Genomic DNA, 230,686 nt, shown 5'->3' on the forward strand with positions numbered 1-230,686 from the left:
ATCCACATCCAGAACCCTACCCATGAAGTTCTCCCGGTCGGAGGCGTTGACCTTGACCATGCGGCCCAAGGCACGGCGCCAGTGTCGGGGCTCGGTCAATGGCCGGGTGGCTCCAGGGGAGGAAATTTCCAGATCGAACGGCTTACCGTCGTCATTGGGGTCTGTGTCCATTGCTTCGGAGAGCATCCGTGATACCGCGGAGATGGCGTCCAGGCCCACACCGCCACTTTCGTCTTCGGGCAAATCAACAATTACCGAAACAGTGCGGTGGGTGCCAGCAAAGTGCACCTTGACTTCTTCTAGGAAAAGTCCAGCAGCGGTCACCGTAGGGGTAAGAAACGTGTGGAGCCTTTGCGCTTCAGCTACTGGATCAGTGGCTAAGAGCGAGTTCCCTGAGCGTGCGGCCATTTTTGGCCTATCTGGCTTGGTCATAAAAACGCACGCCTCCCTATTGATGATGTTGTAGGTATATAGACTACCGAGTTTCCACCGCTGCCGCTGAACAGTGGAGGTGTGAGTATGAACGCATTGTGGCAGCGTTGGGCAGCTTCTACCTGCAAAAGTGTGCACTCTACAGGCCAGTCATGAGATGATCAACGGTTGTGACCAACCCCAATCCTTCAGCTGAGCCGAACGCATCTGACCCCGATGCTAAGATCCTCGCCGTCATAAGTCCCGTACGCAAGGCTCCCCGGCGTGCCACGGCTGCTGCCGGCTCCCCTGTTGCGAAGACTTCAGCTGCTCCCGCGATTCTGGTCATTGATGCAAATGGCATGATAGTTCCGCCGTCCGCGGAAGCTGGTACCACCGCCGACCTCGAGGCATCTGCGGTTGCGCCTTCCACCTCCTGCGAGGGCCCCCTGGCCGCCGAAGCGGATACCCCGGATGTAGCCGATCCTGAGCTGGAAGCTGCCACCTCTGAGACGGAAGCTGAGGAGTCTGAGGAAGCCAAAGCCCGCGGTGTTGAGGATGCAGAATCCACCGAGTTGTCTGAATCCGTTGCGGACACCGCCGGGGCTGAAGGGGCCGATGTGGCGGCCCTTGTGGAGGCACCGCTTGAGGTAGCCCAGACTTCTCCGATGTTGTCGCGGCGTGAACGCCGGCTTGCTGAGCAGCAAGCCGAAAATGGCGCCTCCTCGGCTTCACCCGCCGTATCCACGGATGGAGTCTCGGGCACTGAACCGGCTGCAACCGGCGCAACAGCTACGAATGGCACCGCCGGGCCCCATAATCCAGCGGAGCGTGGCGGGAATGCCAGCACACACAAGTCAAAGCCCCGCCCAAAGCGGAACCGTTTCGTCGCGTTGGTGCGTGGACTATGCTTCCTGATAGTTATTTCGGCCCTTGTGGTGAGCCTCGGGACGGTTCTTTCCGGGCCGGACGTTGGTGCAGATGAGTACTCGCACACTCAGGAACAGCGTCAGGCTGCATGGGAAACAACCACCACCTTGCAGATCGGCGCGCTCGGATTGGTTGAGGTGACTAGCACCCCTCAATTGCGCACAATCCTCTCAGATACGGCACAACAGCTGGGCATTCAGGCTGCCGCCTTGAGTGACGGACTGCCCACTGAGACCGCTACCCCAACACCCACGGCTGCTTCTCTGCCAACAGTTACGCAGTTGCGTGAGGAGCTCACGGCCAACGCGGAATCTTTGCTCGCCAGCGCTCTGACGGCAGAAGGGTCCATGGGCCGTGTGTTTGCTTCAGTAGGTACCGGTCAGCTCCTGCAGGCTCGTGAACTGGGCTCTGCGACGGCGGCCACCATGCCGCCGTCGAACGTGCTGCCGGCCAAGGTTGATTTCCCCGTTCCGTCCGGGCCCCAGTGCGCCACCATCCTTGAACCGCGCCCCGGCGCCACCATCGATGCAGCGTTGAGTGCCGCCGCCTTGGGCGAGCAGAAGGCGATCTACGCTTACCAGGTTGCCTCCACCCGATTCGCCGAACCGCAATTTAGCAAATCCACAGCCCTGTTGGACCGGCACCAACAAAAGCTCAACGTCCTCAACGAGGAACTGCGCCTGCGCTGCCTACCACCGGCAGCCCCCGTGGCCGGTTACGCCCTAAATGCCAGCTTTACCGCGATGCCCAAACCGGCCCTCAGCACTCTGGAGGCAGAGCTCAGTGCTCTCTATGCGGATTTGTCGGCGTTCAGCGCAGCAAACCCCGCCTACGCAACAGCCTCACCCGGAGCGGCCGGATCACCCGATGCAACCCAGCAGCCTCCCAAGGGCAGCAACCTCAGAGAGCTTTCGGTGCTGTGGCTGCTCGACTCCACCGAAGCCCAGATATCTTGGGGTGGCACATTGGATGCCTTGCCGGGTATTGAGAGCGCCGCAACCGCCCCCTAGGCAGGGCGGGTACGGCGGGGTAGAGCAGGTAGGGCGGGTCAGGGCAGGTACGGCAGGGGAACCCCTTCGCGAGGATATCCTTTCCTTCGCGATCGGCACCCGGCTCGGTGCCAGCGGACTCGTACTCTGACTCAACGCCCTGTTCTACAGCGCCCTGCCCTGTCCTCCTCTGCTGTGCCCCACCCTGCCCACATCGGCTCGGCCCTGCTGTGAAAGGTGCCCCCCGCACTAAAAGTACGACGACGGTGTTCCCACCCATGTGCCAGCCGATAGGCTCATGACCGTGAGCATGAAGCTAGAGATCCCCGAGCCCCTGCTACGCAGGCACCGCCAGACGCCTGAAGGCAGGGCCTGGCTGGGGCACCTGCCGGGTTTCCTGAATCTGGCCCTGGAACAGTGGCAGCTACTAGTTGATCTGCCTGATGGCGGACTTCCCTGGTATGGCCACACGGCAGTGGTGGTGCCGGTCCGCACCACAGACGGCACCCCGGCCGCGCTGAAAGTCGCCTTCCCCTATGAGGAAGCCTTCTTGGAACCCCTCGCTCTTTCCTTGTGGGGCGGCAAGGGAGCAGCAGCCCTGTGGGCCAGTGACAGCGATATTGGGGCGCTGTTGATTGAGCGTCTTGATCAGAGCCGACCGCTGCTTAAACTGCCCTTGGATGAAGCGATTGCCGTGTGGGGAGAGCTCGTCAAGAAACTATCCCTTCGTCCCGATGCGCGGCCAGAGTGGCACCTGCTCCCCCAGCTTGCCGCCACAGCAGAGCGGTACTGTGATGAACTCCCCGAGCGTTGGAGCATGCTCTCCGAACCTTTTCCGCGCTGGTTGCTTGAGGCAGCCTTGGAAGTCTGCCAAACACGGGGAGCAGTTTCCCGCCGAAGCAGCAATGACGTGCTGATTCACACCGACCTGCATTATTTGAACATCCTGGCCAAACCCGGAAGCGGGCACTATTCGGCGATTGACCCGCAGATCCAGGTCGGTGATGGCGAGTTTTCCGTGGCGCCGTGCCTGTGGAACCGGCTGCAGGATTTGCCCGTTCGGAACGCCGAAGCCGGGCTCCGCCGCCGCGCCCGTGATCTGGCGCAAGCTGCCGGTCTGGATGAAGACTTAGTGGCTGGTTGGAGTGTTGTCCGTGAGGTGGAAAATGCGCTGAGCTATCTGGAAAAGGCCGGTCACAGCGGTGATGCTCAGCGCTCACTTTGGGTGTCCAGCACCATGGCAGGAAAAACCTTGCAAGGCCTGCCAGCCGCGCACGAGCTCATGGAGCTGCACTAGCCCGCGGAGCTGCACTAGCGGTTGAGGAAATTCTCGTTCAACACGTCGTAGCCGAGTTTGATGATGAGCACCGTGACAACTGCCAGGAACACCACGCGGATAAAGGTGCTGCCTTGTTTCACCGCGGTGCGGGCACCCAAGTAGCCTCCAGCCATGTTGGCCATACCCAAAATCAGGCCTACTCCCCACAGCAAGGAGCCATGCGGGAGGAAGAACATGAGGGCCCCGGCGTTGGTTGCAAGGTTCACAATTTTGGCCTTGGCGCTGGCTTCAAGGAAGGCGTAGCCCATCAATCCCACCATGGCGATGACCAGGAATGAGCCGGTTCCAGGCCCGATCAGGCCGTCATAAAAACCAATTAGCCCACCAATGCAACACGCAATAACGTAGTGTTTGCGCCCGGAATGCCGAAGTTCCGTCAGCTCTCCCATGGTGGGTTTGAACACTGTGAACAACAAGACCGCCACCAGGGCCAGAACAATAATGGGTTTAAAGACTGAACCCGGCAGGCTGGCGGCCAGCACCGCACCACCAACGCTTCCCACTAAAGCCACCCCTGCCATGGGCAGTGCCGTGCGCATATCTGGTTTAACACGTTTATAGTACGTCACGGAACTCGTGGCCGTGCCAAAGATGGAGCCCATCTTGTTCGTGGCCAGCGCCTGGATCGGCGTGATTCCGGGGATCATCAGCATGACCGGGAGCTGGATCAGCCCACCGCCACCCACCACGGCATCGATCCAGCCAGCAGCGAAGCCGGCCACGATGACCAAAAGGATCGTGGCCAGCGTAATATTTTCAAAACCGGAAACCATGGGGTCCTATTCCAAGTGCGGCTCGGGACCGCAGCGGTACGGCGGCGGACGCGCGGGAAAGGGGGGCAGCCCCGGAGCGGGGATGGATTCTTTGGCGCGCGGTACGACGAAGGAGGAACGAGCGAAAGAATCTTACTGCCTGCGAGGGGCTGCGCTCCGCAGCCCCTCGCAGAGCGGTGTTACTGGTTGTCGAGGATGTACTGGACCGCGTCGGCTACAGCGATGTTTTCAGCAACACCGGTGGCGCGGTTCTTGATCTCCACCACGCCGTCCACGAGCCCGCGGCCAACAGCCAAGATGGTGGGGACGCCTATGAGTTCAGCGTCTCCGAACTTCACGCCGGGGGAAACCTTGGGACGGTCATCGTAAATGACCTCGAGTCCTTTGGCTTCCAGATCGGCGGTGAGCTGGGCAGCTGTCTCGAAGATTTCCTCGCCGCGGCCAACGGCAACCACATGGACGTCTGCGGGTGCCACATTCGCGGGCCAGGTCAGGCCCTTGTCGTCATGGTTTGACTCCGCCAGGGCGGCGACGGCGCGGGTGACACCGATGCCGTAGGAACCCATGGTCACCACGGAGAGCTTGCCGTTCTTGTCCAGGACCTTCAGTCCGAGTGCTTGCGCGTACTTGGTGCCAAGGGCAAAGATGTGGCCCATCTCGATGCCGCGGGCCGTTTCCAGCGGGCCGGAACCGTCCGGGGCGGGATCGCCTTCGCGGACCTGGGCGGCCTCGATGGTGCCGTCCCAGCTGAAGTCGCGCCCTGCCACCAGATTGAAGACGTGTTTGCCGTCCTCGTTGGCTCCCGTGATCCAGCTGGTGCCGGAGACAACGCGCGGATCAACCAGGTAAAGGATCTTGCTGGCTGATTCTGTGCCGAGAACAGCGCCGTCAAGGCTCAGGCCTGGACCAATGTAGCCCTTGACCAGCAACGCGTGCTTCTTCAAATCTGCTTCACCGGCAGCCTCAACGCCTACTTCGCCACCAATTTCTAGGTGTTCGGCAATGTTGGCTTCGATGCGCTTGAGATCAACGTCGCGGTCTCCGGGCAGGGCCACAACCACAATCTGGCGTTCGCCCGTGGGCAGATCGATGGCCAGGACCACGTTCTTGAGGGTGTCAGCGGCGCTCCACTGCCCCTCGGCCCGGGGTGCGAGCTCATTGGCTGCTTCCACCAGGGTTGCGATCGTGCTTGAGTTGGGAGTGTCGCGGACCACGGCGGCCGGGGCCTTGCTGAAGTCAATGGCTGCTGGCACAACGGTGGTGACTGCTTCAACGTTGGCGGCGTATCCCCCGGCCGAGCGCACAAAAGTGTCCTCGCCAATGGCCATGGGGTGCAGGAACTCTTCGCTCCTGGAGCCGCCCATGGCCCCGGCTGTTGCGGCGACGGGAATGATCTCCAATCCGAGGCGTTCAAAGATCCGCAAGTAGGCGCCGCGGTGAGCCATGTAGCTGGCGTCGAGTCCGGCGTCGTCAATGTCAAAGGAGTAGGAATCCTTCATGATGAACTCGCGTCCACGGAGCAGGCCTGCGCGGGGACGTGCCTCATCGCGGTACTTGTTCTGGATCTGGTAAAGGCTCAGCGGCAGGTCCTTGTACGAGGAGTACAGGTCCTTGACAAGGAGTGTGAACATTTCCTCGTGGGTGGGGGCCAGGAGGTAATCGGCGCCCTTGCGGTCCTGGAGGCGGAAGATGCCGTCACCGTATTCGAGCCAGCGGTTTGTCTGCTCGAAGGGTTCCTTGGGCAGCAGCGCCGGGAAGTGGACTTCCTGGGCGCCGATCGCGTCCATCTCTTCACGCACAATGGCTTCAACCTTGCGCAGTACGCGCAGTCCCAAAGGAAGCCAGGTGTAGATACCAGGGGCCGCGCGGCGAATGTAACCGGCACGCAGCAGCAGCTTGTGGCTGTCCACTTCGGCATCGACGGGATCTTCACGCAGGGTGCGGAGAAAGAGTGTGGAAAGGCGAAGTGCCACGCGAGTTTTCCATTTCTTGAAGTGGGTGGGCGCCGACCTTGAGCTGGACGGACAGATACTAATCTACCGGTTCCACACAGGCTCTCGCACAACGGCCGGGCCAGGAGGTGCACGCAGCTTTCCAGGAGTCCGCGGCAAAGCTGGACACGCCCACCCTGCGGGTCTAGTTTGAACTCACACGCACTCGACGCGCCAAGCCAGGAGCAACCATGTCCCACCGAGCGCAGATGCCAGCCCCGGAGCCACCGTTTGCCCCGGTTCCGGCCGATCCATCCGGCACCCACGGCCCTATTAGTGTCAGTGTGGAGGGCTTGCGGGTGTGCCGCCGAGGGGTTGCCGTGTTGGCGAATATTTCCTGCAATATCCCGCAGGGCAGGATCACCGGGCTATTGGGCCCTTCCGGCGGCGGCAAGACCACGTTCATGCGGGCCCTGGTGGGGGTCCAGAAGATCACGGCTGGCACGCTCACCGTGTTGGGCCGGCCTGCAGGAGATCCCCAGAACAGGCACGACGTCGGCTATGTCACCCAAGCGGCCAGCGTCTACCGGGATCTGAGCGTGTTGGAAAACGTGAACTATTTTGGGTCTGTCCATGGCAGCAGCCGGCAGGATGCGAAGGCGGTGCTGGCCTCCGTGGGGCTTTCCGAGCTTGCCAACCGCAAGGCCCGGAATTTATCTGGCGGAGAATTCAGCCGGGTTTCCCTTGCCTGCGCACTGGTGGGTAAGCCTGCTCTGTTGGTTTTGGATGAGCCCACGGTGGGTTTGGACCCGGTTCTGCGGGCAGATTTGTGGGCACAATTTGCGGCCATGGCAGAGGAAGGCACCACGTTGTTAATCTCCAGCCACGTCATGGAGGAAGCCAGCCACTGCCAGACACTGCTGCTACTGCGTGAGGGTCTACTGCTGGCCCAGTTGACCCCGGATCAGCTGCGCCAACGCGGTGAAACGGACGATCTTGAGCTGGCGTTCCTGCGGCTGATCCAGGGCACTCCTACCGAGACAGCCGAGGTTGCTAGCGCTGCCGAGGGAGAGGATGCCCGATGAATCCATCCATGTTGTGGTCCACCTGCACCCGGGTGCTGCTGCAACTACGCTCCGATCCGCGCAGCATTGCCTTAATTCTGGTGGTGCCGGCCGTGTTGCTGGCGCTGGTGTATTGGCTGTATCAAAATGAGACCCTGGCGCCAGGAATGCCACGAACTTTTGACCGTGTGGGGCTCATGATGCTGGGCATTTTCCCGTTCGTGGTGATGTTTCTCATCACTTCTATCACCATGCTGCGTGAACGTACCTCTGGCACCTTGGAACGGTTACTGAGCACTCCCCTTCACAAGGCTGACCTGCTCTTCGGCTACGCTCTGGCATTTTCCATCATGGCCGCAGCCCAGGCATTGGTAGCCACCGGTACCGCATACTGGGTCTTTGGTATGGCGATTGCAGGAAATGCCGGCTGGGTGGTGCTGATTTCGGTACTCACCGCTGTTCTCGGTGTTGCGCTGGGCTTGCTGTGTTCGGCGTTTGCCCACACCGAGTTTCAAGCCGTCCAATTCATGCCCGTGGTGGTGATCCCCCAGATTCTCTTGTGTGGCTTGTTCGTTGCCCGAGATCAAATGAATAGCGTCCTGGAAGTGATTTCCAATGTGCTGCCGCTGAGTTACGCAGTTGACGGATTGCAGCAGGTGGCACAGAGCAGCAGCCCCACATCACAGCTGGTCTGGGATTTGGTAGTAGTTGCTGCATTTGTGCTGGCAGGGTTGCTCTTGGCGTCGCTGACGTTGCGCCGCCGCACCGCCTAACCATTGGTCATGGGTACCTCTGCCCATCGCTTGACGGTGACCTTGGCCCTAGGGTTGAAGTTCAGTAAACCTCGGGGAATAACTCAGCGGCCAACTCGGCGAACCCTCGAGACCCAGAGACGGCATACAGGCCACATCCCGAACCGGTCCGCGGACTCGGCACACGCAGGAGAGTCAATGAGCAATGGCTTGCAGGGCGCCAACCCAGAGGAGCTGCGTAACTTTGCCCGTGAACTGGAACAGGCTCAGAGCATTTTGCTGCACACCAAATCTGAACTGAGCCAGCGCATCCTGGGAAATCTTCGATGGGAAGGTCCAGACGCGTTTGTTTTCAAGCACGCCTGGACCTCCTCCTACGCTCCCGTCATCAGCCAAACCGCCGCCCTGTTGGCCGACACTGCCCGGCTTCTCCAGGCTCAAGCCGCTGAGCAGGAATCCGCCAGCGCCTGATCCCCACTCAGCGCCAGCGCCAAGTATTCACCCAGCGCCAAGTATTCAGCCAGCGCCGCCTTCTAGTAATCAGCCAGCCTCGAGAGCCGCCAAGGCCTGGTGGCACCACGCCAGCCACGAATTTTCGTAGGCAATGCCGGCACGCACCACAGCCAATTGCAGCTCATCCGCCGCGGATCGTGGGGAGCCGGCCGGAAAATCGTGTGCCTCAATGGCCTCGTAGCGGGCCAGTACCTCTCCGTGCAACAGCATGTGGCGCCGCATTTCAGTGAGGATATCCACCGTGTCTCCACCTGTGGCACCCAACACTGCGGCGGCTCGCATCCGCACAAGGAGGGCATCCTTGATGGGCCGTAACGCTCCTTCCTGCGCACACCAAGAAGCAAGCTCGGAGCGTCCCGCGGCCAGCACAGCAAACTGGCGCTGCTGTCCGCGCGCCGTGGGCATCCCATGAGCGGCAATCAACCCGGAAAGTTCCATCTTTCCCAGCTCGCGGTAGATCTGTTGATGCGTGGCTTGCCAGAAGTAGCCCAGAGACTTATCAAAACGCCTGGCCAGTTCGGCACCTGTACAGGGCTTTTCCAGCAGAGAGGTCATGATGGCGTGCGTGAGTGACATTAGATCTTTGCGGCCAATCGAGTCCCCTGATCGATGGCTCGCTTGGCATCAAGTTCCGCTGCCACATCTGCTCCACCAATCACATGCACGCAAGCTCCGCCTGTTACCAGCCCCGGCAACAGATCACGCCGGGGCTCTTGGCCCGTGCACAGGATCACCGTATCTACCGCAAGGACCGTCTCGGCGCCGTTAACGCGGATGTGGAGTCCGGCGTCGTCAATCTTTTGGTAGTCCACGCCGGGAACCATTTGCACGCCCTTGGCCTTGAGCTCCGTGCGGTGGATCCAGCCGGTCGTCTTGCCCAGCCCGGCACCGACTTTGCTTTCCTTGCGCTGGAATAGGCCCACCCGGCGGTCTGGTTGGGCCGGGATGGCCGTGGTGATGCCGCCAGGGTTGTTGTAGTCCGGGTCAATGCCCCATTCGCGGTAGAACTTCTCCGGGACGAGGGTGGCGCTGGTGCCGTGGGCCGTGATGTATTCGGCCACGTCAAAGCCGATGCCGCCGGCGCCGAGGATGGCTACGTTAGTTCCCACAACTTTTTTGTCCCGCAACACCTCAAGGTAGTTCAGGACGCTGGGATGGTCCACGCCCTCAATCTCGGGTGTGCGCGGTGTGACGCCGGTGGCCAGCACCACCTGGGCAAAGTTCGCTACAAGCAGTTCCTCACTCGTGGCTGTGGTGTTCAGGACCAAGGTGATGTCAAGGAGCTGGATCTGGCGTTTGAAGTACCTGATGGTTTCATGGAATTCCTCCTTGCCAGGAATCTGCTTGGCAAGATTAAACTGCCCGCCAATCTCCCCGGCCGCCTCGAAGAGCGTCACCTGGTGACCCCGCTGAGCGGCTGTAACGGCGAACGCCAAGCCTGCCGGACCGGCGCCGACCACCGCAATCTTCTGCGGGTCTGAGGTTGGTTCAATAACTATTTCACTCTCGTGGCAGGCGCGGGGGTTGACCAGGCAGGAGGACGTTTTCCCCACGAAGGTGTGGTCCAGACAGGCCTGGTTACACGCTATGCAACTGTTGATTTCATCGCTGCGCCCCTCACGCGCCTTCCGCATGAAGAAGGCATCGGCCAAGAAAGGCCTGGCCATGGACACCATGGTGGCGGTGCCATTCGCCAGCAACTGTTCGGCTACCTCTGGGGTGTTGATGCGGTTGGTGGCAACCAAGGGAATGCTCACCGATCCCATGACCATCTTGGTGACCCACGCATAACCTGCCCGTGGAACGGAGGTGGCGATGGTGGGGATGCGTGCCTCATGCCAGCCAATTCCTGTGTTGATGATGGTGGCGCCGGCCTTCTCCACGGCCTGCGCCAAGGTGATGACTTCGGCCAGGGTGGAACCACCCTCGACGAGGTCAAGCATGGAGAGGCGGTAAATAATAATGAAGTTCCTACCGACTCTCTCACGGGTGCGCCGAATGATCTCGACCGGGAAACGCATCCGATTCGCGTAGGAGCCACCCCACTCATCGCTGCGGTGGTTGGTTCGTGCGGCTATGAATTCGTTGATTAAGTACCCCTCGGAACCCATGATTTCGACACCGTCGTAGCCAGCAGATTGGGCCAGTGCTGCGGCTGCGGCGAAGTCTTCTATGGTCTGCTCAACCTCGTCCCCGGTCAGTGGGCGCGGCGTTAAAGGGCTGATGGGCGCCTGGGCGGCGCTAGGCGCAACGAGTGCCGAATGCGAGGCGTAGCGCCCAAAGTGCAGCAATTGTAAAGCAATCTTTCCACCCTCCGCGTGAACAGCCTCCGTCACAACCCGGTGCGCCAAAGCTTCCTCGGGCGTGCTGAGTTTGGCGCCACCTTTCATGGGCCGGCCCGCGTCATTAGGTGAAATACCGCCGGTTACCATCAGTGCCACCCCGCCGCGCGCACGCTCGGCATAGAATGCCGCCATCCGTTCGAAGCCGCCGGGTAACTCTTCGAGGCCCACATGCATTGAGCCCATCAGCACCCGGTTGGGCAACGTGGTGAACCCCAAATCCAAGGGGGAAAACAGGTGGGGAAACTGACCAGCGTTCATCAATGCACTCCTTTGCGCAACAAGTTGCATAATAGTAGCGCACATCCAGTTGGCCCTACTAGCCAGCGGGCAGCTCTTGTTCACTGGTGTTCGCGGGGCGCATGGCCACCGTAGCTCGCAAGGGGGTGCCGCGAACCACGGCAATCGCCACCACAGACACGGCCGCAATCATGGCAGCAATGAGAAAGATGGGGCCAAAGGCGTCAGCATAGGCGTTGTGGAACACTTCCTGCACTGGGGCCGGAAGGTTGCTAATATCCAGCTGGGTGTCCCCTGAACCTGCGCCTGCGGCGATACCCAGCCGGTCCAATCCAGCAGCAAAATTCTCACTGACCTTGTGAGTGAGGACGCCTCCCAGCACGGCAACTCCAATGGCACCACCAAGGGAGCGGAAGAAGGCAATGGCCGCCGAGGCAGCACCAACCTCGGAGACGTCCACGGTGTTCTGGACAGCTAGGACAACGTTTTGGACCAAAGTACCAATCCCCAACCCCATCAGTGCCATAAAGGTGGCGACAAAGACGTAGCTGCTCTCATGGTTGATGGTTCCCAAGCCCAACAGGCCAATCAGCATGATGATGCTGCCAACCATCATCACCGGCTTCCAACGGCCCATCCGGCTCACGAGCTGTCCGCCAACCATGGCTGAGAGCAGTTGGCCAATAATCATGGGGATACTCATGATTCCTGCCTGCGTGGGGCTCACTCCGAGACCGAGCTGGAAGTACTGGGTCAAGAAGACGCCCGAACCAAACATGCCCACGCCGGCCCCCACGCTGGCAATGATCATCCACACTGCAGTCTTATTGCGCAGTAGGCGCAGCCGAATCATTGGTTCGGCGGCCCGGAGCTCCACCACCACCAGCAGTGTGGCAGAAATCAAGACAGCCACCAGGAAGGCGCCGGACTCCCACGAAATCCAGTCATAATCGTTACCAGCGAAGGTCACCCACAGCATGGGCAGGGCCGCCGTGATCGCAACTAGAACACCGCCGGCGTAATCGATCTTGATCGATGCACGCTTAATGGTGGGCAGGTGCAGTTTCAGTTGGAGCAAGATCAGCGCAATTATGGCCAGCGGAACACTGACAAAGAAGGTCCAGCGCCAGTTAAGGGCATCGGTGATCACGCCGCCCAGTAGCGGTCCAGATACGGTAGCAACCGCCATGACAGCACCCATATATCCTGCGTACCGGCCCCTCTCACGGGGCGAAATTATGGAACCCATAATTGACTGCACTAGGGCCATGAGGCCGCCCATGGCTATACCCTGTACGGCTCGTGCGCTCATCATCACTGGGATTATGCCGAGGAATCAGTTAAACCGAGTGACGAGCTCCTCACCGCGTCATTCCGGTGATCAGGGATATATTCCTCGGCTTAACATTCTGGCTCACTTTCGTCCCATACGTAGTGACTCCATCACAAAGGTATGAGCAGTACCCCGGACTTCAGCGCCGTCCCCGTGCTGACCGAAGCGAAACAAGCACTAAATGGGCTGCCGCGCCCGACCCATGACGGCTTCGCACACGAGGGCTGGCCTGACCATTGCCAAACATGAAAGTTCGACAACAGCAATAATCCACGAATCATTAAGCCGAGAAACTAGACGTGAATCCGCGGAAACACAGGTCCGCAGAGCCGTCACTCGGTTTAAAGGATTCCTCGGCATAATCGGAATTAAACCGAATTCGGCTTAATTCCGATAGTGGTGGCGAATCCGGCCGCAATTGCTCCGGCCACGAACATGAGGATGGCGATCTGGGTCAGGAGTTTTTTACTAAATAAATCAGAAAGCTTGCCCCAGATGGGTGTCACAATGGTCATCGCCAAGAGGCTGGCCGTAATGACCCATGTGTATTGCCGCTGCGTGCCATGGAGGTCTGCCATGATGGTTGGCAGCGCTGTTGAGACGATGGTTGTGGAGATCATCGCCGTAAAGAGTGCGGCGAGAAGACCTGTCATCACCTGAAGAATTTCCCTGTGGGAATATTCTCTTGGCTCTTCCTGGAGGCTTTTCACAGCGGTGGACGTGGCGTCTTTCATGCCTCATGCTCGTTTCCGTTGTTATTTGTGGCTCCGAGACCAGCTTGCGCCGCCTCATTGCGCTCTGGTCCTTGCAGTACCTCAATGAGGTGGCCGTTTAATCTTTCAAGGATGTCAATTGCTTGCACAGCATCCCTTGTTGACCAGTCCGCCAGGGCGTGGGCAAATTGATTTACGGCCCGAGTTTCATTTTCTTCCAGCTGTCTGCGTCCGCGTTCAGTCATGGAGATTAGACACGCACGGGCGTCTTGGGGGTCTGGGCGCCGTTCAACCAGGGCTGCAGATTCAAGCGCTTCGACCGTTCTGGTTGCTACGGGTGCCGAAACTGAAAGCCGATGGGCCAGTTCGCCCAAACGGACATCGCGGCCTCGAAGCTGCTGCAGAAATCCTAGTTTGGTTCCCGTCAACTCATGGGCCTGGCCCCGCTGACCGGCAACTCTGAAGGTGCGCCCTATCGCCACCATTTGGGAGAGGATGGCGCTGGCCTCATTGTGATCAATCACAGGTGTCCCCCTGGGTAGCTGAAGCTCTCAACACAATACTTGTTTGCGTTAAGCAACTATATTGCGGCCGAACCATGACGTCAAACCATGCGCTCCTCGAGTCAGGGAAAACCCTCCCCCAAGTTGTTGAGGGAATGAGGGGCGGGGCGTGAGTGATGGGGGCCTTTAGTGATGGGGCCTTGAGTGATTGGGCGGGGCTAGAACAAAATAGTGGCGAAAGTTCCCACTTGTTCAAAACCGACCCGTTCGTAGCAAGCCCGAGCCTTCGTGTTGTAGTCATTGACGTACAGGCTTGTGACGGGGGCGTGTTTGCGCGCCAACTCAACCACGGCTGCCATGTAGCCAGCACTTAGGCCCTGCCCCCGGCGTTCCGGATTCACCCACACACCCTGCACTTGGGTGGCGTAGGAGGTGACAGCACCCAGATCTGCCTTGAAAATCACCTCGCCCACCTCATCTCCATGGCTGAAGGAGAAGCCGTTACTGATGAGCCAGGCAACACGACGGCGATAGTTGGCTTCTCCGCCCAGAAAGGGTGAGTAGCCAACTTCTTCTTCAAACATGGCAGCCGCGGCTACAAGGATTTCGGAAAATTGTCCGGATTCACTCACGGTCAACGCCGGGTTGGGGGCCACCAATGGCGGTCCCGAGATGGCTAAGAGTGGCTGATTGGCCCTGATATCTTGAGCGGTAATCCCTGCACTTTGGAGCACTTCCATGATGGCCAAGGTGGGTTCAGCCGGGCCAAAAATTGAGGCATGAGGTTCCCAATGCTCCACCATCCACCGGCCAAAGGCACGGGCATGCTCGGCGGTGGACTCTATGGGAACCACGTTGGAACCCACCCAGCAGGCGGCGGCCAAGCTGACGCCGTCGTCCTCGAAGAAGCCCAACATGAGCGCCCCAGGGAAGGCGGGTACGGCACTGCTGTTTTGCGTGAGCAGCGAGTCAACGAAGACGTTGGCCACGCGGTCACGCGCAATCAAAGCCCGGAGCGCGCCCGTATCCCTGTGGACAAGGACGCGCACCGGCTCATGGGTGGTCTCCTTAGGAAACGGTAACCACGGGGCCACCCGGGAGAGTCTGCTCATCGGCGTCGGACTCCATCTCTTCGGCAAGTCTCATGGCTTCTTCAATGAGTGTCTCAACAATTTGGTCCTCGGGCACAGTCTTAATGACTTCTCCCTTCACAAAAATCTGGCCCTTGCCGTTGCCCGAAGCCACACCCAGATCGGCCTCACGGGCTTCGCCGGGGCCGTTGACAACGCAACCCATGACGGCCACGCGCAGCGGAACTTCCATGCCTTCGAGGCCAGCAGTGACTTCCTCAGCCAACTTGTACACATCCACCTGGGCGCGGCCACAGGACGGGCAGGAGACAATCTCCAGCTTGCGCGGGCGCAGGTTCAACGACTGCAGGATCTGGTTGCCCACCTTGATTTCTTCCACAGGCGGTGCAGAAAGTGAGACTCGAATGGTGTCGCCTATGCCTTTGGAGAGCAGCGCACCGAAGGCCACTGCGGACTTGATGGTGCCTTGGAATGCCGGCCCGGCCTCGGTGACACCCAGGTGGAGCGGCCAATCGCCTTGTTCGGCGAGCATCTCGTAGGCGGCCACCATGATAACGGGGTCATTGTGCTTGACGGAAATCTTGAAATCGTGGAAGCCGTGCTCTTCAAAGAGTGAAGCTTCCCAGACTGCTGACTCCACCAAGGCTTCAGGAGTGGCCTTGCCGTATTTCTTCATGATGCCCGGTTCCAGCGATCCGGCGTTGATACCAATACGAATGGAGGTGCCATGATCTTTGGCAGCCCTGGCGATTTCCTTGATCTGATCATCAAATTTACGGATATTGCCGGGGTTCACGCGTACCGCGGCGCAACCGGCCTCAATGGCGGCAAAGACATACTTGGGCTGAAAGTGAATGTCTGCGATGACAGGAATTTGGGACTTGCGCGCAATGATGGGCAGCGCCTCGGCATCATCTTGCGACGGGCAGGCAACACGGACAATATCGCAACCGGACGCTGTGAGTTCCGCAATCTGCTGCAGAGTCCCATTGATGTCAGTGGTGGGTGTGGTGGTCATGGACTGCACGCTAATGGGTGAATCCGAGCCAACACCCACGGGACCGACCTTGATTTGCCGGGTCTTGCGACGCGGTGCAAGCACTGGCGGCGGCAACTGCGGCATGCCGAGACTGACGGAGGTCAAAATATGCTCCTAGGAGTTCTTTATATTCAAATACTGCGGCAGCAGCACCAGTTTTTGGCGCCGCAAAAGAAAATCCACAGCATCTACCTTAGATTGTAGGCTCGATGACTGCTTTTTACGGGACTGCTACGGTTTACCCGCCAGTGACTTTTATCCTACGTAGCTGCTGAGCTTACCAATGACAGGGTTCCAAGCGGAGATCTTTAGCCCTGTGACACCGCCGCCAATGGTCATGGGATCCTGCGCCACCAAGTCCTGAACGGCGCCCTGGTTTTCAGCGCGGAAGATCAGAAGTGCCCCGGCACCGTCACCATAAGGGCCCGAGGCCAGCACAACATCTGCCTCGGCCTGCGCGGCAAGCCATTCCCGGTGCTGGGGGCGGTGCTCTACACGGGCAGCTTCTGCCTCTGGACCATAGATATATTCAACAGCGAAAATAGACATGGTTTCACCTTATAACAGGAGAGCTTTGGCCAGCACCGCAACGCTGGCCGAGAACAACATTGACGCCAATGTACCAATAATGAAGCGCTCACTGGCCGCGGGAGTGTCCTTCAATTCCGGGTAACGCCCCAAACCCTTGATGGCCACAACATAGGCTATGGCCACCGGTTGCCCGGCCAGGATGGCTACCGCCACAGCCGCACGCTCCAGAACCCCGATCAATAATCCACCGCGCAGAACCTCAGCGCCGTGCTCCGGCTCAGTGCTTACTTCCGACTCAGTGCTTACTTCCGGCTGCGCAGCCGCTGGGAAGGGTTCGGCAACCTCCAGCGCCCCGCCCTCTGGCCGTGGGCCGTCAGCAGCCTCGGCAGCATCTACAGCCCGTACTGTCTTAGACTTTGCGAATTTGAGAAGCCCTGCCGTTACGGGCCAGCCGCCCACAATAGCCACCAGCAAAGTAGCCGTTATCCACAATGCTTCCATGCACTCTCCTTACGTTAGCGCCGGCTCGGCGCGGGCCTTTGATGGCGATGCCCCCTCAATCTAGCCCGAAGCACTGACATTGAGCGCACGTTCGCTGGGCCATGGGACAGTGAGTGCCCGTTGGGCCTGGCGCAAAAGCAGTGCGGCGGCGCGGCGCCCATTACGTTCTTCCCGGTGAGCTGAGCGAAGGATGGCCTTACTGACGGCTTGAGGGCTAATCCCTAGCACTAGGGCAACATCTTTCTGAGGCGCATTCGGGTCCGCCTCCAGAGCATCAATCACACGCCACTCGGCACTGGAACGCTTGCGAATTACATCACCTAAGAGCACTAGCACTGCCTCGGCTGCGCCGGACCACTCAGCGGCCGCCGGCGAGGGGCTCCGCACACACAAGGGAACCCGCTCCCCTGCCTTCTTGGCTGTTTCCACAGCCTCCCGGGCGGCCACAAAAGCATCGCCGGAGGCTTCTCTGGATTGCTCAGGTAAAGGCAAATCAACACCGCCGATCCCAATGCCTATGTACCAATCAAGCTCCCGCAGCACTCGGACAACAGTTTCTAGAACTACTTCCGGGTCTGCCAGTAAACCTTGAACCTCGTCTCCCACAGTGCGCTCAAACCCCAGGACCGTGGGCACATCAGCGAGAAGCGCCAACAGCTCCGGCACGCGATCCCCGTGGCTGCGACTACCCCGTTGGTCAATCGTTACAACAAACATGAATAAACCATAAATGATTGTTTTCTATTTATCAACCATTTAAGTGCGATCCATGGGCTTACCCGAAGAGATTCACTGGCTTAACAATGTCAGCGTAAATCAGCAGCGCACCCATGGCGATCAGCACTACTGCGGCCACATAGGTCACCGGCAGCATCTTGGCGATATCGAAGGGGCCAGGATCCTTGCGCTTGAGCACCTTGGCAACTGTGCGCCGCGCCCCTTCATACAAGGCCCCCAGGACGTGACCGCCGTCCAGCGGCAACAGCGGGATCAAGTTGAAGACAAACAGGGCCAGGTTGACCCCGGCCAGCAAGCTGACAAGCGTGGCGACGCGTGAGCTCAAGGGGATGTCCTCCATGGCGGCCACCTCGCCGGCAACCCGCCCAACGCCCACCACGGAGATGGGTCCGTTGGGGTCGCGCGGTTCGGAGCTGAACGCCGCTTGGGCCACGCCCACCAGTTTCTGCGGCAATTGGAAAACTATCCCGCCAATTTGGGCGATGTTCTCCCCCACAACAGGAAGGACGGCCGACGCCGGCTGCCGCACCATGGCCGAGGTGGGACCAACGCCGAGGAACCCTGCCTGAACTGTGACGGTGGTTCCGGAGGCGTCCACTTCCGCTTGACCATTGGCACCAATGACGGGGCGGGCGGTCAGAACCGGGGTGATGGTTGTGGAAATATTCTGGCCACCGCGCTCATACACCAGCGGCACGCTCTGGCCGGCCGCGGCACGCACCCAGCTAGTAAAGGTAGTCCAATCGGTGACTTCCTTGCCATCAAAGGACTTAATAGTGTCCCCTGGCTTGAGTCCGGCGGCGGCCGCGGGGGTCTGCGTGCAGTTATTGAGATTAACAGGTACGGGGTCTCCGAATGCCACTTGGCAGGCGTTGACTTCGGCAACCGTGGTGGTGGGCGCAGCCATGCCAAAGCCCATCAGCAGCACACCCATGAGCACCACCCCAATGAGCAGGTTCATGAAAGGCCCGCCCAGCATGATGATGATCTTCTTCCACACCGGCAGTTTGTAGAAGACCCTGTTGGAGTCGTCGGGGCCCACTTCCTCATGGGCCACACTGCGGGCTTCCGTAGCCAGCGTCTGGAACATGCCGGTACTGGAGGGCCGGACACTGCCGTCCGTGGGGTTCGGCGGATACATCCCGATCATGGCCACATAGCCGCCAGCCGGGATGGCCTTGATGCCGTATTCGGTCTCACCCTTTTTCCTTGACCACATGGTGGGCCCGAAGCCAATCATGTAGCGGGTGACGCGGACCTTGAACAACTTGGCGGGCAGCAGATGGCCCACCTCGTGGAGCGCGATTGACAAGGCAATCCCGATGGCAACGAAGAGCACTCCGCCAATGAAAAGTAAGACAGTCACAATGTACTTCCTGCGTTGAAGATTCTCAGCCCTTGGTGGCCAGCAGCTCGTTGGTGCGTGCGCGGGCCCATTCTTCAGCTTCTAATACGCTCTGGAGCGTTAGCTGCGAACTGGGTGTGTGTTCACCGAGAACTTGCGCAATGGTGTCCACAATATCCAAGAAGCCTATCCTTCCGGCATGGAAGGCATGGACCGCTTCCTCGTTGGCGGCGTTGTAGACGGCTGGGCAGGTACTCCCCCGGCGCGCAGCCTCCTTGGCCAGTTCGACCGCGGGGAAGGCCACGTTATCCAGTGGCTCGAACGTCCAGGTCGCCGCCTTGGTCCAGTCGCAGGCCTGTGCTGCACCGGGGACTCGCTCCGGCCAGCCGAGCCCCAGTGCAATGGGCAGGCGCATGTCTGGAGGAGACGCCTGGGCCATGGTGGAACCATCGGTGAACTGCACCATGGAGTGCACCACTGATTGGGGATGCACCACGGCCTCGATCCTCTCCAGCGGAACATCAAAGAGCAGGTGGGCCTCGATGACTTCCAGGCCCTTATTGACCAGGGTGGCCGAGTTGGTGGTCACCATGGGGCCCATATCCCACGTAGGGTGCTTGAGCGCCTGCGCTGGCGTCACATCCGCCAATTCCGCCCGGCTTCGGCCGCGGAAGGGACCACCGGATGCTGTCACAATCAACTTCTGAACCTCATCTGCCGTGCCAGCGCGCAGCGCCTGGGCCAAGGCTGAGTGCTCCGAATCGACAGGCACCAGCTGGCCTGGGGATGCGGCTTCCTTCACGAGGGCTCCGCCCACAATCAGGGACTCCTTATTCGCCAGCGCCAGGATGGCGGAGGTACCCAGCGCGGCAAGTGTTGGCGCCAAGCCGATGGAGCCAGTGATGGCGTTGAGCACCACCTCGGCACCCTCGGGGGTTCCTGCACCCCAGGCAGCGATGACGGTGGAGGCATCCGGGCCGGAGAAAATCTCCGGGGCGAAGCCTGCCAACCCCGCCGCAGCGGCACGGGAGTCAATCAGGGAACGCAAGGTCCCGGCGTCGTGCGTGGAAATACCCACGGCCAGAACCCGCAGGGAAACAGCCTGTTGTGCCAAAAGTTCAAGGTTCCCGCCGCCGGCGCTGATGGCACTGACGCTGAAGCGGGGACTGCCGTCGGGGAGGGTGGCTTGGCCGACGACGTCGATCGCTTGCGTTCCGATGGAGCCTGTGGAGCCGAGGATGATGATTTTACGATGCGCCATGATGATAAGTATTCCGCACTTGCTGCGACGAATTCACCACAGCCCGCGCTCCTCGGCGGCGTGGCGGATGAGGATGAGTGTTTCCAGGAGCTGATTCTGCGCAGCTGGCGTGAGGGGGTCGAAGATAACTTCGCGCACCATGGCGACGTGGCCAGGCGCCGCGCCCCGGATCTTCTCCCAGCCCGCCTGGGTTAACGCGATTTCCTGGCCACGGCCATCGGAACTGGCGGCACAGCGGTGGAGGAACCCTCTGGATTCCATGCGTTTGAGCAGGTGAGAGACTCGGGACCGTTCCCAGCCAAGCGTTGCGGCGAGATCTCCCGAGCGCAGGGCCCGCTGGCTCGATTCCGAGACGGCCGCCAAGATGGAATACTCCACACCTGAGACATCGGCGTCCTCGAGAAGTTGGCGGTCAAGGGCACGTGGCAGACCCCTCGCGAACTCGCGCAACTCCAACCACATGAGCTGCTCTTTCTCGTTAAGCCAGCGCGTCTGCTCCTGGGCCGACTTTTTGGGACCCTCCATAGTTTTGCTCACATTCCTTCGATTTAGTTGACATATCAAGTATGTCCGGTCATGATGGAAACATCAAGTTTTAATTGACACGTCACCTACATTGGCTGGCGCGCCGCCCCATCATCAAGGAGAAAACAGCATGAGCAAAATCGCCATCGTCACCGGTTCCACCCGTCCCGGCCGTGTCAACACGGGCGTTGCAGAGTGGGTTCTGGCGCAAGCTCAGCTGCGCGGTGACGCGGAGTACCAACTCGTGGACATCGCTGATTTCAATCTCCCTGTCCTGGATGAGGCCTACCCCGCTGGCTTCCAGAACTACCAGAACGATCACACAAAAGTCTGGGCCGCCACGATGAACGAGTTCGACGGCTATATCTTCATCACCGGCGAATACAACCACTCGGTGCAGCCTGCCCTGGCGAACGCCATCTCTTACCTGAACGTCGAGTTCAACAACAAGGCTGCTGGCATGGTCGGCTACGGCTCGGCCTTCGGAGTTCGCGCCATGGAGCACCTGCGGGGCATCCTTTCCGAGCTGCAGGTTGCGCATGTTCAAAAGACAGGCATGTTCTCTCTGTTCACTGACTTTGAGAACTTCTCCACGTTCACACCGACCGAGCTCCAAGCCGCATCGCTGGCCCCCATGCTGGACCAGCTCATTCCGTGGACAAACGCCATGAAGAGCGTGCGCGAGTCAGCCCTAGCCACCGCCTGACCCCTTCCCAACGCTCGGTTACATTCGGGTGATTAATGAGGAACGCTTTCTCACATGCATGAGCGTTCCTTACTAATCACCCGAAGCTGCAGGAGCGTCTATGAAAAGTGCGCCGAAAGTAACCGAGCGTTGGGTTTAGGCGCTGGCGCTGTGACCTAGGCGCTGGCTCGGCGCAGCGTCGCCTCGGCGTGCAGCAGAATCGGAGAGTCCACCATCTGGCCCTTGAAGGCAAAAACACCCGTGCCTGCATCCGCCGCCGCAGCCAATAGCTCCTGCGCGGCAGCTACCTGCTCATCTGAGGGCCGGTACGCCTCCCGAATAACTGCCACCTGCGAGGGGTGAATGCTCGCCTTCGCAGCGAAGCCGCTGGCTACCGCGTCCTCCGCCTCGACGCCGAGCCCCGCAAGGTCGGCAAAGTCGGCATAAATGGAGTCAATGGCAACCTTCCCCGCAGCCCCGGCCGCCAGCAGGAGCATCGAACGCGCCTGCGTTGCCACAGCGCGGTACTCTCCAACCCGGGGTCCGGAGGTGAACCGGCTAGAAGTTCCGCCCAGGGATGCCACCAAATCCTCCGCCCCCCACATCAGGGCCACAACATTGGGCAGCTGCGCCAACGCCGGCGCCGCCAGAATCCCGGGCGCGCTTTCGCACAACACCACCACTGAGTAGTCCGTGAGTGCTGCGATAGCCTGAACATCAGCTGCCTTGGCGACCATGATGGTTCGGTAGGGGCTGCGAGCAACGGCGGCCAGATCCAAGGTGGCGTCTGGGGTGTCAAGTGCGTTGATGCGCACCATGGTGTGTGCCGGATCCAGCCCACTGGCCACCATATTCTCGCGCGCCGCCGCCTTCGCCCCGGGCGCCACAGCATCTTCGAGATCAATAATCACGGCATCGGAGCGTTGGGCCGCCTTGGCAAAACGCTCAGGCCTGTCCGCCGGGGCAAATAACAGCGCCGGGCCCATTCTGAATTCCTGACTCACTGAAATTGTGCGCTCCTTCTTATCTACTCAATGGGCTTATCTAGTCATGGGGCTTGAGCCAAAATAGTGCGGTCCTGCTGGCTTTGCCCACCACGACGCCGTTTTGGTTGCGCCCAGTATGTTCCATCACCACAATGCCTTGTCCAGGACGGGATGCTGAGAGCCTCTTCGCCGTCACTACCGTCTCGGTGTAGAGGGTATCGCCGTGGAACAGCGGGTGCGGGAAAGAGATATCGCTCATCCCCAGCTGGGCCACGATGGTGCCCTGTGTCAGCTGAGCCACGGACTGTCCCACCATGGTAGCCAAGGTGAACATGGAGTTCATGATCCGCTGCCCAAACGGCTGCTCCGCACTCCATGCCGCATCAAGATGCAAGGCCTGCGTGTTCATGGTCATGGTGGTGAAAAGGACGTTGTCCGTTTCCGTCATGGTCCGGCCGGGCCGGTGCTGGTAGAGCACCTTCACTTGCAGTTCCTCGTAGTAGAGTCCGCGTTGAGTCACTACTTCAGGCCCACGGGCCTTGGGGTAGCCTGCGTGTCCGTCACTCATACGTTGTCCACATCATGCATCTCCAGGTTTAGTGGGGCCCCGGTTGCGGCTACTATCTGTTCAACACTGACATCCGGTGCCAGTTCCTTGAGAACCAGTCCGTCTGGGCTCACTTCAATGACAGCTAGGTCAGTGATGATCAGGTCTACGCAGCGCTTCCCTGTCAACGGCAGAGTACACCGCTGCAGGATCTTTGGGTTGCCTTCCCGATCAGTGTGTTCCATCATGACAATAAGTTTTTTGGCGCCGAACACCAGATCCATGGCCCCACCCATGCCCTTGACCATTTTGCCCGGGATCATCCAGTTGGCCAGGTCGCCATTGGCGGCCACCTGCATAGCGCCCAGAACGGCCACGTCAACGTGGCCACCGCGCACCATGCCAAAGGACAGCGCCGAGTCAAAGAACGCCGCACCTTTGTTGACGGTGACGGTCTCCTTGCCGGCGTTGATCAGATCCGGGTCCACGTCGGCATCCAGCGGATACGGGCCGGTGCCCAAAATCCCGTTCTCCGAGTGCAACACCACCTCCACCCCTGCGGGGATGTAGTTGGGGATCAGGGTGGGCATGCCAATGCCTAAGTTCACGTACTGTCCATTGCGCAGTTCTTGTGCCACACGGGCTGCCAGTTCATTGCGTGAAAGTGCCATGATTACGCTCCCTGTTCACTGGTGGGATGGGGCCCCGGGCGCGAGGGGTCCCCGGCCGAGCTTGCGAGGTTGGGAAGCGTTTGAGTACTCGACGACGGACTGGTCACGGTACGTTTCTCAATCCGCTTCTCACTTCCGGGCGATCCGGCGGGAATATGGACCACGCGTTGGACGAATATGCCGGGGACGTGGATATGTTCGGGATCCAGCTCACCGGGCTCTACCAGTTCCTCCACCTCGGCGATGGTGATCTTCCCGGCCATGGCACACAGCGGGTTGAAGTTCATGGCCGTCGCGTGGAATACGAGGTTGCCGTGGCGGTCTCCCCTCCACGCATGCACCAGGGCAAAATCGGGGGTGAGCGACTCCTCCAGGACAAACTCGTCCGTCCCAAAAGTGCGCACCTCTTTGGCGGGTGAGGCAATCTCAACCCCGCCGGCGCCGTTGTACTTGCGGGGCAGCCCACCCTCAGAGACCTGGGTGCCCACCCCGGCGGCGGTGTAGAAAGCGGGAATCCCTGCTCCCCCGGCCCGCAGCTTTTCGGCGAGTGTGCCCTGCGGAGTCAATTCCACCTCGAGTTCACCGGCCAAAAATTGCCGGGCGAACTCTTTGTTCTCTCCCACATAGGAGGAGATGGTGCGCCGGATCCGCCCGTCAGCAAGCAGTATCCCCAACCCCCAATCATCTACGCCGCAGTTGTTGGAAATTGTCTCCAGCTGGGAAATTTCGCCGTCGTAGAGGGCTTGGATGAGGGCCACGGGGATGCCGCACAGACCAAACCCGCCCACGGCGAGGGAGGCGCCGTCGTGAATGTCATGGACGGCGGCGGCCGCGGAAGCAACTACTTTGTTGATCATGGCTGGTCCTTTCGGAAGTGTTACAAGCCCAGATCGCGGGCTATGAGCATGAGCTGAACTTCGGTGGTTCCTTCACCAATCTCTAGAATCTTCGAGTCACGGTAGTGGCGGGCCACGGGGAACTCGTTGATGAACCCATAACCTCCGAAAACCTGTGTGGCATCCCTGGCATTGTCCATGGCCGCCTCACTTGCGACCATCTTAGCGATGGCAGCTTCGGTCTTGAAGGGCTTGCCGGCGAGCATGCGTGAGGCGGCGTCATAGTAGGCCAACCGGGCCACGTGGGCGCGGGTTTGCATGCGGGCAATCTTGAAGGAGATGCCTTGGTAGCGGCCAATGTTATGGCCGAAGGCGCTGCGTTCCTTCGCGTAGCGGACAGCCTCGTCAACACAGCCCTGGGCGGTGCCGGTTGCCAGCGCCGCGATGGCGATGCGCCCCTCATCGAGGATGGACAAAAAGTTGGCGTAGCCGCGGCCGCGCTCCCCCAGCAGGTTCTCCTCCGGTACGCGGGCGCCGGCTAAGGTGAGCGGGTGCGTGTCCGAGGCGTTCCAGCCCACCTTGTTGTACGCCTTTTCCACCGTGAACCCGGGGGTGCCGTTGGGCACAATGATGGTGGAGATTTCTTTCTTGATGGATCCGTTGGCCCGTTCGTGGGTGTCCGTGACAGCGGTGACGGTCACAAATTTCGTGATGGACGTCCCGGAGTTGGTGATGAATTGCTTGGACCCGTCAATAACCCATTGCCCGTTCTCGAGGCGCGCCTTGGTGGCGGTGCCCCCGGCGTCGGATCCGGCGTCGGGCTCGGTCAGGCCAAAGCCTGCGAGCGCGCTACCGGAGGTTAGTTGCGGCAGCCACGCTTCCTTTTGCGCTTGGGTGCCAAAGCGGTGGATGGGCATGGCGCCGAGCGAGACGCCTGCCTCCAGGGTGATGGCGACGGATTGGTCTACCCGGCCCAGCTGCTCGAGGGCGAGTGAGAGCGCGAAGTAGTCTCCGCCCATCCCGCCAAATTCCTCCGGGAAGGGCAGCCCAAACAGGCCAAGCTCACCCATTTGCGCCACCACTTCGTAGGGGAAGCTGTGTTCCTCGTCGTGTTTGGCGGAGACGGGGGCCACCACGTGATCGGCAAAGTCCGCCACCATGTTGCTAAGGGCCTGGTACTCGTCATTGAGTTCAAAGTTTGGCACTGTCATTCCCCTTCAGGAGTATCTTCTTGAATGCTTGCAACAATTTGATCCGCCTTGACTAGCGCACCCACGGCTACGCCAATGTGTACGGTTCCGGCCATGGGTGCCACTATTTGGTGTTCCATTTTCATGGCCTCCACCGCAAGCAGCACGTCCCCTGCCTCAACCCGCTGCCCCGTAGCCGCGTTGACCACGGTCACGGTTCCGGGCATGGGGCTGCGCAGCTGTGGATCCGCCGCTGCGTCCGCCCGTTGAAGTCCGGCGATCATGCGTGCGGTGGCCGCGTCCCTGTCCAGGTGCACCAGTTCAACGCTCCAGCCGCCGCTGCCCAAAAATACTGTGTCCCCCTGGCGGGCAAAATGGTAGTCGTTGAGCAGACCATCGGCGCTCACCTCCTGGGGTCCCCCACCTAGTCCACTGACATTTACGACGCCGGGACCTTCCATCACCCCGCGGCCACGGTTACCGCTGACCGTCACCACTGCGGTGCGGCCAGGTGCCGCCCAAACGGATCGCCACGGCTCAGGTTCACCCAGACGCCAGCCATCGGTGCGCTCCCACGGGCGGGGCGGCTCCGCAGCTGGCGCTCCCGCTTGCCGCGCAGCCACCTGCGCCAGTGACGTGGGCTTGGCATCGAGCGCCCAGGGCGCCACGGCGTATTCCTTGGCACTGGTGGCACGGAATTTCATGCCCGGCAGTTTGCGTTCAATCAGGTTGGTATCCAGATGCCCGGCTTGGACGTGCGGATCGGCAAGGAGCAGGCGCAGGTACTCGATGTTGGTGGGCAATCCCAGCACCAGGTAATGGGCGAGCGCCTGATCCAGCCGTGACAGGGATTGCGCCCGGTCCGCACCCCAGGCGATGACCTTAGCCAACATGGGATCGTAGTTGGCGGAGATCTCTAGCCCGTCCATCAGCGAGGAGTCCACGCGCACCCCGTACCTCAGAGCCACCGACTCATCAAGTGCCACCACTGTTCCGGTAGCCGGCAGGAATCCCTCGGCAGGATTCTCTGCGTACACCCGCGCCTCTGTAGCGTGCCCCTCAAGACTCACAGCGTCCTGGTCAAAGCCCAAGGCTTCCCCTGCGGCAATGCGGACCTGCCATTCCACCAGGTCCAGGGACTCCCCGGACACCCGGACCACCATTTCGGTGACGGGGTGTTCTACCTGCAACCGGGTGTTCATCTCCATGAAGAAGAACTCATCGGAGGCATCGTTAGAGACAATGAATTCCACGGTTCCTGCACCGGTGTAGTTAACGCTGGCTGCTGCGGCACAGGCTGCGGCCCCGAGCCGGGCACGGATGGCGGCGCCGTCCGGGGCGTCGGTGAGTAGCGGCGAGGGCGCCTCCTCAATAACTTTTTGATGGCGGCGCTGCAGCGAGCACTCGCGTTCTCCCAGATGCACCACAGTGCCGAAGGTGTCCCCCAAAATCTGTACCTCGATGTGGCGCGGGTTTGCCACCAGGCGTTCCAGGAACAAGGTGTCATCACCAAAGGAGGAAGCGGCCACACGCCGGGCCGTTGCCAGCGCAGCCGGCAGCTCCCCGGGCGAAAACACGTTCACCATGCCCTTGCCGCCACCACCGGCGGAGGGCTTGATGAGCAGCGGGTAACCGATGCCGGGCGCTGCGGCGATCAGGTCCGCATCACTGAGCCCCGGCTCGGAAACGCCGGGGACCACGGGTACCCCGGCGGCGGCCACATGGTTCTTGGAGCGGATCTTATCTCCCATGACGTTCAGGGCTTCAATATTGGGACCAATGAACATGATCCCGGCATCAGAAAGAGCCTGGGCGAATGCCAGGTTTTCGGACAGGAAGCCGTAGCCGGCGTGGACTGCCTGGGCACCCGATGCCTGGCAGGCAACAATGACAGCATCAATGTTCAGGTAGCTTTCGGTGGCCGCGGCGGGGCCAATGCACACGGCCGTGTCGGCTTCGCGCACGTGGCGGGCTCCGGCGTCGGCCGTGGAATACACGGCAACGCTGCGGATGCCCAGGCTGCGCAGGGTGGCGATGACGCGGCAGGCAATCTCGCCGCGGTTGGCCACCAGGACTGTATCAAAGAGAGGGCTCACAACGGGGCTCACATTCTAAAGAGACCGAAGGAGGTCTCGGGCAACGGGGTGCGGGCGCATACATCCAGGGCCAGGCCCAAGACGGTGCGGGTGTCAGCGGGGTCAATCACGCCGTCATCCCACAGGCGGGCGGTGGCGTAGTAGGGGCTTCCTTGGTCCTCGAACTGGGCCAAGATGGGCGCCTTGAACGCTGCTTCTTCCTCGGCGGACCATTGATCCCCGCGGCCCTCAATCTGGTCCCGCTTGACGGTGGCCAGCACGGAGGAAGCCTGGTTGCCACCCATGACGGAGATGCGCGAGGCCGGCCAGGTCCACAGGAAGCGGGGGCTGTAGGCACGCCCGCACATGGAGTAGTTGCCGGCGCCGAAGGATCCGCCCACAATGACGCTCAGTTTGGGCACCCGCGCCGTGGCAACGGCCGTGACCATCTTGGCCCCGTGCTTGGCAATACCACCGTGCTCGTAGTCCTTGCCCACCATGAAGCCGTTGAGATTCTGCAAAAAGATCAACGCAATACCGCGCTGATCGCACAGTTCAATGAAGTGCGCACCCTTCAAGGCCGATTCGCTAAACAACACACCGTTGTTGGCCACAATGCCCACCGGATGGCCATGCAGTGTGGCAAATCCGGTGACTAGGGTGGTGCCGTAGTTCTTCTTGAACTCGTGAAATTTGCTGCCATCCACCAGCCGGGCGATGATCTCGCGGATGTCATAGGCCGTGTTCAGATCGGTTGGCACGGCGCCATAAAGCTCTGAGGGTTCGACGGCGGGTGGCTGGCTTGCGGCCACGGACCAGGCCGGTGCGGGGTTGGGCGGCAGCGTTGCCACGATGTCGCGGATGATGGACAGTGCGTGCTCGTCGTTCTCGGCCAGATGATCCACCACGCCGGAGATGCCCGCGTGGACCTCCCCTCCGCCGAGTTCCTCCGCTGTGACAATCTCACCGATGGCGGCTTTCACCAGCGGTGGACCACCCAAAAAGATGGTGCCCTGATTGCGCACAATGACCGTTTCATCGCTCATGGCAGGCATGTATGCGCCTCCTGCGGTACATGAACCCATGACGGCGGCAATCTGGGGGATTTTCCGGGCAGACATCTGTGCCTGGTTGAAGAAGATACGGCCAAAGTGTTCCTTGTCCGGGAACACCTGATCCTGCTTGGGGAGGAACGCCCCACCGGAATCCACTAGATAAAGGCAGGGCAGCCGGTTCTCCAGCGCAATTTCCTGGGCACGAAGGTGCTTCTTTACCGTGAGTGGATAGTACGTACCGCCCTTGACCGTGGCGTCATTACACACCACCATGACGTGGCGCCCGGCAACCAGCCCAATGCCAGCGATCACACCGGCACTCGGGGACGCGCCCTCGTACATGCCATGGGCAGCCAGCGGGGAAATCTCCAGGAACGGGCTGCCTTCATCGAGCAGGTGCCCGATCCGGTCCCGGGGTAAGAGTTTCCCGCGCGCCACGTGCCGCTGACGGGATTTTTCCGGACCACCGCGCGCCGCCACTGCCAATTCCTCGCGCAGTTGCGCCACAAGGGCTCGTTGTTGGGCATCGTTGCGCGCAAACGCCTCCCCCGCCGGGTCAACCCGGCTCACCAAAGTCTCCATCGACTCCTCATTCGGTCCATAACGGCTACACTTGGTTAATGTCCACTAACTGAATTTCAGGTTAGTCTGTCTATTCTGTGATGTCCAGCACAGGGAGAATAATGAGTCAACCACCGCTAACAGCCCGCACGCAGGCCAAAGCCGAGCGCCGCGGGGTGCTGCTGCAATCGGCCGCGACCCTCTTCGCCCAGCGCGGCTTCAACGGCGTGTCCATCGAGGACCTCGGTGCGGCCGCCGGGGTGAGCGGACCCGCCGTTTATAGGCATTTCAATGGCAAGCAGGCCCTGCTTGGCGCCCTGCTTGTGGAGGTCAGCGAAGACCTGCTGGCCGGTGGGCGGGCCGTGCTCACTGCCACGCTCGAGAACGGCCCCTCCCTCCGCGCGCTCATCGCCTTCCACGTTGACTTTGCACTCTGCAAACCTGATGTGATCCGGGTCCAGGACAGGGACTTTGACAGCCTGCCCGACGCCGAACGCGGCGCCGTCCGCTCCCTGCAGCGAGCCTATGTTGAACTGTGGGTTGAGGTGCTGGGCAGGCTTTTCCCTGACCGGCCCATCGCCGTGCGCCGGGTCCAGGCCCACGCAGTTTTTGGTCTAATCAACTCCACGCCGCACAGCGTGCAATTACATGGGCACCCCGAAGCTACGGCCCGGTCCGTCTTGGAAAACATGGCGTGGGCTGCGCTGACGGGCGTCTGAGCTGCTGGCTCCGAGGGAAGCGGCTTGTTGGCAATCGCTGTGGCCGCTAACAATGGGCTTAACAACATATTGCGGCAACCAAGGACAAGTAATGAGCTTCAACTATTCGCAGCCGCCAACCCCTCAACGGCCACTTCACTACTGGCTTGAGTCGGAGGTGGCCAAACTCTCCCCCCAACACACTCCTTCAGCCCTCCGTGAGATGGCCTGGAGTTTTGGCCAGTGGCGCGGTTTCGCAGCGGCGTGCGCCGGAATTGGTGTTGTTGGACTTGGCATCGCCTGGCTGCTCGCAGTGTGGCGGCCACAGATCATCTGGCTATGGGCACTTCTGATCGTTGCTGCCCTTTTGCTCATGGTGCTGTGCCCACTGATATCCAAGCTCAAAATTTCAAAGATTGCCAGCGGAAAATCGCCCATGCTCTCGCGTGCGGCAGCGAGCATTTCTGCCAGCGTAGGCGCAGCAATATTTCTTTCACCAATCTTCGTAGCTCTTGCCAGCTTTGCCCTGGATCCGTGGTTTCACATGGGCGCCAAAGGCATCACCTGCGCCGCAGCCATCTATGCACTGATTCTTATTCTCATGACCAGCGTCTTTGTCCTTCCCGGATATTTCGCCCACTATGCACGCCGAGATTTCCGTCGCCACATAGACCAGAGTCCATCCCTGCGGACACAGCTTGAACATATGTCACAGACCTGGGTTGATCCGGTAGGCAATCAAAGCTTTGGCCCGTTGTAGCGCACTGAACTAGTGAGAACACCGTCCACACTGGGGATTGTGGAAGCGGTGGCCGGGAACGGGCTTTTTGCCATGCGCAGGTGTGAGGTGACATACCGGGCAGGCGGTGCGCGGGGGGCTTGCGCCGGGCGCTCAAAGAAACCAAAAGGGAAGCACCGGAGATTCCGGTGCTTCCCTGCCACATGAATTTGTTCGATCAGTGTGCGGCCACCCCTCCGTGATGGGAAGAGGTGTGTTCGTGCATGCTCGGCTGCAGGGCCATAACACCCGCGATCAATGCCACGCCTCCGGCAATCCATGACGTCCAAGCTGCTCCCGTGTGAGAGGAGTATCCGGCAATCCACGGGGAGATAAACAGCAAAGCACCAAGAACCATCTGAACCCACTCGCCTAACGGACGCCCCGGGCTCATCAGGTTCGCGACTCCTGCCACAACCAGCAGCACTCCCGCGCCAATCATCATGACCATCGAACTGCTCTGCTGCGTTGTCCACAGGGTCGAAAGTGCAGCAAATAGGCCTGCGATCACGGCAACATAATCTTGCCAGCGATTCCACTTCTTCATTGATACCAACCTCCTTATGAGTTGGCTCCCACAGTGGGGGTCACTTCAAATATACGTCCATGCACATTGCGTATCCAGAGCCGCAGGGTTGCATTCTGGTCCCTGTTTATCCCAGCGCTAAAGCCATAGCCGGATCAGCCATGATGGCACCCACATCCGCGAGAAAACGTGAGCCTTGTTCGCCGTCAACCAGCCTGTGGTCAAAAGATAAGCTCAGGGTCATGACCTGCCGCAAGGCAATACCACCCTCGTGTTCCCAAGGCATTCGGCGCACTGCACCCAATGCCAAAATACCGGCCTCGCCGGGGTTCAGGATGGGGGTTCCGCCGTCAATGCCGAAGATGCCAATGTTGGTGATGGAGAAGGTGCCACCAGCCAAATCGGCAGGCTGGGTCTTGCCAGCACGGGCCGTCTCGGCAAGTTCTCCCAGTGCCTGCGCCAGCCCGCGCAGGCCCAGCCTCTGGGCGTCCTTGATGTTGGGCACCACAAGGCCGCGAGGGGTGGCCGCCGCGATGCCCAGGTTCATATAGTTGAACTGGACCACTTCCGCCGCAGCCTCGTCCCAGTGCGAATTCAGGGCCGGGCGCCGCGCGGCAGCAAGACACACCGCCTTTGCGGCCAGGGTCAGCGGGGTGATCTTGACCCCGGCAAAGTCCTTCTGCGAGCGCAGTTTCTCTAAAAAGTCCATCCCGGAGGTGACGTCCACGGTCAGAAATTCGCTCACGTGCGGGGCCGTGAAGGCGCTTTGCACCATGGCTTGGGCCATGAACTTGCGTACACCCTTAATGGGCGTGCGCACCTCACGCTGCGCCAGCGGATTCACGGCCGACGGCACAGCCTCCACCGCGTCTTCGTCACCATAGGAATTCTCACCGCCTGAGTTCTTCCCGTCTGAGTTCTTCCCGTGGGAGGGCTCCCCGTTGGAATGATCCCCGGCGAAAGCAACAACATCGTGGCGGGTGATCAGCCCCCGTTCTCCTGTGCCGTTGAGCTGGTCTAAGTCAAGGCCCAGATCCCGTGCCATTTTCCGCACTGGCGGGGTGGAGCGTGGCCGATCCGCCCGGGCTCGGACGGTTTCCGGCGGTGCTGGGGCCGGCACAGGTGCAGGCGCTTGAGCCGATGGCGACGGTGCAGCGGGCGCAGCTGGCCTGATCTGCTGGGCGGGTGCAGCGGGCGCAGCGGGTGCGCTCAGGCGTTGGCGCCGCACGGGGCGGGCCGAGGTTTCCGGATCGGCCCCGTAACCCACTAGTGTGGGGACCCGTTTGCCGTCCGGTCCTGGGTCAGGGACCGCTGTCCTCGGTCCAGTTGTGCCATGGTTCGTTTGTGCCTCGGTGAGCTCAAAGGTGATGATGACCTCGCCCACCTCGACCATGGTGCCTGGTTCGTGGGTGATGTCCGTAACGGTGCCGGCGAAGGGTGAAGGTAGCTCCACCACGGCCTTGGCCGTCTCCACCTCGCCGATGACCTGGTTCAGCTCAACTAGGTCACCCACGGCAACATGCCAGCTAACAATCTCGGATTCGGTCAGTCCCTCGCCAAGGTCGGGGAGCCTGAATTCTGCAATCATGCCCAGTCATCCATTCCTGTGTGTGAGTTGGGGCGGCCAAGGGCGCGGTCTACGCCGTCGAGGATTCTGTCAAGGTCCGGCAGATGGTGCTTTTCCAGCTTTGACGGTGGGTAGGGGATGTCAAAGCCGGTGACACGCACGGGGGCGCTTTCAAGGTAGTTAAAGCAGCGCTCAGTGATGACAGCAGCAATTTCAGCGCCAAGGCCCAGCGTCCGTCCGGCCTCATGGGTGATGACGAGCCGGCCAGTGCGGCGCACTGAAGCCACCAGAGGTGCATAGTCAATGGGAGAGAGTGAACGCAGGTCAATGACCTCGATCGAGACCCCGTCCGCCGTGGCCGCAATGGCTGCATCAAGCGCGGTTTTCACCAGCGGGCCATAGCTAACAAGAGTCACGTCGGTGCCGGCGGCGACGATCCGTGAGGCCCCCATGGGCAGCGCCTGCACCAGCGGTGCGTCTACTTCCACCTCTCCCTTGGCATGGTAGCGGCGCTTGGGTTCAAAGTAGAGGACCGGGTCATCGCAGGCGATGGCCTGGCGCAACATGGTGTAGGCGTCCTGTGGGTTGGATGGGCTGATGACCCGCAAACCCGAGGTGTGCACAAAGTAGGCTTCCGGAGATTCGGAGTGGTGCTCCGGTGAGCCAATGCCGCCACCAAATGGGACACGGATGGTCAGTGGCATGCGCACCGCGCCCTGGGTGCGAACATGCATCTTGGCCACTTGGGACACTATTTGATCGAATCCGGGGTAGATAAAGCCATCGAACTGGATTTCACACACGGGCCTGTAGCCGCGGTAGGCCAACCCCACCGCGGTGCCGATAATGGCTGATTCGGCCAGTGGCGTGTCGATCACACGGTGGGAGCCGAAGTCCTTCATGAGTCCGTCGGTGACCCTAAAAACTCCGCCGAGGGTGCCGATGTCCTCTCCGAGCAACACTACCTTGGGGTCTTCCTCCAGCGCACGGCGCAATCCTGCGTTGATGGCTTGTGTCAGGCTCAGCGTGGTCATGACGGGCTCCCTTGTACCGTGACGGAAGTTTTCTCTTGCTCCCCAAAGGAGTTTAGATACGCCAAGTAGTTCACTCGCTGCTCTTCCAGGAGGGGATGGGCGTCAACGTAAACGTGCTCAAAGGCAGCCTGCGGCGCGGGGTCGGGCAGGGAGATGCAGGCCAGCCGCAAGTCCGCTGCCACGGCGTCAGCCTCGGCCGCAATGGCGGCTTGAGCGCCGTCGTCGAGCATTCCCAACTCCAACAGGTAGCTATGCATCCGGGTGATGGGGTCCTTGGCGCCCCATTCCTCTAGTTCGGTCACGCCACGGTACCGGGTGGGGTCATCGGCGGTGGTGTGTGGCCCCATCCGGTAGGTGATGGCTTCGATGAAGCTGGGCCCGCCCCCGCTGCGGGCCCGGCGTGCGGCCCAACGGGTGGCGGCCAGCACGGCCAGAACATCGTTCCCATCAACTTGCAGCCCAGGTATCCCGTACCCTGGTGCCCGCCCGGCCAAGGGAACATGAGATTGCAACCCCACGGGCTCGGAGATGGCCCAGTGATTGTTTTGGCAGAAAAAGACCACGGGTGCCTGGAAGCTGGCTGCGAAGACCATGGATTCGTGCACGTCGCCTTGGCTCGTGGCACCGTCACCCAAATAGGCAAGGGCCATTGAATCCTTGCCATCAAGGGTCAGACCCATGGCATACCCGGTGGCGTGAAGTGTTTGGGCGCCAATGATGATTTGTGGGGTGGCCATATTCAGCTCGTAGGGGTCCCAGCCAATGTTGGTGTTCCCGCGCCAGACTCCGAGAGCGTCGGCCATCTTGGCACCACGGCAATAAGCCACACCATTTTCACGGTAGGTGGGGAAGATGAAGTCCTCGTCCTCCAAAGCACGGACCGAGCCCACTTGGGAGGCTTCTTGACCCAGTAAGGGCGGCCAGAGCGCCAGCTGCCCCTGCCGCTGAAGCGCTGTTGATTCAAAGTCGATCCGGCGGATCACCACCATGTCACGGTACAAATTTCGAAGTTGCTCCCCGTCAACATCGTCCACAAATTCATCCAGCAGCGCGTCGGCAACACGGATTCCGTCTGCGGTGATCAGCTGGTGCATGGTCATTTCGTCACGGCCTGTGGGCTCTTGGCGCAAATGGCTCAAAGTGCTCGCCTCCCTGCATTGTAATGAGGATGGTTCCTATGAATGTGACGATACTCACGCAAAGCATGGCGGGCAATATGAGGCGCAAAAATTGAGCACTATGCACTGTTGAGAAGTGATCCGTCGTGCTAATCTGCGCACTATGCCTACTTTGGATGAAACCGACGCACGCATTCTTTTGGCCCTTGTGAAGGATCCGCGCCAAACGGTGGTGGCCATGGCACAGCGGCTGGGCCTCTCCCGGAACACGGTTCAGGCCAGGATGGCTGCGCTGGAGAAGAACAACGTCTTTTTGCCCTTTGACCACCGCATTAGCCCTACCCTTCTGGGGTATCCGTTGACAGCCTTTATTACTGTGCATGTGCAACAAAAGAAGTTGCCCCAATTTGGTACGGCCCTGGCCAGCATCCCGGAAGTGATTGAGGCCCACGGACTCAGCGGCAGAGCAGATTTGCTGGTGCGGGTGGTATGCACCGGGGCTGAGGATCTTTTCCGGATCAACGGCAAAATTTTAGGGTGCGACGGCGTTGAACGCACCGAAACGTCCTTGGCCATGAATGAGGTGGTGCCCTTCCGCATGTCACCGCTGCTGGAACGGCACCGCAAAAAGTAGTTGCAGCTCCCGCCAATCTAATGCCCTGATGGCTCCGAAGGACTGTCACGGGTTCATTCAGAATCCTCTCAGGAAACGGCGTGCGCAACCTCTGCCCCGCCGTCAAGAAAAGGACAAATCATCATGCGCACTTCACCCAATAGATTGCTCGCCACAGTTTTCGGCGCCGTCTACCTTCTCGTTGGCATTGTAGGATTCTTCGTTACTAACGGCATTGGCTTCTTCGCCACCGAAGGCCGTAACTTGATCATCTTCGAGGTCAATCCCCTGCATAACGTCATTCACTTGGCCATCGGCGCAGCGCTATTAATTGCCGGTTTGTCCTCGGTCACGGCCGCTAAGACAGTTAACTCCACGGTGGGGTCCGTGTACTTGCTGGTAGGCATTGCCGGGTTGTTCCTTCCGGGCACGGCCCTGAACATCATTGCTCTCAACGGTGCCGATAACGTCCTGCATTTGGGCAGCGCCTTGGTCCTGTTGGCCGTCGGTTTCTCTCAGGACCGCTCTGCCGCAGTCCGCACGGCCTAATCATGGCAACGCTCCAGCACCGCCCCGCACCACCCCTCGGGATGGGCGGGCGCAGGTTCGCCATCAGCCAGGAGGCAATTGCCCCGGCACGGACTGATGTAAGCGCCCTGTCCGCTAGTTGCATCGCCGTAGCCATGCTGGGCATAGCCGCCTTGGCGGCGGCCGCCACCTCGAGCCTGCTGACACCCGCCACCGTTGCGGCTGGCGGTGCTGGCGCGGGCGGTGCTGGTGGCGGCTTTGCTGACATGGCGAGCTTCTTAGCGTGGCCTGCAGGGATAGTATCTGCCGCCTACTGCTTGGCTGCGCTGGTCTACGGCTTTGTTTCATTCCGACGCGGAACTCTTCAACGCCCTGAGGTAGCGGTCCGAGTCCTGGGGAGTACTGCGGGGCTACATATGGTTCTGCTGCTAGCTGGCTTGTGGCGCTTGCCGGAATCTGAACGAACCTTTGACGTGACCCTGGCTGCGCTGCTGACCTTGGAACTTGGCGTCATTGCTGCCCTCGGTTGGCGCCACAATGCCGCATTGCGCAAGGGAAGCTCAGCAAAGCCTGCAACCGCCCCTTCTGCAGCAGCAGTTCTTGGCACACTTTTTCTAGCATCGGTCATGGTTGCTGCAATCACCACGGTTGGTATGTCCGCATCCACCGCTGGTGAGCTTGCGGTACCGCATTCCGGGCACAGCGGCACCCACCAGGAATCAGTGGTACCGGACCAACTACAACGGCTCAAGGACCAGGGCCACCACCACTAAGCCCCACGGTAGGCGGTAGGCGGTACTCGGTACTCGGTACTCGGAACAGTAGGCGGTTCTCGGAACATCTAGCACCTACCCCACGCTCCTGACTTGTGCCTTGTGCCTTCTGCCCTGTGCCCTGTGCCCTGTGCCCCAGCTAACTTTATGTGTCAGCTGCCTTTACATGGCTCCATCTTGAGATGCCATCTAAGCCAAAGCTCAAGAAATCGCTCGGCTACGCCCGAACAATGGAGTGGCCATGCTGACTTAGCCGTTATGTGTAGCCATGCACGGAAGGTGCGATCCGCCGAAATCCACGGCAGATCGTCGTCGAACTTTAACCGCGGCCAACTGGGCAAGCCTTCACTGCGTATCCCATCACACCGAAACTTTCACTGCGCAAGCTTTCACTGCGCAAGCTTTCACTGCGCAACACAGCGCAGGCCCCGGGATACCTCCCGGGGCCTGCGCTGTGTTTGTCTTGTTCAGAGAAGGTGGCTAGTGATCAGCTGCCTTTTCGGCGCCAATGCCTGTCAGTGAGCGCACTTCCATCTCGGCCTGAATGCGCGGGTCCTCAGTGTTCTTATCCAAGACCGTGCCCAACCAGCCCAGGAAGAATGCCAGCGGGATGGAAACAATGCCGGGGTTAGCCAGCGGGAACCAAGAGAAATCGGCGCCCGGGATCATGGCCTTCGGGTTGCCGGAGACCACCGGTGAGAACGCGATCAAGAGGATGGCCGCCGCAAGGCCGCCGTACATGCTCCACAGCGCACCCTGGGTGGTGAACTTCTTCCAGAACAGCGAATACACAATCGTGGGCAGGTTTGCGGACGCTGCAATGGCGAAGGCCAGAGCCACCAGGAAGGCGATGTTCTGCCCGTTAGCCAGGATGCCGCCACCAATGGCGACCAGGCCAATCACAATGACAGTGCGCCGGGCAACCTTGACTTCCATTTCCGGCTTGGGCTCGCCCTTGACAATGACGTTGGAGTAAATGTCGTGGGCAAAGGATGCGGCTGCCGTGATGGTCAGGCCTGCAACAACAGCCAGGATCGTGGCGAAGGCAACGGCGGAAATGAAGCCGAGCAGCAGGGGCCCGCCCACCACAAAGGCCAGCAGCGGAGCCGCCGCGTTGACGCCGCCCGGGGCCGCCAGGATGGCTTCCTTGCCGATCAGTGCACCTGCACCGTAGCCAAGAACCAGGGTGAAGACGTAGAACGCGCCAATGAGCCAGATGGCCCAAACCACGGACTTGCGGGCTTCCTTGGCGGTGGGAACTGTGTAGAAGCGCATGAGCACGTGGGGCAGGGCCGCGGTACCCAAGACCAAGGCCAGGGCCAGGGAGACAAAGTCAAGCGGGGCCTTGCCGTACTGGGCGCCCGGATTCAGCAACGCCTCGCCCACACCGCCTTCGTTGATAGAGGTCTGGACTGCGGCGTCCATGAGGGTAGAGAGATTGAAACCGTGCATGGCCAAAACGATGATGGTCATGATGGCCGCGCCAATGATCAGCAGGAACGCCTTGATGATCTGCACCCATGTGGTGCCTTTCATGCCGCCGATTAATACGTAGACGATCATGAGCACGCCCACCACGGCGATCACAATGTTCTGGCCGGCCTTGTTGGTGTTGTCCAAGCCAAGCAGCAGCGAGACTAGTCCGCCGGCGCCAGCCATCTGGGCCAGCAGGTAGAAGAAGCAAACCACCAAGGTGGTGGTGGCGGCGGCAATGCGAATGGGGCGCTGCTTGAGCCGGAAGGAGAGGACATCGGCCATGGTGAACTTGCCGGTATTGCGCAGCAGTTCCGCTACAAGCAGCAGGGCTACAAGCCAGGCCACCAAGAAACCGATGGAGTACAGGAAGCCGTCGTAGCCGTTGACGGCAATGGCACCGGTGATGCCCAGGAAGGATGCGGCGGAGAGATAGTCACCGGCAATCGCGGTACCGTTCTGGCCGCCGGAGAAGGAGCGGCCCGCCGCGTAGTAGTCGGCAGCGGTTTTGTTGTTGCGGCTGGCGCGGAACACCACAATCATGGTGACGGCCACGAAGCCAATGAAGATCAAAATGTTGATCCAAGAATTTTCCTTGGTTTGTTCACTGAGCGACTTCGCCAGCGGTGCAACGTTTAACAGAGCGGAGGATAGGCTCACGGGCTAGACCTCTTCCTTGGACTTGGCGTCTGAATCAATCTGCTTTTCCAGGCGCTGGCGAATGGCCGCTGCCTGGGGGTCAAGTTTGCGGTTGGCGTACATGACGTACCACGTGGTGATGCCGAAGGTGCTGACGAACTGCAGCATCCCGAAGATCAAACCAACATTGATGTTGCCCCACACCTTGATGGACATGAAGTCATGGGCGTAAGCGGCCAACAGGACGTAGGCGAAGTACCAGACCAGAAAGCCAATGGCTACCGGGAAAACAAAGTTCCTGTGTGATTTGCGCAAACTCTTGAACTCTTCCGAGTTCTGTTCCGCAATAAAGTCCACTGGACCTTCAGCACGTGCGTGGGCAGAATTACCCATGATTCCTCCTCAAGTGATGTGATCTCTTTCACTATGAAGTGTTTTTGCTCACGCCCTGGGGTGTATTGGGTGTTGTCGCGGTGAACGGTCTCAGACGTGCGCCGAACGGTAGTTTTCCTTTCAGCTGTCCCGCCTCACGCCACCGCCCGGGCCGGTTACTCTTGGGAGCATGTCTTCTCCTGTTCTGAGCGACTCCACGCTCCTGCTGGTCATCGCCATTGCAGCCGTGGTGGCCGCCGTCGCCGTTGTTGCTTTAGTAGGGTTCCGGCTCTCGCGTTCTTACCGCGAATTGGGCACCGACGCCGAACATGCAACGTTCGCGGCCCTGCACTCAGCGGCAGCCGCCGGTGAACAACTGCGTGACGGGCTGGAACCGGCCGGCGCCCTCAAAGCGAGCAAACAGTTGCGCGCATTGCTCAACTGTGCAGCCTTTGCCATGACCGACGGCGCCCGCCTCTTGGCGTGGGATGGGACAGGCACCACAGCGCGCGAACCTACCTCCGAGGTGGTCATGGCCTTGGCAGCAAAGGCACTGAGCAACGGCCGCACCCAGGTGGCCACGCTGGATAAGACCTTGCGCGAATCGCTGGGGCTACCCCCGGACGGTGAACTCAAAGCTGCCGTGATCTGCCCACTCAAAGTAGATTCACGGGCTGTAGGAACCGTGATCATCTTGTCCAAGTCACCCAGTGCGGGGCTTGTCCGGGCCACCAACGAGGTTGCTGCGTGGGTGTCCGCCCAGTTGGAGCTGGCTGAGCTTACTTCCTCCCGCACGCTCCTGGCAGAGGCGGAAGTGCGTGCCCTGCGCGCCCAAATCAGCCCGCATTTCATTTACAACTCGCTCAATGCCATTGCTTCCTTCATCAATACTGATCCGCAGCGGGCCCGGGATCTGGTGGTGGAATTCGCCGATTTCACTCGCTACTCGTTCCGCCGGCACGGTGATTTCACCACGCTTGCCGAGGAACTGCGCTGCATTGACCGCTACCTGCTGCTGGAGAACGCCCGCTTCGGGGACAGGCTTCAGGTCAGCTTGCAGATTGCCCCGGAGGTCCTGAGTACCGTCATTCCCTTCCTGAGCCTGCAACCACTCGTGGAGAATGCTGTCCGGCACGGTATCGAGGCCAAGGTGGGCAAAGGCCTGGTGCAGATCGGAGCCCGTGATTTAGGCGCCTACACGGAAGTCACCATTGAGGACGACGGCGTGGGGATGGATCCGGAGCAACTGCGCCTTGTGTTGGCAGGCCAGCAGGACGGCACCCATGTAGGGTTGCGCAACGTCGATACCCGGCTGCGGCAGGTCTACGGGGACGACCACGGCCTCACCATTGACACAGGGGTGGGCCACGGGATGCTGATCACCATGACGGTGCCCAAGAACCAGCCCGGACACGACGCCTAAAAAATCGACTCCGCACCGTTTATTTGACGCTACCAAACTCGCTGGGTTTAGAGCGTTGCTGCGAATGTTTCCGCCCCTGCACCGCTGAATTCGGTGACGGCCACCGGACGGCCGGAAACTGCCAGCAAAAGTGCCATGGCACTAGCTCGAACCTCGGCGCCGGCACCATGGCTGAACACGGTATCCGTAGCCATCATGTGCCACCCCTTGGCCAGTTCCTTCCCACCGCCCATCTTCACTGAGGTCTTCAGCTGATATGCCAAGGCCGTGGCAACGTTCTCAGCCGGGTAGTCCCGGTCAATCCCCAACGGGCCGCGGATGTCCTCCCCATGCACGAACGCCTCCACTAGGCGGGTGGCTAAAGGTGCCGGTGGAGAAGAGGTGCGCAAACGCACAGCACGGAACTCGGCGAGCGTCTCCTGCGGGTCTTGGGCCTTCTCCCTCGCTACGCCAACAGCATTGGCGCGGTCAAAATCAAAGCGAGCAGCCAGCATGTCCCGCATGAAGCTCAGACGGGTGGTTTTTGCCGTGTCCACGAGATGGGCCAGCACATCATGGACATTCCACCCCGGGCAGGTGGAGGCACTAAGCCATGAGGTGGAGGCCAATGGCTCCAGATCCGCAATCAGTGCTTGGCGCTCATCATGGACTAAACGCCACAACGCCACATCAGCTTCCTTCATCATCCCGCCATCAAAGCAAGCACCCGCAGCACATGTCAACACTTCAACACGGCTCAGCGCCCTACCGCGGTTAGCGCCTCTCCGCCTCCCCACCCCTCGCTTCGCTCGGGCGGGGCCCCTTCCGCGGTTAGCGCCTCTCCGCCTCCCCACCCCTCGCTTCGCTCGGGCGGGGCCCCTCGGCGGTTAGCGCCTCTCCGCCTCCCCACCCCTCGCTTCGCTCGGGCGGGGCCCCTCGGCGGTTAGGCTTAGCCCCATGATCAATGTGCTTGTTGCTGACGACGAGTTGCCTGCTATCGAGGAATTGGCGTTTCTGTTGGGCCGGGACCCCCGTGTCGGCACCATCCACCAAGCCATGGGCGGGGCCGAAGCCCTCGATCTCTTGGCGGCACATGAGGTGGATGCCGTGTTCTTGGACATCCACATGCCAGGGCTGTCCGGGCTGGAACTAGCCGAGCTCATTGGCCAGCGCCCCAACCCGCCGGTCGTCGTGTTTGTGACGGCCGATGACGACCGTGCCCTCGAAGCCTTTGAGCTCGCCGCCATTGACTACCTGCTTAAGCCACTACGCACGGAACGCTTGACCCGGACGGTGGACAGGGTTGTGGAACTTGTGGCACACCCGGCCGCCGTCGACGAAGTAGAAATGATCACAGTAGACCAAGGCGGGATCAGCCGGATAATCCGCTTGGACGAGGTCAAGTTCGTGCAGGCGCAGGGCGACTACGCCCGGCTGCACACAGCCGAGGCCAGCTATTTGATCCGTGTCCCACTGGCAGATCTGGAACAACGCTGGGCCGAGGCCGGATTCTTACGTATTCACCGCTCCTACCTGGTATGCATGCAATTTGTCACTGCTTTGCGGCTCAGCACCGCAAAACCCACCGTGTCAGTGGGCAGTGCAGTTCTTCCTGTCAGTCGCAGGCACGTTCCCGTCCTCCGCGACCATTTGCAGGCCACCCGCGTGCGGCCCGCTCCGTGAGCCTTGGCCCCGGCCGCCCCCCAGCGCCCGGCAGGGTCCGGGTGTCAGCCCCGCGCACCCAAGCCCCCCATCTTCCCGCCACAACCTCAGTTTCACAAGAGGTTGCCGAACAATCGGCCGTGGGCGAGATCATGGTGCAGTCACTGATCCGTTCGCAATTGCGCCTTGCCTTAGTGGTGACCGCAGGATTCATGGCGTCCCTGCTTTTCTGCTGGGTGCTGGTGAGTTGGGTGCCATTCTTTTCACAGTGGCGCATTATGGGTATCCCCGCACCGTGGCTTCTCCTTGGAGTGGGCGCCTACCCCATCATCGGTGTCTGCGCCTGGCTCTATGTTCGTGCGGCCACCAAAAATGAGGCCCAGTACCGGGACCTTGTGGAGGAGAAATGAATCCGAGCATTGGCTACACGGCCCTTATTCTTGTCTCCGTCACAACAGCCCTTATTGGCTTTTACGGGCTGCGAGTCTCCCGGACAACCAGTGATTTCTACGTAGCTTCCCGCACAGTGCGCCCCTGGTGGAACGCCTCCGCGATTGGCGGAGAATATCTCTCCGCCGCCAGTTTTCTAGGCATCGCCGGACTCATCGTCATTTCCGGAATCGATGCCCTGTGGTTCCCCATCGGTTACACCGCCGGATACCTCATGCTGTTGTTCTTTGTGGCCGCTCCCCTGCGCCGCTCAGGGGCTTACACCATTCCGGATTTCGCCGAGGCCAGACTCGAGTCCACAACAGCCCGCTATGTCACAAGTGTTCTGGTGGTCATAGTCGGCTGGTTTTACATTGTGCCGCAATTACATGGGGCAGCGCTGACCATACGCACTACCACGGGGCTGCCTTCATGGGTTGGGGCCGGCGTCGTAGTAGTGGTTGTGGTTCTGACAGTGGTCACGGGCGGCATGCGCTCAATAACCTTTGTGCAGGCCTTTCAATACTGGCTTAAGCTCACTGCCCTAGCCGTTCCCGCCATCTTCATCCTCCTGATGCTGGCAGGCGAGGGCCCCGGAACCGTCCTGCAGACCGGCACGGAACTGTTCCCCCCAGCCGCTCCCATCACGGGCGATTCAAGCTACCGCACCTTTTCCTTGCTCATCGCCTTGCTCTTTGGCACCCTCGGACTGCCTCACGTCCTAGTCCGTTTCTATACCAACCCCAACGGCGCTGCTGCCCGGCGCACCACCTTGATCGTTTTGGGACTCCTCACTATTTTTTATCTCTTCCCCACTATCTACGGGGTGCTGGGACGGGCGTTTCTGCCAATGCCAGGAGCCGGGGAGTCCCCTGACGCCACGGTGCTACTGATCCCGGGCACACTCGTAGGAGGCGTGGCCGGTGACATGCTGTCCGCGTTGGTGGTAGCTGGCGCCTTTGCCGCATTCCTATCAACTACCTCAGGTTTAGTGGTCTCCCTGGCCGGCGTCATTAGCCAGGATCTCCTGGGGGGAAGCGTCAGGGGATTCCGACTCGCAGCCGTGCTTGCCGCCGTCGTCCCGTTAGGTTTTGCCATGATGACAGACTCACTGGCGTTGGCGGGAAGTGTGGGACTTGTGTTTGCATTCACTGCCTCCACCATTTGCCCACTGCTGCTGTTGGGTATCTGGTGGCGCGGGCTTACCGACGCCGGTGCCGTGGCCGGAATGCTCACCGGCGGGCTGCTGTGCGGTGCCGCAATACTTCTTGGCTCCGGGGTGGCGCACAATTCACCGTGGCGTGATGTGCTGACCCAGCCCGCCGCATGGACTGTCCCGGCAGCATTCCTGGTCACCATCTTGGTCTCCAAAGCCACAAAACACCGGCGCAGCGCCTCACTCTCCCGGTTCATGGCTAAGCTCCATGTGCCGGAACGGCCGCTGGCACAAGAAAACCCCCGCTCACAGGCCGGTTGACTCAGGCTGGTTGAGCGGGGGCTTCGGGAAGTGCTTGCTTGCTGGGTGTTACTGGCCGGACTTCATTTGCCGGGCACCGGGTCAATCGAGGCCATGAGCTCAACAACCCGGTCAAGGAAGGCGTCAACTTGGCTTTCTTCATAACCGTCGGTTCCCTTTGCCGGGGCGAACACCGCACGCCTGACTACATCTACGCTCAGCTCGCCGTTGTCTTCGATGTAGACCAGAAGTTCACGGCACAGCACGTCCACATCTTCAATGGTGTAGCTTTGCGCGTTGCGTCTTGCCGGGCGGCGGAAGCGTTCCCCGTCGGGGCGGTGCAGCCGTCCACGCAGTACCGACGCCGTCTTGCCGATCTTCATCATCCACGCTTTTTCACCCTCAGAGGCGATGAGCAGTTCCTTCTCACGCAACACAAACTCGTCTTCAATCCGATCCATGGCCGCATCCACCGCCAGGGCGCTGTACCCTCCGCGGGCCGGATCAAAAGAGGCCGTACGCACGTCATAGCTGGTGATTGCCTTGCCCTGCGTATCAGTGTTGAGGAAGTAGGCGCGGGCACGTTCCAAGAACACGTCTACTTGCTTGACGTTGTATCCAACTTCCTTGGGACCCACCAATTTGAACTTGGAGTTGGTCCGGTGTGTTTCTTCCACAGTCACAGTCATTCCTTGAACATTTCTCGTTAGAGGTGCAACATACGCTGCAAAGCACGGATTTCTAGAGTTAGAAACTGCCCAAAACAGTAAAGATCACATAAGCAACGGGAGCGGCAAACAAGATGGAGTCCAGCCTGTCCATGACCCCGCCGTGGCCGGGAAGGAGGTTACTCATGTCCTTCACACCGAGTTCTCGTTTCACCATTGACTCGGCGAAGTCTCCGCCAGTGCCGGCAAAGACCATACCCACGGCCAGGGCCAAACCAACCCACCAGTCTTGATCGAGCAAGAACACTGTTGCAGGAATAGCCACAAGGGTTGCTCCACCCAGAGATCCGGCAAAACCTTCCCAAGACTTTTTCGGACTGATCTTTGGTGCCATGGGATGTTTGCCAAACAACACCCCCACCAAGTAGCCGAACGTATCGTTTGCAACAACCAAAAGGAGCATGATGATCACTTGCACCACGCCGGCGTTCACGTGTCCAAGATCCAGTGTCAATGCGAGTGTGGGGCCGCTTTCCGCACGCAACATCAAGAAGACGAAACTGAGCAGGAACGGTATCCACATGAGGGTGAAAAGACCGGCCAGAATGCTCTTGACAGCTCCCGGCTCGGAATCCAGTGAGCGCCATAAAACGGTGGCACCGGCACTGGCAACAAGGGCGAAAAGGAGGCCCTCGGAACCAGCAAAGTAAGCAGCCGATGGCATGGCCAGGGCACCCACCATTACCGGGGTCAAGGGAGCTTTAATCCCTTTACCGGTGACGGCGCGCGTCACCTCCCAGACTCCGACGCAGGCGAACACGGTGGCCAGAGCTACGAAACCCACGGGGTAGAACAGTAAGGACCCCAGAACCAACCCCAGCAAAATGACACCCACAGTGATTGCTGCTGGCAAGTCACGGCCGGCTTTAGGGGTGCGCTGTGCTTTGGGTGTTGTAGCAACGTCAGGCATTGCTCCAATGGGGCCCTGTGGCACGGGGATCAGTGGGATACCTGTCACCGCCAGTGCCGAAACGGGTCCCGGAGCTATCAGGGAGGGTTCCATCTCCTCCGGAGCCACGGCCTCGGCATTGTTGGCCAGGGTGTCGTCGTTGCCACGCGCCGTCACGGCTGGCTCGCCTACCTGTCCCTGCGTCTGGGCGCTGGCCTGGGAGTCCCCGGCAGTTGCCGGCTCTTCCTGCTCTTGCGTCCCGGATTCAGTGGCAGTGTCCGTACTATCGGTTGCTCTCTCGGTGAGATTAGTTTTTGCTGCCGGACTGTTTTTGGGCACTATAACGGGAATCATGCCTGTCAGCTCAGCTTGGCGACGGGCTTTCCGTGAGGGGAATTGATACTCGGCTGGTGGTTGAGCCAACTTGAGCTCTGGATTTGACGCGGCCGGCTCCTGGTCGGAGCCGGCCGGCGTGCTCTGGGGGTCCTTCATTAGACCTCGAGAAGCTCGACTTCCTTGCGTTTGAGCAACTCATCGATATTGTCTGTGTGAGCCTTGGTGAGCGCGTCCAGTTCCTTTTCCGCGCGGTTTCCTTCGTCCTCACCGGCATCGCCATCCTTGACCAGCTTATCCAGCTGTTCCTTGGCCTTGCGGCGAATGTTGCGCACGGAGATCTTGGCGTCTTCACTCTTGGTGCGCACAATCTTGACGTATTCCTTGCGGCGTTCCTGCGTCAATTCCGGCATCATAATGCGGATAACATTGCCGTCGTTTGACGGGTTGGCGCCAACCTCGGAAGAACTCAGAGCGCGCTCAATGTCATGCATAGAGGTCTTGTCAAACGGTGTGATGAGCAGCGTACGGGCTTCCGGAACAGCGAATGCGGCCAACTGCTGCAACGGTGTGGGTGAACCATAGTAATCCACCATGACTTTGTGGAACATGGCGGGGTTGGCACGGCCGGTGCGAACCGCGGAGAAATCCTCCTTGGCTACCTCTACGGCCTTGTCCATCTTTTCCTCGGCCTCGAGCAAGGTATCTTCAATCACGCGTCTCTCCCTCAATAAGTGTGCACAACTTTTCCGCGGCACATGCCCACGGCAATCCTTCAACCATCCTACCGTGACCGGGGTCCAGCAGCGCCCAGCGGCCCAGCGGGTCCGGCAATATTTACGGGGTAACCATGGTGCCCAGTTCTTCGCCAAGGATGGCCCGGGCAACATTGCCTTCGCCCTCCATACCGAAAACCAGCATGCTCACGTTGTTGTCCCTGCACAGGCTGAACGCGGTCTGGTCCATGACGCGAATATCGCGGGCCATGGCTTCGTCGTAGCTGAGCGTGTCCAGCTTGATTGCCGTGGGGTCCTTCTTGGGGTCCGCGGTGTAGACGCCGTCAACACCGTTCTTGGCCATGAGTACCACGTCGGCGTGGACTTCTAGGGCACGCTGGGCGGCAACCGTGTCGGTGGAGAAGTACGGCAGGCCTGCGCCAGCACCAAAAATGACCACGCGGCTCTTCTCAAGGTGTCGGATGGCACGGCGGGGGATGTACGCTTCGGCAACTTGTCCCATGGTGATGGCGCTCTGGACGCGGGTGTCAACGCCTGCCTGCTCCAGGAAGTCCTGCAATGCCAGGCAGTTCATGACGGTTCCGAGCATGCCCATGTAGTCGGCACGCGAACGGTCCATGCCCGATGCGGAGAGCTCAGCGCCGCGGAAGAAGTTGCCGCCGCCAACAACAATAGCCACTTCCACCCTGTCTACCGTGCTGGCAATCTGCTGGGCTATGCCGCGGATGGTGTCCGGGTCAACACCTAATTTTCCTGCGCCAAAGACCTCGCCGGAGAGTTTCAACAACACACGACGGCGTTTGGCTGGCACTTCTGCGGGTGCTGCGCTGCTCTGCTCGGTCTGCGAAATATTCGTGGTCATGATGCCTTCCGTGGGTACAGGTACGTGGCTGCCCGTGTGCAGGGCTAGCCTGGTACCAATTGCCGGGGTGCCGTTGTTTGTGATGCTGTTTGCTGGCACCCAAAGCCGGTGCTTTACCGGCCCACAGGGGTGCGTCTAAAATCTTATCCGACGTTGCACGCAAAGAAGGGGCAACCGCAGTTTGCGGCTACCCCTTCTTCGTCACATCCGTCTGACTGCTCGGAGATGAGCAGCACAAAAATGTGGAGTTATGCTCCGACGCGGAAGCGTGCGAAGGCAACAGCCTTGACGCCTGCTTCTTCCAGAACAGCGCCAACACTCTTCTTGGAATCCTTGGCGAAGGCCTGGTCAACGAGGACCATTTCCTTGAAGAAGCCGGTCAACCGGCCTTCAACGATCTTCGTCATGGCAGCTTCGGGCTTACCCTCGGCCTGTGCGGTTTCGGCAGCAATGCGGCGTTCGCTTTCAACGGTCTCGGCAGCGATTTCGTCGCGGCTCAGGACCGTCGGGGACATGGCAGCAATGTGCACGGCTACGTCGTGTGCAACTTCCTGGTTGTCACCGTCAACGGCAAACAGTACGCCCACCTGTGCAGGCAGATCCTTGGAGGTCTTGTGCAGGTAAGCGTCAACGGTTGCACCTTCAACGCGGGCAAGGCGGCGGATAGCAACCTTTTCACCCAAGAGTGCGCCGGCTTCGATGACAACCTCAGACATGGGCTTGCCGTCAACATCAACAGCGAGCAGGGCCTCAACGTCGGTTACTCCGGAGGAGATGGCCGTGGCCAGCACCTTGTTGGAGAAATCGATGAAGGGAGCAGCCTTGGCAACAAAGTCAGTCTCGCAGTTAATTTCAACCATGACGCCAACACCGTTTTCAACGGCTGCGGCAACCAGGCCTTCAGCAGTGGAGCGGCCTTCACGCTTGGTGGCGCCCTTGAGGCCCTTGATGCGGATGAGCTCCATGGCCTTATCGGCGTCGCCGTTTGCCTCGTCGAGAGCCTTCTTGACGTCCATCATTCCAGCGCCTGTGCGCTCGCGCAGAGCCTTAATATCAGCGGCGGTGTAGTTCGCCATATGAACCCCTCAGTGTAGATGTTTGAGTATATAAATCTGTGATAGGCCAGTTCTGGCAGGACCGCTGCGCTTTGTCAGCGGTGCGATCCTGCCAGTATCCGGTGCCTTAGGTGGTAGCCCTGAGGGTAAATCCTTCAGGGCTACCGGGAAAAGTTTTTACTTTTCGGTTGCGTCTTCGGCAGGCGCCTCAACTACGGCTTCGGCAGCGGCTTCAGCCGGTGCTTCAACAACAGCTTCAACCGGTGCTTCAACAACGGCTTCGGCCGGAGCGGCAGCCTTGTCGCCTTCGAGGAGTTCGCGCTCCCACTCAGCCAAGGGCTCAGCCGGTGCTTCTGCGTTGCCGGTTGCCTTGTTGTTGCGGGCGATCAGGCCTTCTGCAACAGCATCGGCGATAACGCGGGTCAACAGCGCAACGGAGCGGATGGCGTCGTCGTTACCCGGGATCGGGAAATCAACTTCGTCAGGGTTGCAGTTGGAGTCCAAGATGGCAACAACCGGGATGTTCAGCTTGTGTGCCTCGTCGATGGCGAGGTGTTCCTTCGGTGTGTCAACAACCCAGAGCACGGACGGTGCCTTGGTCAGGTTGCGGATACCACCGAGGTTGGTCTGCAGCTTGGTGAGTTCACGCTTGAGGAGCAAGAGCTCCTTCTTGGTGTGGCCCGAGGAAGCAACGTCTTCGAAGTTGATCTCTTCGAGTTCCTTCATGCGAGCAATACGCTTGGAAACCGTCTGGAAGTTGGTGAGCATACCGCCCAACCAACGCTGGTTTACGTAAGGCATGCCAACACGGGTGGCCTGCTCTGCGATGGCTTCCTGAGCCTGCTTCTTGGTACCGACGAAGAGTACGGTTCCGCCGTGTGCAACGGTGGTCTTCGTGAACTCGTACGCCCGGTCAATGAAGGACAGTGACTGCTGCAGGTCAATGATGTAGATGCCGTTGCGCTCCGTGAGGATGAATCGCTTCATCTTCGGGTTCCAACGGCGGGTCTGGTGTCCAAAGTGGACGCCGCTGTCAAGCAGCTGGCGCATTGTTACGACGGGCATGCCGACGCTCCTTATTAGTTATTTACGGTTATTTAGCCTTGGGTTTCGCACCGGTTCCCCGAACTTTTCCCTCTGCTCCTGGCACCCATCGTGCTGTCCATGAACCACCGCAAGGTGGACCGTATGGGCACAATCCTTTTGCAGGATTCAAGAAAAATCTTGAATACCTCATCAGGGTGGGGTGCGCGTAGTCAGTGCACAAACAGTTCACTGCTCTGTCAATGTTACTACAGCGCCGCGTTGGTGACTTACCACTTTCACTCCCCCACAGCCCCACTTCTCGGCGGCTCAGCCACATTGAACGCCTGTCTCCTTTTAGTAGGGAGTACTGTTGGCGCACGCTGGGAGGATGAACTTGTTTTCGCGCCGAATCTCACTGCTTCTAGCGGTGCTGCTATCCATCGCACTATTGCCTGGACCGGCACCCGGCGCGCTGGCCGCATCCACCCTGGCTTCATCCGAGGCGAGGGCTTCAGCCGGCGCACAGCTTGGGAACGGACCGCCTCGCACCACCTCGGCCACTCCCCTACCTGTTTCCCTCGCCTGGGGTTGGCCGCTGGCGGGGAAACCGGAGGTGATTCACATTTTTGATCCACCGTCACACCCGTGGCTCAGCGGCCACCGGGGCGTGGACTTGGCCGCTGAGCAGGGCGCAGACGTGCTGGCACCCACCGAAGGGGTAGTGAGTTTCTCCGGCGTCGTTGTTACTCGAGCGGTCCTCACCCTTGCCACAGAAGATGGTTTGCGGCTGAGTTTCGAACCCGTCACGTCCCCACTAAAGGTAGGTGACGCCGTCGCACGAGGGCAGAAGTTGGGAACCTTGGAAGGGCCCACGCATTGCGAGAGCTCACCGGCTCATTCTTGCCTGCATTGGGGTGTGCGGCGCGGGGATGACTATCTAAATCCCTTGCAATTCATCCTGGACCTGCGCCCGTCGGTACTGCTGCCGCTGGCGCCATGACCCGGTGCGTCCATGGAATCAAACAGGAAGGTTAGACGATGGCGGATATTCCCGTAATGGCGCGCCCGGTAACAAGGGTATTGATCTCGTAGGTGCCCTCGTAGGAGTAGATGGCTTCAGAGTCGGCGAAGATCTTGGCGATCTCGTAGTCAGAAACGATCCCGTTGCCGCCAAAGAGGCTACGTCCCATGGCCACAGTCTCGCGCATGCGCGCAGTGGTGAACGCCTTGGCGAGCGCTGACTGTTCATCCTTGGCCTGGCCCAAGTCCTCAAGCTGTGAGAGGCGGACCATCATGCCGGTGGAAGCCACCGTGTTGCCAAGCATCTTCACGAGCTGGTCCTGCACCATTTGGAAGGAGGCAATGGGCCGGCCAAATTGTTCACGCTCAACCGCATAACGCCGGGTCACGTCAAAAGCGGCCATCTGCTGCCCCACGGCCTGCCAGGCGACGGCGAGGCGGGTGACCTTCAAGACCTTGTTGGTGTCGCGGAAACTGTTACCGCCTGCCAGCTTATAGTCATGCGGCACCACTACGTTTTCCAACACGATGTCCGCGTTCTGCACGGTGCGCAGGGCCGTCTTGTTTTCAATCTTGCTGGCGCTGTAGCCGGGAAGTGTGGTGTCAACCAGGAATGCCTTGACCTGGTTATCCGCAACGTCGCGGGCATAGATGACCACCCAGTCGGAGAATGTTGCGTTGCCAATCCAGCGTTTGGCGCCGTTGAGTATCCAGTTATCACCATCACGCACAGCCGTGGTCCGGGTGCCGCCAGCAACATCGGAGCCACCCAGGGGTTCTGTGAGCCCAAACGCGCCTATCTTCTTCAGGGAGTAAATATCCGGCAGCCAGGCATCCTTTTGCTCCTGTGATGCCAGCGCCTCAATGGAACCGGTGAACAAGCCGTCATGGACTCCCATGAAAGTGGCAATGGAAGCATCGGCTCGAGTGAACTCCGCATGGGCCAGGCCTGCAAACACGTTTGAATACCCTTGGCGATGAACGGGGCTCATCATATCCAGCTCGGCCAGCTTCGGGATGATCTCCATGGGAAATTCGGCGCGGTTCCAGCAGTCTGTGGCAATGGGCTTGACTTCCCGTGCCAGGAAGTCCCGGATTTCATGGAGGCGTGTGAGTTCCTTCGCGGTGAGCATTTGCTCAAACCCATAGAAGTCACCATCGGCGTAGGGGAGGTTGTTGATATCTACTGCAGCCTTGGACACGGGATTTCCTTTGCTTGTACTCATCGTTGGATAACTGGCTGTCTGGCCAAAACCAAACATGTTACTCGTCAGTAACTTACCTTAGTTCGGGTGGCCTCGGCAACACGAATATCCCCGGTTTTCACGCCGGTTAAACAAAAAACAGGCCAGAACCCCCGCAAGGGTCCTGGCCTGTGATGTTACATGTAGGGCCACTCGGACTTGAACCGAGGACCTTAGGATTATGAGTCCCGCGCTCTAACCAGCTGAGCTATGGCCCCATGTAAGGTGCTTTGCCAAGAAAAATTCATTCCGCGGAAAAGCACTCCTACGATCTTAGAGGATCACGGGCTAAACTGCGTGATCCTCGTAGCTTCCGCCACGATAAATATCTTCAAAGGTGTCCAGTGTTTTGCTCAGCCCGTGACGAGCCACCATCGCATGGCTTGCTTCTCCCATGGCAGCACGCTCTTGTGGCGGCAAACTCATGACCTTGGTGATTTTCGCCGCCAAATCGTCGCTGTCGTTGGGTATGAACAAGTAGCCGTTGAATCCTTCATCTACCAGATGAGGCAAAGCCATGGCGTTAGCCAGGATCACAGGGGTGGAGGCGCTCATGGCTTCCAGTGTCACAAGCGACTGCAATTCTGCTGTCCCTGGCATGACAAAGAGATCGGCTTTGAGGTAGATCTCACGCAATTCCTCGTCACTGATCAGGCCCGTAAACGTCACCCGCGAGGACAGCCCCAACTTCTCCACCTGTGCCTTCAGCGCATTCTTGACTTCACCTCCGCCCACCACAACCAGGTGCAGGTCCAGCTCGGCAGGCGTCTTGGCAACCGCGTCGATGAGGACATCAATGTGCTTTTCTTCGGCCAACCGCCCTACAAAGGCAAGGGTAGGGTACGGATTGCGGGGCGCTGTTTCACCCTCGGCCAGCTCATAGTTGCCCGACTCAATACCGTTGGACAACGGCAGCACCTTGCGCAGGAACGCGTGCTCATGCATGGCCTTTGCAGCCAGCGGTGTGGGTGTTGTGACAACATCGGCCTGGCTCATGACCTTGCCCATGTCCCGCCAGGAAACCCGGCCCACAATGTTCTTGAACCACTGCGGGAACGGCAGGAAGGGGTTGAGGTTTTCCGGCATGAAGTGGTTGGTAGCCACAATGCGGATGCCCCGGCGTGCAGCCTCGTAGACTACGTGCTCGCCAATCATATAGTGGCTTTGTACGTGCACCACATCGGGCTTGATCACGTCAAAAAGTGCCTTAATGTCCCTCTTGATCTCCCAAGGCAGGCACACGCGAAAGTATTCGTGGGTGGGAACTGGCCGTGAGCGCAGCCGGTGAACCGTGGCTTCTGGGCGCTTCTGCGTAAACATGGGCCCACCATCTTCACGGCATGCCATGACGTGTACGTCGTGGCCCCTCGCCGTCATCCCTGTCGCCAGGCGGAGACAGAACTGTGCCGCCCCGTTAATGTGGGGCGGGTAAGTGTCTGCCGCGATCAAGATGGTCAGCGGCTTTTGGGCGCTTTCGCTCGAAGTTGATGACACTGATAAAGCTCCTGGTGGATTCTTGACTGGCCCGCGGGCTGGCTCATTGTTGACGTTGCTATTTCTTTGCAGCTCGACGCCGTTTCACAACATCCGGGTGGTGTCTTGACAACGCGATAACCCCTACGATAGCAAGTATCGCCGCTCCAGCCATGGCAATCGCCAGCACGGCGGGTACATCGTCACGAAGCTCACCCAAAATGGTAATTCCAATGGCAATTCCCACAATGGGGTCGATGACCGTCAACCCGGCAATCACTAATTCTGGCGGACCGTTGGCGTAGGCGCTCTGGACGAACCAGCTGCCCAGTCCTCCTGCCACCGCAATGGCGATCACTGAATACCATTGGACGTTGAGTAGGAAAAGCCCGTTCGGATCGAAGATCTGTTTAGAAATAATGCGGGTTAGAACTGCCACAAAACCAAAGAGCATGCCCGAGCCGACAATGTAAAAGAATGACTTCAGACGCCGCTTGAACAAGATGAAGGTTCCGCCGAAGATGGTGACAACCACGGCGAGGAGCGTCACAACAGTCAGTTCCTCTGTGGCGGTGACGTGCGTATTCTCGCGCACGGCGTTGACCGCCAGAAGGACAAACAGGGCACTACCGGCAACGCAGGCGGTGATGGAAACCACCGTTGCCCGGTTGAGCCGGATGCCTTCCTCACGGGAGTTCACAATAGTGGTGATGACCAGGGCTATTGCCCCGATGGGTTGCACCACTGTCAACGTTCCAAGTGTCAGTGCCACCACATTCAAAGCGGTGCCAATACCTAGTAGAATCAGGCCCAATACCCACCGCGGATTGGTCAGCAGACGCAGGAAACCTGAGCCTCCAAGTGTCAGTCCACCCGTGTTGCTTTTCACGGCACTGCCTTGACGCTGAGCTCCAAAAGCGAGGAAAAAAGCACCCGCCACGGCGCACAACACGGCAATCCACATCATGGTCTGCCCAGTCCTGAGGCATGGCTGCCATCACCCTGTGCGTCTGCGGGGTGATGCAGTTCTCGGTGTTTACTCACAACAGCCACCATGTAGCGGCTGAACGCGATCACGTGCATCACCATGCCGGCGAAAAGGATCAGCCACGCCAAGACAAAGGTAAATTCGGAATCCAGGGCCTTGGCCAGCAGCAGCATGGGCGTACCCACCATGAGCGCGGCGGTCCGCGTCTTGCCCAGCATGGTGACCTTGAGATCAGCGTCTCCACGGAAGAAGTACAGCGTTACTGCCAGCAGTACCACGTCTGGAATCACCAACAGCAGCAGCAGCCACAGGGGCAAGATGTCCGCCAACACTAGCGTAATGGTGACCGCTACCAGGGCAACCCTGTCCGCGAGAGGGTCCATGATCCGGCCCAGCTGAGAGGTTTGGTGCAGTTTGCGGGCAACATAGCCGTCAATCCAGTCAGTGCAGCCCATCATGGCCAGGACAAAGACGCCCCATCCGTACTCTTCGCGTGCTAGGACCAGCCACACAAACAGGGGCGTGCCAAGGAAACGGACCACCGTGATCAGATTGGGAATGGTGAGGATGGCGTTGGAAGCGTCCATGTTTGTTGGCGCACGTTCAGCCAAGACACTCACCTCCTACGAATAGGTCACCACGGCCAGCCGGCGCAGCACCGGAGACACTGGCCCTCTTGTGCGCAAAATATTGGGCGCGAATTATTTCTTCAACAACTTTCGCAGCAAAAATACACAGGTGGTGGCAGAGGCGGCGAATATTGCCAGCGGCTTCCAACGCTCCTTGACCGTTTCCACGCTCTGACCAATAGCGTTCGAGGCTGCTTTATTGACAGTTTTCTTGGCCCGAGTCTTGGCAGTATCTAGCAAGTAGGTGGCCTGTTTCTTCACGTCAGCCTCGGAGAGTAGATCTTCACGCAGCCCCAGCAAGTGTTCACGCCGTGCGGCGGTCCGGGCAAGGAGTTCGCTCTCATTGGCTTTGGGGCCTTGTTCAGCTTCCTTGGCAGCGCGTTCAGCCTTTGCCTTGGCTGCGGCGGCGTCGGCCTCTGCGGCTGCGGCCTTTTTCTGTTCCTTGGTCAGAACCACCGGGTCAAGGGTGCTCGGATCAAAGTCGCGGCCCTCCTTGAGGATGCCAAGGTCATGGCGGAGTCCACGCCACGCGTGCCGGGGAAGCAAAGGCAGCAGTGACTTGAACTTCTTATAACCAATGAGTGCGCTGATGCCAATGACCAGCAGCAGGGCCGCACAGACAATCAGGGCAGCGAGCCACAAAGGCATGAGCGTGGCTAAACCTGCGATGGCCGCAACCACCAGGGCAATGACCAACAGCACCGTGAACACAAGTGCCAATGCGGCAACTACGGCCAGTGCGCCCACCTTGGACTTCTTGTGCTCAAGTTCAAGCTTGGCCAAGGCAATTTCATCGTTAATCTGCCGTGGCAACAACCGGGACGCTGTCTTGGCCGCCTCAATCAGGGCAGAACCGTGGCCCTTTAAGTTGTCGTCCGCCGAGATATGCAGATCCTTGTGCAGATCCGTCACTGAGACCGCCTCCATTGTGAGGGCCCGCGCCTCTGCTGAGAGACCGGCACGAACCCGAAATCTTTGTAGTGCCCCCACCACGGTGGCACTACCGTAAAGTCAAAATTACCATCCCTGACCGCTGTGTAGGGCCCTCACCTGCCGCGCCAGTGTTGCGGAATAGTAAAGCTCCTGCGGCGGTTGCTCATTCTGTGCCACCCGCGCCCGCCATCAGACAGTGGTGGGAACGCTACAACAGCACATAAAATAGGACACGGCGGCATGTCTTTCCGACGTCCTAGCCTCCGCGCAGATCATATTTCTTGAGGATTTTTTACTTGACCACCACCGTGCACCCCGGCGATGCCCTATCTCGCCGGCAAAAGCTGATCTATGTTCTCGTGTTGGGGCTGCTAACAGCTCTTGGCCCATTCACGATTGATCTGTACCTGCCAGCTTTTCCTGTCATCGGTCAGGAACTCGGTGTCAGTGCCACGGCGGTTCAGCTAACACTGACTGCCACCACCATCGGCTTCGCTGCCGGCCAGCTGGTGGTTGGCCCGTTCAGTGACAAGTTCGGCCGGCGCGTTCCCCTGATTTTGGCCACGGCACTGCATGTGGGGGCCTCGGTGGGGGCCGCCATGTCCACAGACATCACCATGCTGGCGGTGTTCCGGGTGCTGCAAGGCATTGGTGCCGCCGGTGGTGGTGTTGTTGCGATGGCCATGGTCCGTGACCTCTTCGGCGGCTACCAGCTGGTCCGGATGCTCTCCCGGATGGCGCTGGTCAACGGCATGGCCCCCATCCTGGCTCCCGTGATTGGTTCCCAGTTGCTGGGCATTATGGACTGGCCAGGCATCTTCTGGTTCCTCGCAGCGTACGGCAGCTTGGTGGTTGTGGCCGCCACTGTTTTCATCGTTGAGACTCTGCCGCCTGAAAAACGGAAGTCCGACGGCGCAAGCGTCGCCGAGCGCTACAAAGCACTCTTCAGCGACAGATTCTTTGTCGGCACGCTATTTGTGGGCGGCTTGAACTTTGCTGCCCTCTTTACTTATTTGTCCGCATCAACGTTTCTTTTCCAAAACACCTACGGCTTCACACCACAGCAATACGGGTACTTGTTCGCCGTGAATTCCGTGGGAATTGTGGCAGGGGTACAGACCGCTTCGAGGATCATGCGCCATACCGGTCCGCAATGGGTTATAGCGTGGGCCACGGTAGGCCAAGTGAGCGCCGCGGCTGCCATGATTATCTGCGATCAGCTGGGCTTGGGTTTGTGGGGTGTCATGATTCCACTGTGGTTCTTTATCTGTGCCACCGGATTCATGTTCCCCTCGGTTCAGGTCCTTGGCTTGGCCCGTCATGGAAAGCAGGCGGGTACTGCTGCCTCGCTACTGGGGGCTGCAACTTTTGGCTTCGCCGGCATCATCACCCCCATCGTGGGTTTTGTTGGCGTGGCCACAGCCACTCCCATGGCCATCATCATGGGCTGCTGCATTCTGCTGGCAATGGCAGCCCTCTGGTTCATTGTGCGGCCACGGTTGGTGCCAGCCATCTAAACCTACTCTTGCCGCCGGTTGTGTCAGGTGTGCCTTTGCTATGCATGACACCGAGTTGCTCCCCTGCGCGCTTCAGCACGAGCTGCAGTGATCAGCTAGTTTGATCTGAAAAACATGACACACGGCACGCACCCGGGTTTATGCTGGGGTCATGCTCAGGATACTTATGGTTTCCATATTGCTCCTCGTGACAGCAGTTTCCGCGCTTCTGGTGGTATTTTTCGGTCCGGGTTGGTGGGTGGCTGTAGTGATCTTTGCCGCGCTCTTCATTCTGGCCGTCTTCGATGCCACACAGAAGAAGCACTCGATTCTGCGTAATTACCCGGTTATCGGGCATCTTCGTTTCGCGCTAGAGTACATCCGCCCGGAGCTTCAGCAGTACTTCATCGAGCGGAACTATGACGGGCGGCCCTTTGACAGGGATACCCGGTCCTTGATCTACGAACGCGCCAAAGGAACTAATCAAGAACAGGCCTTCGGTACTGAACGGGACGTCAACGAGGTTGGCTACGAGTACCTTGTCCACTCAACGGCCCCTCTGGAGCCCCCGGAGCACGCGCCCACAGTTCGCATCGGAGGACCGGAGTGCACACAACCGTATGAGATGGCGCTGTTGAATGTTTCCGCCATGAGTTTCGGAGCCCTCTCCGCCAACGCAATATTGGCGTTGAACAAGGGCGCCGCGATGGGCGGATTCGCCCATGACACAGGGGAAGGCGGCCTGACCGAATATCATTTACGCCATGGCGGGGACTTGGTGTGGGAACTAGGCAGTGGATATTTTGGGGCACGCACCAAAGAGGGCGATTTTGATCCGGACATGTTTGCGGACAAGGCTGCTCACGCTTCAGTCAAGTGCCTTTCCCTCAAACTCAGCCAAGGCGCCAAACCCGGCATAGGTGGAGTTCTCCCCGCGGGGAAGGTGAGTGCGGAAATCGCCAAGGCCCGCAATGTGCCCCAGGGTGTGAAGTGTGTCAGCCCCGCAGCGCACAAAGTTTTCTCCACTCCACGTGAACTCATCCACTTCATGGCCACCATGCGTGAACTGGCCAACGGCAAACCTGTGGGGTTCAAACTGTGTATTGGTTCACGCACTGACGTCCTCGCCATCTGCAAGGCCATAGTGTCCGAGGGCGTGGCTCCGGATTTCATTATTGTGGACGGTTCCGAAGGCGGCACGGGTGCTGCCCCCATGGAATATGAGGACCATATGGGCACACCCTTGACGGAGGGCTTGATGCTCCTGCACAACGCACTTGTTGGCGTTGGTCTTCGAGACCAGATACGGATTGGCGCTGCAGGCAAGGTGGCCACCGGCACTGACATTGTCAAGCGTCTAATACAGGGCGCCGATTACACCAACGCAGCCCGGGCCATGATGATGGCCACCGGCTGTATCCAATCCCAGCGCTGCCACACCAACCATTGTCCGGTGGGCGTGACCACCCAGGACCCGCGCCGGGCACGTGCCCTTGACGTTGAAAGCAAGAGCGTACGGGTGCAGCGTTTCCAGGAAGCAACCGTCAGCGAAGCTCTCCGAATGATGGCCTCAATGGGCAGTGAAGGCACTGCGGGGCTGAACCCGTTGATGATCCGGCGCCGGATCGGACACATGAACACCAAATCCTATGCCGAACTTTACAACTGGCTGGCCCCCGGCGAGCTGTTGGCACAAGCGCCCGCGGACTGGGCTGAAGATTGGTCCGCAGCGGACCCGGATTCGTTTGCCGCTCAAGGCGGTCTCAGCGGGAGGACATCGCAGTGAGCACCGTGGCAGAAACCATCATTGAAGCACTCGTGGGACTAGGGGTGAAAACAGTATGGGGTGTGGTCGGTGATGCCCTCAATCCCCTGACTGACGCAATTCGCCGCGAAGACCGGCTGGAATGGATTGGTGTCCGGCATGAAGAGGTGGCAGCTTTCGCCGCCGGAGCCCAATCCCAGCTGACAGGCACCTTGGGCGTCTGCATGGGAACGGTGGGCCCTGGATCCATCCATCTCCTCAACGGACTCTATGATGCCAAGAAGTCCTCCACTGCCCTACTGGCTATCTGTGGGCAGGTTCCCAGTAAAGAAATTGGCAGCGACTTTTTCCAGGAAATAAACAATGACAGGCTTTTCGCTGATGTGGCGCTCTACACCCAAACAGTGACGCACCCGTCCCAGATGCCATACCTGTTAGAACAAGCCATCAACGCCGCCATGACCCTACGCGGGGTGGCCGTGCTAACCATCCCTGGAGACATTGGCAGCGCCGCCAGTCCTAATGACGCCCAGCCTCACTTTGTCGACGTCGCTCAGCCCGCCGCGCCGGATCCCGGAGTTATTCGCGATGCCGCACAGCTCCTCAACGAGGCGGCAAAAGTCACGCTCCTCGTTGGCATGGGTGCGCGCGGCGCCAGGGAAGCGGTACTGGAGGTGGCGCGCAAACTGGCTGCGCCCATGGTCCTGACACTCAAGGCCAAGGAAGGGCTGGAAGCCAATAATCCATACCAGGTGGGCCAGTCCGGACTGATAGGAAACCCCGCTGCACAGCACGCCTTTGGAAGCTGCGAGGCGCTCTTGATGATTGGCACTGACTTTCCCTACCGTGATTCCTATCCCGAGGGAAAAACTGTCATCCAAATTGATAGCAACGGCGCTGTCATTGGCCGCCGGACCAATGTGGACTTGGGAGTTGTCGGTGATAGCCAACTCACACTGGCTGCCTTGCTTCCTGCACTGGTGGAAAAGAAAAGCCAAACGCATTTGGCGGACGCAAGAGAAAAGTATCAGGCGTGGACGCAGCGCCAGGCCACGCTGGCAGAACCGGACTATGATTCCACGCTTGTGGGCAGGGCCAGGACGGTGCTCGATAATCCCGGCGCCCTGATTCGCCCCGAGGCAGTGGCCGCGGCGGTGGATAGGCACGCAGCCTCGGATGCCATCTTTACCTCTGACACGGGAATGTCCACCGTGTGGCTGGCCCGCTTCGTCACCATGCGCGGAACCAGGCGGCTTCTAGGCTCCTTCAATCTAGGATCAATGGCTAACGCCATGCCCCAGGCACTGGGTGCGTCCGCTGTGGATAGGTCCCGGGAGGTGATTGCCTTTTGCGGTGACGGCGGATTGACCATGTTGCTGGGCGATCTCCTCACGGCAGTGGCCTATAACCTTCCCGTGAAGTTGGTGGTGTTCAACAATGGCCGTCTGGGCATGGTCAAGCTTGAACAGGAACAGGGCGGTTTACCGGAATTTGGCACCATTTTGGCGAACCCGGATTTGGCTCTGGTGGCGCGTTCGTGTGGGCTGCATGGGATTCGGGTCGAGGATGCCAACGATCTCGATGCTGCTGTGCAGGAAGCCATGCGCCATGACGGCCCGGTTTTGCTCGATGTTCTCACCAACCCGCAAGAGATCTCCGTACCCCCGCAAACCACGGCAGGGCAGGCCTGGGGATTCGCCATTGCAAAACTCAAGGAAGGCATGAGGAGCGTTGGCGATTCAGAAAGTTAGCGCACTATTATTAGGGGAAATCGCCATGGGGCAAAGGCAGCGTGGCTCAATGACAGCGTGGAGCAATGACTGAGCAACTGAACTATGACCTGGTGCGGGACTACAGCGATTTTCAGCTGCGCCGCTACCCAGAGCATCTCCTGGTAGAAGTCATCATCGAAGGACCGTTTGAAGAAGCGGGGAACAGAGCGTTCCGCTACCTCTTTTCCTACATCAGCGGCGCGAATCGGGTGAACCGCACAGTTGCCATGACGGCACCGGTTATCCAAGACTCCTCCTCGGAAAAGATCAAGATGACAGCCCCGGTCCTACAACAGGGCATCACAGGAAACAGTGCTGGAAAAGTAGGAGCACAAGGGGAACAGAGTTTTCGTGTGGCGTTTGTTCTGCCGCAAGGCACCACGCTAGAAAACGCTCCAGCTCCCACCAACCCTTTAGTTCATCTGCGGGCGGTGCCACAAAGTCTTACTGCTGTCATTAGATTCAGCGGCCGGTGGAGCCAACAGAGCTATGAACACCATCGTGTGAGCCTGACTCATGCTATGAACGTTGCAGGATTACAGGCTCAGAGCGCACCCCGATTTGCCAGATTCGATCCTCCTTTCAAACCTTCATTCCTGCGCCACAACGAAATCATGATTGATGTAGAAGACACCGAATAAGCGCGCACTCTACCATTTGTCAGTAGGCCGGGTCTGCCCAAATGCTGATTCCGCAGATCCTGCAGCGGCCGCTAACAGTTAGACTTCAAAAATGGATGAACTACTCCCCCCTCCCCTTGCCAAAACCGCCCGGAAAGCCGTGCTCCGCTCATTGTTGGCCTTCTTTGCAGTGCAGGGCGCAGTCATTGCGGGCCTGGTGGCCTTGGACACCGTCAAAAAACGGGACAGAAGCAAGCGCAAGGGCTTCCCCCACCCCGGTACTTTTGAACAGACCATAGCTGACACGACGCTCACCACGTACACCTTCGGTGCCGATCTTTACAAGGACATGCTCCAGGCGATCTATGACGCCCAGGAGAGCATCATGATCGAAACCTTCATCTGGAAAGATGATGAAACCGGGCAGGCCTTCAAGGACGCCATCAACGCCGCCGCAGAACGTGGGGTTGAGGTGTTTATCATTTATGACGGATTCGCAAACCTGGTGGTGCCCTTTTCCTTTTACCGCTTCCACCCCAACGTCCATGTCTACCGTTTCCCGGTAGTCCGCACCGCCATGCTCACCAAGACTGTGCGCAGCACGGGGCTAGATCACCGCAAGCTCCTCATTGTTGATGACAAGACCGGCTTTGTGGGCGGCTACAACATCGGATCCTTGTATGCCACCGAATGGCGGGACACCCACCTGCGCCTGGTAGGGGCTTCCGTATGGGATCTGCGGCAGGCCTTCGTGACAGTGTGGAATGAGAACTGCTCGGGCTCCAGAACCGAAATACCCCAAACCAGCCCGGAGGTTTGGGAGCCGCGGGTCCGTGCCGTGAACAACATCCCCTCAAATCTGGTCTATCCCATCCGCGGGGTCTATCTGGATGCTATTGCACGGGCTCAGAACCATATTTACGTGACCATGGCGTATTTCATCCCGGACCAGCAGATTCTGCGGGCCCTTCTCGCGGCCAGCCGCCGAGGAGTTGATGTTCGCATCATCCTGCCCATGGATTCCAACCACGTCCTTTCTGACTGGCTTTCACGCGGCTTCTACACATCGCTGCTCAGGGATGGGGTGACCGTTCTGCTGTACCGCAACGCCATGATCCACACCAAGACCGCAACCATTGATGGCACCTGGTCGACGGTGGGCAGCGCCAATATTGACAGGCTCAGCCTGACGGGCAATTACGAGATCAATCTTGAAATCCACGACTCCGACTTTGCCGCAGACATGGAGACGATCTTCGAGGTGGACAGCGTCAACTCCAAGGTCTTGACGATGGAGGAATGGGAGCACCGATCCCCGCTGGCTCGTTTCAGCGAAACGGTTCTTGTGCCCCTGCGCCCCCTACTCTGATTTCTGGGTTAGCGGCCAACGCAAAAGATCCCCGCCCTCACAAGGAGGACGGGGATCTTTTATGGAAAGCTCCCCCACCTGGACTTGAACCAGGAACCTTTCGATTAACAGTCGAACGCTCTGCCAATTGAGCTATAGGGGAATGCGGCAAGTAAATCCTAGCAGTCATTCACAGTTCAAATCAAATTAGATCAAAACCAATCATTTCTGCACACTCAACGCAATAATTGTCTCCGACCCACAAAGGGGCCGGAGACAATTTTTGCTTTGGCTCCCCCACCTGGACTTGAACCAGGAACCTTTCGATTAACAGTCGAACGCTCTGCCAATTGAGCTATAGGGGATCGTGCAGGAACAACAATAACAAAGGGTTGGCCAGTTGTGAAATCGGGGCCTCCCGAACCCCCTAGCCGTCCCCCCGAAGCTGTCTTCTGGCCGTTTCCAACTCCATCAACTCTCGCTGCAACAAGTTATAACTCTCCGGATCGACCGCCGGATCCATGCGCTGCAACGCCCCGAGCCGCTCTTCCTTCAAACGCGTGATCTGCAGCTCAAAAAGCCGTCGCAGAATATCCCGGCAGTACCGCTGAAGCGTTTCCTCCCGTGTGGCCGGCAGCGGGCTCAGGGCCAGCTCCGCCACCAGAGAACCCAACTCGGGCGGAACATGCGCCCGTACCCCCTCCAGCCACTGCGAGGTTGCCTCCTGCGACTCCCCCGCCTGATAGATGCCCTGCTGAATTGCCCTGTAAGCAGGCACCACAAATTCCGTGGCGGCAAAGTGCTGCCAATTCCCTGCCGATAAATACCCGGGGTGCTGCAAAACCACTTCCAGCGCCTCCCGCTCCATGCGTCCCTGCGGATCTCGCGGATCCGGGCGCACAAAAGCTGGTGGCGCCTCAATCACCTCCGATGCGGCCCCCGGCAGCTGCCGGCCATGAACGACGCCGTCTCCCTGGTTCCCCTGCCCCGTTAGCGCAGCGCCTGGCTGGCTGTGGGCGCCGGGCTGGGCATGCGAAGTCGACTGCGTGTGGAGGCCTGAGGCATGGGAGCCGGGCTGGGTATGAGAACGACGTTCTGCGCCCTTGACCGCGCGCAGGACCTCGTTGGGATCGGCCAGGCCCAGCCAGCCCGCCAACTCCTGGCTGTAGCCCATCCTGGTGGAGCCGTCGCGAATGGAGGCAACCACGGGGGCCGAGGCGCGCAATCCACTGACCCGGCCTTCCACGGTGCTCAAATCAAACTTGGCCAAGGTGGTGCGAATGGCAAATTCAAAGAGCGGGCGGCGCGAACGAATCAAGGCATGGACCGCCTCATCGCCCTTGCGCTGGCGCAGCTCACAGGGATCGGCTCCGGAGGGCTCCACCGCCACGAAGGTTTGGGCCACGAAGCGCTGGTCCTCATCGAACGCCTTCAACGCTGCCTTCTGCCCTGCCGCGTCGCCGTCGAAGGTGAACACTACCTCTCCGCCCGTGCCGTCATCCGAGAGCAGGCGCCTGGCGACCTTGATGTGCTCGGCACCAAAAGCCGTTCCGCAGGTGGCCACGGCTGTGTCGATGCCGGCTAGATGGCAAGCCATGACATCGGTGTATCCTTCCACCACTACGAGCTGGCGCTTGGAGGCGATGGCCTTCTTCGCAAGATCGATCCCATACAGTACCTGCGATTTTTTGTAGAGGCTGGTTTCCGGGGTGTTGAGGTATTTGGGGCCTTGATCGTCTTCGAAGAGCTTTCGGGCACCAAAGCCCACAGTGTCCCCGGCAATGTCACGAATGGGCCAGATCAGGCGTCCACGGAATCTGTCATAAATGCCGCGCTGTCCTTCGGAAAACATGCCCGTCAGCTTCAGTTCCTCGTGGGTGAAGCCCTTGCCCGTGAGGTGCTTGAGCAGCGCGTCCCAACCCTGCGGGGCAAAGCCCACGCCGAAGTGTTCGGCGGCCTCACGGTCAAAGCCGCGTTCACTCAGGAAGGCCCGGCCCGCCGCTGCCTGTGGGGTCAGGAGCTGGGCGCGGAAAAATTCGCCGGCAATCTTGTGCGCATCCAGCAGACGCTGGCGCTTGCCCACATCTTCACGGCGCGGCCCCGTTCCACCGTCCTCATACCGCAGCTCATAGCCAATCCGGCCAGCCAGTTTCTCCACAGCCTCGGAAAAGGAAATATGATCCATTTTCTGGATGAAGGAAATGACGTCGCCACTTTCCTGGCAACCAAAACAGTGGAAATAGCCCATTTGCGGACGCACATGGAAGGAGGGGCTGCGTTCGTCATGGAAAGGGCACAACCCTTTATAGGATCCAATTCCAGCGGACTTCAAGGTGACGTAGGCGTCAACAATTTCCTTGAGGTCGGTGCGCGTGCGCACCTCATCAATATCTTCACGTTTAATCAGGCCAGCCACCGGGCCAGTTTACGTGAGTTTCCTGCGCCCAGGTTCCGTTCCGGGCCCACCTGTTGAGAACTTCCCCGGCCCGCGCAAGCCGCCCTGCAAGCCAGAATTACGAGCCAGAATTACAAGCCAAAATTATAAGAGTGTCCGCTCCGTGCCCACGAGCCGCTCGTGCAGCGCCAGTGCCGATACATCAGTGAGTGAGGCGATCTGGTCGATAACCACCCGAAGCCGGGACGCGTCGTCGTCCGCGTCACGCCAATCAGCGGCAAACATGGTTTCCAGGTGCGCATCCCCTGTGACACTGAGCACGGCCACCAGCTCGCTGAGCACATCCTGCTGGCGCTGATAAATCGGTTGGCGGTGATCGGTAGTCATGACGAAGGTGGTGGCCAGGCCCTTCATGACAGCAATTTCCAGCAACGTTTCGGTAGGCACCACAACGTGAGCCGCGTACCGCGCCAACGGCCCGGTTCCGTGAATGGCCCGGGTCGCTGCAACTGCGCTTTGGCAGAAGCGGCCAATGAGCTGGCTCGTCATGTCCTTCAGTGCGGCCATGGAGCGGCGGCTGCCATCTGCGTGGCGCACCCACACATCAGTGGCTTCCAGCCGTTGCAACGCTGCATCGATCTCGGCCACATCCACGTTGGGCAGGTACCACTGCTGGGTGTAGCCCAGGACCCGGCTACGCTGGTCCGCATTGGCCAGCCACTTGAGCTGGACGTGACCGGCCACAATGGCATCTTCAACGTCATGGACGGAGTAGGAAATATCGTCGGCAAGGTCCATGACCTGCGCTTCAATGCAGGTCTTCCCGGCCGGGGCGCCTTCGCGCAGCCACGTAAAGACGGGAAGGTCGTCGGTGTAGGCGCCAAATTTTCCGGTGCGCAGTCCAGCAATCAGAGGCGCATCTACCGCCAGCCACGGGTATTTTGAGGAGGCATCCAGGGAGGCGCGGGTCAGGTTCAACCCAGCCGATCCGCCGTTGGCCGTAAGAACTTTGGATTCGAGCCTAGTCAGCAGCCGCAGAGTCTGGGCGTTGCCTTCAAAGCCGCCAATGGCGTGGGCCAGATCATTGAGCACCGATTCACCGTTGTGACCGAAAGGCGGGTGGCCAAGATCGTGAGCCAGACAGGCGGTGTCAACCACGTCCGGGTCACAGCCCAGCGTCCGGCCCAGTTCCCGGCCAATCTGGGCCACTTCCAGACTGTGGGTCAGCCTCGTGCGGACAAAATCGTCCGTGTCCGGGGCCACCACCTGGGTTTTGGCACCGAGCCGGCGCAGCGCCGAGGAATGCAACACCCGGGCCCTGTCCCGCTCAAACACTGTGCGCACAGTGCTCTTGGGGGCTTCTTGAACCCAACGCTGCTGGTCATGGGGCAAATACACGGACTGCAATTCAGCGGACATGTCCCTAAGTTTAGGGCCATCGCCGGACAGGGCGGGGACGCAGGTCCATAGGCACCACTAAAACGCCATTTCGGATCATGACACCGGTGGTGGCGCGGCGGTTGGGTTATCCGCCGGAGGAGTCCAGCTCCGCGCCGGTGAGCTCTTCCTTTTCCGAGCCGCTGACGGTGCGGCTGTCCAACCAGCCGGCAGGAAGGGCTGTGCGCTTGGGCGTTCCGGCGCGGCCGCGGGGGCCTTCAGCGTCAGAGCCTGGGTATTCCCCGGACATGTCCAGCTGGTCGAGCAGCCCGCGCAGCACCTCGAGTGTAGGCACCGAGGCCAGCGCCGCACGCAATTCCCCGCCAACCACATAACCCTTGAAGTACCAGGCCATGTGCTTGCGGATATCACGCAGGGCCTTGTTTTCGTCGTCGAAGGTGTCAACAAGAAGTTCCGCATGCCGATACACGGCCGCGGCAACCTCAGCCATGCCGGGCTTGTGGCGCTCATCGCTGCCCTCAAAGGCGGACATCAGGTCAGCGAAAAGCCAAGGGCGGCCCTGGCAGCCACGGCCCACCACCACGCCGTCGACCCCGGTCTGGCGCACCATGGCGATGGCATCCTCGGCGCTCCAAATGTCTCCATTGCCCAGGACAGGAACATCCGGGAGGGCCTCGCGCAGCCGGGCAATAGCGTCCCAGTCTGCCTTGCCGGAGTAGAACTGATTGGCTGTGCGCCCATGCAACGCAACCGCGGCAACTCCGGCGTCGCGGGCTATGCGGCCAGCCTCCAGGTAGGTGAGGTGATCCTCGTCAATGCCTTTGCGCATCTTGATGGTCAGCGGCAGCCCGCCCTTGGTTGCTTCGCGGACCGCTGTCTGGACAATGTCGGTGAACAGGTCCAGTTTCCACGGCAGGGCAGCACCGCCGCCACGCCGGGTCACCTTGGCCACGGGGCAGCCAAAGTTCAAATCAATGTGGTCCGCATGATCTTCCTCAACCAGCATGCGCACGGCCTTGCCCACAGTTTCAGGATCCACACTGTACAACTGCACGGAGCGGATCTTTTCATCCGGGTCGTGGCTGATGAGCCGCATGGACTCGGGCGTGCGTTCCACCAAGGCGCGCGAGGTCACCATTTCGGAGACAAACACACCACCTCCGTGCTCACGGCACAACCTACGGAAGGCTGTGTTGGTAATGCCAGCCATGGGGGCGAGTACCACGGGTGTTTCTACCGTGATGTTGCCTAGTTTCAGGGGCGGGAGGTCCAATTTGGTCTCGCTGGTGGGGATATCAAGAACAGTCACTATGCAATTCTCTCAAATGCCACCAAATTAATCTCCCCGGGTAGCGGCCCACGCCCCGGAACCGACCCACGGCCCGTCACGGGTTCCTCTCACAAAGCGTTCTTCACTATGCACCGCGCACGTGCGCCACCAACAACTCCACGAACCTTTCCGGCTGTTCCAGTGCCGGTGAGTGCCCGGACCCAGCAAACACCTCCTCTGAATAACGGCCACCCTTCGCAGCGTAGCTCTCCAGCACGGCCCGGGTCTGTGCCAGCATCTGCTGTGCCGGAGCCTTCTCCTGCCCCGGCCAGCCCGGGATCACACCGGCTTGGCCCAAGAAGTTCAAGTCAAAGGCGGAACCATCAGAGACAATGGCATCGGCATCACCGCGCACCCAAAGAACAGGTGGTTTGATGGCCAACTCTGCAATGGCCGAGACGTTGAAGTTACCCGGTGACATGGTGTTCAAGACTCCCCTGGCGCCGGCTGCGAAGCCTGGCCAATTCTCCGAAGGCACGGAATCGCCAGGATAATTCTCCGGGCCCGTCGCAGTGGAGAGCATGGACTCCACCCACGTGTCCTCGTGCTCGGAGACAAAACCTGCAGCGACATAGGAACCCTTGTAGACCGACCAAGGTCCCAGCGGGTTTTCCCGACTCGTGTCACCAGCCTCAAGCGCCGCAACGAAGCCGGGGTTAACCCCGCCTCCCCCGGTGCCAGCATCATCGGTGGTGAGGCGGGTCCCGTCCAGTCGGGTACCGCCAAAACCATAAGGCGAGACGGGCGCCTGCAAGGTGATGCTTGCAACGGGGTAGTCCAGCGCATATTGCATGACAACCCCGCCACCCATGCTCCAGCCCACAAGGTGGACGGGCCCAAGTCCCAGCTCACGGACCACCGAGTAGACATCGTCGCTGAAGTCGCGCACTCCCCGGCTTGCATCTACGGGAGCACCCTCGCTGCCGCCGAAGCCGCGCAGATCTATGGCATAAGCGTCAACATCATCTGGCAAGGCCAGCATGATCGGCTGCCAGAACAGTGAGGAGGAGACATTCCCGTGGACAAACACGACGGCGGGCCCGCCAGCTCCTGCCCCGGTCCGGGTGAGCACGTTGGCGAGTAGCCGATCCGTTTGAACAGTGCTGGCTCTGATGCCTTCAAAGAGTGGCACGACGGGACCCCTTCTTAACGCTGCAGTACCTACTTGTGATATTCCCCACCCTAGATCAGGGTTGTGACATTCCACGCCACCGCGACCCGGAGCGGCCCAATCGTGCTCGGCGCGATTCCGCTCGGCCCAGCAAGGATGCGCCAACACTTAGCTCGGCGCGAGGGGCGCCTGCATCCTTCCCTTAGCTTCGCCTCCCTTTTCATTCACCCGGCCTAGTGCCCAAGGTCACGGAGTAGCGAAGCCTTCAAAAGTTGCCGCAAACCCACAAATTATTGTTAGACTGACTGGTCAGTACAAAGATTAGGAATGGGTACCTGTTCCGGAAATATAAACCTCCGGGCAAGGCAGCCATCACCCCACGAGAAGGAACCACTGTGCAGATTCATGCCAACAACCTCGCGTTGAACGCAGGCCGCGGCCCTGTTTACGGCCCACTCACCTTTGACACGAACGGGGGTCTGACAGTGCTCCGAGGGGATCCTGGAAGCGGGCGCACCGCGTTGCTGCTCACACTGGCCGGGCGCATGAGGCCCGACTCCGGCAGCCTGACTGTCGGCGGGCATCACCTCCCCCGCCAACTGCGCGCCGTTCAGAAAATTAGCTCCGTGGCCGGATTCGTGGGCATCGACAGCCTCGAGGAATCTGTCACTGTGGGGGCTGCTTTGCGCGAACGCCTCGCCTGGCTCGCACCCTGGTGGTCCATTGTGCGTAGCCCCAATGACGTGGCGGTGGCGCGCCTCTGCACACCCATCTTTGGCAACGAACCGATCCCCCACGCTGACACTGTGATTTGGGATCTGGCGGAGAGTCAGCAGTTCTTGCTCCGACTGGTGCTAGCCACCCTGTCCGCCCCGGAACTGCTCCTGGTGGATGACATTGAGCAACTGCGCAACACGGCTTCCCGCTCCATCATCTGGGCCCGGCTGGCAGATCTGGCAGCTTCCGGCACCCATGTGGTGGTCTGCGCCTCGTCTTTCGATGATCAGCTCTGGGCAGACTTGGGCATTGCCCCGGCGCTCATCGATATTAATCTTCAACCGGCAGATGTGAACCCGCGCGTGGAGAACCCTGCCGAGGGGAACCCGCCTGCCGTCGGCCCTGCGCTTCTCACCATGGCGGCGGCACCCAGTTCCGAACACCTGACAGCCCAGTCCGAACCGATCAAGGAGTCCCACTAAATGTTTGCCTTTTTATCCTCTGGCACTGAACTTGGCCGGTTCAAACGCGGCAAGTTGCCCAAAATTGCCGTGGCCGTGATGCTCTTCATCCCGCTCATCTACGGCGCCCTCTACCTGTGGGCGTTCCAAGCCCCCGACAAGCACATGGACAACCTCCCTGTGGCTCTGGTCAACCAAGACACCGGTGCGATCAAAGATGGCGCGCCGGTGAACGCCGGTGATGACCTCGCCGCCGAGCTCATGGACGGCATGGAGCTCAAGTGGGAGCAGACAGATGCGGCCACGGCCGCGCAGGGTGTGGCGGACGGTAGCTACTACTTCGCCATGAGCATCCCGGCGGACTTCTCCAAGAACGCCGTCTCGGTAGGCACGGACACACCTGCTCAAACCATGATCGACGTCGAATTCAACGACACCAATAACTTCCTCTCGAGCGTTTTGGGCAAGCAGGCCATGTCCCAGGTGCGGGACGCGGTGTCCGAGCAATTGGGCGAGCAAACCTCCTCCGCCCTGCTCGTGGGATTGCACGACGCCGGAGAAGGACTCCGCGCCGCAACGTCTGGTTCCGCTGAAGTCACCCAGGGCATCGACAGCGCCAAGGACGGTGCCGGGAAATTAGTGGCGGGAATGAAGGATCTGGCTGCAGGCACCGTGACGCTCCAAGACGGTGCCCTCCAACTCGCCGACGGCGCCACCTCCTTGTCCCAAGGCGTCTCCACACTGGCCGGAGGAGCCACCACGTTAAACACCGGCGCAGCCACACTGTCCACGGGTGCTAGTTCACTGGCCAGCGGTGTGGCAGAGCTGAACACCGGCGCGGCCTCATTGGCAGCGGGAAGCAACACCCTGGCCATCGGCGCCTCGGACTTGGCAACGTCACTGGCCCAGGCAGTCCCAGACGCCAAGGCACTGGATACCGGCGCCGCCTCTGTCTTCTCCAGCGCCGGCACCCTGTCTGCGAGCGCTAGCAAGGTTTCCGCGTCTGCATCAACTCTGGCCGGCACGGCCGATGACGTGGCCGCCGGTGCCACGGCCACATCCACACAGCTGGCAGCACTCATTGCCGCCGTGGAGGCCATGCCGGCAGACACTCCCGCCAGCGCAATATTGGGGAGCCTGGAGACGTTGAACAACGATGCAGCCGTTCCCCTGGCAGCCGGGGCCGGAAAGTTGGCGGCCGGAGCGCACCAGCTTTCCACGAACGCCATCACGCCCCTCTCTGACGGGGCCGCAAAGCTGTCCGCCGGGGCTGGCACAGTCTCCGCGGGTGTCACCAAACTCAGCGCAGGGGTAGGCGAGGCGGCCACGGGTGCCGGGAAACTCTCGCAGGGTGCCACCGCCTTGAACACCGGCGCCACCGCGCTGTCCACTGGCGCCGAGAGCGCCGCCACAGGGTCTTCACGTGTTGCAACTGGCGCATCCGAGCTCGCTGGCGGGGCATCTGCGCTGGCCGAAGGTGCTGGCACGGCAAAGGACGGGGCCGCGGCTCTGGCCACGGGCGCCGGTTCCTTGAGCACGGGCAGCACAGACCTGGCAAGTGGTAGCGGCAAGCTGGTGGAAGGCGGCACCACACTAGCTGACGGGGCCCAGAAATTGTCCACCGGCAGCCACACACTCACCCAGAAGCTCGACGACGGCGGCAAGGCAATCCCCGACGATTCCGCAGCTCTCCTCTCCGAAAAATCTCGGGTCTTAGCAAACCCTGTTGCCATGAACCAGCAGTGGGCCAATCAATCCAATGGTTTCGGCGACGGTTTTGCCCCGTTCTTCATCGCCTTGGCCACCTTTGTTGGTGCCCTGATCTCTTGGCTGCTGCTGCGCGCACTTCCCACCCGGGCGCTTGCCGCCGGGGCGAGCGGGCTGCGCAGTGTTCTGACAGGTCTGCTCCCGGCCCTTGCCATAGGGCTGGGCCAGGTGCTGATCATGGTGGCCGTGCTGCTGTGGGGATTGGATATGAAGCCCGTGTATCCCGTGGCGATGGCCGCCTTCATCTATCTGACCACGGTGTGTTTCCTGGCGCTGCAGCAAATGTTCATCATTGTCTTTGGCACAGCCGCCGGGCGGGTGGTGAGCCTGGTGCTGCTGATGCTGCAGCTGAGCTCCTCCGGAGGCACCTACCCGGTGGAGACCACTCCCGGCTTCTTCCAGGCGCTGCACCCGTACATGCCTGCCACTTACGTGGTGAATGGACTTCGGCAGTTGATGACTGGTGGAATAGACTCCCGGTTGTGGATCTCCGTGGCGTTCCTGGCCGTGCTTGCGGCGGGTTCCGTGGCAGTTAGCGCGTTCTGCGCCGGCCGGCAGCGGGTGTTCTCCATCAAACGGCTACATCCGGAACTGGAGATGTAGCCAACAGGGCGCGGTGAGCTGAGTGCGCGCCGGATGTCTTTAGACTTATTAGAAGCTAATCTCCGTTCAAGAATCAAGGAATCTAAGTGCCTCGCATCTCCCCCACCAAGAAGGCCATTCTGGCTGCCGCGCTGGAGCTCGGTGCGCTGCACGGGATTTCCGGGACCACCATGGATGAGGTGGCCGAAAGCGCCGGTGTGGCCAAGGGAAGTGTTTATTACAACTTCTCTTCCAAGGACAAGCTCTTTGAGGAGCTGTTGACCACGGGAGTGGCTTCGCTCTCGCAAACGCTGCGCACAGCCCGTGAACAAGCTGCGGGGTTTGCCGCGATTGAGGCCATGGTCTCGGACATGCTGGCGCTAATTGCACAGAACAGGGCGTTGGCCAAGCTCATGGCGGCGGAAATTTTCCGCACGGACAGGGTGTGGCAAAATGCGGTATCGGTGTTGCGCCGTGAGGCGGTCAGCGAGTTTGGTGCCGCACTGTTGCCGCTGGTTCCAGCCGGCACTTCTGAGAGCAGCCGCTTACTGATGGCCGGTGGAATCTTCGGGGCCACCCTCATGGGCGGGCTGGAATGGCTATTGTTCAGCCCGGACACCCCCGTGGCGGAAGTATCCGCCGCGATCTTGTTCATTTTCTCGGGCAAGCTGGCCGCAGATGCGCCCAACCCCTAACTCTTCTCACCACCCTTGAGCTTGAGTCAGGCTTCTTGAGTCAGGCTTCTTGAGTCCGGCTTCTTGTGGCCTGGCCGGCTTTGGTGCAGATTGGAGAGGAACAGTCCCGGGCGCAGTGAAGATGCCCCCAGGGCAGGCACCCAGGCAGGCACCCAGGCAGGAACGACGGCGGTCCCCGCGTCAGTGCCGTGCTGAACCGGGAATCGGGGTGGGGCTTTCCCTGGGGATGGCGCATTCCGTGGGGGTGGCGCATTGTGCAGGAGGTGGTGATGGCTGGATCCGGGGTGGGTTTACGGTCCGAGCGGGGCCCTGTTCTACTGGCGCTCATGGTCAGCATGGCCCTGGTGGCCCTGGACTCAACAGTCCTTGCCACAGCGGTGCCGTCTATCGTGGAGAACTTGGGTGGCTTTGCCTCGTTCCCGTGGCTGTTTTCCGTCTATCTACTGGCACAGGCTGTAACGGTCCCGGTCTATGCGAAGCTTTCTGACACGCTGGGGCGCAAACCCGTCATTCTGGCCGGTATCAGCATCTTCATGGCGGGTTCAATCCTGGCCGGGTTCGCGTGGAGCATGCCAGTGCTGATCGCGTGCCGCGTTGTGCAGGGGCTCGGTGCCGGGGCCATTCAGCCGGCCACCACAACCATTGCCGGTGATATATATTCCGTCGAGGAGCGCGCCAAAGCTCAAGGGTATCTCTCCGGGGTTTGGGCAGTTGCCGCCGTGTTGGGCCCAGCCATTGGTGGCCTGTTTTCCCAGTTCGTCAGCTGGCGCTGGATCTTCTTCATAAACGTTCCGGTGTGTTTGGTGGCTATGGTGTTGATCCTCCACTCCTACCACGAGAAGGTGGAACGCCGGCGGGTCCGTATTGATTACCCCGGCACGGTGCTGCTCGCCACAGGAATGTCGCTGATCATCTTGGCTGTGCTTGAGGGCGGCCAGGCATGGGCGTGGGGTTCGCCACTAAGCATCGGTGGTTTTGTGCTTGGCGCCGCCTGCCTCGGCGCCTTTGTCCTGGTTGAACGCCGAACCGCCAACCCGGTTCTGCCTTTGTGGGTACTCTCGCGCCGCCTGCTGTTGAGCACTACGCTGGTCTCCCTCGGCGTCGGGGCCGTGTTGATTGGCCTCAGCTCTTACGTTCCGACCTTTTTGGAAGGCTCCATTGGCACGGTTCCTCTGCTGGCAGGGCTGGCCGTAGCCGCCCAATCCATTGGCTGGCCTATTGCCTCAAGCTTCTCCGGCCGCCTGTACATGCGGTACGGCTTTCGTAACACGGCAGTGTTGGGAATGTCCATCATTGTCTTGGGCGCCCTGGCTCTGGTTATCACCTCTGAGCGTCCCAATGTTGCGGTGGTGGCGGCCTGTTGTTTGGTCATCGGCGCCGGCTTGGGATTCGCTTCCACCCCGGCCATCGTGGCGGCCCAGTCCTCCGTGGGCTGGGGCGAACGTGGGGTGGTGACGGGTTCGAACATGCTGGCACGGGCGGTTGGTAGTTCGGTGGGCGTGGCCATCTTCGGGGCCGTGGCGAATACCATCGTGGCTAACTCCGAAGCTGCTAACTCCGGCGCACCTAACTCAGGAGTGGCCGGCTCCGGCGCTGCTGCAACGGGCCCGGCCACCATCATTGCCTCGGCCCATGGGGTGTTTTTGGCGGTGCTGGTTTGCGCCATTCTGGGGCTCATTGCGGCAGCTGCCATGCCACGAAAAGTCCTAGTAGTCACCGACTAGGACTTTTCGTTGCTGTCCCCGTGCCCGTGTGTGCTGCGGCATGTCTGCCCTCGGCCCAGCGGTCCAGCGGCCCAGCGGCCCAGCGGCCCAAAGGATCAGCGGATCAGAGCCCCAGGATGCTGGTGGCGATCAGGAAGTAAATGATCAGGCCCGTTGCATCCACGAAGGTTGATATGAACGGGTTGGAGAATACTGCCGGGTCTGCACGCACGGCCTTGCCCAGCAGCGGCATGAGCCCGCCAATGCTCGCCGCCATGGTGCACACTCCCAAAAGGGTCAGGCCAATGACCCAGCCAATCGGCACAGTGAATACCAGTGAGGCAATCACGAACCCCAAGGAACCCAGCAGCAGACCGAGGAACGCGCCAACCCTGACTTCACGGGCAAAGACCTTCACGAAGTCACGCGGGCGCACATCGCCCAACGCCAAGGCCCGGGTGATAGTGGTGGCCGCCTGATTGCCGGTATTGCCCCCCGTGCCTATCAGCAGCGGGATAAACAGTGAGAGCACCACTTGTTGTTCCAAGGTTGCCTCAAAGGCGCCAATGACTTGGACGGTGAGCGTGGCGCCCAGTGCCAGTACCAGCAGCCACACCACCCGGGCCCGGACGATGGTTCCCACCGGCGTGGCCAGGTATGGACGGCGCAATGGTTCGGTTCCACCGGATCGGGCAGCGTCTTCTGTTTCTGCGTCCTCGAGAATCTGCAGCGCATCATCCACTGTGAGGATACCGACCAGCCGCTCCTCGGCGTCGACAATAGGCAGCACCAGAACCTTGGCATCAGCACAGTAGCGGGCGGCTTCTTCCACATCCTCGGTGGCGGGAAAGCTCAGCGGCGCCTTCATGATCTCTGCCACCAGGGCGTCGTCGTCGGCCCTCAACACATCACGCAAGGAGATAACACCCACTAGGTGGCGCCCTGAATCGGTGACGGGAAGAGTGTAGACGCTCTCGGCGTCGTCCAAGTGTGTCCGAACCCTGGCGAAGGTCTCGGCCATGCTCAGGTGCGGGTGAGTGGTGACAAACTCGGGGCTCATGTAGCGGCCCACGGCGCCTTGCGGGTACCCGAGCACAGTGCTGGTCAGCGCCCGCTCTTTCTCATCAAGGCCCGAGATCAGGCGGTTGGCCACGGACGCCGGCAGCTCATCCAGCAGTGCCACCCTGTCATCGGGACTCAGCTGGGCGAAGACCTCGGCAACATCGGCTTCCTGCAGCCCTGAGACAAGATCTGCCTGCAGCGCCGCATCCAGGCGTTCAAAGACCTCAATGGCACGGTCCTTTGGCAGCGTCCTGTAGGCCACCGCCCGCTCAATGGTGTTGAGCCGTTCCAGCTGTTCCAAAATTTCGCTGATGTTTAGCGGCCGTAATGCCTGCGAAATAGCGGACAGATCGTGATCGTTCAATGCCTTCATCAAAAGCTCGGCGCTGTTCTCAAAGGTCTGGATGGGGTACTTGATCATTCTCCGGGTCCCTCCGGTGGGTGCACACGGGAACGCCCTGCAGTGCTGGCCGCAGGTGTGTGCAGAAATTGTTGTGGGCGTGATGCGCTAAACCGCAACCGCGCAACCAACGACGGCGACCGGGAACCACTGGATTCCCGTCTTTCGGCGGGACAACTCATCCAAGAAAGCACCCCCGGCTCAAAAGTTCGGGGCTCGCGGCGCAGTGCGCGTCTTGGGAATGAAAGTTAGCGTGTTCTCCGATGGCGCAGGCGAGGCTCGCGCGGTGAGGTAGATCGACTAGGTCCGTCGTCCATGCGTGCGGCTCACCTCCAACATTCCAAGGCCCATCCCGGGCGTATTAAGTGGCATCAATCCCCTGTACTGCAAAGGAATTGGCCCTCATTTCATCCTAGGCCACGAGCGGACGGAACCACGAATCACACACTCCCGTATGGGTCACCCATTGTGTTCTGCTCCCGGGGCATCTAAGAATGGACTATGACGGTCACAGTGAGGTCTTTAGAAACGGCAGTTCCCCCCACCATTCTCATCCAGCCCGTGGCACGCGACGTCTTTGCAGCGCAGCCCGGACTGACACGCTTGGGACAGCGTTTGGTACGTACCTGCTTTGACGGAGCCGCCATTGACACCCGGCATACGGCCGTTGCGGAGATGAGCCTAGACTTCGCCGGCCCGGATCCAACATTTTACGACGGCGCCTCCGGACTCCTTCTCAATCCCACCACCAAAGAACGTAACGATCTGTTCGCCAGCGAAGCATCAGCATTGTTCATCGAGTGCGCTGCCAAGGCTCTCGCCGCCGCAGAGGGCCTCACGGCCGAGGATATCACCCACGTTGTGACTGTTTCCTGCACCGGATTCTTCAACCCCGGCCCCGATTACAAGATTGTCCGGGCGTTGGGGCTGGCACCTTCGGTGCAGCGCTACCACCTAGGCTTCATGGGCTGCTACGCCGCCTTTCCTGCACTGCGGGCAGCCAAAGCATTTTGCGACGCCGATCCGCAGGCTGTGGTGCTGGTGGTCTCCGTGGAACTCTGTTCCCTTCACGTGCGAACCTCCAACAACCCTGACACCATCATGGGCTCCTCTCTCTTTGCCGACGGTGCAGCAGCGGCAGTAGTCACGGCCAGGGAGCTTGAAACCACCGGCACCTTCTTAGAACTTGATCACTTTGAAACTGTGTTGACCCCTGTGGGTGAGGACTCCATGGCATGGAATATTGGTGATCATGGTTTTGAAATGGTGCTTGATAGCTATGTTCCGAAAATCATTGATGAACACATTGTGGGTGCCCTGGAACCACTTCTGGCTTCCTCCCCCTTGCAAGGGCTGCCCTATAGCGACATCAAGCACTGGGCCATCCACCCCGGGGGCCGCAGTATCTTGGACAAGGTCCAAAGCAAGTTGGCACTTAGCGAGGAGCAACTGGTCCCGGCCCGTGAAACGCTGCGCAACTTTGGCAATATGAGCAGCGCAACAGTGATGTTTGTGCTCAAGCACATTCTGGAACTTCCCCAGCAGTCCGCACGGGAGGATATCTGCGCCATGGCTTTTGGCCCCGGCCTGACGGTGGAATCGGCACTCTTCACGAAAGTGGGCTCGCCATCCTCTCCCCCCACCGAGACTGGGGAACTCGTAACGGCCGGCCATGCCTGAACGGGCACCAGAACCCACGCCAGAACCGGCGCCAGAACCGGCACACCCTGAACAGCCTTTAGCCAGCCCCCGGTTCTTGGCCGTCAGGGATCAGAAGGCACGGGAGGAAATGGACAATCCGCATTGTGAGCCCACCAAACTAGCCCGCACCTACGCTCAATTCCCCCTCATTAACGCCGTTGTTTCACGCTGGCGCAGCGTCTACAAACAGCTCATTAGGCCGTTGCTGTCAACCACGCACACCACCACGCTGCTGGATATAGGCTGCGGAGGCGGGGACATTCCCGCAGCCTTGGCCCGCTGGGCAGCACGGGATGGGCTCTCACTACAGATCACCGCGATCGATCCCGATCCGCGAGCGATTGGTTATTCCCGCGCTCATTCGGCGCATCCCGGCGTGGAGTTTCGCCAGGCCCACAGCAGTGCCCTGGTCACGGAGGGTGCCGTGTATGACGTTGTCATTTCCAACCACATGCTCCACCACTTATCCGCAGCCGAGCTCACAGACCTTCTGACAGACTCCGCAGCCATGGCTCAGCAGCTGGTGGTGCATAGCGACATTGCCCGCAGCCCGCTGGCCTACGCCTTGTTTTCCGTGGCGACCTGGCCGTTCTTTCCGGGCTCGTTTATCCGCCACGATGGCTTAATCTCCATTCGACGCAGCTACACCGCAGCCGAATTGCGGACCCAGCTGCCACCTGGCTGGTGGGTACAATCAGCGCGGCCCTGGCGCAATCTACTGCGCTCCACCCCTGGGCCACAGCATGTCTGACGCCAAACAGCCAGCGCCTGCCCAGACCTCCCAGTCTGCCCATACTGCCCAGCCAAATCAGCCCCACCAGCCTGCCAAGCCTGCCCAGTCTTCCAAGCCTGCCCAGTCCTCCCAATCCCATCAGCCCCACACGAGCATGTTCGACGTCGTCATTGTGGGCGCCGGACCGGTGGGATTGTTCCTTGCCACGCTGCTACTTCAGGAGGGGCTCTCGGTGCGCATCCTGGAACAACGTTCCTCACCACGCAGCGATTCGCGCGCCATCGGCATTCACCCGCCCGCGCTGGCGGCACTGGCGCTGGCCAAGGTGGAGGCGCCCCTGCTGGCAGAAGGCCTGCGCATCCCCAGCGGTGTGGCCCGCAGCGGCGGCCGTGACGTGGGTTCCATAGACTTCGCACGGGGCGCACCGGAACGCCCTTTTGTGCTGACCCTCAAGCAGGTACGCACAGAGGCTCTGCTGGCCCAGCGGCTCGCAGAGCTGGACCCGAACGCCGTGGTGCGTGGTTTCTGTGTGCAGTCCATCCACGACGGCGGCACCTTCCTCACGCTCTCCGAAACGGTCGCCGCTAGTGTTGTGGACGCTTCTGTTCGAGACTGCGCTGTTGTGGACGCCCCGGTTCAGGAGCATGTTCAGGGCCGGCTGGTGGTGGGTGCTGACGGTGCACGTTCCGCTGTACGCCGGCTACTGGGCATTCCTACCAGCGGGCGCAACTATCCTGACACGTATTTGATGGGCGATTTTCCCGACACCGGAGACGATGGAAACACTGCAGTGTTGTTTCTGGAGCCAGAAGGCATTCTGGAATCGTTCCCTCTGCCGGGCCGCTTGCGCCGCTGGGTTGTCCACACGGATTCGTTACTCACGGACGCGGACGCAGCAGACCTTGCACAACTTGTTCGTCAGCGCACGGGGGTGGAACTTGATCCCGGGGCGAACAGTATGCTCAGCGCTTTTGAGGTCCGTACCCGGCTGGCCCGGCGCATGGTCCAGGGCAGGGTGGTGCTGGTCGGAGATGCTGCCCACGAGATCAGTCCCATTGGCGGTCAGGGCATGAATCTGGGGTGGTTGGATGCCGCCGCCGTGGCCCCCATCATCGTCGCTGCCCTGCGGGGTGAGAAAACGGGCAGACGGCTGGCGGAATTTGAGCGGGTCAGGATGGGCGCGGCCCGCACTGCAGCACACCAAGCCCAGCTGAACATGATGCTGGGGCGGAAGTCCCCGGCGCAGTTCTTGCAATTGCGCAACGCAGCCTTGGGAGGGCTGTTCACACTAGGCGTTGTCCAAAACTTTGCTGCCCGGCGCTTCACCATGCACAACATCCGTTGATAGCTGCACGGCCCGGACGCGGCCTGTCGCTTTAACAACAGCCACCGCCACCAAAGTGGTGACAGGGATGGCTAGAACCAGACCAATGGAGCCCACCAGAATCCGTACAATCTCCTCAGCCAGTTCCACTCCAGTCAACGCGAGCAGGAGCTCTTGGTCAAAGAGTGAAACCATTAAGAGCACCGGCAGGGCACTGCCTGCGTAGGCGAAGGCAATGGTGTAGACCGTGGAGGCAATGTGGTCGCGGCCAATTCTCATGGCAGAGGTGAACAACTCCCGGGTACTGGTCTCTGGGGCCAGCTCGTAGAGCTCCCAAACGGCGGAGGACTGGGTGATGGTGACATCATTGAGCACTCCCAATCCGGAGATCACCAGACCACAGAGGATCATGCCGGATAAGGACATGCCCTGGGTCATGTTCAGAAGCTGGTAGCCGTATTCTCCCGAGGTGCCGGTCAGGGCGGCGGCGTCCACCGCCCAAGCTGCCAAACCTGCCGTGACACCCAACCCGAAGAGGGTTCCCAGAAGCGCCGTTGAGGTGCGGGCGGAGAAGCCGTGGGCAAAGTACAGGACACCGAACATGATGGCGCTGGAGCCAGTGAGGGCCACCAGCAGAGGCGGCTGGCCCTGGGCGAGTGCAGGCAGGATGAACCAGGCCAGCACCCCGAACGCTCCGATCAAGCCCACGATGGCTCGCAGTCCTCGCCAGCGGGCTACCGCTACCACCACCACGGCATACAACACCGCCAGTAAGCCAATGGGGAAAGTCCGGACAAAATCCATGAAGACGTAGGCGGGGCCGTTTTGTTCAACACCCGTAACAGCCGCCAGGCCGGAGAGATTCAAATATCTGATGGAGTCACCCACGTGGACGCCACGGGATTGCACAATGTCAGGGCTGATGAGCACAGGAACTTCAGCCAGCCCGTCAGCGGCGGTGAAGGCGATGAAGCAGCTACTGCCTAGGCTGCCACCTGCACTGAGTGAGCAATCCTCCGTGACCGTGCGCTGCACAGTTCCAGAATCAATACTGGCCCCTGGCGCTGCGGCATAAGGATTGCCAGCCGCTGCGGGAGAGCCTTCAGTGCTGGGCCACATAAAGGCCATGGCAATAATGGTCAGGATGGCCAGTGGCACCAAGATCCAGCTCAGCAGCACCACAGCCCTGCGGCGCATGGCTTTGCGGCGGCGGAGCTCCGGCCGGCTCAGAGCCGATTCATCAGCGTGCGAATGTGAATGGCCCATGGGCTATGAAAGTCCTCGTGGTTGAGTGCGGTGGTTCATACATGCGGTGCTGAGAAAGCACAGAGAAAGTACAGAGGAGGAGCTGGGCTCCCTCGCGGGCAGCAAGATTTCCGCGGTCGCCAAGCGACCTTGAAAATCCATCCCCGCTCCGGGAGTCCAGCTCCGCCTCCTTAGCCAGCCCGCGCTTTGGTCACTCCCCGAGAACCAGGGTTTCGGTGCCGCGCACCTTGGCCGCACCCACGGAAATCATGGGGTTGACCACGGCACAGAGAGCTTCCATGGAATCGTCCAGTTCCAGCAGCACCGGGTACTGGTGTGTGATCAGCGCCAGCAGATCGTACGCCGACTGCACAGCCTCATCGTGTCCCAGCGTTGGCTCCACGCCGAGGAACACCTCGGAGGCCGTAGCAGCAACTTCCTCAGTGGTCTCGATGTGCCCCTGCGAGTAGCTCAGCGCAAAGGCCTGGATCTTGCCTTTTTTGCTTGGGGCAACGGCCGCACCGAAGGCACTGGCAGGCTCGGCCCGCAGAACCAAGGCGCCGTGGGCGCCGGTGAGGTCATCAAGGAACATGCGCTGAACCAGTCCTGGGCTCAGCGGACCTGTGGGATCCCACTGGTTCACGGCCTCGTAGTAACGGCCCACTACCTCAGTCAGTTCCACCGAGCCGGTGGCCAGATCCTGTACCCGGGCCCCGGCTTCTTCCTCGGTACCCTCCCCGAACATGGGCAGCTTCAGTGCGCCGGGGCCCACCTCAACAACCCTGTTCCGCTGCAAAATAGCCAGCCCCATCGCCTCGGCAAACGCCGCGCCCGAGGTGCCGGGGGCAACCTTGGTGCGCAACGCCGTCGTGCTTACCAAACCTGCGGCAAGTGCGCCGTCAGCTTCGCGGCGCAACATGGTGACCAAGGTGGCGCCAACGCCTGCGCGCCGGTGGTCTTTGGCAACCTCAACATAAGCCCAGAGGCGTGAGGGGTGCAGCTTGGTGGAATAGACCACCGCGGCCGCGACCGGAATGCCCTGGTCCGTAGCAACGATGGTGCGCCGCCACGGATTGGCATCCTGCGCCGGTACCAGCGCGGCACGGAACGCACCGGCTGGGGCGGAATCGGCGTCTCCCCAGATCTCCAGAAGGGTCAGGTCATCGCCGTCTTGCCACGGCCGGTAACTTAGTTCAACCATGCTTAGGCACCCAGGAGGCGTGTTGCCAGGTATGCCTGGACCTGGTCCAGGGGTACTCGCTCCTGGCTCATGGTGTCGCGCTCACGGATGGTCACGGCGTTGTCCTCGAGGGTCTCGAAGTCAACAGTGATGCAGAACGGGGTGCCGATCTCGTCCTGGCGGCGGTAACGGCGGCCGATGGCGCCGGCGTCGTCGAACTCGATGTTCCAGTGCTTGCGCAGCGTGTTGGCAAGCTCCTTGGCCTTCGGTGAAAGCTCCTCGTTGCGGGAGAGCGGCAGGACAGCGGCCTTGACGGGGGCCAGGCGCGGGTCCAGCTTCAGCACGGTGCGCTTGTCCACGCCACCCTTGGCGTTGGGGGCCTCGTCCTCCACGTAGGCATCCACCAGGAACGCCATCATGGAGCGGGTCAGGCCGAAGGAGGGCTCGATCACGTAGGGGGTGAAGCGCTCGCCCGTGGCCTGGTTGAAGTAGCTCAGATCCGTGCCGGAGCCCTTGGTGTGTGAGCCCAAGTCATAGTCGGTGCGGTTGGCAACGCCCATGAGCTCACCCCACTTGGAACCCTGGAAGCCGAAGTTGTACTCAAAGTCGATGGTGCCGGCGGAGTAGTGGGCGCGCTCGTCGTCGGGCACGTCAAAGCGGCGCATGTTCTCCGGGTCGATGCCCAAATCGATGAACCAGTCCCAGCACAGCTCAACCCATTCCTTGAACCACTTATCGGCGTCTTCGCCGGGCACAAAGAACTCAATTTCCATCTGTTCGAACTCGCGCGTGCGGAAAATGAAGTTTCCGGGCGTGATCTCGTTGCGGAAAGCCTTGCCGATCTGGCCAATGCCGAACGGGGGCTTCTTGCGGCTGGTGGTCAGCACGTTGTTGAAGTTCACAAAGATGCCCTGGGCGGTTTCCGGGCGCATGTAGGCCATGCCGGCGTCGCTCTCCACGGGCCCCAGGAACGTCTTCATCAGGCCGGAGAACAGCTGCGGTTCGGTGAACTGGCCCTTGGTGCCGCAATCCGGGCACACAATCTCTTCCATCCCGTTTTCGGGCTGGCGCTTCTTCTTCGCCGCGAACGCCTCGATGAGGTGGTCCTGACGGTGACGCTTGTGGCACTGGGTGCATTCAACGAGGGGGTCTGTGAACGTGGCAACATGCCCGGAGGCTTCCCATACGGCCTTGGGCAAGATGATGGAGGAATCCAGTCCCACCATGTCCTCGCGGCCGCGCACAAACGACTGCCACCATTCACGCTTGATGTTTTCCTTCAGCTCAACGCCGAGAGGGCCATAATCCCAGGCCGACCGCGAACCGCCGTAAATCTCACCGGCCTGAAAAACAAAGCCGCGACGTTTCGCGAGTGAAATAACCTGGTCTAGCTTGGACTGAGGCGCCACTTATTACTCCTAATACTTACGAGGCCGCTGGGTGCGGTCCGTCCCGCGCTCCACATTACCGGTGGGGGCCCGGTTGGGAGCAATTTTGCTCACTGCGCCACACATCCCCCTTGGTTTTGCGCTGCCCCTGATGGACGACGGCGGGCCGCAGCTGGGTGTGGGGGCTTGGCTGGAGCGGGGGCTTGTCTGGGGCGGGGGTCCGGCTGGGCGCCCGGATCCAGACTCCCGGCGCCTCTACACGTGCCCCATCAGCCCTTTTTCAGTGTGGCGTTGTGTGCTTGATCTCCTTCCTTGGAGAAATATTTATAGAATTTTTCTTCGGGTAACTATTGCGTTTTGATTACTTTGGACTTATCCTGAAGATATGAGTATTCGGGAGGACTTCCCCGGGGACCGGGGCGCTGAAGCCACACAGGATGTGGCCTCGACCCTCGCTGCAATTACTCTTCCTTCCATTGAACCCTTTGGGTCTGACAGTCCAGAGCTTTACGGACTGCAGGGACGCCCTGAGTATCCAGTACCCTTCCCACTGCCCATAACGCAGCTGTCGGTGGCACAGTGCGTATACAACTCGGGGATGGAAGCCCTGAGCCTAATCAAGCGTCTTGAAGATGCCGTTGCCGGATGTAAGGCAAGGCTGGTAGCGCGGATATCTGGGGCATCAGCCGTTGAGGCCCAGCTGCTCAAATTGGATCGGTGGCAGAACGGCGTTGCAGCTTCCTCTGCGGCTACGGAAATGGCTTTGACGCTGGGGATTCCGGAACCAACAGCCGCAGCCTTGGAGCATCACAGCACGGTCTTGGTACAGGAGCATCCAGAGGTACTGGAGGCTCTGGAAGCCGGAATCCTCTCGTGGCGTCACGCCACCATCATCAACGAGGAAATCCTGACTCTTCAAGAAACAGCCAGCACCACAGCCGAGGATAAGGCCATGCTAGAGGCCCGGCTGCTGGTGCTCTCCGAAAACACCACGGCGGCATCTTTCCTTGGTAAGGCCCGCAGGGCCAGGGAAAAGATGCATCCGGAAACCATCACCACCCGTACCAAAGAAGCCTTTGCCAAGCGCAATATCAAATGTGATGCCGGCAAGGACGGCATGTCCTGGCTGACCCTCCACCTGCCAACCATTAGTGCCAGCGCCATTTACACGCGCTGCACCAGTCTGGCCCGCACCATCAAGTCCGACGCCGCAGCAGCACAACGGGTCGCGGACCAAGCCACCGCCGGCAACACCGGAACAAACCAAACCGGAACCACCCAACCTGGGACCGGCCAGGATTGCCGGGAATATAGAACCCTCGAGCAGCTCAGGGCCGATGTTGCCACCCTTCTCTTACTCGGCCAAGAGCTACCCAGCAACAACACCACAACCAACACAGCCACTGTAGGTGCGGCGGGTACCGCGGGGACTCCGGGCGCGCCAGGTACCGCGGGGACTCCGGGTACCGCGGATACTGCGGGCGCGCCAGATACCCGCCGGGCTAACACCGGCTCTAGCCAGGAACCGAGTACTGCCGGTAGCCATGGAGTTGGCACTACGGCAACCCAGGAACCGAATACGCAGAAAACTGGCACTTCGGGCCCTCTGGCCACTTATCGTGAGCACGAGGCCGTTTATCTTCAGCAGTTGCATGATCTGGCACAGTCAAGAAGCCTGGTTGATCCACCACTGCCGGAGGCCCTGGTGTTGGTAACGGTTCCCTTCCTGGGATTGCTGGGCCTCACGGATGAACCGGCTGAACTGGCGGGACGTGAAGGGGGGCCAATTCCAGAAGAGATCGCCAGAAAACTACTAAAAAACGCCTCAACGTTCCTGCGAGTTTTGACCGATCCCATTACGGGAGCACCGCTGCCTCTGGAACCACAGCGATACACCCTAAGAGCCGCAGAAAAGGCGGTTCTCCAGGCACTGGCAGGCGGCTGTTACATACCAAACTGCCCCAACCCCGTCATGGATACCGAGTTGGACCATCTACGGGCCTTTGAATTCGGCGGAGCCTCCACCCTGGCCAATGTACGCCCGGCCTGCAAACGCCACCACATCATGAAGCATCTCAAGGATGACAAAGACCGGCATGGGCGCCGACGCTCCATCAATGAGCCCGAGAGGAACGGCTTGAAAGTGCGCGGCTGGACACCCAAAGTGAACCCGGACGGCCGAATTGGCTGGACCATGCCCAGCGGCACCTATCAGCCACCCCTGAACAACGATCCCCCTGCGCCGCACTATCCAACATGGCTCAAAAAGATCATCGCCCACTCACTCACGCGCAGCAGAACTCCTCGAAGCAATGATGCCTAGCCCCACCTCCGGCGGGTCCGGGATTTAGAGGATCGGCATAACCGGCACAACGCAGGCGGGGCTGGCAAAGTTCACCATCTGCACCGGACTCGCCTCTGGAAGACCTCGCTCGTCAAGGACAAAGACGGCTAGTTGATCGGAATGCTGGTTGGCCACATAGAGCTTGTGATTACCTTGGCCGGCTCTCACCACAGCGAAGTGCCGTGGCCATCTGCCTCCGCTGGAGACTTGGCGCAGGAACTCAGGAGGCCTTGCAATGCTCCTTATGTCCGGGTTGGCCGGCAGGCCAGTCACGTCCAACACCACTATTGTGTTGGGTCCCCGTACCGCGGCATAGAGCAACTTACCATCGGCCGAGAGCTCAATATGGGACGGGAAAAACTCCGCGGAAGCCGCAATCTCTGCGGCCGATTCGGCCAGTGGCACCCTGAACAGCCAGCGCCAAGAATGCCCATCCTCGCCCTGCTCCGCCGTTGGCCCAGGCGCATCACCAGCCGTTGGCCCAGGCGCATCACCCGAGCGTGCGAGAAGGGCCCGCTGCAACACGTGAAGGTGCCCGTCCAACTCACCGGCAACCAGCAGATAGTCCCCCCGGAGCGCAACATGGCGTGGTCCCGTGCCCGGCGGAAGTTCAGCAGATACTATCCGCACCCGGGAACTGGCCGAATATTCATCCACCCTGTCGGCACCAAGATCACTTACCAAGACGGTTCCCCATGCAGTGGCTGTAACCTGGTGGGCGTGCGATTCTCCCTGCCGCCCGGACACCGGACCGCTGCCGGGGTGGGACAGGAGTTCTGGAACTTTGGCCGCAGTTCCATCCAGCAGGCCGGCAAGAGGCACCACGGCGGCAGTTCCTGACGAGTAGTTCGCTACCCATGCAGCATCGTCAACGATGGCTACGTGGCAGCTATCGGCGCCACCACTGGAAGCCCTACCCAAAACCTCCAAGGTCTGCATGTCCAGGGCCACGACGTTGCCATGTGGCAGTTCCTCAACAGAGATCACCATGCCTTTACCGTGGTCCACGACAGACTGGTCCACGACAGACTGGTCCACGACGGAGTGGGTCATGACGGAGCGCGCCATGAAGGATGGGTTTGTCACAGCTACCGCTTCCGCCTGACGCTCCCCCACAACACCATCGGCCAGCAGCTCATAGCGAGCAATCCCCGGTCCTGTTCCGGAGCCTGCCTCGGTATAGCCGCTGACAAGAAGTGATGGGACTGCTGCCATGGAGGGCTCCTCAGACGGTAAAAGGTACGTTTCATCCACGGTATCCCGCCCACCCAAATATGTGGTTGTATGACTCAACATCACAAGGTACTGTGCATTGCATGGTACTCAATGACACTGTCAGCACCAATCTTCGCAAGGGGGTTTTGGAGTATTGCGTACTTGCTTTGATCGGCCGCGGGGAAATGTACGGCTTAGACATTGCCAACGGCCTCCAGCGCCGGGGGCTGCTCACCAGCGAAGGAACGCTCTATCCCCTGCTGGCACGGCTGCGCCGCAACGGACTGGTGGAAACCAGCTGGCGTGAATCCGCCCAAGGCGCACCACGGCGCTACTACACGCTGACAGCCACTGGCCAGGAATCGCTCACTGCCTTTGCCAGCGTCTGGGAGACCTTCAGCACCGCCGTCTCCGACACACTCGACTCATCAACCGGAGGAACACCATGAAACACGCCACCGACAGTCCGGAAGTCGGCAACTACCTGGCTGCTCTCGAAGCCCGGCTTGCCCACCTGCCCGCCGATCAATCGGAGGAAATCCTGTTCGGTGTGCGCGAGCACATTGCCGAAGCAATGGCACGAGGTTCCCAATCGACGGCCGAGGTAGTCGCGTCTCTGGGTAGCCCCGATGATGTGCTCACCGGTTACCTTGCGGACACTCCCCCGCCGGTCGTCCAACAGCCGATAGCCCCGCCTACGGCGCCACAGAACTACCAATCCTCAACTCTCTGGGTGGTTGCGACAGTCATCCTGCTCCCCTTTGGCGTCTTCCTTGCCGGCATCGGCTACCTGTTTGGATTGGCCGGATTGTGGATGGGGACACGGTGGAAACTCTGGGAAAAAATCATGGGAACGTTGCTCTTCCCCGGCGGGATGCTCGGTGCCTTCTACGCGACCTTCATGCCCTTCTGGGTTGCGCCCGTGTCCGGGCGGGGAGACACTGCCGAAGCCACCATGTCGAACCCTGTATTGCCCGGCATGGGCTTGATCGCTGGTCTGGCCATGATGTGCCTCCCAATCATCGTCGCAGTGTATTTGCTGGTGGTCGGCTTGCGCCGCGGCGGCAAACAACCATAAGGCACGCCCCTACTAAGCAAGGCCCAAATCATCCCCGCGCACATCCCCGGGGACATCACGTCATCGAACCGCCTAGAGATGCGGCACAATTAACCCATGAGTGCACACGAGATCATTGACATCCCCATCCGCGACGACATGATCCGCCTGGGCCAGCTGCTCAAGCTTGCCAGCCTGGTTGAAGACGGTGTGGAGGCCACCGAGCTCATCAAGAACGGCCTGGTCAAGGTCAACGGTGAGATTGACGACCGCCGCGGCCGCCAGCTCCACCATGGTGACACTGTCACCGTGAACGGAGAAAGCGTCCGCATCACCGCGGGCGGCTAGATTCCGCACGGATCCGGTTGCAAAGGAATCCTGCGATCAACCGATCCGTTGACTAATGGACCCACCGCACGCGCAAACGGCGGGCACCCTACTGGGGTGCCCGCCGTCGTGCTTGGTGCAGCTCCTATGTGACGCTCAGCGCCTAGGACGGATTCAGGACCTTGTACTGCAGGAATTCGCCCACATGCGCAATCTCCTGGGCATTGATGCCGTGATACATGCCCGAATACAGGACTTTAGTGAGCTTTGCGTGCCCATGCATCCAGGTGTTCGTGGCCTCGATGGCGCTCTCGGGGATCACCGGGTCAGCCTGATCGCGGCCCCAGAAAATCTCCGGTTTGCGCGCTGCCACGGCGGCATCGTCAAAGAACGGATCGCCCTCCGCATCAACCACAAATCCGGAGAGTCCCACCACGGCGGCATAATCCGCCGGCCGGTGGCGCAGCAAGGACGTTGCCATGCACATCCCCTGCGAGAAGCCCAACAAGCTCACCGAGGTGTGCTGCTCACGCACCGCATCAAGCCACAGTTCGACGGCGGCCGCGGACTCCGTCACAGCGCTCACCGAATAACTCAGATCGTTGCGCAACGGGAACCATGCGTATCCCGGCCCGGCTGCCAGCGGGGCCCTCACCGAGGCAATGGTGAAGTCGGGCGGCAGTTGAGCTGCCAACGAAAACAAATCGGCCTCATCCGCGCCATAGCCGTGGAATATCACCAGCAGGGGAGTTCGCGCACGCTCATTCTCGGGACGGGACCAAAGGACTGTAGGGGTTTCATTCATGGGCCCATCTTTCCATGCCGTGCGGGCGGGCCTTTCCTCCGAAGCGGCACGGCAAAAAAGTAGGGGGTGGCGCCACCGGCATGTTACCGGGCAGTATTAGGGTGTGAATGATTCATTGCATCAGCATCCGTGGTCCCGCTATGTCGCCTTGGGTGACTCTTTCACCGAAGGCATCGGTGACCCCGAACCGAACAGCCCCGGCGGCTACCGCGGCTGGGCGGACCGTCTTGCCGAGGAGCTCAGCCGCGGATCCGATGATTTCAAGTACGCCAACCTGGCCGTTCGCGGCCGCATGCTGGGCCAGATTCTCAATGAACAACTTGAGCCTGCGGTTGCGCTCAAACCCGATCTGATCAGCATCTCCGCTGGCGGCAATGACCTGATCCGCCCGGGTTCGGACCCCGATGCCCTGGCCGAGAAGCTTGATCGCGCCGTCGCAAAAATGGCGGCTACCGGCGCCACCGTGCTGCTCTTTAACGGCCCCGACATCCGCGATACCCCGGTCTTGGGCATGGTGCGCGGCCGGGTGGCCATCTATAACGAGAACCTGCGCACCATCGCGGCCCGGCACGACGCCGTTATTGCCGACATGTGGTCTCTGCGTGGGCTGTTGACGCCACAAATGTGGGCTGATGACCGCCTGCATTTTGCACCATTGGGGCACCACACTGTCACCATGATGGCCCTAAAGGCGTTGAACGTTCCAAATTCGCTTGTGCCTGAGGTCCCCAAGCCGCTTCCCGTGCAGAAATGGCAGACGGCGCGGGCCGAAGACCTTGTCTGGGCCAAGGCATATCTGATGCCCTGGGTGCTGCGTAGGCTCCGCCACCAATCCTCCGGCGACGGCATCACCGCCAAGCGCCCCACCCCGGGACCCGTGTTCGGGCAAGTCCACGGAAGCATTCACAGGGAATAAGCGCTCCACGAGTGGCTAGGCGTCCGGCGCCAGCTCAGCTTGAGATCCTTGGCCAAACCCACCCTCACCGATCCCGCTGTCCGCTTTTTCGTGTTTGCCGTGCAACTCGTGCCTGCCATGCTTCTCAGGAAAAGCGGCAGAGGTGGAGAACGGTTCGAAGGAATCCTCGGGCGTGGTTACGGGAGCAAGGTGCGCACCCGTGTGTTGTGGCTCCGTAGCTTGCGGATTTGTAGGGTGCGCGTCGGCGTGGTGCCGGCGAAAGAGCAGCGCTGACATTAGCGCACCGAATGCGAAGAAACCTGCTGCCCACCAATACGCCACGCTGTAGCTGTGCACGGCAGCCTGGGCCAGAACCTCGGGCGTGACCGGCAGATGCGAGGCGGCATAAGCCGTGGCTGCCGTGGCCGCAAGAGTGTTCAAAAGCGCCGTCCCAATGGACCCGCCTACCTGCTGGCTCGTGTTCACCATGGCCGATGCCACGCCGGCAAAGTCGCCCTCCACACCGTAAGTTGCTGTCTGGATGGAAGTGGGCATGATCAGACCCAAACCAAAACCGACAATCATCAGCGCGGGCAACAACCCGCCCGCATAGCTGCTCTCCAAGCCCAACCGGGTCAGAGCCACCAAGCCAATGCAGGCCACGATCATGCCTGCCGGCACCACAATTTTCGGGCCCATTTTGGGCAGCAGCAGATTCGTGGCCAGCTGCGCGGCCACAATTAGCGTGCCAATCATGGGCAGAAAACCGATACCCGCTTGTATGGGCGAATAATGCAGGGACGTTTGCACGTAGTAGGTCACGAAGAGGAAGATCCCAAACATGCCGGCACCGGCAATCAGGACAGAGATGAAAGCGGCGCCGCGGTTACGGTCCAGCACAATCTTCAGTGGCAAGAGGGGGTGGACGGCCCGGCGCTGCCAGAGCACAAAAATACATAAAAGCACTGCGGCACCCACAAGCATGCCCCAAGTCAGCGGCGAACCCCAGCCGTGGGTTTCAGCGTTGGAAAAGCCGTAAACAATGGAGAAAAGACCGGCTGAGACGAGGATGGTGCCGGGCAAATCCAGCTTGGGCCGGGGTCCCCCGCCGCGGGATTTATCAATGAAAATACTCGCCATGATCACGGCGAAGAAGGCAATGACAACATTGATGTACAAGTTCCAGCGCCAGTTCAAATCTTCCGTGACAAAGCCACCCACAAGAAGCCCAACGGCGCCTCCGGCACCAGCAATGGCTCCGAAGACTCCAAAAGCACGCGAACGTTCCTTGGGAATGGTGAACGTGGTGGTCAAAACTGCCAGCGCAGTGGGGGCCAGCATTGCGCCCAGCGCTCCCTGGAGGGAACGGGCAAAAATGAGCATCCCGAAGCTAGTTGAAGCGCCACCGAGAGCAGAAGCCGAAGCGAAGCCAACCAGCCCAATGAGGAACATCCGTTTGCGGCCCACCAGATCAGATAACCGCCCACCCAAGAGCAGCAAGCTGCCAAAAGCGAGCGTGTAGGCCGTGATAACCCATTGACGTTCACCGTCGCTGAAGCCCAGATCATGTTGGGCGGAGGGCAGCGCAATGTTAACCACCGTAGTGTCAAGAACCACCATGAGCTGAGCCAGGGCCACGGTGCCTAGGGTCCACCACCGCCGGTTCGAGTGGAGCGCGGTAGCGCTGCCTCCGGTGATGGTGCTTTGCAGGTGTGCCATAGCCGCCACAGTAGAGGAAAAGAATGCGCACAGGGATCCTTTTTCTCTGCGAGTTCGCACTGAAAACACGTTCTGTTCATCCCGGGAGTCAAACGGCGTATCTACCAGCTTTCACGGATAGGATGAGTACGGCAACTATCTCAGCTGCCGTACTCGGAAGAGGTGTCTCGTGCCGGTCCTATTCGCGTCCGTTGCAGCGGTCAGTAGCGCCGCTTCTTCATCGTCCTCCTTCAATATCCAACCGTTTTTTGTGCTGATAATAGTGGGCATTGCTCTCTTAAGTACCTTCATCAAGGCTGCCGCCCGCAAGCGGAACAACAAACAAAACAACAATCAGTACCCTAATAATCAGCACACCCCGAATTCCGCCGGCAGAACGGGCGTTGCCCACCCGCAAATGAACGCCCCTTACGTGGGCACCTTGCTCAATGGTGTTCCGATGCGCAACTATGACACTGCGCACGGGCACCAAACCACCGGATTCGCCAACGAGCGCATGAAGGCCGAGGCAGAGCTGAAACGCCAACTCGATGCCTTGGATGCAGCCCGCCGCAATGGCCAGGTCACCGCCGAACAATACGCGGTGCACCGCGAGGCCATCTTCAAGAACTTCTAGCACTTCAAGAACAAAAAAGTTGCTGGTCTCCCTGAACGGGGGACCAACAACTTTTTTTATGCCACTTAGACTTTGAGCTACTGGGCCCTGAACAGGGATGCCGCTAGCAGGTCACCCACCGCGGCCACTTCGGTCAAGAAACCGTCATGTCCAATGGGTGAATCAATGCTGGCAACCACAACATTTCCAGGCAGCGCTGCCGCGAGCTCCTCCGATTGGGTGGGGAAATACAACCTGTCGCTGTTGACCGCAGCCACCATGAATTCCACCCCTGAGGCCACTTTCAAGGCCTGTTCCAGGCTCCCCCGGCCACGGCTCGCATCGTGACTCATGAGCGCTTCGGTAATGACAATGTAACTATTCGCGTCAAAACGGCCCACCAACTTGTGCGCCTGGTGGTCCAGATAGCTCTCGATCTGGAACTGTCCCCCCACCTCCGGGGCGAGCCGCACGTGGCTAATGGTGCCGCCGTCGTCCTGGGATTTACGGCCAAACCGTTGACCCATTTCAGGCTCAGACCTGTAGGTGATGTGCGCGATCCGCCGGGCCAGTCCCAGACCTGTGGTGGGGGCAGCGCCGTCGTAATAGTCGCCGCCAACAAAATGCGGATCCTGCCGGATGGCCAGCACCTGGGCCTGGGCGAAGGCAATTTGCTCGGCCGTGCTGGAGGCACAGGAAGCGACGACGGCGCAGCGGCGCACCTTTTCGGGGTACATGAGCGCCCACTCCAGTGCACGGGCACCGCCCATGGAACCGCCAATGACCGCATGCCACGAGGTGACGCCCAGGCGCGACGACAACCGGGCCTCGGCCTCGACAGAATCACGGATGGTGATGAAGGGGAACCGGGAACCGTAGGGTTTGCCGTCCTCCGCAATACTGGAGGGGCCGGTGGTTCCGTAACAGCCGCCCAGCATGTTGGCGCACACCACAAAGTACTTGTTGGTGTCAATAACGGCGCCGGGGCCAACGAGGCCTTCCCACCAACCATCTTCCTCGGACTCGCCTCTGCTGACGTGCGTGCTTCCGGTCAAGGCATGTTGGATCAGCACGGCATTGTCACCGGCGGCGTTCAATGTCCCCCAGCATTCAAAAGCCATGGTCACCGAGGGCAGCACGCCCCCGGCCTCTAGGGGAAGGGCGCCGATCTCGATCGAGCGCAACACACCTCCGCCTTGTCCCACAGCTGCACAGAAGTCCTCACCAACAGGTTGCGCCGCGGCAGCAGCGAACCCCGAGGACAACAAGCCCTTATCCACAGCCCGTCCCACGCGGATCACGCCGATTTTGCGGCGCGGAACCCGGCTTCAAGGTCAGCGATGATGTCTGCAACATTTTCCAAACCCACCGACAAGCGCACCAGACCCGGCCGTACACCTGCGGCCAGTTGCTGCTCCGGCGTGAGCTGGGCGTGGGTGGTGGAAGCGGGGTGGATGACGAGGGAACGCACATCACCTAAGTTAGCCACCAGCGAGTGCAGCTCTAGGCCGTCAACAAAACGCTTGCCAGCCTCGAGCCCTCCCAAGATGTCAAAACCGATGATGGCACCAGTGCCGTTGGGGCCGTACTTGCGACCGCGCTCAAACCAAGGGCTGGAGGGAATGCCCGCGTAGGCCACAGCCTCCACGTTTTCATTTCCTTCCAGCCACTGTGCCACCGTGACGGCGTTGCTGACGTGCCGTTCCACGCGCAGGCTCAGCGTCTCGATGCCCTGAGCGATCAGGAAGGCGTTGAACGGGGAAATTGCTGCTCCCAGGTCACGCAGCAACTGCACACGAGCCTTGAGAATGTAAGCGAGATTGGCACCTAGTGCGCAGCCCACACCCAAGTCACGGGCATAGACCAGACCGTTGTAGCTTTCATCCGGGGTGTTGAAGCCGGGGAACTTCTCCGGGTTTGCAGCGAAATCAAACTTGCCGCCGTCAACTATTACCCCGCCAATGGCCGTACCGTGCCCGCCGAGGTACTTGGTGGCGGAGTGGATGACAATGTCCGCACCCCATTCCAGCGGGCGGATCAGGTACGGGGTGGCCAGAGTATTGTCCACAATCAGCGGCACACCGGCCTCGTGGGCAATCGCGCTGATGTTTTCCAGGTCAAGGACGTCCTGGCGCGGGTTGGAGACCGTCTCGCCGAAGAAGGCCTTGGTATTGGGCTGCACGGCGGCACGCCACTGATCCAGGTTATCGGGATCGGCAACGAAGGTGACCTCAATGCCGAGCTTCTTCAGCGTGTGGGCCAGCAGGTTGAACGTGCCACCGTACACGCTGGGGCTGGAGACAATATGGTCCCCGGACTCGGCAATGTTCAAGATGGCGAACGTGGTGGCGGCCTGCCCCGAGGCCAGCATCAGCGCACCAACGCCGCCTTCAAGGCTCGCGATGCGGTCTTCAACAACGGACGTGGTGGGATTGCCCAGGCGCGTGTAGATGGGCTCCAACTCGGTCAACGCGAAGCGGGCGGCAGCGCTCTCTGCGGACGGGAAGACGAAAGACGTGGTCTGATAAATGGGGAGGGCACGGGCGCCGGTGGTGGCGTCGGGCTCCTGACCTACGTGGATCTGACGGGTTTCAAATGACCAACCGTTGCTCATGGTTGTTTCCTTCACACTAGAGGCCTACGGCAAAGGCCCTCCACCGCGCCATGCGGGAAGGGCCTGAACGGATATGGCCCGCGCTTGCACCTCAAACCGGATGGTTCGGTGCCAGGTCTTCACCCGGGGCACCCCGCCGCGGAAGGAGGGTTGCCGGTCAGCAAGCCGGGGCTATTCGCTGACACTCATGACCTGCCTCCAGTGTGAAAGAATGCCCAAGATTTCGCAAGAATATGACGAGTTTATGACTTTTTGCGAATATTTGCGTGGAATTTGCGCAAGAGAGAGCTTTAGGGCGAATTAGTCACTGATATTGGAGAGATTTTTCCCCCTGCACGGCGCCCGGCAGGGTTTCGGGTGTAGATCGGGATCATTTTCCACTGGCTTGACCGGGCTGGCCGGTAAGCGAGTGATTACTTTCCTAGGCCTGCGCGGCGCAGGGCTTCTGCCATGGCTGTACTGGCTGTGTTGGTGGTATTAGCCGTATTGGTGGAGGTGCCCGTCCCTCTATCCCGGGGCTGCCCGCCTTGGCGGCCCTGCGATCCCGGATTCCCCTGCCGGCGCTGGCCGCTAGCTCCACTCTTCGGAGCCGGGCCGCCACTCTTGGCCGCCGGGTTGCCACTTTGGGGCGCACTGCGCGCAGGTGAGGGACCTCCTAACGCGCGGGAGCCGGCGTCGGGCTTGGCGTTCCTCTCCCCGGCTTGATCATCAAGGCGCAGCGTCAAGGAGATGCGTTTGCGCTCGGGCTCAACTTCTAGAACCTTCACCCGCACCACTTGACCGGATTTAACCACGGTGTGCGGGTCCGAAACGAAGCTGTTGCTCATGGCTGAGACGTGGACCAGCCCGTCCTGGTGGACACCAATATCGACGAAGGCTCCGAAGGCGGCCACGTTCGACACGGTGCCTTCTAGAATCATGCCGGGGCGCAGATCGGTGATCTTCTCAATGCCCTCAGCAAAGGTGGCAGTCTCAAAACGGGGCCGGGGATCACGGCCAGGCTTTTGCAACTCGGAGATGATGTCAGCAACCGTGGGCAGACCAAAGTCACCGTCCACGAAGTCGGCCGGGTTCACGCCACCCACGGCCCCAACGCCTCCGGCAATATCGTGGGCCCCTGCACCCACTGCAGCGAGGATTTTACGTGCCACACCGTACGCTTCAGGGTGCACACTGGAGGCATCCAGCGGCTCCGCTCCCCCGGTGATCCGCAGGAACCCGGCACACTGCTCAAAAGCCTTGGGCCCCAACCGCGCCACCTTGAGCAGTTCGCGCCGCTTGCTGAAGGGCCCGTGCTGGTTCCTGTGAGCCACAATATTCTCGCTCAACAAGGGACCCACTCCGGCCACCCTCGCCAACAACGCAGGTGAAGCAGTATTCAGGTCCACCCCCACGGCGTTGACACAGTCTTCTACGACGGCGTCGAGGGAGCGGTCCAGCTTGGCCGGCGTCAGATCATGCTGATACTGCCCCACCCCAATGGATTTGGGTTCGATCTTGACCAGTTCGGCCAGCGGGTCCTGTAGCCGGCGAGCAATCGAGACAGCGCCGCGCAAAGACACATCCATGCCAGGCAGTTCGGCACTAGCCAAGGCGGACGCCGAATAGACGGACGCGCCAGCTTCGGAGACCACCAGCTTGGTGACCTTTCGCTCGGGATTGATCCGCTTGAGCTCAGCCACAAGTTCAGTGGCCAACCTGTCAGTTTCACGGCTCGCCGTGCCGTTGCCAATAGCAATCAACTCAACGTCATACCTTTGCGCCAGTGATACCAGGGTTGCCAGGGATTCGTTCCAGCGATTTACCGGTGCGTGCGGGTAAATGGTATCCGTTGCCGCTACTTTGCCGGTCCCGTCCACGAGCGCCACCTTGGTACCTGTGCGCAGGCCCGGATCAAGGCCCAAGGTGGAGCGGTTTCCGGCCGGGGCGGCGAGCAGAACATCGCGCAGGTTTGCAGCAAAGACCCGCACTGATTCCTCTTCTGCACTCTGGAACAAGCGCACGCGCAGGTCCACCGAGAGGCGGGTCAGGATGCGTGTGCGCCACGCCAGCTTGGCACTGGTCACGAGCCAGGAGTCGGCAGCGCGGCCGGATTCGGCAATGCCAAGTGAGTGGGCCACGGCGTTTTCATACTTGGCGCGGGCCTGCACTTGAGCGTCTGCATCGCGGGTATCACCCTCTGCCAAATCCAGTGAGAGCACACCCTCTTTTTCACCGCGCAACAGGGCCAATACCCGGTGGCTGGGCAGGGTGTGCGGCGGCTGTGCGAAGTCAAAATAGTCCTTGAACTTCTCCCCGTCGGAGCTCTTGCCCGCCTTGACGGAGGACCGCAGCCGGCCAGTTTTCCAGAGCCGTTCACGCAGCTCGCCCACCAAAACCGCGTCCTGACCAGCACGTTCAATCAGGATGGCTCGGGCGCCGGCAAGCGCGTCATCGGCTGTGTCCACACCGCGTCCGGCATCCACGAAGGCGTCAGCCTCTACGGCCGGGAACTTTGAGGGGTCCGCCAGCAGCGCGTCGAGCAAAGGCTCCAGACCCGCTTCCCTAGGCGTATCCGCCTTGGTCTTGCGGGTGGATTTGTACGGCAGGTACAGATCCTCCAGCTCCGATTTTGTGGCGGCAGTCTCCACCGATCGGCGCAGCACCGCGCTAAGTTTGCCCAGCCCGTGGATGGTCTCCAGCACCACCATGCGGCGGGCCTCTAGCTCACGCAGATAACGCAGCCGCTCCTCCAGATCACGCAATTGCGTGTCATCGAGGGTCCCGGTGACTTCTTTTCGGTACCGGGCAATAAAGGGCACGCTCGCGCCGTCGTCCATCAAGCCAATGGCAGCCCGCACTTGGGCGGCGCGCACACCCAACTCGGCGGCAATGGCGGTGGCTATACGCTCGGCCACGGTTGCGGCGGTGGGCAGATTCAAGGGTGCATCAGTCTCAGTCACCTTATCAATTCTGCCCCACCGGCAGAGTTCGCGCAGCACCCCAACATCAGACGTCCCATGTGACTTAGGTAACGCTAAGTCGAGCGGAATGGAACAAAGTGCCAAGATGAACTCATGCGAATGGATCATGTTTCTTACGCCAGTGAATCAGATGGATTGGCTGCCACCACGGAGCGAATCGCGACAGCCCTCGGGGTCACCGCGGTGAAGGGCGGAATACACCCGCGCTTCGGCACCCGCAATATGATCATCCCCCTGACCGATCACCATTATTTGGAAATTGTCGAGTGCCTCAACCACCCGGCCTCGGATAAGGCCCCCTTTGGACAGGCTGTCAAGGCCCGCTCCGCAGCAGGTGGTGGCTGGATGGGTTGGTGCGTCGCCGTTGACGACCTAGCCCCCTTTGAGGATCGACTGGGACGCAGCGCGGTCCCGGGCAACCGCAAATTCCCCGACGGCCAGGAACTTATCTGGCAACAGATCGGCATCAAGGGCCTGATTGCCGACCCCCAAGTCCCCTACATGCTCAAATGGGAGGGCGACCCCACCTTGCACCCTTCCCAGGCCCGTGCCGCCACCGTGCGGTTGTCCTCCTTGACCATTGCCGGCAGCGCCGAACGCGTCACAGAATGGCTCGGCGAACCCGTCGAGGCCCCTCTGGAAGACGTCGCTGTGGAATGGATCGCCCCGCGCGGCACCCCCGGCATCATGTCCGTCACCTTTGAAACGGCTAACGGCCAGGTCACCATCTAGCACTCTCACCATCAAGCACTAAGCCAGCAGGGCCCATCCTCCAGTGAGGGTGGGCCCTGCTGGCGTTTCTCAGTTCGCCCGGCGTACCCACGCGTACCCGGCGCACGGTCCACGGTCCTCGGCGCGCCCACGCGTACCCGGCGCACAGTGCACACAGCACGCCGGGCAGAAAACATCAGCCGCCGAAGCCCAGTGCCGGGCCCAGCGTGAAGGCCGCAATGTCCACCAGCGCGTGGGCTATCACCAACGGCGCTACTCGGCCCCACTTTTTATAAACCCAGCCAAAGAGCAGGCCCATGGCAAAGTTGCCAATGAACGGGCCGAAGCCTTGATAGAGGTGATAGCTTCCCCGCAGCAATGCCGCCAGGAAGATGGCAGCCCACCAGCTTAGCCCAATCTTTGTCAACCTCCCCAGCAGGTAGCCGTTGAGAATCACTTCCTCCAGCACCCCGGCCCGGATGGCTGAGAGGATCAGTACAGGGATAGTCCACCAGTACTGATTCAGGGCGCTGGGGATGATCTCGGTGGTGATGCCCATGGCCCGGCCAGCCGCATACAGCCCTAACGATGGCACCCCAATGATGACCAGCAAGCCCAGCGCACCCAGCGCATCACGGAACGGGTGCCGCCAATCGAGCCCGATCTTTTTGAACACTGACTTGCCCGGCTCGGCCAGCAGATAAAACACCAGCATGACCGGCACCAGGGCAAAGAAGATGCCAAGAATCTGGTACGTAAAGTCAAAGAACTCGCGGTTGCTTTGGACAGTATTCAAGGTAGAAGTGCCTTGGGCTATGGGTGCCCGGCTCATTTTGTCCAGCAACGAGACCACCGAGTACACGGCCGACTGCCCCAGTGAGAGTCCCAGGACCAGCAATACTTCAATGATCAGCCGGCGCCGGGACTTACTCCCCCACTCCGCACCCCCAGCAAAATCCGCACCCCCAGCAAAATCAGGGCTTCCCACAAGTCCAGCGCCCCCGGCACGTGAGGGGGTTGGGGCTGGGACAAAAGGGCCGCCGTCGGAAGCGGGAAGTACGGGACGCTGTTCACTCATATACGTAATGATGCACGGCCCAGAGCATTTGTGCACCCGGACCGCACCCCGGCTGGGATAGGGTCAGCAGATGGGTGCTCCTCGTCAAATCATCATGGTCCGTCACGGCCAGTCGGCGGCTAATGTGGACCAGAGCATTTACAACCGGCTGCCGGATTACCGGATCCCATTGACGGAGCTGGGCGTGGCCCAGGCGAAGGCAACCGGTGAGCATGTGCGCCGGCAATTGGATGGCCAAAAAGTGCGCGTCTATGTCTCACCGTATCTGCGTGCCCATCAAACCCTTGAAGCCATGAATTTGGGGGACCTCGTAGAGACCGTCATGGAAGAGCCGCGGTTGCGGGAGCAGGATTGGGCAAATTTCCAGAACCCCGCAGAGATTGCCGACCAAAAGGAACTCCGCAACGCCTACGGTCACTTCTTCTACCGCTTTCGGGAAGGCGAATCGGGCTCAGATGTTTATGACAGGGTCTCCTCCTTCATGGAAACCCTCTTCCGCCACTGGGCCCGCCCCGACTACGCTCCCAACACGTTACTGGTCACGCACGGGCTGACCATGCGGCTATTTTGCATGCGTTGGTTCCACTGGTCGGTGGAGTATTTTGAGTCACTGAACAATCCCTCCAACGCCGAAACTCGCACCCTCATCAAGGACGGCCAGCGCTACATCCTGGACGCCCCCTTTGGGCAATGGACGGCCGCCGAGCCCACCAAAACAGTCATGGACGCTCCCGAACACATTTGGTGACACAAGTGCCGCAATAGGCCACACTCCACTGGCCTAATTATATTTTTTAGTCCTTCAAAGGGTAACCTTGCCTAAGTACAGGGGCAGACCCCAGTCGCACCTTCGACGGACTCCGGAGCAACACGTGCTCGCAACATTTGTCATTGGCCTTCGTGAAGGCCTCGAAGCCGCTCTCATAGTGGGTATGATCGCAGCATTTCTGCGCCGCAATGGCGTATCCCTTCGGCCAATGTGGCTGGGTGTGGGTGCCGCGGTCCTCCTGAGCGCCCTCACAGGAATTGTGCTGGAACTAGTCTCAGCGGCGCTGCCACAACAGCAGCAAGAAGCCATGGAGACGCTCATTGGCGCCGCGGCCGTGCTGATAGTGACCTACATGATCCTGTGGATGAGCAAGAATTCGCGCTCCATGAAATCCGTTCTCGAGACGCATGCTTGGTCGGCCCTCAAGGGCGGCTCCGTCACTGCACTGGCGCTCATGGCGTTTCTGGCCGTGCTGCGAGAAGGCGTGGAAACCGCCGTCTTCATGGTTGCCGCCTTCCAATCATCCCTGAGCCCGCTGGCAGCCGGATTGGGCGCCGTGCTGGGTTTGGGTATTGCTTGCGGCATTGGCTTCCTGCTCTTTCGCGGCGCCATCAAGCTCAACCTGGCCAAGTTCTTCAAAGCCACCGGCATATTTCTGGTGTTCGTGGCCGCCGGCCTGGTCATGAAATCCCTACGGACCGCGCACGAGGCCGGGTGGATTAACGTAGGCCAAGGCACCACGATAGATCTCACCTGGCTGGCACCCAATGGCTCCGCCCGGGCCGCAATCCTCACCGGCGTGTTCGGCATCCCGCCGGATCCCCGCGTTGTGGAGCTCTTGGGCTGGGCCCTGTACCTGATCCCCATGCTGGCCTTCATCCTCTGGCCGCGCACCTGGCGACCCAGCCCGGCAGCCCTGCCGCGCGTGTACTTCGCCAGCGCCGGAGCCATGGGCGTTGCTGCCCTAACCCTCGCCATCACCGCACCCCTGGCCATCCCCGCGAACCCTCTTGCTACCAGCACGACGGCGGCCATCACCTCCTCCGGTGACCCGGCAGCCACGCTGCGCGTTGCGCAGCAAAGAGACGCTTCCGGTGCCACTCTCGGAGATCTCTTTGCTTCTTGGTCTGCGCCAGCATCCCTCTCCCTCGTAGAAACAGCTAGCAACGGCACCGAAATTTCGCATGAACTCACGGGACACGGCACGGAATCTCACGCCGGGCGCACCGTCTCGGTCTTCACGAGCAAGAGCGCACCAGGCCAGAGAACTGCCGGCCTGCGTGCACCCGGCGGCACGGCTGGCCAGAGAACTGCCGGCGAGAGCACCGAATCTGCCACCCTTACTGCCAAGGAACTGGCCACTCTCAACGGCGGCCGCATGCCGGTGGGTATCAGCGCCTCAGCCAACCCGGGCCCCTTCACCGCCTCGTGGAAGCACCAGGGCCAGATCACGCTCTGGATGGCCCAAGGGGTCATAGTGGACGCCGTCAACACTCAGGCCAGCACCCTCACCCTCACCGGGGGCGGGCTTGGCTCACCACGGACCATTGCCGTGCACAACGCGCAAGGCTGGCACGTCCCGGACGCCCAGGTCAGTTCCACCGTGGCGGCACTGAACAGTTACGAATCCGCCGCCTCAGAAAACGTTCTGTGGGCGCGGTATCTGCCAGCGCTCTTGGGCATCACCGCACTCTTCCTGGCCGTCGCAGGCCTGCGAAAGCTCCGGGCAGCAGGTACCAGCACAGCACGCGCCACAAAATCCGAAACCACCCCGCAGCGCTCGGCAGCAGCATCTTGAAAATCAGCATCTTGAAACAGCCGCTGGACGCCATGAAATCGATCCTTTTGTAGACACCACGTTTTAGACCACCCTTTTGCAGCACACGTTAGATTGACCCCAACACGATAAAAGGACCTCAATGACTTCCTCCCGAATCACCCGCCCCGGAGTTCCTGCCCTCTTCGCCGGAGCGGCAGTGCTAGCGCTTTCGCTGGCAGCATGCGGCGCCGCTCCCTCCTCTGGAAACTCCTCTGAGAACTCCTCTGGAAAATCGGCAGAGAGCACCTCTCAGGAGGGCGCTGCTCCCGTCAGTAATGGCGCAGCCCAGATCAACGTCAGTGTTGAGCAGGTCAACGGTGAAGAACAATGCGTGCCTGACCACGCTTTTGCACCGGCTGGCCCAGTCACCTTCACCGTAATGAACAAGGATGCCTCCGGCGTCAGCGAAGTAGAACTGCTCAGCGACAAGCGAATCCTGGGCGAGCGTGAGAACGTCATCCCCGGCCTGAAGCCTGTCAGTTTCACCGTGACCTTGGCTGGTGGCCAATACCAGCTCTATTGCCCCGGCGCCAGCACAGAGAATGTCCCCTTCACGGTGACCGGTAGTGCTGCCTCAGCCGCAGCCAACGGTGTCAGCGAACTACTCAAAGAAGGCACCAGCGGCTACGCAAAGTACGTAACAGGTCAGGTGGAGAACCTTGTCAGCGCCGTGGCGGCGCTGCAAACCGCAGTGGATGCCGGTGACGTGAACGCCGCCCAAAAAGCCTACGCAGCGGCGCGCCCCTTCTTCGAGAGGATTGAGCCCGTGGCAGAGAGCTTCCCCGATCTGGATCCGGCCCTGGATTTGCGTGTGGCCGATGTTGAACCAGGCACCGAGTGGACAGGTTTCCACCCCCTCGAAAAGGACCTCTTCGAAGCCAAAGCCATCACTGCCTCCACCAAAGCGCTGGCTGCCGGGATCGTGAAGAATGTTCACACGCTGGCATCCCTGACCAAGGAATTGGAAAACACCGGCGCCTACAAGCCCGAGGAACTGGCTAACGGCGCCAGCGGACTGCTCGAGGAGGTCCAGTCCTCCAAAATCACCGGCGAAGAAGAAGCATACTCCAAGCTGGATCTGCTGGACTTCGCCGCCAACATTGAAGGCTCACAGCAGGCATTTGAATACCTTAAGCCCGCCTTGGAAGAGATTGACGGGACCCTGAGCGCCCAAATTGAGGCCCAGTTTGAGAATGTCAACAAGGCCTTGACAGGCTACCAGGATGAGGCGGCCCTGGGCGGCTGGAAGCCCTACACGGACGAGCTCAAGAAGAGCGACGGCGCCAAGCTCACCGCACTGATCCAGGCCTTGCAGGCACCGCTGGCCAAGATCTCGGAAAAGGTAGCCACCGTCTAATGAACGAGCCCACAGCCGCCCCGGACCAACAACCCGCCCAAAAACCTGCACAACAAACACAACAGCCTGAACAGCCTGCTACACAGCAGCTTTCGCGGCGACGATTCTTTGGCGGCTCGGCAGCCGTTGCCGGTGCCGGCGGGCTGGTTTTGGGTGCTGGTGCTGCTGTGGCACTCACTGGCGCCAAGGCACCCACGCCGCCCACCGAGCTTGAACTGGTGGAGCAGCGTTCTGCCCTCACGGAACCTTTCTACGGGGAACACCAAGGCGGGATCGCCACAGCCCCGCAGGACCATCTGGTATTCACCAGCTTTGATCTGACCGCCACAACCGCCGTGGAGTTGCAGCTGGTGCTGGCCAAGTGGTCTGCGGCCATGGCACAAATGACGGCCGGGCGCCCCGTGGGAAAAGTTGAGCCCAGCCGTGAGCACGCCATTCCCGTTGACACGGGTGAGGCTACAGATTTGGGTGCCCACGGACTGACCTTGACACTGGGTTTTGGGCCCTCGCTCTTTGACGAACGGTTTGGGCTGGAGAAGTTCAAGCCCGTGGACTTTGCACAGCTGCCCGCCATGGCCGGGGAATCGCTGGATCCCGCCATGACAGGCGGTGACTTGTGTATCCAGGCCTGTTCCAACGATCCGCAAGTGGCGTACCACGCGGTACGGAACCTGGCACGGATGGCCCGGACGTCCGTGCGAACAAAATGGACTGTCCTGGGCTTTGGCCGCGCCTCGGCCGGGGCGAATCAAACCACGCCGCGAAACCTCATGGGCTTCAAGGACGGCACCCGGAACATCACCAGCGACGACGATTTTGCGCAGCACGTGTGGGTCGGGGACGAGGCCGGACAACCATGGATGGTAGGCGGCAGCTACTTGGTGGCCCGCAAAATCCACATGCTCATTGAGACCTGGGACGAGGACCCCATTGGGGACCAGCAAAGCATCTTTGGCCGCACCAAGGCCGAGGGCGCACCTCTGTCAGGGGCCAAGGAACATGATGTCCCAGACTTCCATGCCGTGCACGGCGGCGCCCCTGCCATTCCAGGTGATTCACACATGGCCCTGGCCGCGCATGAAAACAATGGTGGCACCAAGATCCTGCGCCGCGGCTACAACTTCACCGATGGACTGGACTCCGTAGGCAGGCTCGATGCAGGCCTGATGTTCTTGAGCTTCCAGAAAGACCCGGAACAATTCATCTCGCTGCAGCGCAAGATGGGAAAATCGGACCGGCTCAACGAGTACATCCGGCACGTGGGCTCAGGAGTATTTGCCGTTCCGGCCGGGCTACCCGCCGCGGGTAGCTACTACGGCAAAGAATTCTTCGCCTAGACGGCTCCCGCTCAGCTATTCCCAGATCGACCCGTGAGCTAATGCCTCTTAGACACTTCTAAGCGGCATTAGCTCACGGATCGATTCGTTGGTGCGGGCTGAAACTAGACGTTTACGGGGACGCGGTTGTCCTTTTCCAAGATAGCGGAACCGTCAGCAGCACCCGGGGTAACCTCAGCACCAGCCGAAGAGCCGAAGCCGTGATCGTCGTCGTCCATATTGATTTCATCGAACGGGTCACGGCCGGCTAGGACTTCGCGGGCCTTGTCCATATCAAGCTCGTGGGTCCACTTGCCAATCAGCAAGGTGGCCACGGCGTTGCCGGTGAAGTTGGTGAGTGCGCGGCACTCGGACATGAACTTATCGATCCCCACAATCACGCCCATGCCATCGAGCAGAACCGGCTTGTGAGCGGCCAAACCGGCAGCCAGAGTTGCCAGACCGGCACCGGTGACACCGGCAGCACCCTTGGAGGCAATGACCATGAAGACCAGCAGGCCAATCTGCTCGCCAAGGTTCATCGGCAGGCCCATGGCGGTGGAGATGAACAAGGCACTCATGGTCAGGTAGATGGCGGTACCGTCAAGGTTGAAGGAGTATCCGGTGGGGACAGTGATGCCGACAACGGGCTTGGAAACACCGGCGTGTTCCATCTTGGCCATCAGTCGCGGCAGGGCCGACTCGGAGGAGGAGGTTGCGAAAATGAGCAGGTATTCGCGGCCCAGGTAACGCATCAGGGTGAAGATGTTCAGGCCAGTCACTAGACGCAGGATGGAACCCAAGATCACCACGATGAACAGTGCACACGTCAGGTAGAAGGCACCCATGAGGATGGCCATGGAACCAATGGCGGCCCAGCCCGTGGCACCTACTACTGCGGCAATGGCACCGAAGGCGCCTACCGGAGCCAGCCACATGATCATGGTCATCAGCTTGAACACTACTTTTTGAATGTGCTTGACGCCGTTGAGCACCGGCTCGCCGGCCTTGCCCAGGGACTGCACTGCGAAACCAACCATGAGGGCCAGCACCAGGGTGGGCAGTACGGGGATATCCCCGGGGATCATTTCCATCAAAAACTTCACAGTGGAGTTCTCCTCGGCGCCGCCACCGGCCTTGTAAGGCTGCAAGTGCAAACCGGCTCCCGGGTGGATGATGTTGCCCACCAGCAAACCAATAGCCAGCGCCACGGTGGACATGGTCATGAAGTACAGCAGCGCCAGGCCACCCACCTTGCCCACGGTGGCAGCCTTGGCAATGGAGCCAACACCAATCACCAAGGTGCAGAAAATGATGGGTGCAATGACCATCTTGATCAGCGCAATGAACATGGTCCCGAGCGGCTTCAGTGACTTGCCCACTTCGGGAGCAAGCAGGCCGATCGCCGCACCAAAAACCACCGCGGCGATGACCGCAATGTACAGCCAATGGGTTTTATCCAGCCGGCGTTTTGCCGGCTTGGCCGTGCTGAGGGTCCCTCGTCCTTGAGAGCTCATAGTGACTCCTTGCTTATGCGTTTCTGCTTTGCAGGTCTGCGCGGCTGGTGATTAGCATTGGTAGGTAGGGCGTGGCATCCGCCTCACATAAGATTGCCCCGCAACGTGACTTATCTCACCGTTGTGTTCATATTGGTCGCACGAAAGGTTGTTCATGGTGTGGCGTGGCTGGAGTATTGCCCGCAGGTTGTTCGTTGCCAACCTGATTTTTGTGGTGCTCTTGACCGCCGGGCTGGCCACGGTGATGGTGCACGACGCCGGCTCCCGCACTTATGAGCAGACCAGCGCGCGGCTGCTTGCCGTGGCCACCGCAATCGCCGATTCCCCCGCCGTGGCAGCTGCGGCTAAGCAACCCAATCCGAGCGCCACGCTGCAGCCGTATGCAAAGTCCGTGATGGCTGATGCGCACGTAGATTTCGTCACCATGATGAACCCCGCAGGTATCCGGTGGACTCACCCCGATCCTGCAGAGATCGGCAAGCAATATGTGGGATCCATCGCCCAGGCACAGGCCGGAAGTACTTATTTTGAAACCACGGCGGGCACTCTTGGGCCGTCGGTTCGCGTGATTGTTCCCGTCAAGGACACTGACGGGACAGTGCTTGCCATGGTGGCAGCTGGAACCACCGTGGACAATGTCCAAGTGCTGGTAGCCAGCAGGCTCCCCACAGTTCTGGGGCTGGCTGCAGCGCTGTTGATGGCCGGTTCCTTGGCAGCTTGGGCATTGGGCAGATACCTCAAACGCGTCACCTTGGGTTGGGGCCCCGAAGAACTGGGCCAGCTGTTCACGTACTACGAATCTGTGCTCCATTCAGTGCGTGAAGGCTTGGTACTGGTGGATACGCGCGGCACCATAGTGCTCTACAACGACCACGCGGCATTGCTGCTCGGGATCACGGCGCTCGGGAACAAGTCATCAGGGCACACGGCACTACGGCACAAGTCACTAGGGCACACGGCTCCCACTGCCGGGCAGACGCCAGCAGCGCAGCCTAGTTTGAATTCCTTGGGACTGCCGGATTCACTGCGGGAACTGTTGGAAAGTGGCCGTACCGCCACCGATGAGGTTCATCTAGCCGGTGATCGGCTCTTGGTGGTGAGCCAGCGTCCGGCGCTCGCCCCGGGGAACAACGCTCCAGCAGGGACTGTTACAACCTTGCGTGACCACACAGAATTGACGGCCCTGGCGAGCAGCCTCAGCAGTACCCAGACGTTGGTGGAGGCCCTGCGTTCCCAAACCCACGAACATGCAAACCGGCTGCACGCCATCATTTCCTTGATCGAACTGGAGCGGCCCCGTGAAGCCTTGGACTTCGCCACGGCTGAACATCGTGACACCGTTCGCCTGGGCGGGAAGTTTGTCGAAGCACTCGATGAGCCATTCCTGGCCGCGCTGCTGCTGGGCAAACGCGCCCAGGCTGCTGAGCGCGGCGTGAGCCTGGAGCTGACCGCCGCCGGAATTCTGCCACCGGACACCTTGGATCCGCGCGAACTGGTCACACTGCTGGGCAACTTGGTGGACAACGCCATGGACGCCGCCGCTAGTTGTAGCGACAGTCCCACAGTGTGGGTGGATCTGCTGGTGGCCGACGGCGAGCTCACCATTACAGTTGCCGACAACGGTCCCGGCCTGCCCACTACCGATTTGGATATCCTTGGCAGAATAGGCACCACAGATAAATCCTCGGTCTCCCCGGGCGGTCGCGGCTACGGCATGGCACTGATTCGCCGCGCAACCACCGCTCTCGGCGGCACCATCACCGGTGAGAACGACGGCGGTGCCCTCATGACCGCGGTTTTTCCGGTGGACGCCCTTGAAGCCCATTCGTCATCAATGAACGGAACACCATGAGCGTACCTGCCCCCATCAGGGTCCTTGTGGTGGACGATGACGCCATCGCGTTAGCCGCGCACGCAGAGTATGTGCGCCGCTTGGACGGTTTTGAGGTGGTGGCCCAAGCCCATGGCATGCAGGCCGCGTTGGTGGCCTTGCATGATCCCGCCATCCCTGCCGTGCAACTGATTCTGTTGGACATGAACCTCACAGATGGGCACGGTCTGGATTTGTTGCGGCGCATTCACGGACTGGGACTGGTCCCGGATGTTGTGGCCATCACGGCGGTGCGCGATGTCCAGGTGGTCCGGTCAGCCATTGCGCTGGGCATTACGGCGTATCTGATCAAGCCCTTCACTTTTGCTGCGTTCCGGGAAAAGCTGGAGAATTACCGCAGCTACCACTCTGTTCTGGCGGACAGGACCCAAACCTCCCAGGATGCCATTGACCGGGCACTTTCACAGCTGCGGCCCACAGGGAAATTGGTGTTGCCCAAGGGCATGCTTCCGGAGACGCTTCGAGCAGTAGCTGATTGGCTCCGTTCCCACCAGCATCCAGCATCGGCCACCGAGGCCGCTGCCGAACTAGCCATGTCCCGAGTGACAGCGCGCCGGTATATGGATCACTTGGTGGAAACTGGTTCCGCCAGCAAAGCGCCCCGGCACGGTTCCCCAGGCCGCCCGGAACTGGAATACCACTGGCTACTCCCCCGCTGAGCAACTACTCAATGCTCAAGCGGCGGGGCCACAATCACGTTGGTACCGGCTTCCCGGAACGCCGCAAGCTGCTCATCGGTGATGCGGGCATCAGTGATCAGGTTGCGGAAATCATGCTCTTCCATGGTGGCGAAGGCGCGCTTGCCAATTTTTGAGGCATCCGCCAAAATGTAGGCTTCCGAGGCGCGCCGAGCCATCCTGGAATTCACCGAGGCCTCCCCCTCATCATTGGTGGTGGGACCGGCACCTGGCTCGATCCCGTTGACACCAATGAAGGCAAAATCCAGTGCCACGCGCTGCAAAATACTGTCGGCGTAGGGACCCACTAACTCGTACGAGCGCGGGTTGACGATCCCACCTGTCACCATGATCTTAAAATTGGGGCGGATGGCCAGCTGCGCCGCAATATTGATGGCATTGGTGACAACCGTCAGCGTGGGCCTGTTGGAATGCACCATCAGGTCCTCGCGGGTGGAGAGCACCTGTGCCAAAGCCGTGCTGGTGGTTCCGCCGCACAAACCAATAACAGCGCCCTTGGGAATCAACGCGCTGGCAGCGTGCGCGATCAGCTGCTTTTCTTCCGCATGGTCATCACGGTTGTAGCGCCCCGGAAGGTCATAGGAAACAGAACCACTGGTGGCACCGCCACGGGTTCGTGTCAGCAGCCGCTCATTGGCCAACGAGTCCAGATCGCGGCGGGCCGTGGCCGGGGAGACCCCGAGCTTTCCCACGATCTCACCGACCTCCACATGGCCGTCGGCCGCCAAGATGTCCAAAATGGCTGTGAGCCGTTCAGTTCTGTTCATGTCCACTCCTTGGCGGCCCACAGGCCTTGAGAATTAGCTTTCCGTTGCGGCAATTGCTGCAAACATGCTCAATAGCCGTGAAACTTCCGGGATCAAAGCATCGCGGCCAGCGCCAAGATACTTGCGTGAATCCACCACGGCAGGGTTGTCCTGCAAATATTCTCGCACCGCCCGGGTGAAGAACCCGTTCAGGTGTGTGGAGACATTGATCTTAGTCATGCCTGCCGCAATGGCTGCCACTATGTTCTCATCCGAGACACCCGATGAGCCGTGCAACACGAGGGGCACGCTCAAGGCGGCCTTCAGCTCCGCTATACGGGTGAGGTTCAAGGCTGCGGAACGTTCGGTCATGGCATGTGAGGAACCCACCGCTACGGCCAGCGCATCCACGCCCGTGGCAGCAACAAAGGCTGCCGCTTCAAGCGGATCGGTCAACACGCCGGGGGCATGCGCACCGTCCTTGCCACCCACCTTGCCCAGCTCGGCCTCAACATATACGCCGCGCTCATGGGCGTAGGCGGCCACACGGGCCGTAACCTCAACGTTTTGCTCATACTCAAAGTGTGCGCCGTCATACATGATGGAGCCGAATCCCAAGTCCACGGCCTGGTAGGCCAGGGTTTCATCCTCGGCGTGGTCCAGGTGCACGGACACCGGCACGCTGGCCTTGCGGGCCGCTGCCAGGGTGGCTGCCGCAACGGGTTCCAGCCCACCGTGGAACTTGGCGCAGTTCTCCGAGATCTGCAGGATCAGAGGGCGCCCGGCCCGCTCCGCTCCGGCAATCAGCCCTTCAAGGGTCTCCAGGTGGATCACGTTGAACGCGCCCTGTCCCACCCCTGTCTTGACGGCCAGGTCCATGATCTCGCGGGTGTTTGTCAATGCCATCTTAAAAAGGTCCTTAATGTTCTGTGATGATGAGTTGATCGGCGAGCTCCGCGTACCGTGGGGATATTTCCCCGGCACCGGGCATGAGAACGGCGGCGGCACTCCAGGAGGTGGCCCGGCGCAGGATCTCCCGCAGGTCCAAGACTCCCTGGGCAAGCGCGACGGCGGCCGCACTCACCGCCGCGTCTCCGGCCCCCGTGGGGTTCCCACTCAGGGGTGCTGGCAGTTTCGCTTGCAAAAAAGTACCCGGGCTCTCGGCGCTGAAGGCCAGCATGCCTTCCTCGCCAACACTGACGAGCACCCGTTTGGCACCGAAGTCCATGAGTTTGCGGGCGGCACTAACCAGGTCCTTTTCAGCGACGGCTTCCATGAGCTCGTGGTTGTTGGGCTTGAGTAGATCGGCTCCGGCCTTGGCAGCAGCCACAATGCCGGAACCCGAGGTGTCAATGATAGCCGGAACCCCGGCAGCGTGAGCCAGAGCCACCAGTGCCGGATAGAAATCATCCGGCGCAGCTTCCGGGAGGGAACCCGAGCCCACCAGCACGCCCGGCTTGCGGACACCGGTGGATGCTTGGCTGCCAGCCAAGCCATCCACCACCGCCGCAGCCAGACGCTGCCACTCTTGTGCGGTGAGTGCTGGGCCGGACTCGTTGAAAATACTGGTGCAATAATCCGCGGCGGTATCCACCAAGGCGATGCTGCTGCGGGTGGCAGCAGCCACGGGTACCAAGTGGTGCGGTATGCCGGAGGATGCCAGGTCCGCACGGAACCGCTCCCCCGACAGTCCGCCCACCGTGGCGATGGCCAGGGTGGGAAAGCCCAGCTGGTGGGCAACCCGTGAGACGTTTAAGCCTTTTCCGCCGGCCCTGTACAACGGGGTGGGGACACGGTGGGAGGAACCCAATTCCACGCCGTCAACGGTGTAAGTGACATCAACGGCCGGGTTGGGGGTGAGCGTCAGGACCAGGTTGTTCAAATCAGAGTTGTTCACGTCAGAGATGTTTACGTCAGAGTTGTTCACGCCAGGGTTGTTCATGCTGTCCCTTCCTCGGCCGAGGCGGCGTGAAGGCTGCGAGCCTTCAGTGCCGAACCTATGAGGCCGGCGTTCTCGCCCAGGGCTGCGTGTACATAGTGGGGGCGGCGGTGGAACGTCAGGAGTTCATCAACCCGTGCCGCCAACGGTTCAAAGAGTGCCGCGCCAGCCATGGACAAGCCACCACCAAGAACAACTGTTTCGGTACCTAGGATGGATACGCACTGAGCCACACTAAAAGCCAAGGCGTCTATGGCATCAGCCCAGACGGTCTTGGCCGCAAGGTCACCTTCGGCGGCCAGCGCCAAAACATCGCGGGCCCCTGCCACAGGTGTGCCGGTGGCAGCGGTGTAGCGGCGGGCAACAGCCCCTGCCGAGCCCAGGGATTCCATGATGGCCATGCCGCCATCCGGAGAAGGCACCATGGCGTGGCCAATTTCACCTGCGTAGCCGCCACCGGCAATACGTTTGCCATCACACACCACGGCCCCGGCAATTCCCGTGCCAATGACCATGACCAGCACATCCGTCTTGCCCACGGCGGCACCTAGCCGGAATTCAGCTTCACCAGCCATGCCGACGTCGTGCCCGAATCCCACAGGCAGGCCAAGGGCTTGTGTCAGTGTTGCTGTGAAGGGGAAGTTCTTCCAGCCCAAGTTGGCTGAAAACACGCCAATACCGTTCTCTTCATCCACAATGCCGGGCACTGTGACGCCAACGGCGGAGATTTTCAGCTCGGGATGGGCGCTACGGTACTGTCCCGTGAGCTCAACAATCCGGGCGCAAACGCTGGCCCCCGAGCGCTCCCCGTCAAGAGGTGTGGGGTGGCGTTGGAGGTCACGGACCTCAACCTCACCGCCTAGCCCAACCTCACCGCATAGCCCACCCTCACCGCCTAGTCCACCCAGGACAATCCCGGCCTTCATGTCAGTGCCACCAATATCAAAAGCCAGGACGGCATCCTGGACAAGAGAGGTGTTGCCTACACCGCTGTCATCAGCAGCACCAGTTTCTCCAGCGCGGTTCATCAAGGTGTTCATGAATAAGTCTCTTTCGGCGTTCAGTGCGTGCAAACTTGGGAAGGTTGCGGCTCAAAGGGTGGCGGCAAACAGCAGGCACCCCACCTCGGAAGAAGTGGGGTGCCTAACATTTTAGCCGGACACCGGTGTGACTAGTCGTCCAGGATGACCGAGCGTGAGAGGTTACGCGGCAGGTCAGGGTTCATGCCGCGGGCGCGGGCACGTTCCAAGGTGACGCGGTGAATGCGGGCCAGCTCGGCCAGCGGGTGCGTGGTGGTGTTCACGTACAGCGCACCGGTCTTGGCAACGTCGCGGTCCAGGCCTTCGGGCTGGTCGCCGAACATCCAGGTGACACGGTTCGGGGCTGCGATGGAGATGGGGCCGTGGCGGTATTCCTTGGCCGGGTAGGATTCGGTCCAGCCCTGAACGGCTTCGCGCATCTTCAGGCCAGCCTCGTGGGCCAGGCCTACGGTCCAGCCGGTTCCCAAGAAGGTGAACTGCTCAGCGTCAATAAGTTCCTGCTCAACGGGTGCGGTGACGGTGATCTTGGCGTCCTCAACGGCGGCGCTCAGATCCATGCCAACACTTGTCAACAGGTAGCTCAACGCGGTGGTGGCGAAGCGGGTCTGCACCACTGATTGCTCGTCAGCGTAGGGAAGCTCCACCACGGCGTCAGCCAAGGTCATGATCGGTGAGTTGATATCGCCCACCAGTGCAACGGTGTGCACGGTGCCCTTGATCGCGGTGAGGATTTCCAGCACCTCGGTGGTGGTCCCTGAGCGGGTGATGGCGATGACAGCGTCATAGCCGCGCTCGGCACCCAAGAAGGCTTCGGATGCGGCGAAGGCGTCGGTTACACCCTTGCCGGCGGCTTCACGTGCCGTGGCGTAGCTCTGTGCCATGAACCAAGAGGTGCCGCAGCCAATGACAGCAACGCGTGCGCCGTCGGCCGGTAGCAGGTTCTCACTCTTAGCCTGGGCAATTGCTTGGGCCCACACTTCGGGCTGGCTGGTGAGTTCGGCATCCATGAAGGGGCCAAGCTGGGTGTTCTCGCTCATGCTACTTATTTCTCCTCAAATAGGGCCCCGAGGGCAAATTCTCAATACCTTCGGGTATCTTCTGCTGCCTCAACAATAGCACAACTTGATTGCTTACGTCTTGAAAACGTCAGATTCAATCACTAACCATCACGCCGGTTAGCCCTGGCAGGAAGGGCGTGGGTCGCTCAGGGCCAGGGCCTCGCCAGGGCGCGCGCAGCGCCCTCATCAAGCAAAAAAGTGTTGCCGAAACGAGGCGTCACACAAGCGCTGGACTGCTACAGTGTTATGGATAACAGAGTGAGGCGGGCCACAATCCTTAAGCTCACCCTCATCAGCGTCACCACCAACAAGTGCGCAAATTGCCACTTGCACCTGCAACAAAGCTGTTCAAGGAGTTCTTGATGTCATTGACCCGACACCACCGAAAGTGGTTGGGGATGGGAATTGCCGGGGCCGTCATGGCTGGCACCATTGTCCCTATCGCCGCCGCCCTACCTGCCTTCGCGGCTGATGGAACGGCGGTGATTACCTCAGGAACCATGTCCGTCGAGGTTTCTACGGCCTTCCCGCAGGCGCTGAAATACACGCTGGGGACAAAAACCATGACGGGCGCCACCGCCGTCGCCACCAAGATGAAGATCAACGGCGCGGATCAGGCCGTCACCGTGACTTCCAAGGTCAATGTCGATGGCAAGTCGATCGAGTACGCCATTGCCGTTCCCGGTATGGCTGGCGTGAGCATGAAAGCCAAACTCGCTGTTGAGAAGAATGTGCTCACATTCAACATCACCGAGATCACTGAAACCGGGACCGCCAAGGTCGAACGCCTCCAGATCATGGACCAGGACCTCATCACACTGTCCTCAGCTCAGGCCGGGGCGAGCCTTGCCACCGCAGTGGTTTCCGTTGACCGAGCCAAGAGCGGTGACAACATCACCGCGCTGACCGCTGACACTGCTGTTGATGCTGAGGCTAAAACCTCCATGGTGGCTATCGCCAACACCAATGATTTGGCAGCCAGCTTTGAGTCCAACTCAATGTATGACGGTGCCTTTGGGGCCCCGGATAACGGGCTCGCTGGCGCCGACAAGGGCAGGATCTGGCGTCAAGTCAAGGCCGACGGCGCCAACAAGTTGGTAGGCTTCTCCTCCGGTGCCTGGCTGTACCGTGCCAAGAACTCCACCGAAACTGAGCCACTACCCATGGCCAAGGTCATCATCACCGGCGACGTCAACGCCGATGGACAAGTCAATTGGCAAGATGGCGCCATTGCCTCGCGTGATATTCAGATCAAACCTTATGGTTGGGAGGATGTGAAGAACCGTGTAGTTCAGAGCATTCCCTTCAACTTTGCCAGCCAGGCAACCAACCCGTTCCTGCGCACCCTCGATGACGTCAAGCACGTAGCTCTGGCCACTGATGGACTGGGCCAGTACTCCTTGGAGAAGGGCTTCACCTCGGAGGGACACGACTCCGCCAACACCGACTTTGACGGCAACTTCAACGTCCGCGCTGGCGGGCTTGCCGACATGAACACCATGCTGGAGCAGGCCAAGAAGTTCGGTGCCACGTTCACTGTGCACATCAACAACACCGAGGCCTACCCTTCTGCCCATTCATTCAATGAGCAGTTCATTAAGCAACCGCCGCAGAAGAACTGGAACTGGCTGGAACAGGCTTACATCATTGACCAACGCCACGACGTGCTTTCTGGAGATCAGAAATCCCGCCTGGATGGCATGGCCGAATCTGTCAATGACAATCTGACGGCCAACTATGTTGATGTGTATTACGAGTCAGGATGGGTGGGCGAGCGCCTCCAGCGCAACCTCATCGATGCCGGGTACTCGGTTTCTTCTGAGTGGGCTGATTCCTTGGTCCGCAACAACACCTGGTCACACTGGGCTGTGGATGAAAACTACGGTGGCAGCACCAATAAGGGTTGGAACTCAGAAATTCTGCGTTTCTCCCAGAACACCCAACGCGATACGTGGAACCCGGATCCGCGCCTAGGCACACCACACTTGGTGGAGTGGCAGGGCTGGACGGGACAGAACAACTACAACAATTTCCTCAAGAACGTCTGGGACAACAACGTCCCCGCCAAGTTCCTCCAGCAGCAGGAAATCACCACGTGGACACCCGAGGCCATCACCCTCGAGAATAATCTGCGCGTCACGGGCACCACGCTGGAGAATCGCATCATCACTCAGAACGGTGCCAAGGTTCTGGAGGGGCACAATTATTTGCTCCCCTGGTCCAGCGATTTGGTGCAGTTCGGTGAAGAGGCCGTCAATGACACCAACAACCAGACCAAGCTGTACAACTACAGCCGTGATGGCGGCGCCCAGACATGGACTCTGACCCCAGCCTTCGCCACACAGAGCACCTTGAAACTCTATGAGCTCACCGATCAGGGCCGTAAGTTCCTCAGCGACGTTCCTGTCACAGGCGGCAAGATCAGCCTGTCCCCGAAGGCCAATACCGCCTACGTGCTGGCACCGACCTCGGCACTGGCAACAGTTCCGGCGAACGCTGACGCCGCCTGGGGCTTTGGCACCGGCATCAAGGACCCGGGTTTCAACTCCGGCGCCCTGGCCAATTGGGCACCAACAGGTGATGTCACCGTGAACAACTCTGCCAAGGGCCTGAACAGCGTCAAGTTCGGGGCTGCCGCCTCCAGCATCTCGCAAAAACTGGCTCCCTTGAATAAGGGCACCTACTCTGTCAGTGCCTGGGTTGAGATTGACCCAACCGTGAACAACCAGGAGAAGTTCCCGCGCGGCAAACGTGAAACCACGCTTGAGGCAACGGTTTCGAATAAGCCCGCGGTGAAGAACACCACAAACTCCTCTGCCTTGTTCAACACTGTTGCAGCAGATCAGAAGAACCGCACCTACACTCAACGCGTCCGCGTGCTGATTGACGTGGCGAACAACGGCGATGCACCTACCGTGAAGTTCTCCGCCCCGGCAGGCAGCACCGCCGTCTTGATTGATGATTTCCGGGTCATCAAGACCGAGCATGTCAGTGCCGCTGATGTGGTTTCCGGTTCACCGACCGGTGTGGTGTTGGCTGAAGACTTTGAAAACGTTGACCAGGGCTGGGGCCCGTTTGTGAAGGGCAACGCCGGTGGTATCACCGATCCGCGTACCCACCTGGCCCCAATCCACGCGCCTTACACGCAAAAGGGCTGGAACAACAAGCCCATTGACAACGTCCTTGATGGCCAGTTCAGTTTGCTCTCACACGAGGAAAATGGGGGCCTGGTGTACCGCACCACCCCCGCCACCATGGCCTTTACGCAGGGTCACGACTATGAGATTTCCTTCGATTACCAGTCTGCCAAGGCTGGCGAATACACCTGGGTAGGCGGCTATGACGGGGCAGCAGGGGCAGTACAGACTGTGTCAACTCCTGTCCCGCTCATGCAAACAACTGAGCGTTGGGTGCAGAACTTCACTGCTTCGGCCTGTGGGGATAGCTATGTTGGCTTGTTACGCAGCGGAACCACGGCAGCGGATTTCTCTTTGGATAATCTTCTGATCCGTGACCTGGGTGAGTCCAGCAAAACTCCGGCCTGTGCGCAGCTGTCCCTTGCACAAACCGGACCCATCATTGAGCAGGGAACTGATAACGAGTTCACCACCACGTTGGTCTCCAATGAGCCCGCCGCCGTCGCTAACGCCAAGGTTTCACTGCAGTTGCCGGAGGGCTGGACTGCCACCGCAACAACCCCCGCGACAGCAACCTCCTTGGCTCCGGGCGCATCACTAGTCACCAAGTGGAATGTGGTGGCTCCGGCCACGGCAGATGGCAATTACAACATCAAGGCCACGTCCACTTACACCACCACGGTGGCTCCGATCGGGGCTCGCGTGGCGGAAACCACACTGGGCGCCTACACCATGCCCCACCCGCCCACCGCAGATACCTATGCCTCAGACATGCAGTGGATTGGTACTCCTGATAACGGTTGGGGTCCTGCAGAAAAGGACCTGAGCAACGGCGAGCAGGGAGAAAAGGATGGCAAGGCAATCACGCTGGACGGCAAAACGTACAGCAAGGGCCTCGGCGTTCACGCAGCCTCCAAGATCAAGTACTTTGTGGGTGCACAGTGCTCCGCTTTCACCGCCCTCATCGGCGTTGACGATTTCCAGGGCACCAAGGGCTCGGTCATCTTCAAGGTGCTCGGCGATGGAACGGAACTTTACAATTCCGGCATTATGACAGGCGCAACACCTGCCAAGAACATTGACGTCAAGCTCAACGGCGCCAAATATATTGAGCTGGTTGTTGACCCCAACGGCAGCAACGGCAATGACTGGGCCGACTGGGCCGACGCCATGTTCCGCTGCTCGGATGACTCCCCCGCACTCGAGCTGGCCCCCGTGGTCAACCCGGCCGGTCCGCTGGAGCAGGGCAAGACCTACACCGTCACCGTTGGTGACTTGAAGGCCAACTCTGAGGCAACCTTCTCGCTGGGAACCGCCGAACTGGGCAAGGCAACCGCCAACGCCGCAGGCATGGCAACCTACAGCTACAAGGTTGCCGCGGATGCAACCGAGGGCGAGTCAAGCATCAACGTGGCTGGTACCGACAGCAACGGCAAGGCAGCCACCGGCTCCGTCGCCGTGAGCATTGTTGGCACTCCGCCGGCAGCTCCCACCCAGGACGTCTTCGCAAGCGACCTGGAGTTTGTGGGCACGCCCACCAACGGATGGGGCCCTGTTGAGCGTGACTTGAACAACGGTGAGGACGCCGAAGGCGACGGTGCTCCGATCACGATCGATGCCACCGTCTACAAGAAGGGTCTGGGCGTTCACGCCGATTCCAGTGTTCGCTTCTACTTGGGCGGACAGTGCACCAGTTTCACCGCCATGGTAGGCATCGATGATGCCAAGCTGCCCAAGGCACACCGCGGCAACGTGGTGTTCACCGTGGTTGGCGATGGCGAAACTCTTGCCACGTCCCCGCAGCTGACAGTTGATGACGAGGCGCTTAAGATCACTGCCGATGTCACGGGTAAGAACTACGTGGACCTGAACGTTGCCAAGATCAATGTGGGCGGCACGAATGGCGACGAGTGGGCTGACTGGGCGGATGCCAAGTTCAGCTGTGGCGATGAGGCCCCGGCCTTGACGCTGGTACCCGTTGTTGACGGTGGCAACGCCGTTGCGCAGGGCTCCACGCATAAGGTTACGGTTGGCGACTTGAAGGCTGGCTCCACAGCCACCTTGAAGCTGACCACCGGTGCCGTTGCTGCCTTGGCAGCCGGCGATGACCTCACGGCCGTGGTCAACGCTGATGGTGTGGCTACGTTTAGCTTGGTTATTCCGGCTGACGCTCCTGTTGGCACAGCAACGCTGACTGCCACTGGTACGGATAAGTTCGGCAAGGAAGCAAGCGGAACCGTCAACCTCGCGATCACTGCCAAGGCAGTGGACCCGACGGACCCGCCCACCACTGAACCCCCCGCCACCACGGACCCGACGGATCCGGCCACCACTTCGCCGGCCACTACTCCGCCGGCCACCACGGGACCCACAACTCCGGGTGCACCGGGGGCTACCACCCCGGGTGCAACTACACCTGCCGCAAGCACACCGGGAGCAACCACACCGGGCGCTACCACACCGGGCGCAAGTTCGGGAGCAACCACTGCTCCCGCCGGCGGGGATGAGCTCTCCCACACTGGCGCCAACGGAGTGCTGCCGATCCTCGGCATTGCCTTGCTTGCCCTATTTGGGGGTGCGGGGACCATGTTGGTCCGACGCCGCCGGCGCCATGGTTAGGTTCTAGCCACTGTCACCACGGCAGTAAGCAGTAAGCAGTGAGCAGTGAGCAGTAAGCAGTAAGCAGTAAGCAGTGACTAAGAAGGGGTGCTGGCTTGAAGAAATTCAAGCCAGCACCCCTTCCTTTTGCGCTCCTCCAAGAAGTGCTGTGAGATGCCGCCATACCAGGTAAGGACAAAAGCAGCCCAACACATCTTGGCCATGCGGTAGAAGGAGCCACTTTTCGCACGCCCATGCTTGAGGCGTGCCCGCTGTGTGCATGAGCCAGTGTGGGCATGAGCCAGTGTGGGCATGAGCCATTTCCTTCCCTCTGGTTGCTCTGCCGCTCGGGCAGTATGCTTCTGCAATGACACACATTACGGGGCGCCAGCGGTGGGCAAGAATTGCTGCCTGGACAGTATCCCTCGGTGCAACGATTTGCGGCATCGTTCTGGTGGCTATGGGGAAGATAAGCATGTGGGTCAGCGACCCTAGTACACCAAATACCTATACAAACCAGAACGTTCAAGTGGGGTTGCTGGGGATTGTTCTCCTCGCCGTTGGTCTGCTCTCGGTCATGGCTGTTCTGATCGCAGAGGGGTACACCCGGCGGGTAGAAACAAAGAATCAATCGCTTGAGCCCCCGCAAACCCATGAGGTTCAGGTGCATGAGTCTTCGATATGATCGGTGATCCCGCTGTACTCACGTCCAGCCCCGCAATGAACAGGCTGGTATTGAACGGGCTGGTATTGACACCGATCAGCCGTGCCTTACCGCTCCGACCACAGCCGGGAAGCGGGCAACGGGTAACAGGCATCACGAACGAGTCTTGCCGTGTATCAATGGGGAAAAATCTGCGGCTTTCACATAGCGGGTTGTTTGAGGGCCAACGCTAGTGAGCGCTGCGCTTCCTGGTGCAGTGCAGGCACCGCGCTGTCCTCAATAATCCCGCGCAGGATCGATAAGGAGTCGGGATGGTTGAAACTCTCCAGTGCACGCACAATTTTCCACTGCATTAGCTCATCATTCGGACTGCCCTGGAGCCTTTTGAGCAGCGCTCGCAGCGCAACCAAGCGATGAGCTTCGGTCGCTGAGGAATAGAAGCACATGAAGCCAACAGCATCAATGACCTCCACTACCTGTGCCCGGGTCCCGCTCTGAATGACCGATGTCATGGTGGGCAAAATTGCGGGGTCCATTCGAGCAAGAATTCGCGCCACAATGTCCCTTGGGAGCGGATAGCTAGATTTTCTGAACGCATCAGTGGATGGCTGCTTGTGTTGATTTCTGCCGATTGTACCTAGCAGTGGAATCAGCATCTGAGCGGCTTCTTCACCACCAGTTTGGAGTGCTTCACAGAGCTCAATCTTGGTGTAAAGCTTGGTTTCGCGCTTGAGCCGATCCGCAAAGAGCCGGTTCGTCGAAGCATCCGGTTGTGCTTTTTGTGCGAGCAGGCGAATGGCAGCGGATCGCTCCAACGGATCCTCAGAGTCCAGCAGTTGAGCCAGGTCCGCCGTTGACAGATGGCTGAATACGTCAAGATCTTCGATACCCAGGAATCCACGATCACGCAATTGACTTCTCGAGCTCTTCATTTGCTCGCCACTCTACCTTGGCCGGGGTATCTAGAACTGGCCAGATCCACCCCTACCATTAGGCTTCCCGCACCTTATACTTCCCGCACCCTAGATTTCCCGCACGCCGGCTCGCCACACACCGGATGTCAGTGGCATGCCGGGGCGGTAGGCAAGATGCGTTGCGGACGGCGCCCGGAGCATGTGCAGATCAGCCCTGTGTCCCACGGCAAGGGTGCCAACAGCCCGCTTCCCATCCTGGTCAAGCCCGGTTTCCCGACCCAATGCCAGTGCTCCCCCATACGTAGCAGCGCGCACAGCCTCATGTACGCTCAGACCCATCTGCAGCACGGCCGTTGCAACGCAGAATGCCAGGGAGGAGGTGTAGGAGGTACCGGGGTTGGCATTGGAAGCGATGGCCACTGGCACCCCGGCATCGAGCAGCTGGCGGGCGGGTGCCAGCGGCGCCCGGGTGGAAAGATCACAGGCTGGCAGCACGGTGGCGACCGTGCCACGCTCACCCGCCCCGCGCCCCGCATTGGCACCGGCCTGCCAGCCTGACCACGACTGCGCAAGCAGGGCCACATCGGAATCGGTCAGAAAATTGACGTGGTCCACGCTTGCGGCCTTGAACTCCACGGCTAGCCCAACCCCGGCTCCGTGGCCCAGCTGATTGCCGTGCACGCGCAGCCCGAGGCCGGCGGCACGGCAGGCGTTGAGCACGGCACGTGACTGCTCTTCCGTGAAGGCGCCGCGCTCACAGAACACATCGGCCCAGGAGACGTAAGGGCGGACGGCGTCGAGCATGTCCGTGCAAACTAGCGCGGTGTACTCATCGGCGTCCATGCCGGCCGGGACCAGGTGGGCACCCAAGTACGTGACCTCGTCCACCACGGTGGAGGCGATCCGGGCGCAGCGGGCTTCGTTATCCACATCCAGACCGTAGCCTGTCTTGGTCTCCAGATAGGTGGTGCCCTGGGAGACTGCCTCGCCAACGCGGCCCAAGCCCATGCGGGTGAGATCGTAGTCGCCTGCGTTGCGGGTGGCTTCCATGGTCACCGCAATGCCTCCGGCACTGTATTTCTCCCCGGCCATACGCGCCTCAAACTCGGCCGTGCGGTCTCCGGCGAAGATCAGATGCGTGTGCGAGTCCACCCAGCCGGGAAGCACCGCCCGGCCCTGGGCATCCGTATGGGTATCCGCCGCGGGCGCCTGCTCGCTGGGACCGATCCATGAGATGCGCTCCCCCTCAAGCACAATGGCGCCGTTGTGCAGCGTACCCAGCTCGCCATCCTGGGTCATTAGTTCGCCAATATTGGAGATCAGTTCGCTCATGTTCTTAGCGTACGGCGCCATGGGGCGGCCCGGGCGCCACGCCCCAGAGCCGCGTCTGGAATAACAGACATCAAGATGGCCGAGCAGGCCACCTGCATTTGCCGCACCGGCTTGCCCCCGGCGAGAATTGAACTTATGACTTTTGTTTCACTCCTGGGCTTTGCCGGACTGTGCCTGATGCTCGCCCTCATTCCCGGACCGGATACCTTCATGGTGCTGCGTATTTCACTGAACCGGGTGGGGGCAGGCATTGCAGCAGCAGCAGGCTCCGGCGTGGGCGCGCTGCTCTGGGCGGCCCTGGTGGGCTTTGGACTGGCCGCCATTTTGGAACAGTCAGCGGAGGTGTTCCGGTGGATTAAGATTGCTGGCGGCATCTACCTGCTGTACTTGGGAGTTTCCTCGTTCCTGAAAGCGCGCAAGGCTGCCAAGGCAGGCCTGGCGGCAGCCCATGATGGTGCGCAACCGCTGGTCTACAGCAAGCGTGCAGGGTTTGGTGCCGGCATGATCTCCACTCTTCTGAACCCCAAAGTTGGCCTGTTTTATCTAGCCGTGGTGCCCCAATTCATCCCCCAGGGCGTGAACACACTGGCCATGGCCATGGTGTTGGGCCTGACCCTGGCCGTGATCGGCTTCCTCTATTTGACTGTCATTGCTTTTGTGGCGAACCGGGCCATGAAGTGGTTGCGCAAGCCCAAGGTCAATTCCATGATCGAGCGGATCAGCAGCGCCATTTTGGGCGTCTTGGGTGTTGGCGTCATGGTTTCCGGCGCCGCCAGTTAAGACCGCCAGTTAAGACCGCCAGTTAGGGCTGGCAGTTAAATCTGCCAGCTACAGCACGCCGGCCCGTTGCGGGCTCAGTTCGCCAGCCAGTTCCTGATCTGCCGCCGGCAGTGTCCCGGTGATCATCGCGGCCGCGAGCGTGGCCAGCGCGGCCGAGGTTTGAATCCCATACCCGCCCTGCCCGGCGAGCCAGAAGAAGTTGGGCACAGCCGCATCGAAGCCCACCACCGGAATGCCATCCGGGGCTTCCGTACGCAGCCCCGTCCACGCCCGGACGACGCCGGTGATCCCCAGGGTGGTCACGGCGTCAATGCGCTCGATCAGTGCCCTAATATCGGCATCCACCACCTGCGCGTCACCCGCCGGAGCAGGCACTGACTCACACGGTGAGATCAGGAGGTTCCCGCCGTCGGGCCTGAAGTAGTAGCTTTCATCGAAGGGCTCCACCATGGGCCCCGCCGGATTCACAGGCCGTGCCGTGGAAACTATGGCCACGCTGCGCCGGTACGGGATCAGGCTCTGAGATGGCACGCCACAGAGCGTGGCCACCTCCTGCGCCCAGGCACCCGCAGCATTGACCACAACTGAGGCCTTGATTTCATGCTCCCCCGCTGTCAGCGTGAACCCCGTGTCATCATGGTGGACCGTGGTCACGGGGGCACTCAAGAGCACGGTGGCACCTGCCGCCAGACCCTGCCGGCGGTAGTACTCCAGCAGGGCCGGCACATCCACCTCCTTGGCGGAGTCATCCAGGGCTGCTGCAAAAAATGTATCGGGGCGCAGATCCGGGCTCAGCGCCATGGCCTGGGTGTGGCCCAACAATTTCAGGCCGGGCTGGCCCGCCAACAGCTCCGCTACCTCAGCGTGGTTGCCCAGCGTGATGAGCGGGCGAGGTATCAGGATGGGCGCCGCCAGCGTGGCTGAAATATCCTCCACCATGGCGATGCTGCGCCGGGTCAACTCTTGAATGACGGCCGGGCCATAATGTGGCTGCATCTGCCGGGCCGAGCGGGCGGAGGTGTGGAACGCCAAGGCCGGCTCCGCTTCCACCAACACCACTGTTCGTGTAGGGGCCAGGGCCCAGGCTAGGGACAACCCGGCAATTCCGCCGCCAATGATCACTACGTCAGCTTTCACCACGTCACTATTTACCCCATTAGCATTCACCACATCAACATCCAGTGCATCAACATTCATTGCGTCAACATCCATGGCGCCATGCTGGCACATCCAGCCATGAAAATTCCACCATCCCACCCGCCATCTCACCAGGGCGTGTCACCAGGGCGTGTCTCACTCCTTAGACTGGTAGGAGTACTTTGATCCCTGTGTGAAGAGAGTCCATGTCTAGTTGTTGCAGTCCCGAAGGCCGTGCGCCGGGCCATGCGGAGCATTCCTCCGCCACGAACCAGGTGTTTTCTCTGAGCGTCCCCGCCAAAACCGGGCACAGCTCATCCACAGATTCCTTTCATGCGCAGCAGGCGAACATCCCGGCAGGCACGTTCGCCATGGGCGATCCCTTTGACGAGGGCTACCCCGCCGACGGTGAAACGCCCGTCCACCAAGTTTTTGTCTCAGACTTCGAGATTGATGTCACAGCCGTCAGCAACGCCGCATTCGCTGCCTTCATTGCAGCCACCGGCTACCGCACGGAGTCGGAAATCTACGGTACTTCTGCCGTTTTTCACCTTGCCGTCCAGGCGGATCAGGCCGATATTCTCGGCACCGCAGCTGGCACTCCCTGGTGGCTAAACGTGCGCGGTGCCAGCTGGGCGCACCCAGCCGGGCCGCTCTCACACTGGCAGGACATCCCGGAACACCCCGTCACCCAGGTCTCGCACACGGATGCCTTGGCATATTGCGCGTGGGCGGGCCGGGTCCTGCCTACCGAGGCACAGTGGGAATATGCTGCCCGCGGCGGATTAGTCCAATCACGGTACCCCTGGGGAAATGAGCTCCACGGGACAGGAGCCGACGGCGAGACCCTGCACCGCTGCAACATTTGGCAGGGCACTTTTCCCACGGAAAACACGTGCGACGACGGATTCCTCACCACCGCTCCCGTGGCCAGTTTCGAACCCAACGGGTACGGCCTGCTCCAGACCAGCGGCAACGTCTGGGAATGGTGCGCGGACTGGTTCTTACCCAAGTACTACAAGAGCTGCCTGGCCGCAGGAACTGTGGAAGATCCGGCGGGCCCCACCATTGGGCGCGGCCGGGTGATGCGCGGCGGCTCCTACTTGTGCCACGATTCTTATTGCAACCGCTACCGGCTAGCGGCCCGCAGCTCCAACTCCCCCGAATCTGCCAGCGGAAACCTCGGATTCAGGACCGTCGCCGCCCAGCACTAATCCAGCCACTAGCGCAGCCACGCGCACACAATCTGCCCCTGCCTTCTTTGGCTCTCCCGCTACGTGGGGATGCCCGGCGGGTCGGGGCGCCGGGACATGTCCAGGAAGTATCCAGCCCACCCTGCCATCACGGCGTTGATCGAATCCTCCGCTACGGAATCCTCCCCCACTGCGGCGAATACGGGGCGTGTGGTGAACCAATGATCCAGCGCCGCCTCGGGGTTGAACGTCTTGACGTTGATCAGCACGCTGAGCGCGTCCACCCAGGACGCCCCGCTGGCAGCCCAGGACCAGTCCGCAACTTCTCCCAAGCCATGAAGGCGCCCTTGAGCGCTTCTTGAGAGTGCGGCAACGGCAGTTCCGTCCTGAGCGGGACACGGCCAATCTTCTCCAGTGCGTCAAGTACCGCGAGAAGTTCGCTCTCCTGCCAGGGCTCCTGCGGATGGTGACCAGCTACATCGGCCAGTACCAGCGCAACCCAGGTGCCGTCGTCGTACATTCCCAGAAGTCGTACATTCCCAGAAATTCAGGCGCCGGAATGTCTTGTGGAAGGGCCAAAGCGCCGGGGGCTTCGCGGCGGTGCAGCACCGGAGTTGTGGCATTCTCAAGCGCACTGGCAGCCTTCACAAACGCCCGCCGCCCCGAGGCCAGCAACACCCGGTCCACCGACCCCGGGGAAAACCCGCCTGGGGCAGACACGGCAGCCACCACCGGCTCAGTCAAGATACTCTCGACGCCGTCGCGCACCGTTTGCGGCAGCTGCTCCCAGGTGATGCGCCGGGTCATGGCTGCGCGGCTGAAGTTCGAGAGGTTGGGTTCTGCGCGTCTCAAGCCTGCGGGGCCAGGGTGAGGATGGTTGCGTCATCGGCCACCTCACCGATCCGCTGCTGGTGCATGCGTAATTCATGCAGGAGCCCCAAGGCCTCAAGGGTGTTGCGGCTCCGGTCCAGGAACTCGCCCGGTCCGCTGACCAGGCCAAGATCGACTGCGCGCCACGCCCCATCGCTGGCCATCACCAAAAGCTCGGGACGCCCAATCTGGACCACGTGGGCGTGATCAGCCGCTTCCGGCTCCCGCCGCGCCACCCACAACCGGCCCGGGGTGTTACGCAGTTCGCGATCCTGTTGCAGCAGGCGCAGCCGGGCCTGGGCCGTTGCCTCCGGTGGGATGCGGGAATCGGCAAGTTCGGCCCGGATCAGGAGGGTTTCTCCGTCTGGCATTCTGGCAACAACAGTACAATCGGCCAGACTGGCGATCTCAACTCCGCTGCTATTCAGCTGGGCTACGGAAACGGCAGCGCTGGGAAAGCGCACCTTTTCATTTCCCACGAGTGCCGTTGCCTCATGATCAATCTCCTCCAGCGCACGCGCAAGCACGCCACGAACACCGCTGTCATCGAGTTGCGCGGACCCACGCTGGTGTTCCCCGGTTCCTGCGGAGGCCTGGGCAAATTTCATGCTCAAAAGCTGGGCCAGCCATTGCGGGTCCGAGGCGGATGGCAGGTTCAGAGGTTCCAGGAGCGCTGTGGCGCCGTCAATGATCCACGCGTTGGGGCCGTAGTGGCCACAACTGTCCTCCTGGACATGGGCGCCTCCCTCAGATTGCACACGTGCACGGATGTCCCAAGCGTAAGTCATGGTTTCATGATGCCACGGGTACCCTCACGAGCACGTGACATTAGTTGCCGGATCAACATTGTTTTCCAGCCATTCACCAGTGGCGTCATACGCCTTCATGGCGGCACAGACATCGGATTTGCTCCCCGGCACGGCCTTGATGACAGCGTAAATGGAATTGCCATTGCTATTAGCCTTGGACGGGCCCCGGAAGTTATCGCAGGACAGGTCAGTGCGCAGGTACATGGATCCTGGGTTGGCCCGTAACGCCTGTTCAATGGTGGCCGCATTGGTGGCTGGTTCGAATGCTGTGGCCAGCACAATGACCCCGGTACCATCGCACGCCGGGTAGGAGATGGGCTGGCTCAGGCCCAAGTCCCCTGGCAACTTCAACTCTGGGGCACTGGGAGTCCACCACGAAAGCATTTTTTCTTCCGCAATAACATCATTATTTGCCGAGATGGTGAACGTTGAGGCGTTCAAGGCATAGCTGTAGTTGCCGTTTCGGGCTTGGGCTGAGTTGGAGGTTCGGCTCGCCGGTAGCACTATCGTGGAGCCTGATTTCTTATCCAGACCCAGGTAAGTGGTCTCGCCGTTGATCTCGCAGATCGCAGCACGGAAGGAGTCCGAGGCCCCCACAAACACCACTTTCCCCTGCCACTTGCAATACGCCTTGTCAGCATTGGAGTAGCCGGAGTTATCTACTGTGTTCAGGCGCTGGGGTGCGGACTGCGACTCGGGTTGGCCCTGTTGTGGCGCAGAGTCTTGTTCCCCGGTGGCGTCTTGCATCTGTGACGAGGAGTTGGGCGAGGCGCCCTGGTTCTGGCCGGCCGTGCCAGCAAGCGGCGGCTGGGCCGGGACACCCAAGAGGGTATTTACCGCAAAGACCGCGCCCACAATGATGGCGCCCAGAAGGACGGTTCCAGCCGCGATCCAGGCCGCGATCTTGCCCTTGCCCTTGGACTCTCCGCTGGGCGGGCCAGCGGGTGGCCCGGCAAATGGTCCGCTGGGTGACCCGGCAGGTGGCACATTTGGTGGGGGTGGAACGTTGCTCCCTGACGGCTTTCCGTTCGGGCCCGGCCAGGGTTGTGGTCCACTCATTGCTTGGTCCCCCTCGAGACAGATACTGGCCCCATTCAGGGCCCGTTCACAGGCTACACCCGGGCTCAGACACTCCCCTGCACCAGCGGCATTGTGACAGTACCTCAGAAAAAAACTGCGAGCCGTGACCTTCCAAAGGGGAAGTCACGGCTCGAAGAGGAAGAACGGGAAAGAGGGTGTGGGTGGGCCCACACACCCGAGGGCCCCGAAGTGCGGCTCGCTTGCGAGCCACACGTCGGCAAAGCGTGGGAGCGTGTGGGTGGGCCCACACACCCGAGGGCCCCGAAGTGTGGCTCGCTTGCGAGCCACACGTTGGCAAAGCGTGGGAGCGTGTGGGTGGGCCCACACACCCGAGGGCCCCGAAGTGCGGCTCGCTTGCGAGCCACACGTCGGGAGGGTGTGGGGACTAGCCCTCCACGCCCAGGGTCTTGAGGATCAGCTCGCGCACGCGAGCCGCATCGGCCTGTCCACGGGTCACCTTCATGACGCCACCAACAATCGCACCAACGGCCTGCACCTTGCCGCCACGGATCTTCTCGGCAACATCGGGCTGGGCTGCCAGGGCCTCGTCAATCGCACTCTGCAGGGCGCCGTCGTCGGAGACAACGGCCAGGCCGCGCTTGGCCACGACCTCTGTGGGTGTGCCTTCGCCCTCAAGGACGCCGTCCAGCACCTTGCGGGCCAGCTTGTCATTGATGGCACCCGAGGCGATGAGCTTCTCAATCTCCACCACGACGGCGGGGCTGACGCCCAACGCGGCGGGATCCACGTCTGCCAGCTTGGCGCGGCGTGCGATTTCACCCATCCACCACTTACGGGCCGCAGCTGCTGTTGCGCCAGCGGTGACGGTTTCTTCAATCTCGTCCATGAGTCCGGCGTTGACCACGTCGCGGAATTCCATGTCGGTGTAGCCCCAGTCCGCCTGCAGGCGCTTGCGGCGCTCGGCCGGCGGCTCGGGCAGAGTGGCGCGGAGCTCCTCAACCCAGGCGGCGCTGGTGACAATGGGGACCAGATCCGGCTCGGGGAAGTAACGGTAGTCATCAGCATCTGACTTGGGCCGGCCCGAGGTGGTGGACTTGGTGTCCTCATGCCAGTGGCGGGTTTCCTGCGTGATCAGCACACCGGAATCCAAGACGGCGGCGTGGCGCTGGATCTCGAACTTCACGGCGTTTTCGACGGCGCGCAGCGAGTTCACGTTCTTCGTCTCGGTGCGGGTGCCGAACTTTTCCTGCCCGTAGGGGCGCAGGGAGACGTTGGCGTCGCAACGGACATTGCCGCGCTCCATCTTCGCGTCTGAGACACCCAGGTTCTTCACAATCTCGCGGATGGCGGCAACGTAAGCCTTGGCCAGTTCCGGCGCACGTGAACCGGCACCTTCGATAGTCTTGGTCACGATTTCAACCAGGGGCACGCCCGAACGGTTGTAGTCCACGAGGGAGTAATCAGCACCCTGGATGCGTCCCGTGGCACCTCCCATGTGGGTGAGCTTGCCAGCATCTTCTTCCATGTGGGCGCGCTCAATTTCCACGTGGAAGACGGTGCCGTCCTCAAGTTCAATATCGATCCAGCCGTCGTAGCAGATGGGGTCATCGTACTGGGAGGTCTGGAAGTTCTTGGGGGTGTCCGGGTAGAAGTACTGCTTGCGCGCAAACGTGCTGTGCGGGGCAATCTTGCAGTTCAGCGCCAGGCCGATCAGGATCGAGGACTCGACTGCCTTCTTGTTGACCACGGGCAGCACGCCGGGCAGACCCAGGCACACCTCATTGACGTTGGAGTTTGGCTCATCACCAAAGACGTTCGGTGCCGAGGAGAACATCTTGGTCTTGGTGTTCAGCTCAACGTGCACCTCAAAACCAAGGACTGGATCGTACTTTTCCAGGGCTTCTTCGAAGCTCAGAATGGTTTCGTTGCTCATTAGTTTGCCTCCTCGGCTGCGATCTTGGCGGTGGCCTCGACGGCGGTGGATGCCAGTGCCGGGGCTTGGTCCAGCATGGGGCCGCCCCACTTGGTCTCCAACAGGGATTCCAGCACGGCGCCAACACGGTAAACGCGGGCGTCCTCGCGGGCCGGGGCCAGCAGCTGGATACCCACGGGCAGGGCGTCTTCATCGGCCAGGCCACCAGGCAGGGTCAAGCCGGGGATGCCGGCCAGGTTAGCCGGAATCGTGGCAATGTCCAGCAGGTACATGGACAGCGGGTCATCAATCTTTTCACCCAGCTTGAACGCCGTGGTGGGCGTGGTGGGTGAGATGAGCACATCCACCTGGGCGAAGGCGGCCTCGAAATCGCGCTGCACCAGGGTGCGCACACGCTGCGCGGACCCATAGTAGGCGTCATAGTAGCCAGCGCTCAGGGCGTAGGTGCCCAGGATGATGCGGCGCTTAACCTCATCGCCGAAACCGGCGGCGCGGGTGGCAGCCATGACACGCTCAATGGTGAGCGGAGCATCGGTGGGCAACGTGCGGTTGCCGAACCGGACGCCGTCGAACTTGGCAAGGTTAGAAGATGCCTCACTGGGCATGATCAGGTAGTAGGCACCGAGGGCGTACTTGAAGTTGGGGCAGGAAACCTCAACGATCTCAGCCCCTGCTTCGCGCAACAAGTCCAGGGATTCATTGAAGCGGTTTTCAACGCCGGCCTGGAAACCTTCGCCGTGCAGTTCCTTCACCACACCGATCTTCATGCCGGCAACGTTGCCCAAGCGGGCGGCGTCGGCCAGGCCCGTGGAGGGATCCGTCAGGGACGTGGAATCAAGGGGATCGTGCCCGCCAATGACTTCCTGAAGCAAGGCTGCGTCCAAGACGGTGCGGGATACCGGGCCAATCTGGTCCAGCGAGGACGCCATGGCGATGGCACCGTAGCGCGAAACCGCGCCGTACGTTGGCTTGACGCCCACGGTACCGGTGACGGCGCCGGGCTGGCGGATAGAACCGCCAGTGTCGGTGCCCAAGGCCAGGGGTGCTTCGAAGGCTGCCACGGCTGCAGCCGAGCCACCGCCGGAGCCGCCGGGAATCCGGTCCAGATCCCACGGGTTGCGGGTGATGCCGTAGGCGGAGTGCTCGGTGGAGGAACCCATGGCGAATTCGTCAAGGTTCGTCTTGCCCAGCATGGGCATGCGGGCGGCGCGGATCTTCTTGATGACGGTGGCGTCATAGGGGCTCATCCAGCCCTCAAGGATCTTGGAGGCAGCCGTGGTGGGCTGGCCCTTGGTGACAATCAGGTCCTTGATGGCGATGGGCACACCGGCAAGCTCATGGAGCTCTTCGCCGGCGGCGCGGCGGGCGTCGACGTCGGCAGCCACGGCCAGCGCTTCCTCGGCGTTAACGTGCAGGAACGCGTGGATGCCGCGCTCACCGCAGTCGACCTCGGCAATACGGTCAAGGTGAGCCTGAACCAGCTCAACGGAGGTGATCTCGCCTGAGGCGAGTTTGGCGGCCATCACGGCGGCGCTGGAACGGATCAATGCAGATGCACTCATGGATTAGCTCTCCTCCAGAATTGCGGGAACCTTGAAGCGGCCATCGGCGGCATCGGGCGCCCCGGACAGGGCTTCTTCCACGGTAAGCACATGGCCCACTACGTCCTCGCGCATGACATTGGTCAGCGGGATCGGGTGTGAGGTGGCGGGAACATCTGCCCCGGCAGCCTCGCTGACGCTCTTCACTGCATCCACAATCACTGCCAGTTCAGTGGCCATGCTCTCCAGTTCTTCGTCGCTCATCTCGATGTGAGCCAGTTGCGCCAGATGCGCCACGTCGTCACGGTTGATCGCAGCCATGGATCTCCCCTACAAAAGTAAATAAGTGTGTACCCCTAGCTTATCTCCCATGGCGGGCGGCAAATCCCGCCTGGCATTTCCTACTGACGCGTTTCCTGCCCGCGCATTTACTACTGGCGCATGGTCATTCAACGCTCGGAGCAGGGCTCGCTTCCCTGCGCGAGAACGTACTGGAGTTCTGCGCGGACAGTGCCAGCAGCACCAGGATATCCACGGGCAGGCCGAACAGATCCCCGCGCAAGGTGACGGAGGTGCCACTGAAGAAACCCAGAGCCGCACCCGCCAACAACAACACGCTCAAGCCCATGACCGTGACCCGAGCCCTATTGCTGCCGCGAAAAACCAGGGCCGAGAGCGCCGCATACAGGAGTATGGAGGCGGCCGTGACGGCCATGGCAATGTTCACGAACAGGGCAGCTAGGGAGGCGTTACCACCGGGAAGAGAGGCCGCTACCTCGCCAATAATGCTGACCCTGTCCCCCAACGCCAGGCTCAAGGTGAGAACACCAACCACTACCCGGATGCTCATCAGAACCACTCCAAGCACAATCGAGAGCGGCCGGCGCCGTTCCCGCGCAGCCACACGCGCCTCCGCACTCTGGTCCGCGGCCAGGGCAGCGCTTGTCACCTTGCCAACGTCCACCACGGGCAGGTTTCCGTCAGTTTCAATGCTGTCCCCGCCACCGTTGCGTGAGTGGTAGCCGGTGGAGAAATCCTCAATAATGCGCACCGATACCTTTGGGTGGCTCTCCGTCAGAGTTGCCACGATGTGATCCCGCTCAACGTCGGTGTCGGAATCGATCTTGTGGGTGATCTGGAGCGTGAAAAGTGAGAAGCCCACAGCCCTGTCAAAGGTGCCCGCGGCAAGCCACTCAACCTTATGCCCGCCTGGCAGCAACCAACCATCGGGGCATTTCCAAAACCGCACGTGGTGGCGTTTGGCGGGATTGCCAGCCACTTCCTGCTGATAGGCCAGGTCCTGTTGCCGGCCAAAGAGCAGCAAGGGGCTCACGGGCGCCTTGTGGTAGCTGCGTTTGAATACCGTGGAGGTGATGATGCGCCAGCTTGAGCGCAAGGTCACCGCATCGGCGCGGATCCAGCCTGCACCACTCATAGCCGCGATCAGTTGGGCTTCACTGCCCTCCGCGGCAAGGTTAATGGGGTCCCCCAGCAGCCCGTCACTGGTGCGGGCGCGGCCAATGAAGTAATCAGGGACATAGATGGAGGTCAAAATCTTATGCACCCGTGGCAACACCAGGTAGGCCAAGATGAGCCAGAACAGGACGAAGAACGGCACAAGATACCAGCCCACGTGCAACGATTCACTCAATACCAGCCAGGCCAGCCACAACGCCGCAATCCCGCTGAAGGCAAAGACGAGGTTGTCCACCAGCGAGTTAAATGAGCTCCGCTGCAGCAGATGGTCATGGCTGCCCACTTTATGCTGGCTGCCCTCTGGCGCGGCCGGTACTGGCGCGGCAACAGGTGCGGCCGGTACTGGCGCGGAGTGCTCCCCGGGTCTCATGAGGCCATCCTATAGCGGAGGCTTTTTGGTGGCACCTGCTCATTAAAGCTCCATCCGGTACACAAGCAACATCTTGCCGTTTTCCGGGATGGGCCAGTCACGCTCGGGTGCACGGGAAAATCCCAGCCGCTGATACAGGGCGTGGGCGCTGACCCAGTCCTCGCCCGTGGTCAGGCTAAGCGCATTGATCCCGGGCAGACTTTTGGCATGGGCCAGAATGTATTCCACCATGGACCGCCCGGCACCACTGCGCTGCACAGCAGGGTCCACCACCAGAAGCCGGAATTCCAGCTCATCGGGCAGCGCTACATCCGCCCATTCATCGCCGTACACCGCTAAGGTGGCTGACCCAATGACGGCGCCATCCCGCTCTGCCACAATCATCTGCGCCACAGCTGCCCGCTCGGCCACCTGCAAGATCTTGCGCATGTATGGATGGTCCACGTTCTCAAAATACCGGGCACCAAGGTAGGCGTCGGCTGTAATACAAGCGATGGCGTCATAATCGGAAGGAATTGCAGTGCGGATGGTTAAGTTCATGGCGGGAAATTTCTCCGTTTTCTGTGCTGGCGTGACGTATTTTCTCAATTCTCGCTCCCCTACGCCTCGCACTTGACACCAAAAGCACCGCAGACCGGCTTCGGACACAGTCCGGTTCCCCTGTCTTTCCAGCTGGTTCCACTGTCTTTCCAGCCGGTTTCGCCCGGCTTTCCCTCGTGACTTGCACGGGTATGGTGCCGGGCAGTTTCTGCGGTCAGTGCCCGCCCGGCCCCGGAATCGAGACGGATTGCCGCTTGTTTACGGCTTGTTTACGCGCGCTGCGAAGTGCCAGTGTGCGCTTTATTGGTGCGGAGAGGACGGCCACGCGCCGCGGACGAGGCAGCTCAACAGCTATGCACGCCCCTCCCGTTACTGGCAGCGTCCGCGGGTGCGTGAATTTCACGCCGTTGAGAGTATTATCACACTTGGGGCCATTGAGGCAAGTTTGCGTAAAAGCTTTACAAATAGTTTGTTAGTACAGTTTACTAACATTCATGATCACTCCACGGCCCCGCATCAGGACGGGCCCAGACCGCGCAGGCAGCCTTCCCTCCGACGTCCGCGCCTACAACCTCTCACTAGTGCTGCGCACCCTGCACGCCGCCGGTGCCATGAGCCGTGCCGACCTCTCCCGCGCTATTGGCCTGACCCGTGTCACCATCTCTGACCTTGTCACCGAGCTGATCGCCCGCACTCACGCCGTAGAGCTGGGCCCTTCCGAGGCAATACGCCCCGGCAAGCCCTCCATCCTCGTCGACATCAACCGGCACGGCCTGCAGATCGTTGGCCTGGACCTGACGGAAAACAATGTCCTGCGCGCCGCCGTCATGGACCTGGACGGCACCATCTTGGCCCGCACGGATTGTGCCATCACCTCCGAAAGCGGTGCCGAGCTGACGGCACTCGTTATGGGTCTGGCCCGGGACGCCGTGGCGCTGGCCACCGAGCCGCTGCTGGGAATCGGCGTGGGCAGCCCCGGAATCGTGGACGCTGACGGCGTGGTCATCACCGCTCCCAACCTGGGTTGGGCCAATGTGCCGCTGGGCGCCACCATCCAGGCCGCTACCGGCCTGCCCACCCTTGTCCATAACGATGCCGACGCCGCCCTGCACGGTGAATACACTTTCGGCACCGGCAGTGATGACATGATCCTGGTCCGGGTGGGCCGCGGCGTCGGTTCCAGCATTATGGTGGGCGGGATCCGTGCCAGCGGTGTCCACCACGCCGCAGGAGAAATCGGCCATGTCACAGTAGGTACCGACGGCGGCGCCACGTGCCAGTGTGGCCGCACCGGCTGCCTGGAAACCTGGTTGGCTGTGCCCGCCCTCGAGACGGCCCTCGCCGCCGCGGCGCAAAGCCCGGACCCCGAGGCCGCCGCTCATGCTGTCCTGCGTACCGCCGGCGAACGCCTAGCCATTTCCCTAGCCCCGATCGTGGCGGCCATCGACGTCGCGGAGGTTGTCCTTTGCGGTCCGGCCGCCCTCCTGGACGGGACGCTGATTGAGAGCGTCCGCGAAACACTCGCCCAACGGGTGCTCCCCCTCTACCCACCCCCAACAACTGTTCGACTCGCGGATGAACCCGAAAAAACGGTGCTCCGCGGCACGGCCGTCATGGTTCTGTCCAGTCAGTTGGGAGTGGACTAGGCGCATTCCGCCAGGCACCACACACCTTTGAATAAGCACCACATCGTTCCCTTGCGGCCCACCCGAGGCCCCTTGTCGAAAGAGGAAATTGCATGAAGAAGTATCTGGGGATCGCAGCTATTACCGCTGCAGCATTGACCCTGTCAGCCTGTGGTTCCGGCACTTCCGCCGAGTCCGGGAGTAACCCGTCAGATAACGCCGACCGCTCTATCACCCTGTGGCTCGCAGGAGGGGACACCTCTGATGAGCTGCGCGGCTACTTGAAAGACACCTTCAAGGCCAAGACCGGCGCCACGTTGAAGATTGAAGAACAGGGCTGGGGGGACCTTGTCACCAAGATGACCACGGCGCTGCCCGATGCCAACAACACCCCGGATGTGGTGGAAATGGGCAACACCCAGTCCCCCACCTTCACCAACGTCGGAGCCTTTGCCGACCTCTCCGACATGTACGACGAACTCGGCGGTGACAAGCTCCTGCCGTCCTTCGTCGAGGCAGGTTCGGTGGACGGCAAGAAGTTCGCGCTGCCCTACTACTTCGGTTCACGCTACATGTTCACCCGTAAAGACATCTGGACAGAAGCCGGCGTTGCCACGCCCACCACGCTGGATGAGTTCAATGCAGGTGTGAAGAGCATTGCTGATAAGAATCCGCGCGAGATCAAGAACTTCTCCGGCTTCTTCCTGGGTGGCCAGGACTGGCGCAACGGCGTTTCCTGGATCTTCGCGAACGGTGGGGATCTGGCCAAGAAGGAAAACGGCAAGTGGGTTTCCACCCTTGCCGATGCCAAGACGCTCAAGGGCTTGGAACAGTTGCAGGACCTGTACAAAAATGCTTCCAAGGCCCCCTCTGATGCCAAGGATGCCACCCCGTGGCTGTACATCAACGACGCCGATGAAATCCTCGGCGATGACGGCAAGCCCACAGGCAAGACGAGCCTGGCTGCTGCCACCATCATGGCTCCGGGCTGGGCCCACTGGTCCATCGGCGACTTGAAGAAGGATGATGCAACGGGCAAGGACGTGCGCACCTGGAATGAGGACACGTTCGGCACTCTGGTGCTTCCCGGCAACGACGGCAAGCCTGCTCCGGTCCTGGCCGGCGGTTCCAACATCGGCATCTCCGCCAAGTCCAAGAATCAGGATCTGGCCAAGGACCTGATGCGCATCATCTTCTCCGAGGAATACCAGAACATGCTCGGCGGTGCGGGCTTGGGCCCGGCCAACTCGGACTACGTGAATTCCTTGGGCGATGACCAGTTCGCCAAGGCAGCCATTGCCTCCGCCTCCAACTCCAAGCTGACCCCCGCCGCTCCCGGCTGGGCATCCGTTGAGACCTCGCTGGTCCTTGAGGAGTTCTTCGGAAAACTTCGCGACGCCACTGACCTTGCCGCACTGGCCAAGCAGTACGACGAAAAGATCACCCCGCAGCTGAACCTGAAGTAACAGACAAGAGCGCAGCTACACAGCACCAATAGTGGTGACCGGGGTTCGTAAGAGCCCCGGTCACCACCGCTTTGCCACCTGTAGCAAGAACCACGGCAGTTTCCGCCGTCACGAAAGGCCCCCTATGTCAACGGACGCCAAAGCGCCCCCCCTCGCACCCGGTCGCGGCGGACAGTCATCCGAGCCCGGCCCCGCCATCCGGCGCCGCAAAGCCAGCAAGGCTCCTTACTACCTGATTCTTCCGGCCATCATCATCTTGTTGGTAGCCCTGGGCTACCCCGTGGGCTGGCAGATCATCACCAGCTTCCAAAAATTCGGCCTGATGCAGCAGTTCGGCGGATCTCCTGAATTCGTCGGCTTCGAGAACTACTTTGCACTTCTGGGCACCTCCGAACTCTGGGTGGTCCTTGGCCGTTCACTGCTGTTCTGTCTGCTTTCGGCGTTCCTGACAGTGGCAATCGGCGGCCTCTTGGCCCTGCTGATGCAGCGCGTCGGCACGGCAGCGCGCCTGATGCTGCAAGTTTCCATGCTGCTGGCCTGGGCCATGCCCGTTGTGGCCGCCATGACCGTGTGGGTCTGGCTCATCGACTGGCGCCGCGGCGTCTTGAACTGGCTCCTAGTCCAGTTCGGCATTGATGCCGAAGGCCACAACTGGCTGGCTGATCCGGTCACGTTTTTCCTGATCGCCGTTGTCATTGTCGTATGGATGTCCGTACCGTTCGTGGCGCTGAGCCTCTACGCCGGCCTGACCCAAATCTCCGGCGAGGTCCTCGAGGCCGCCGGTATGGACGGAGCCACCGGCTGGCAGCGCACCCGCTACATCATCTTGCCGTTGATAGCCCCGGTCCTGTCGATCGTGCTGCTGCTGCAGCTGATCTGGGACCTGCGCGTGTTCACCCAGATCAAGCTCCTGCAAGACGCCGGCGGTGTTGCCAACGAAACCAACATGCTGGGCACCTTCATTTACCAGCTCGGCGTGGGCTCCGGGGACTTCGGCATGGCAAGCGCCGTGTCCATCCTCATGCTGATCCTGACAATCGGCATCAGCTGGTATTACGTCCGTTCCCTCATGAAGGAAGAAAACTAACATGCGGCGCAAGTCAATCATTACTGCTCTGTTCACCGCCCTGGCCGTGGCAATAGCAATCCTGTGGGCCTTCCCGGTCTACTGGATGTTCAACTCCTCCATGCTGCCCAACGTTGTTTTGCAGTCCACCACACCCACGTTCTTGCCCTTCGGCGGATCGCTGGAGAACTTTACGGCAGCCCTGGCCGACGGCAAGTTCCTCGGCGCACTCACCATCTCACTGACGGTCACGCTGAGCACGGTCGCGGCCGTGCTGATCATCGCCTTCCTCGGTGCCCTGGCCGTCAGCCGCTTCAAGTTCAAGGGCCGCAAGTCCTTCATCCTGGCACTGCTGTTGATCCAGATGCTCCCGGCCGAAGGCATGTTCATCGCCCAGTACAAGATGATGAGCTCAGTAGGCATGCTCAACAACATTGTGGGCCTGACCATCTTGTACACGGCCGCAGTTGTGCCCTTTACGATCTGGATGTTGCGCGGCTTCGTCGCCGGCGTCCCCGCAGAGCTGGAGGAGGCCGCCATGGTGGACGGGCTCTCCCGCACCAAGGCGTTCCTGAAGATCACCTTCCCGCTGCTTGCACCGGGCCTGGTGGCGTCCGGGGTTTATGCGTTCTTGCAGGCCTGGAATGAGTTCACCGTCGCCCTGGTCGTCATGACCGAGGACCAGTCCCGCACACTGCCGCTGTGGTTGCGCGGCTTCGTCCAAGCCTCGGCCACCCGGGAGACCGACTGGGGGATGGTCATGGCCGCTTCCATGCTCGTTGCCGTTCCGGTCATCATCTTCTTTTTGATCGTCCAGGGCAAGATGAGTTCCGGGCTCGTCAGCGGGGCGGTGAAAGGATGAGCCCCGTGGATGTGCGGCGTCTGGCCGCCGGAACGCTCATGCCAGGATTTGTCGGCACCACTGCCCCGGACTGGCTTCTTGACGCGTTCGACGACGGATTGGCCGCCGTGTGCTTGTTCGGCACCAACCTGGTCTCGTGGGATCAGCTTGCGGCACTGTGCACGCAGTTGCGCCGGCGGTCCCCGCACGCCCTTCTGTCAGTCGATGAGGAAGGCGGCGATGTCACTCGCCTGCACTACCTGGCCGGTTCCAACCAGCCTGGCAATGCGGTCCTGGGGCGGATAGACGACGTCCATGTGACGGCTGCGGCGGCCTCGGCCATTGGCATGGAGCTCGCAGCGTTTGGCATCAATTTGAATCTTGCCCCGGATGCCGATGTGAACTCCGCGGACGAAAACCCCGTAATTGGGGTCCGCAGCTTCGGTGCGGACCCCGTCCACGCGGCCCGGCACACGGTGGCTTGGGTGGAGGGCCTGCAGCTTGCCGGCGTGGCTGCCTGTGCCAAGCATTTCCCCGGGCATGGGGACACCCACGATGATTCACACCTGGCCCTGCCCCGGGTTAAAGCCCCGCTGCAGACGCTTCTTGAACGGGAACTACTTCCGTTCAAGGCGGCGGCCATGGCTGGGGTTGGAAGCATCATGACCAGCCACATTGTGGTTGAGGCACTGGACCCTGCCAACCCTGCAACTTTTTCGCCGATAGTGCTGCAGGATATTCTGCGCGGCCAGCTGGGGTTCAAAGGTGCCGTGATCACAGACGCTTTAGACATGGTGGGCGCCTCCGGAGTCATTGGCATACCGGCGGCTGCAGTCCGTGCCCTGGCAGCCGGTGCCGATCTGCTGTGCATTGGCTCCGAGACCACGGCCCGCCAGTACCACGACGTGCTCGAGGGCGTGGTGGCGGCAGTTGCTGAGGGCACACTCCCGCTGGCCCGGCTGCAGGACGCCGCGGCGCGCACCGCAAAACTGGCTGGGGACTTCCCCGCCCACAGCGGTGCTGCCGTGAATTCTTCCGCGGCCATTCCAGCGGCGGCAGAAATCCGTAGCACCTTTGATCTCTCTGCCACGGCCGATACCTGGCTGGCTGATCCGTCCCCGGCCGCCGTGGTCCAGTTGGAAACACAGGCCAACTTTGCCGTAGGCACCGTCCCGTGGGGTCCGGCCGCCACGGGAGGCACCGTGCCTCAAGAAAGCCTGAACCCGGGCCAGAAGGTGGCCCTCGTGGGACGCGGGCTGGACGCCGACCATCCGGTCTGGGTCCTGGCCCAAGATCTTCGCTCCGCTGGACACAACACCATCACCGTGGAGTGCGGTTGGCCCCGCGGCGGTGCCGACATTGTCAGCTACGGGGCATCGCTGGCAGTGTCCACGGCCCTCATGGAGCTGCTTCTCTAGCCTCCTTCGGCGCGCACCACTCGGGTATTCCGGGGCTTGAGCCAACGAGCCTCGGAACTGCCCAATCCCCGGGCCGGAACATCGGCAGAGGCAACAAGACCGGAAATTTGGCACGCCGGCGGCAGCCGCAGGCCTGGGCCCCACGCGGTCTCTTCGGACAGCAGCACCGCCGGGTCAACTAGGGGTGGCGGCGCCAGCGGGTCCGAGGGCCCGGTGCGCATGAGCTCCACGGCAGTCCGGGCCAGCGAGAACTTGGCGCTGCGGAGAATTCCATCCAGACGCTCGCGCCAGGCGTCGATAGCGGCTGCGGCACAAAGGTACCCCGTAGCGTGATCCAGGGCCTGCACGGGCAGCGGATGTGGACGGTCCGAGCCGAAGTGAAGCATCCCGGCGTGCGCAATCCCGCAGCTCATCTGCACGAGTGAGTCAAAGCCGCGCCGGCGCTTCCACGGCCCGCTCCACCCATAAGCGTCCAGCGCCACGTTGACCAGGCTCGGATGGCGCTCCGCCAGCCAGCCTTCGGACAGGCCCAGCCGGTCCAGCGCATCCGGACGGTAACCGTGGATAAGGATGTCGGCCCCGGCAAGTAATTCGTGCAACGTGGCCAGCCCATCGGCAGATTTCAGGTCCAGCCGGGCACAGCGTTTGCCCACCGTCAGCTCGGCTTCCAGCCCAGGCTCCGCCCGCTCTGGCGGATCGATTCGCAGCACCTCTGCCCCGTACATCGCCATGAATCGGGTGGCCACGGGACCGGCGATGACACGGGTTAAATCCAACACCCGCACCCCTTCCAGGGGGCGTGCGGCACTGGCGGGCCGGGCGTGTTGGCGCGTGCCGCCGTCGTCCGTCAGCCGCGGGGCACCCCAGATCACGAGCGGTTCGGCAGCCACAGACCGACCCTGCGGATGCGCCAGCCACTGCTCCTGCGAGCGCATGAACGCGGCACAGCCAGCAGCCGCAACCACCGCAGCTTCTAGGTCTTCCCCCATCCAATGTTCGACTGCGGTGCCAACAGTTGCGCGGTCTGCGCCGGCTCCCAGCCCAAGTACCGACAAGGCAGCAGCACGGTGATGAGGAGCGTTGGTGTGCAGCCGGATCCAGCCGTCGGCGCAGCGGTAGTCCCCGGCAATGCTGTCCCACACCGGAGGCAGCTCCCAGCCAACAGGTTTGAACGATGCCCCAAACCAGAAGGAGGCAAGCTGACTGTCGATGGAAAGGTCAGGGGCGGTAGAGCCATGGTGTTGGACTAACCGGGCAATCGCCCCGGCTGCAGCACTCATGCTGGAGACCGCCAGCCCGGTCACATCAAAGGCCGCGGCCAGCACGCCGTTTCCGGTGCTCGCCGGCTCTTGCGGAAACTGCTTCTCACCCATGGCATCAGAGTACGACAACTACCCCATGACCGGCCACCGGGGCACCGGCCCTAGCCTTCGGCTGGGTGCCGCCCTGGCACCCTTGAACCTACTGTTCCGGGGCGAAGCCGCCTTGAAGCCCGGGCACGCAGGCGCCGGTCCACACGGACAGGACCTCTTCACGTGTTGGCAGCCCGTTAATGGCCGGGCTGAGCGTGGGCAGGTGCACCCAGGCACCGGCTTCTTCCGCAATGAGCCCGCCGGCGGCAAAGTCGTGCTCGAACAGGCCGTATTCCAGGTACGCATCCACGGATCCTTCAGCCACGGCACACAGTTCCAGGGCGGCGGAGCCGAGCCGGCGGAAGTCACCAAAATGGTCCATTTTGAAATCCAGTTCTGAGACCAAACGGCGGCGCACCACCGGATCGTACGTCAGTGCTGTGGAAATCAGGGTGCCACCGCGTTTCTCTACAGGACCGCTCAAACGCCGCACCGATTGGGCGCCATCTGCGCGTTTCTCATCCAGCCAAGCACCTTCTCCACGGGAGCCAAAGTACACGCGGCGCAGTGCCGGGGCGTTGACCACCCCGGCGAGCCATTCGCCGCTGGGCCCCATCACGGCCACCGAGGTGCCGTAGTAGGCAATGTTGCGGATGAAGTTCATGGTGCCATCGAGCGGATCGATGCTCCACCTGTACCCGGAGGGCGTCTCGGGAAGCGCAGGGGCCAGCTCCTCCCCCGTGATGACGTCATGCGGGCGGGCCTGTGCAATCACTGCCCGCACGGCGTTCTCTGCGGCAACATCAAAGGCAGTAACCCAATCAGCATCAGAGGATTTCTCCGTGGCCCCAAATCCTGCCGGATCCCGGGCCGCAAGCACGGCGGCACCTGCGGCAGCGGCGCGCAGGGCTACCTCCAACAGTTCATCAACAGGGACAGGGTGGACGTTCATGGTGCTCCTTCGTGTCTGTTATTCAGTGGGCTCGGCGTCAAGAAGTGGTCCGTTGGCGAGTAATTGCAAGAAAGCGTCCTCGTCCAGGACAGGGATGCCCAGCGCCTCGGCTTTGTCTAACTTGGTGCCCGCAGCCTCACCGGCCACCACATAAGAGGTGTTTTTGGAGACCGACCCGGCCGCCTTTCCGCCACGGGTGATGATGGCTTCCTTGGCCTCGTCACGGCTGAGTGTGGGCAAGGTCCCCGTCACCACAATGGTCAGACCCTCCAGGGTCTTGGGAACGGATTCGTCCACAGCATCAGCCATAAGCACCCCGGAAGCTGCCCATGCGGCAATGATTTCCTGGTGCCAATCCACCTCAAACCACTCGATCAAAGCCTCTGCGATGATGGCTCCCACACCATCCACATCAGCTAGTTGCTCCCGCGCATTCGGGGCCTTGAGCGCCTCCACAATGGCTGTGATGGAACCGTACCGGGTGGCCAGCGCGCGCGATGCCGTGGGCCCAACATGCCTGATGGACAGGGCCACCAGCACCCGCCACAGCGGCGCCTTCTTCGCCTTTTCCAGCTCCTGGTACAACTTCTCTGTTGTTTTGGACGGTACGGAAGGCTTCTTGGCTGTGGCCTTCGTGTAGAAGTATGGGGTCAGCTCAAAGATGCCGGTACCTTCACCCTTTGACCGCTTTTCACGCCACACCATCACGCCGGATAAATCCAGTTGCGCAATATCGAAAACGTGCGCTTCACTCACCAGGGGGCCAGGGCCGGCCGGTGCAATGATCCCACCGTTCTCCGCCGGATCCGGGCCGTGCCCGGCGGTCAACGCCCGGGCCGCCTCGTAGCCAAGGGCCTCGATGTCAAAGCCTCCACGTCCGGCCAGGTGCGCCACGCGTTCGGTGAGTTGGCTCGGGCACGAGCGGCTATTGGGGCAACGAATGTCAATGTCACCCTCCTTGGACGGCGCCAGTTCAGTTCCGCAGGAAGGGCAGTGTGTGGGCATGATGAACTCACGCACGGGCGGAACCTGGGCATCACGCAGTGCCATAACGGGGCCCACGATCTCCGGAATGACATCCCCTGCCTTGCGCAGCACCACAATATCGCCAATCAAGATTCCCTTGGCCTTGACCACATCCTGGTTGTGCAGGGTTGCCATTTCCACGGTGGAGCCGGCCACCAGAACTGGTTCCATGATGGCGTAGGGGGTAACCCGGCCCGTGCGCCCCACATTGACCCTGATGTCCAGCAGCTTGGTATGAACTTCCTCCGGCGGGTACTTATACGCCACGGACCAGCGCGGCACGCGGGAGGTGTGGCCCAGTTCGCGCTGCGTGGCAAGGTCATCCACCTTGACAACAATGCCGTCAATCTCATGGATCAGATCGTGCCGATGCTCCCCGTAATAGGCAATGAAGTCCATGACCTCGGGCAGCGTGTCTAGCACCTTGTAATAGGGGCTGATGGGCATGCCCCACGATTTGAGGAGCTCGTACGTTTCGGACTGGGTGGCCGTGGTGAGCCCCTCACGGGCACCGATGCCGTGCACAAACATGCTCAGCGGCCGCTTGGCAGTTTCCGCAGCATCCTTTTGCCGCAAAGAACCGGCCGCCGTGTTACGCGGGTTCGCGTACGGCGCCTTTCCGGCCGCAACCATCACCTCATTGAGCGCCAGGAAGTCCTTGGAACCAATGAACACCTCGCCACGGATCTCCACCTCAGCGGGGAATCCGGAACCGTGCAGCTTTTGCGGAATGTCCTTGATGGTAGCCACATTGTGCGTGACATCCTCACCTGTTGTGCCGTCGCCGCGAGTGGCCGCCCGCACCAGCACGCCGTCGCGGTAGAGCAGATTCACGGCCAGGCCGTCAATCTTCAGTTCCGTGAGCCACTTCGGGGCCGTACCACCCCGGTTTTCCACCGAGGCGGCCGCCTTGAGCAGCCATGCTTCCAACTCCGCAAGGGAAAAGACGTCCTCCAGCGAATACATTCTGGCCAAATGCTCGACGGCGGCAAACGCCACCGAGACATCCCCACCCACCACTTGGGTGGGGGAATCATTGCTGACCAGTTGGGGGTGGAGCGCCTCCAGAGTTTCCAATTCACTGTAGAGCAGATCAAACTCCGCATCGGAGACCAGCGGCGCATCCTCGTTGTAGTAGGCAGCCCGGTAGGACTGAATCAACTCCACTAAAACCACATAACGCTCCGCAGCGCTTGGCTCTACGGGCGGGGACTCTAGGGGCTGGGGTTCTACGTTCTGGCTGCTCACGGTTCTATCTTGCCCCACGAAGCTGCCCTGACGCACCAATCAGCGCGAAGCGGCACTTAAACGCCAGACCGACCCCCACAAATGGGAGCCGGTCTGGGCCCACGCTCGCCAGGTTCCGCACAAATCGCGTCAGCGATTTATGAACCCCCGCGAGTCTGGGCCCACGCTCGCCAGGTTCCGCACAAATCGCGTCAGCGATTTATGCACCCCCGCGAGTCTGGGCCCACGCTCGCCAGGTTCCGCACAAATCGCGTCAGCGATTTATGCGGCCGGCGAGTGGGGACTAGCGTGAAGCTTCGATCTGCTGCAGCTTCTGCTTGTTGACCAAGGTCTTGACCTGGGTCAGATCATTGATGACGTTATTGAGCTGCTTCTTTGAGGTGGGCCAGGTGGTGCCCTTGAAGCGGGTGGCGTCGGCGCCTTCCCAGCGAACGGACTGAGCCTTGCCGTCAAGGGTGGACATTGCCGTGGTGATCTGGTCAATGGCTGAAGCCAACTTGGAAACCAGTTCTGCCATGTCCTGGGGATCATTACCGATCATTGCCATGATGAACATCCTTTGTGAGAAGAAAATACCCTGTGCTGGCTTTTCCAACCGGGCGGCTATCAATAACCTAACAATTTCCTGTCAGGAGTGCGATGGGGACAACTCCCCAACTGCGCCCGGCCGCCGGAAAACACTCCCCGGCACCTTCCACAGTTGAGGCCCCACCCGTTAGCGTTCGTGGTCCATGGTGGTGGCCACTTGCAACGCGAACGCCTTTCCGCGGCCCACCACAAAACCGCGGCCCGGGATGAACTTATTGTTGTGCAGCCGGCCCAGCGAGGTGTTCATCAAGGTGTCACCTTCAATATCGCTCGGGTTCAGCAGCAGGCCGCGGCGCCCAGCCTTGAACAGACCGGCAAGGCTCCAGGCGGCCGCCCAGGTAGAGGTCTCCCCCTCACCCACCACAAAGCAGTTGCTCTTGATGGCTGCCTTGATCAAGTTGACCAGGTCCATCTCTGCTTCAGAGTCGGCAAATTCGGTGACGCCCTCTATGAAGAACGCCACAGGGGTGGTTTCGCTTTCCACCAGGTCAATGAAACGCTGCAGCTGCGGCTCCAACCCAGCAGCCGTCACAATGGCCTCGTCCCATACCGAGAGGTTGGCGATCGCTGAGCGGCGTGAGCCGAAGTACACGCGGCGGGTACCCGGCGTCGAACGTTTAAGCGCCTCGGCGAGGGTGACCAAGGCTGTGGTGCGCCCGGATGCGGGCGGTCCCGTCAGCATGAGTGCACCGCTGGCCGCCAAGCCTGCCGGTTCCAGATTGTAGTCATCCACACCGATGATGACGTTGCCGGGGCTGGCCTCCGGGAGCACGTTCAAGTCCACGTTCTCCGGCAGCGATTCAATCCGCCGCGCCTGCGGCACTCCTTGGCGGCGCATGGTTTCGCCCAGGCTGGCCACTTGGCGCGCCTGCAGGGCAAGGTTGGGTGTGCCACCAAAGATCGCCATCTGGATTTCGCCGCCGTCGATCATTCCACGCCCGGGTGGTGATGCCGGATCAAGCACGTCGCGGGGCAGGCCCAGGTTGGAATAGTCATCGGCTGTGGCCATGCGGAACACCAGAAGGCGCTGCACGGAAGAAGCCAACGACGCCGGGAGCGACTTCGGGCTGTCACCGGCAATGACAATGTGGACGCCCATGGGACGGCCGTCCGTGGCAATCTGCTGGAGGGTTTCGAACTGGGTCATGCCCACCCGGAATTCGTACAGTTCCCGGAACGTGGCCAAGCCATCCACCATGATGATGATGCGCGGCTCGTTGGGCTTGTTGGCCAGGTGGCGGTACTCGGCAATGCTGCCGGCCTTAACCGCGGCAAAGCTCTCTGCCCGCTCCTCAATGACAGAGCGAATGTGGCGCAGCAACCGGCCAACACGTTCGGCATCCTCGGCGTTGATAATCCCGCCCACGTGCGGGAGCGCTTCTAGCATTTGTAGCCCGTTGGAGGCCGCGTCAATGCCGTACACCTGCACGGGCCCGCCGCGCGGAGTGATTGCCGCGGCAATGGCGATGGTGCGCAAGGCCGCCGATTTACCCGAACCGCTGGCCCCCAGGATGGCCATGTTGCCGTCCTTGTCCGGTTCGAAGAACACGGTGGGCTGTGCCTGGTGTTCCGGATCATCCATAACGCCCAGCACCAATTGCTCATCGGTGCGCGAGTTGGGCAGTTTGGAGAAGTCATAAATCTCGGACAGCTCGCTCAGCCAGGGTTTGCGGGGCGGCTTGATGCCCAGTTCCACGGCGGCCAAGGAAATATTGCTGACCACTTTGGCAATGTCATTGGGCCCGGCTGAGTCCTCCACAGGGGCTACCGCGAGTTCCTGCTCCCATGGGGCGCCGGCACCAAAGTCCATCTCCACAATGTCAATGCGCGGACGCTGCGGGGTGCGTGTGGTCCAGCCACCGGCATAGCCTGTCTGGAAACCCTGAATCCGGCCTGGGCCGGTTTTGGCTGCCCCACGGCCGGGAATGGACGGGCTGAAGTAGGCGGCTGTGGGCTCCCCCAAAATATCTTGGGAGTCATCAACATCCGCCATGCGCAAGGCGATGCGCATATTGGTGTTGGCCCGCAGGCTGTCCTTGATAACACCCGAGGGGCGCTGGGTGGCCAGAATCAAGTGCAGTCCCAGGGAGCGGCCACGGGCGGCAACATCCACCACACCGTCAACAAATTCCGGCACTTCCTTGGCCAGTGCGGCGAATTCATCCACCACAATGATCAACGACGGCGGCGCCTCAGGATCTGCTTCCCGCTCCATGGCGAGTAGGTCCTTGGCTTTCTTGCGGTTGAGCAGGTGCTCCCGGTAGTGCAGTTCGGCACGGAGCGAGGTCAGGGCCCGGCGCACCAGGTGCGGGGACAAATCGGTCACCAGGCCCACTGTGTGCGGCAGTTGCACACAGTCGGCAAAGGCAGCGCCGCCCTTGTAGTCAACAAACAAGAAAGAGAGCCTGTCGGGGCTGTACGCGGCGGCCATGCCCAGCACCCAGGCTTGGAGAAACTCGGACTTGCCGGCACCGGTGGTACCGCCCACCAGGGCGTGCGGGCCTTCGGTTTTCAAATCCAGGTACATGGGTTCCACACCCTTGGAACCCACCAGTGCCCGCAAGGAGCCCTGGTATTTGCGGTTCTTCACGGCGCGGGAGGCCACGGAGTTGTTCTCCAGCCAGCGGTCTGCAATTCCGGAGGTGTTTTCCACCAGATCATGCCCGGCCAGTGCCACGTAGGAGACGCTGCGGGGAAGGTCAGAATCATCGTCAACGGGTTTGCCGGAGTCAACTACCGGGGCCAGCAAGCGGGCCAGTTGAGAGGCCAGCTCCAAGCTGACGCTTTCACAGCTCACGGGGAATGTCAGTTGGCCCAGGCGCACCTGGCCTGTTGTGGCAGTCTCTGCCACATGGACAAAGTCACGGCAGGGGGCCGGGAGGGCTTCCACGGAACTGGCAACCCACAGGATGTGCAGGCCTGCGTCTGCACCGTATTCCGTCAACCGGGTGAGCCTGGCCCGGTCCACTTTGACGTCATCTTCAATGATGACCAGCATGGCCGGGGTGGCCGGAGGGGGCGGATCCGCTTTGGTGGGATCCTGGCTGCCACGGTGGGCGGCGGCGTGGGCGGCCAAGTTGACGCCACGGTTGACCATAAGATCCTCCAGGGCAGCCAACAGTACTCCTGCGGCACCGCTGCCGGAGGCCAGATGGTCAGCAGCCAGCGGGGAATGGACTGAATCCACGTGCGGAAGCCATTGCAGCCACTGCCAACGGTCCTTGGACTCAGCGGAGGTCATGGCCGCCACGGCCAGTTCAGCCGGTGAGTGCAATCCCACGGCCTGGAGCACCAGTGCCCGGGCTACATCGTCCACCACACCGCGCGGGCCGGCAACACCCAGGGCGCCGCTGTTACGCAACTGCGCCACCACCGGAACGGCGTCAATATCGGAAAATTCGGCCTTGATTTCCTGCACTTCTGCCATATATTCCGGCAAGGTGTCATTGCTGTCGCCCACCTCTACGGGGGTGCGGGAGGGCTGCCGGCCCACGCCCAGGCGCAGGGTCAAAAACGCCTTGTGCTCGGGGCGGTGAGTCCACATCAGCGGGCCCAGCTTGTAAATGGCGTCCACAGTTTCCGCCGCCGAGGGGCTCTCAGCCAGGCGGATGGCCCGCTCCACCTGCTGCCGGGCGGTCATTTGGCGGCGGAACTCTGTGACGGAACCCCGGAACTGCTCAATGGATTCCCGCAGTTCGCGTTTGGCGTTCATTTTTTGATCCACGAAGCCGCCAATGATCATCAACGGCATCATGGCCATGAAGATCACACTGAACAAGCTCCTGGTGACGCCGAACATGACAGCTCCCATGAGAATGGGCGCAATGAGGATGACCACGGGGAAGCGTTCGCGGCGGGGCCGCTTGGGCCCGGCCGGAACGGTCTGCTTCTCCACCTTGAACTGGGGCACAACACGTGGGGAGCGGTTGAATTCCACCAGCGGGCTGGTGGGGCCCGACTGTGAGCCGCGGCCCAGGCTGATGACTGAAATGGTGCTCTCGCCCAAGGTCACCTCATCCGAGGAGCCCAGCACGGCCCGGGAAATCTGAATTCCCTCCATCATCATGCCGTTGGCTGATCCGGTATCCGCGATCTCCACCGTCTCCCCCACCGTGATGCGGGCATGGCGTTTGGAGGTCATGGGGTCACTCAGGCGCACGTCGGCGTCAAAGTCGCGCCCCACATAGCTGGTGCCCAACGGGAGCGCGAATTCTTTCCCCGCGTCCGGCCCGGCCATGACGCGCAAGGTGGCAGCCGCCGGTCCCCTGTCCTGATTGGGCAGCGCAAAAGACTCACTGACCTGAGTCAGTGAAACCGTGGCGCCGGGGCGCAGCCCAGATTCCAGCAAGTTGCTCCCCGGTGGCAGGGTGCGTCCCTGAATGCCACCTACCAGTGACTCCTCCACTAACAAGGAAAGGTTGGCCGGAGCCTGCGCACCCTTACGGGTGGGATCAGAGAGGAACAACTCCGTAGCAATGTCCCCTACAGTGGCCAGGCCGTCAACAGTGACTGCCAGGTTCTTATCCTCAAGAGGCTCGCGTCGGAGCGTTAGTCGCAGCCTCATTCATCTTCCATTCCACGTTGGGATTCCAGCAGGGGCAGATCATCAGGTGTAACCAGGTGTGAGGTGACGGCATGTTCAACCAGCCTGGCCCGCCTGTTGGTGGCGAGTTTTCCGCCACCTCCGCGCAAACCCACCACACCCACTCGGTCCAGCTTGTCGCACACGTTATCGAGCTTGCGGTTGAAGCGGGTCAAAGCCCATCCGAGCCGCTTGGCCGCTTGAGCGGAGGACGGGATGGAACTAAAACCTGTTCCGCCACGGCGCAGCATGGGCTCGGCCAGGGCCACTATCAGCGCCTTCTGGGACGGGGTGAAAACAACAGGGCCAATCGTGGTGGAGCCGGCGGAATCGTCCTCCCGGCTCTGCGAGGTGAAGGCGGGTGAATCCAGGTGGACGGAGAACTCGTACGTGGTGGGTCCGGCCGTGAAGATCACGTTGGTCTGCTGGAACACCAACGGTACGCGTGCCCCCGGAGCCATCCAGGCCTGCATGCCCCCAGCCGCGTCAGCAATGGTCGCTGAGAGCATGGTGCCGGCATTAGTGAGCCACCAGATCCCGTCATATTTGCTGACCTCTAGGAACTTGCGGTGCAGATACGGGTTGTCATCGACCTCAATATCGCCTTCACGGCCAATGCTAAAAACACTCTCAGGCGACGGTTCATACCATTCGCCACAAAAGTCAATGGTCAGTTCAGCCATGATGGTTCTCCCCCTTGTTGGTGCTGGTCCTTAGAGCTCATTCGGTACATTTTTTTATTTCATCGGAGACCTGACCGTTGGAGCGCAGTAGTTTCACGGAAATACAGGAAACCCCATTAGCGCCATTGACAACAAACACCCTGTTATCTGTGATCCGTTTGAACTCACCCGTATCCACAATGCTGATGGCAGCCCACATGAACTGGTCCCCTTCTTGCGGATCAGGGTTGGTCCAGGTCCATTCGGCGCCTCCATTGATGGGTTTAGCGCTCAGATCGCTCACTTGTGGCACCTCGGCGCCCACCACTAGAGCTGTGGGCGGCGGGGCGCTCTGGGACGCAAGAGGGTCTGGTTTTGGTGCTGCTCCACCAGCGCTGAAGACCATAATGCCCACCACGACGGCGGCCACCAGTACCAGCCCGGAGACCAGTCCCAGCCATAGCCCCTTCTTGCGCGCCGGTGTGGGGGCAGTTTCCAGCTCTGCCGGGGCCAGTAAATCCTGGCGCTCTACCGTCTGGTCCAGGGCGTACTTCTGGGCCGGATTCTCCAGCCGCAGCCCCGTGTCATTCCACTGCGTCGGTGATGCCACGTTGGAGAAGCTCTTGGGCACGGTAGACCCACCCGCGGTGTCCTGCGAGGGAACTGTTTGGCCGTTGCGGGTCAGGCTGCCGGTTGTGCCTGTTGTACCAGTTCGACCTGTTGTACCAGTTCCTTCTGCGCCTGCTGTCCCGGGACCGCTGGGGCTAAAGCCGGTGTGGGGCTGCTGCCTTCTAAGAGCTGAGGGTCCATTAGAGGACGTTCCGGCAGTGCGGCTCGCAGGGCTCGCAGCGCCTGTGGCCCGCGAGGGAAAAGTGGGGTTGGGGGTGCTTGCGTCAGGGTCTATGGAGATGATGGAGCGTACCCGTGTGGGTTCCGAATAATCCTCAGGGTGGCCAGGAGGCCGTTCCTGAACAACTATTTCCTCCTGCACCTCAAAGGGGGTGACGGAATAGTTCAGATCCGCCTGCACACGCATGAGTGCCCGGGCAAAGTCCTTGGCCGAGGCATACCGGGAGCTTGGGTGCTTGGCCATGGCGGTTGCCAGGACCATTTCCAGGGCTTCGGGGATGTCAGCCCGGCCCAGCCGTGGCAGCGCCATGGTGGCAATTCGGTCCCCGAGAATGCGGTAGGAATTCTCCGCACCCGGAATGACGAACGGCGAGTGTCCGGCCAAGAGTGTGTAGATGGTGGCGCCCAAGGCCCAAATATCCACCTTCACGCCGTCCGTTGCTCCTGAACCAAAAGATTCAGGTGGCGACCAGGGCACGGACATCCCGCCGCCGTCGGCCGCCAGCGCATCCGTGGTGCCGGAAATTCCAAAGTCAGTCAGAGCCGGCCGGTTGTAGTCCGTGACCAGGATATTGGCGGGCTTGATGTCTCGGTGGGCAATGCCTGCACGGTGTGCGGTTTCCACGGCTGACGCCACCTGGATACCGATTTCCATGGCCTTGTCAGCACTGTAACGTCCCTGCTTGAACTGCAGATCCAGGCTGGGGCGCGAGCAGTACTCCATGGCCAGGTAGGAGTGGCCAGCATCAGTGATCACGGCTTCGTAAATCGTGACGATGTACGGATGCGCGGATAGCTGTGCCATCAGGTTCGCTTCGGATTCAAAGCGGGTTCTGGCTCCGGCCGTCTTCAGGTCAGCCGTCAGGACCTTGATGGCAACCTTGCGTCGGGGCCGTTCTTGTTCGTACAGGTATACGTCGGAGAATCCGCCCGAGCCCAGGCCTGAGATGAAAGTGTAGCCGGGCAGCTGTGGTGGGGCCGCCACTCGCCTCTGACTCACGGCAGTCCGTCAAAGAGCAGGGAAATACCATCACCGAGCTCGGCAATATCGCCGTTGAGCAAGATGGCTTCCTCGCCTTGGCTCAGACGCCGCGGAGCCTGACCTTCACGTACTAGGACTGTGCCGTTGGTGGCTTTCAGATCCACCAGCAGCACATCCCAACCGTCGAGGCGCACTTCCACGTGAGAGCGTGAAATGTCATCGTTGCCGCTCTTTACTTGCACCAGCCGGGGCATGGCACCGCCCATGACACGGGACACCGAGGGCTGGCGGCCAATGATGAGCGAGTGGTCAAGCTCTACCGATTCGCCACTGGAAATGTGCATGGTGCCCAGACGGGGACGGCCTACTTCACGGGGCTCGGAGTTAATGGAAGCACCGCAGTGCGTGCACTGCGAACGGCTGGGCGGGTTGGCATGACCGTGCGGGCACATGCGTGCCAAAACCATGGGGCCTGTGGAAGGACGTGATTCCAGGAGCGGCGCTGAGGCCAGGGCGCTGTGCTGTTGGCCCTCGCCACTCATGATGGTGTGCCCGTCATGGTCAGGATCAAAGGCCACATTCTCGGGTGCCAAGGGTGCCGAAGTTGCCGGGGGTGTCGAAGTTGCCGGGGGTGCCTGCTGTTCCACTGCGGGGGACATGTTCCACGGCACAGAATCAATCATGGGTGAGTGTGAATTGTGCTGCGCGCCGGGGTCGGGATTGTGCTGCGCACCGGGGTCGGGACGGTGTTGTGCCCCTTGTTCAGCACTGGGGAATGCCCCACCCTCGGAATCCGGCGCCCCGAACGGATCATGGTGTGCGGGGAGAATACCGGCTGCTGGGTCCTCGCCATGGCCTGAAAGCGGAGGTGCTGGCGGCAAGGGTGGAACCACTGGATCAGAGGACACCGGGTGCACGGGCTGCCCGTTCTCATCAAGGCGCACGGCAGCGTCTTCAACACTGCGGGAAATTGTGGGACCCCACAAGTGGTCATAGTTGGTTGTGAAGGATTCTTCCTCAGATGAGGGGCTCTCAGGCGCTTCCTGGACCTCAACGGGCTCCGCGGCAACACCATACTCGTCCATCAGCTGTTCTTGCTCAAGCTGTTCTTGCTCAAGCGGGTCTGCTTCCAGCGGGTCTGCTTCCAGCGGGTCTTGCTCAAGTGGTTCTGCCGCCAGCGGGCCTGCTTCCACACCTGGTTCCTGCTCGGAACCCTCAACGGCTACCTGCTCGGTAAACTCGTCGTGGTGCAGGTCCGGGTACCTGGTCAGGTTCAAGTCATTGTGGGACTCTTCGGCCGTTGCCGAAACGGGCGCCAGCTGTGCGCTCCACTCTGCGTCCGCAGCTTCTGCAGCCATCGCGAAGCTGGCATAGGCGTCAGCATCCTCCACAGGTACATTGCTTGGGGCCTCATCCGTAGCGGGCGCACTCTCAACCGGCTCTTCCGCGGGCGCAAACCAATCATGCTTCAGAAGTGAAACAGAGTGCTCCTCAGCCTGGGGCTGCTCCGCGAATTTAGTTGATTCATCCTCCGAGGCATAGTCGGCAGCAGAATCCTGCGCGTCATGATTGCCGCCAGGGTTCAGGACCTCCTCAGCTGCCAGTGCTGGTGAGGCCTCCACGGCGGCGCTTTCCTCCTCTGCCAACCCTTCCGGGGCAGAGACGGCAGCGGCAAAGCCTGTTTTTGTGCCATGAAGATCACCCTGGAGCAATCGCTGCAACCGAACAACGGCTTCCCCCACGGGAAGCTCGAGCTCTGTCTCACCGGCGGAAGTATCCGCCAGTGTCAGTTCCAGTGCTTCCGGAAGGGCCAGCGAACGTTCGCTCCAGGTGGAGACTTCCCGGCCGGAAACCACTTCTGCGGAATCACCCTGATGAGCAATAAGGGTGATATCCCCGCGCAGGATGGCGTGCAATTTATCACTCTGAACCAGGATGGCGAAGCTGGGCAGCCCGGTCAGCCCGGTGCCGAACTCGGCCGTCACTTGGTTCAGGACACCGTGAATGGTGGGTTCTACTCCAAGGAAATCCCACAGCCGGTTGACGATGGCTGGGTTGGTGTTGCCTTCCAGCACTATGACAGAGCCGGATCGCACAATTCCAAGCCATGAGCCTGTGCGGTACGTGCTGCTAACCATGATTCTCCTTGGGTGAAAATGCTGTGGCCTGGACAGGGGCTGCCATGGCCGGAACTGCAGGTGCGTGGGATGGTGGCTGCAGTTTGAGGTCGGTGTTTTGCCCTGCTTCGCGCACCGAGGCAGGAATGGACTCCAGCACGTCCTCAATGATTGGCATGCGGGGAAGAGTGTCCTCTGGTACGGATTCTGCGCTCTTAGGGTTGTTGAGGGTTTGCTCAGCCGCACCGCCTAAGACATTGCTAGCATCTACCACGATCACGGTGATGTTGTCTCTGCCCCCGGAGCGCAGTGCTGCTTGAATCAGTGAGTCGACGGCGTCCTGCGGGTGACGCAGGGTGCTCATGACGCGGTGAATTTGCTCGTCGCCAAGCTCGCCGGAGAGGCCGTCGGAGCAGATGAGAATTCTGTCGCCTTCTTCCACGGGGACCAACCAGAAATCTGCCTCGGTGACCGATCCGGTGCCCAGCGCACGGGTCACCACATGCCGCCGCGGGTGTACCAGGGCTTCTTCGGGGGTGATGAGACCGGCATCCACCAGTTCCTGAACTTCGGAATGGTCCACACTGATCTGGCTGAAATTGCCCTGGCTCAGGCGGTACGTGCGTGAATCACCCACGTTGAAGACCAACCAATACGGAACTGTACGTTCCTCCACCAGAACTACCCCGCTGACGGTTGTACCGGCGCGTGCGTTGGTCAGTTCGCGGATACGGGCATCGGCTTGACGCAGTGCCTGTTGCAGATCTGCTGCCGTTGCTTCCCTGCAGCCTGCGCTGAGTAGCCGCTGTTGGCTCAGAACTTCAACACACTCGCGGCTGGCAACCTCGCCTGCCTCGTGCCCGCCCATGCCGTCTGCCACGGTGAAGAGCGGATCTGCTGCCAGGAAGGAGTCCTCGTTGAGTTCCCGGCGCAGACCGCGGTCCGTACCAAAGCCGAAGGCTAGGCGGACCCCTGAGCTAGCTGCGCCCTTCATATCATCCATCAAACTCATACCTGTTCCACCGCAAAGGATCTGTCACCAAAATGAACTCGTGAGCCGGGCACCGCGAGGGTGGGCGTGCCGCCTATCAGAGGGGTCTTGACACCGCCGGTGTTGGCAATGGCGCTGCCATTGGTGGAATTACGGTCAGTCACCCACAGCCCCTCAGCCGCGGCACGGACGTGAAGGTGTGTCTTGGATACTGATCGGGTGGAATCTTGGATTGGGATGAGACGGGAAATCATCTCACCATCGTAACCGGCAGGGTTACGGCCAAGCAGCGCTGTGGCGCCCAACTCTTCAGTGCGGCCATCATCGAAAACCAGGCGCACTGCGGTCCGGCTTCCTTGAGGCCGCGCCCGGGTCTCCCCCGCCTCGTCATCGAATGGTGTGCTGGCATAAGCATCCGCGGGCCCAGGCCTGGAAGCCGGTGCTGGTGCAAACGCTCCCGCGGAGGCGAAGCCCTGTGCCTGCATCCCCTGAGCCGGCTGCTGGGGCTGCTGGGGCCGTTGGGGCGGTTGCGGCTGTTGGAACTGTTGGGGCTGCTGGAACGGCTGCCCCGTTTGGGCATCGGGAGCGGTGGTGTCTTCAGCCAGCGGCCGGGTGATGCCTGGCACAGTAGTGATGGGGCCTTGCTCTATCGGCAGCTCGGGCGCCAGAGCGGAGGGCGGCGGGGCAAAGAGATGATTCGTCTGCTGGAACTGCTGAACCGGCTGCTGGTTCTGGAACTGTCCCGGGGCCTGAGCTTGGCTGGGCTGGTTCTGGAACTGGGCAGGGGCCTGAGCTTGGCTGGGCTGGTTCTGGAACTGGATGGCTGGTGGGGCGAAGGGATCCACGGCGGCACCCTTCTTCTTGCCACGCCCCAAGCGGCGTGCGGGCACTGCAGCGGCAGCGCCCGGAGCAGGCGCCTGCCCGGCCTGAGCCTGTCCCACCTGAGTCTGTCCGGCCTGAGCCTGTCCCATCTGAGCCTGTCCCATCTGAGTCTGTCCGGGCGGGAACTGTCCGGCGTGGGCTTGTCCGGCCGTTGGTGCAGCGGGGCGGACCAGCGGTGAGCGCACGGGGGAAAGAGTCGGAACTTCTGTGGGGGTGAATGTCTCCCGCTCGGCGATGCCGCCGGTTTCCAGGGGGTTCCGGCCCTTGGAAACGTTGAAAACTAGGGTGTGGGCAACCTTGTCGTGCCAACCCTGCTTCTTGTCGTTTTTATCCCACGCATTGGAAACCAGCATCACGATCGGTCCAATAGTGGGCACCACACCGCTCAGGCTAACCATGAGGGAACGGAGGAAAATTGCGAGTAATCCGGCCGGTGTCCCTTCCATGTTGGTGGTGCGCAGGCCCAGCATCAGGTTGCCGAGGGTTTTGCCAGCCCTGGCTTCCCACACCCACTGCCACACGGCATATGCCAGCGAGAGAACGGATGCCACACCCATCAGGACAGAGAGCCATGTGAAGTCCACCTGGGTGCCGCCCTGCACGGTGGTGGTGGTGATAAGTGCTGCTCCAACGCCCCCGGCCACACCAAAGAGGATTCCCGGTGGCACACCGTCAATGATCTTGGCGGCCAAACGGCGCCCCGCTGCCGCATTGGATAAAGCCGTTGCCGCTGCAGCCCGAGGGTCCTGCCCTACCTGCACGGGAGGAAGTAGCGGTCCGGAAGGAGTACTGCCAACAGTGATGATGCCCGGCAATGCTTGCCCCGGAACAGCGGAACCCGGAACACTGGGAGCACTGGCGGCCCCAAAGCCGGGAGCGCTGGGCGCACCGAAACCGGGCGCACCGAAACCGGGCGCACCGAAACCGGGAGCACCGAAACCGGGAGCCCCGAAGCCTGGGGCACTGGGTGCACTGCCACCCAACGGCGCAACTGACGGAGCCGTGGAAGCAGCCCGATTAGCCACGGTGGCCCCACAGACTAGGCAAAAAGCCGCGCCCGGCGAAAGAGCAGCCCCACAATTCCGGCAGGGATCCGCCATATTCTGCACCATTTTGTTAGTACCCTTCTTAGGACTTCTTCATCATCTGCGCCAGCTTGGCGCGGATACCCGCACGGCCTTGGTCATCGACACTCTCGCCGCCCCAAAGTCCGCGGTCCGCTTCCTTGCTCTGCGCCTTAGTCCGTGCCCTTTCTTGGGCGCGAAGTCTGGCATCGGCCAGCAATGATCGTGGTGAGAACTTTGCCCGTTGCCGCTTCCAGAATCCTACCGACCCAGTCATGCCTTGGGCCGAATGTTCCACGTGTTGCCAGTATGTGGCGACTTCTTCTTCGCTGGGCTGGCCCGGTCCAAAGATGACGGCGTCAGCCCGTTCTGCTAGCAGTGCAGTGGTGCCGGCCGCGGCAGGGAAGGCGCCGTACAGTGCTGCAGCGCTCTCGCGGCGGGTGCCGCTGGGCTCCGGTCCCGCACCTAGATCGGTGGCCAAGCTCAGCACTTCCGACCATCCGCCACCCACCCTGTCGGCGGGCAGTCCGGTGGTGAGGCGCTTCTTACGGCGCCGCGACTTCAGCACCACAATCAGGATCAGCGGCAGCGCAATGATGAGCAAAGGAATTGCAGCAACGCCTGCGATCAGCAAGATGGTGCCCCAAATACCGGCGAGCTGATCCTTTTTACCGTCAGTGTCGAGGGCATCGGGAGCGCTGTCCGGCGGAAGATCGGCCGGCTCCTGCGGCGGAGGCGGCGGCTGGAGCACCTGCGGCTTGGGCTTGGAGGCGTTCTGGGGCTCCGGCGGGTTCGGCACATTGTCCTTATCCGGCGTCGGATTAAACGGCACCCAGCCCTGCCCCGCAAAGTTGACCTCAACCCAGGCGTGGACATCGGCACCCTTGACCTTGATGGTGCTGGCCCCGTTGCCGGTGTCCTTCTCATCGAGATAGAAGCCCATGACAACACGGGCAGGAATACCTAGATGACGGGCCATAAGCACCATCACCGTGGCATATTGCTCGTCGTCGCCCACCATTTCCTTGCCGCTGAGCAGCTTGGTGATACGCGCAGCACTGTGGCCCGAGTTGGACTGGGCCTGTCCGTCCAGACCGTTGCTAAACTTTCCTTCACGCTGCAGCGCACTCTCCAGTGCCTGCACCTTTTTCAGCGGAGTGTCCGCCTCACCAACAATCTCATTGGCCTTGGTGCCAACAACCTGCGGCACGTTCTCCAGCTTGGGCAGGTTGACGCGGCCAAACTCGGAGCCGGCCAGCTTGTTGCCCTCCACCTGCGGGAATTGGACATCCATGGAATAGGAATCGCCATCCTTGACACCCGCCAGGTTCAGCGCGGTGCCGGATTCCTTATTCAGGTACAGCGTGGGCGTGGAGCCCTGGGCGCTCTGGTAGCTCAGGCTGCGGGCCACCGCCACATTGGGAATCCACACTCCCTGATACCCCTCAATGACCAGTCCGACGTCGCGCCCCTCACCATCAGTGCCCTGGTTCAGAGCCTTCGGGTCACCAATCGGGGAAAAGGATGCAGAGCTGTTGGGATCCACAGTAAAAACAACACCGTCGTAGTTGTCCATGGCGGCAATGCGTACACGGCCGTTTTTGGGCATGCCCTCAACCGTGAAAAGGACGGTGTCCTTTTCATTCTTTACATAGTCACGGAACTTGGTCAGCGGAGAAGGCAAGGCATGCAAGTCCGGCGGCGGGATCACGGTATCGCGCAGCACCTCACGGCTGGATGATTGAGTCAAAACAGGTGCCGCCGCCATGGTCAGCGCCCCGGCAACAAGGATCACTCCAGCGCCCATGCCTATCCGGCGCAGCAAGGAAGCCCGTGCGCCGGCAGCGTCCTGCACCTGCTGATTGGCTGAGATGGAACCCGCCATTTCACGGCGCACCAGTTCATGGCGGTAAGCCAGCCACGCAATGGCACCCACGGTCAGCAAAGAGCCCCGCAAAACAGGCAGGAAAACTTCTGCCGTACCAAAGAGAATCGCGGTGATAAACAAGGCCACCACCGGAACCAACGCCCAATAGGCGGTGCGCAGTCGCCAGGCCAGGCTGCCAGCCACAACAGCCGTCACGAAGGCGGACAGATAAGGCACCACCATGACCTCAACACTGGTTCCCACCGGCGGTGCAAGAGTCAGTAGCTGCTTCCAAGAGAGCATGATGCCCAGCAACAGACCGCGCAAGGAGTCCAGGCTGGGCAGGAAACCCAAGAAAGCCTCGTTCGGTGCGGCGAGGGCGCTACCGAAGAGCATATAGACCAAGAAGCCCACACCCACCAAGGGGATCAGGCCAAACCGCCAATGAGCTCCCATGGCTGCCACACCCAGACCCAGCACAATGGCGCCAATTCCAGCCACCAAGTACGCGGGGCTGTGGCCAAAAGTAGGGCCAAAGCCGAGAACGGCGACGCCGAGCAAGATCGCTAAAACCGCCCCGTCAAGGACAAAGTGCCACCACAGGCGCCCGCCCGCGAACGCTGACGGCTTCTGCGGGAGAGCCTGTTTCGGCGTTTCCACCCGTGGCTGGCGGCGGCCTGATGCGCGGGTGCCTGCCTGCCCTGCTGCTGGGGAATCTGATGAGTTGTTTTGCGGCTGTGCTGCCGCGCTCCTGCGGGCGCTCACGCGACGGCCTTTCTCAGAACTGCTGCCAGATCACTGAGCTCGCCCAAGGTCAGGACGGTCAGGTCGGCAATATTGGCACGGGCCGGTTGTGCCCCGGTAAAGCAACGGATGGCAAAAGCGCGCACACCCGGCGGTACGGAGGCGGCCGCGCTGCGTAATTGTCCCGGGGTCACTTTTGAGCCCACCACTAAGAACACCACGGAAGCATTCGGCACCACATCGGAGAGAGTGCGGGCCAAGTCAACGGAGTTGCCGCGGCGGTTGAACCCCTCCACCCGGGTCATGTCATCGAGCAGATTCCTACCCGTCTCACAACGAATAGGACCCTTCTGGGTAATGATGCTCAGCTCGCGGCTTTCCTTGATGGCTTGTCTGCCCAGCGAGGCCGCAGCCGAAATGGCCAACTCAAAATCGTCGTCGTGCTCATATTCATCGGTGTTGATGGAAAGGGCCACGGCCATGTGTGAGCGGCGGGTTTCCTCAAATTGGCGCACCATGAGCTTGCCGGTGCGGGCCGTGGTCTTCCAGTGGATATGCCGGCGGTCATCGCCAGGCACATAGTCACGGAGGGCGTGGAAGGCAATATCGGAGCTGGAAAGATCCCGGGTTGTCAGGCCCTCTAAGTCACGCAGGAATCCGGCGGCCGGGCCATCCAGGGCTGTGGTGCGGGGATGCACAAAAAGGTCCGTGGGCTCCGTCCAGAGCATTTGACGGCGCAGCAATTGCAAGGGATCTGCATTGACAGATCGTACCGGCCCTACGGTGATGACGGCTCGGCGGGTGGTGGGGATGGTGAAGAGATCCTCGTGGATCTCCTGGGGTTTCATGCGCGGCAGGTGAAACAGTGCCGTGGCCTGACCCACCGGCAGTTCCAGCGCGGCGGGCAGGGCACTACGGGATGACATGTTGGCCACGGCAATGCTGCCCACGGCGTTATCACCCACGGCAACCCGGGTGCGGGCCAGATCAAGCTTGACCGCGTACATGGACTTGCCCATCACAAAGGCAATGGCAATAAGCATCAACACCAGGCCCAGCAGGGCGGCCACTTTGGCTTCCTGCCAGCCGAACCGGGCTCCCAGGGTCCACAAGAAAACAGCCGTACCGAGGACAACCCAGCCCAGAGTGCTAATGGTGGCTAAGGCCGGGCTGATCCAGCGCTTAAACCAGGTCACAATCTTGGACCACACGGGAGCAGCATAAATGCTGGCCACCTTCCCCGCCTCACGGGTGAGTGAGGCGGGGTGCAAGCGGGTGGGGGATCCTTCGCGGTGGAAAGGCCGGGAGAGAAACGCCCCCACCTTCCCTGCGCTGGATTTAATGCTCATGTTTTACCTTCGGCTGGTGGTGCTGTGATGTGCTGTGCTTCCGTGCTTATGGTGCTGGTGTGCTTATGGTGCTGCCGTGCTTATGGTGCTGGTGTGCTTAGGGTGCTGGTGTTTTTAGACGGAAGCGCGCTGCTGCGGAGGCGCGACCTCAGCCATGATGCGGCTCAAGACTGCTTCGGGAGTGGCACCGGCAAATTCCGCTTCAGGATCCATGACAAAGCGGTGCGTCCACACGTACGGCGCCAATTCCTTGACATCATCGGGCAGTACATAGTTGCGGCCCTTCGCAGCCGCCCACACCTTGGCAAGGCGAACCATGGCGATGGCGCCACGGACAGAAACACCCAGGCGGGTTTCCGGAGCGTTGCGGGTTTCTTCACACAAGCGCGAGATGTATTCCAACACGGCCGCATCCGCATGAGTGGTTGAGGCCAGGTCCGCCATCTCCGAAACTGCCTGCGGTGTGATGATGGCCTGCAGGGAGGAGGTCCTGTCACGCTGACTGGAACCGGCCAGCAGTTGGACCGTTGAGGCATGGTCCGGGTAGCCGATGGAGGTCTTGACTAGGAAGCGGTCCAGCTGAGCTTCGGGGAGGCGGTAGGTACCGGCCTGCTCAATGGGGTTTTGAGTGGCAAGCACCATGAAGGGCCGGCCCACCTCGTGCGTGTTGCCGTCCATGGTCACACGGGACTCTTCCATGACCTCCAGCAGAGCTGACTGCGTTTTCGGGGAGGCCCGGTTAATCTCATCGGCCAGCACAATCGTGGCGAAGATGGGGCCCTTGTGGAATTCGAATTCCTGAATCTTCTGATCATAGATCATGACGCCAGTCACATCGGAAGGCAGCAGATCAGGGGTGAACTGGATGCGGCTGTTGCTGCCCTTGACCGTCGCTGACAGGGCCCTGGCGAGCATGGTCTTGCCGGTGCCCGGAGCGTCCTCAAACAGAACATGACCCTCGGCGAGCATAGCGGCCAGGGTCAGGCTGATGACCTGAGACTTACCCAGAATCGCCTGACCAACATTAGCCACCAACTTCTCAAATGTTCCTGCAAACCATGTGGCCTGTTCGGGCGTCATGGACATATGTCATCCTCTTTCGATTATGTAGATTCGTGCATCGTTTGCAGCAAAACCTGCATTAGTTTATCCACTAGTTGGCGTTACTCGCTATTAGCGGGACTTATTCAACACTTTCACTGTGTTATTCACTTGAGCAACGGCGGCCCCGGCATGAGCCGGGGCCGCCGTTGACATACGCGCCGTGCTTGAATTATGCAGCAGTTGACCCAAACACAATAGGCGCCGCTGGGCTACTAGTTACTGGGTTAGAAGTTTCTGGGCGAGAAGCCCATCACCACTGCCCGGGACCTTGCGGACACTTCGGCATGTTGGGGCTGGGCTTCCAGGAACGGGAACCACTGAAAGAATCCCAACGAGCAAACAAGCCGTTGTTGGCTCCATTGGGTCCGCTAACCTGGCGGAACCAGTTACCTTGGTTCCCAGAACTGCTATCTCGGTAGACGTAGCAGTTGCTGAGGATGGTCTGACCCGGATTCAACCAGTGCCCACCGGAGCAGCCGCTGCCGGTCCAGTTGGTACTGCCCAGAGCATCCATGCACGTTCGGTTGCCGATGCTGTGGGTAATGTTCCATTCTGTCACGGGCGGCGGTGGCGGTTTCTTGGGTCCGCTGGTCAGTGTCTTGGACACAACAGGACCGTAGGTGCCCACCGAGTTTTTGGAGCGAACAGAGATGGTCACAGGAGTGCTGAACCCACCAGTGTTGTACGTGGCACTCCCATTGCCGGATTTGGCAGCCCAACCACCGGAGCCCACTTTCACCTCAATCGAGGCCGCGTCCACGGCCCCGCCGGGATAGGCCCACGAGTAGCTCACAGATTGCTGATCCTCTGCCCCATTACTACCACCCACTCCAGGAGTTCCAGGAGTCCCGTACGGTGCCTTTTTCGCGGACGGACCGGAAGTATCACTGCGGTCACCAGCATTGGATGTTGGCTGCGCATAGACGTTGGCGAAGACGTTGGTGCCATTCGGGGAATTCAGGACCACCCCGGACGGCACACCGCAGCTGGTAGTGCCGGGAGTGAGAGTGAGACAGTATTGCACCTCACCACTGGCGTAACCGTTGAGCTGACTCTGGGGAATTGCGCCATAGGTGACCTTGACCTGCCCACCGGATCCGCCAGTGCCCACCAAGGTTAGCCCCGGCGCTGCGGGGATCCCCGTGATCTTACCCAGGGCACGTTGTGGCGCGGACATTCCACTCCACGCGGTGGTGCCGGCCTTGTTCGTTGCCCGCACCCGGTACTGGTAGCCCTCTGTTGACGTGCTCACGGAGAAGGTGGTACTCAGGCCTGTCACCGTTTGCGTGGAAGTCCCCTGCCCACCGCCGGAACGTTCCACCTCGTATTTGGAGATGGGGTCACCGTTAATAAACGGCTGCTCCCAGGAAACACTCACCTGGCTGTTGGATCCCACGGCCTTATTGGTTGTCACGGCGGGCACGGCAGGAACACCGGGCACACCAGCCGGGATCACGGAGGTGGAATAAGCACTCCATTCTGAGGGATTGGGGGCCTTGTTAATCGCTTGGACGCGGAATTGGTATTCCGTACCATTCTCGAGATTGTTCCACGTGGTCTGGTTTCCTGTGAGGCCTGGCTTTTGGCCGTTTTGCCCCGAGGGTGCCGGGGAAATCTCCACGTTGAACTTGGTCACTGCGGAATAGGGACCCACCGGGGTCACCCAGCTAACCACCACGGACTTATCACCGAACACTGTGGTTGGTGCCAGCGGGGTGTCGGGGATACGGTCCGGTGTGGCGCCTACGGAGGCCTTGGATGCCGGTGAGGTGCCCACGGCGTTCGTGGCCGTCACCGTGAAGTTGTATGTTTTGGTGTTGGTCAGATCCGTGATGGTGCACGTGTTTGTGGCACACTCCTGGCTACCGCCAGCCCACGCCACCGTGTAACTGGTGATGGGTGAGCCGTTATCTGCTGGCGGATCCCACGTGAGCAGGACGGCTTGATCCTTCTCCTCTTCCACTTGGGGTTTGGCAGGTGAATCCGGCCGGCCCTTGACTGTGATGCGAATCCGGCCGTTGGCGTACCGGTCCTCATTGTTGGTCTTGTCAGCAATGATGTAACGCACCACCACTGTGCCCTTGTAGTCTTCGGCGGTGTTGACGGAGACGGAGTCATTCTTATTAGTGACGGTGATGCCAGCGCTACCGGTCTCCACTGATGTTCCCACTACCTTCAGGGGCGTATCTGGGAAAGGGTTGACGTCATTTTCAAGAACCTTGATGGTTTCCACCCGGCCAGCATGAGCGTCCAGAACAATGTCCTCGTTGGCCACAGCCAAGGGTTCCGAGGAGGAGATGGCTTTGAGTAGCACTTCCGCAGGAACAGGAGGATTAGTGCCATCCTCAACCTGGACCGTGATGGTACCCGTGGCGCCCACTTTGGTGCTGTCTTGGAGTGAAACACTCAGGACGCTACCGGCCAGGTTCACCTTGAAGCCGGCGGGAGTGCCGCCCACCACCGCGAACTTGAACTTCTCTTTATCACCCGGATCAATGTCAAAGGCCAGTGGCCCAACATCGAGGGTCACGGACTCTTGCTGCGGAACATCCAAAAGGGAGCCGGTGAAGGTGGGAGGGGTATTCTTCTTCTCTTCCTTTTTGTCATCCTTCTTTTTGTCATCACTGGGCTTTGCCACCGGTGCAGGATCCACCAGAGTCATCACTGTCAGTGTTGATTTCAGGCCTTCGGGATCATCGGGAGCGGAGCCATCAGTGACCTCAAAGGTGATGGAACCCGGACCGTAGAACTTGATATTGGAGGCGTATTTAATCGCTGTACCGTCACCTGCAATAACATCCTCATTGGAAGCGCCCAGAAGGTAAATCTTGGACGCCTCGGTCAGGCGGGGCGTGCGCCCCTCCCGCACCTGGACGTAGTCAGAGAGTTTCATGGTGGCACTTTCGCCAGCTGTCATGCGGATGACGTCATGACTCTTGAGTACGGGGTACTGCTTATCCAGGCCCGGCACCCAAATAACGGCTGTGGCTTTCAAACCGTCCTGATCAGTGATGGTGTAAGGAATCATTTGATCGGCGGCAGCCAAAACAACTCGCACAGCACCGTCCGAGGTGACAGTGGCATCGGGTGCGGGGGCCCCTGGAGCGCCTTCCACGGAAACTTTCAGCTCTTCGGTCACACCGTCCGGGTCAGCATCATTTTCCAACACGGGAACATCTACCGTATTTTTGCCCAGCATTTGCTTCACTGTGACCCTGTCATCACGGGCGATGGGGGCCTTCAATGCTGCTTTGGGGGTGACCGTCATGCGGATATTACCGGTGGCTTTGGCCCCAAACTTGTCAGAAACCGTGTACATCATGGTGGCGATACCGGGTTCCAAGGGTGAAGTTACCAACACCTTGCCCTTATCGGTGACCGAAGGCAGCATCTCCTCGGGGCCCTTGAAGCCATTCTTGACCAGACCCAGCTGGCCACCGTCGGGGTCGGAATCGTTCAGAAGAACATCCAGGGATACTTTCCGGCCCGGACGCATCGTAATGTAATCATCCTCGGTGACGGGCGGGTGGTTCAGTGCAAGTGGCGGGGCCACACCCACATCCACGCGGGCAATGGCTTCGGCGCCGAGCCGGTCCCGAACCCGGTAGCTGAAGGTATCAGTGCCGGCAGAGTTTCCGCCCGCTGTGTAAAAAATGTAGCCGTTGCCGGTTTCCGCCGTGCCTAGTGAGGGCGCCTTGTCAATGCCCACCAGCTCTACTGAGTCACCCTCGGGGTCAATGCCGTTCAGGGTCACAGGGATACGGATCTGGTCCCCTGCAATCACGCGGCCAGTGAGGTTCTTCGGAGCAGGCGGTAGATTGTGTTCGGGATCTGCAGCCACAATGGTGACGGTCACTTGCGCCGAGTTTGACTGACCCGAGCTATTGCTCACCTTGTATACGCCGCTGAGCTTTCCTGGCGTCATCCCGGCAATGAAACGTAGCTGGTTTTGGTCCGAGAACAACTTACCCATGTCAGCGTTGCCGGCTTCTGTCACCAGCGGTTCCTTGAGTACTTCACCGTTGGGATCGGTGTCATTGAGAAGGACGGGAATACTCACCACATCCCCTACACGCACCGTGGCAGTGTCAGCTTCTGCGCGGGGCGCCAGTAACTTATCTGCTGCGGGAATCCGGATGATCGCAACCTCTCCCACGGAGCTGCCGGTGCCGTTGGAGATGGTGTACTTAATGCTCATAGCGCCAGTGAGTCCGCGGACATCGCTGAGCTTGATGACATTGCGTTCAATGATGGTTGCGGAAACAGGTGAGCCGGCCGGGACATCCACGGACTGGATCACCAGGACTCCTCCCGCCGGGTCCTCGTCATTGCCCAGCACATCCACCAAAACTGATCCTCCGGCTGGCAGCATGGCCAGATCCTTCACAGCCACGGGTAAGCCCTTGGTGTTTTCGGGAACAACATCAACACGTATCAGGCCGGTGGCGCTCATGGGTCCGTTGGTTACCTGATATTCCAGGTACACCTCTCCAGGTGAGCTGGCCGTAAAGGTGACCGTGCCGTTGTCCGCGATTTTGGAGATACTGGCGTTGGGTACCTTGGACACGCTGGCCAGACGCAGTTTCCCTCCCGAAGGGTCCTGATCGTTGCGTAATGGGGCCAGCGCGATGGGCTGGTTGACCACAGCTCGGAAGAAGTCCGCATTGGCTACCGGGGGAACCGTACCGCCAGGTTTGACGTTGACCTTGATTTTCTTCTCGGTGCTGTCCTGGCCATCGGAAACCGTGATGGTCATGGTCTTCAGCCCGGCGTTCTCGCCATCATCCTTGTAGCTAAGTTGCCCATCCGGGGTGGTCTTAATGACCGCGGACTCATCATCCGAGACTGCTCCAGTCAAGAAGATGTCATCCCCATCAGGGTCAATCCAGTCTGCCAGCACGTTTTGCTTCATGGTCTGGCCTTGTTCTACCACCATGGTGGAGTCACGCATGGCCTTGGGCGGGGAGTTTTCACTCTCAGGCACCACGCGCACGTTCACGGAGGCCTGAGCAGTTCCCTTCCGGCCATCATTGGCGGTGTACATGAAGGTCCCTGCGCCAGCTGCGCCTTCGGGAACCTTGATCTGCAATCCGGTACCACCGTAAATGGACTGGACGCCGCCTACCTCGGGGTCAGTGGCAGGAGGCTCGGCGGTGAGCACGTCACCATCAGGATCGGAGTCGTTAAAGAGAACAGGCAAAATAGTGGTCTTGCCCGCGCGTACCCCAAAGGAGTCAGGGGCAGCTTCCGGAGGACGGTTCGGCTTTGTCCTATCCGGCAACGTGTTCACCACGTTGGGATCAGCAGATTCCTTCTCAGCGTTGTCCGCCTTCTTCAAATCAGTTTTTAGATCATCCCAGTTATTCACCAGAAGCATGTTCTGGTTGACCAGCCACACATTGCCGGTATTGACATCGTTGAGAACCACCACGTCACGGTTCTTCCGGAACACAAACTCAGACTTTGCCGAAGCCTTGGGAATATCAATCAACTCTCCGGCACCGTCACAAGAGAGCGCATACTTGTTAGCTCCGGACCAGGCAGCATGAACACAACCGTTCTGCACTACGGGAGCAACAGCCTTAGCCGTGGTCCCCAGTTCCAGCACCTTCGCCGCAGAACCGTCCAAGGGCTGTGTGAACAATGCCGTGGCCGTTTCCACTGCCACGAAATTCCCGTCAGCAGTGGGCTGAGCCAGCAAGGCACCCTGTGCATCGGGGATCTTCACACTCTTGCCGCCAGGTAAAAAGACAGTCCCGGACTCAGCGGAAAAAGCAACCGGCTTCCCCCCGGCAACAGTGAGCTGAACGTCAGACTTACCGGCGAGCCCCTCAACTTTCACCCGCTCCTGGGAGGCAACCTTCCCGGCGTCGGTCAAGGTGGTGGTAATCAGCTCGCCAGCCCCACCATCCACCGTGAAAATGGTGTCATCGGGCGCCGTCACCGAAACAGCACTACCCAACTTGCTCACAATGGGCGCCGTGGTCTTTTCACTAAAACCAGGCACCTCCCCATTACTGAGGGCCCACACCTTGCCCGCACCAGAATCCGTCAACGAGACAATATTGGTACCTTGGGAAACTTGTTTACCACCACCCAAATCAGTCTCGGAAGCCATCGCCATCATGGGCACGCTGACAGGATTCAACAAAGTGCCACCGTCGCCACTCATGAACACATTCCCGGCATCCTGCACCACATCAAAAGTGGTGGAGGTAGCGGCAAAACCACCATCGAGGACCTTCGATTGGTCATTGAGGTGGCCTACCAAGCCCTCAGCACGGTTAGTAACCCACACGCTGCCATCGTTAAGATCAACATCAGCCGTGGTAAATCCGGGGTACACAATGGCTCCCGTCACCAGGGACGCAACCACTACAAGTGTTCCGGAGATCCCCAAGATCTCTTTTTTTCGCAGTGAACGTCCTGTGAGTGACTGCAATGCCATGTGCCAGACTCCAATAAATAGCTACTGTGGGTACTGCTGTGTGCCGCGTCCTTGCCGGATTCCAGCGCACGGGGCACAAGAACAACATTATATGCCGAATGGACTAACTCCTGGCCCATCCGCCGTAACTGTACCAATGCCAGCATCCAACACCGCACCAGCAAGGGCAATGGGGAGCTCTCCCCCTCACAGGAGCGCTCCCCAATGCCGCAGCTACAACACCCCAGCTAGCAGCGGATGTTGCCACCGTTACGGTCGCGTACATCCACGGTGTCGCTACGGACCCAACGTCCGGAGACTGGTCCGCTGCTCATGACATACCAGTTGCTATGGCAGCCCGTTACCGTGACCCAGCCGTCAGCGTAGTCCAGCCAGTTGCCACCAAGGTTCACATTCCCACCTGGGGATTCAACTCCATCACAGCGAACAGGGTTGGTCTTGAATACTCCTCCCCCGCTGGGCCCCATGGTGCAGGAGTGCCAGTCCCCGGCTTTGACCCGAACTTCGGTGACCGGCGGCGTTGGCTTCTTGGGGCCACTTGTCACGGTCTTCGAGGCTACGGGACCGTAGGTGCCAATGGAGTTTTTGGCACGAACCGAAATAGTCACTGAGGTGTTGTACCCGCCAGTATCATACGTGGTGCTACCGTTGCCGGATTTGGCGCTCCAGCCGCCGGAGCCCACTTTCACTTCGACGGAGGCCGCGTCCACTGCCCCGCCGGGATAGGACCACGAATAGGACACACTTTGGGAGTCCTCTCCACCGTTGCTCCCACCCACACCGGCAGCACCCGGCACTCCGTACGGTGTGACTCCCAGTGATGCCTTTGAGGCATCGCCCACAGAGCTCAACCCTCCCGCCGCTGCCTCGGCGCGGACCGTGGCAGAGACTTCCTTGCCGTTGGTACTTGCCAAGACCGCCCCGGACGCCATACCACATGTTTCACCCATGGTGGAAAGTGTCACACAATAGGTGACCTCATTAGCGGCAAAACCATTGCGCTGTGTGTCATCGAGAGGGGTGTAGGTCAACGTGACTTGCCCACCGGCCGCATTCTGATTGGCCACCGCGATTTCCGGCGCTGCCATGATAGCTACCTTCCCAACAGCGCGCTGCGGTGCCGAGGCAGGGCTCGAGGAACTTGTTCCTGCCTTGTTGGTGGCGGTCACGGTGAAGATGTAGGGCGCTGTGGAGTTACCCACTGTGACGGTCTGGCTGGTACCGGTGGGCGTGTAGGTTCTCACGCCGTCCCCTCCGCCGGACTGGGTCAGAGTGTATTTGCTGATGGCCGCGCCATTGATGAACGGCTCATTCCACTGCACCGAAATCTGGTTTTGATTGCCAACTTTATCCAAAACAGTAACCGTGGGTGCGGCAGGCGCGTCCGGCACACCGGCCGGAACCACGGATGCCGAGTACGGCCCCCAGTCAGAGGGTTTGGGCGCATTGTTAATGGCTTGGACCCGGAATTGGTACCCGGTCCCATTCGCCAAACCGTCCCAGGTGACGGAATTGCCTGTGAGCCCTGTCCGCTGGCCGTTCTGCCCGGCCGGTACCGGGGAAATCTCCACAGTGAATTTAGTGACAGCAGAGAATTTACCCACTGGAGTCACCCAATCCACGGTCACTGCCTTGTCACCAAATGTGGTGGTGGGGGCAGCCGGTGCATCCGGTTTACGGTCCGGAGTGGCAGTGACGGACGCCGGCGACGCCGGCGATTGCGCCACCGCGTTGGTGGCGGTCACCGTGAATTTGTAGCCCGTAGCGTTATCCAGTCCCGTGATGGTGCACGTGTTAGTTCCACAATCTTGCGAACCGCCTGCCCAGGCCACCGTGTACTTGGTGATGGGTGAGCCGTTATCTGCTGGCGGATCCCAGGCAAGCAACACGGCCTGGTCCTTCTCCTCCAAAACCTGAGGTTTTGTGGGTGCGTCCGGCCTGCCCTTGATAGTGATTTTGATGCGGCCAGTTGCGTGCCGCGCCTGATCCTTAGTTTTGTCCTCCACCACGTAACGCACCACCACGGTGCCCTTGTAGTCTTGATCGCTATTGACCGTGACGGCCCCATCCGTGTGCGTGACTGTCACGCCGGCAGAACCGGTTTCCGTCATGGTGTCCACCACGCGCAGCGGCGTGTCCGGGAACGGGTTGACGTCATTAGCCAGCACATTGACCACCTCGGCCTGGCCGGCATGGGCGTCCACAACAAGATCCTCGTTGGCCACCGGTAGGGGCTTGGCGGACGACGTCGCACGCAACACTACATCCGCCGTCACCGGCGCGTTGGTCCCATCAGTGACGGTGAGCGTCATTGTGCCTTGCTCGCCCACCTTGGTGCCGTCACGCTGGGTGATGGTCAGGACAGTTCCGGATAAGCCAACCTCAAAGTTGCCCGGCTTGTTCTCCCCTAGTGCGAACTTGAATTTCTGCTGATCGCCAGGATCAACATCAAAGGCGAGCGGGCCGACGTCGAGCTTCACACTCTCTTGTTGGGGCACATCTAGAGAAGCCCCCGTGAAAGTGGGCGGGGTGTTCTTCTTTTTCTCCTTGGTGCTGGCCGGTGCAGGGTCTACCAAAGTCATCACTGTCAGCGTTGATTTCAGGCCCTCGGGATCATCCGGGCCGGAGCCGTCGGTGACCTCGAAGGTGATGGAACCGGGGCCATAGAACTTAATATCTGAGGCGTAGTTGATTCCTGCACCGTCACCGGCAATGACCTTGTCATTACTGGCACCGACCAAGGAAATTTTGGCGGCCTCACTCAGGCGTGGCGTGCGGCCCTCCCGCACCTGGACGTAGTCGGAGAGCATCATGGTGGCACTCGCACCCGCCGTCATGCGGATGACCTTATTGTTTTTCAGGACCGGGTATTGCTTGTCCATGCCGGGCACCCAAATCACGGCGGTGGCCTGCAAACCATCTTGATCCGTGATGGTGTAGGGAATCATCTGTTCCTGCGGACCCAGTTCAATGCGCACTGCACCATTGCTGGTGACGGTGGCGGATTCGGTCACAATACCCTTGACCGGTTGAATGCTCAGCTTCAGATCTTCTGTGACACCGTCCGGATCAGCATCATTTTCCAGCACGGGAACATCTACCGTGTTTTTGCCCAGCATTTGCTTCACCGTGACCCGGTCATCCCGGGCGATGGGGGCTTTCAACGCGGCATCAGGGGTGACTGTCATACGGATATTGCCGGTGGCTTTGGCCCCGAACTTGTCAGCAACCGTGTACATCATGGTGGCAATGCCGGTTTCCTTCGGCGCTCTCACCAGCACCTTGCCCTGATCGGTGATCTCGGGAAACATCTCTTCGGGGCCTTGGAAACCACCCTTGACCAGGCCCAGCTGGCCGCCGTCGGGATCGGAATCGTTGAGAAGAACATCCAAGGAGACCTTCCGGCCCGGACGCATTGTAATGTAATCATCCTCAGTGAAGGGCGGGTGGTTCAGTGCCAGTGGCGGCGCCACACCCACATCCACACGGGCTACCGCCTCGGCCCCGAGCCTGTCCCGAACCCGGTATGTGAAGGTGTCAGTGCCAGCAGAACTACCGGCTGCCGTGTAGAAAATGTAGCCGTTGCCGGTCTCTGCGGTGCCCAGTGCCGGGCCCTGGTCAATACCCACCAGTTCCACGGAATCACCCTCGGGGTCTATGGCGTTCAGCGGCACGGCAATGCGCACTTGATCCCCGGCAATGACACGGCCTGTCAGGTTCTTCGGGGCTGGCGGGAGGTTACGTTCCGGGTCAGGTGCCACAATGGTGATGGTCACTGGCGCTGAATTGAACTGGCCGGAGCTGTTGGCCACCTTATACACGCCTTGGACTGTTTTCGGTGTGGCACCGGCAATGAAACGCAGCTGGTTCTGATCCGCGAACAACTTCCCGTATTCCGCGGCAGGCACCTCATCTACTACGGGTTCTTTGAGCACCTCACCATTGGGATCACTGTCATTGGCCAAGACAGGGATGCTTACTACGTCACCCACGCGCACCATCGCAGTATCGGGTTCAACCCGTGGGGGCTGGATTTTATCCGGTGCCGGGATCCTGACCACAGAGATCTCTCCGGTGGCGCTGCCGGCACCATTGGAGATGGTGTATTCAAGGCTCATCTTGTCACGCAGACCGCGCAAGTCATTGATTTTGATGATGCTGCGGTCAATGATGGTTGCTGAAACAGGGGAACCTGCCGGTAGTTCCACTGATTGAATCACCAGTACTCCCCCGGCAGGATCTGAATCGTTGCCCAAGACATCAACCAGTGCCGAACCACCCGAAGGCAGCATCACCAAGTCCGTAACAGCTATAGGCAACCCTTGGCGGTCAGCTTCCACCACATCCACCCGGATCAGACCGGTGGCGCTCTGGGGCCCATTGGTCACCTGATATTCCAGATACTCTTCCTTCGGGGTGTTCGAGGTGAAGGTTACTGTGCCGTTGTCAGCAATTTCTGACACTGTGGTGTTCGGTGGGCGGGAGATACTGGCGAGCCGGAGCTTTCCACCTGCCGGATCCTGATCATTCTTTAGCGGCGCCAACACTACCGGCTGGCCAACTACTGCGCGGACATGGTCTGCATTCGCCACAGGAGGCACTCCCCCCGCAGCTTTGACGTTGACCTTGAGCTGCTTCTCGGTGACGTCCTGGCCATCGGAGACGGTCACCGTCATGGTCTTCATGCCGATGCCTTCACCATCGTCGGTGTAGCTCAGTTCGCCGTCGGGCGTGGTCTTGATGGCAGCGGAGTCATCATCGGAGACGGCACTGTTCAAGAAGATGTCATCCCCATCAGGGTCTATCCAGTCCGTCAGCACGTTTTGCTTCATGGTCTGGCCTTGTTCTATCACCAACGTGGTGGTGCGCATGGTGTTGGGCGGGGAGTTTTCACTCTCGGGCACCACGCGTATATTAACGGACCCCTGAGCGGTTCCTGCGCGGCCATCATTGGCTGTGTAGCTGAACGTGCCTGCGCCAGTGGCATTCTCGGCAACGTTGATCTGCAACCCAGTGCCATCGTAAATGGACTGGAGTGCACCAATCTCGGGGTCAGTTGTGGGAGGCTCCACAGTCAGTACGTCACCGTCGGGATCGGAGTCATTGAAGAGCACCGGCAAAATAGTGGTCTTGCCCGCCCGCACCCCAAAGGAGTCTGGGGCAGCTTCCGGGGGACGGTTCGGCTTTGTCCTGTCCGGCAAGGTATTTACCACGTTGGGGTCAGCAGATTCCTTGTCCGCGTTGTCTGCCTTTTTCAAATCGGTTTTTAGATCATCCCAGTTATTGACCAGCAGCATGTTCTGGTTGACCAGCCAGACGTTACCGGTGTTCACATCGTTGAGAACCACCACGTCACGGTTCTTCCGGAACACAAACTCAGACTTTGCCGAAGCCTTGGGAATCTCCACCAACTTGCCAGCACCGTTGCACGCGAGTACGTACTTGTTGGCGCCGGACCAGGCAGCATGAACACAGCCGTTCTGCACCACGGGCGCCACAGCCTTAGCCGTGGTCCCCAGTTCCAGTACCTTCGCCGCAGAACCGTCCAAGGGCTGTGTGAACAACGCTGTGGCCGTTTGCAGCGCCACAAAATTCCCGTCAACAGTGGGCTGAGCCAGCACGGCGCTCTTGGAATCGGGGATGGTTACGCGTTTGCCGTCCGGCAGGAACAAGGTCTGAGATTCGGGGGAAAAGACAACAGCTTTGCCCCCTGCCACAGTGATTTGTTTCTCGCCCGTGCCAGCCAGCCCCTCAACTTTCACCCGATCCTGGGAGGCAACCTTGCCGGATTCGTTCATGGTGGTGGTGATTAGCTCGCCAGCCTCACCATCCACCGTAAAAATGGTTTCATCAGGCGCCGTCACAGAAACAGCACTACCCAACTTGGTCAGGATGGGCGCTGTGGTCTTTTGACTAAAACCAGGCACCGCCTCATTAGCCAGAGCCCACACCTTACCCGCACCAGAATCCGTCAACGAGACAATATTGGTACCCTGTGACACTTGCTTGGACCCGCCCAGGTCCGTCTCGGAGGACATCGCCATCATCGGCACGTTCACAGGGTTCAGGAGGTTGCCGCCCTCGCCACTCATGAACACGTTGCCACCATCTTGCACCACATCGAAAGTGGTGGAGGTAGCAGCAAAACCACCGTCAAGGACCTTCGATTGGTCATTGAGGTGACCTACCAAGCCTTCAGCACGGTTAGTTACCCACACGCTGCCATCATTGAGATCAACATCAGCCGTAGTGAATCCCGGGTACACAATGGCACCTGTCACAACAGCAGCGGCCGTTAATACGGCCGCTGACGCTCCAAAGAATTGTTTTTTGTTGCCGGTGCGCTTGAATATGTCTGTTAATGCCATGACTAGCCTTTGCTGCCCCTCTGCAGTGGGGAATGGGGTACAACCATTTTTGCGGCCCAAAGTGCCCACAAAATGCCACTGTTAGACTACCGGATTCTTCCAGTTGATTGGCATACCCGCAGAAATTGCTTTACTAGTCCACTACCAGACCTTTTTAGTCCACTACCAAGCCTTGGCCTTTGCCCCGTCCCAGCAATACAGGGGCAATCTCGCCAAAGCCGCGCACGTTTTCAACCGGCAGCTGGGTCAGCACAAAGCGGTCGTCATTAGTTAGTGCCGAGGCTGTCACTGAGTCAATGAGCACTGTCCCAGGTTCGGCCAAGGAGGTCAGCCGGGCGGCCAGGTTAACGGTGGGTCCGTAAATATCACCCAAGCGGGAGAGCACCCGTCCCCAGACCATGGCCACACGGGCTTCGGGCAGGAAGTCATCCGCTGCCATGGCTTCTGCCAGTGACAAGGAAATCTGGGCACCGGCCACCGGTGTTTCACAGTTAAAGAGGACTTCATCACCGATGGTTTTGACCAAGCGGCCACCGCCCACGCTGATAATCTCGGCGCAAACATTTTCAAAGCGCTGGACCAGGCGTGCCAGGGTCTTTTCATTCATGCGCCGTGACAGGGAGGTGTAGCTGACCAGATCTGCGAAGCCCACGGCGCGTGCCAGGGGCAGCGGCGCGTCGTCCTCATCGCCGTCGCGCCCCAATTCACTGGACGCGAGGCCTTCTTCAGCGCGCACCGCTAGGCGCTGGACGCCAGCGTTGAGCTGGCGCCGGTAGGAATAAATCAACAGTTCTTCAAGGGGCGCAATGAGATTGGGGAGCTCGGAAACCACCGCGCGCCGAGCTTCGGCGTCACTAACACCATGTTCCACCACGAGGTCCTCCACGAGAGCCTCAATCTGCCAAACAGCCATCCTGTCAGTCATCTGACCGATGGAGCGGGTGACTGAAATGGCGGTTTCTTCTGTTAATAGCCCCTCACGGACCATGGTGACAACTATTTGCAGGGCTTCCTGGTCACGCGGAGTGAAGGCCATATCCTCGTCCCCAAGGTTGGGGAAACCCATGGCACGCCATATTTTGCGTGCCGACAATAGTGAAACGCCAACTCCGGCGGCAACTTCACGGCGCCTGAGCGTCCGTTCGCCGCCCAAGAGTTGTGTTTCCAGTGCCTTGGTTTGATTGTGCGAGGCAGGCGGCAACAGCGGCTCGGGTGGATCAATGGTCTCTTCCAAGCTTGCGCTGCTCCTTTTCGCTCATCCCAACCACACCAGCGTAGTCCCGTTCCCGGGGTGTTTGCTGCATGGGCTCTCGGAACTCCGTAGCCCAAAATTGTTGGGCATCTTTAATAAATTCATTCCAGTGCGGAATTTCGGGTATAACCACTACGGTGTCGGGGTGCATGAGAAGTTCCAAGTCACCCGAACCGACCATTCTTTGGCGCCAATTCTGCACCGGACGCAGTTCCTTGATCTGGGTCAAGGCGCGTACTTGAAAACGCCTGCCCATGAGGCCTTTACGTACCAGCAGCCTTTGGTTGGTCAGAACATATTTTGTCCCAGTCCACCGCAGTACCCGCCGAAGCGGATAGAAAAGCCACACCAACACTACCAAAACCAACACACAAACCATCAGCGGCTCACGGAGCGGCTCAGCCCCTGGAGCCCATTCGGAGAAGGTGTGAGGTTGCAGCTTTTCCAAGGCCGCCGAACCCACCATGACGGCCATCAGGCCCACGGAGATGGGCCACAAAAGTATTCGTGAATGGGGACGGTTGGAGATGTGCACCTGCTCATGTTCCAGCAGTAACTTACGCATAGCCGATCGCACCATCGGATCCGGTACGGCGAAGGTGCAGCACGTCGCCAGCACTGACCGTGTGCTGCGTTCCTTGCTCATCCCGGAGCCGCAAACTGCCGTCAGCATTGACGTCAATGGCTGTGCCATAGAGCATGGCGCCGCCGGGCAGCTCGGCCCGCACTTGCTGTCCCAGCGTACTCATCAGAGACTTAGCAAGCGCCAGCGCACTGACTCCCCCCGCGAGAGGTAACTGGGCATCCCCACCAACAGCCGCAAACGCTTGGTACAGCGCCGCAAAATTGTTCAAGTACGCAGGAAGGAGCTTATTCCTATCAAGGCCCGGCGCCGGGACGCCCTCCACCAACAATGATGTGGCACGATCTGTTGGCAGATCCTCCTCGCGGGCACTGACGTTGACACCAACCCCAACCACCACGCCGGCCCCCACCGGGGTGAGTGCGGCCGCCGCAGTCCCCGGGACAGCCTGCGCAGCTGGGGTTCCCGGGACAACTTGGGCCAGGATTCCCGCCAGTTTCCGTGAGTTCACCACCACGTCATTGGGCCATTTCAGCGTGGCCAAGACACCTGTTTCTGTACGCAATGCCTGACACAACGCCACTGCGGCAAGGATCGAGAGCCAGCCATAACCTGTGGGCGCGAAGGAAGTTCCCGAACCGTTGCTTACGCACTGCTCCCCAGGCCATACCAGCACGCTAGAAATCATGGCAGTACCCGCTGGCGCCTCCCAGGTCCTCCCCAGACGCCCCTTGCCGGCCGGTTGAGCATTGGCGATCAGGACGCTGAGGTCAGGCCAAAATTGTTGCGTGTCAGCAGCATTCGCAGCCAAGTCAGTGTTGGTTGAGCCTGCGGATTCCACTACATCAACGCGGGCAAAGCCTCCCTGCGGGCTCAGAAGGGCAGCCTTGAGCTGGTTCCTGTCTAGAACAAAATCAGCTTGCGGCACATCCGTTTGGGGTCGCCCAGGACCATTCTGTTCAGGTGTTGTGGCTGTGCCAGTCATGGTTCCAATCTTAGTCAGGCCTCAAGGCTGATGCATCACTCCACAGGTGGAGAATGGCCATTTCCCACGGGTTTCCAGTCCGTTTCGGCAGTCAGTGGTCCACTTTCCGGATCTCGACGGCCGTGGTGGCGGTGTTGTTTCCTCCACAGGGGTGTTGGTGATGTGGTGGTCCACGGATGTGCTTGGTCTCATGTTCTATGTCAGTGCCTGCTAATAGAATAGATGTATGGATACAGCAAGGGGGAACCCGGTCAATCCGGGATCCCTTTCAGGGGCTTTACGAGTTGGTGACCACGTTCATCAACTTCTCAACCTCGCCCACGCACTATCCACCACCACCGAGCCCACTGGTGCTAACACGGTGGACGAGCCTGCTGCGCCCACTGCCTGTTCTAGCAGCGCTGGCCCTTCACAGGATCCTGGCCCTGTTCTGGGCCGGGAGGTCAGTATGGGTCTGGAGGTCAGTGTGGGTCTGGAGGTCAGTGTGGGTCTGGATCTCGGGGTGTTCACTGATGTGGAATGTATTCGGTGGGCTCAAGACCTTGAGCAACTCCTACGCTTTGGCCAAGCCCTAGCAGTACAAGCCGCTGGTGAACTCAACGAACGAGTCCATGCAGGGCGCTACGCAGAGACCGGAGCCCGAGGAGGCACCAACCTCTTAGTGCAATCCCTGCAACTAAGCACCTCCGAAGCGAACCGGCGCATCCGCCTGGCTAAAGAAGTCCTCCCCATTACCGACCCCATTACCGGTACCACAGCCCCTACCGCTTACACAGGCCTCGCAACAGCATTCTTCAACGGCTCCCTCTCTCAAGAACGGGCCCTTACCGTAGCCCATTACCTCGATGAAGCCTCCCGGCTGGCTAAAAACGCGCGTATCAGCACCGAAGAAGCCACCGAGGTTGAAGAAGCACTCGTCTCTACCGCCCAACTCCAAGGCCCCGATTTCATCCGTGCCGTAGGCAACCAGATCATGAGTCACCTAGACCCCGACGGCAACAAACCCAGCACCTCAGACCTCATCGCCAAACAAGGCCTGTTCTTCCGCCAACCCCGCCGCGGACTCGTCTCCCTCTACGGCGCCTGCACCATCGAACAATACGAACAACTCTTCGCCCTGATCAGCTTCGCCACCAACCCCAACAAACACACCAACCCCAACACCATCAACACCAACGACCCAGACCAAGAAGACGGCACCGACACCACTGCCAGCACCAACGAAGCAGACAGCAGCGACCCCACGGGCGGGGCTGCCGGCACAAATACCAGCGGCGGGACCGACACCAGCCGTAACCAAGAATGTGCTGGGCAAAGCTCACTTCTAGAACAACTACGCGATCTCTCCGCCCAGTTCACCACCCCCAACCCACCCGACCCCACGGAACCAGAACCGGCCAGAGCCACACCACCACCTCTGGGTAACGGATGGCGACGCAAGCTAGAACCCGGGGAAATACCACCACGGCCACCACAAGCCCCCGAGAACGCCATCGCCCCCGTCTTCGACGGCGATACCTGGTTCTGGTTCGCCCCAGCCGCAACAGATAACCCAGTACAAGCAGCGGACCCAGTGACTACCGCATCTACCGATATTGCAGAGGACGCAGCCAAAACTGCGGACCCTGCGGACCCAGCGAATCCAGTGGATGCTGTGGATGCTGCGGATCCAGTGGATGCTGAGGAAACAGTGCCGTGGCCTCATCAGCTTTACGGCATCAACGTCCCAGCCCCGGGCAGCAATGAACCCTTCGAATGGCTAGATTCCATCGACCCGAACAGCACCGACCCGGCCGTGAAAGACACCCGCACCTACGGACAAAAACTCCTCGACGGACTCATCTCCTGCGTCAAACTCGCCGCCCGCACTGGAAAGCTCCCCCTCAACGGCGGCCTGAAAACCCAACTCATCCTCAGCTGCACCGAAGCAGAACTCCGCAACAACACCGCCACCGGCACCGGCACTATCTACACCACCCATAGCGGCCCCATGCCACTGAACCTCTTCGCACAAACCCTCTGTGACCCTGAGATCACCACCATCACCTACAGCACCGGCCAAAACATCATCAACCTAGGCCGCACCCAACGCCTTTTCACCCCCACCCAACGCAAAGCCCTCTACGCCCGCGATCTCGGCTGCACCTTCCCCGACTGCACCAGCCCCGCCACCTGGTGCGAAGCCCACCACATCACTCCCTGGCAAGACGGCGGCCCCACCAACCTCAACAACGCCACCCTCCTCTGCCAACACCACCACACCCTCCTCCACCACAGCCAATGGCAACTACAACTCATCAACGGCACACCCTGGTACACACCCCCCTTCACCATCGACCCCACCCAAACCAAACGCCGCAACAACTACCACCACGGCCTCCCAAAAAACACCAACTAGATCAAAAGACAACAACTGTTCCACAACGCCAGATTCTTTTCGGCCGACTTTGTAGGGTTCCTACACATGCAGGCGAAGATTTCGTTATTAGACTGTCAGTAGAGTTTGCCGTTTTGTGCAGTTCCTATGAAGGTCTGCAAGCATCCACACTATTGAGCCGGAGTATCAATGAGCCACGATCTATCGACAACAGCAGGCAAGATTGCCGATTTCCGTGACCGGATGACTCAGGCTGAAATGCCTTCCGGTTTAGCAGCCGTTGAGAAACAGCACGCCAAGGGGCGCAACACCGCCCGCGAGCGCATTGATCTGCTGGTTGATCCTGAATCCTTCGTAGAATTCGACGCCCTGGCCATCCACCGTTCCACAGCGTTCGGCATGGAGAAGAAGACGCCGTTGGGTGACGGCGTGGTCTCCGGTTACGGCACAGTGGACGGCCGCCTAGTGGCCATCTATAGCCAGGACTTCAGCGTCTACGGCGGCTCCTTGAGCAAGGTCAACGGCGAGAAGATCGTCAAGGTGCAGGAATTTGCCATACGTAACGGCTGCCCTGTGGTGGGCATCAATGACGGCGGCGGTGCCCGTATCCAGGAAGGCGTAGCCTCACTGGCAATGTTCGCGGACATCTTCCGCAATAACGTGCACGCATCAGGTGTTGTCCCTCAGATTTCCCTCATCATGGGCCCCTGTGCTGGCGGCGCGGCGTACTCCCCCGCCCTGACCGATTACGTGGTCATGGTGGATAAGACTTCGCATATGTTCATCACCGGACCCGATGTCATCAAGACCGTCACAGGTGAGGATGTGGATATGGAGACGCTTGGCGGGGCCCGCCAGCACAACGCCACCACGGGAACCTCCACCTACTTGGCTACGGATGAGGCTGACGCCATTGAGTTTGTCCGGGAGCTCCTTGACTTCCTGCCGTCCAACAACCTCGCCGAGGCGCCCGTCACGGAGCACGAGCAGGAGCTGGAACTCAACGACGACGATCTCGCTCTTGATGCTTTGATCCCCGATTCAGCAAACCAGCCGTACAGCATGCTCACGGTGATCGAATCGATTCTCGATGACGGTCACTTCCTTGAGATGCAGGCACTCTACGCACCCAACGTCATCATTGGATACGGCCGCATTGAGGGCCACACCGTGGGCATCGTCGCCAATCAGCCCATGCAATTCGCTGGCACTTTGGATATCAATGCCTCCGAGAAGGCAGCACGCTTTGTGCGCAACTGCGACGCCTTCAACATTCCGATCATCACGCTGGTGGACGTTCCCGGTTTCCTGCCTGGCAAGGACCAAGAATTCCAGGGCATCATCCGCCGCGGCGCCAAACTGCTCTATGCCTATGCCGAAGCGACTGTGCCGAAGCTGACAGTCATCACCCGCAAGGCCTACGGTGGAGCTTACATTGTGATGGGTTCAAAGAAGCTCGGCGCCGATTTGAACCTGGCTTGGCCCACTGCCCAGATTGGTGTCATGGGCGCCCAAGGTGCAGTGAACATCCTGTACCGTCGCGATCTCGCAGCAGTCGAGGCTGAGGGCGGCGATGTTGAAGCCCGCCGTGCGGAAATTGTCCGGAACTACGAAGACGAGTTGCTCAACCCTTACCAGGCCGCGGAGCTTGGTTACGTTGATGCTGTTATTGCACCCTCAGACACGCGTCTTCAGCTCATCAAGGGATTGCGCGCACTGCGTGATAAGCGGGCCAGCCTGCCGGCAAAGAAGCATGGGAACATCCCGCTGTGACGGCCGCTGATCAGAGTCCTGAGAGTAACCCGGTTCAGTTACCGTTGCTCAACGTGACCCGGGGTAACCCCACCGATGAAGAGCTGGCCGCGGTGACCGCCGTCGTCCTAGCCCTGCAATCCGGCAGCAGCGAGGACGCTCCGAACGAACCAAAACGTCAGTGGGCGCGCCTGGCACAATTGCATCTGCCCCCACGGCCTGGCGCAGGTTCTTGGCGTCGCTCCGTCCGCTAGCTAGTTCTTAGCGGTACGGGGCGAACCCTGCCCGCGCAGTATGTGCACCATGGTGTCCACCGAGTTGGCAATCCTGTCCGTTGCATCCATGATGGCTGGCTGAACAACTCCTGACTCCAAAGAAACCGGCGGCAGGATCTCAGCTAGCCGGGTGTAGGAATCACGCATATTGACGGCCCCCCGGGGAGTTGTCCCGTCTCTGACTGCATCCTGACATGCCGTCAGAGTGGTGGCGGTGTCACTGACGAACGGCTCCAGCGGGGCCAGTAGTTTCTCCACCGGTCCCTTGGCCGCCGAGACGGAGAGCCGGGCTGCGTCTATCACCATGGCGGCCTGGATGAACAAGTGGCTCTGGACCAGTAAACCTTCGCCAACATATTGAGCTGAGAGCCCATCCACTGGCTCCGCCTGGGTCCGGTCCAGGGAAGTTTGCGCATTGGTCCGGGCCAACCTGGCGGCGATTCGGGCGGCGTCAATCTCTGACTTTTGGGCGGCAGGATCGCTCACCGCCACCAGATAACGCCCATAGCTGGCCAGTAGTTCGGCAAGCCGGGCTGGTAGGTAGCTGCGCTCCCACGCGGGCCACACCACGGTAGCCGCCACGGCCAGGGCGCCAGCTATGACGGTGTCCACCAAACGTGGCACTGCCACATCCCCGGCCGGAATGCCGGACAAATCCAGCAGCGCCACAAGATAGGCGGCCGTCCAAATAGCCATGAAAAACGCGTTGGGCAATCCGGAGACACGGACGCCGAAAACAAAGAGCACAACCAGCGCTATCAGCGCATAGTGGTTCTCCGTACCCACCAGAGAGGTGGCCACCGTGCCAATCCCCAGGCCAATGAGTGTTCCTGCCAGCCGGGCGCTGGTGCGCAGGAGAGTGCTGGCAAAGTCCGGACGCAGCAACAGCAATACCATCAGTGAGATCCAGTAGCCTCTGTCTGCACTGGGCAGCAGGCGGGATAAGCCATCCGTGGCCGATACAAGCACAGCAAGCCTGACAGCGTGCCTAAATACCGCCGAGCTCGGATTCAGATTAGCCCGCAGCGTATCGAACGGGGCCTGCGCGGCTACTCGTATCCCACCGATGCGCACTTTCTCTTCAACAATGCGCCCTTCTACCGCCCCCGGCGTGGTCATGCGTGCGCAGGCCCGCAACTGTCCGGCCAAGGCCCGGGCATGCAAGGAAGCAAACCTGCCAGTAGGCGAATCCGGGTGATCTCCAACAATTGTTTGGAGCACGTCCACAGCCTCGTCAACGCCCTCCATGACAGAGGAGTCAAAGACTTTTCCCTTATACAGGGACTCAGCCACAGCATCGAGCACGGTCCCAGCCGCTGCCAAGAGAGTATGCACGGCGTTGGCCTGTGTAGTCCGGTCAACCCGTTCAAAACGTTCGAGACAATAGGCCAAGGCGATGACTTCGAGCCGGATCCGTTCAGCCTCGTCAACCAGGCCACGATAAGCCTGCATACTGGGGCCGTGGCCGTGCCCAAAACCGGTGATCGTGGCCCTGGCAGCGTCAAGTTTGGCTTCGGCTCCCGGCTTCATCATCTGGGGGTGCGGGGAGCGGGTGCGCTTCGCCAGAGCCTCATACACCGCGCCCAAGGCGGCTCTTTCCGGCGCGTGCCGGTGCACTGGCCAGCCGGCAATGGCCAAGAGGCTTTGCAGCAATCCGGCTGCAATCACCAGCGCCGCTATCCCAAGGGCACTAGATGCCGGCAGCTGGAACCGGTTGAGCACAATGGCCACGGCTGTCCCGGCAATCCCGATTTGGGCCACTACGGGTCCCAGCGAAAGCAGCATGCCACTGACAAAGGCAAAAACAGCTATCAGCAACACCGAGAGCAGCCAGGAATGCGAAGCCAGAACGGACAGTCCACCGCCAATGCCAGCGGCCAGAGCGGTCATGCCCATGCGGGAAAGCCTGAGCCGGTAGCTTCCTGGCCTGTCAGCGAAAGCGGCAAACATGGCCCCGACTGCACCGAAGACGGCAATCGGGATACTTCCTATGGCCACCCCCACCACCAAGGGAATGGCGATCCCCAGGGCATTTCGGCCCGCAACTACGGGATCGGACTGGGAAAAGTCCAGCCGAAGCGATTTCTTGACGGTTGCCGTGACTGAGGAAGTGGCTAACACGTTCCCCAGTATGTCAGCCATCGGCCCCAGAAGAGATGATTTAGCTGGCTAAGCCTGATCGGAGCAATTTGGGGCAACTTGGAGCCACTGCGCACCGGCCTGCTGTGGTTGGGCCCCAGCAACCCGGCGCTCTCTAAGCCAAGCACGACGCCGTCCCCCGAAAGTCATGCTCGAGCAACGGCGTCGTACTGGCAACTTCTGGCCCAGCCACAAGAAGACCAGCCGCAACAGACCAGCCAAAGTCCGGCCCAGCGAAGGCTAGGAAACTCTGCGGAACAAGGCTGCCAGTGCCTGTCCACCGCCAATGCACATGGTGACCACACCCAGTTCCATATCACGCCGGACCAAGTCCTTGGCAACGCGCAGGCTCAGCATGGCACCCGTGGCACCTACGGGGTGGCCCAGGGCAATAGCGCCACCGTAAGGGTTGGTCTTGGCAGGGTCCAAACCGGCATCGCGCATAACAGCAACTGCCTGCGCGGCAAAGGCCTCGTTGAGCTCGATCGTGTCAATATCAGCCGCAGTTGTTCCTGTCTGTGCGAACAGTTTCTGCAGAGCCAAGGTGGGCGCATACCCCATCAAGGATGGATCCAGGGCGGCCGTGGTGACGGCTTCCAGAGTCACTAATCCCTGGAGTCCACGCTCCAGTGCGGCACCGGCACGGGCCAGCACCACCGCTGCGCCGCCATCATTGATTCCTGAGGCATTGCCAGCGGTGACAGTCCCACCTTTTTCAAAGGCTGGACGGAGCCCGGCGAGTGTTTCCAAGGTGGTGTTTGGTTTGGGATGCTCATCCAAGGTGACCGTGTGCGGCCTGCGTCCGCCCACCTCCACAGGAGTGATCTCCTCGGCAAAGGCGGCTTGCGCTGCTGGTGTTGCTGCCCGACGCTGGGATTCAAGGGCAAATTCGTCCTGATCCTCACGGGACACGCCATACTTGCGGGCCACGTTTTCCGCTGTGACACCCATGTGGATGTTACTGAACGGGTCAGTCAACATGGCAACGGTCCCATCCACAAGTGTGCGGTCCCCCAGCCGGTTACCGGCCCTGGCAGCGAAATCGTAGAACGGCATGCGTGTCATGGACTCGTTGCCACCGGCCAGGGTGAAGTCTGTTCCGGACCACTGCATTTGCATGGCTGCTGACCAGATGGCCTGCAGCCCGCTGCCACACAGCCGGTTCACTGTGTACGCCGGGGTGCGCTCCGGAAGGCCAGCTGCCAGCGCCACGCGGCGTGCGTTGTACGCATCGGCCCCCACCTGCCCGATGCAGCCCATCACCACCTCGGAAATATCTTCCCCTGATATGCCCGAACGCAGAATAGCCGCCCGGGCTGCGGCGGCACCGAGTTCATGGGCTGGCACATCCTTGAGAACCCCACCGAAACTACCAATGGGGGTCCGTGCGCCCTCGAGGATGACAATTTTCTCGGCATTCATCGCTGCTGCGTTCATTGCGTGTGTCCTTCGTGTAGAAGTTTCATTATGGTGGTGCGCCCGCGGCAAGCGGGCGGTGGGCTGCCCACCCGAGGCCTCCCGCCCACCGCGGCAAGCGGGCAGCGGGCTGCCCACCGCGGGCCCGCGGTTGGGCCTGCTAGCGGCTCACTTTGCCGGTAAGGGAGGCGATGGGCCGCAGAAACAATGGCCGCGCCATGAACCAGGCAGCCACCATAACGGCAAGGGAGCCAGCAAAGATGCCAGCGCCGAGCCAACTGCCGTCATTTCGCCCTGCATACATATGGTTCAAGTTGTGCAATGCCCCGGTAGTCAGTACCAAGGTCACATGCACAGCCACGAAGGCTACAAAGTAAAGCATCACGGGTAGGTGCAGTGCCCGGGCCGCCTCAATGGGGAAGGCCTTATTTAGCCGGACGGTATTCTTTGGCCAGGCCGGGGACATCCTCAGCCCGGAGATCAATGCCAAGGGCGCAGCCACAAACACTGTCAGAAAGTACGCCAGCACCTGAAGCGCGTTGTAGTTGACCCAGCCGGATTCCAGCGGCCAGTTGAACGACGCGTATTGCAGCATGGCCGAGGCCGCGTTCGGGACAATATCCCAGCTGGTGGGCACAATCCGCATCCACTGATTCGTGGCAAACAGCAACACCATGAACACAATCCCGTTCAACACCCACAGCGCATCCAAACTCAGGTGGAACCACAGGTCAAGGCTGATCTTCTTCGGCGCCCCCTTGGTTTTGATCAGCCCCTTGTTATTGCGCGTCCAATAGGCGCCGGGCCGCGTAGTGGTGCGCACCTGCCACCCGGTGCGCACAATGAGCAACAGGAAGAACCCGTTCAGGAAGTGCTGCCACCCCAGCCAGGGCGGCAACCCCACAGGCGCACCCGCTGGCAGCGCCGAATGCCCGGTGTACTGAATCAGGAAGTCTTGCACCCCCTCAGTGCCGCGGAGCCATTTCGCCCCGAGCACCATCAAAACCAGAAGTACAGCGGCGGCACTTGCCGTGAGTGCCAGCCGCACCTTTTTCTTTACTCGGGAGGGCTTGTTCTGCAGCGCCGTCATGCGCCTGAGCGTGCTTCCAGCGCGGAGATCAGTTGAGGCACCACGGTAAAGACGTCGCCCACAATGCCAAAGTCTGCAACCTCAAAGATCGGTGCATCAGCATCTGAATTCACGGCCACAATGGTTTTGGCTGTTTGCATACCGGCCCGGTGTTGGATGGCCCCGGAAATACCCAGGGCAATATACAACTGCGGTGAAACGCTCACACCGGTCTGGCCCACCTGCGCCGACTGTTGGACATAGCCGGCATCCACTGCCGCACGGGAAGCTCCCACGGCAGCGCCCAACGCATCGGCGAGTTGGCCTACCAAGGCAAAGTTCTCGGAGGAGCCCAGCCCGCGTCCGCCAGCCACTACCCGGGCCGCACCGCGCAGTTCAGGACGGTCACTGGCTGTGGTGGGTGCTGTGCTTGAGAGGATTGTCACTGACGGTCCCTGGGCAGGATCTAGCGAAATGGTAGTCACGGTAGGGGTGGCGGCCGGGGCCTTGTCCTCAATGGCGCCCTGACGGACGGTGAGAACCGCAGCACCGCCGCTCACGGTGGCTTCCACCGTGTAGTCACCGCCCAGGACGGAGTGCGTGCCAATGATTGAATCACCCTCAACACGGACATCAACAACGTCCGCCAATAATCCTGCACCGGTGCGGGCCGCGAACCGGGCGGCCGCATCGCGCCCGGCCACGGAGTTAGCGGCCACAATGGCCACCGGCTTCAGGGCCTGAGCCGCTGCCGTGAGTGCGGCAAGATCCGCGGCCACCACAAGCTGGCCAACGTTCGGCGATTCAGCCAGGAATACCGTCTCAGCACCCCAGGCACCGAGCTGTTCTGCCAGTTTGGCGCCGCTGCCGGGAGCTACGGCTAGAACAGCCACGGGTGTACCAATCTTGGCTGCGGCTCCGAGCAGACCTGCGGTAGTAGTGCCCAATGCGCCGGTTTCAGTGGTTTCAATAAGTGTCAAGACATTTCTCATGATGGTCCTTATGTCCTAGATCAAACGGCTGGAGCGCAGGAACGCCGCCAATTCGGTGCCGGCATTTCCTTCATCAACAACAATTCGGCCAGCAGTCCGGGCTGGGGTGCGCACCGTGCTGATCACAATGCTGGAAGCCGCTGTTCCGGTAGAAGGCAGTGAGCCCAAGTCGGCAAGGCCCAGCTCAGCAAGACCCAGCACTGACAGAGGTTTGCGCTTGGCGGTGATGATGCCCTTGAAACTGGGGAACCGGGCTTCGCCACAGCGTTCGGTCACCGAGACCATGACCGGGAAGGGTGCGCTGAGCCGCACTGAACCTGTTTCGGTGCCGCGCTCCCCTATTACTTCTTGGCCGGAAATTTCTACGGTGTCTACAGCACTCATCAGTGGCAGCGACAAACGCTCGGCAATCATGGCTGGCACAACACCGCCGCGACCATCCGTTGACTCGTTGCCTGCCAACACCAGATCCGCGCCGGTGTGGCGCAGGGCGGCGGCGAGCACTTCCGCCGTCCGTCCCGCATCCGCACCGGCCAGGCTGGCATCACACACGTGAAGAGCATAGTCGGCACCCATGGAGAGGGCTTTACGCAAGCCCTTAGTCAGGGTGTCCGGGCCCATTGAGATAACAACCACCTCGGTACCTTTGTTGGCGTCCTTATACTTCAACCCCACTTCCAGGGCACGTTCGTTGATCTCATCCAACAAGTTCTCCCCTGAGCGGTCCAAGCTCCCCTGCACGGGGTCAAGGTTGCGCTGCTCCCCGGTGTCTGGAACCTGCTTCACCAACACTGCAATCTTCACGTTGTACTTCCTTCTCATCCCTGATGGGTGGACCTGTTGCGTGGGCCTGCTGGGTGAGGCCGTTGGCTGGTGATGCTAGAGGTTGCGGGAGATCACCAAGCGCATGATGTCCGAGGTGCCTTCCTCAATTTCCTCCAGCTTGACATCACGCATCCACTGCTCAACCGGGTACTCGCGGGAGTAGCCCCAACCACCGAGGGTCTGCACGGCCGCCCAGGTGACGAACATGGCGGTTTCGGAGGCCTGCAGTTTAGCCATGGCGGCCAGGCCATTGACGTCCTCACCGGCGTCGAGCTGGCGGGCTGCATGCAACGTCATCAACCATGACGATTCAATGCGGGTGGCCATATCTGCCAGACGGAACGCCACAGCCTGGTGTTCAATGATCGGCTTGCCGAACTGAGTGCGGGTCCGGGCGTAGTCCAGTGCGTATTCGTACGCTGCACGGGCGGCGCCGCAGGACGCTGCTGCCAGGACAACACGGGATACATCGAAGGTCTTCATGAGGCCGTAGAAGCCCTGGCCTTCTTCGCCCAAGCGATCTTCTTCGGGTACAAAGACGTTGTCAAAGAACATTTCGCGGCACACAATGGCGCGCTGGCCCATCTTCTTCATCGGCTCCCCGAAGGAAATGCCGGGCGTGTCCTTCTTCATGAGGAACGCCGTGACACCCTTGGACCGCTCTGAGGGGTCAGTCTTGGCGAATACCACGTACTGATCTGCCAGGCCGGCGTTGGAGATCCACGCTTTCTGGCCGTTGATGGAGTAACCGCCTTGAACCTTGTCAGCGCGGGTCACCATGGAGGCGGAGTCAGAGCCGGAGCCCGGTTCCGTAGTGGCCAGAGCAGTAAACGGTGCATCAGGACCGGACAGGGGCGTGAGCCACTTCTTTTTCTGGTCCTCGTTTCCGAGCGCCAGGATGGGGTCAGCGAAGAAGCCGTTGGAGCAGACAAAGTTGCCAATGCCGGGATCTCCCCAGCACAGCTGTTCCTGAACCAGGCACTGGGTGAAAGCATCGGTGTAGCCGCCACCGCCATATTCCTCCGGCATCATGAAATCGGTAATGCCCACCACTGCGGCTTTCTGGAAAATGTCCACGGGTGAGACGGTGTCCGCCTCATCCACTTCGCGGCCACGGGGACGGATCTCGTTGGTAGCAAAATCCTTGACCATTTCAACGATGGCGCGCTGCTCATCGTTCAACGGCCAGTATTCAACATTCTTCTTTGCCATGGTCTTCTCCTGTTTTTGGTGTTAAGTGTTTTGGTCTAGGCCGTGAACTGTGCCGCAAGCGGGCTGTTCACGGGGTGTTCCGGGATCTGGCGGTGGTGCCAAGTAAGAACATTTTCTGCTTGCTGCACCACGTAGTCTCGCGCTGACTGCTCGGATAAATACGCGGCATGCGGACTCAGTAGAACCCGGGGGTTGCCGAGCATCGCCTCCCCCGCCGCCGGTGGTTCAACGGCCAGCACATCAAGGCCGGCCCCACCTAGCTGGCCGCTTTCCAATGCCCGCGCCAGTGCCGGGTGATCTACCAACCCGCCACGGGAAACGTTGACTAAAAACGATCCCCTCGGCATGAGTGCGAGCCGGTCCGCGTTCACCAGGGCCGTGGTCTCTTCGGTCAGTGGAAGGTGCAAACTGACAAGGTCGCTGCGGGTGAAGAGCTCATCCAGCCCCACCGCCTGGACGCCGTCGGGTGCTGGAAGGTAGGGATCGTAGCCCAGCACGGTTCCCACAGTAGGTCCCATGAGCTTGGCGAAACGGGCACCAATACGGCCCAGCCCCACCACGCCAACACTCACCCCGGAGAGCCTGAGCAGCCTCTCCGTTGTGCCGTCCCACTGCCCGGCCTGCACACTCCGGTCAAGGAAGGGCAGCCCGCGCAGCAAAGACAAGGCCATGGCGAAGGCGTGGGTGGCAACTTCCTCCGTGGCCGCCCCCGGCACGTTGGCCACCCAGATGCCGCGCTTGGTGGCAGCAGCAAGATCCACCGTGTCAACGCCCACCGATTGGGTGGCTACAATCTTCAACCCCTCAAGGCGCTCCAGGAGAGCCTCATCAACCACGCAATAGCCAATCAGCAGGGCTTGTGCGCCCTGGGCTACCTTGGCAATGACGTCAGGGTCTGAACTATTGGCCACCCGGACCTCAAAACCGGCTGCTTCCAAGAGCTCAATACCGGGCTGAAGATCGGTGCCGTCCACGTCGGTGTACACCGCAAGGGGTGAACTCATCGCTGCACCGCAGTGATTTCTGTGTATTCCTCCAGGCCGGCCACTCCGAGTTCACGGCCAATTCCGGAGTCCTTCCACCCACCGAAGGGGGCTTGCGGGTTGAACGGGGCACCGTTGAGATCAACCTGGCCGGTGTCAAGGTGCCGAGCAATCTCCAGTGCCCGCTCGGTACTGCCGGCCCACACCGCACCGGCTAGTCCGTAGACCGTGCCGTTGGCAATCTCAATGGCTTCGGCCTCACTGGAATAGGCGTGTACCACCAGCACAGGCCCAAAGATTTCCTGCTGACTGGCCGGGTCAGTGGGCGCCAAATCTGCCAGGATGGTCGGGTTTACATAGTGTCCGACGGCGTGGGCTGAGACGGGCGGGCCCGTCACCAGCCGGGCGCCCCGGCCCAAGGCACCGTCAATGACGGCAAGTACATCAGCCTTTTGCTTGGCGCTAACCAGCGGGCCCAGATCGGTGCTCTCCGCAGTGGGGTCTCCCACCACAAGAGTTTTGACGTGGGCAGCTGCCAGTTCCAGAGCTTCCTCATAGCGTTGTGCCGGGACCAGCATTCTGGTCCAGGCACTGCAGGTCTGGCCGCTGTTGAGCATGGCCGCGTCCACGGTTCCGGTCACGGCCGCTGCAAAATCAGCATCAGCGCAGATGATGGAGGAGGATTTCCCGCCCAGTTCCAAGCAGGCGCGTTTGAGGTTGCGGGCAGCGGTGGCCCCCACCTCACGGCCTACTGTGGTGGAACCGGTGAAGGAGATAAAGTCCACTCCGGGATGGCCCGTCAGAGCGTCGCCAATGGCACTGCCTGCACCGCTAATGAGGTTGAAAACGCCCTCTGGCAGCCCAGCTTCAATGGTGGCCTCAGCGAAAATATAGGAGGACAACGGCGCCAGTAACGCAGGTTTTAGCACAACCGTGCACCCTGCGGCCAGGGCTGGACCAACCTTCGCCGCCAACTGGTAAAGCGGGTAATTCCACGGGGTGATGCAGGCAACCACACCTACCGGTTTGCGCAGTAAAACAGAGGTCCCGGACTCTTCCTCAAAGGCATAGTTGCGTGCGTTGGTGGCTGCGGCAGCCATCAAATCAATGGCCAGATCCACATGCCAGGCACGGGCGTTGGCAACGGAAACACCAACTTCTGCCACTGTCACCGCAACGAGCTCCTCACGGCGCTGCCGCAACACGGCAACGAGGGCGTCGATGGCATCGGCACGCTCACCGGCAGTTTTGGCACCCCAAGCGCTAGCTGCCGTGCGGGCCGCAGCTACAGCAGCATCCACAGTGGCCCCATCGCACAGAGCTGCCGAGCCAATCACCTCGGCGGTGGCCGGGTTTTCTACCTCCTGCGTAGCCCCGGCCTGTTGCCAGCTACCGCCAATGAGGACGTCGTCACGGAACCAGGTCATGACCGCGGTGTTCACAGTGCCTCCTTGGCGGCCAGCATGTCCGCTGCGGCACGGCTGTCCTCATAGATGTGCAAAACGGTGGGCCTATCGGCGTCGAGCGCTGTTTTGATGGCGCTACCTAGTTCACTGGCGTTGGCAATGGCTACGCCGTAGCAGCCAAGAGCCCTGGCGAGCGCCGGAAAGTCCGGGCTGCCCAAGGCCACAGCGTGCACGGGTTCGCCGCGGTCAGCCATTTCATTGCGGATCTCGCCGTAGCCGCCGTTATCTACAATGACGATGGGCAGTGCTAGGCGAAGCTCCGCGGCCATGGCCAGTTCGGCAATGGTGAACATGATGCCACCGTCACCGTGCAGGACCAGTACCGGGGCTTCTGGATTGGCAACTTTGGCACCAATTCCCGCCGGTAACCCGTACCCGAGCGTGCCAACACCTGTGGGATACAAGAACGCGTTGGGACGGTGCAACGGCAGGTTTGACAGGGCCCCGTAGTAACAAGCCATGGCACTGTCTGCGGCAACAATGCCGTCCCGGGGCAGGGCCGCTGCAATGGCGTCCACAATCTCCAACCAGGGTCCGCCTTCAGTCTGGGCGTCCGTTTCAAAGTCCGCCCGCAGCGCCACCATACGCTGGGCAGCGATGGAGGCGGCGGCGTCGTCCGTGGCTGCATCAGTGGCCGTATCAGTGGCCGTATTAGTGGCACTGAGGTTCGCCAGCAGCGCCGTCAAGACGGCTACACTCTCGCCCACCAGAGCGTGGGCGGGGATGGCGTTGGTGTTGATGGAGGTGGCGTCAATATCGATCCGGATCAGTTTTCCCGCCAGGTTCGGCAGCCCCAGCCACCAGTCCGCGGGGGAAAGTTCTGTTCCGATCGCCACAACAGCGTCGGCATCGTTGAAGGCAGCCAAAGTGCTGGGGTGTTGGACTCCAGCACCAACGGCCAGTACGTGGTCCTCCGGGAAAATGCCCTTGCCGTTGGTGGTGGCAAAGACCGGCGCGGACAGTGCTTGTGCAAGGTCCTTGACCTGGGCCGCGGCCCGGGATGCCCCACCGCCCACCAAAAGCAGCGGGCGTTGAGCTGCGCTGAGCGCGGCCGCAGCAGCCTGGATTTGTGCTGTAGGTGCCATGAGCTGACCGGCGGCCACCTGCGGCACCACAGTTACTTGCCCCACCTCATCGAGCAGGTCCAGCGGGATTTCCAGGTGTACCGGACGTGGCCGGCCCGTTGCCATGGCAGCGAACGCCTGGGCAACGGCCAACGGGATTTCTGCCACGGAGGTCACACGGTGGCTGTAGGCCACCACGGCCGCCAATGCTGCCCCCTGATCCTTGATTTCGTGCAACAAGCCGTTGCCGCGGCCGGGGTGCGCCAGCGGCATGCCGGGAGAGATGAACAGCACCGGAATTGAATCCGAGTACGCCTGGGCCGCAGCTGCTGCGGCGTTGAGGATGGCGGGGCCCGTGGTGGTAAGGACCACGCCGGGGCGTCCCGAGGAGCGGGCATAACCGTCGGCTGCGTAGCCGGCTCCCTGTTCGTGCCGCGGCGAGATGTGCTTGATGCCGTAGCTGGGCATGGCGGCGTAGGCGGCCAAGTTGTGTGTTCCGGGGATACCAAAAATGGTGTCCACGCCGTGGGCTGCCAGACCGGCAACCAGGGCTTCTCCACCTGTAAGGGCGCTCATGCTTTTACTCGCTCATCTGTGTAGACGGACTTACCTAACCATTGGCCACCATCCACCACCATGACTTCACCGGTGACGTAATCGGCACGCGGGCTCAGGAGGTAGTTGGCGGACTCGGCAATTTCGGCGGGGCTGGCGAACCGGCCTGCCGGGACGCCGCTGAGGACCTTTTCACGGGCGGACTCGGTGCCCCACAACGCGGCACCGGCACCTTCAGTTTCGGTGGGTCCGGGAGCAATGCAGTTCACTCGAACTCCGCGGGCTGCCCATTCCACGGCAAGCGTGCGGGTCATGGCCACAATGCCACCCTTGGCTGCTGCGCTGTGCACTGTGCCCGGATGTCCGTGCCAGGCGTAGCTGGCAATGACGTTCAGGATGCTTCCGCTGCCGGCCGCCAGCATGTGCTGAGCTGCTGCGTGGGTTGCGTAAAAGGTCCCGTTGAGCACAATGTCAATGACGGCCTTCCAGCCGTTGGGGCTCAGGTCCTCGCCGGGGACAATGAAGTTGCCGGCCGCATTGTTCACTAACGCATCAATGCGTCCTTCGCGTTCTACAACAGAGTTGATGGCATCTGCCATGCCCTGGGCATCACGGACGTCGCAGGAGATGTAATCGGCGCTGCCACCAGCGTCAGTAATGAGCCGTACAGTCTCCTGCAGCGGTTCTTCTCGGCGTCCTATGACAATGACTTTTCCGCCGGCTGCTGCGTAGCGGGCGGCGATGGCGCGGCCAATGCCGGAGCCGCCACCTGTTACGACCGCAATTTTTCCAGCAAATTCTTCTCTGATATCCGGAACAAGCAAGGCGTTCTCCTTCATGCGTTGACCGCGGCAGCCGTGAGCACCAATGCATCGACTGCGAGAGCCCCTTCAGGGGCCACACGGATAGGATTGACTTCAAATTCTGTGATGTTCTGGTTAGCTGCGACGGCTTCGGAAATTGAAACCACCATGGCGGCCAGTGCCTGGATGTCGGTGGCCGGGCGGCCGCGCCATCCTTGCAAGAGCGGCAGGCACTTCAACCGGCCAATCATCTCCAACGCGGTAGCGTGGTCCACTGGCGCCAGCTCTACGCTGATGTCCTTGTGCAGTTCCGTTTCCGTACCCCCGGCTCCTACCGTGACAACCGGACCAAAGTCCCTGTCCTGGCGGGCACCTACCAGCACTTCTACGGTATTTTGGCGAATATCCTGTTCCTCTACTACGTACTCGCCGTCCCCCAGCCGCGCCTGCATATCCTCGAAGGCTGCCATCAGCTGCTCGGCCGAGCCCAAGCCCAGCTTCACGCCGTCGTGCTCACTTTTGTGCTCAAGCCAACCGGCCTTCAAGACGAGAGGGTAGCGCAACTCTTCGCTGGCCCGGGCCACGTCGGCACGATTATTTGCCAGCCGTCCTTCCGGCGCCTCGATGCCCAGTTCCGCCAAAAACGCACGAGCCTGCCAGTATCCTGATTCCGGTTCGGCCAGCTTCTGCTCCGGCGAGCCGAGCACCCGCCCCGGGGACGCGCTTAGCTGGGCTGCCAAGGACAGCGTCCGCAGTGCAATCTCGATGCCCGGGTAGGTGGGGATGCCATCAGCCCAGAGGCGCGCCACCACGGCCGAGTCGGAACTCATACTGTGGACAACCAGGGGCATCCCGGCGGCCTTGACAATGTCCGCCATACGGTCTGCAACGCTGAGTTCACGGGCCTCGATGGCGGGCGTGTCTGAGCCGTAGCAACCGAAGTATCCAGAGAGGACCACCGAGTCCACTTCACCGGAGCTCATCAGAACCTCCACCAGATCGGCGTACACATCCAGATTCGCTTCCCCGGCTCCAGCTAAGTCGATGGGGTTGGATACTGCGGCACCGGCGGGCAGAATTTCCGCGAGCTGGCGCTGCAACTGTTCGGAGAATATGGGTGCGTCCAGACCGTGGACTGCGGCCACGTCTGCTGCTATGCCACCTTGCCCACCACTGTCACTGATGAGTGCAGTGCGCCGGCTGGCCGGTTTTGCGGCAACACTCAAGTAACGGGCGGCGTTCACCAGCTCGGTGGGGGTGGCTACACGGATGGCCCCAGCCGCACGGCAGGCAGCGTCAACAGTGTCAAGGGCGGAGGTGAGTGACCCGGTGTGGGACTGGGCCAGACGTTGGCTAGCATCACTGGCTCCGGTGGTGAGCACCAAGGTTGTCTTTCCTGCCAGGGACAGGTCACGGATGGTTTCCACCAGCTGAACTCCGCTGGTGAAGCTCTCCAAATACAAGGCGATGATTTTGCTTTGTTCGTGATCTGCCAGATCAGCAACGAGTTCCGCAGCGTTCACATCCAGCTGATTTCCAATGGAGACAAAGCGAGAAACACCCATGCCGGCACGCGCAGCCAAGATGGCCAGTTCAGATCCAAGCTGCCCGCTTTGGGAGATGATGGCCAGCGGACCCGGGCTGAAATGCCCCCATGCCAGCTGCAAAGAAGAGGAAGCATCAAAAAGTCCCAGACTGTTGGGGCCAATGATGCGTGCACCAGCGGCGCGAATCATGGCTCCGAGGGCTTCTTCTTCCAGCACACCTGCGGTGATGCCCAGAAACGCCTTGACGCCGGCGGCGAGGGCCTCCCGGACCACTTCAGTAACAAAGCGCGGCGGGACGCACAGAACAACGAGTTCAGGTACGCCCGGCAATGCCGAAATGCTGGAGTAGGCCGTTTCGTTCTGGACGGTTGCAGCTGATCCGTTGACAAGGTACACATCGCGGCGATGCGCTCCGGACAAGGCCCCGCGGGCTAGCCAGTAACCCCATTTAGCTTGATCATCCGAGGCACCAACCACTGCCACGGATGAGGGATCACGAAACGCTTTGAGCGAGGACGCTGGCATCAGTTGCCTCCGAATGCTTCTGAGTCTTGGCATCCGAATGGATACCGTAGTTGGTAGGTGAGACTTTGTTGAGGTCCAGTGCAGGACCCGCCGCCTTTGGCTGGGGCTCCTGCACTGGCCCGACAACAGTTACCGGAAGTTCTTTAACTAACCAGTCAGTTATATAACTAAGTGTGACTGGCATCACGCAAGTTGTCAATGTTGGCGGTGGAAATTTTGCGAGCTTCCGCACTGGCGCCCTGGGGCACCCGCCGGCACGCCCAATAGCACACCTGACGGACCCCAAGGAAGTGAGTGCCCAGTTGCTTAGGCCGTACCGTACTGCGCATCAATGGCAAGCAGCTGCTCACGAGTGAAAGCCAGTGCAGCATCGCGCAGTGATGACCCATCACGTACTGAGCGCACAAACATATCCGAGACAATCCTGCTCATTTCCCGCCGAATCATCGCTTCGGACTGCTGGGCATCGGCATCAATGTCACCAAAGAGCATCCACCACCACCACGCATTTGTGGCGGAGTTAGAGACGAAGTCCGGCACCACCTGTATGCCGCGAGCCAGGAGCATCTCCTCAGCCTCTTTGAGAACCGGCATATTCGCAGCTTCCACGATGAGTGAAGCCGCAATTTCGTGCTGATTTTCTGCGGTGATGCAGTAGGAAATGGCGGCAGGCACCAAAACATCAGTCTCAATGCGCAACCACTGATCACGTGGAACCAAGGCATCCTCAGGCCTCATGACCGCGCGGTCAATTTCGCCAAATGAATTACGGGACGCCAGCAAAGCCTCAACATCTAGCCCCTGCGGGTTGACAATGACTCCATTGGCATCTGAAATGCCAACCACCAACAGGCCAGCCTGTGAGAGGTAGCGTGCCGTGGCACCGCCCATAGAGCCGAAGCCCTGGATCACCACGCGGGACCCTTCCCTGCGGCGCCCCAATGCATCAAGGGCCGTTAAAACTGATTCTGCAACTCCGAGACCCCCAACCAACTCTCCCAGCCCCACTGCGTCTATATCAATCTCAAATGCACGGCTCAAACGCTCCGTGGCAGCAGCGCGATCCTCCAGCAGCGGATAGACAGCTTGCACGGAGCTCTCCAGTCCCAGCTCCGCAATGATCTCGTCAATGAGCTTTTGCTGCACACCCAGGTCCTCCCCCAGGGTCCAGTGGGCACTGACCAGTGCGCTGACGCTTTGCAGGAAGCGCTTGAGAACAGCGCGCATGTTGGGATCGTGCGGATCGCAGTCAATGCCACCCTTAGCCCCTCCGAGCGGAACATACCGCGCGCCGGGACGGTAGTGCAGTCCCTCCTTGAGCGTCATGCCTTGGGCGAGTCCGCGAACCTCGTCCAGGGTGCATCCCTTGCGCATGCGGAGACCGCCACTGCAAACCCCCCGGACCAGCCTGTCGATCACCAAGTAGCCCTTGTATCCGGTCACGGGATCAGTCCAGCTAATCTCCAGCAAGGAAGGGACCACGGTCTTGGCCGGCGCATTCTCAACTGCTACTGACATGCATAACTCCTATGTATCGGAAATTCTTTACTGAACCGCTATTCAGCATTCACGAGACTTGGATCATTTGTCAAGAGCCTGGATTGTGGTCAACCCACTCAGTGTGTGGAGGGATCTGCAGCTCACCCACCGCGAAAAATGTTGAAAAATAGCGGGCTACGTCACATTTCCGGGTCAGTTCCCATGCTACAAGCACCTCAGAATATGCATATACATTTGAGATTCGCATGTAAAAAAGCTATTTCTGATGTAGATATTAACCAAGACCGTTGACATCTACCGTGATTCACCGGACAGTTGATTTATTACCTGAACCGCGAGTCAGCAGTTGCGGTCATGGCACCCGGATAGTGCGGGAACTATCAGCCACCGCCTCGAACCCGAGTTTTTTGGAATCCATGGGAACCCGGAGCTGGGGTTCAAGGAGTTTCAGGCATCTGAATGGACCGCCTCCGTCTTAGCCAATGCTGGCTATGAGATCACCTCCGGAGTCGCAGAGCTCGCTACCGCCTTTGTTGCCACCATTGGTGAAGGCGAATTGGTGGTGATATTTGCGCGGCATTCGATGCGCTGCCCGGAATTGGTCATGTTTGCGCGCACAACATCATTGCCGGACCGGCAGTGGCTGCGGCATTGGCGCTGGTGCCCGTCACTTGGCGCCCTTCACTTCAAGGCTGGGAATTACCGCGGAGGTATTCGGGACACCTGCTGAGGAAAACGGTGCGGACAAGGCCATCATGATTGATGCCGGAGTCTTTGACGGGACGCATGCGGCCATGATGGTAAACCCCGGCACTAGCGATGTTTCTACTGCACGTACCTTGTCAACTTTAGATATCCTCGTCGAGTTCGCGGGAAAGCATTCCCACGCTCGTGCGGCCCCGTCAGAGGGCATCAATGCCAGCGACGCACTGACCATCACACAAGTCGCCATAGCTTTGCTCCGCCAGCAACTCAAGCCCACGGACCAAGTTCACGGGATAGTCAGCAACGGTGGTGAAGCCCCCAATATCATTCCCAGGAAAACGTCAACGCACTCCTATCTGCGTGCTGCAGATTTCGAATCACTGCAGGTTTTACAAGAACGGGTGCAGCGTTGTTTTGAGGCTGCTGCCTTGGCAACGGGCTGTATGCTTTCGAGCACATCGCTCTCCCCTGCGTACATGGAAATGCTAAACAATTAGGAGTTGGTGGAGTTGTATCAACGTAATGCCCAGAGTCTGGACAGGGTGTTTGATACATCCAGCGCCGCGTCCTCCCTCTTGGGCTCCACAGACATGGGTAACCTCTCGCACCTAGTGCCCTCAATCCATCCCCTGATTACGGTGGATTCTGCTTCAGCAGTTATCCACCAGCCGGAGTTTGCCGCGTATTGCGTGAGCGCATCAACTGATCAGGCTGTGATTGACGGTGGCAAGGCAATGGCCTGGACCATTGTCTATTCTCCCTGCACTAAGTGAAGGTGAATTAAATTCGTAAGTATCGGATCGTCGGCTCTCCGCCATTTATCCTCATGTTCGTTGTGACGCGGATTCCCCAAATCAACGGCCCGCACTTGTGGCCGGGAATCCCCGCCATTTTCTTTTAGATCACCGCTATCTCTACTTTTGGGGCACCGTCAGTTCTCATCTTTTTTGAATCAAAGAACAAGAACTTCGAGGAAGAGGCAGACGATTGACAACGGCCGCTTAAAGTATCAATCTTCGGTGTTTGGGTGGCCCGGAAAATAATTGGAACATCTCTCAAAGGATCTTCAGTCAGGTCCTCGCTGTCGCGGATCGCAACAAGATGTGCGCTTCTGGGGTTCAGTGAGGAAGTCTCCGCAGTCTTGGCGGAGTATCCCGCCCAGTTTCGGGCTTGACTCTCTCTATGTCTGTTGTTGATGCAAACATATCCGTCGGCGGCTAAGGGGTGATCTTGATTATTCCGCTCACGGCCGAGGCGAATGAACCAGAGGTTGCAGTAAGCGTGAAGGTACCGGGTATATCTATACGGCAGCCGGTGAATCTGGAGATTCCTGCCACCGCTGGTTGAGTGATTTTATCGCAGAGGAGAACAGCGCCGGCGGGTGTGGTGAGGGTTAGGGACACTGAAGCAGTGCTGGTAGTGATGGTGTTCCCTGCGGCGTCTTGTATTGCAACTGCAGGCTGGGTAGCGAAGGCCGCCCCACCCTTACCATCGGTGGGGACACTCGTGAAGACAAGTTTGGCGGCAGGCCCCGCCGTGATCGTCAAGTTCGCGCTTACCGCGTTCTCTAGTGCAGGGGAGGTGGCAGTTATCGTGTAGGTGCCGGGTGTGTTAATGCTGCAACCACTGAAGCTGGCAGTTCCTGCTACAGCTGCTTTAGGGTTTGCGGTACAGCTCAGTGTTGCACCGGCGGGTGTAGTGAGGGTCAGGGACACTGGAGCGGTGCTGGGGGTGGCATTGCCAGCAGCATCATGAATGGCCACTGATGGCTGGGTAGTGAAAACGGTTCCAGCGGTCCCGCTGGTGGGCATAGTGGTGAAGGCGAGTTTCGCGGCAGGTCCCGTCACTGTGATCGTAGCGCTGTTAATAGGAACAATTTTGGCATTACTGGATTTTGCAGTAAGTGTGTAAACGCCGGGTTTATCGATAGAGCAACCGGAGAAAGCGGCAAGACCATTCATGGGCTTACGGCTATTTGCGGCGCAGGTCAACGTGGCACCGTTCGCATCATTCAGGCTCAAGGTAATCGTGGAAGTGTTACCTGTCGCCGTGGCACCGTTCGCAGTCAGGATGGTAATGACGGGCTGGATGGGGAAGGCCGTGTCTGCAGATACCGAGGCAGAAGGCTGGGTGCTGAAGATCATTCTTGGCGGTGGGGTGCTCATGACAAAGGTGGAACTGAGGGCTTTGGTAAGACCAGCCGATGTTGCTGTCAGACTGTACGTTCCGTTTGTATTTACTTGGCAGCCGGTGAACGTGGCGATGCCGGAGGAGGCACCTTTGGTGGTGTTTGGGGTGCATGCGAGAGTGGCAGTGCCCGGTGTTGTGAGTGTTAGTGTGATCGGGGCTGAGCTGGCTGTCACAGTATTGCCGCCAGCGTCCAGAACTGTGACTACTGGTTGAACCGGGAAGGCGGCATTGCGGGCGCCATTACCCGGGCTCGTGGTGAAGACTAGTTTCGCTCCTGGGCCCACGGTATTGGTCACAACGGTGCTGAAGGCGAAGGCCAGACCGGCTGATGTTGCGGTCAATGTGCTGGTGTTTGGTTTATCGATACTGCAACCTGTGAAGGAAGCGACTCCCGACGAGGCGGCCCGGGTGGTGGCTGCACAGGCCAAAGACGCGCCTTTTGTCTCTGTGAGGAACAAATTTACCACTGCCGTGCTGGTGGTTACTGTATTTCCGCCGGCGTCTTGGATGCTGACCGTCGGCTGGGCAGTGAAGGGTACCCCGCCTGTGGAGGTCGGAGAGGGTTGGGAGGTGAAGCCGAGCTTACTTGCTGGCCCTACCAGGATGGTGAAGCTTGCGCTAGTAGCGCTAGTAAGGCCGGTAGACGCGGCAGTTAATGTGTAGGTGCCGGCCTTATTGACGCTGCACTCGGAGAACTCAGCTTTACCCGCAGAGGGTGTGATGGGGTTATCGTCACAGCTCAGGATCGCACCCAAGGGATTACCGCTGATGCTCAGAGTAACCAAGGCAGTAGCGTCGGTCGCTGTGCGACCTGCACTGTCTTGGACTGTAACAACGGGGTCGGTGTCGAAAGCTATGCCCCCGGTGGAGTTCGACGGCGAGCTCGTAAAAGTTAGTTTCGTGGCCGGACCGGCGACAGTAAACGAAGAAGTGACGGCACTGGTAAGTGAGGACACAGTGGCGGTGAGTGTGTAACTGCCGGGCCCGGTGATCCGGCATCCGGAGAATGTGGCGATTCCATTGACTGTCATCGCCGAATTCGCTGGCGATGATGCTGCGCAACCGCTGAGAGTTCCACCGGAAGCACTTAAAGTAACTAGTCGGGGGGTACCACTGGTGACAATGCTGCCTTGAAAGTCTTGGATGGCCACCTGGGGTTGGATTGCGAACGCTTGAGCCGAGGAAGAGCTGGAGGGTTGAACCAGAAACCCGAGCTTGCTCGGGGAGCCGGCTGGCGTGACGTTGACACTGCCGGAAAGGGTGCTGGGTGCGGTCCAGCTCCGGTAGACGGAAGTAACCGTGTAACGGTATACCCCGACAGACACCAGGATGTCATTGCAGGAAACCCCGACGATTGGTGAGGTCCGGGTGGTCCCGCAGGCAGCGGATGTGGTGCCATCACTGGTTTTTGTTCTTGTGACGTAATACCCGGTGGGGCGCGGAGTGAGGGTTGCGGCTGTCCAGGACACCGGAACTGTTCCGGTACTTGAGGACGGGACGGTAGCGTTGGTGGGCGGCTGGAGTGTTCCTAATGAAACTGGTTCACTTGTCCCGGCACCGGCCGCACTGTAAAAAGACCAGGCAGGGCTAGTACCGGACGCCAACATAGCAACAAAGGCAAGGACAAGGACTAGGAAAGCGCTCGTCGCCACTATCCCGGTTCCGCGTTTAAGCGGACGTGGTGATTCCACCTCGGCCCCTATCGGTTGCTTGCGCCCATGTTTCGCCGGGCATTGCGTAGGGGCGGCCCCGTTCCGGGACCGCCCCTACGCGGATCAGTTAGTTAGAAGTGACAGTCAAAGTAATCGTGGCACTCTTACAAGCATCCTGATTGATGGCGGTGTCTTTGAACGTGAGTGTTCCAGTGCCCGTCAAGGGTGCGTCAACAGCACCAGCTGCAACTGTCGTATTGGAAACAACGTCGGGAATGGTGAAGTCAGCTGGAAGGCAACCAATGTCACTGGTGGTGACTACGTTCTTCAGGGTCCCGACGTACAGGCTGGACGTGCCCGGGTTGCTCGCCGTGTAGGTGACAGCCCTTGTCCCAGCGGGGGTAAGCCCGGGGGCAAAGTTGGCAACGAGGGTCACCGTGCCGTTGGAGTCAGCATTGGTCGCGGCTCCGGTTCCAGCACCTGTGGTGGACCAGTAAGCGAATGCGGCGCCACCACCGATTAGAACGAGGCCTGCCGTAGCGGCGACGAGCTTGGTTTTCTTGCTGAACTTTTTCTGAGCCATGATTCCCCCCAGGGATTCTTAGAAGTCCTTCGACCGGATTAGCAGTGAAGCCGCGATTCTGGACCAAACGTGGATAGATTCGGGGCAAATCCCGACCTAGGCTCCACTATGCCACACAAAAATCAGGTTATTCACAGCTTTTACCAAGGGTGCCTCAAGGTTTACTCAGGTTTCACTCAAGGGTGCCTCAAGATGCTCACACCACTCTCAAGAGGACCCATCCCACCTTCAGGACAGCAGCTAGAAGTTGAGAGTTTTCTTGCCATAATTCACGCCTAGCCAGTGACCAGAATTAGTGGCGTAACCATATTTGATGGTGCGGACTTGGCTGTGTAAGTATTCGAATGCTCCGGTGGCATAAACCCTCATCTGATGCTTCTGGGCATGAATTGCCGTCAAACACGGTTAGGAAGGGTCTGCATCCAGGTCCGCACGGGGCCCGCATGGCAATAGGTCCAACCCCAGCAGGCCCCGCCCCACCGCGCTGTAAAAGTCTTCCCTATCCCAAGACCTTCGTTGGCCATTGTTGACAACGGTTCTCCTCGGTGGGTCAGCCACGGCGCGCCCGTTGTCCCGTTGCTGGGCTGGGTTTCGCTGTGGCTGACCCCGCTAACCCCTTTAGATCCCGAGCAAAGAAAATCAGGTCCCGCGCCTATTCACATCTCAAGCAGTGCTCTTGGCAACAAATGCTTGGATGCGCGCGTTGGTGTCGGGATGGGAAATTATCGAGGAAATACTCTCAGCCTCCAACGCCAGGTGCGCAGCGAAACCCGCGTTACTGGCGCGCTTGAGAAGCTGCCGGGTGGGACCCAAAGCCTGTGTTGCACCCGCTGTCAGCTGTGTCCCCAGCGCGCGGGCTCGTTCAACCAATTCTTCAGCAGGCACCAGTTCGCTCACCAGTCCCCAAGCAAGGCCCTCTTGAGCTGTGACAGGGCGTCCCAGCAGGCAGATTTGGGCTGCGCGCTGGTGCCCCACTATCTGAGGAAGCAGATACGAGACGCCACAATCAGGGCTCAACCCCACGTTGCCATAAGCCGAGACGAAGCCAGCCTTGTCCGATGCGAGCACAAAATCGGCATTGAGCACCAGGCCTAGGCCGGCACCGGCAGCAAACCCATGGACGGCAGCAATGGTGATGAGCCGTGAGTGTGCAAGACTCAGCAACCCTTCATGCATCTTTTCTGCCAGCGCCTTCAGGAACCGAGCCGGGTCCTGCGCCGCTGCCATCATGTGAACATCGCCACCGGCACAAAAATACTTTCCATTGCCCTGCAGGATCACAACGTGGCAGTCAGGATCGTTTTGCGCCAATTCGATGGCGGCGCAAAATTCATCAGCCAAGGTATCACTGAGCGCATTGGCTTCGGCGGGGCGGTTCAAGGTGAGCCACAGCAGTGGCCCCTCCTGCTCCACCACAATATTGTCAAACGTCATAGCGTCCGTCTTGTTCTAGGCCAGGACTCGGGCATCGGCGGCTTCCCAATGCATTTGAATCTGGGCCCCTGCGTGGATGCCATCAGGTGAGCGGGGAACTTCGGTGCGGGCAATCAAGAGGGCACCGGCATCCGTGCGGGCCTGGACTGTCCGGCTGCTGCCAAGGTAGATGCAATCTTCCACGGTAGCTCCGATCTGGTCATGAATGGTGTTGGTTATCTGGCCGGCAGGAGAAACACGCATATGCTCTGGCCGGATCATTAACCCGGTGCCCTCCTTGGCATGCCCCAGGGGCAGTTTGAACTCGCGGGCATGCTGCCCGTCAATAAATGCGGAATTCTTAATGGATCCTTGGAAGATGTTGGATACACCCACAAATTCAGCGGCGTACCGGCAGCTCGGTGCGTTGTACAGCTCTTCTGGCGTGCCTAGCTGAACAATCTGCCCATCCTTGAGCAAGGCAATCCTGTCTGACATGGTCAGTGCCTCGTCTTGGTCATGGGTGACGAAGACAAACGTGATGCCGATGTCCTTGTGCAGCTTGCGGATTTCCAGCTGCAGCTGCTCGCGTAGCATCTTATCCAACGCTCCAAGAGGCTCATCCATGAGCAATACGCGGGGGCGGAACACGATGGCACGCGCCAGCGCCACACGTTGCTGCTGACCACCAGAAATTTCGGTGGGCTTGCGGTTTGCCATGCGGCCAAGGTCAACCATGTCCAAGGCCTCCCCTACCCGGCGGATAATTTCAGCCTTGGGGACGCCCAGCCGCTTCAGTGGGTACGCCACGTTTTCTGCCACGCTCATGTGCGGGAACAAGGCATAGTGCTGAAACACCATACCCAGTCCGCGCTTGTGCGGCGGCAGACGGGACACATCCACGCCGTCGACCTCTATGGTGCCACCCGAGGGCTTGACGAATCCGGCAAGGATGTTCAGAAGCGTTGATTTGCCGGAACCACTGGCCCCAAGCAATGTCAGGAACTCACCTCCGCGAATGTCCAGATCAACTGAATCAAGCACTGTCAGCTCTTTGTAGGTCTTGCTGATTCCGGAGATGCGGATCGGGGCACCAGAGGATTCATACTGGGTTTCTTGAGACTTCGTCATCTCATATTCCTTCGTTCATGGTCAGGGACGCTCGACGGTCAATCATTTTTCGGATCATTTTTACTGCACCCATCAAAAGGAACGTTGAAATGATCACCAGCAGGGAAAGGCTGGAGACTGCGGCTACTGCCGGGTCCACCTGGACACGTATGCCGGACCACATCTTTACCGGCATAGTGGTCATATCGGGGCCCGAGAGGAAAATGGCGGTCACCACTTCATCCCAGCTGGTGATGAAAGCGAACAATGCCCCCGCGAGCACGCTGGGAAGAATGAGCGGCAAGGTAATCCGGAAGAAGGTGGAGACCGGCCCGGCACCGAGGTTCATGGAGGCCATTTCCAGCCGGCGGTCAACAGAGACTAACCCGGTGGAAACGTTGATCATGACGTATGGGACGCCCAAGCAGGTGTGCACCAAGACAAAGCCCAGCGTGGTCTCGGTCAGCCCCAAGTTAAGGAACGCTATGTAAACGGCCAAGCCAACAATCACGTACGGCACAATCAGTGGTGCCAGCAGCACTGCCGTGACGGCGTTGCGGAACGGAAACCTGCCACGCACCAGAGCTAGTGCGGCCAGCGTTCCCAAAATTACTGAGACGGTGGCTGACAGTAGCGCCACTTTGAGGCTAGCGAAGGCCGACCGTCCCCAGCTGGGGTCATCAAGCAATTGCTGGTACCAGCGCAAGGAGAGTTCCTTGGGCGGGAAGGTAAGGAAGGAGCTGCTGGACAGTGACATGGGGACCACCACCAGTACGGGCAACAGCAGGTACAGTCCTATGATCGCGGCGAGGAGAATCAAGGCCGTTCTTGCAAGGATGCGGTTCATGATTGTCCCATCAAGTGCTTTTGCAGGTCAAAGTACTTACTGGCCAAGCCAATGAGGAGGAATGTGGTGACAAGCAGCATGGTAGCCAGCGCCGCAGCAAACCCGAACCGCAGGACTGTGCTGACCTGCTGGACAATCAATTCACCAATCATGGTGTTCTTTGGCCCACCCAACAATGCCGGGGTGATGTAGTAACCCAAGGCCTGGACGAAGGTCAACAAAATTGCCGCCGCAACACCTGGCAGGCTCAACGGAACAAAAATCCGCAAGAACGCCCCTGAGGGGCGGTCGCCCAACCCTTCGGCAGCCTGCAACAGGCGGCGGTCAATGGTTCGCATGGTGGCATAGATCGGCAAGACGGCAAACGGTAAGGCCACTTGGACCATACCAATCACCACTCCGCTCATGGTGCGGATGATGGTGACGGGTTCAGCGATGAGACCCGCATCCTGTGCCAGCGAGTTTAGTACGCCTGTGTCACGCAAGAGCAGGACCAGGGCGAAGCTGCGGACCAGAATACTTGTCCAGAAAGGCACAAGCACCAAAACCAACATCACTGTGCGCCACTTCGGTGTTGCCAGTGTCATCAGGTATGCGTAGGGGAAAGCCAGGAGCAACGTTACCGCTGTGACAATTGCCGCTGTCAAGAACGTGTTGCCCAAAACTTTCACATAGACGGATTGGGCAAAAATTGCCGTGTAGTTCTGCCACCCAAATGTGGGGTCGGTGAAGCTCTTTTGGAGCATGACAAACAACGGGAGGATAAAGACCAGGATGAGGAACACTAGCAGCGGCAGAACTAGCGCACCCCACCCGTCAATGCGCAAGAAGTTTTTGATCTTGCTGGCAAAGGAGGGGGGCGCCGGCTGCCGCAGGGCTGCCCTGGTCCCTGCGGCTACACTCATTTGGCGATCCAGTTATTGAGCTCTTCGGTGACCGAATCATAGTTCTTGGCCCAGTATGAGTAGTCAATGAGCCCGGCGGAATCCTTGGAGACTTCTTCGCTGCCGGCAAGGTCCTTGCGATCAGCTTCGGGAACCAAGCCAATCGCGTCACTGGAGACAGGACCATAACCGGATGCGACGGCGTCGTCCGCTTGGGCCTGCCCGTTACCCAAGAACCAGACCATCCAGTCCGCGGCCAATTCGGCGTTGGGGTATCCCTTGGGGATGACTACCTGGTCATAGGAGATGAGGTTCTGCCCGTAGTCATTGGCCACGGCCTGGCCCTCTGCTGCGGCCTTGGTGATGCGGCCATTCCAGGCTTGCACCAGAGGCGCTTCCCCGCTGGCCACCAGCTGGGTCTGCTGGTCACCGGTGTCATACCAAACAATGTCTTTCTTGATGGTGTCTAGCTTGGCAAAGGCTCGGGGCAGATCCAGCGGGTAGAGCTTATCTGCCGGGACGCCGTCGGCCAGCAGTGCTGCCTCAAACAGTCCGCCGGTGGCGTACTTCCAGAAGCCGCGCTTCCCCGGGAAAGTCTTCGTATCGAAGAATTCGGCCCAGTTAGTGGGGTGCTTATCGGCAAACACCTCAGTGTTGTACGCAATGCTGAACGTGTACTGCAGATTCGGGATGGCGCATTCGCCCATTTGGGCCTCGGGAACGCCGGCGGCCTTGGCGGCGTCAATGACTCGTTGTGGCAGCTTCTCCAGCAAGCCCTTCTCACAGGCAGTATTGGCAAAGTTGGGTTCAACTTCAACAACTCCCCAGTTGACCTTGCCGGCATTGACCTGGGTCTCGATCTTGGCGTAGTCAGTGGGTGAATCTTCCTTGATGGTCACACCACTCTCCGCAGCCCAGGGGGTGAAGTAGCTAGCCACATGTGCAGACTGGGCTTGCCCGCCCCACATGGTGACAGTGAGCGACTTTTCATCCGAAGCCGTTCCGGCTCCGCCACACGCGGAAAGGGAGAGCGCCAACACTGCCGCTCCTGCCATTACTTTGTACCTTCGTGCCATTTTAAGGTCCAACTTCCATAGTTAACTAATCAGTCAGTTATCAATAGAACTGTGACGCAGTTCACGATGTTTGTCAATGCCAATTTTTCGCCGGGTTCTCTCAGGGCCGCCAGTCCGGGCATCTCCCTGGGCACGGCTTGGGCCGGGCTTGGGCCGGACTTCGGTAGGGCCCGGGCACCTTCGTGGCGCTGCAAAGCAACCCGATCCGGCATGCGGATTCAGGCTGGGTTCAGGTTTGGCCAAGTGGGCACGGTAAGGCCCTGCCACCGTGGTTCAGCTAGTGCGGGCTTGCTACTGCGGGAGAAAGCTGTCAATAAACGCCGTGCAGGTGGCTTGCATCCGATCAAGGGTCATGTGCGCTGACCCAATCAGAACCTGGATTGCCAAACCGTCCATCATAGCCACGTAGGCGTCTGAAAATGCCGCCAGATCCGGAATATCCAGAAGGCCCGCGTCGCGGGCCTCCGTGGCAGCCTCAAGGACGGCACGGCGCCAGTCACCGTAATAGACATCATTGATGGCGGCCAGCGGCAGCGAACGCAACGCAGAAACCCACAGCTCAAGCCACACTCGCCATGACTCAATGGTGACATCAGAGCTGGGGAGATAGCCGCTGGCAAGTTTGCGAAGCCGCTGAACCGGGTCGTCGTCCTCCGCAAGGTAATTCTCCCGGCGCTCCACAGATTGCTCATATTGGAAACGGAAGGCTTCAACCAACAGCTCATCCTTGGAGGCAAAATAATAGTGCACCGTGCCGGTGCTGTAACCGGCAATCTTGGCCACGTCCGCAATTCTCAGATCACGAAATCCGCGTTCGGAGATCACTAAGCGCGTTGCCTCCAGAATCTGGTGACGCCGCTCTGCAACTGCACTTGGACGAGCCATAGCTTCAATCTTCTCTCTCACAATGTGGATACTGCTTTGACTCTAACCCGCGCCAGAGCAGTAGCTGTTCAGGGTAGATTCAAAATTCTCCGGGGCGTAAGCACAAGGCCGTACCCTCAGCGGACACGGAAGGTGTCAGGAAGCGCCACGCAAGCTGCGCAACAAACAGCTCAAGGTTCACGTCTTCGTGGCCATATTCTTAGTGCCAGCACCCCTCCTCCTGCTTTTTCGAGACTGGATGAGTGCCATCACTGGCAGGCCCAGCACTGCCGCAATAATGGCAACAATACCCAGTATCTGTACAGGCAACAGCCGCTCCCCCAACGCAGCAACTCCAATCAGGGCAGCAAGTGCCGGCTGTGAAGTGTCCACAAGTGAGGTGTATGTAGCCCCCAGCCGTTTCAGCCCAGCATAGTAAGCGGCCAACCCGATGGGGACAATCACCACCCCATGCAGGGCAAGGTATCCCATGCCAAGACCAGACGAGGGAAATTCCAGCTGCCCAGTCAACAGCGCGGCAATGACACTAGACACGCCAGCACCTAGCAATACCAGGCTGGCTGCCGTCAACGGCGGAGTGTCCCCCACCGTTGCACCTGCCGCAAAAACGTAGAAGGCATACCCCACCGCGGTCACCACGGCCAACATCATCCCAGCACTAGAACCGATCCCCACGGAATTTGATAAAACAATAATCCCCACACCGCTCAAGCCAAGGGCTAGCAGCAAGATTTCTGCAACCCTGGGAAATCGATGCACGCGCAGAGCCACAAGTATGGCAACAAGAGCCGGATATATGTAGATGATCGCCACCGTGATCGAGGTATCCAGCCGCTCCAGCGCAGCGAAGTACGCCCACATCTGCGGTCCGAACAGCAGCGCACCGAGCAGTATCAGCCGCCAGGCAATACTTCTGGCCACGTTTTTCTCTCGCATGAGCCGTGACACCAGCCACAAGACAATGGCGGCGATCAAACATCTGAACGCCACAAGGGAGAGCCCGTTGAGCTGCGCGGTGTAGGCGAGTCTGACAAACGCTGGAGTGCTCGCGAAAGCAACAGCCGAGAGGAGAACGAATCCCACACCCACTGTGACGGCAACAGGCCCTGTTCGCGGTGTCACGGCTGTGGGTTGCTGATTTATATCAGGCTGCACGGCCTGTCCTTCAACCAGTGTCACTAAGGTCCAATCGCATGCTAGAAGTGAGAAGCATCTTTGCTACTCAGAGGAAGGCGTAGTCAAACCGCCGCTTTTTTACTATCAGACTGGGGCGAACGCCGTCTCAATGGCCAGCAATTGATCGGCAGTGAAGGCCAACGCAGCCTCACGCAAAGTAATGCCTTCAGCTGCCGAGCGGTCAAACATGTCCGTGACGATTCTGCGCATCTCGGTGCGAATTTTCCGTTCTGACTGTTCGGCATCGGCGTCTATGTCACCAAAGAGCATCCACCACCACCAGGCGTTAGTTCCGGAGTTGGCAACAAAGTCAGGTACTACGTGGACGCCGCGCGCAATAAGCAGGCTCTCCGCCTCAGGAAGCACAGGCATATTGGCCGCTTCGACTATCAACGAGGCGCTCACCTCTTGCGCATTCTCAGCGGTAATGGCGTAGTAGATGGCAGCCGGCACCAAAACATCCGTGGGAACGGAAAGCCACTGCTCGGGCGGCAACTGCGTGTCCTCAGCGCGCAGGCATGCACGGTCAATCTCGCCGAATGAATTTCGTGAGGCGAGCATTGCTTCCACATCCAGCCCCGCCGGATTCACAATCACGCCGTTGGCATCTGCAATTCCCACAACAATCATTGATGCCCGCGCCAAGTATCTAGCCGTTGCCCCGCCCATGGAACCGAACCCCTGGATCACCACCCGTGATCCAGCATGGGGGCGCTGAATTTTATCCAAGGCCGTCAATACGGATTCGGCAACTCCCAACCCACCAACCAGCTCATCCAGACCAATCCCATCCACTGTGATGGTGAATGCCTGGCTGAGCCGTTCTATGGCTTCTTCACAATTCTCAAGCAATGGGTAGATGGCCTGAACGGAGCTTTCAAGGCCTAGCTCGCTCAGCACCTCATCGATGAGCTTCTGCTGCAACCCCAGATCTTCGCCCATGGTCCAGTGAGCTTTGATTAAGGCACTGACGCCTTGTAAGTATCTCTTGAGCACGCCACGCATGTGCACGTCATGCGGATCGCAATCAATGCCGCCCTTCGCCCCACCAAGCGGAACGTAAGCGCTGTCCGGACGGTAGTGCAGGCTCTCTTTAAGGGTCATCCCCTGAGCAAGGCCGCGAACTTCCTCCAAGGTGCAGCCTTTGCGCATGCGAAGCCCGCCACTACAGACGCCCCGGACCAATCTGTCAATCACCAGGAAGCCCTTATAGCCGGTTACCGGATCGGTCCATGTCACTTCCATCAGCGGCGGGCGCGGTGTTGGGCGCATTTCATCCTGGACACTGACCGGCATGAGATGGCTCCTCGCTTTTGAGAACATTCTTACTGAATGATTAGTCAGTATTCACGTAGCAGAGAAGCTTGTCAAGAGCCCTATTTTTCAGGCGCCACCGCACTCAACGCGGACTGGTCCACAGCCAGTTCCCAGGCAACTTGGCGAACCAGCCAGGCACGCAAATCTGCGCGACTGATGGGCTCCTTATGGACCACCATCCGCACGGCGAGCCCATCCAGGAAAGAAGTCAAGCGCGTAGCTGCCTCAAGGGAATTACTGGACTGGAAGACCCCGTCCGAAACCCCCGCATCAATGACGCTGGAAATCGCCTTATTCCATTGCCGATGAAGGTCTACCAAAACCTCCGCCAACGCCACGTCCCGCATGGCGGCGGACCATGCATCAACCCAAATCTGCCACCCCCTAGCCTGCCCTGTTGGGGCATACCACTCCAAGGCCGCCATGAGGAGTTCGGCAGGAGAGCCAGAACCTCGCATGATCCGCCCTAGTTTGAGCAGGTCCCTTTCCGCTGCGTAAGTCAGTGCATCAATCAGCAGCCTTTCCTTGGTCTCGAAGTGATAAATGATCAGTGCAGAACTAACGTCCATAGCGTCAGCCACATCAGCAATCCGAACTGCCTGCATTCCCTTTTCTCGAATTTGCTTGACAGTCTCTGCCAGTACCTCAACCCGGCGCGCTTGGGCATTCATCCTCTTCATAACCGAAACCCTATCCCGTACAACGAAAATACTGGTGGCGAACAAAAAGTTACACACAAGCCGTTGACATTGGCTGTGACACACGGCACAGTCTACTTATTAGCTGTATGGCCAGTCAGTAATTATGGTCTTCTTTCAAGAATGAAGGGCGAAGTCTCACATGGCAAAACATCGACTCACAACTCTGGCAGCGGTGGTAGCTGCCGCCAGCTTGGCACTGACGGCTTGTGGCAGTTCAACACCAGCGGCCAACGACGGCGGACCCGCAGCTTTTGGTGAATGCCAGCTCTACGGCGATGCCGGGTCAATATCCCTCACACCGGTCACCCCGGACACGCTCACGGTTCAGACAAATCTGCCCTCACCCGGCTGGTGGAAGGGTATCTCTCCGGAAAAGATCACCGGAGGGTTTGAATATTGCCTGGCCGCTAATATTGCCCACCGTGCGGGCTTGAGTAAACTCAAAGTAGTCAATGCCTCTTTTGATGCCCTGGTTGCCGGACAGACCAAGGATTACGACATCGCCATGGCCCAGATCTCCATCACTGCCGAACGGGAAAAAGTGGTCCAGTTCTCCAAACCGTACTTTGATTCCAATGTTGCAATCTTGGCCAAAAAGGGTGCGGATGTGACAGCTGCGAACATGAAGGACAAGAAACTGGGCGTGGCCTTAGGAACAACAGCTGTGGAGTTTGTCCAGAAGAAGATCAACCCGAGCACACCGGCACGGGTCTTCCAAGAAACCGACGCCATGGTGACAGGTGTTGCTTCCGGCCAAATTGACGCCGCCCTTCAAGACACTGCCATCATGCTTGGTTTTGCCAGCGGTTCCTCCGGCGCCCTCGAAGTTATAGGACAGTACAAAACGGGTGAACAATACGGCGCCATTTATCCCAAAGGTTCAGAGAACGCGGCGGCCATGGATGCCGCCATCGAATCCATGTCCACGGACGGCACGCTTGAGAAGCTCTCAGCGGACTGGCTTGGACCCACGTTGGGTGGCGATCCGGCCAAGATTCCAGTGTTCCCCACCCCATGAGCACCACGAACCCCACCACGGCCGGTGACAGCCTGCAAAAGAGTAGTTTGCACGCACCCCCGCCCACCGTAACGCCCTTTACTATTGCCGCGGTTGCTGTGGTGGCATTGACCGCCGCGGTGTCTTATTACGCCCTGATATGGCTCTTTGCTTACATTTATCCCAACGGTGCGTCCGGGCTGTTCACGGCACTCTTTGTTGCGCTGTGGTTGGCGGCTCTCATTCCGCTGATTCCTGCGGTTCAGGCCATGGGTAGATCCCAAAAGGCCAACGCGCTCTTGCGTTCCCATGATGTAGTGGGCGCACGGCACCATGCCGCCCTCGGCCGGGAAGCAGCCTTGACGAGCATGGGCTATTCGGCAGCCATTTTGGTTCTCGCTACACTCGTTGCCTTTGTCAGCACCAAAGACGGTGCCATCGCCTCAACATTTTTGCGTCCAGCATTCATCGCACAGGCCTTCTCAGATGTTCTCGCTGCATTTTGGGTCAACGTACGTGTTGCCCTCGGAGCCGAGGTACTAGTCCTTGTCCTGGGCTTGGGTATTGCCATCATGCGCATGTTGCCAGGGCGCGCCGGACGGCCCCTGCGGGTGCTGGCAATTTTATATACGGACATCTTCCGCGCTATTCCCGGAATCATTGTCCTCTACCTTGTCGGCTTTGGTTTGTCCTTGGCTGAGGTGCCCTTCTTCAAGGATCTGCCACCGATCTGGTTGGCGATCTTTGCCCTCACCTTGACTTACAGCGCCTATGTAGCCGAGGTGTATAGGGCTGGGCTTGATTCAATTCATCGCAGCCAATGGGCTGCCGCCCGCTCCCTGGGGCTCTCATACCCTCAGGCCCTTCGCACCGTCATCATTCCCCAAGCGGTCCGGCGCGTCATCCCTCCGTTGCTGAACGATTTCATTGGTCTACAAAAGGACACCGCCCTGATTGGTGTCATGGGTGTCATTGATGCCTTCACCCAGTCCCGGCTGATTGGTTCTGCGGTGTTCAACCTGTCCCCCGTGACCGTGGTGGCGATCATCTTCGTTGTGGTAACTATCCCCCAGTCACGCTTTGTTGACCGGATGCTAGAAAAAGACCAGGCCCGCCAGCGCTCAGGATCAAGTTAGGATAACTATGCATTTTCTACAGATTCGCGATCTTCACAAGTCTTATGGTTCCCTGGAAATCCTCAAGGGGGTCACCCTGGATGTGGCACGGCATGAGGTGGTGTGCCTTATTGGCGCCTCCGGCTCCGGAAAGTCCACCTTGTTGCGCTGCATCAACGCCCTGGAACCCATTGATTCGGGCACAATCCTGGTCAACGGCGATCAGGTCACGGGACTGGGCGTGGACTTGAACGCACTGCGACGCAATGTGGGAATCGTCTTCCAGTCCTACAACTTGTTCCCCCACATGTCAGTGCTGAAGAACATCACCTTAGCCCCCACCATGGTGGGCGGCGTATCCAAGGAGGCTGCCGAGCAGCGGGCCTTGGAGCTACTGGAGAAGATAGGTCTGCGGAACAAGGCCGGCTCCTTCCCTGACGCGCTGTCCGGCGGCCAGCAGCAACGCGTGGCTATTGTCCGTGCCATGGCCATGGACCCCCAGGTATTGCTGCTCGATGAAATCACCGCTGCCCTAGACCCGGAACTTGTTGGCGATGTTTTGGAGATGATCAGGGAACTTGCCGTGGATGGGCTGACGATGCTCTTGGCCACTCATGAGATGGGTTTCGCCAGGGAAGTTGCCTCGCAGGTGTGCTTCTTGCACCAAGGGAAGATTCTTGAACGTGGAACACCCCAGCAGGTCTTTGAAAACCCGCAGGAGGAACGTACGCAGCAATTTCTTAGCCGTGTGATCCAAGCTGGCAGGCTCTAGAGAAACTAGCGACGCCGTTTGGCACCGGCGGCAGCCATACCTTGCACGATGTAACAGCGGGACACACAAATTTCCAAGTGTTATTGTGTGCCGCATACCGTAGAGAAATGACTTCCACAGCGAGCACCCCACGCGTCTCAAAACTGCCCAAGTGGGCGAGTTCCTTCGGCGTACAAATCATTGCCGGTCTTGTTGCCGGCCTAGTACTGGGCTTGATCGCCCGCCAGCTTGGCACTGATCCTGAGACCGAAAGCAACGGGCTCATGACGACGCTGGGCCTGATCGGCTCCAGCTACGTCTCCATTTTGAAGGCAGCTGTGGTTCCGCTGATCTTCACCGCCGTTGTCTCCTCGATCGCCAATCTGCGCCAGGTCACTAACGCCGCACGCTTGGCGTGGAACACCCTGCTGTGGTTCGCCATCACGGCTCTGATCGCAGTCACCATCGGCATTGCGCTGGGCACGCTTATCCAGCCTGGAGCAGGCACCGGAACAGCCACTCCCAAGGATTACACCGGCAAAACCGGTGACTGGTGGGCCTTCCTGATTGGCTTGTTCCCCTCCAATTTCCTGGGTCTGGGTGCTTCAACTAAGGCTTCTGACTCTGGCGACCTCGTTACCAGCGTGAACTTCAACGTCCTGCAGATCCTGGTCATTGCCATTGTCATCGGCATCGCAGCACTGAAGGTTGGCAAGGCAGCTGATCCATTCCTGAAACTTAACGGTTCAGCCCTGGCTGTTATTCAAAAGGTGCTGTGGTGGATCATTCGCTTGGCACCGATTGGCACCGTCGGCTTGATCGGAAACGCTGTAGCCTCTTACGGCTGGACCACCATTGGCTCACTGGGCAAGTTCACAGTAGCTATTTACCTGGGCCTGGCACTGGTGCTTTTTGTGGTCTACCCGATCCTGATCAAGTCACACGGGCTCTCCATCAAGCAGTACTTCTCAGGAGTTTGGCCTGCCGTGCAGCTGGGCTTCGTCTCACGCTCTTCCATTGGCACCTTGCCCCTGACCCAGCGCGTGACCGAGCGTAACTTGGGTGTTCCCCGCGCCTATGCTTCCTTCGCCGTGCCGCTGGGCGCCACCACCAAGATGGACGGTTGCGCCGCCATCTACCCGGCCATTGCAGCCATCTTCGTGGCACAGTTCTTCGGTATCCAGTTGGACCTGGGCCAGTACCTTCTCATCGTGCTGGTTTCCGTCCTCGGATCAGCAGCAACCGCAGGCACCACGGGCGCTGTCGTGATGCTCACCTTGACCCTGTCAACGCTGGGACTGCCACTGGCCGGCGTCGGACTTCTGCTGGCGGTTGACCCCATTTTGGATATGGGCCGCACCGCCGTCAACGTTGCAGGCCAAGCCCTGGTCCCCACCATCGTCTCCAAACGCCAGAACATCCTGGATGAGGCGCTGTACAACGCACCCCGCAATGGCAACCCGTTCGCTGATGACTCCGATGATCTGCTCCAGGATTTGACCGGCGCCACCACCGCGGCTGACACCGGCGTGGATGCCGATGAGGTTGATCCGAAGCGTCAGACGGCAAACGTCTAAGCCGCAAGCAAGCTCGCTGTTCGTGTACACATCCCGTTAGGGCCGGTCTGCTGACCTCGCCTTAGCGGGATGTTTGCGTGAGGGCGCTGTCACCTGTGGCAGTTCCCCACAGCACTGGCACGTATGATTCCTAACGCAACGAATTTTCAGCACCGAACTTTTAGGGACCAGCAATGATCATCGTCACCACAAACGACCTGCCCGGCTACAAGATTGATGCAGTCTTTGGTGAGGTCATGGGCCTCACCGTGCGCTCCCGCCACGTGGGCGCACAGTTCACCGCCAGCTTCCGCTCCTTGGGCGGGGGAGAACTGCCCGAAATGACCAAGGCCCTCTATGAAAGCCGCCAGGAAGTTGTGGCCCGCATGGTTACCGAAGCCCAGCAGAAGGGTGCCAACGCCATTGTTGCCACCCGCTTTGACACCTCGGAAATGGGCGGCACCTGGACAGAGGTCTGCGTCTACGGCACCGCAGTCTTTGCCATTCCGCTGGGCGCGGGCGAACCCGGCGCAACCGGCCAGTCGGTCTACCTTTCCCAGAACCCCCAGGGCTAAGAGCCGCCGGGCTAAGAGCTGCCGGGCTGAGAGCCGCCGGGCTGAGAGCTGCTGGGTCGGGAGGCTGGGTACCAACCGCGGCCGGCACCCAGCCTCCTCCACAGCGACTAAACCGCATCCTAGATGGCTACTTGCACTTAGTGCATCTTTGCACTTAGTGTAGCAATATGAGTTTTCCTGCATCGCATCCTCCCTCGGTAGCGGCACCGTCCCGGCGTGAGCTCAATAAGGCAGCCACCCGTGAAGCAATCGCACTAGCTGCACTAGATTTTCTTCGCAGCGGTGACTTGAACACTTTCACTGTGGATGACGTAGCTGAAGCTGCCGGAGTATCCCGGCGCACCTTCTTTAACTACTTCTCCTCTGTGGAAGCGGCCGTTGCAAGCTTCACCCAGAACTATCTGGATCAAGTCATTGTGGAATTGGAAGCCCGCCCGGCTGGCGAGCCGCTTCTGGAGTCCGCACAAATTGCGCTCTCCGCCCTAGGTAATGCCCACGATCTGGGCATACTGGCAGAAACTTTTGCACTCACCCAGGACCCTCAGCTCAGCCGTTTCCAACTTCAAGCGTGGGATGAATGCAGCACCAAGATCACCCAATTCGCCCGGGACAGGATGCCTGCAGGCACAGATGAGCTGTTCCTCTTCACCTTGGTAGGTGCTGTTATTGGCGGTGGGCGGGCCGCCTTCCTGGTCTGGTTTTTAGAACATGGAACCGATGTCACGCAAGCATCGTTGAGCGATCTACGCAACAAACTCCAGGCCGCTATTTCCCTTATTCGTCAAGGCTTCCCCAACTAGGTCTACCCGCTGGCGCAGTTTCTGCGCAGGCACTACATGAAAGAACGGATTGATCATGGCCCTTTGGCTTTATCGATTAGGGCGCTTAGCCGCCCGCCGCGCATGGCTGGTTATTGCCACTTGGGCGGTCATCATGGGTTTGGTGGGTGGCGCTGTTGCACTGTTCATGGGCCCCATGTCCAACAACTTCGAAATTCCTGGCACTGAAACCCAGCAGATGGCGGATAAACTCCAGGCGGAGCTACCGGAAGCCTCCGGGGGTACCGGGGCAGTGGTGTTCACCAGTGCTGACGGATTGCAGTTCACCTCCGCCCAGGAGAAGAACATCACCGCGGCCTTGCAGTCCGTGACCTCCGTTCCTAGCGTCAAGGGTGTCATTGACCCCTTCCTGGTGACGGCACAGAAGGAAGCTGGCGCAGCGCAACTAGCCGACGGCGCCAAGAAACTTGCCGCTGGAGAGGCCCAAGCTGCCGCCAAAAAGCCTGAACTGGACGCAGGCCTGAAGGGCGTTGCCGCAGCTAAGGCCAAACTAGATGCCGGCCAAGCCCAGCTCGATGCCCAAAAGGAGCAAATTGCGGCCCTTCCGGCCGGCTCCCCACAAGCCCAGGGGGCTGCCGCGCAGCTCGCCGCCGGTCAAGCCCAACTGGATGCGCAAAAAGCCCAGTGGCAGGCCGGCAAGGATAAAGTTGACGCCGGGCAAGCAGAGTACGACGCCGGGCAGGCCACCTTGGCTGCCAAGCGGGCCGAACTTTCGATCGGCCAGCGCAAGGCAGATGCGGCCGAGGGTATCCTTTTTGTTTCTGAAAACGGCAAGGCCGCCATTGGCCAGATTCAGTTCTCCGAGTCAATGAACGCTGTGACCCCAGCCAACCGGCAGCTGGTTCAGGACAAGCTCAACGTCCTGGAGACTGACGGCGTAACGGTGAACTACAGCAAGGAGATCGTCGAAGACGTCTCGGAGCTGTTTGGGATCTCCGAGGTGCTAGGTATTGCGGTTGCCGCTGCCGTGCTGTTGATCATGTTGGGTACTTTTGTTGCTGCAGGCCTGCCCCTGCTCATGGCTGTTGTGGGCGTAGGCATTGGTGTTGGCGGCACCATGGCCCTGACCACGGTTATTGAAATGTCCTCCATCTCCCCCATGCTGGCCTTGATGTTGGGGCTTGCGGTAGGCATTGATTACTCCTTGTTCATTGTGAACAGGCACCGCCAGCAGCTGTTGGCGGGCATGGACGTGCGGGAATCCATTGCCAAGGCCACAGGCACCTCAGGTAATGCAGTGACCTTCGCCGGTTTGACCGTGGTTATTGCCTTGGCAGCACTCTCGGTGACGGGATTGCCGTTCTTAGCCATCTTGGGCCTGGCCGCGGCGGCCACCGTGGCAGTTTCCGTGCTGATTGCCCTGACCCTGACACCTGCCCTGCTCTCACTGATTGGCACCCGGATCATTTCCAAAAAGGCGTGGGCTAAAAATACTGTTGCCACTGCCAAGCATGAGGCCACGTTGGTGGGCTTGACTAAGACTGAGCAGGGCGCCGCCGATGAAGCCGCGGACATTGCTCGCAGCGCGCGTGGCTGGGGTGGCCTTGTCACCAGGCATCCCCTGATCTCACTCATCACCGCTGTCTTAGCACTAGTAGTCATCGCGATCCCGGCTACCGGTCTGCGTTTGGCCCTGCCCGACGGCGGCTCCGAGCCTGTCGATTCCAGCGCCTACCAGGCGTACTCCATTACGGGCAAGAACTTTGGTGAGGGCATGAACGGGCCCATCATCGTAGTAGCTTCACTCCCGGCAGGGCTGGATGAAGCACAAGCTACCGTACTGAATTTGGATGTTGCTGATCAGTTGCGTTCTGTTCCCAACGTCATCGCGGCAGTTCCAGTCACGCTCAGCGCGGATAACCGCACTGCTGTGTACCAGGCCATCCCGAAGGAAGGACCAGCCAGTGAAAGCACGGTCCAGGTTGTTCATGATCTGCGCAGCGAAGGCGCCACCATCTTGGCTGATCATGATGTGAGCATTGGATTGACGGGCCAAACAGCTGCCAATGTTGATGTCTCCGAGAAATTGGGTGCGGCGCTTCCGCCCTACCTGGCCATTGTTGTGGGACTGTCCTTGATCCTGTTGATCCTGGTCTTCCGCTCCATCCTGGTGCCGTTGCTGGCAACGGCCGGCTTCTTGCTCTCACTGGTGGCAGCCTTTGGCGGCGTCGTAGCCGTCTACCAGTGGGGCTGGCTCGGTGGGATCTTCGATGTGCCCAACCCAGCTGCGGTTCTGAGCTTTTTGCCCATCATCTTGATAGGTGTGCTGTTTGGACTGGCTATGGACTACCAGGTGTTCATCTCCTCAGGAATGCGGGAAGCGTACGCCCATGGACAGGATGCCAAGCAGGCTGTGCGCACCGGGTTCAAACATGCGGCACCCGTTGTCACCGCCGCAGCGATCATCATGGTCAGCGTGTTCTCCGGCTTCATTTTCAGCCACCTGACCATGGTGCGCCCCCTCGGCTTTGCCTTGGCGTTTGGTGTTCTCATTGACGCGTTCGTGGTCCGTATGACCATTGTTCCTGCGGCCATGCACCTGATGGGCAAGTCGGCATGGTGGATCCCGAAGTGGCTGGATAAAATCCTGCCTGACGTTGACGTTGAGGGTGCCAAACTTGCCAACCTGACCGTTACCTCGGATGCCTCAGAGCTGGAACCGGCGCCAGCCAACGGCTAGGACCGCACGCCGGCGGGCAAAAATTGCCTCCTGAAAATCGAGTACGCAGCTGTTGGCCAGCCAAAGAGGCCCACCAGCTGCGTACTCGATTGCGTTTCTGCACAATGGCCCAGTGCCACCAACCGCAGCCACCAACCGCAGCCGTGCAACCACAGCCCGTGCAACCGCAGTGCGCACTGCACTAGAGTGGTGATCTACGGCACATTCATGCGGGATTAGCGCGGCCGTTACCACCCACACGCAGGCAATGGAGAAGTAAATGTCCCCCCTACGCCACCTTGTTGAGGACCTGCCCGCCATGCGTGCGCTGGTGCGTGAATCCTGGTTACGTTCTCTGAAGACCCTGACCACGCCGGCCGGGCTCACCCCGCCGCTGGTGTGGGAAAGCCGTGAACTGCTCGAAATCCGCCAAGATCACCCCTTGGCCTCGATCATGCCCGTCATCACCAAGCTGCTGGTAGAGCCCAGCCGCGACACCGGGCTGCTGGTGGCCGTGGGCGATGAGCATGGCCGGCTCCTCTGGGTGGAGGGTGACTCGAGTGCCCGGCGCAACGGCGAAATCATTAACTTTGCCACGGGGGCCGACTGGTCTGAGACGGTGGTGGGAACCAGCGCTCCTGGCACCGCCCTGGTGCTGGGAAAGAGTGTGCAAATCACCGGCCAAGAGCATTTCAGCTCCGCCGTCCATTCGTGGAGCTGCACAGCGGTTCCCGTGCACGATCCCGATTCCGGCTCCCTGCTGGGAGTTGTGGACATTACGGGCGGCGCCGAGGCCGTGGGCACCAATACCCTCTCCCTGGTCCAAGCCACCGTGGCTGCCGCAGAATCCCAGCTGCGGATCGAACGGCTGGAACAACGTGCCGCCATCAGGGACACCGGCACCCGCACCACCAACACGCCCAGCACCACCAAGCCTCTGTACCGGGATAGCTTGCAAATTTTAGGGCGCGATCAGGGCCTGTTGCACGTGGCCGGCCAGGCTGTAATTCTCAGCGAGCGGCACACCGAAATCCTGACCATGCTGGCCCTGCACCCCGGCGGGCTCACTGCCGAAGAACTCACCGGCAAGATCTATCCTGCCGGCTCATCCCTGAGTAGTATCCGGGCGGAAATGGTGCGGCTGCGCAAACTCCTGCTGTCCGCCGCACCCAGCCTTGTCCCGGAATCTCGCCCCTACAGGCTGCCGCGCGCGCTCGTGGTGGACGCCGAGCAGGTCCGTCATTATCTTGACCGTGGCGCGCACCGCCTGGCCCTGAAAATATACCCGGGCGAGCTCATGCCCCGCTCCCTGGCGCCCGCCATTGAGGCGCTCCGGAGCAGGTTGGCGATCCACGTGCGTGAGGCCATTCTCACCGATGCCAGCCTGGAAACTCTGCTGGGTTACCTCCAGCTTCGCGAAGCCGCGGACGACGTCGATGCCTGGCGCACAGCACTGCGTCTGCTGCCGCCGCGCTCACCCAAGCGCTCCGCCGTGGTGGCTCATCTTGAGGCGCTGGAGGCATTGGAGGGCTAAGTTGCGAGGACGCCCCGTCTCTCCAACGCCGCCCCAAGCCACAGCCGCCAACTCTTAGCTGTTCACCGCGTCTGCTTCTGTGAGCGAGAGTGAGGCTTTGTTCAGCGTTCCATCCAGCTTTTTTACCAACCCCTCGCACCCGTGTGATCTAGCTCATGCAACGTAGTTGCAACGTGGCTCCCCGTACGCTTCTGGTCAAGGACACCGATGTCCCCCACCGCGAAGGAGTTTGCACCATGGCTGTTTATGCACAACCCGGTACCGAGGGTTCAGTAGTAACGTTCAAGGACCGCTATGAAAACTGGATCGGCGGGGAATGGGTTGCCCCCGTCAAGGGCGAATACTTCGAGAACATCACCCCCGTGACCGGCAAGGTCTTTTGTGAAGTGGCCCGCGGCACGGCCGAGGACATTGAGCTGGCTCTGGATGCAGCGCACAAGGTGGCACCAAGCTGGGGCGCCACCTCCGCCACGGAGCGGGCAGCCATCTTGAACAGGGTGGCTGACAGGATTGATGAGAATGTGGAACTGCTCGCCGTTGCAGAATCGTGGGATAACGGCAAGGCAGTGCGTGAAACCCTCAACGCTGACATCCCGCTGGCCGCCGATCACTTCCGCTACTTCGCCTCCGTGGTCCGCGCCCAAGAAGGCCGCCTGACCCAGATCGATGAGAACACCACCGCCTACCACTTCCACGAGCCGCTCGGTGTGGTGGGCCAGATCATCCCCTGGAACTTCCCCATCCTGATGGCCGTCTGGAAGCTGGCCCCGGCACTCGCTGCGGGCAACGCCGTGGTACTGAAACCGGCAGAACAAACCCCCGCCTCCATCCTGGTGTTGATGGAACTGCTCGCAGACATCCTGCCCGCCGGCGTCATCAACGTAGTCAATGGCTTCGGGGTGGAAGCCGGCAAGCCGCTGGCCTCCTCCAAGCGCATCCGTAAGATCGCGTTCACGGGTGAGACCACCACGGGCAGGCTCGTCAGCCAGTACGCCAGCCAGAACCTGATCCCTGTCACGCTGGAGCTGGGCGGCAAGAGCCCCAACATCTTCTTCGATGACGTCATGGAGAAGGATGACGCCTTCTACGACAAGACACTTGAAGGTTTCACCATGTACGCCTTCAACCAGGGCGAAGTCTGCACCTGCCCCTCGCGCGCACTGGTCCAGAGCTCCATGTATGAGGCCTTCATGGCCGACGCCGTAGCCCGCACCGAAGCCATCATCCAGGGCAACCCCTTGGACACGGACACCCAGATCGGCGCGCAGGCTTCCAATGACCAGATGGAGAAAATCCTCTCCTACATGGACATCGGCAAGCAGGAAGGCGCCAAGGTCCTCACCGGCGGCGAGCGCAACATCCTGCCAGGGGACCTTGCCGGCGGCTACTACGTCAAGCCCACCATCTTTGAGGGCACCAATGACATGCGCATCTTCCAGGAGGAGATCTTTGGCCCAGTGCTGGCGGTGACCAGCTTTGATGACTATGCCGACGCCCTGCACATTGCCAACGACACCCTCTATGGTCTGGGCGCTGGCGTCTGGTCCCGCAACGGCAATGTTGCCTACCGTGCCGGCCGGGAGATCCAGGCCGGGCGCGTGTGGGTCAACAACTACCACGCGTACCCTGCCGGTGCCGCGTTTGGCGGGTACAAGTCCTCCGGTATAGGACGTGAGAACCACGCCATGATGCTCGATCACTACCAACAGACCAAGAACCTGCTGGTCAGCTACAGCGAAGACAAGCTCGGCTTCTTCTAACCCTCCCCGCACGCTATCCCAGCAATGGCGTGTTTCCTAGGAACGCTATCGCTGTAATGGTTGGTTTTTTGGGATCCCTATCCCAGCAATGCCAAGCACGACGCCGGGCACCTCCCGCAGGTGCCCGGCGCACCCAGCCACCATGCCCCACCCACAGAAAAGAGATCCTCATGTCTACGATGCAAGCAGCAGTTGTCACCGAATTTGGCGCACCTCTGCGTATTGAGCAGTACCCTCTTCCCACTCCCGGCCCGGGGCAGGCACTGGTCAAGCTGATCGCCACCGGCGTCTGCCACACCGACCTCCACGCGGCTGAGGGAGACTGGCCCGTACAGCCCAGCCCGCCTTTTGTCCCCGGCCACGAGGGTGTGGGCGATGTTGTGGCAATTGGTGAGGGTGTCACCTCCCTCGCGGTGGGTGACCGGGTGGGCAATGCCTGGCTGTGGACGGCATGCGGGGATTGTGAATACTGCCGCACAGGGTGGGAGACCCTGTGCGAATCACAGGAAAACGGCGGCTACAGTGTGGACGGCTCGTTTGGCGAGTACATGCTGGTTGATGCTGACTTTGCGCCCCGCATTCCCGACGGACTTGACCCTGTGGAGATCGCTCCAGTGCTGTGTGCCGGCGTCACCGTGTACAAAGGCCTGAAGATGACCGAGGCCCGTCCTGGCCAGTGGGTTGTCATCTCAGGAATTGGCGGGCTCGGGCACATTGCGGTCCAGTACGCCGTAGCCATGGGGCTGCGCGTGGCCGCCGTGGACATTGCCGAGGACAAGCTCGCCCTGGCCCGCAAACACGGTGCCGAAATCACCGTCAACGCCGCCAACGAGGATCCGGTTGCGGCCATTCAGCGCGAAACCGGAGGCGTTCACGGCGTGCTGGTGACCGCAGTTCACCCGGCGGCATTTGGCCAAGCGATCGGCATGACCCGCCGCGGCGGCACCATCGTCTTCAACGGCCTTCCCCCGGGTGACTTCCCGGCACCCATCTTCGAGGTGGTACTCAAGGGTCTAACGATCCGCGGGTCCATTGTTGGCACTCGCCAGGACATGGAAGAAGCAATCGACTTCTACGCCCGCGGCCTGATCCACCCCACAGTCGCCACCCGGAGCTTGGGAGAAATCAACGAGGTCCTCGAGGAAATGCGTGCGGGAAAGATTGACGGCCGCGTGGTCATCAAGTACTAAAAAATATCCTGGTTCCGGGCCGCTGCTCCCATTGCGTCCCGGCACCAGGATCCACCCCTCATCCCCTTCAGCGCAGGAGCATTTCCATGGACGCCACACCCGAAACCTTGGCTGCCGCCATCACCATCGACGGCGAGAGAGCCTCACGCGTGGCCATGTCCGGCACCGCCGTGGAACTGCTGCAAAAACTGTGGCTGAAGCACGGCCCCTTGATGTTCCATCAATCCGGTGGCTGCTGCGATGGCTCCTCCCCCATGTGTTACCCGGCAGGTGAGTTCATCACGGCTGAGGCTGACATTTTACTGGGACTCTTTGAGGTGCCCGGCTGTGGGCCACTTGAATTTTGGATGTCCAAGGAACAATTCAACTACTGGTCACACACTCATCTGAGCATTGATGTGGTGGCCGGGCGTGGCAGCGGCTTCTCCGTGGAAGCCCCTGAAGGCAAACGATTCTTGATTCGCTCCCGCCTCGTGGACGGTTTCCGTCCCGCCAGCTGAACGGGCGACGGCGGCTGAACTGGCGACGGCGGCAGCTACTTCCGCCGGTTCCGGCTTTGCCGGCTCTTTTGCACAATGACTGCTACTACTGCCACCATGATGGCTCCTGCCATGGCGATTTCCATCTACGCCCCCTGTTTCCTTGTTGTGAAGCCTCGCGGCACCTGGATCCCTGCGGTGTCCATCCTCCAGCTTAGGTGAGTTGCTCCGGCGCTGTGGTTCCCCTCCGTGAACACTTCCATACTCGGGAGGGGGTTGGGCAGGTTTTAGGGCAGGGCGGGATCGTCAATGATGCCCTGTACAAGGGCGCCATATTGCTGGATGAGCACTTCATCGGCCATTTCATCCGGGTGCAGGAGCCCCAAGACCCGGATTCCGGCCCCCAACCCCATGACAATGCAGACCACTAATTGGGACTTATAGCGGGTGGGTGAGGTATCCCCGATCCGTTGCGCAATCCAGCGGACATACCGTTCACGTAAATCGCGCTGACCGGCTTCATGATCCGGGGCGTCCTGGACTAAGAGAGCCACCATGGCCCAAGGCTCGGACTCTTCAGTCTGGCGCCGCAACAAGATCCGCCGCACCAGGGAAAAACCCAACGGCTCCTCTAGACCCGGTTGTAAATCTGAACTCGGCACCTGGGGGGCGGCCGCCGCATAGAGTTTGGCCTTGCTCCCCATCACTTTCATCACCATGGCAGGGGAATATCCTGCGAGCGCCGCAACATCTTTAACCGTGACGGCGGAGTAGCCCCGTTGGCCGAAGAGCTTTCTGGCAGCTTCGATGATGGCCTCGCGTGTACTGGGACGGCCCATCAGGGACGCACCGAGGCATTTCCTGACAGTAAGGCGGGCGGCTTACCGGCGGCCGGCAGGCACAAATCAATAGTTGCTGAGCGTGCTGTGAGCAGCACGGACAGTGACGTGCTGGTCTGCACTTGGGGGTCCAGTCCGGTCAGAATATAGCGGCCAACCGGTGGCAGCGGAACCTCGTAGAGGCCTTCATCGTTACTGAACGTGGACATCACAAACTCCCCTGTGGTCTTGGTCAATGTCACCATGGCACCTGCCAGTGGCACAGCACCATCGCTCACCCTACCGGAGAGCATCAGCCGGTGCGCTAAGTGAATGTCATGCCAGCTGGTTGGATCTGCAAACTCCAAAACCTGCGAACTCGGAGTCCAGCCATCAGCGCTGGAAACCAGCAGATAGCGGCCGGAATCGGGCAGGATCAAGGAATAGCGCCCTTCATTGTCCGCACGGCTCCAATCCGCAGGTTCCCCGTTAGTGTGCAGCGCATTGACCACGGCCTGCTTGATCGGCCTCAAATGCGGGCCGGTGACGGTGCCGTTGACAAGAATTTCGTTCTCAGTGGCGGGCTCAGTGACGCGCTCGGTGACGGGTTTACTACTGACGGCCCTGGGATCCGGCGCGTATATCCCGCTCACGGTACCCGGTGTCATTCCCGGGGCGGTCTGGACACGCGGAATGAACACGGCCACGGCAATGGAGAGCAAGGCGGCGATGGCCGCATACCAGAACACTGTCTTGAAGGCGTCCTCGGTGGGCAGCGCCAAGGGGCCCACATGAACCACCGCTGAGGTCAACACAACACCGACGACGGCGGACATGGTGGAAGTACCCACGGCGCGCAGTAGGGAGTTCAAACCGTTGGCGGACGCCGTCTCGGTGATGGGTACCGAGCGCATGATCAAGGTTGGCATCGCGGCGTAGGCAATGGCCGTTCCCATGCTGACGAACGTGGCGCCCAGAACCACCATCCACACTTCCCCTGTGAGGAACACCCGTGCCACATAGGAAACTGCCAGCACCAGGCCACCCACTATGAGGGTGATTTTGGCTCCGTAGCGTTTGGTGATGAGCGCGGAGATGGGTGCCAGGGCCACCATGGCAAGCCCGGAGGGCACCATGCACAGGCCTGCAATAACAATGCTGAGCCCAAAACCATAGCCGCCAACATTGGGCAGTTGGAGTTGCTGGGTAGTGCTGAGCATGTTCGCATACATGGAGAAGCCCACCAGGATGGAGGCGATGTTGGTCAGCAGGACTGGTTTCCGTGCGGAGGTGCGCAAATCCACCATGGGCTGGCCGACCTTGAGCTCATACGGGAACCAGAAGGCGAGGAGGACGGCCGTTCCCAAGAACAGCAGAATCACCGGCTCGCTGCTCCATCCCCAATGCCCACCCTTGGAGATGGCGAGCAGCAATGATGTCAGTGCGGCCGTGAGCAAGAGAGCACCGACGGCGTCGAACTTTCCTTTGGTGCGTAGGGAAGATTCCG

Annotated in this window: 185 protein-coding genes, 3 tRNA genes, 1 pseudogene and 1 riboswitch (2 of these 190 only partly in view); of the genes and pseudogenes, 68 read left to right on the top strand and 121 right to left on the bottom strand. The window is 60.3% G+C overall.

From position 1 onward, the window contains the following. A protein-coding gene (gene rimP / locus ABIB48_RS06190; RefSeq protein ID WP_245931986.1) for a ribosome maturation factor RimP crosses the window boundary here: on the bottom strand, positions 1-432 show its 5' portion. It extends 198 nt beyond the left edge of the window; 432 of the gene's 630 nt are visible here — the first part of the coding sequence; the start codon lies at positions 430-432; the stop codon falls past the left edge of the window. 170 nt (positions 433-602) lie between these two features. On the opposite strand from rimP, the gene ABIB48_RS06195 reads away from it, so the two are divergent. Both ABIB48_RS06195 and ABIB48_RS06200 read left to right on the top strand, forming a co-directional pair. Next, the gene (locus ABIB48_RS06195; RefSeq protein WP_354212451.1) at positions 603-2,351 is read left to right on the top strand and encodes a DUF4439 domain-containing protein; all 1,749 of its coding nucleotides are present in this window, start codon (positions 603-605) and stop codon (positions 2,349-2,351) included. Positions 2,352-2,640: 289 nt separating this feature from the next. Beyond that, on the top strand, positions 2,641-3,627 hold the full coding sequence (locus ABIB48_RS06200) for an aminoglycoside phosphotransferase family protein (RefSeq protein ID WP_315914828.1): 987 nt from the start codon (positions 2,641-2,643) through the stop codon (positions 3,625-3,627). Positions 3,628-3,641: 14 nt separating this feature from the next. On the opposite strand, the gene ABIB48_RS06205 is transcribed toward ABIB48_RS06200, so the two are convergent. Together ABIB48_RS06205 and ABIB48_RS06210 are read right to left on the bottom strand one after the other, a co-directional pair. After that, complete coding sequence (locus ABIB48_RS06205) at positions 3,642-4,442, bottom strand: sulfite exporter TauE/SafE family protein (RefSeq protein WP_315914723.1); 801 nt, start codon at positions 4,440-4,442, stop codon at positions 3,642-3,644. Positions 4,443-4,621: 179 nt separating this feature from the next. Then, entirely contained in the window at positions 4,622-6,415 is a 1,794-nt protein-coding gene (locus tag ABIB48_RS06210; protein WP_354212452.1) for a proline--tRNA ligase, read from the bottom strand. A gap of 209 nt (positions 6,416-6,624) precedes the next feature. Between ABIB48_RS06210 and ABIB48_RS06215 the strand changes: the two genes are divergently transcribed. From ABIB48_RS06215 to ABIB48_RS06225, 3 genes are all read left to right on the top strand, one after another. Then, positions 6,625-7,458, top strand: a complete 834-nt coding sequence (locus ABIB48_RS06215; RefSeq protein ID WP_354212453.1) for an ABC transporter ATP-binding protein — start codon at positions 6,625-6,627, stop codon at positions 7,456-7,458. After that, on the top strand, positions 7,455-8,210 hold the full coding sequence (locus ABIB48_RS06220) for an ABC transporter permease (RefSeq protein ID WP_354212454.1): 756 nt from the start codon (positions 7,455-7,457) through the stop codon (positions 8,208-8,210). The genes ABIB48_RS06215 and ABIB48_RS06220 overlap by 4 nt, the downstream gene beginning before the upstream one ends. 177 nt (positions 8,211-8,387) lie before the next feature. Then, entirely contained in the window at positions 8,388-8,660 is a 273-nt protein-coding gene (locus ABIB48_RS06225) for a hypothetical protein (protein WP_110104383.1), read from the top strand. Between the two features lie 69 nt (positions 8,661-8,729). Here the strand turns inward: ABIB48_RS06225 and ABIB48_RS06230 are convergent, their stop codons facing one another. From ABIB48_RS06230 to ABIB48_RS06290, 13 genes are all read right to left on the bottom strand, one after another. Then, complete coding sequence (locus ABIB48_RS06230) at positions 8,730-9,278, bottom strand: PadR family transcriptional regulator (protein WP_110104384.1); 549 nt, start codon at positions 9,276-9,278, stop codon at positions 8,730-8,732. Next, entirely contained in the window at positions 9,278-11,305 is a 2,028-nt protein-coding gene (locus ABIB48_RS06235; RefSeq protein WP_354212455.1) for an oxidoreductase, read from the bottom strand. The genes ABIB48_RS06230 and ABIB48_RS06235 overlap by 1 nt, the downstream gene beginning before the upstream one ends. A 58-nt stretch (positions 11,306-11,363) precedes the next feature. Further along, positions 11,364-12,599, bottom strand: coding sequence for an MFS transporter (locus ABIB48_RS06240; protein ID WP_354212456.1), 1,236 nt, complete (start codon positions 12,597-12,599; stop codon positions 11,364-11,366). Positions 12,600-12,985: 386 nt separating this feature from the next. Continuing rightward, complete coding sequence (locus ABIB48_RS06245) at positions 12,986-13,270, bottom strand: MFS transporter (RefSeq protein WP_502914106.1); 285 nt, start codon at positions 13,268-13,270, stop codon at positions 12,986-12,988. 77 nt (positions 13,271-13,347) lie between these two features. Then, positions 13,348-13,854 (bottom strand): MarR family winged helix-turn-helix transcriptional regulator, encoded by a 507-nt coding sequence (locus tag ABIB48_RS06250; RefSeq protein ID WP_354212457.1) that lies wholly within the window; start codon positions 13,852-13,854, stop codon positions 13,348-13,350. Positions 13,855-14,051: 197 nt separating this feature from the next. Next, positions 14,052-14,945: a GNAT family N-acetyltransferase gene (locus tag ABIB48_RS06255; protein WP_110104388.1), complete on the bottom strand. Its 894-nt coding sequence runs from the start codon at positions 14,943-14,945 to the stop codon at positions 14,052-14,054. Continuing rightward, positions 14,902-16,068 (bottom strand): flavodoxin-dependent (E)-4-hydroxy-3-methylbut-2-enyl-diphosphate synthase, encoded by a 1,167-nt coding sequence (ispG, locus tag ABIB48_RS06260; protein ID WP_110104389.1) that lies wholly within the window; start codon positions 16,066-16,068, stop codon positions 14,902-14,904. The genes ABIB48_RS06255 and ispG overlap by 44 nt, the downstream gene beginning before the upstream one ends. A gap of 150 nt (positions 16,069-16,218) precedes the next feature. After that, on the bottom strand, positions 16,219-16,512 hold the full coding sequence (locus tag ABIB48_RS06265) for a YciI family protein (RefSeq protein ID WP_110104390.1): 294 nt from the start codon (positions 16,510-16,512) through the stop codon (positions 16,219-16,221). A 9-nt stretch (positions 16,513-16,521) separates the two neighbouring features. Further along, positions 16,522-16,995 carry a hypothetical protein gene (locus tag ABIB48_RS06270; RefSeq protein ID WP_354212458.1) on the bottom strand — a complete coding sequence of 158 codons (474 nt, stop codon included), beginning with the start codon at positions 16,993-16,995 and terminating at the stop codon, positions 16,522-16,524. A gap of 60 nt (positions 16,996-17,055) precedes the next feature. Continuing rightward, positions 17,056-17,712 carry a MarR family transcriptional regulator gene (locus tag ABIB48_RS06275; RefSeq protein WP_354212459.1) on the bottom strand — a complete coding sequence of 219 codons (657 nt, stop codon included), beginning with the start codon at positions 17,710-17,712 and terminating at the stop codon, positions 17,056-17,058. Positions 17,713-17,770: 58 nt separating this feature from the next. Continuing rightward, complete coding sequence (locus tag ABIB48_RS06280; RefSeq protein WP_315914829.1) at positions 17,771-19,102, bottom strand: M50 family metallopeptidase; 1,332 nt, start codon at positions 19,100-19,102, stop codon at positions 17,771-17,773. A 22-nt stretch (positions 19,103-19,124) separates the two neighbouring features. Continuing rightward, on the bottom strand, positions 19,125-20,339 hold the full coding sequence (dxr, locus tag ABIB48_RS06285; RefSeq protein ID WP_110104394.1) for a 1-deoxy-D-xylulose-5-phosphate reductoisomerase: 1,215 nt from the start codon (positions 20,337-20,339) through the stop codon (positions 19,125-19,127). A 33-nt stretch (positions 20,340-20,372) separates the two neighbouring features. After that, positions 20,373-20,876, bottom strand: coding sequence for a MarR family winged helix-turn-helix transcriptional regulator (locus ABIB48_RS06290; RefSeq protein WP_354212460.1), 504 nt, complete (start codon positions 20,874-20,876; stop codon positions 20,373-20,375). Between the two features lie 118 nt (positions 20,877-20,994). Between ABIB48_RS06290 and ABIB48_RS06295 the strand changes: the two genes are divergently transcribed. Continuing rightward, positions 20,995-21,570, top strand: coding sequence for an NADPH-dependent FMN reductase (locus ABIB48_RS06295; protein WP_110104396.1), 576 nt, complete (start codon positions 20,995-20,997; stop codon positions 21,568-21,570). Between the two features lie 155 nt (positions 21,571-21,725). Here the strand turns inward: ABIB48_RS06295 and ABIB48_RS06300 are convergent, their stop codons facing one another. Genes ABIB48_RS06300 through ABIB48_RS06330 form a run of 7 tightly spaced genes read right to left on the bottom strand, consistent with a single transcriptional unit; the run spans position 21,726 to position 29,491 of the window. After that, positions 21,726-22,553 carry an HpcH/HpaI aldolase/citrate lyase family protein gene (locus ABIB48_RS06300; RefSeq protein ID WP_354212461.1) on the bottom strand — a complete coding sequence of 276 codons (828 nt, stop codon included), beginning with the start codon at positions 22,551-22,553 and terminating at the stop codon, positions 21,726-21,728. A 40-nt stretch (positions 22,554-22,593) separates the two neighbouring features. Continuing rightward, positions 22,594-23,103 (bottom strand): MaoC family dehydratase, encoded by a 510-nt coding sequence (locus ABIB48_RS06305; RefSeq protein ID WP_110104398.1) that lies wholly within the window; start codon positions 23,101-23,103, stop codon positions 22,594-22,596. Continuing rightward, complete coding sequence (locus ABIB48_RS06310) at positions 23,100-23,753, bottom strand: CoA transferase subunit B (protein WP_110104399.1); 654 nt, start codon at positions 23,751-23,753, stop codon at positions 23,100-23,102. Before ABIB48_RS06310 ends, ABIB48_RS06305 begins: the two co-directional genes overlap by 4 nt. Positions 23,754-23,755: 2 nt before the next feature. Continuing rightward, positions 23,756-24,610 carry a CoA transferase subunit A gene (locus tag ABIB48_RS06315; protein ID WP_354212462.1) on the bottom strand — a complete coding sequence of 285 codons (855 nt, stop codon included), beginning with the start codon at positions 24,608-24,610 and terminating at the stop codon, positions 23,756-23,758. A gap of 20 nt (positions 24,611-24,630) precedes the next feature. Next, a complete protein-coding gene (locus tag ABIB48_RS06320; protein WP_354212463.1) occupies positions 24,631-25,794 on the bottom strand; it encodes an acyl-CoA dehydrogenase family protein in 1,164 nt (387 codons plus the stop codon). A 2-nt stretch (positions 25,795-25,796) separates the two neighbouring features. Further along, a complete protein-coding gene (locus ABIB48_RS06325) occupies positions 25,797-27,875 on the bottom strand; it encodes an acetyl/propionyl/methylcrotonyl-CoA carboxylase subunit alpha (RefSeq protein WP_354212464.1) in 2,079 nt (692 codons plus the stop codon). 8 nt (positions 27,876-27,883) lie between these two features. Then, entirely contained in the window at positions 27,884-29,491 is a 1,608-nt protein-coding gene (locus tag ABIB48_RS06330) for a carboxyl transferase domain-containing protein (protein WP_354212465.1), read from the bottom strand. A gap of 101 nt (positions 29,492-29,592) precedes the next feature. Here ABIB48_RS06330 and ABIB48_RS06335 point away from each other — a divergent pair, with 101 nt between their 5' ends. Both ABIB48_RS06335 and ABIB48_RS06340 read left to right on the top strand, forming a co-directional pair. Then, complete coding sequence (locus ABIB48_RS06335) at positions 29,593-30,189, top strand: TetR/AcrR family transcriptional regulator (RefSeq protein ID WP_110104402.1); 597 nt, start codon at positions 29,593-29,595, stop codon at positions 30,187-30,189. Between the two features lie 91 nt (positions 30,190-30,280). Next, a complete protein-coding gene (locus tag ABIB48_RS06340; RefSeq protein WP_354212466.1) occupies positions 30,281-30,928 on the top strand; it encodes a hypothetical protein in 648 nt (215 codons plus the stop codon). 196 nt (positions 30,929-31,124) lie between these two features. On the opposite strand, the gene ABIB48_RS06345 is transcribed toward ABIB48_RS06340, so the two are convergent. The 4 genes from ABIB48_RS06345 to pdhA all read right to left on the bottom strand — a co-directional run bounded on the left by ABIB48_RS06345 (position 31,125) and on the right by pdhA (position 35,173). Then, complete coding sequence (locus ABIB48_RS06345) at positions 31,125-31,493, bottom strand: SPW repeat protein (protein ID WP_354212467.1); 369 nt, start codon at positions 31,491-31,493, stop codon at positions 31,125-31,127. Positions 31,494-31,599: 106 nt separating this feature from the next. Further along, entirely contained in the window at positions 31,600-33,060 is a 1,461-nt protein-coding gene (locus ABIB48_RS06350) for a dihydrolipoamide acetyltransferase family protein (RefSeq protein WP_354212468.1), read from the bottom strand. After that, entirely contained in the window at positions 33,057-34,073 is a 1,017-nt protein-coding gene (locus tag ABIB48_RS06355; protein WP_354212469.1) for an alpha-ketoacid dehydrogenase subunit beta, read from the bottom strand. The genes ABIB48_RS06350 and ABIB48_RS06355 overlap by 4 nt, the downstream gene beginning before the upstream one ends. Continuing rightward, complete coding sequence (pdhA, locus tag ABIB48_RS06360; RefSeq protein WP_354212564.1) at positions 34,070-35,173, bottom strand: pyruvate dehydrogenase (acetyl-transferring) E1 component subunit alpha; 1,104 nt, start codon at positions 35,171-35,173, stop codon at positions 34,070-34,072. The genes ABIB48_RS06355 and pdhA overlap by 4 nt, the downstream gene beginning before the upstream one ends. A gap of 181 nt (positions 35,174-35,354) precedes the next feature. Between pdhA and ABIB48_RS06365 the strand changes: the two genes are divergently transcribed. From ABIB48_RS06365 to ABIB48_RS06375, 3 genes are all read left to right on the top strand, one after another. Next, complete coding sequence (locus tag ABIB48_RS06365) at positions 35,355-35,825, top strand: Lrp/AsnC family transcriptional regulator (RefSeq protein ID WP_354212470.1); 471 nt, start codon at positions 35,355-35,357, stop codon at positions 35,823-35,825. A gap of 123 nt (positions 35,826-35,948) precedes the next feature. Beyond that, complete coding sequence (locus ABIB48_RS06370) at positions 35,949-36,353, top strand: DUF4383 domain-containing protein (protein ID WP_354212471.1); 405 nt, start codon at positions 35,949-35,951, stop codon at positions 36,351-36,353. 2 nt (positions 36,354-36,355) lie between these two features. Beyond that, complete coding sequence (locus ABIB48_RS06375) at positions 36,356-37,105, top strand: hypothetical protein (RefSeq protein WP_354212472.1); 750 nt, start codon at positions 36,356-36,358, stop codon at positions 37,103-37,105. Between the two features lie 480 nt (positions 37,106-37,585). Here the strand turns inward: ABIB48_RS06375 and ABIB48_RS06380 are convergent, their stop codons facing one another. Together ABIB48_RS06380 and ABIB48_RS06385 are read right to left on the bottom strand one after the other, a co-directional pair. After that, complete coding sequence (locus ABIB48_RS06380) at positions 37,586-39,202, bottom strand: monocarboxylic acid transporter (protein WP_373366716.1); 1,617 nt, start codon at positions 39,200-39,202, stop codon at positions 37,586-37,588. Between the two features lie 39 nt (positions 39,203-39,241). Next, positions 39,242-39,610 (bottom strand): DUF485 domain-containing protein, encoded by a 369-nt coding sequence (locus tag ABIB48_RS06385; protein ID WP_110104409.1) that lies wholly within the window; start codon positions 39,608-39,610, stop codon positions 39,242-39,244. 184 nt (positions 39,611-39,794) lie between these two features. Between ABIB48_RS06385 and ABIB48_RS06390 the strand changes: the two genes are divergently transcribed. After that, positions 39,795-41,012 (top strand): sensor histidine kinase, encoded by a 1,218-nt coding sequence (locus ABIB48_RS06390; protein ID WP_373366715.1) that lies wholly within the window; start codon positions 39,795-39,797, stop codon positions 41,010-41,012. 47 nt (positions 41,013-41,059) lie between these two features. On the opposite strand, the gene ABIB48_RS06395 is transcribed toward ABIB48_RS06390, so the two are convergent. Beyond that, positions 41,060-41,698: a maleylpyruvate isomerase family mycothiol-dependent enzyme gene (locus ABIB48_RS06395; RefSeq protein WP_315914744.1), complete on the bottom strand. Its 639-nt coding sequence runs from the start codon at positions 41,696-41,698 to the stop codon at positions 41,060-41,062. Positions 41,699-41,948: 250 nt separating this feature from the next. On the opposite strand from ABIB48_RS06395, the gene ABIB48_RS06400 reads away from it, so the two are divergent. From ABIB48_RS06400 to ABIB48_RS06410, 3 genes are read left to right on the top strand one after another with little or no spacing between them, the layout of a single operon-like run. Continuing rightward, positions 41,949-42,674, top strand: a complete 726-nt coding sequence (locus ABIB48_RS06400; RefSeq protein ID WP_110104411.1) for a LytR/AlgR family response regulator transcription factor — start codon at positions 41,949-41,951, stop codon at positions 42,672-42,674. A gap of 41 nt (positions 42,675-42,715) precedes the next feature. After that, positions 42,716-43,063, top strand: a complete 348-nt coding sequence (locus ABIB48_RS06405; RefSeq protein WP_179442384.1) for a DUF485 domain-containing protein — start codon at positions 42,716-42,718, stop codon at positions 43,061-43,063. Beyond that, positions 43,060-44,559: a sodium/solute symporter gene (locus ABIB48_RS06410; protein ID WP_354212473.1), complete on the top strand. Its 1,500-nt coding sequence runs from the start codon at positions 43,060-43,062 to the stop codon at positions 44,557-44,559. The genes ABIB48_RS06405 and ABIB48_RS06410 overlap by 4 nt, the downstream gene beginning before the upstream one ends. A gap of 62 nt (positions 44,560-44,621) precedes the next feature. Here the strand turns inward: ABIB48_RS06410 and ABIB48_RS06415 are convergent, their stop codons facing one another. The 6 genes from ABIB48_RS06415 to rpsB all read right to left on the bottom strand — a co-directional run bounded on the left by ABIB48_RS06415 (position 44,622) and on the right by rpsB (position 50,207). Beyond that, positions 44,622-45,221 carry a DivIVA domain-containing protein gene (locus ABIB48_RS06415; protein WP_373366676.1) on the bottom strand — a complete coding sequence of 200 codons (600 nt, stop codon included), beginning with the start codon at positions 45,219-45,221 and terminating at the stop codon, positions 44,622-44,624. 64 nt (positions 45,222-45,285) lie between these two features. Beyond that, positions 45,286-46,176: a phosphatidate cytidylyltransferase gene (locus tag ABIB48_RS06420; protein ID WP_315914831.1), complete on the bottom strand. Its 891-nt coding sequence runs from the start codon at positions 46,174-46,176 to the stop codon at positions 45,286-45,288. Between the two features lie 470 nt (positions 46,177-46,646). Next, on the bottom strand, positions 46,647-47,204 hold the full coding sequence (gene frr, locus ABIB48_RS06425; protein WP_110104415.1) for a ribosome recycling factor: 558 nt from the start codon (positions 47,202-47,204) through the stop codon (positions 46,647-46,649). A 121-nt stretch (positions 47,205-47,325) separates the two neighbouring features. Then, positions 47,326-48,087 (bottom strand): UMP kinase, encoded by a 762-nt coding sequence (pyrH, locus tag ABIB48_RS06430; protein ID WP_110104898.1) that lies wholly within the window; start codon positions 48,085-48,087, stop codon positions 47,326-47,328. 248 nt (positions 48,088-48,335) lie between these two features. Further along, positions 48,336-49,163: a translation elongation factor Ts gene (gene tsf / locus ABIB48_RS06435; RefSeq protein WP_315914746.1), complete on the bottom strand. Its 828-nt coding sequence runs from the start codon at positions 49,161-49,163 to the stop codon at positions 48,336-48,338. Between the two features lie 156 nt (positions 49,164-49,319). Next, a complete protein-coding gene (gene rpsB / locus ABIB48_RS06440) occupies positions 49,320-50,207 on the bottom strand; it encodes a 30S ribosomal protein S2 (protein ID WP_110104417.1) in 888 nt (295 codons plus the stop codon). Positions 50,208-50,556: 349 nt separating this feature from the next. Here rpsB and ABIB48_RS06445 point away from each other — a divergent pair, with 349 nt between their 5' ends. Further along, positions 50,557-51,168 (top strand): M23 family metallopeptidase, encoded by a 612-nt coding sequence (locus ABIB48_RS06445; RefSeq protein WP_354212474.1) that lies wholly within the window; start codon positions 50,557-50,559, stop codon positions 51,166-51,168. 31 nt (positions 51,169-51,199) lie between these two features. On the opposite strand, the gene ABIB48_RS06450 is transcribed toward ABIB48_RS06445, so the two are convergent. The 6 genes from ABIB48_RS06450 to ABIB48_RS06475 form a co-directional block, all read right to left on the bottom strand. Next, positions 51,200-52,414 carry an acyl-CoA dehydrogenase family protein gene (locus ABIB48_RS06450; protein WP_354212475.1) on the bottom strand — a complete coding sequence of 405 codons (1,215 nt, stop codon included), beginning with the start codon at positions 52,412-52,414 and terminating at the stop codon, positions 51,200-51,202. Between the two features lie 162 nt (positions 52,415-52,576). Further along, positions 52,577-52,650 (bottom strand) — tRNA-Ile (locus ABIB48_RS06455). A 70-nt stretch (positions 52,651-52,720) separates the two neighbouring features. Continuing rightward, the gene (locus tag ABIB48_RS06460; RefSeq protein ID WP_354212476.1) at positions 52,721-53,926 is read right to left on the bottom strand and encodes a glycosyltransferase; all 1,206 of its coding nucleotides are present in this window, start codon (positions 53,924-53,926) and stop codon (positions 52,721-52,723) included. A 58-nt stretch (positions 53,927-53,984) separates the two neighbouring features. Beyond that, a complete protein-coding gene (locus ABIB48_RS06465; RefSeq protein WP_110104420.1) occupies positions 53,985-54,872 on the bottom strand; it encodes a DMT family transporter in 888 nt (295 codons plus the stop codon). Further along, positions 54,869-55,504, bottom strand: a complete 636-nt coding sequence (locus ABIB48_RS06470) for a CDP-alcohol phosphatidyltransferase family protein (RefSeq protein ID WP_354212477.1) — start codon at positions 55,502-55,504, stop codon at positions 54,869-54,871. Before ABIB48_RS06470 ends, ABIB48_RS06465 begins: the two co-directional genes overlap by 4 nt. A gap of 90 nt (positions 55,505-55,594) precedes the next feature. After that, positions 55,595-56,434 (bottom strand): phage holin family protein, encoded by an 840-nt coding sequence (locus tag ABIB48_RS06475; RefSeq protein WP_354212478.1) that lies wholly within the window; start codon positions 56,432-56,434, stop codon positions 55,595-55,597. Positions 56,435-56,751: 317 nt separating this feature from the next. Between ABIB48_RS06475 and ABIB48_RS06480 the strand changes: the two genes are divergently transcribed. From ABIB48_RS06480 to ABIB48_RS06500, 5 genes are all read left to right on the top strand, one after another. Then, on the top strand, positions 56,752-57,972 hold the full coding sequence (locus tag ABIB48_RS06480) for a multidrug effflux MFS transporter (RefSeq protein ID WP_354212479.1): 1,221 nt from the start codon (positions 56,752-56,754) through the stop codon (positions 57,970-57,972). A gap of 151 nt (positions 57,973-58,123) precedes the next feature. Continuing rightward, entirely contained in the window at positions 58,124-59,737 is a 1,614-nt protein-coding gene (locus ABIB48_RS06485) for an FMN-binding glutamate synthase family protein (RefSeq protein WP_315914751.1), read from the top strand. After that, positions 59,734-61,467, top strand: coding sequence for a thiamine pyrophosphate-dependent enzyme (locus ABIB48_RS06490; protein WP_354212480.1), 1,734 nt, complete (start codon positions 59,734-59,736; stop codon positions 61,465-61,467). Before ABIB48_RS06485 ends, ABIB48_RS06490 begins: the two co-directional genes overlap by 4 nt. A 65-nt stretch (positions 61,468-61,532) precedes the next feature. Next, entirely contained in the window at positions 61,533-62,129 is a 597-nt protein-coding gene (locus ABIB48_RS06495) for an SOUL family heme-binding protein (RefSeq protein WP_354212481.1), read from the top strand. Between the two features lie 91 nt (positions 62,130-62,220). Continuing rightward, a complete protein-coding gene (locus ABIB48_RS06500; protein ID WP_354212482.1) occupies positions 62,221-63,477 on the top strand; it encodes a phospholipase D-like domain-containing protein in 1,257 nt (418 codons plus the stop codon). A 69-nt stretch (positions 63,478-63,546) separates the two neighbouring features. On the opposite strand, the gene ABIB48_RS06505 is transcribed toward ABIB48_RS06500, so the two are convergent. The 6 genes from ABIB48_RS06505 to ABIB48_RS06530 form a co-directional block, all read right to left on the bottom strand. After that, positions 63,547-63,619, bottom strand: a tRNA-Asn gene (locus tag ABIB48_RS06505). 126 nt (positions 63,620-63,745) lie between these two features. After that, positions 63,746-63,821 (bottom strand) — tRNA-Asn (locus ABIB48_RS06510). Between the two features lie 62 nt (positions 63,822-63,883). Then, on the bottom strand, positions 63,884-65,872 hold the full coding sequence (dnaG, locus tag ABIB48_RS06515) for a DNA primase (RefSeq protein WP_354212483.1): 1,989 nt from the start codon (positions 65,870-65,872) through the stop codon (positions 63,884-63,886). Between the two features lie 123 nt (positions 65,873-65,995). After that, on the bottom strand, positions 65,996-67,270 hold the full coding sequence (locus tag ABIB48_RS06520; protein ID WP_354212484.1) for a deoxyguanosinetriphosphate triphosphohydrolase: 1,275 nt from the start codon (positions 67,268-67,270) through the stop codon (positions 65,996-65,998). Positions 67,271-67,376: 106 nt separating this feature from the next. Next, positions 67,377-68,558, bottom strand: a complete 1,182-nt coding sequence (gene dusB / locus ABIB48_RS06525; RefSeq protein ID WP_110104430.1) for a tRNA dihydrouridine synthase DusB — start codon at positions 68,556-68,558, stop codon at positions 67,377-67,379. Positions 68,559-68,664: 106 nt separating this feature from the next. After that, positions 68,665-69,711, bottom strand: coding sequence for an alpha/beta fold hydrolase (locus ABIB48_RS06530; RefSeq protein WP_354212485.1), 1,047 nt, complete (start codon positions 69,709-69,711; stop codon positions 68,665-68,667). Positions 69,712-70,085: 374 nt separating this feature from the next. On the opposite strand from ABIB48_RS06530, the gene ABIB48_RS06535 reads away from it, so the two are divergent. From ABIB48_RS06535 to ABIB48_RS06550, 4 genes are all read left to right on the top strand, one after another. After that, complete coding sequence (locus tag ABIB48_RS06535) at positions 70,086-70,889, top strand: ATP-binding cassette domain-containing protein (RefSeq protein WP_354212486.1); 804 nt, start codon at positions 70,086-70,088, stop codon at positions 70,887-70,889. Further along, entirely contained in the window at positions 70,890-73,238 is a 2,349-nt protein-coding gene (locus tag ABIB48_RS06540) for a YhgE/Pip family protein (protein ID WP_354212487.1), read from the top strand. 86 nt (positions 73,239-73,324) lie between these two features. Next, positions 73,325-73,912, top strand: a complete 588-nt coding sequence (locus ABIB48_RS06545) for a TetR/AcrR family transcriptional regulator (RefSeq protein WP_110104434.1) — start codon at positions 73,325-73,327, stop codon at positions 73,910-73,912. Positions 73,913-74,181: 269 nt separating this feature from the next. Continuing rightward, the gene (locus tag ABIB48_RS06550; RefSeq protein WP_354212488.1) at positions 74,182-75,636 is read left to right on the top strand and encodes an MFS transporter; all 1,455 of its coding nucleotides are present in this window, start codon (positions 74,182-74,184) and stop codon (positions 75,634-75,636) included. A gap of 103 nt (positions 75,637-75,739) precedes the next feature. On the opposite strand, the gene mgtE is transcribed toward ABIB48_RS06550, so the two are convergent. Then, positions 75,740-77,098, bottom strand: a complete 1,359-nt coding sequence (gene mgtE / locus ABIB48_RS06555; protein ID WP_110104435.1) for a magnesium transporter — start codon at positions 77,096-77,098, stop codon at positions 75,740-75,742. Positions 77,099-77,578: 480 nt separating this feature from the next. Here mgtE and ABIB48_RS06560 point away from each other — a divergent pair, with 480 nt between their 5' ends. From ABIB48_RS06560 to ABIB48_RS06570, 3 genes are all read left to right on the top strand, one after another. Continuing rightward, the gene (locus ABIB48_RS06560; RefSeq protein WP_110104436.1) at positions 77,579-78,757 is read left to right on the top strand and encodes a type III polyketide synthase; all 1,179 of its coding nucleotides are present in this window, start codon (positions 77,579-77,581) and stop codon (positions 78,755-78,757) included. A gap of 76 nt (positions 78,758-78,833) precedes the next feature. Continuing rightward, positions 78,834-79,529: a class I SAM-dependent methyltransferase gene (locus ABIB48_RS06565; protein WP_257032615.1), complete on the top strand. Its 696-nt coding sequence runs from the start codon at positions 78,834-78,836 to the stop codon at positions 79,527-79,529. Next, positions 79,522-80,856: an FAD-dependent oxidoreductase gene (locus ABIB48_RS06570; RefSeq protein ID WP_354212489.1), complete on the top strand. Its 1,335-nt coding sequence runs from the start codon at positions 79,522-79,524 to the stop codon at positions 80,854-80,856. The genes ABIB48_RS06565 and ABIB48_RS06570 overlap by 8 nt, the downstream gene beginning before the upstream one ends. Here the strand turns inward: ABIB48_RS06570 and ABIB48_RS06575 are convergent. From ABIB48_RS06575 to ABIB48_RS06585, 3 genes are all read right to left on the bottom strand, one after another. Next, a complete protein-coding gene (locus tag ABIB48_RS06575; RefSeq protein ID WP_354212490.1) occupies positions 80,800-82,101 on the bottom strand; it encodes a YibE/F family protein in 1,302 nt (433 codons plus the stop codon). The genes ABIB48_RS06570 and ABIB48_RS06575 overlap by 57 nt on opposite strands. Before the next feature lie 190 nt (positions 82,102-82,291). After that, the gene (locus ABIB48_RS06580) at positions 82,292-83,281 is read right to left on the bottom strand and encodes a GNAT family N-acetyltransferase (RefSeq protein ID WP_354212491.1); all 990 of its coding nucleotides are present in this window, start codon (positions 83,279-83,281) and stop codon (positions 82,292-82,294) included. Positions 83,282-83,283: 2 nt separating this feature from the next. Next, the gene (locus ABIB48_RS06585) at positions 83,284-84,669 is read right to left on the bottom strand and encodes a glycine--tRNA ligase (RefSeq protein ID WP_110104440.1); all 1,386 of its coding nucleotides are present in this window, start codon (positions 84,667-84,669) and stop codon (positions 83,284-83,286) included. A 364-nt stretch (positions 84,670-85,033) separates the two neighbouring features. Between ABIB48_RS06585 and ABIB48_RS06590 the strand changes: the two genes are divergently transcribed. Then, on the top strand, positions 85,034-86,971 hold the full coding sequence (locus ABIB48_RS06590) for an HNH endonuclease signature motif containing protein (RefSeq protein WP_354212492.1): 1,938 nt from the start codon (positions 85,034-85,036) through the stop codon (positions 86,969-86,971). A 24-nt stretch (positions 86,972-86,995) separates the two neighbouring features. Here the strand turns inward: ABIB48_RS06590 and ABIB48_RS06595 are convergent, their stop codons facing one another. Continuing rightward, complete coding sequence (locus ABIB48_RS06595) at positions 86,996-88,207, bottom strand: lactonase family protein (protein WP_354212493.1); 1,212 nt, start codon at positions 88,205-88,207, stop codon at positions 86,996-86,998. A gap of 101 nt (positions 88,208-88,308) precedes the next feature. On the opposite strand from ABIB48_RS06595, the gene ABIB48_RS06600 reads away from it, so the two are divergent. The 3 genes from ABIB48_RS06600 to ABIB48_RS06610 all read left to right on the top strand — a co-directional run bounded on the left by ABIB48_RS06600 (position 88,309) and on the right by ABIB48_RS06610 (position 89,612). Beyond that, positions 88,309-88,656, top strand: a complete 348-nt coding sequence (locus ABIB48_RS06600) for a PadR family transcriptional regulator (RefSeq protein WP_354212494.1) — start codon at positions 88,309-88,311, stop codon at positions 88,654-88,656. Then, positions 88,653-89,285, top strand: coding sequence for a DUF1700 domain-containing protein (locus ABIB48_RS06605; protein ID WP_354212495.1), 633 nt, complete (start codon positions 88,653-88,655; stop codon positions 89,283-89,285). Before ABIB48_RS06600 ends, ABIB48_RS06605 begins: the two co-directional genes overlap by 4 nt. A gap of 96 nt (positions 89,286-89,381) precedes the next feature. After that, positions 89,382-89,612: an RNA-binding S4 domain-containing protein gene (locus ABIB48_RS06610; RefSeq protein ID WP_110104445.1), complete on the top strand. Its 231-nt coding sequence runs from the start codon at positions 89,382-89,384 to the stop codon at positions 89,610-89,612. 142 nt (positions 89,613-89,754) lie between these two features. Here ABIB48_RS06610 and ABIB48_RS06615 read toward each other — a convergent pair whose 3' ends face one another. After that, on the bottom strand, positions 89,755-90,396 hold the full coding sequence (locus ABIB48_RS06615) for an alpha/beta hydrolase (RefSeq protein ID WP_110104446.1): 642 nt from the start codon (positions 90,394-90,396) through the stop codon (positions 89,755-89,757). Positions 90,397-90,499: 103 nt separating this feature from the next. On the opposite strand from ABIB48_RS06615, the gene ABIB48_RS06620 reads away from it, so the two are divergent. After that, positions 90,500-91,312: an SGNH/GDSL hydrolase family protein gene (locus tag ABIB48_RS06620; RefSeq protein WP_245931994.1), complete on the top strand. Its 813-nt coding sequence runs from the start codon at positions 90,500-90,502 to the stop codon at positions 91,310-91,312. Positions 91,313-91,327: 15 nt separating this feature from the next. Here ABIB48_RS06620 and ABIB48_RS06625 read toward each other — a convergent pair whose 3' ends face one another. After that, a complete protein-coding gene (locus ABIB48_RS06625; protein ID WP_354212496.1) occupies positions 91,328-93,010 on the bottom strand; it encodes an MFS transporter in 1,683 nt (560 codons plus the stop codon). 169 nt (positions 93,011-93,179) lie between these two features. On the opposite strand from ABIB48_RS06625, the gene ABIB48_RS06630 reads away from it, so the two are divergent. After that, on the top strand, positions 93,180-93,626 hold the full coding sequence (locus ABIB48_RS06630) for a hypothetical protein (RefSeq protein ID WP_110104447.1): 447 nt from the start codon (positions 93,180-93,182) through the stop codon (positions 93,624-93,626). Between the two features lie 77 nt (positions 93,627-93,703). Here ABIB48_RS06630 and metX read toward each other — a convergent pair whose 3' ends face one another. The 3 genes from metX to ABIB48_RS06645 form a co-directional block, all read right to left on the bottom strand. After that, positions 93,704-94,810, bottom strand: coding sequence for a homoserine O-acetyltransferase MetX (gene metX / locus ABIB48_RS06635; RefSeq protein ID WP_354212565.1), 1,107 nt, complete (start codon positions 94,808-94,810; stop codon positions 93,704-93,706). 92 nt (positions 94,811-94,902) lie between these two features. After that, complete coding sequence (locus ABIB48_RS06640; RefSeq protein ID WP_110104448.1) at positions 94,903-96,219, bottom strand: bifunctional o-acetylhomoserine/o-acetylserine sulfhydrylase; 1,317 nt, start codon at positions 96,217-96,219, stop codon at positions 94,903-94,905. A 75-nt stretch (positions 96,220-96,294) separates the two neighbouring features. Next, a riboswitch (SAM riboswitch) is annotated at positions 96,295-96,412 on the bottom strand. Between the two features lie 220 nt (positions 96,413-96,632). Then, on the bottom strand, positions 96,633-99,161 hold the full coding sequence (locus tag ABIB48_RS06645) for a Tex family protein (protein ID WP_502914107.1): 2,529 nt from the start codon (positions 99,159-99,161) through the stop codon (positions 96,633-96,635). 114 nt (positions 99,162-99,275) lie between these two features. Here ABIB48_RS06645 and ABIB48_RS06650 point away from each other — a divergent pair, with 114 nt between their 5' ends. Then, a complete protein-coding gene (locus ABIB48_RS06650; protein WP_110104450.1) occupies positions 99,276-99,914 on the top strand; it encodes a VOC family protein in 639 nt (212 codons plus the stop codon). Positions 99,915-100,089: 175 nt separating this feature from the next. On the opposite strand, the gene ABIB48_RS06655 is transcribed toward ABIB48_RS06650, so the two are convergent. Further along, complete coding sequence (locus ABIB48_RS06655; RefSeq protein WP_110104451.1) at positions 100,090-100,971, bottom strand: CPBP family intramembrane glutamic endopeptidase; 882 nt, start codon at positions 100,969-100,971, stop codon at positions 100,090-100,092. 70 nt (positions 100,972-101,041) lie between these two features. Between ABIB48_RS06655 and ABIB48_RS06660 the strand changes: the two genes are divergently transcribed. From ABIB48_RS06660 to efeB, 4 genes are all read left to right on the top strand, one after another. Then, a complete protein-coding gene (locus tag ABIB48_RS06660) occupies positions 101,042-101,719 on the top strand; it encodes a histidine phosphatase family protein (protein ID WP_354212497.1) in 678 nt (225 codons plus the stop codon). Between the two features lie 124 nt (positions 101,720-101,843). After that, on the top strand, positions 101,844-103,538 hold the full coding sequence (gene efeU, locus ABIB48_RS06665) for an iron uptake transporter permease EfeU (protein WP_354212498.1): 1,695 nt from the start codon (positions 101,844-101,846) through the stop codon (positions 103,536-103,538). A gap of 121 nt (positions 103,539-103,659) precedes the next feature. Continuing rightward, positions 103,660-104,916 (top strand): iron uptake system protein EfeO, encoded by a 1,257-nt coding sequence (efeO, locus tag ABIB48_RS06670; protein WP_110104454.1) that lies wholly within the window; start codon positions 103,660-103,662, stop codon positions 104,914-104,916. Continuing rightward, positions 104,916-106,253 carry an iron uptake transporter deferrochelatase/peroxidase subunit gene (gene efeB / locus ABIB48_RS06675; RefSeq protein WP_315914772.1) on the top strand — a complete coding sequence of 446 codons (1,338 nt, stop codon included), beginning with the start codon at positions 104,916-104,918 and terminating at the stop codon, positions 106,251-106,253. Before efeO ends, efeB begins: the two co-directional genes overlap by 1 nt. A 104-nt stretch (positions 106,254-106,357) precedes the next feature. On the opposite strand, the gene ABIB48_RS06680 is transcribed toward efeB, so the two are convergent. Beyond that, positions 106,358-107,749, bottom strand: coding sequence for a cation:dicarboxylate symporter family transporter (locus tag ABIB48_RS06680; protein WP_110104456.1), 1,392 nt, complete (start codon positions 107,747-107,749; stop codon positions 106,358-106,360). A 154-nt stretch (positions 107,750-107,903) separates the two neighbouring features. Between ABIB48_RS06680 and ABIB48_RS06685 the strand changes: the two genes are divergently transcribed. After that, positions 107,904-109,601, top strand: coding sequence for a sensor histidine kinase (locus ABIB48_RS06685; RefSeq protein WP_354212499.1), 1,698 nt, complete (start codon positions 107,904-107,906; stop codon positions 109,599-109,601). Next, positions 109,598-110,299 carry a response regulator gene (locus ABIB48_RS06690; protein ID WP_354212500.1) on the top strand — a complete coding sequence of 234 codons (702 nt, stop codon included), beginning with the start codon at positions 109,598-109,600 and terminating at the stop codon, positions 110,297-110,299. The genes ABIB48_RS06685 and ABIB48_RS06690 overlap by 4 nt, the downstream gene beginning before the upstream one ends. Positions 110,300-110,307: 8 nt before the next feature. On the opposite strand, the gene ABIB48_RS06695 is transcribed toward ABIB48_RS06690, so the two are convergent. From ABIB48_RS06695 to ABIB48_RS06715, 5 genes are all read right to left on the bottom strand, one after another. Further along, positions 110,308-111,105, bottom strand: a complete 798-nt coding sequence (locus ABIB48_RS06695) for a DeoR/GlpR family DNA-binding transcription regulator (protein WP_354212501.1) — start codon at positions 111,103-111,105, stop codon at positions 110,308-110,310. Positions 111,106-111,138: 33 nt separating this feature from the next. After that, positions 111,139-111,990, bottom strand: a complete 852-nt coding sequence (locus ABIB48_RS06700) for a class II fructose-bisphosphate aldolase (RefSeq protein ID WP_354212502.1) — start codon at positions 111,988-111,990, stop codon at positions 111,139-111,141. Positions 111,991-112,003: 13 nt separating this feature from the next. Then, positions 112,004-113,026 carry a 1-phosphofructokinase family hexose kinase gene (locus ABIB48_RS06705; protein ID WP_396334240.1) on the bottom strand — a complete coding sequence of 341 codons (1,023 nt, stop codon included), beginning with the start codon at positions 113,024-113,026 and terminating at the stop codon, positions 112,004-112,006. Continuing rightward, a complete protein-coding gene (locus ABIB48_RS06710; protein ID WP_315914776.1) occupies positions 113,023-114,063 on the bottom strand; it encodes an ROK family protein in 1,041 nt (346 codons plus the stop codon). Before ABIB48_RS06710 ends, ABIB48_RS06705 begins: the two co-directional genes overlap by 4 nt. Before the next feature lie 131 nt (positions 114,064-114,194). Next, positions 114,195-115,100, bottom strand: a complete 906-nt coding sequence (locus ABIB48_RS06715; protein ID WP_315914777.1) for an SIS domain-containing protein — start codon at positions 115,098-115,100, stop codon at positions 114,195-114,197. Between the two features lie 383 nt (positions 115,101-115,483). Between ABIB48_RS06715 and ABIB48_RS06720 the strand changes: the two genes are divergently transcribed. Beyond that, entirely contained in the window at positions 115,484-120,877 is a 5,394-nt protein-coding gene (locus ABIB48_RS06720; RefSeq protein WP_315914778.1) for an endo-alpha-N-acetylgalactosaminidase family protein, read from the top strand. A gap of 310 nt (positions 120,878-121,187) precedes the next feature. Next, complete coding sequence (locus tag ABIB48_RS06725; RefSeq protein WP_315914836.1) at positions 121,188-121,541, top strand: hypothetical protein; 354 nt, start codon at positions 121,188-121,190, stop codon at positions 121,539-121,541. 179 nt (positions 121,542-121,720) lie between these two features. Here ABIB48_RS06725 and ABIB48_RS06730 read toward each other — a convergent pair whose 3' ends face one another. Beyond that, the gene (locus tag ABIB48_RS06730) at positions 121,721-122,452 is read right to left on the bottom strand and encodes a hypothetical protein (protein WP_354212503.1); all 732 of its coding nucleotides are present in this window, start codon (positions 122,450-122,452) and stop codon (positions 121,721-121,723) included. Positions 122,453-122,542: 90 nt separating this feature from the next. Beyond that, positions 122,543-123,766: an amidohydrolase family protein gene (locus ABIB48_RS06735; RefSeq protein ID WP_315914780.1), complete on the bottom strand. Its 1,224-nt coding sequence runs from the start codon at positions 123,764-123,766 to the stop codon at positions 122,543-122,545. A 135-nt stretch (positions 123,767-123,901) separates the two neighbouring features. Here ABIB48_RS06735 and ABIB48_RS06740 point away from each other — a divergent pair, with 135 nt between their 5' ends. Further along, complete coding sequence (locus ABIB48_RS06740) at positions 123,902-124,546, top strand: LysE family translocator (RefSeq protein ID WP_315914781.1); 645 nt, start codon at positions 123,902-123,904, stop codon at positions 124,544-124,546. Between the two features lie 48 nt (positions 124,547-124,594). Here the strand turns inward: ABIB48_RS06740 and ABIB48_RS06745 are convergent, their stop codons facing one another. Continuing rightward, positions 124,595-125,758, bottom strand: coding sequence for an NAD(P)/FAD-dependent oxidoreductase (locus ABIB48_RS06745; RefSeq protein ID WP_315914782.1), 1,164 nt, complete (start codon positions 125,756-125,758; stop codon positions 124,595-124,597). Positions 125,759-125,889: 131 nt separating this feature from the next. Between ABIB48_RS06745 and ABIB48_RS06750 the strand changes: the two genes are divergently transcribed. After that, positions 125,890-126,897, top strand: a complete 1,008-nt coding sequence (locus ABIB48_RS06750) for a formylglycine-generating enzyme family protein (RefSeq protein WP_354212504.1) — start codon at positions 125,890-125,892, stop codon at positions 126,895-126,897. 59 nt (positions 126,898-126,956) lie between these two features. On the opposite strand, the gene ABIB48_RS06755 is transcribed toward ABIB48_RS06750, so the two are convergent. The 9 genes from ABIB48_RS06755 to ABIB48_RS06795 all read right to left on the bottom strand — a co-directional run bounded on the left by ABIB48_RS06755 (position 126,957) and on the right by ABIB48_RS06795 (position 135,456). Beyond that, the gene (locus tag ABIB48_RS06755; protein WP_354212505.1) at positions 126,957-127,208 is read right to left on the bottom strand and encodes a hypothetical protein; all 252 of its coding nucleotides are present in this window, start codon (positions 127,206-127,208) and stop codon (positions 126,957-126,959) included. A gap of 142 nt (positions 127,209-127,350) precedes the next feature. Next, positions 127,351-127,728: a hypothetical protein gene (locus tag ABIB48_RS06760; protein WP_354212506.1), complete on the bottom strand. Its 378-nt coding sequence runs from the start codon at positions 127,726-127,728 to the stop codon at positions 127,351-127,353. Further along, positions 127,725-128,534 carry a hypothetical protein gene (locus ABIB48_RS06765; RefSeq protein ID WP_354212507.1) on the bottom strand — a complete coding sequence of 270 codons (810 nt, stop codon included), beginning with the start codon at positions 128,532-128,534 and terminating at the stop codon, positions 127,725-127,727. Before ABIB48_RS06765 ends, ABIB48_RS06760 begins: the two co-directional genes overlap by 4 nt. A gap of 24 nt (positions 128,535-128,558) precedes the next feature. Further along, positions 128,559-129,614: a hypothetical protein gene (locus tag ABIB48_RS06770; protein WP_354212508.1), complete on the bottom strand. Its 1,056-nt coding sequence runs from the start codon at positions 129,612-129,614 to the stop codon at positions 128,559-128,561. Positions 129,615-130,020: 406 nt separating this feature from the next. After that, positions 130,021-131,529 (bottom strand): Asp-tRNA(Asn)/Glu-tRNA(Gln) amidotransferase subunit GatB, encoded by a 1,509-nt coding sequence (gene gatB, locus ABIB48_RS06775; RefSeq protein WP_110104470.1) that lies wholly within the window; start codon positions 131,527-131,529, stop codon positions 130,021-130,023. Next, the gene (gatA, locus tag ABIB48_RS06780) at positions 131,529-133,091 is read right to left on the bottom strand and encodes an Asp-tRNA(Asn)/Glu-tRNA(Gln) amidotransferase subunit GatA (RefSeq protein ID WP_354212509.1); all 1,563 of its coding nucleotides are present in this window, start codon (positions 133,089-133,091) and stop codon (positions 131,529-131,531) included. The genes gatB and gatA overlap by 1 nt, the downstream gene beginning before the upstream one ends. Before the next feature lie 3 nt (positions 133,092-133,094). Continuing rightward, positions 133,095-133,391, bottom strand: a complete 297-nt coding sequence (gatC, locus tag ABIB48_RS06785) for an Asp-tRNA(Asn)/Glu-tRNA(Gln) amidotransferase subunit GatC (RefSeq protein WP_110104472.1) — start codon at positions 133,389-133,391, stop codon at positions 133,095-133,097. Positions 133,392-133,515: 124 nt separating this feature from the next. After that, on the bottom strand, positions 133,516-134,916 hold the full coding sequence (locus tag ABIB48_RS06790) for an LssY C-terminal domain-containing protein (RefSeq protein WP_354212510.1): 1,401 nt from the start codon (positions 134,914-134,916) through the stop codon (positions 133,516-133,518). Between the two features lie 42 nt (positions 134,917-134,958). Next, positions 134,959-135,456: a GNAT family N-acetyltransferase gene (locus ABIB48_RS06795; protein ID WP_354212511.1), complete on the bottom strand. Its 498-nt coding sequence runs from the start codon at positions 135,454-135,456 to the stop codon at positions 134,959-134,961. Between the two features lie 494 nt (positions 135,457-135,950). Here ABIB48_RS06795 and ABIB48_RS06800 point away from each other — a divergent pair, with 494 nt between their 5' ends. The 5 genes from ABIB48_RS06800 (at position 135,951) to ABIB48_RS06820 (ending at position 141,872) form a co-directional block, all read left to right on the top strand. Next, complete coding sequence (locus ABIB48_RS06800; RefSeq protein ID WP_354212512.1) at positions 135,951-137,102, top strand: ROK family protein; 1,152 nt, start codon at positions 135,951-135,953, stop codon at positions 137,100-137,102. A 92-nt stretch (positions 137,103-137,194) separates the two neighbouring features. After that, a complete protein-coding gene (locus tag ABIB48_RS06805; protein WP_110104476.1) occupies positions 137,195-138,547 on the top strand; it encodes an extracellular solute-binding protein in 1,353 nt (450 codons plus the stop codon). Between the two features lie 124 nt (positions 138,548-138,671). Further along, a complete protein-coding gene (locus tag ABIB48_RS06810) occupies positions 138,672-139,634 on the top strand; it encodes a carbohydrate ABC transporter permease (protein WP_315914794.1) in 963 nt (320 codons plus the stop codon). Position 139,635: 1 nt separating this feature from the next. Further along, on the top strand, positions 139,636-140,475 hold the full coding sequence (locus tag ABIB48_RS06815; RefSeq protein ID WP_110104478.1) for a carbohydrate ABC transporter permease: 840 nt from the start codon (positions 139,636-139,638) through the stop codon (positions 140,473-140,475). 5 nt (positions 140,476-140,480) lie between these two features. Further along, positions 140,481-141,872, top strand: a complete 1,392-nt coding sequence (locus ABIB48_RS06820; protein WP_502914108.1) for a glycoside hydrolase family 3 protein — start codon at positions 140,481-140,483, stop codon at positions 141,870-141,872. On the opposite strand, the gene ABIB48_RS06825 is transcribed toward ABIB48_RS06820, so the two are convergent. The 19 genes and pseudogenes from ABIB48_RS06825 to ABIB48_RS06910 all read right to left on the bottom strand — a co-directional run bounded on the left by ABIB48_RS06825 (position 141,869) and on the right by ABIB48_RS06910 (position 179,867). Beyond that, positions 141,869-143,245, bottom strand: a complete 1,377-nt coding sequence (locus tag ABIB48_RS06825; protein WP_354212514.1) for a CoA transferase — start codon at positions 143,243-143,245, stop codon at positions 141,869-141,871. The two genes, ABIB48_RS06820 and ABIB48_RS06825, sit on opposite strands and share 4 nt — an antisense overlap. An 88-nt stretch (positions 143,246-143,333) precedes the next feature. Next, positions 143,334-144,176, bottom strand: a complete 843-nt coding sequence (locus ABIB48_RS06830; RefSeq protein WP_354212515.1) for an inositol monophosphatase family protein — start codon at positions 144,174-144,176, stop codon at positions 143,334-143,336. A gap of 18 nt (positions 144,177-144,194) precedes the next feature. After that, positions 144,195-146,450 carry an NAD-dependent DNA ligase LigA gene (gene ligA / locus ABIB48_RS06835; protein WP_502914109.1) on the bottom strand — a complete coding sequence of 752 codons (2,256 nt, stop codon included), beginning with the start codon at positions 146,448-146,450 and terminating at the stop codon, positions 144,195-144,197. Between the two features lie 283 nt (positions 146,451-146,733). Next, positions 146,734-146,997, bottom strand: coding sequence for a hypothetical protein (locus tag ABIB48_RS06840; RefSeq protein ID WP_146212954.1), 264 nt, complete (start codon positions 146,995-146,997; stop codon positions 146,734-146,736). A gap of 168 nt (positions 146,998-147,165) precedes the next feature. Beyond that, a complete protein-coding gene (locus ABIB48_RS06845; protein WP_354212516.1) occupies positions 147,166-151,602 on the bottom strand; it encodes a type VII secretion EssC family protein in 4,437 nt (1,478 codons plus the stop codon). Further along, on the bottom strand, positions 151,599-152,303 hold the full coding sequence (locus ABIB48_RS06850; RefSeq protein ID WP_110104485.1) for an FHA domain-containing protein: 705 nt from the start codon (positions 152,301-152,303) through the stop codon (positions 151,599-151,601). Before ABIB48_RS06850 ends, ABIB48_RS06845 begins: the two co-directional genes overlap by 4 nt. A gap of 37 nt (positions 152,304-152,340) precedes the next feature. Continuing rightward, positions 152,341-154,131: a serine/threonine-protein kinase gene (locus tag ABIB48_RS06855; protein ID WP_354212517.1), complete on the bottom strand. Its 1,791-nt coding sequence runs from the start codon at positions 154,129-154,131 to the stop codon at positions 152,341-152,343. Continuing rightward, positions 154,128-156,251 carry an FHA domain-containing protein gene (locus tag ABIB48_RS06860; RefSeq protein ID WP_354212518.1) on the bottom strand — a complete coding sequence of 708 codons (2,124 nt, stop codon included), beginning with the start codon at positions 156,249-156,251 and terminating at the stop codon, positions 154,128-154,130. Before ABIB48_RS06860 ends, ABIB48_RS06855 begins: the two co-directional genes overlap by 4 nt. After that, a complete protein-coding gene (locus ABIB48_RS06865; protein ID WP_373366714.1) occupies positions 156,244-157,233 on the bottom strand; it encodes a PP2C family protein-serine/threonine phosphatase in 990 nt (329 codons plus the stop codon). Before ABIB48_RS06865 ends, ABIB48_RS06860 begins: the two co-directional genes overlap by 8 nt. A gap of 5 nt (positions 157,234-157,238) precedes the next feature. After that, the gene (locus tag ABIB48_RS06870) at positions 157,239-159,128 is read right to left on the bottom strand and encodes an RDD family protein (RefSeq protein WP_354212519.1); all 1,890 of its coding nucleotides are present in this window, start codon (positions 159,126-159,128) and stop codon (positions 157,239-157,241) included. Between the two features lie 3 nt (positions 159,129-159,131). Further along, positions 159,132-159,215: pseudogene (locus tag ABIB48_RS18040) on the bottom strand (zinc-ribbon domain-containing protein); the annotation flags it as partial. A gap of 16 nt (positions 159,216-159,231) precedes the next feature. Next, positions 159,232-161,799, bottom strand: a complete 2,568-nt coding sequence (locus ABIB48_RS06875) for a transglutaminaseTgpA domain-containing protein (protein ID WP_354212520.1) — start codon at positions 161,797-161,799, stop codon at positions 159,232-159,234. After that, entirely contained in the window at positions 161,796-163,127 is a 1,332-nt protein-coding gene (locus ABIB48_RS06880) for a DUF58 domain-containing protein (protein ID WP_354212521.1), read from the bottom strand. Before ABIB48_RS06880 ends, ABIB48_RS06875 begins: the two co-directional genes overlap by 4 nt. A 114-nt stretch (positions 163,128-163,241) precedes the next feature. After that, on the bottom strand, positions 163,242-164,213 hold the full coding sequence (locus tag ABIB48_RS06885) for an AAA family ATPase (protein ID WP_110104491.1): 972 nt from the start codon (positions 164,211-164,213) through the stop codon (positions 163,242-163,244). A gap of 268 nt (positions 164,214-164,481) precedes the next feature. Further along, complete coding sequence (locus ABIB48_RS06890; protein ID WP_354212522.1) at positions 164,482-170,679, bottom strand: Ig-like domain-containing protein; 6,198 nt, start codon at positions 170,677-170,679, stop codon at positions 164,482-164,484. Between the two features lie 227 nt (positions 170,680-170,906). Then, the gene (locus ABIB48_RS06895) at positions 170,907-177,047 is read right to left on the bottom strand and encodes an Ig-like domain-containing protein (protein WP_354212523.1); all 6,141 of its coding nucleotides are present in this window, start codon (positions 177,045-177,047) and stop codon (positions 170,907-170,909) included. Positions 177,048-177,201: 154 nt separating this feature from the next. Continuing rightward, positions 177,202-178,281 (bottom strand): adenylate/guanylate cyclase domain-containing protein, encoded by a 1,080-nt coding sequence (locus tag ABIB48_RS06900; protein WP_354212524.1) that lies wholly within the window; start codon positions 178,279-178,281, stop codon positions 177,202-177,204. Then, on the bottom strand, positions 178,265-178,864 hold the full coding sequence (locus ABIB48_RS06905; RefSeq protein ID WP_354212525.1) for a PH domain-containing protein: 600 nt from the start codon (positions 178,862-178,864) through the stop codon (positions 178,265-178,267). The genes ABIB48_RS06900 and ABIB48_RS06905 overlap by 17 nt, the downstream gene beginning before the upstream one ends. Then, on the bottom strand, positions 178,857-179,867 hold the full coding sequence (locus ABIB48_RS06910) for a biotin--[acetyl-CoA-carboxylase] ligase (protein WP_354212526.1): 1,011 nt from the start codon (positions 179,865-179,867) through the stop codon (positions 178,857-178,859). The genes ABIB48_RS06905 and ABIB48_RS06910 overlap by 8 nt, the downstream gene beginning before the upstream one ends. A 226-nt stretch (positions 179,868-180,093) precedes the next feature. Here ABIB48_RS06910 and ABIB48_RS06915 point away from each other — a divergent pair, with 226 nt between their 5' ends. From ABIB48_RS06915 to ABIB48_RS06925, 3 genes are all read left to right on the top strand, one after another. Beyond that, on the top strand, positions 180,094-182,265 hold the full coding sequence (locus ABIB48_RS06915) for an HNH endonuclease signature motif containing protein (protein WP_354212527.1): 2,172 nt from the start codon (positions 180,094-180,096) through the stop codon (positions 182,263-182,265). 168 nt (positions 182,266-182,433) lie between these two features. After that, positions 182,434-184,017, top strand: a complete 1,584-nt coding sequence (locus ABIB48_RS06920) for an acyl-CoA carboxylase subunit beta (protein WP_110104500.1) — start codon at positions 182,434-182,436, stop codon at positions 184,015-184,017. Then, on the top strand, positions 184,014-184,250 hold the full coding sequence (locus ABIB48_RS06925) for an acyl-CoA carboxylase subunit epsilon (protein WP_110104501.1): 237 nt from the start codon (positions 184,014-184,016) through the stop codon (positions 184,248-184,250). Before ABIB48_RS06920 ends, ABIB48_RS06925 begins: the two co-directional genes overlap by 4 nt. Here the strand turns inward: ABIB48_RS06925 and ABIB48_RS06930 are convergent, their stop codons facing one another. From ABIB48_RS06930 to ABIB48_RS06985, 12 genes are all read right to left on the bottom strand, one after another. Then, positions 184,251-186,392, bottom strand: coding sequence for an FUSC family protein (locus ABIB48_RS06930; RefSeq protein WP_354212528.1), 2,142 nt, complete (start codon positions 186,390-186,392; stop codon positions 184,251-184,253). A gap of 258 nt (positions 186,393-186,650) precedes the next feature. Continuing rightward, positions 186,651-187,847, bottom strand: coding sequence for a thiolase family protein (locus ABIB48_RS06935; protein ID WP_354212529.1), 1,197 nt, complete (start codon positions 187,845-187,847; stop codon positions 186,651-186,653). A 139-nt stretch (positions 187,848-187,986) separates the two neighbouring features. Next, a complete protein-coding gene (locus tag ABIB48_RS06940) occupies positions 187,987-188,916 on the bottom strand; it encodes a cytochrome b/b6 domain-containing protein (RefSeq protein ID WP_110104503.1) in 930 nt (309 codons plus the stop codon). Continuing rightward, positions 188,913-189,887, bottom strand: a complete 975-nt coding sequence (locus ABIB48_RS06945; RefSeq protein ID WP_354212530.1) for an electron transfer flavoprotein subunit alpha/FixB family protein — start codon at positions 189,885-189,887, stop codon at positions 188,913-188,915. The genes ABIB48_RS06940 and ABIB48_RS06945 overlap by 4 nt, the downstream gene beginning before the upstream one ends. 15 nt (positions 189,888-189,902) lie before the next feature. Further along, complete coding sequence (locus ABIB48_RS06950; protein ID WP_110104505.1) at positions 189,903-190,691, bottom strand: electron transfer flavoprotein subunit beta/FixA family protein; 789 nt, start codon at positions 190,689-190,691, stop codon at positions 189,903-189,905. Positions 190,692-190,766: 75 nt separating this feature from the next. After that, entirely contained in the window at positions 190,767-191,924 is a 1,158-nt protein-coding gene (locus ABIB48_RS06955) for an acyl-CoA dehydrogenase family protein (protein WP_315914814.1), read from the bottom strand. Positions 191,925-191,959: 35 nt separating this feature from the next. Continuing rightward, the gene (locus ABIB48_RS06960; RefSeq protein WP_354212531.1) at positions 191,960-192,928 is read right to left on the bottom strand and encodes a C-terminal binding protein; all 969 of its coding nucleotides are present in this window, start codon (positions 192,926-192,928) and stop codon (positions 191,960-191,962) included. After that, positions 192,925-194,349 (bottom strand): aldehyde dehydrogenase family protein, encoded by a 1,425-nt coding sequence (locus ABIB48_RS06965; RefSeq protein WP_354212532.1) that lies wholly within the window; start codon positions 194,347-194,349, stop codon positions 192,925-192,927. The genes ABIB48_RS06960 and ABIB48_RS06965 overlap by 4 nt, the downstream gene beginning before the upstream one ends. Then, positions 194,346-196,013, bottom strand: coding sequence for a thiamine pyrophosphate-binding protein (locus ABIB48_RS06970; RefSeq protein ID WP_354212533.1), 1,668 nt, complete (start codon positions 196,011-196,013; stop codon positions 194,346-194,348). Before ABIB48_RS06970 ends, ABIB48_RS06965 begins: the two co-directional genes overlap by 4 nt. Then, complete coding sequence (locus ABIB48_RS06975) at positions 196,010-196,831, bottom strand: SDR family oxidoreductase (protein ID WP_110104509.1); 822 nt, start codon at positions 196,829-196,831, stop codon at positions 196,010-196,012. Before ABIB48_RS06975 ends, ABIB48_RS06970 begins: the two co-directional genes overlap by 4 nt. After that, positions 196,828-198,867, bottom strand: coding sequence for an acetate--CoA ligase family protein (locus tag ABIB48_RS06980; protein WP_354212534.1), 2,040 nt, complete (start codon positions 198,865-198,867; stop codon positions 196,828-196,830). Before ABIB48_RS06980 ends, ABIB48_RS06975 begins: the two co-directional genes overlap by 4 nt. Before the next feature lie 306 nt (positions 198,868-199,173). Next, complete coding sequence (locus tag ABIB48_RS06985; protein ID WP_110104511.1) at positions 199,174-200,385, bottom strand: Glu/Leu/Phe/Val dehydrogenase dimerization domain-containing protein; 1,212 nt, start codon at positions 200,383-200,385, stop codon at positions 199,174-199,176. 328 nt (positions 200,386-200,713) lie between these two features. Between ABIB48_RS06985 and ABIB48_RS06990 the strand changes: the two genes are divergently transcribed. The 3 genes from ABIB48_RS06990 to ABIB48_RS07000 are packed head-to-tail and all read left to right on the top strand — an operon-like array spanning position 200,714 to position 201,845. Next, positions 200,714-201,097 carry a hypothetical protein gene (locus ABIB48_RS06990; protein WP_110104512.1) on the top strand — a complete coding sequence of 128 codons (384 nt, stop codon included), beginning with the start codon at positions 200,714-200,716 and terminating at the stop codon, positions 201,095-201,097. 25 nt (positions 201,098-201,122) lie between these two features. Beyond that, positions 201,123-201,569, top strand: a complete 447-nt coding sequence (locus tag ABIB48_RS06995) for a peptidase dimerization domain-containing protein (protein WP_110104513.1) — start codon at positions 201,123-201,125, stop codon at positions 201,567-201,569. A 12-nt stretch (positions 201,570-201,581) separates the two neighbouring features. Next, positions 201,582-201,845 carry a zinc-binding metallopeptidase family protein gene (locus ABIB48_RS07000; protein WP_354212535.1) on the top strand — a complete coding sequence of 88 codons (264 nt, stop codon included), beginning with the start codon at positions 201,582-201,584 and terminating at the stop codon, positions 201,843-201,845. 444 nt (positions 201,846-202,289) lie between these two features. On the opposite strand, the gene ABIB48_RS07005 is transcribed toward ABIB48_RS07000, so the two are convergent. Next, positions 202,290-204,293 carry a hypothetical protein gene (locus ABIB48_RS07005; protein WP_354212536.1) on the bottom strand — a complete coding sequence of 668 codons (2,004 nt, stop codon included), beginning with the start codon at positions 204,291-204,293 and terminating at the stop codon, positions 202,290-202,292. A 412-nt stretch (positions 204,294-204,705) separates the two neighbouring features. On the opposite strand from ABIB48_RS07005, the gene ABIB48_RS07010 reads away from it, so the two are divergent. Further along, positions 204,706-204,834 (top strand): hypothetical protein, encoded by a 129-nt coding sequence (locus ABIB48_RS07010; RefSeq protein WP_354212537.1) that lies wholly within the window; start codon positions 204,706-204,708, stop codon positions 204,832-204,834. A 207-nt stretch (positions 204,835-205,041) separates the two neighbouring features. Here the strand turns inward: ABIB48_RS07010 and ABIB48_RS07015 are convergent, their stop codons facing one another. The 10 genes from ABIB48_RS07015 to ABIB48_RS07060 all read right to left on the bottom strand — a co-directional run bounded on the left by ABIB48_RS07015 (position 205,042) and on the right by ABIB48_RS07060 (position 214,885). After that, entirely contained in the window at positions 205,042-205,497 is a 456-nt protein-coding gene (locus tag ABIB48_RS07015; RefSeq protein WP_354212538.1) for a hypothetical protein, read from the bottom strand. Between the two features lie 663 nt (positions 205,498-206,160). Continuing rightward, the gene (locus ABIB48_RS07020) at positions 206,161-206,931 is read right to left on the bottom strand and encodes an enoyl-CoA hydratase/isomerase family protein (RefSeq protein WP_354212539.1); all 771 of its coding nucleotides are present in this window, start codon (positions 206,929-206,931) and stop codon (positions 206,161-206,163) included. 15 nt (positions 206,932-206,946) lie between these two features. Further along, entirely contained in the window at positions 206,947-208,041 is a 1,095-nt protein-coding gene (locus ABIB48_RS07025; RefSeq protein ID WP_110104520.1) for an ABC transporter ATP-binding protein, read from the bottom strand. 1 nt (position 208,042) lies between these two features. Beyond that, entirely contained in the window at positions 208,043-208,867 is an 825-nt protein-coding gene (locus ABIB48_RS07030) for an ABC transporter permease (RefSeq protein WP_110104521.1), read from the bottom strand. Further along, entirely contained in the window at positions 208,864-209,772 is a 909-nt protein-coding gene (locus ABIB48_RS07035) for an ABC transporter permease (RefSeq protein WP_110104522.1), read from the bottom strand. The genes ABIB48_RS07030 and ABIB48_RS07035 overlap by 4 nt, the downstream gene beginning before the upstream one ends. Beyond that, positions 209,769-210,806: an ABC transporter substrate-binding protein gene (locus ABIB48_RS07040; RefSeq protein ID WP_211315072.1), complete on the bottom strand. Its 1,038-nt coding sequence runs from the start codon at positions 210,804-210,806 to the stop codon at positions 209,769-209,771. Before ABIB48_RS07040 ends, ABIB48_RS07035 begins: the two co-directional genes overlap by 4 nt. Positions 210,807-211,118: 312 nt before the next feature. Next, positions 211,119-211,712 (bottom strand): TetR/AcrR family transcriptional regulator, encoded by a 594-nt coding sequence (locus ABIB48_RS07045; protein WP_110104524.1) that lies wholly within the window; start codon positions 211,710-211,712, stop codon positions 211,119-211,121. Positions 211,713-211,889: 177 nt separating this feature from the next. Next, positions 211,890-212,834 (bottom strand): DMT family transporter, encoded by a 945-nt coding sequence (locus tag ABIB48_RS07050; RefSeq protein ID WP_354212540.1) that lies wholly within the window; start codon positions 212,832-212,834, stop codon positions 211,890-211,892. A gap of 138 nt (positions 212,835-212,972) precedes the next feature. After that, the gene (locus ABIB48_RS07055; protein WP_354212541.1) at positions 212,973-214,184 is read right to left on the bottom strand and encodes a Glu/Leu/Phe/Val dehydrogenase dimerization domain-containing protein; all 1,212 of its coding nucleotides are present in this window, start codon (positions 214,182-214,184) and stop codon (positions 212,973-212,975) included. A gap of 80 nt (positions 214,185-214,264) precedes the next feature. Next, on the bottom strand, positions 214,265-214,885 hold the full coding sequence (locus ABIB48_RS07060; RefSeq protein WP_354212542.1) for a TetR/AcrR family transcriptional regulator: 621 nt from the start codon (positions 214,883-214,885) through the stop codon (positions 214,265-214,267). Positions 214,886-215,045: 160 nt separating this feature from the next. Between ABIB48_RS07060 and ABIB48_RS07065 the strand changes: the two genes are divergently transcribed. From ABIB48_RS07065 to ABIB48_RS07115, 11 genes are all read left to right on the top strand, one after another. Further along, entirely contained in the window at positions 215,046-215,924 is an 879-nt protein-coding gene (locus ABIB48_RS07065) for an ABC transporter substrate-binding protein (protein WP_354212543.1), read from the top strand. After that, positions 215,921-217,039: an amino acid ABC transporter permease gene (locus ABIB48_RS07070; protein WP_110104528.1), complete on the top strand. Its 1,119-nt coding sequence runs from the start codon at positions 215,921-215,923 to the stop codon at positions 217,037-217,039. Before ABIB48_RS07065 ends, ABIB48_RS07070 begins: the two co-directional genes overlap by 4 nt. A gap of 7 nt (positions 217,040-217,046) precedes the next feature. After that, complete coding sequence (locus tag ABIB48_RS07075; protein ID WP_110104529.1) at positions 217,047-217,790, top strand: amino acid ABC transporter ATP-binding protein; 744 nt, start codon at positions 217,047-217,049, stop codon at positions 217,788-217,790. Between the two features lie 107 nt (positions 217,791-217,897). Beyond that, positions 217,898-219,346: a dicarboxylate/amino acid:cation symporter gene (locus ABIB48_RS07080; protein ID WP_354212544.1), complete on the top strand. Its 1,449-nt coding sequence runs from the start codon at positions 217,898-217,900 to the stop codon at positions 219,344-219,346. Positions 219,347-219,519: 173 nt separating this feature from the next. After that, complete coding sequence (locus ABIB48_RS07085; protein WP_110104531.1) at positions 219,520-219,900, top strand: YbjQ family protein; 381 nt, start codon at positions 219,520-219,522, stop codon at positions 219,898-219,900. Positions 219,901-220,067: 167 nt separating this feature from the next. Then, the gene (locus ABIB48_RS07090) at positions 220,068-220,700 is read left to right on the top strand and encodes a TetR/AcrR family transcriptional regulator (protein ID WP_354212545.1); all 633 of its coding nucleotides are present in this window, start codon (positions 220,068-220,070) and stop codon (positions 220,698-220,700) included. A gap of 55 nt (positions 220,701-220,755) precedes the next feature. After that, complete coding sequence (locus ABIB48_RS07095; RefSeq protein WP_354212546.1) at positions 220,756-223,419, top strand: MMPL family transporter; 2,664 nt, start codon at positions 220,756-220,758, stop codon at positions 223,417-223,419. Positions 223,420-223,678: 259 nt separating this feature from the next. Next, on the top strand, positions 223,679-224,932 hold the full coding sequence (locus ABIB48_RS07100; RefSeq protein WP_354212547.1) for a GAF domain-containing protein: 1,254 nt from the start codon (positions 223,679-223,681) through the stop codon (positions 224,930-224,932). A gap of 236 nt (positions 224,933-225,168) precedes the next feature. Beyond that, entirely contained in the window at positions 225,169-226,692 is a 1,524-nt protein-coding gene (gene exaC, locus ABIB48_RS07105) for an acetaldehyde dehydrogenase ExaC (protein ID WP_110104535.1), read from the top strand. A gap of 179 nt (positions 226,693-226,871) precedes the next feature. Then, positions 226,872-227,882 carry an alcohol dehydrogenase AdhP gene (gene adhP, locus ABIB48_RS07110; protein ID WP_110104536.1) on the top strand — a complete coding sequence of 337 codons (1,011 nt, stop codon included), beginning with the start codon at positions 226,872-226,874 and terminating at the stop codon, positions 227,880-227,882. Positions 227,883-227,968: 86 nt separating this feature from the next. Continuing rightward, positions 227,969-228,382: a DUF779 domain-containing protein gene (locus ABIB48_RS07115; RefSeq protein ID WP_110104537.1), complete on the top strand. Its 414-nt coding sequence runs from the start codon at positions 227,969-227,971 to the stop codon at positions 228,380-228,382. 266 nt (positions 228,383-228,648) lie between these two features. Here ABIB48_RS07115 and ABIB48_RS07120 read toward each other — a convergent pair whose 3' ends face one another. Both ABIB48_RS07120 and ABIB48_RS07125 read right to left on the bottom strand, forming a co-directional pair. Further along, entirely contained in the window at positions 228,649-229,200 is a 552-nt protein-coding gene (locus ABIB48_RS07120; RefSeq protein WP_354212548.1) for a TetR/AcrR family transcriptional regulator, read from the bottom strand. Then, positions 229,200-230,686, bottom strand: partial view of an MFS transporter gene (locus ABIB48_RS07125; protein WP_354212549.1) — the 3' portion only. 583 nt of this gene lie beyond the right edge of the window; only the last 1,487 of its 2,070 coding nucleotides appear in the window; its start codon lies beyond the right edge, outside the window; the stop codon is at positions 229,200-229,202. Before ABIB48_RS07125 ends, ABIB48_RS07120 begins: the two co-directional genes overlap by 1 nt.

The organism is Arthrobacter sp. UYCu511, from assembly GCF_040547105.1.
Classification (GTDB): domain Bacteria; phylum Actinomycetota; class Actinomycetes; order Actinomycetales; family Micrococcaceae; genus Specibacter; species Specibacter psychrochitiniphilus.

Bases quoted from the DNA above. Each gene is read 5' to 3' on its own strand.
- ABIB48_RS06200 (WP_315914828.1), top strand. From the start codon at position 2,641: ATGAAGCTAGAGATCCCCGAGCCCCTGCTACGCAGGCACCGCCAGACG.
- ABIB48_RS06205 (WP_315914723.1), bottom strand. From the start codon at position 4,442: ATGGTTTCCGGTTTTGAAAATATTACGCTGGCCACGATCCTTTTGGTC.
- ABIB48_RS06215 (WP_354212453.1), top strand. From the start codon at position 6,625: ATGTCCCACCGAGCGCAGATGCCAGCCCCGGAGCCACCGTTTGCCCCG.
- ABIB48_RS06220 (WP_354212454.1), top strand. From the start codon at position 7,455: ATGAATCCATCCATGTTGTGGTCCACCTGCACCCGGGTGCTGCTGCAA.
- ABIB48_RS06225 (WP_110104383.1), top strand. From the start codon at position 8,388: ATGAGCAATGGCTTGCAGGGCGCCAACCCAGAGGAGCTGCGTAACTTT.
- ABIB48_RS06230 (WP_110104384.1), bottom strand. From the start codon at position 9,278: ATGTCACTCACGCACGCCATCATGACCTCTCTGCTGGAAAAGCCCTGT.
- ABIB48_RS06235 (WP_354212455.1), bottom strand. From the start codon at position 11,305: ATGAACGCTGGTCAGTTTCCCCACCTGTTTTCCCCCTTGGATTTGGGG.
- ABIB48_RS06240 (WP_354212456.1), bottom strand. From the start codon at position 12,599: ATGATGAGCGCACGAGCCGTACAGGGTATAGCCATGGGCGGCCTCATG.
- ABIB48_RS06245 (WP_502914106.1), bottom strand. From the start codon at position 13,270: ATGACAGGTCTTCTCGCCGCACTCTTTACGGCGATGATCTCCACAACC.
- ABIB48_RS06255 (WP_110104388.1), bottom strand. From the start codon at position 14,945: ATGAGCAGACTCTCCCGGGTGGCCCCGTGGTTACCGTTTCCTAAGGAG.
- ABIB48_RS06265 (WP_110104390.1), bottom strand. From the start codon at position 16,512: ATGTCTATTTTCGCTGTTGAATATATCTATGGTCCAGAGGCAGAAGCT.
- ABIB48_RS06270 (WP_354212458.1), bottom strand. From the start codon at position 16,995: ATGGAAGCATTGTGGATAACGGCTACTTTGCTGGTGGCTATTGTGGGC.
- ABIB48_RS06275 (WP_354212459.1), bottom strand. From the start codon at position 17,712: ATGTTTGTTGTAACGATTGACCAACGGGGTAGTCGCAGCCACGGGGAT.
- dxr (WP_110104394.1), bottom strand. From the start codon at position 20,339: ATGGCGCATCGTAAAATCATCATCCTCGGCTCCACAGGCTCCATCGGA.
- ABIB48_RS06295 (WP_110104396.1), top strand. From the start codon at position 20,995: ATGAGCAAAATCGCCATCGTCACCGGTTCCACCCGTCCCGGCCGTGTC.
- ABIB48_RS06305 (WP_110104398.1), bottom strand. From the start codon at position 23,103: ATGAGTGACGGACACGCAGGCTACCCCAAGGCCCGTGGGCCTGAAGTA.
- ABIB48_RS06310 (WP_110104399.1), bottom strand. From the start codon at position 23,753: ATGGCACTTTCACGCAATGAACTGGCAGCCCGTGTGGCACAAGAACTG.
- ABIB48_RS06315 (WP_354212462.1), bottom strand. From the start codon at position 24,610: ATGATCAACAAAGTAGTTGCTTCCGCGGCCGCCGCCGTCCATGACATT.
- ABIB48_RS06330 (WP_354212465.1), bottom strand. From the start codon at position 29,491: ATGGAGACTTTGGTGAGCCGGGTTGACCCGGCGGGGGAGGCGTTTGCG.
- ABIB48_RS06335 (WP_110104402.1), top strand. From the start codon at position 29,593: ATGAGTCAACCACCGCTAACAGCCCGCACGCAGGCCAAAGCCGAGCGC.
- ABIB48_RS06340 (WP_354212466.1), top strand. From the start codon at position 30,281: ATGAGCTTCAACTATTCGCAGCCGCCAACCCCTCAACGGCCACTTCAC.
- ABIB48_RS06345 (WP_354212467.1), bottom strand. From the start codon at position 31,493: ATGAAGAAGTGGAATCGCTGGCAAGATTATGTTGCCGTGATCGCAGGC.
- ABIB48_RS06350 (WP_354212468.1), bottom strand. From the start codon at position 33,060: ATGATTGCAGAATTCAGGCTCCCCGACCTTGGCGAGGGACTGACCGAA.
- ABIB48_RS06355 (WP_354212469.1), bottom strand. From the start codon at position 34,073: ATGACCACGCTGAGCCTGACACAAGCCATCAACGCAGGATTGCGCCGT.
- pdhA (WP_354212564.1), bottom strand. From the start codon at position 35,173: ATGACCATGCACCAGCTGATCACCGCAGACGGAATCCGTGTTGCCGAC.
- ABIB48_RS06365 (WP_354212470.1), top strand. From the start codon at position 35,355: ATGCCTACTTTGGATGAAACCGACGCACGCATTCTTTTGGCCCTTGTG.
- ABIB48_RS06370 (WP_354212471.1), top strand. From the start codon at position 35,949: ATGCGCACTTCACCCAATAGATTGCTCGCCACAGTTTTCGGCGCCGTC.
- ABIB48_RS06375 (WP_354212472.1), top strand. From the start codon at position 36,356: ATGGCAACGCTCCAGCACCGCCCCGCACCACCCCTCGGGATGGGCGGG.
- ABIB48_RS06385 (WP_110104409.1), bottom strand. From the start codon at position 39,610: ATGGGTAATTCTGCCCACGCACGTGCTGAAGGTCCAGTGGACTTTATT.
- ABIB48_RS06395 (WP_315914744.1), bottom strand. From the start codon at position 41,698: ATGATGAAGGAAGCTGATGTGGCGTTGTGGCGTTTAGTCCATGATGAG.
- ABIB48_RS06400 (WP_110104411.1), top strand. From the start codon at position 41,949: ATGATCAATGTGCTTGTTGCTGACGACGAGTTGCCTGCTATCGAGGAA.
- ABIB48_RS06410 (WP_354212473.1), top strand. From the start codon at position 43,060: ATGAATCCGAGCATTGGCTACACGGCCCTTATTCTTGTCTCCGTCACA.
- ABIB48_RS06420 (WP_315914831.1), bottom strand. From the start codon at position 46,176: ATGCCTGACGTTGCTACAACACCCAAAGCACAGCGCACCCCTAAAGCC.
- pyrH (WP_110104898.1), bottom strand. From the start codon at position 48,087: ATGACCACGAATATTTCGCAGACCGAGCAGAGCAGCGCAGCACCCGCA.
- tsf (WP_315914746.1), bottom strand. From the start codon at position 49,163: ATGGCGAACTACACCGCCGCTGATATTAAGGCTCTGCGCGAGCGCACA.
- rpsB (WP_110104417.1), bottom strand. From the start codon at position 50,207: ATGCCCGTCGTAACAATGCGCCAGCTGCTTGACAGCGGCGTCCACTTT.
- ABIB48_RS06445 (WP_354212474.1), top strand. From the start codon at position 50,557: ATGAACTTGTTTTCGCGCCGAATCTCACTGCTTCTAGCGGTGCTGCTA.
- ABIB48_RS06450 (WP_354212475.1), bottom strand. From the start codon at position 52,414: ATGAGTACAAGCAAAGGAAATCCCGTGTCCAAGGCTGCAGTAGATATC.
- ABIB48_RS06465 (WP_110104420.1), bottom strand. From the start codon at position 54,872: ATGATGTGGATTGCCGTGTTGTGCGCCGTGGCGGGTGCTTTTTTCCTC.
- ABIB48_RS06485 (WP_315914751.1), top strand. From the start codon at position 58,124: ATGCTCAGGATACTTATGGTTTCCATATTGCTCCTCGTGACAGCAGTT.
- ABIB48_RS06495 (WP_354212481.1), top strand. From the start codon at position 61,533: ATGACTGAGCAACTGAACTATGACCTGGTGCGGGACTACAGCGATTTT.
- ABIB48_RS06500 (WP_354212482.1), top strand. From the start codon at position 62,221: ATGGATGAACTACTCCCCCCTCCCCTTGCCAAAACCGCCCGGAAAGCC.
- ABIB48_RS06520 (WP_354212484.1), bottom strand. From the start codon at position 67,270: ATGTCCGCTGAATTGCAGTCCGTGTATTTGCCCCATGACCAGCAGCGT.
- ABIB48_RS06540 (WP_354212487.1), top strand. From the start codon at position 70,890: ATGTTTGCCTTTTTATCCTCTGGCACTGAACTTGGCCGGTTCAAACGC.
- ABIB48_RS06550 (WP_354212488.1), top strand. From the start codon at position 74,182: ATGGCTGGATCCGGGGTGGGTTTACGGTCCGAGCGGGGCCCTGTTCTA.
- mgtE (WP_110104435.1), bottom strand. From the start codon at position 77,098: ATGATCAAGTACCCCATCCAGACCTTTGAGAACAGCGCCGAGCTTTTG.
- ABIB48_RS06560 (WP_110104436.1), top strand. From the start codon at position 77,579: ATGACGGTCACAGTGAGGTCTTTAGAAACGGCAGTTCCCCCCACCATT.
- ABIB48_RS06570 (WP_354212489.1), top strand. From the start codon at position 79,522: ATGTCTGACGCCAAACAGCCAGCGCCTGCCCAGACCTCCCAGTCTGCC.
- ABIB48_RS06575 (WP_354212490.1), bottom strand. From the start codon at position 82,101: ATGGGCCATTCACATTCGCACGCTGATGAATCGGCTCTGAGCCGGCCG.
- ABIB48_RS06580 (WP_354212491.1), bottom strand. From the start codon at position 83,281: ATGGTTGAACTAAGTTACCGGCCGTGGCAAGACGGCGATGACCTGACC.
- ABIB48_RS06590 (WP_354212492.1), top strand. From the start codon at position 85,034: ATGAGTATTCGGGAGGACTTCCCCGGGGACCGGGGCGCTGAAGCCACA.
- ABIB48_RS06595 (WP_354212493.1), bottom strand. From the start codon at position 88,207: ATGGCAGCAGTCCCATCACTTCTTGTCAGCGGCTATACCGAGGCAGGC.
- ABIB48_RS06600 (WP_354212494.1), top strand. From the start codon at position 88,309: ATGGTACTCAATGACACTGTCAGCACCAATCTTCGCAAGGGGGTTTTG.
- ABIB48_RS06605 (WP_354212495.1), top strand. From the start codon at position 88,653: ATGAAACACGCCACCGACAGTCCGGAAGTCGGCAACTACCTGGCTGCT.
- ABIB48_RS06610 (WP_110104445.1), top strand. From the start codon at position 89,382: ATGAGTGCACACGAGATCATTGACATCCCCATCCGCGACGACATGATC.
- ABIB48_RS06615 (WP_110104446.1), bottom strand. From the start codon at position 90,396: ATGAATGAAACCCCTACAGTCCTTTGGTCCCGTCCCGAGAATGAGCGT.
- ABIB48_RS06625 (WP_354212496.1), bottom strand. From the start codon at position 93,010: ATGGCACACCTGCAAAGCACCATCACCGGAGGCAGCGCTACCGCGCTC.
- ABIB48_RS06640 (WP_110104448.1), bottom strand. From the start codon at position 96,219: ATGAGCAACGGTTGGTCATTTGAAACCCGTCAGATCCACGTAGGTCAG.
- ABIB48_RS06650 (WP_110104450.1), top strand. From the start codon at position 99,276: ATGCGAATGGATCATGTTTCTTACGCCAGTGAATCAGATGGATTGGCT.
- ABIB48_RS06655 (WP_110104451.1), bottom strand. From the start codon at position 100,971: ATGAGTGAACAGCGTCCCGTACTTCCCGCTTCCGACGGCGGCCCTTTT.
- ABIB48_RS06660 (WP_354212497.1), top strand. From the start codon at position 101,042: ATGGGTGCTCCTCGTCAAATCATCATGGTCCGTCACGGCCAGTCGGCG.
- efeO (WP_110104454.1), top strand. From the start codon at position 103,660: ATGACTTCCTCCCGAATCACCCGCCCCGGAGTTCCTGCCCTCTTCGCC.
- efeB (WP_315914772.1), top strand. From the start codon at position 104,916: ATGAACGAGCCCACAGCCGCCCCGGACCAACAACCCGCCCAAAAACCT.
- ABIB48_RS06680 (WP_110104456.1), bottom strand. From the start codon at position 107,749: ATGAGCTCTCAAGGACGAGGGACCCTCAGCACGGCCAAGCCGGCAAAA.
- ABIB48_RS06685 (WP_354212499.1), top strand. From the start codon at position 107,904: ATGGTGTGGCGTGGCTGGAGTATTGCCCGCAGGTTGTTCGTTGCCAAC.
- ABIB48_RS06690 (WP_354212500.1), top strand. From the start codon at position 109,598: ATGAGCGTACCTGCCCCCATCAGGGTCCTTGTGGTGGACGATGACGCC.
- ABIB48_RS06695 (WP_354212501.1), bottom strand. From the start codon at position 111,105: ATGAACAGAACTGAACGGCTCACAGCCATTTTGGACATCTTGGCGGCC.
- ABIB48_RS06700 (WP_354212502.1), bottom strand. From the start codon at position 111,990: ATGGCATTGACAAACACCCGCGAGATCATGGACCTGGCCGTCAAGACA.
- ABIB48_RS06705 (WP_396334240.1), bottom strand. From the start codon at position 113,026: ATGAACAACCCTGGCGTGAACAACTCTGACGTAAACATCTCTGACGTG.
- ABIB48_RS06710 (WP_315914776.1), bottom strand. From the start codon at position 114,063: ATGAACACCTTGATGAACCGCGCTGGAGAAACTGGTGCTGCTGATGAC.
- ABIB48_RS06715 (WP_315914777.1), bottom strand. From the start codon at position 115,100: ATGAGCGAGAACACCCAGCTTGGCCCCTTCATGGATGCCGAACTCACC.
- ABIB48_RS06720 (WP_315914778.1), top strand. From the start codon at position 115,484: ATGTCATTGACCCGACACCACCGAAAGTGGTTGGGGATGGGAATTGCC.
- ABIB48_RS06730 (WP_354212503.1), bottom strand. From the start codon at position 122,452: ATGAAGAGCTCGAGAAGTCAATTGCGTGATCGTGGATTCCTGGGTATC.
- ABIB48_RS06735 (WP_315914780.1), bottom strand. From the start codon at position 123,766: ATGAGCGAACTGATCTCCAATATTGGCGAACTAATGACCCAGGATGGC.
- ABIB48_RS06740 (WP_315914781.1), top strand. From the start codon at position 123,902: ATGACTTTTGTTTCACTCCTGGGCTTTGCCGGACTGTGCCTGATGCTC.
- ABIB48_RS06745 (WP_315914782.1), bottom strand. From the start codon at position 125,758: ATGGATGTTGACGCAATGAATGTTGATGCACTGGATGTTGATGTGGTG.
- ABIB48_RS06750 (WP_354212504.1), top strand. From the start codon at position 125,890: ATGTCTAGTTGTTGCAGTCCCGAAGGCCGTGCGCCGGGCCATGCGGAG.
- ABIB48_RS06765 (WP_354212507.1), bottom strand. From the start codon at position 128,534: ATGACTTACGCTTGGGACATCCGTGCACGTGTGCAATCTGAGGGAGGC.
- ABIB48_RS06770 (WP_354212508.1), bottom strand. From the start codon at position 129,614: ATGAGTGGACCACAACCCTGGCCGGGCCCGAACGGAAAGCCGTCAGGG.
- gatB (WP_110104470.1), bottom strand. From the start codon at position 131,529: ATGAGCAACGAAACCATTCTGAGCTTCGAAGAAGCCCTGGAAAAGTAC.
- gatA (WP_354212509.1), bottom strand. From the start codon at position 133,091: ATGAGTGCATCTGCATTGATCCGTTCCAGCGCCGCCGTGATGGCCGCC.
- gatC (WP_110104472.1), bottom strand. From the start codon at position 133,391: ATGGCTGCGATCAACCGTGACGACGTGGCGCATCTGGCGCAACTGGCT.
- ABIB48_RS06790 (WP_354212510.1), bottom strand. From the start codon at position 134,916: ATGAGACCCGGGGAGCACTCCGCGCCAGTACCGGCCGCACCTGTTGCC.
- ABIB48_RS06795 (WP_354212511.1), bottom strand. From the start codon at position 135,456: ATGAACTTAACCATCCGCACTGCAATTCCTTCCGATTATGACGCCATC.
- ABIB48_RS06800 (WP_354212512.1), top strand. From the start codon at position 135,951: ATGATCACTCCACGGCCCCGCATCAGGACGGGCCCAGACCGCGCAGGC.
- ABIB48_RS06805 (WP_110104476.1), top strand. From the start codon at position 137,195: ATGAAGAAGTATCTGGGGATCGCAGCTATTACCGCTGCAGCATTGACC.
- ABIB48_RS06810 (WP_315914794.1), top strand. From the start codon at position 138,672: ATGTCAACGGACGCCAAAGCGCCCCCCCTCGCACCCGGTCGCGGCGGA.
- ABIB48_RS06815 (WP_110104478.1), top strand. From the start codon at position 139,636: ATGCGGCGCAAGTCAATCATTACTGCTCTGTTCACCGCCCTGGCCGTG.
- ABIB48_RS06825 (WP_354212514.1), bottom strand. From the start codon at position 143,245: ATGGGTGAGAAGCAGTTTCCGCAAGAGCCGGCGAGCACCGGAAACGGC.
- ABIB48_RS06830 (WP_354212515.1), bottom strand. From the start codon at position 144,176: ATGAACGTCCACCCTGTCCCTGTTGATGAACTGTTGGAGGTAGCCCTG.
- ABIB48_RS06840 (WP_146212954.1), bottom strand. From the start codon at position 146,997: ATGGCAATGATCGGTAATGATCCCCAGGACATGGCAGAACTGGTTTCC.
- ABIB48_RS06845 (WP_354212516.1), bottom strand. From the start codon at position 151,602: ATGAGGCTGCGACTAACGCTCCGACGCGAGCCTCTTGAGGATAAGAAC.
- ABIB48_RS06850 (WP_110104485.1), bottom strand. From the start codon at position 152,303: ATGGCTGAACTGACCATTGACTTTTGTGGCGAATGGTATGAACCGTCG.
- ABIB48_RS06860 (WP_354212518.1), bottom strand. From the start codon at position 156,251: ATGGTTAGCAGCACGTACCGCACAGGCTCATGGCTTGGAATTGTGCGA.
- ABIB48_RS06865 (WP_373366714.1), bottom strand. From the start codon at position 157,233: ATGGATGATATGAAGGGCGCAGCTAGCTCAGGGGTCCGCCTAGCCTTC.
- ABIB48_RS06880 (WP_354212521.1), bottom strand. From the start codon at position 163,127: ATGAGCATTAAATCCAGCGCAGGGAAGGTGGGGGCGTTTCTCTCCCGG.
- ABIB48_RS06885 (WP_110104491.1), bottom strand. From the start codon at position 164,213: ATGTCCATGACGCCCGAACAGGCCACATGGTTTGCAGGAACATTTGAG.
- ABIB48_RS06890 (WP_354212522.1), bottom strand. From the start codon at position 170,679: ATGGCATTGCAGTCACTCACAGGACGTTCACTGCGAAAAAAAGAGATC.
- ABIB48_RS06895 (WP_354212523.1), bottom strand. From the start codon at position 177,047: ATGGCATTAACAGACATATTCAAGCGCACCGGCAACAAAAAACAATTC.
- ABIB48_RS06905 (WP_354212525.1), bottom strand. From the start codon at position 178,864: ATGCGTAAGTTACTGCTGGAACATGAGCAGGTGCACATCTCCAACCGT.
- ABIB48_RS06910 (WP_354212526.1), bottom strand. From the start codon at position 179,867: ATGACTGGCACAGCCACAACACCTGAACAGAATGGTCCTGGGCGACCC.
- ABIB48_RS06915 (WP_354212527.1), top strand. From the start codon at position 180,094: ATGGATACAGCAAGGGGGAACCCGGTCAATCCGGGATCCCTTTCAGGG.
- ABIB48_RS06920 (WP_110104500.1), top strand. From the start codon at position 182,434: ATGAGCCACGATCTATCGACAACAGCAGGCAAGATTGCCGATTTCCGT.
- ABIB48_RS06935 (WP_354212529.1), bottom strand. From the start codon at position 187,847: ATGAACGCAGCAGCGATGAATGCCGAGAAAATTGTCATCCTCGAGGGC.
- ABIB48_RS06940 (WP_110104503.1), bottom strand. From the start codon at position 188,916: ATGACGGCGCTGCAGAACAAGCCCTCCCGAGTAAAGAAAAAGGTGCGG.
- ABIB48_RS06945 (WP_354212530.1), bottom strand. From the start codon at position 189,887: ATGAGAAATGTCTTGACACTTATTGAAACCACTGAAACCGGCGCATTG.
- ABIB48_RS06955 (WP_315914814.1), bottom strand. From the start codon at position 191,924: ATGGCAAAGAAGAATGTTGAATACTGGCCGTTGAACGATGAGCAGCGC.
- ABIB48_RS06960 (WP_354212531.1), bottom strand. From the start codon at position 192,928: ATGAGTTCACCCCTTGCGGTGTACACCGACGTGGACGGCACCGATCTT.
- ABIB48_RS06970 (WP_354212533.1), bottom strand. From the start codon at position 196,013: ATGAGCGCCCTTACAGGTGGAGAAGCCCTGGTTGCCGGTCTGGCAGCC.
- ABIB48_RS06975 (WP_110104509.1), bottom strand. From the start codon at position 196,831: ATGAAGGAGAACGCCTTGCTTGTTCCGGATATCAGAGAAGAATTTGCT.
- ABIB48_RS06980 (WP_354212534.1), bottom strand. From the start codon at position 198,867: ATGCCAGCGTCCTCGCTCAAAGCGTTTCGTGATCCCTCATCCGTGGCA.
- ABIB48_RS06985 (WP_110104511.1), bottom strand. From the start codon at position 200,385: ATGTCAGTAGCAGTTGAGAATGCGCCGGCCAAGACCGTGGTCCCTTCC.
- ABIB48_RS06995 (WP_110104513.1), top strand. From the start codon at position 201,123: ATGATTGATGCCGGAGTCTTTGACGGGACGCATGCGGCCATGATGGTA.
- ABIB48_RS07005 (WP_354212536.1), bottom strand. From the start codon at position 204,293: ATGACAGTCAATGGAATCGCCACATTCTCCGGATGCCGGATCACCGGG.
- ABIB48_RS07015 (WP_354212538.1), bottom strand. From the start codon at position 205,497: ATGGCTCAGAAAAAGTTCAGCAAGAAAACCAAGCTCGTCGCCGCTACG.
- ABIB48_RS07020 (WP_354212539.1), bottom strand. From the start codon at position 206,931: ATGACGTTTGACAATATTGTGGTGGAGCAGGAGGGGCCACTGCTGTGG.
- ABIB48_RS07025 (WP_110104520.1), bottom strand. From the start codon at position 208,041: ATGACGAAGTCTCAAGAAACCCAGTATGAATCCTCTGGTGCCCCGATC.
- ABIB48_RS07030 (WP_110104521.1), bottom strand. From the start codon at position 208,867: ATGAACCGCATCCTTGCAAGAACGGCCTTGATTCTCCTCGCCGCGATC.
- ABIB48_RS07035 (WP_110104522.1), bottom strand. From the start codon at position 209,772: ATGAGTGTAGCCGCAGGGACCAGGGCAGCCCTGCGGCAGCCGGCGCCC.
- ABIB48_RS07040 (WP_211315072.1), bottom strand. From the start codon at position 210,806: ATGGCAGGAGCGGCAGTGTTGGCGCTCTCCCTTTCCGCGTGTGGCGGA.
- ABIB48_RS07045 (WP_110104524.1), bottom strand. From the start codon at position 211,712: ATGGCTCGTCCAAGTGCAGTTGCAGAGCGGCGTCACCAGATTCTGGAG.
- ABIB48_RS07055 (WP_354212541.1), bottom strand. From the start codon at position 214,184: ATGCCGGTCAGTGTCCAGGATGAAATGCGCCCAACACCGCGCCCGCCG.
- ABIB48_RS07060 (WP_354212542.1), bottom strand. From the start codon at position 214,885: ATGAAGAGGATGAATGCCCAAGCGCGCCGGGTTGAGGTACTGGCAGAG.
- ABIB48_RS07065 (WP_354212543.1), top strand. From the start codon at position 215,046: ATGGCAAAACATCGACTCACAACTCTGGCAGCGGTGGTAGCTGCCGCC.
- ABIB48_RS07070 (WP_110104528.1), top strand. From the start codon at position 215,921: ATGAGCACCACGAACCCCACCACGGCCGGTGACAGCCTGCAAAAGAGT.
- ABIB48_RS07075 (WP_110104529.1), top strand. From the start codon at position 217,047: ATGCATTTTCTACAGATTCGCGATCTTCACAAGTCTTATGGTTCCCTG.
- ABIB48_RS07080 (WP_354212544.1), top strand. From the start codon at position 217,898: ATGACTTCCACAGCGAGCACCCCACGCGTCTCAAAACTGCCCAAGTGG.
- ABIB48_RS07085 (WP_110104531.1), top strand. From the start codon at position 219,520: ATGATCATCGTCACCACAAACGACCTGCCCGGCTACAAGATTGATGCA.
- ABIB48_RS07090 (WP_354212545.1), top strand. From the start codon at position 220,068: ATGAGTTTTCCTGCATCGCATCCTCCCTCGGTAGCGGCACCGTCCCGG.
- ABIB48_RS07095 (WP_354212546.1), top strand. From the start codon at position 220,756: ATGGCCCTTTGGCTTTATCGATTAGGGCGCTTAGCCGCCCGCCGCGCA.
- ABIB48_RS07100 (WP_354212547.1), top strand. From the start codon at position 223,679: ATGTCCCCCCTACGCCACCTTGTTGAGGACCTGCCCGCCATGCGTGCG.
- exaC (WP_110104535.1), top strand. From the start codon at position 225,169: ATGGCTGTTTATGCACAACCCGGTACCGAGGGTTCAGTAGTAACGTTC.
- adhP (WP_110104536.1), top strand. From the start codon at position 226,872: ATGCAAGCAGCAGTTGTCACCGAATTTGGCGCACCTCTGCGTATTGAG.
- ABIB48_RS07115 (WP_110104537.1), top strand. From the start codon at position 227,969: ATGGACGCCACACCCGAAACCTTGGCTGCCGCCATCACCATCGACGGC.
- ABIB48_RS07120 (WP_354212548.1), bottom strand. From the start codon at position 229,200: ATGGGCCGTCCCAGTACACGCGAGGCCATCATCGAAGCTGCCAGAAAG.